The sequence below is a fragment of the Microbacterium sp. NPDC057658 genome, from assembly GCF_042799975.1.
Lineage (GTDB): Bacteria > Actinomycetota > Actinomycetes > Actinomycetales > Microbacteriaceae > Microbacterium.
In genome coordinates, this window is the sequence record NZ_JBHVHT010000002.1 from 414,528 (window position 1) to 619,354 (window position 204,827).

Annotated in this window: 196 protein-coding genes, 2 tRNA genes and 1 riboswitch (1 of these 199 only partly in view); of the genes, 136 read left to right on the forward strand and 62 right to left on the reverse strand. The window is 71.3% G+C overall.

The window, feature by feature from the left end:
• Window positions 1-831, forward strand: partial view of a MerR family transcriptional regulator gene (locus ACFU8V_RS15510; protein ID WP_378872551.1) — the 3' portion only. 27 nt of this gene lie to the left of the window's left edge; 831 of the gene's 858 nt are visible here — the last part of the coding sequence; the start codon falls outside the window, past its left edge; it ends in the stop codon at window positions 829-831.
• On the opposite strand, the gene ACFU8V_RS15515 is transcribed toward ACFU8V_RS15510, so the two are convergent.
• The 3 genes from ACFU8V_RS15515 to ACFU8V_RS15525 are packed head-to-tail and all read right to left on the reverse strand — an operon-like array spanning window position 797 to window position 3,063.
• Window positions 797-1,783 carry an epimerase gene (locus ACFU8V_RS15515; RefSeq protein ID WP_378872554.1) on the reverse strand — a complete coding sequence of 329 codons (987 nt, stop codon included), beginning with the start codon at window positions 1,781-1,783 and terminating at the stop codon, window positions 797-799. The two genes, ACFU8V_RS15510 and ACFU8V_RS15515, sit on opposite strands and share 35 nt — an antisense overlap.
• On the reverse strand, window positions 1,780-2,412 hold the full coding sequence (locus tag ACFU8V_RS15520) for a DUF4166 domain-containing protein (RefSeq protein ID WP_378872557.1): 633 nt from the start codon (window positions 2,410-2,412) through the stop codon (window positions 1,780-1,782). Before ACFU8V_RS15520 ends, ACFU8V_RS15515 begins: the two co-directional genes overlap by 4 nt.
• 9 nt (window positions 2,413-2,421) lie before the next feature.
• Entirely contained in the window at window positions 2,422-3,063 is a 642-nt protein-coding gene (locus tag ACFU8V_RS15525; protein ID WP_062636405.1) for a TetR/AcrR family transcriptional regulator, read from the reverse strand.
• A gap of 105 nt (window positions 3,064-3,168) precedes the next feature.
• On the opposite strand from ACFU8V_RS15525, the gene ACFU8V_RS15530 reads away from it, so the two are divergent.
• Window positions 3,169-3,975, forward strand: coding sequence for a sugar phosphate isomerase/epimerase (locus ACFU8V_RS15530; protein ID WP_085606152.1), 807 nt, complete (start codon window positions 3,169-3,171; stop codon window positions 3,973-3,975).
• Complete coding sequence (locus ACFU8V_RS15535; RefSeq protein WP_249521319.1) at window positions 3,975-5,111, forward strand: Gfo/Idh/MocA family protein; 1,137 nt, start codon at window positions 3,975-3,977, stop codon at window positions 5,109-5,111. Before ACFU8V_RS15530 ends, ACFU8V_RS15535 begins: the two co-directional genes overlap by 1 nt.
• On the opposite strand, the gene ACFU8V_RS15540 is transcribed toward ACFU8V_RS15535, so the two are convergent.
• Window positions 5,063-6,280, reverse strand: coding sequence for an ROK family protein (locus ACFU8V_RS15540; RefSeq protein WP_025105577.1), 1,218 nt, complete (start codon window positions 6,278-6,280; stop codon window positions 5,063-5,065). The genes ACFU8V_RS15535 and ACFU8V_RS15540 overlap by 49 nt on opposite strands.
• Window positions 6,281-6,395: 115 nt before the next feature.
• Here ACFU8V_RS15540 and ACFU8V_RS15545 point away from each other — a divergent pair, with 115 nt between their 5' ends.
• The 8 genes from ACFU8V_RS15545 to ACFU8V_RS15580 all read left to right on the forward strand — a co-directional run bounded on the left by ACFU8V_RS15545 (window position 6,396) and on the right by ACFU8V_RS15580 (window position 14,394).
• The gene (locus tag ACFU8V_RS15545; protein ID WP_378872563.1) at window positions 6,396-6,797 is read left to right on the forward strand and encodes a Gfo/Idh/MocA family protein; all 402 of its coding nucleotides are present in this window, start codon (window positions 6,396-6,398) and stop codon (window positions 6,795-6,797) included.
• 9 nt (window positions 6,798-6,806) lie between these two features.
• The gene (locus ACFU8V_RS15550; protein WP_378872565.1) at window positions 6,807-7,505 is read left to right on the forward strand and encodes a Gfo/Idh/MocA family protein; all 699 of its coding nucleotides are present in this window, start codon (window positions 6,807-6,809) and stop codon (window positions 7,503-7,505) included.
• Window positions 7,502-9,022 carry a sugar ABC transporter ATP-binding protein gene (locus tag ACFU8V_RS15555; protein ID WP_025105579.1) on the forward strand — a complete coding sequence of 507 codons (1,521 nt, stop codon included), beginning with the start codon at window positions 7,502-7,504 and terminating at the stop codon, window positions 9,020-9,022. The genes ACFU8V_RS15550 and ACFU8V_RS15555 overlap by 4 nt, the downstream gene beginning before the upstream one ends.
• Entirely contained in the window at window positions 9,019-10,155 is a 1,137-nt protein-coding gene (locus ACFU8V_RS15560; protein WP_378872569.1) for an ABC transporter permease, read from the forward strand. The genes ACFU8V_RS15555 and ACFU8V_RS15560 overlap by 4 nt, the downstream gene beginning before the upstream one ends.
• Window positions 10,152-11,201, forward strand: a complete 1,050-nt coding sequence (locus ACFU8V_RS15565) for an ABC transporter permease (RefSeq protein ID WP_378872572.1) — start codon at window positions 10,152-10,154, stop codon at window positions 11,199-11,201. Before ACFU8V_RS15560 ends, ACFU8V_RS15565 begins: the two co-directional genes overlap by 4 nt.
• A 14-nt stretch (window positions 11,202-11,215) precedes the next feature.
• Window positions 11,216-12,412 (forward strand): substrate-binding domain-containing protein, encoded by a 1,197-nt coding sequence (locus tag ACFU8V_RS15570; RefSeq protein WP_371259839.1) that lies wholly within the window; start codon window positions 11,216-11,218, stop codon window positions 12,410-12,412.
• A 78-nt stretch (window positions 12,413-12,490) separates the two neighbouring features.
• Window positions 12,491-13,342, forward strand: a complete 852-nt coding sequence (locus ACFU8V_RS15575) for a sugar phosphate isomerase/epimerase (RefSeq protein WP_025105583.1) — start codon at window positions 12,491-12,493, stop codon at window positions 13,340-13,342.
• Between the two features lie 44 nt (window positions 13,343-13,386).
• A complete protein-coding gene (locus ACFU8V_RS15580; protein WP_025105584.1) occupies window positions 13,387-14,394 on the forward strand; it encodes a sugar phosphate isomerase/epimerase in 1,008 nt (335 codons plus the stop codon).
• Window positions 14,395-14,419: 25 nt separating this feature from the next.
• Here ACFU8V_RS15580 and ACFU8V_RS15585 read toward each other — a convergent pair whose 3' ends face one another.
• Window positions 14,420-15,400, reverse strand: coding sequence for an NYN domain-containing protein (locus tag ACFU8V_RS15585; RefSeq protein WP_025105585.1), 981 nt, complete (start codon window positions 15,398-15,400; stop codon window positions 14,420-14,422).
• Window positions 15,393-16,388 carry a Gfo/Idh/MocA family protein gene (locus ACFU8V_RS15590; RefSeq protein ID WP_025105586.1) on the reverse strand — a complete coding sequence of 332 codons (996 nt, stop codon included), beginning with the start codon at window positions 16,386-16,388 and terminating at the stop codon, window positions 15,393-15,395. The genes ACFU8V_RS15585 and ACFU8V_RS15590 overlap by 8 nt, the downstream gene beginning before the upstream one ends.
• Window positions 16,389-16,491: 103 nt before the next feature.
• On the opposite strand from ACFU8V_RS15590, the gene ACFU8V_RS15595 reads away from it, so the two are divergent.
• The 8 genes from ACFU8V_RS15595 (at window position 16,492) to ACFU8V_RS15630 (ending at window position 25,474) form a co-directional block, all read left to right on the forward strand.
• Window positions 16,492-17,886, forward strand: a complete 1,395-nt coding sequence (locus ACFU8V_RS15595; protein WP_025105587.1) for an NtaA/DmoA family FMN-dependent monooxygenase — start codon at window positions 16,492-16,494, stop codon at window positions 17,884-17,886.
• Between the two features lie 131 nt (window positions 17,887-18,017).
• Complete coding sequence (locus tag ACFU8V_RS15600) at window positions 18,018-19,652, forward strand: TIGR04028 family ABC transporter substrate-binding protein (RefSeq protein WP_366215302.1); 1,635 nt, start codon at window positions 18,018-18,020, stop codon at window positions 19,650-19,652.
• A gap of 16 nt (window positions 19,653-19,668) precedes the next feature.
• Entirely contained in the window at window positions 19,669-20,646 is a 978-nt protein-coding gene (locus ACFU8V_RS15605) for an ABC transporter permease (RefSeq protein ID WP_025105589.1), read from the forward strand.
• A complete protein-coding gene (locus ACFU8V_RS15610) occupies window positions 20,643-21,536 on the forward strand; it encodes an ABC transporter permease (RefSeq protein WP_378872582.1) in 894 nt (297 codons plus the stop codon). Before ACFU8V_RS15605 ends, ACFU8V_RS15610 begins: the two co-directional genes overlap by 4 nt.
• Complete coding sequence (locus ACFU8V_RS15615; RefSeq protein WP_366215300.1) at window positions 21,533-23,161, forward strand: ABC transporter ATP-binding protein; 1,629 nt, start codon at window positions 21,533-21,535, stop codon at window positions 23,159-23,161. Before ACFU8V_RS15610 ends, ACFU8V_RS15615 begins: the two co-directional genes overlap by 4 nt.
• Window positions 23,158-24,225, forward strand: a complete 1,068-nt coding sequence (locus tag ACFU8V_RS15620) for a putative FMN-dependent luciferase-like monooxygenase (RefSeq protein ID WP_366215299.1) — start codon at window positions 23,158-23,160, stop codon at window positions 24,223-24,225. Before ACFU8V_RS15615 ends, ACFU8V_RS15620 begins: the two co-directional genes overlap by 4 nt.
• Window positions 24,222-24,869, forward strand: coding sequence for a CMD domain protein (locus ACFU8V_RS15625; RefSeq protein WP_378872586.1), 648 nt, complete (start codon window positions 24,222-24,224; stop codon window positions 24,867-24,869). The genes ACFU8V_RS15620 and ACFU8V_RS15625 overlap by 4 nt, the downstream gene beginning before the upstream one ends.
• A complete protein-coding gene (locus ACFU8V_RS15630; RefSeq protein WP_025105594.1) occupies window positions 24,866-25,474 on the forward strand; it encodes an alkylhydroperoxidase domain protein in 609 nt (202 codons plus the stop codon). Before ACFU8V_RS15625 ends, ACFU8V_RS15630 begins: the two co-directional genes overlap by 4 nt.
• Window positions 25,475-25,478: 4 nt before the next feature.
• Here the strand turns inward: ACFU8V_RS15630 and ACFU8V_RS15635 are convergent, their stop codons facing one another.
• The gene (locus ACFU8V_RS15635; protein WP_378872590.1) at window positions 25,479-26,423 is read right to left on the reverse strand and encodes a zinc-binding alcohol dehydrogenase family protein; all 945 of its coding nucleotides are present in this window, start codon (window positions 26,421-26,423) and stop codon (window positions 25,479-25,481) included.
• Between the two features lie 23 nt (window positions 26,424-26,446).
• On the reverse strand, window positions 26,447-30,460 hold the full coding sequence (hrpA, locus tag ACFU8V_RS15640) for an ATP-dependent RNA helicase HrpA (RefSeq protein ID WP_378872593.1): 4,014 nt from the start codon (window positions 30,458-30,460) through the stop codon (window positions 26,447-26,449).
• Window positions 30,461-30,526: 66 nt separating this feature from the next.
• Between hrpA and ACFU8V_RS15645 the strand changes: the two genes are divergently transcribed.
• The 7 genes from ACFU8V_RS15645 to ACFU8V_RS15675 all read left to right on the forward strand — a co-directional run bounded on the left by ACFU8V_RS15645 (window position 30,527) and on the right by ACFU8V_RS15675 (window position 38,361).
• The gene (locus tag ACFU8V_RS15645) at window positions 30,527-31,753 is read left to right on the forward strand and encodes a heparan-alpha-glucosaminide N-acetyltransferase domain-containing protein (protein WP_378872596.1); all 1,227 of its coding nucleotides are present in this window, start codon (window positions 30,527-30,529) and stop codon (window positions 31,751-31,753) included.
• Window positions 31,754-31,808: 55 nt separating this feature from the next.
• Window positions 31,809-32,645, forward strand: a complete 837-nt coding sequence (locus ACFU8V_RS15650) for an aldo/keto reductase (protein WP_071330032.1) — start codon at window positions 31,809-31,811, stop codon at window positions 32,643-32,645.
• Between the two features lie 165 nt (window positions 32,646-32,810).
• On the forward strand, window positions 32,811-33,380 hold the full coding sequence (gene msuE / locus ACFU8V_RS15655; RefSeq protein ID WP_025105598.1) for an FMN reductase: 570 nt from the start codon (window positions 32,811-32,813) through the stop codon (window positions 33,378-33,380).
• Between the two features lie 40 nt (window positions 33,381-33,420).
• The gene (locus tag ACFU8V_RS15660; protein WP_378872600.1) at window positions 33,421-35,223 is read left to right on the forward strand and encodes a thioredoxin domain-containing protein; all 1,803 of its coding nucleotides are present in this window, start codon (window positions 33,421-33,423) and stop codon (window positions 35,221-35,223) included.
• A 165-nt stretch (window positions 35,224-35,388) separates the two neighbouring features.
• The gene (hisC, locus tag ACFU8V_RS15665) at window positions 35,389-36,492 is read left to right on the forward strand and encodes a histidinol-phosphate transaminase (RefSeq protein ID WP_085606121.1); all 1,104 of its coding nucleotides are present in this window, start codon (window positions 35,389-35,391) and stop codon (window positions 36,490-36,492) included.
• A complete protein-coding gene (locus ACFU8V_RS15670; protein WP_378872603.1) occupies window positions 36,489-37,880 on the forward strand; it encodes an amino acid permease in 1,392 nt (463 codons plus the stop codon). The genes hisC and ACFU8V_RS15670 overlap by 4 nt, the downstream gene beginning before the upstream one ends.
• A gap of 1 nt (window position 37,881) precedes the next feature.
• Window positions 37,882-38,361: an Lrp/AsnC family transcriptional regulator gene (locus tag ACFU8V_RS15675; protein ID WP_025105602.1), complete on the forward strand. Its 480-nt coding sequence runs from the start codon at window positions 37,882-37,884 to the stop codon at window positions 38,359-38,361.
• Between the two features lie 33 nt (window positions 38,362-38,394).
• On the opposite strand, the gene ACFU8V_RS15680 is transcribed toward ACFU8V_RS15675, so the two are convergent.
• Entirely contained in the window at window positions 38,395-39,948 is a 1,554-nt protein-coding gene (locus ACFU8V_RS15680) for a dolichyl-phosphate-mannose--protein mannosyltransferase (protein ID WP_378872607.1), read from the reverse strand.
• A gap of 83 nt (window positions 39,949-40,031) precedes the next feature.
• Here ACFU8V_RS15680 and rsmI point away from each other — a divergent pair, with 83 nt between their 5' ends.
• The 10 genes from rsmI to ACFU8V_RS15730 all read left to right on the forward strand — a co-directional run bounded on the left by rsmI (window position 40,032) and on the right by ACFU8V_RS15730 (window position 52,016).
• The gene (rsmI, locus tag ACFU8V_RS15685; RefSeq protein ID WP_378872610.1) at window positions 40,032-40,853 is read left to right on the forward strand and encodes a 16S rRNA (cytidine(1402)-2'-O)-methyltransferase; all 822 of its coding nucleotides are present in this window, start codon (window positions 40,032-40,034) and stop codon (window positions 40,851-40,853) included.
• A gap of 53 nt (window positions 40,854-40,906) precedes the next feature.
• A complete protein-coding gene (locus ACFU8V_RS15690) occupies window positions 40,907-41,545 on the forward strand; it encodes a class I SAM-dependent methyltransferase (protein ID WP_085606113.1) in 639 nt (212 codons plus the stop codon).
• Between the two features lie 209 nt (window positions 41,546-41,754).
• Window positions 41,755-42,849 (forward strand): LacI family DNA-binding transcriptional regulator, encoded by a 1,095-nt coding sequence (locus ACFU8V_RS15695; RefSeq protein WP_085606111.1) that lies wholly within the window; start codon window positions 41,755-41,757, stop codon window positions 42,847-42,849.
• A gap of 156 nt (window positions 42,850-43,005) precedes the next feature.
• Window positions 43,006-44,670 carry an ABC transporter substrate-binding protein gene (locus ACFU8V_RS15700; protein WP_303709437.1) on the forward strand — a complete coding sequence of 555 codons (1,665 nt, stop codon included), beginning with the start codon at window positions 43,006-43,008 and terminating at the stop codon, window positions 44,668-44,670.
• The gene (locus ACFU8V_RS15705; protein WP_025105608.1) at window positions 44,667-45,647 is read left to right on the forward strand and encodes an ABC transporter permease; all 981 of its coding nucleotides are present in this window, start codon (window positions 44,667-44,669) and stop codon (window positions 45,645-45,647) included. The genes ACFU8V_RS15700 and ACFU8V_RS15705 overlap by 4 nt, the downstream gene beginning before the upstream one ends.
• Entirely contained in the window at window positions 45,644-46,576 is a 933-nt protein-coding gene (locus ACFU8V_RS15710) for an ABC transporter permease (RefSeq protein WP_025105609.1), read from the forward strand. The genes ACFU8V_RS15705 and ACFU8V_RS15710 overlap by 4 nt, the downstream gene beginning before the upstream one ends.
• A gap of 5 nt (window positions 46,577-46,581) precedes the next feature.
• Window positions 46,582-48,282, forward strand: coding sequence for an ABC transporter ATP-binding protein (locus tag ACFU8V_RS15715; RefSeq protein WP_374209027.1), 1,701 nt, complete (start codon window positions 46,582-46,584; stop codon window positions 48,280-48,282).
• A 41-nt stretch (window positions 48,283-48,323) separates the two neighbouring features.
• On the forward strand, window positions 48,324-49,493 hold the full coding sequence (locus tag ACFU8V_RS15720) for a glycoside hydrolase family 1 protein (RefSeq protein ID WP_303709439.1): 1,170 nt from the start codon (window positions 48,324-48,326) through the stop codon (window positions 49,491-49,493).
• A 49-nt stretch (window positions 49,494-49,542) separates the two neighbouring features.
• Window positions 49,543-51,120: a methionine--tRNA ligase gene (gene metG, locus ACFU8V_RS15725; RefSeq protein ID WP_025105612.1), complete on the forward strand. Its 1,578-nt coding sequence runs from the start codon at window positions 49,543-49,545 to the stop codon at window positions 51,118-51,120.
• 17 nt (window positions 51,121-51,137) lie between these two features.
• Window positions 51,138-52,016: a TatD family hydrolase gene (locus tag ACFU8V_RS15730; protein ID WP_126893582.1), complete on the forward strand. Its 879-nt coding sequence runs from the start codon at window positions 51,138-51,140 to the stop codon at window positions 52,014-52,016.
• Here ACFU8V_RS15730 and ACFU8V_RS15735 read toward each other — a convergent pair.
• Window positions 51,995-53,281 carry an MFS transporter gene (locus ACFU8V_RS15735; protein ID WP_126893583.1) on the reverse strand — a complete coding sequence of 429 codons (1,287 nt, stop codon included), beginning with the start codon at window positions 53,279-53,281 and terminating at the stop codon, window positions 51,995-51,997. The two genes, ACFU8V_RS15730 and ACFU8V_RS15735, sit on opposite strands and share 22 nt — an antisense overlap.
• Before the next feature lie 73 nt (window positions 53,282-53,354).
• Between ACFU8V_RS15735 and rsmA the strand changes: the two genes are divergently transcribed.
• The 7 genes from rsmA (at window position 53,355) to ACFU8V_RS15770 (ending at window position 61,594) form a co-directional block, all read left to right on the forward strand.
• The gene (gene rsmA / locus ACFU8V_RS15740; protein WP_378872621.1) at window positions 53,355-54,224 is read left to right on the forward strand and encodes a 16S rRNA (adenine(1518)-N(6)/adenine(1519)-N(6))-dimethyltransferase RsmA; all 870 of its coding nucleotides are present in this window, start codon (window positions 53,355-53,357) and stop codon (window positions 54,222-54,224) included.
• Between the two features lie 9 nt (window positions 54,225-54,233).
• Window positions 54,234-55,301 (forward strand): L-glyceraldehyde 3-phosphate reductase, encoded by a 1,068-nt coding sequence (mgrA, locus tag ACFU8V_RS15745; RefSeq protein ID WP_085606093.1) that lies wholly within the window; start codon window positions 54,234-54,236, stop codon window positions 55,299-55,301.
• Between the two features lie 7 nt (window positions 55,302-55,308).
• Window positions 55,309-56,241: a 4-(cytidine 5'-diphospho)-2-C-methyl-D-erythritol kinase gene (locus ACFU8V_RS15750; RefSeq protein WP_126893585.1), complete on the forward strand. Its 933-nt coding sequence runs from the start codon at window positions 55,309-55,311 to the stop codon at window positions 56,239-56,241.
• A 120-nt stretch (window positions 56,242-56,361) separates the two neighbouring features.
• The gene (locus ACFU8V_RS15755; protein WP_249521340.1) at window positions 56,362-57,375 is read left to right on the forward strand and encodes a LacI family DNA-binding transcriptional regulator; all 1,014 of its coding nucleotides are present in this window, start codon (window positions 56,362-56,364) and stop codon (window positions 57,373-57,375) included.
• 153 nt (window positions 57,376-57,528) lie between these two features.
• On the forward strand, window positions 57,529-59,049 hold the full coding sequence (gene mmsA / locus ACFU8V_RS15760; protein WP_274543256.1) for a multiple monosaccharide ABC transporter ATP-binding protein: 1,521 nt from the start codon (window positions 57,529-57,531) through the stop codon (window positions 59,047-59,049).
• Window positions 59,046-60,416 carry a multiple monosaccharide ABC transporter permease gene (gene mmsB, locus ACFU8V_RS15765; RefSeq protein WP_025105620.1) on the forward strand — a complete coding sequence of 457 codons (1,371 nt, stop codon included), beginning with the start codon at window positions 59,046-59,048 and terminating at the stop codon, window positions 60,414-60,416. The genes mmsA and mmsB overlap by 4 nt, the downstream gene beginning before the upstream one ends.
• Before the next feature lie 59 nt (window positions 60,417-60,475).
• Window positions 60,476-61,594, forward strand: coding sequence for a sugar-binding protein (locus ACFU8V_RS15770; RefSeq protein ID WP_126893588.1), 1,119 nt, complete (start codon window positions 60,476-60,478; stop codon window positions 61,592-61,594).
• Window positions 61,595-61,702: 108 nt separating this feature from the next.
• On the opposite strand, the gene ACFU8V_RS15775 is transcribed toward ACFU8V_RS15770, so the two are convergent.
• Together ACFU8V_RS15775 and ACFU8V_RS15780 are read right to left on the reverse strand one after the other, a co-directional pair.
• A complete protein-coding gene (locus ACFU8V_RS15775) occupies window positions 61,703-62,884 on the reverse strand; it encodes a Cmx/CmrA family chloramphenicol efflux MFS transporter (protein WP_085606084.1) in 1,182 nt (393 codons plus the stop codon).
• Between the two features lie 98 nt (window positions 62,885-62,982).
• Window positions 62,983-64,389, reverse strand: a complete 1,407-nt coding sequence (locus tag ACFU8V_RS15780; RefSeq protein WP_378872628.1) for a DUF222 domain-containing protein — start codon at window positions 64,387-64,389, stop codon at window positions 62,983-62,985.
• Window positions 64,390-64,491: 102 nt separating this feature from the next.
• Between ACFU8V_RS15780 and ACFU8V_RS15785 the strand changes: the two genes are divergently transcribed.
• From ACFU8V_RS15785 to ACFU8V_RS15815, 7 genes are all read left to right on the forward strand, one after another.
• A complete protein-coding gene (locus ACFU8V_RS15785) occupies window positions 64,492-65,256 on the forward strand; it encodes an alpha/beta fold hydrolase (RefSeq protein WP_025105624.1) in 765 nt (254 codons plus the stop codon).
• A 42-nt stretch (window positions 65,257-65,298) separates the two neighbouring features.
• Window positions 65,299-67,167, forward strand: coding sequence for an ABC-F family ATP-binding cassette domain-containing protein (locus ACFU8V_RS15790; protein ID WP_025105625.1), 1,869 nt, complete (start codon window positions 65,299-65,301; stop codon window positions 67,165-67,167).
• A 39-nt stretch (window positions 67,168-67,206) separates the two neighbouring features.
• Window positions 67,207-68,337, forward strand: coding sequence for a cation:proton antiporter (locus ACFU8V_RS15795; protein WP_378872632.1), 1,131 nt, complete (start codon window positions 67,207-67,209; stop codon window positions 68,335-68,337).
• Window positions 68,338-68,345: 8 nt separating this feature from the next.
• Complete coding sequence (locus ACFU8V_RS15800) at window positions 68,346-68,990, forward strand: hypothetical protein (RefSeq protein WP_378872635.1); 645 nt, start codon at window positions 68,346-68,348, stop codon at window positions 68,988-68,990.
• Between the two features lie 101 nt (window positions 68,991-69,091).
• A complete protein-coding gene (locus ACFU8V_RS15805) occupies window positions 69,092-69,994 on the forward strand; it encodes a MetQ/NlpA family ABC transporter substrate-binding protein (protein ID WP_025105627.1) in 903 nt (300 codons plus the stop codon).
• Window positions 69,995-70,099: 105 nt separating this feature from the next.
• Window positions 70,100-71,143 (forward strand): methionine ABC transporter ATP-binding protein, encoded by a 1,044-nt coding sequence (locus ACFU8V_RS15810; RefSeq protein ID WP_025105628.1) that lies wholly within the window; start codon window positions 70,100-70,102, stop codon window positions 71,141-71,143.
• Window positions 71,143-71,802 (forward strand): methionine ABC transporter permease, encoded by a 660-nt coding sequence (locus ACFU8V_RS15815; protein WP_025105629.1) that lies wholly within the window; start codon window positions 71,143-71,145, stop codon window positions 71,800-71,802. The genes ACFU8V_RS15810 and ACFU8V_RS15815 overlap by 1 nt, the downstream gene beginning before the upstream one ends.
• 6 nt (window positions 71,803-71,808) lie before the next feature.
• On the opposite strand, the gene ACFU8V_RS15820 is transcribed toward ACFU8V_RS15815, so the two are convergent.
• Together ACFU8V_RS15820 and ACFU8V_RS15825 are read right to left on the reverse strand one after the other, a co-directional pair.
• Window positions 71,809-72,732 carry a pseudouridine synthase gene (locus ACFU8V_RS15820; RefSeq protein WP_378872640.1) on the reverse strand — a complete coding sequence of 308 codons (924 nt, stop codon included), beginning with the start codon at window positions 72,730-72,732 and terminating at the stop codon, window positions 71,809-71,811.
• A gap of 218 nt (window positions 72,733-72,950) precedes the next feature.
• Entirely contained in the window at window positions 72,951-73,718 is a 768-nt protein-coding gene (locus tag ACFU8V_RS15825) for an SDR family oxidoreductase (protein WP_374459413.1), read from the reverse strand.
• 44 nt (window positions 73,719-73,762) lie between these two features.
• Here ACFU8V_RS15825 and ACFU8V_RS15830 point away from each other — a divergent pair, with 44 nt between their 5' ends.
• Window positions 73,763-74,233 (forward strand): Rrf2 family transcriptional regulator, encoded by a 471-nt coding sequence (locus ACFU8V_RS15830; protein WP_126893594.1) that lies wholly within the window; start codon window positions 73,763-73,765, stop codon window positions 74,231-74,233.
• A 178-nt stretch (window positions 74,234-74,411) separates the two neighbouring features.
• Here the strand turns inward: ACFU8V_RS15830 and ACFU8V_RS15835 are convergent, their stop codons facing one another.
• Together ACFU8V_RS15835 and ACFU8V_RS15840 are read right to left on the reverse strand one after the other, a co-directional pair.
• Complete coding sequence (locus tag ACFU8V_RS15835; protein WP_025105633.1) at window positions 74,412-74,906, reverse strand: MarR family winged helix-turn-helix transcriptional regulator; 495 nt, start codon at window positions 74,904-74,906, stop codon at window positions 74,412-74,414.
• Window positions 74,903-75,412 carry a GNAT family N-acetyltransferase gene (locus ACFU8V_RS15840; RefSeq protein ID WP_025105634.1) on the reverse strand — a complete coding sequence of 170 codons (510 nt, stop codon included), beginning with the start codon at window positions 75,410-75,412 and terminating at the stop codon, window positions 74,903-74,905. The genes ACFU8V_RS15835 and ACFU8V_RS15840 overlap by 4 nt, the downstream gene beginning before the upstream one ends.
• 123 nt (window positions 75,413-75,535) lie before the next feature.
• On the opposite strand from ACFU8V_RS15840, the gene ACFU8V_RS15845 reads away from it, so the two are divergent.
• The 6 genes from ACFU8V_RS15845 to ACFU8V_RS15870 all read left to right on the forward strand — a co-directional run bounded on the left by ACFU8V_RS15845 (window position 75,536) and on the right by ACFU8V_RS15870 (window position 81,130).
• Window positions 75,536-75,607: transfer RNA gene (locus ACFU8V_RS15845), tRNA-Gln, on the forward strand.
• A gap of 1 nt (window position 75,608) precedes the next feature.
• Window positions 75,609-77,039 (forward strand): bifunctional UDP-N-acetylglucosamine diphosphorylase/glucosamine-1-phosphate N-acetyltransferase GlmU, encoded by a 1,431-nt coding sequence (glmU, locus tag ACFU8V_RS15850; RefSeq protein WP_025105635.1) that lies wholly within the window; start codon window positions 75,609-75,611, stop codon window positions 77,037-77,039.
• A 7-nt stretch (window positions 77,040-77,046) separates the two neighbouring features.
• Complete coding sequence (locus ACFU8V_RS15855) at window positions 77,047-78,081, forward strand: ribose-phosphate diphosphokinase (protein ID WP_025105636.1); 1,035 nt, start codon at window positions 77,047-77,049, stop codon at window positions 78,079-78,081.
• A gap of 92 nt (window positions 78,082-78,173) precedes the next feature.
• Window positions 78,174-78,650, forward strand: coding sequence for an FMN-binding protein (locus ACFU8V_RS15860; RefSeq protein WP_062636521.1), 477 nt, complete (start codon window positions 78,174-78,176; stop codon window positions 78,648-78,650).
• Between the two features lie 15 nt (window positions 78,651-78,665).
• Complete coding sequence (locus ACFU8V_RS15865; RefSeq protein WP_249521351.1) at window positions 78,666-79,559, forward strand: FAD:protein FMN transferase; 894 nt, start codon at window positions 78,666-78,668, stop codon at window positions 79,557-79,559.
• The gene (locus ACFU8V_RS15870; protein ID WP_378872648.1) at window positions 79,556-81,130 is read left to right on the forward strand and encodes an FAD-dependent oxidoreductase; all 1,575 of its coding nucleotides are present in this window, start codon (window positions 79,556-79,558) and stop codon (window positions 81,128-81,130) included. The genes ACFU8V_RS15865 and ACFU8V_RS15870 overlap by 4 nt, the downstream gene beginning before the upstream one ends.
• Before the next feature lie 374 nt (window positions 81,131-81,504).
• Here ACFU8V_RS15870 and ACFU8V_RS15875 read toward each other — a convergent pair whose 3' ends face one another.
• Both ACFU8V_RS15875 and ACFU8V_RS15880 read right to left on the reverse strand, forming a co-directional pair.
• Window positions 81,505-82,995 (reverse strand): sensor histidine kinase, encoded by a 1,491-nt coding sequence (locus tag ACFU8V_RS15875; RefSeq protein WP_378872651.1) that lies wholly within the window; start codon window positions 82,993-82,995, stop codon window positions 81,505-81,507.
• A 26-nt stretch (window positions 82,996-83,021) separates the two neighbouring features.
• Window positions 83,022-83,750 (reverse strand): response regulator transcription factor, encoded by a 729-nt coding sequence (locus ACFU8V_RS15880; protein ID WP_025105641.1) that lies wholly within the window; start codon window positions 83,748-83,750, stop codon window positions 83,022-83,024.
• A 164-nt stretch (window positions 83,751-83,914) separates the two neighbouring features.
• Between ACFU8V_RS15880 and ACFU8V_RS15885 the strand changes: the two genes are divergently transcribed.
• The 3 genes from ACFU8V_RS15885 (at window position 83,915) to ACFU8V_RS15895 (ending at window position 87,475) form a co-directional block, all read left to right on the forward strand.
• The gene (locus tag ACFU8V_RS15885; protein ID WP_378872654.1) at window positions 83,915-85,381 is read left to right on the forward strand and encodes an ABC transporter permease; all 1,467 of its coding nucleotides are present in this window, start codon (window positions 83,915-83,917) and stop codon (window positions 85,379-85,381) included.
• A gap of 47 nt (window positions 85,382-85,428) precedes the next feature.
• On the forward strand, window positions 85,429-86,148 hold the full coding sequence (locus tag ACFU8V_RS15890) for an ABC transporter ATP-binding protein (RefSeq protein WP_174235374.1): 720 nt from the start codon (window positions 85,429-85,431) through the stop codon (window positions 86,146-86,148).
• 76 nt (window positions 86,149-86,224) lie between these two features.
• Complete coding sequence (locus ACFU8V_RS15895) at window positions 86,225-87,475, forward strand: FAD-binding oxidoreductase (protein ID WP_378872657.1); 1,251 nt, start codon at window positions 86,225-86,227, stop codon at window positions 87,473-87,475.
• 51 nt (window positions 87,476-87,526) lie between these two features.
• Here the strand turns inward: ACFU8V_RS15895 and gndA are convergent, their stop codons facing one another.
• Window positions 87,527-88,981 carry an NADP-dependent phosphogluconate dehydrogenase gene (gndA, locus tag ACFU8V_RS15900; protein ID WP_378872660.1) on the reverse strand — a complete coding sequence of 485 codons (1,455 nt, stop codon included), beginning with the start codon at window positions 88,979-88,981 and terminating at the stop codon, window positions 87,527-87,529.
• A 163-nt stretch (window positions 88,982-89,144) separates the two neighbouring features.
• On the opposite strand from gndA, the gene ACFU8V_RS15905 reads away from it, so the two are divergent.
• Both ACFU8V_RS15905 and ACFU8V_RS15910 read left to right on the forward strand, forming a co-directional pair.
• Window positions 89,145-90,203, forward strand: coding sequence for a D-2-hydroxyacid dehydrogenase (locus ACFU8V_RS15905; RefSeq protein ID WP_378872662.1), 1,059 nt, complete (start codon window positions 89,145-89,147; stop codon window positions 90,201-90,203).
• 17 nt (window positions 90,204-90,220) lie between these two features.
• Window positions 90,221-90,745 carry a gluconokinase gene (locus ACFU8V_RS15910; RefSeq protein ID WP_378872665.1) on the forward strand — a complete coding sequence of 175 codons (525 nt, stop codon included), beginning with the start codon at window positions 90,221-90,223 and terminating at the stop codon, window positions 90,743-90,745.
• On the opposite strand, the gene ACFU8V_RS15915 is transcribed toward ACFU8V_RS15910, so the two are convergent.
• The gene (locus tag ACFU8V_RS15915) at window positions 90,730-90,855 is read right to left on the reverse strand and encodes a hypothetical protein (RefSeq protein ID WP_255218687.1); all 126 of its coding nucleotides are present in this window, start codon (window positions 90,853-90,855) and stop codon (window positions 90,730-90,732) included. The two genes, ACFU8V_RS15910 and ACFU8V_RS15915, sit on opposite strands and share 16 nt — an antisense overlap.
• A gap of 224 nt (window positions 90,856-91,079) precedes the next feature.
• On the opposite strand from ACFU8V_RS15915, the gene ACFU8V_RS15920 reads away from it, so the two are divergent.
• Window positions 91,080-91,697 carry a 50S ribosomal protein L25/general stress protein Ctc gene (locus ACFU8V_RS15920; protein ID WP_025105648.1) on the forward strand — a complete coding sequence of 206 codons (618 nt, stop codon included), beginning with the start codon at window positions 91,080-91,082 and terminating at the stop codon, window positions 91,695-91,697.
• A 96-nt stretch (window positions 91,698-91,793) separates the two neighbouring features.
• Window positions 91,794-92,375 carry an aminoacyl-tRNA hydrolase gene (gene pth, locus ACFU8V_RS15925; RefSeq protein WP_378872670.1) on the forward strand — a complete coding sequence of 194 codons (582 nt, stop codon included), beginning with the start codon at window positions 91,794-91,796 and terminating at the stop codon, window positions 92,373-92,375.
• Between the two features lie 21 nt (window positions 92,376-92,396).
• Here the strand turns inward: pth and ACFU8V_RS15930 are convergent, their stop codons facing one another.
• Together ACFU8V_RS15930 and trpS are read right to left on the reverse strand one after the other, a co-directional pair.
• Window positions 92,397-93,020: a hypothetical protein gene (locus ACFU8V_RS15930; protein ID WP_315107154.1), complete on the reverse strand. Its 624-nt coding sequence runs from the start codon at window positions 93,018-93,020 to the stop codon at window positions 92,397-92,399.
• Between the two features lie 26 nt (window positions 93,021-93,046).
• Window positions 93,047-94,051: a tryptophan--tRNA ligase gene (gene trpS, locus ACFU8V_RS15935; RefSeq protein WP_025105651.1), complete on the reverse strand. Its 1,005-nt coding sequence runs from the start codon at window positions 94,049-94,051 to the stop codon at window positions 93,047-93,049.
• 62 nt (window positions 94,052-94,113) lie between these two features.
• Here trpS and ACFU8V_RS15940 point away from each other — a divergent pair, with 62 nt between their 5' ends.
• On the forward strand, window positions 94,114-94,779 hold the full coding sequence (locus tag ACFU8V_RS15940) for a DUF4166 domain-containing protein (protein WP_378872675.1): 666 nt from the start codon (window positions 94,114-94,116) through the stop codon (window positions 94,777-94,779).
• Here the strand turns inward: ACFU8V_RS15940 and ACFU8V_RS15945 are convergent.
• From ACFU8V_RS15945 to sdhC, 6 genes are all read right to left on the reverse strand, one after another.
• Window positions 94,773-95,612 (reverse strand): exodeoxyribonuclease III, encoded by an 840-nt coding sequence (locus ACFU8V_RS15945; RefSeq protein WP_025105653.1) that lies wholly within the window; start codon window positions 95,610-95,612, stop codon window positions 94,773-94,775. The genes ACFU8V_RS15940 and ACFU8V_RS15945 overlap by 7 nt on opposite strands.
• Window positions 95,613-95,621: 9 nt before the next feature.
• On the reverse strand, window positions 95,622-96,827 hold the full coding sequence (locus ACFU8V_RS15950; protein ID WP_303709464.1) for a YihY/virulence factor BrkB family protein: 1,206 nt from the start codon (window positions 96,825-96,827) through the stop codon (window positions 95,622-95,624).
• Window positions 96,828-96,959: 132 nt separating this feature from the next.
• Window positions 96,960-97,727 carry a succinate dehydrogenase iron-sulfur subunit gene (locus tag ACFU8V_RS15955; RefSeq protein WP_025105655.1) on the reverse strand — a complete coding sequence of 256 codons (768 nt, stop codon included), beginning with the start codon at window positions 97,725-97,727 and terminating at the stop codon, window positions 96,960-96,962.
• 2 nt (window positions 97,728-97,729) lie between these two features.
• Window positions 97,730-99,556 carry a succinate dehydrogenase flavoprotein subunit gene (gene sdhA, locus ACFU8V_RS15960; protein ID WP_025105656.1) on the reverse strand — a complete coding sequence of 609 codons (1,827 nt, stop codon included), beginning with the start codon at window positions 99,554-99,556 and terminating at the stop codon, window positions 97,730-97,732.
• A 19-nt stretch (window positions 99,557-99,575) separates the two neighbouring features.
• The gene (locus ACFU8V_RS15965) at window positions 99,576-100,016 is read right to left on the reverse strand and encodes a succinate dehydrogenase hydrophobic membrane anchor subunit (protein ID WP_025105657.1); all 441 of its coding nucleotides are present in this window, start codon (window positions 100,014-100,016) and stop codon (window positions 99,576-99,578) included.
• Complete coding sequence (sdhC, locus tag ACFU8V_RS15970; protein ID WP_081811659.1) at window positions 100,016-100,450, reverse strand: succinate dehydrogenase, cytochrome b556 subunit; 435 nt, start codon at window positions 100,448-100,450, stop codon at window positions 100,016-100,018. Before sdhC ends, ACFU8V_RS15965 begins: the two co-directional genes overlap by 1 nt.
• 165 nt (window positions 100,451-100,615) lie before the next feature.
• Between sdhC and ACFU8V_RS15975 the strand changes: the two genes are divergently transcribed.
• From ACFU8V_RS15975 to ACFU8V_RS16020, 10 genes are all read left to right on the forward strand, one after another.
• Window positions 100,616-101,731, forward strand: coding sequence for a mannose-1-phosphate guanylyltransferase (locus tag ACFU8V_RS15975; RefSeq protein WP_060921492.1), 1,116 nt, complete (start codon window positions 100,616-100,618; stop codon window positions 101,729-101,731).
• A 147-nt stretch (window positions 101,732-101,878) separates the two neighbouring features.
• Window positions 101,879-102,997, forward strand: coding sequence for a BMP family protein (locus ACFU8V_RS15980; RefSeq protein ID WP_025105660.1), 1,119 nt, complete (start codon window positions 101,879-101,881; stop codon window positions 102,995-102,997).
• 105 nt (window positions 102,998-103,102) lie between these two features.
• A complete protein-coding gene (locus ACFU8V_RS15985; RefSeq protein ID WP_025105661.1) occupies window positions 103,103-104,617 on the forward strand; it encodes an ABC transporter ATP-binding protein in 1,515 nt (504 codons plus the stop codon).
• The gene (locus ACFU8V_RS15990) at window positions 104,614-105,921 is read left to right on the forward strand and encodes an ABC transporter permease (RefSeq protein ID WP_025105662.1); all 1,308 of its coding nucleotides are present in this window, start codon (window positions 104,614-104,616) and stop codon (window positions 105,919-105,921) included. Before ACFU8V_RS15985 ends, ACFU8V_RS15990 begins: the two co-directional genes overlap by 4 nt.
• Entirely contained in the window at window positions 105,921-107,204 is a 1,284-nt protein-coding gene (locus ACFU8V_RS15995) for an ABC transporter permease (RefSeq protein ID WP_082758340.1), read from the forward strand. Before ACFU8V_RS15990 ends, ACFU8V_RS15995 begins: the two co-directional genes overlap by 1 nt.
• 28 nt (window positions 107,205-107,232) lie before the next feature.
• Window positions 107,233-107,631 carry a cytidine deaminase gene (locus ACFU8V_RS16000; RefSeq protein ID WP_025105664.1) on the forward strand — a complete coding sequence of 133 codons (399 nt, stop codon included), beginning with the start codon at window positions 107,233-107,235 and terminating at the stop codon, window positions 107,629-107,631.
• Window positions 107,628-108,941 (forward strand): thymidine phosphorylase, encoded by a 1,314-nt coding sequence (locus ACFU8V_RS16005; protein WP_338566431.1) that lies wholly within the window; start codon window positions 107,628-107,630, stop codon window positions 108,939-108,941. Before ACFU8V_RS16000 ends, ACFU8V_RS16005 begins: the two co-directional genes overlap by 4 nt.
• A gap of 48 nt (window positions 108,942-108,989) precedes the next feature.
• Entirely contained in the window at window positions 108,990-110,105 is a 1,116-nt protein-coding gene (locus ACFU8V_RS16010) for an adenosine deaminase (RefSeq protein WP_062764740.1), read from the forward strand.
• Window position 110,106: 1 nt separating this feature from the next.
• Entirely contained in the window at window positions 110,107-111,213 is a 1,107-nt protein-coding gene (locus ACFU8V_RS16015; protein ID WP_378872688.1) for a xylanase, read from the forward strand.
• 27 nt (window positions 111,214-111,240) lie between these two features.
• The gene (locus ACFU8V_RS16020) at window positions 111,241-112,110 is read left to right on the forward strand and encodes a carbohydrate kinase family protein (protein ID WP_303709469.1); all 870 of its coding nucleotides are present in this window, start codon (window positions 111,241-111,243) and stop codon (window positions 112,108-112,110) included.
• Here ACFU8V_RS16020 and ACFU8V_RS16025 read toward each other — a convergent pair.
• Genes ACFU8V_RS16025 through ACFU8V_RS16055 form a run of 7 tightly spaced genes read right to left on the reverse strand, consistent with a single transcriptional unit; the run spans window position 112,107 to window position 118,381 of the window.
• Window positions 112,107-112,853: an alpha/beta hydrolase gene (locus ACFU8V_RS16025; RefSeq protein ID WP_378872693.1), complete on the reverse strand. Its 747-nt coding sequence runs from the start codon at window positions 112,851-112,853 to the stop codon at window positions 112,107-112,109. The genes ACFU8V_RS16020 and ACFU8V_RS16025 overlap by 4 nt on opposite strands.
• A 37-nt stretch (window positions 112,854-112,890) precedes the next feature.
• Window positions 112,891-114,045 carry a mannitol-1-phosphate 5-dehydrogenase gene (locus tag ACFU8V_RS16030; RefSeq protein ID WP_378872696.1) on the reverse strand — a complete coding sequence of 385 codons (1,155 nt, stop codon included), beginning with the start codon at window positions 114,043-114,045 and terminating at the stop codon, window positions 112,891-112,893.
• Entirely contained in the window at window positions 114,042-114,476 is a 435-nt protein-coding gene (locus tag ACFU8V_RS16035; RefSeq protein WP_025105671.1) for a PTS sugar transporter subunit IIA, read from the reverse strand. Before ACFU8V_RS16035 ends, ACFU8V_RS16030 begins: the two co-directional genes overlap by 4 nt.
• A complete protein-coding gene (locus ACFU8V_RS16040) occupies window positions 114,473-116,107 on the reverse strand; it encodes a PTS mannitol transporter subunit IICB (RefSeq protein ID WP_025105672.1) in 1,635 nt (544 codons plus the stop codon). Before ACFU8V_RS16040 ends, ACFU8V_RS16035 begins: the two co-directional genes overlap by 4 nt.
• Window positions 116,104-117,789, reverse strand: coding sequence for a phosphoenolpyruvate--protein phosphotransferase (gene ptsP, locus ACFU8V_RS16045; protein ID WP_082758338.1), 1,686 nt, complete (start codon window positions 117,787-117,789; stop codon window positions 116,104-116,106). Before ptsP ends, ACFU8V_RS16040 begins: the two co-directional genes overlap by 4 nt.
• Window positions 117,786-118,067 (reverse strand): HPr family phosphocarrier protein, encoded by a 282-nt coding sequence (locus ACFU8V_RS16050; RefSeq protein ID WP_062636567.1) that lies wholly within the window; start codon window positions 118,065-118,067, stop codon window positions 117,786-117,788. Before ACFU8V_RS16050 ends, ptsP begins: the two co-directional genes overlap by 4 nt.
• Complete coding sequence (locus ACFU8V_RS16055) at window positions 118,064-118,381, reverse strand: PTS sugar transporter subunit IIB (RefSeq protein ID WP_025105675.1); 318 nt, start codon at window positions 118,379-118,381, stop codon at window positions 118,064-118,066. Before ACFU8V_RS16055 ends, ACFU8V_RS16050 begins: the two co-directional genes overlap by 4 nt.
• Window positions 118,382-118,544: 163 nt before the next feature.
• On the opposite strand from ACFU8V_RS16055, the gene ACFU8V_RS16060 reads away from it, so the two are divergent.
• Window positions 118,545-120,467, forward strand: coding sequence for a PRD domain-containing protein (locus tag ACFU8V_RS16060; RefSeq protein ID WP_062764717.1), 1,923 nt, complete (start codon window positions 118,545-118,547; stop codon window positions 120,465-120,467).
• 3 nt (window positions 120,468-120,470) lie between these two features.
• On the opposite strand, the gene ACFU8V_RS16065 is transcribed toward ACFU8V_RS16060, so the two are convergent.
• The 3 genes from ACFU8V_RS16065 to ACFU8V_RS16075 are packed head-to-tail and all read right to left on the reverse strand — an operon-like array spanning window position 120,471 to window position 123,237.
• Window positions 120,471-120,734 carry an HPr family phosphocarrier protein gene (locus tag ACFU8V_RS16065; protein WP_062636571.1) on the reverse strand — a complete coding sequence of 88 codons (264 nt, stop codon included), beginning with the start codon at window positions 120,732-120,734 and terminating at the stop codon, window positions 120,471-120,473.
• 2 nt (window positions 120,735-120,736) lie between these two features.
• Window positions 120,737-122,407, reverse strand: coding sequence for a phospho-sugar mutase (locus ACFU8V_RS16070; protein ID WP_378872703.1), 1,671 nt, complete (start codon window positions 122,405-122,407; stop codon window positions 120,737-120,739).
• Window positions 122,404-123,237 carry a purine-nucleoside phosphorylase gene (locus ACFU8V_RS16075; RefSeq protein WP_338566422.1) on the reverse strand — a complete coding sequence of 278 codons (834 nt, stop codon included), beginning with the start codon at window positions 123,235-123,237 and terminating at the stop codon, window positions 122,404-122,406. Before ACFU8V_RS16075 ends, ACFU8V_RS16070 begins: the two co-directional genes overlap by 4 nt.
• 48 nt (window positions 123,238-123,285) lie before the next feature.
• On the opposite strand from ACFU8V_RS16075, the gene ACFU8V_RS16080 reads away from it, so the two are divergent.
• On the forward strand, window positions 123,286-124,734 hold the full coding sequence (locus ACFU8V_RS16080; RefSeq protein WP_025105680.1) for an NAD(P)H-quinone dehydrogenase: 1,449 nt from the start codon (window positions 123,286-123,288) through the stop codon (window positions 124,732-124,734).
• Window positions 124,735-124,816: 82 nt separating this feature from the next.
• Here the strand turns inward: ACFU8V_RS16080 and ACFU8V_RS16085 are convergent, their stop codons facing one another.
• Both ACFU8V_RS16085 and ACFU8V_RS16090 read right to left on the reverse strand, forming a co-directional pair.
• On the reverse strand, window positions 124,817-126,583 hold the full coding sequence (locus tag ACFU8V_RS16085) for a biotin carboxylase N-terminal domain-containing protein (protein WP_083370892.1): 1,767 nt from the start codon (window positions 126,581-126,583) through the stop codon (window positions 124,817-124,819).
• A gap of 78 nt (window positions 126,584-126,661) precedes the next feature.
• Window positions 126,662-127,297 (reverse strand): nucleoside triphosphate pyrophosphatase, encoded by a 636-nt coding sequence (locus ACFU8V_RS16090; RefSeq protein WP_126893618.1) that lies wholly within the window; start codon window positions 127,295-127,297, stop codon window positions 126,662-126,664.
• Window positions 127,298-127,320: 23 nt separating this feature from the next.
• Here ACFU8V_RS16090 and ACFU8V_RS16095 point away from each other — a divergent pair, with 23 nt between their 5' ends.
• From ACFU8V_RS16095 to ACFU8V_RS16110, 4 genes are read left to right on the forward strand one after another with little or no spacing between them, the layout of a single operon-like run.
• Entirely contained in the window at window positions 127,321-128,565 is a 1,245-nt protein-coding gene (locus ACFU8V_RS16095; RefSeq protein WP_378872709.1) for a class I SAM-dependent RNA methyltransferase, read from the forward strand.
• Between the two features lie 43 nt (window positions 128,566-128,608).
• Window positions 128,609-129,268, forward strand: a complete 660-nt coding sequence (locus tag ACFU8V_RS16100; protein ID WP_060923517.1) for a response regulator transcription factor — start codon at window positions 128,609-128,611, stop codon at window positions 129,266-129,268.
• Complete coding sequence (locus ACFU8V_RS16105) at window positions 129,258-130,493, forward strand: ATP-binding protein (protein ID WP_126893620.1); 1,236 nt, start codon at window positions 129,258-129,260, stop codon at window positions 130,491-130,493. Before ACFU8V_RS16100 ends, ACFU8V_RS16105 begins: the two co-directional genes overlap by 11 nt.
• The gene (locus ACFU8V_RS16110) at window positions 130,490-131,512 is read left to right on the forward strand and encodes a hypothetical protein (RefSeq protein ID WP_378872712.1); all 1,023 of its coding nucleotides are present in this window, start codon (window positions 130,490-130,492) and stop codon (window positions 131,510-131,512) included. Before ACFU8V_RS16105 ends, ACFU8V_RS16110 begins: the two co-directional genes overlap by 4 nt.
• 196 nt (window positions 131,513-131,708) lie before the next feature.
• Here the strand turns inward: ACFU8V_RS16110 and ACFU8V_RS16115 are convergent, their stop codons facing one another.
• The 5 genes from ACFU8V_RS16115 to ACFU8V_RS16135 form a co-directional block, all read right to left on the reverse strand.
• Window positions 131,709-131,951, reverse strand: coding sequence for an acyl-CoA carboxylase subunit epsilon (locus ACFU8V_RS16115; protein WP_253247416.1), 243 nt, complete (start codon window positions 131,949-131,951; stop codon window positions 131,709-131,711).
• Complete coding sequence (locus ACFU8V_RS16120) at window positions 131,948-133,537, reverse strand: acyl-CoA carboxylase subunit beta (protein WP_374209026.1); 1,590 nt, start codon at window positions 133,535-133,537, stop codon at window positions 131,948-131,950. The genes ACFU8V_RS16115 and ACFU8V_RS16120 overlap by 4 nt, the downstream gene beginning before the upstream one ends.
• An 87-nt stretch (window positions 133,538-133,624) precedes the next feature.
• Window positions 133,625-134,614: a hypothetical protein gene (locus tag ACFU8V_RS16125; protein WP_315107380.1), complete on the reverse strand. Its 990-nt coding sequence runs from the start codon at window positions 134,612-134,614 to the stop codon at window positions 133,625-133,627.
• A gap of 79 nt (window positions 134,615-134,693) precedes the next feature.
• Entirely contained in the window at window positions 134,694-135,386 is a 693-nt protein-coding gene (locus tag ACFU8V_RS16130) for an NTP transferase domain-containing protein (RefSeq protein WP_025105324.1), read from the reverse strand.
• A gap of 188 nt (window positions 135,387-135,574) precedes the next feature.
• On the reverse strand, window positions 135,575-136,312 hold the full coding sequence (locus ACFU8V_RS16135) for a hypothetical protein (protein WP_378872721.1): 738 nt from the start codon (window positions 136,310-136,312) through the stop codon (window positions 135,575-135,577).
• Between ACFU8V_RS16135 and ACFU8V_RS16140 the strand changes: the two genes are divergently transcribed.
• From ACFU8V_RS16140 to ACFU8V_RS16150, 3 genes are read left to right on the forward strand one after another with little or no spacing between them, the layout of a single operon-like run.
• Window positions 136,287-137,687, forward strand: a complete 1,401-nt coding sequence (locus tag ACFU8V_RS16140) for an ABC transporter ATP-binding protein (RefSeq protein WP_378872724.1) — start codon at window positions 136,287-136,289, stop codon at window positions 137,685-137,687. The genes ACFU8V_RS16135 and ACFU8V_RS16140 overlap by 26 nt on opposite strands.
• Window positions 137,663-139,228: a hypothetical protein gene (locus tag ACFU8V_RS16145; RefSeq protein WP_126893623.1), complete on the forward strand. Its 1,566-nt coding sequence runs from the start codon at window positions 137,663-137,665 to the stop codon at window positions 139,226-139,228. The genes ACFU8V_RS16140 and ACFU8V_RS16145 overlap by 25 nt, the downstream gene beginning before the upstream one ends.
• 40 nt (window positions 139,229-139,268) lie before the next feature.
• Window positions 139,269-139,535: a DUF3039 domain-containing protein gene (locus ACFU8V_RS16150; RefSeq protein WP_025105320.1), complete on the forward strand. Its 267-nt coding sequence runs from the start codon at window positions 139,269-139,271 to the stop codon at window positions 139,533-139,535.
• A gap of 6 nt (window positions 139,536-139,541) precedes the next feature.
• On the opposite strand, the gene ACFU8V_RS16155 is transcribed toward ACFU8V_RS16150, so the two are convergent.
• Complete coding sequence (locus ACFU8V_RS16155; RefSeq protein ID WP_378872728.1) at window positions 139,542-140,867, reverse strand: nicotinate phosphoribosyltransferase; 1,326 nt, start codon at window positions 140,865-140,867, stop codon at window positions 139,542-139,544.
• Window positions 140,868-140,930: 63 nt separating this feature from the next.
• On the opposite strand from ACFU8V_RS16155, the gene murI reads away from it, so the two are divergent.
• The 4 genes from murI to ACFU8V_RS16175 all read left to right on the forward strand — a co-directional run bounded on the left by murI (window position 140,931) and on the right by ACFU8V_RS16175 (window position 144,155).
• Window positions 140,931-141,767, forward strand: coding sequence for a glutamate racemase (gene murI / locus ACFU8V_RS16160; protein WP_126893624.1), 837 nt, complete (start codon window positions 140,931-140,933; stop codon window positions 141,765-141,767).
• A gap of 33 nt (window positions 141,768-141,800) precedes the next feature.
• Window positions 141,801-142,538: a ribonuclease PH gene (gene rph / locus ACFU8V_RS16165; RefSeq protein ID WP_025105317.1), complete on the forward strand. Its 738-nt coding sequence runs from the start codon at window positions 141,801-141,803 to the stop codon at window positions 142,536-142,538.
• Between the two features lie 2 nt (window positions 142,539-142,540).
• Entirely contained in the window at window positions 142,541-143,134 is a 594-nt protein-coding gene (gene rdgB, locus ACFU8V_RS16170; protein WP_378872733.1) for an RdgB/HAM1 family non-canonical purine NTP pyrophosphatase, read from the forward strand.
• A 100-nt stretch (window positions 143,135-143,234) separates the two neighbouring features.
• Window positions 143,235-144,155: a cation diffusion facilitator family transporter gene (locus tag ACFU8V_RS16175; RefSeq protein WP_025105315.1), complete on the forward strand. Its 921-nt coding sequence runs from the start codon at window positions 143,235-143,237 to the stop codon at window positions 144,153-144,155.
• A gap of 12 nt (window positions 144,156-144,167) precedes the next feature.
• Here the strand turns inward: ACFU8V_RS16175 and ligD are convergent, their stop codons facing one another.
• The gene (ligD, locus tag ACFU8V_RS16180; RefSeq protein ID WP_378872736.1) at window positions 144,168-146,147 is read right to left on the reverse strand and encodes a non-homologous end-joining DNA ligase; all 1,980 of its coding nucleotides are present in this window, start codon (window positions 146,145-146,147) and stop codon (window positions 144,168-144,170) included.
• A 57-nt stretch (window positions 146,148-146,204) separates the two neighbouring features.
• Here ligD and ACFU8V_RS16185 point away from each other — a divergent pair, with 57 nt between their 5' ends.
• Window positions 146,205-147,017, forward strand: a complete 813-nt coding sequence (locus tag ACFU8V_RS16185; RefSeq protein ID WP_025105313.1) for a Ku protein — start codon at window positions 146,205-146,207, stop codon at window positions 147,015-147,017.
• A 12-nt stretch (window positions 147,018-147,029) separates the two neighbouring features.
• On the opposite strand, the gene ACFU8V_RS16190 is transcribed toward ACFU8V_RS16185, so the two are convergent.
• The 6 genes from ACFU8V_RS16190 to ACFU8V_RS16215 all read right to left on the reverse strand — a co-directional run bounded on the left by ACFU8V_RS16190 (window position 147,030) and on the right by ACFU8V_RS16215 (window position 150,723).
• Window positions 147,030-147,794, reverse strand: a complete 765-nt coding sequence (locus ACFU8V_RS16190) for a DedA family protein (protein WP_029989973.1) — start codon at window positions 147,792-147,794, stop codon at window positions 147,030-147,032.
• 78 nt (window positions 147,795-147,872) lie between these two features.
• Window positions 147,873-147,954 (reverse strand) — tRNA-Leu (locus ACFU8V_RS16195).
• Between the two features lie 67 nt (window positions 147,955-148,021).
• Window positions 148,022-148,603, reverse strand: a complete 582-nt coding sequence (locus ACFU8V_RS16200; RefSeq protein ID WP_378872739.1) for a hypothetical protein — start codon at window positions 148,601-148,603, stop codon at window positions 148,022-148,024.
• Window positions 148,600-149,442 (reverse strand): endonuclease/exonuclease/phosphatase family protein, encoded by an 843-nt coding sequence (locus tag ACFU8V_RS16205; RefSeq protein WP_378872741.1) that lies wholly within the window; start codon window positions 149,440-149,442, stop codon window positions 148,600-148,602. The genes ACFU8V_RS16200 and ACFU8V_RS16205 overlap by 4 nt, the downstream gene beginning before the upstream one ends.
• Window positions 149,439-150,236, reverse strand: coding sequence for a glycosyltransferase family 2 protein (locus ACFU8V_RS16210; RefSeq protein WP_249520869.1), 798 nt, complete (start codon window positions 150,234-150,236; stop codon window positions 149,439-149,441). Before ACFU8V_RS16210 ends, ACFU8V_RS16205 begins: the two co-directional genes overlap by 4 nt.
• 94 nt (window positions 150,237-150,330) lie before the next feature.
• On the reverse strand, window positions 150,331-150,723 hold the full coding sequence (locus ACFU8V_RS16215) for a hypothetical protein (RefSeq protein WP_085603491.1): 393 nt from the start codon (window positions 150,721-150,723) through the stop codon (window positions 150,331-150,333).
• Between the two features lie 101 nt (window positions 150,724-150,824).
• On the opposite strand from ACFU8V_RS16215, the gene ACFU8V_RS16220 reads away from it, so the two are divergent.
• Genes ACFU8V_RS16220 through ACFU8V_RS16235 form a run of 4 tightly spaced genes read left to right on the forward strand, consistent with a single transcriptional unit; the run spans window position 150,825 to window position 154,129 of the window.
• A complete protein-coding gene (locus ACFU8V_RS16220; RefSeq protein WP_378872745.1) occupies window positions 150,825-152,003 on the forward strand; it encodes a CpaF family protein in 1,179 nt (392 codons plus the stop codon).
• Complete coding sequence (locus ACFU8V_RS16225; RefSeq protein WP_085603500.1) at window positions 152,000-152,857, forward strand: type II secretion system F family protein; 858 nt, start codon at window positions 152,000-152,002, stop codon at window positions 152,855-152,857. The genes ACFU8V_RS16220 and ACFU8V_RS16225 overlap by 4 nt, the downstream gene beginning before the upstream one ends.
• Window positions 152,854-153,792 (forward strand): type II secretion system F family protein, encoded by a 939-nt coding sequence (locus tag ACFU8V_RS16230; RefSeq protein WP_315109079.1) that lies wholly within the window; start codon window positions 152,854-152,856, stop codon window positions 153,790-153,792. The genes ACFU8V_RS16225 and ACFU8V_RS16230 overlap by 4 nt, the downstream gene beginning before the upstream one ends.
• 40 nt (window positions 153,793-153,832) lie before the next feature.
• Window positions 153,833-154,129, forward strand: a complete 297-nt coding sequence (locus ACFU8V_RS16235) for a hypothetical protein (protein ID WP_085603505.1) — start codon at window positions 153,833-153,835, stop codon at window positions 154,127-154,129.
• 24 nt (window positions 154,130-154,153) lie between these two features.
• On the opposite strand, the gene ACFU8V_RS16240 is transcribed toward ACFU8V_RS16235, so the two are convergent.
• Window positions 154,154-154,426 carry a hypothetical protein gene (locus tag ACFU8V_RS16240; protein WP_126893634.1) on the reverse strand — a complete coding sequence of 91 codons (273 nt, stop codon included), beginning with the start codon at window positions 154,424-154,426 and terminating at the stop codon, window positions 154,154-154,156.
• A 10-nt stretch (window positions 154,427-154,436) separates the two neighbouring features.
• Window positions 154,437-154,616, reverse strand: a complete 180-nt coding sequence (locus ACFU8V_RS16245; RefSeq protein ID WP_126893635.1) for a hypothetical protein — start codon at window positions 154,614-154,616, stop codon at window positions 154,437-154,439.
• Between the two features lie 106 nt (window positions 154,617-154,722).
• On the opposite strand from ACFU8V_RS16245, the gene ACFU8V_RS16250 reads away from it, so the two are divergent.
• From ACFU8V_RS16250 to ACFU8V_RS16265, 4 genes are read left to right on the forward strand one after another with little or no spacing between them, the layout of a single operon-like run.
• Window positions 154,723-154,902 carry a hypothetical protein gene (locus tag ACFU8V_RS16250; RefSeq protein WP_126893636.1) on the forward strand — a complete coding sequence of 60 codons (180 nt, stop codon included), beginning with the start codon at window positions 154,723-154,725 and terminating at the stop codon, window positions 154,900-154,902.
• 1 nt (window position 154,903) lies between these two features.
• The gene (locus ACFU8V_RS16255) at window positions 154,904-155,305 is read left to right on the forward strand and encodes a TadE/TadG family type IV pilus assembly protein (protein WP_249520866.1); all 402 of its coding nucleotides are present in this window, start codon (window positions 154,904-154,906) and stop codon (window positions 155,303-155,305) included.
• Window positions 155,295-155,729, forward strand: a complete 435-nt coding sequence (locus ACFU8V_RS16260) for a TadE family protein (RefSeq protein WP_378872754.1) — start codon at window positions 155,295-155,297, stop codon at window positions 155,727-155,729. Before ACFU8V_RS16255 ends, ACFU8V_RS16260 begins: the two co-directional genes overlap by 11 nt.
• Complete coding sequence (locus ACFU8V_RS16265; protein ID WP_249520864.1) at window positions 155,726-156,166, forward strand: pilus assembly protein TadG-related protein; 441 nt, start codon at window positions 155,726-155,728, stop codon at window positions 156,164-156,166. Before ACFU8V_RS16260 ends, ACFU8V_RS16265 begins: the two co-directional genes overlap by 4 nt.
• Window positions 156,167-156,178: 12 nt before the next feature.
• Here the strand turns inward: ACFU8V_RS16265 and ACFU8V_RS16270 are convergent, their stop codons facing one another.
• Entirely contained in the window at window positions 156,179-157,420 is a 1,242-nt protein-coding gene (locus ACFU8V_RS16270; protein ID WP_126893649.1) for an MFS transporter, read from the reverse strand.
• A 122-nt stretch (window positions 157,421-157,542) separates the two neighbouring features.
• Between ACFU8V_RS16270 and prfB the strand changes: the two genes are divergently transcribed.
• Window positions 157,543-158,652: a peptide chain release factor 2 gene (prfB, locus tag ACFU8V_RS16275; RefSeq protein ID WP_025105296.1), complete on the forward strand. Its 1,110-nt coding sequence runs from the start codon at window positions 157,543-157,545 to the stop codon at window positions 158,650-158,652.
• 57 nt (window positions 158,653-158,709) lie between these two features.
• Here the strand turns inward: prfB and ACFU8V_RS16280 are convergent, their stop codons facing one another.
• Window positions 158,710-160,047, reverse strand: a complete 1,338-nt coding sequence (locus ACFU8V_RS16280; RefSeq protein WP_283398793.1) for a DUF2510 domain-containing protein — start codon at window positions 160,045-160,047, stop codon at window positions 158,710-158,712.
• 173 nt (window positions 160,048-160,220) lie between these two features.
• Between ACFU8V_RS16280 and ftsE the strand changes: the two genes are divergently transcribed.
• From ftsE to smpB, 3 genes are all read left to right on the forward strand, one after another.
• Complete coding sequence (ftsE, locus tag ACFU8V_RS16285; RefSeq protein WP_025105295.1) at window positions 160,221-161,327, forward strand: cell division ATP-binding protein FtsE; 1,107 nt, start codon at window positions 160,221-160,223, stop codon at window positions 161,325-161,327.
• Window positions 161,324-162,238, forward strand: a complete 915-nt coding sequence (gene ftsX / locus ACFU8V_RS16290; RefSeq protein ID WP_025105294.1) for a permease-like cell division protein FtsX — start codon at window positions 161,324-161,326, stop codon at window positions 162,236-162,238. The genes ftsE and ftsX overlap by 4 nt, the downstream gene beginning before the upstream one ends.
• A 68-nt stretch (window positions 162,239-162,306) precedes the next feature.
• Complete coding sequence (gene smpB / locus ACFU8V_RS16295; RefSeq protein WP_050722832.1) at window positions 162,307-162,783, forward strand: SsrA-binding protein SmpB; 477 nt, start codon at window positions 162,307-162,309, stop codon at window positions 162,781-162,783.
• 10 nt (window positions 162,784-162,793) lie between these two features.
• Here the strand turns inward: smpB and ACFU8V_RS16300 are convergent, their stop codons facing one another.
• Window positions 162,794-164,656 (reverse strand): S9 family peptidase, encoded by a 1,863-nt coding sequence (locus ACFU8V_RS16300; RefSeq protein ID WP_378872762.1) that lies wholly within the window; start codon window positions 164,654-164,656, stop codon window positions 162,794-162,796.
• A gap of 184 nt (window positions 164,657-164,840) precedes the next feature.
• Here ACFU8V_RS16300 and ACFU8V_RS16305 point away from each other — a divergent pair, with 184 nt between their 5' ends.
• Together ACFU8V_RS16305 and metE are read left to right on the forward strand one after the other, a co-directional pair.
• Window positions 164,841-165,788, forward strand: a complete 948-nt coding sequence (locus tag ACFU8V_RS16305) for a methylenetetrahydrofolate reductase (protein WP_062764648.1) — start codon at window positions 164,841-164,843, stop codon at window positions 165,786-165,788.
• Between the two features lie 21 nt (window positions 165,789-165,809).
• On the forward strand, window positions 165,810-168,119 hold the full coding sequence (metE, locus tag ACFU8V_RS16310; RefSeq protein WP_378872765.1) for a 5-methyltetrahydropteroyltriglutamate--homocysteine S-methyltransferase: 2,310 nt from the start codon (window positions 165,810-165,812) through the stop codon (window positions 168,117-168,119).
• Window positions 168,120-168,201: 82 nt separating this feature from the next.
• Here the strand turns inward: metE and lexA are convergent, their stop codons facing one another.
• Window positions 168,202-168,888, reverse strand: coding sequence for a transcriptional repressor LexA (gene lexA / locus ACFU8V_RS16315; RefSeq protein WP_025105289.1), 687 nt, complete (start codon window positions 168,886-168,888; stop codon window positions 168,202-168,204).
• Window positions 168,889-169,171: 283 nt separating this feature from the next.
• Here lexA and ACFU8V_RS16320 point away from each other — a divergent pair, with 283 nt between their 5' ends.
• From ACFU8V_RS16320 to ACFU8V_RS16345, 6 genes are all read left to right on the forward strand, one after another.
• On the forward strand, window positions 169,172-169,540 hold the full coding sequence (locus ACFU8V_RS16320) for a LysM peptidoglycan-binding domain-containing protein (RefSeq protein ID WP_025105288.1): 369 nt from the start codon (window positions 169,172-169,174) through the stop codon (window positions 169,538-169,540).
• A gap of 68 nt (window positions 169,541-169,608) precedes the next feature.
• Window positions 169,609-170,694, forward strand: a complete 1,086-nt coding sequence (locus ACFU8V_RS16325) for a histidinol-phosphate transaminase (protein WP_378872770.1) — start codon at window positions 169,609-169,611, stop codon at window positions 170,692-170,694.
• Window positions 170,691-171,308 (forward strand): imidazoleglycerol-phosphate dehydratase HisB, encoded by a 618-nt coding sequence (hisB, locus tag ACFU8V_RS16330; RefSeq protein ID WP_025105286.1) that lies wholly within the window; start codon window positions 170,691-170,693, stop codon window positions 171,306-171,308. The genes ACFU8V_RS16325 and hisB overlap by 4 nt, the downstream gene beginning before the upstream one ends.
• Entirely contained in the window at window positions 171,305-171,940 is a 636-nt protein-coding gene (gene hisH / locus ACFU8V_RS16335; protein ID WP_062764639.1) for an imidazole glycerol phosphate synthase subunit HisH, read from the forward strand. The genes hisB and hisH overlap by 4 nt, the downstream gene beginning before the upstream one ends.
• A gap of 111 nt (window positions 171,941-172,051) precedes the next feature.
• Entirely contained in the window at window positions 172,052-172,798 is a 747-nt protein-coding gene (gene priA / locus ACFU8V_RS16340; RefSeq protein ID WP_025105284.1) for a bifunctional 1-(5-phosphoribosyl)-5-((5-phosphoribosylamino)methylideneamino)imidazole-4-carboxamide isomerase/phosphoribosylanthranilate isomerase PriA, read from the forward strand.
• Complete coding sequence (locus tag ACFU8V_RS16345) at window positions 172,782-173,579, forward strand: SseB family protein (protein ID WP_025105283.1); 798 nt, start codon at window positions 172,782-172,784, stop codon at window positions 173,577-173,579. Before priA ends, ACFU8V_RS16345 begins: the two co-directional genes overlap by 17 nt.
• An 18-nt stretch (window positions 173,580-173,597) precedes the next feature.
• Here the strand turns inward: ACFU8V_RS16345 and ACFU8V_RS16350 are convergent, their stop codons facing one another.
• On the reverse strand, window positions 173,598-173,996 hold the full coding sequence (locus ACFU8V_RS16350; protein ID WP_025105282.1) for a DUF1844 domain-containing protein: 399 nt from the start codon (window positions 173,994-173,996) through the stop codon (window positions 173,598-173,600).
• Window positions 173,997-174,253: 257 nt separating this feature from the next.
• Between ACFU8V_RS16350 and infC the strand changes: the two genes are divergently transcribed.
• The 23 genes from infC to argH all read left to right on the forward strand — a co-directional run bounded on the left by infC (window position 174,254) and on the right by argH (window position 198,758).
• Window positions 174,254-174,868 (forward strand): translation initiation factor IF-3, encoded by a 615-nt coding sequence (infC, locus tag ACFU8V_RS16355; RefSeq protein ID WP_102209100.1) that lies wholly within the window; start codon window positions 174,254-174,256, stop codon window positions 174,866-174,868.
• A gap of 72 nt (window positions 174,869-174,940) precedes the next feature.
• A complete protein-coding gene (gene rpmI, locus ACFU8V_RS16360) occupies window positions 174,941-175,135 on the forward strand; it encodes a 50S ribosomal protein L35 (protein WP_025105280.1) in 195 nt (64 codons plus the stop codon).
• A gap of 32 nt (window positions 175,136-175,167) precedes the next feature.
• A complete protein-coding gene (rplT, locus tag ACFU8V_RS16365) occupies window positions 175,168-175,554 on the forward strand; it encodes a 50S ribosomal protein L20 (RefSeq protein ID WP_017202428.1) in 387 nt (128 codons plus the stop codon).
• An 88-nt stretch (window positions 175,555-175,642) separates the two neighbouring features.
• On the forward strand, window positions 175,643-176,455 hold the full coding sequence (locus ACFU8V_RS16370; RefSeq protein ID WP_025105278.1) for an RNA methyltransferase: 813 nt from the start codon (window positions 175,643-175,645) through the stop codon (window positions 176,453-176,455).
• 24 nt (window positions 176,456-176,479) lie between these two features.
• Complete coding sequence (locus tag ACFU8V_RS16375) at window positions 176,480-177,151, forward strand: response regulator transcription factor (protein ID WP_025105277.1); 672 nt, start codon at window positions 176,480-176,482, stop codon at window positions 177,149-177,151.
• A gap of 3 nt (window positions 177,152-177,154) precedes the next feature.
• Window positions 177,155-178,528 (forward strand): ATP-binding protein, encoded by a 1,374-nt coding sequence (locus tag ACFU8V_RS16380; protein WP_025105276.1) that lies wholly within the window; start codon window positions 177,155-177,157, stop codon window positions 178,526-178,528.
• Window positions 178,525-179,487 carry a TAXI family TRAP transporter solute-binding subunit gene (locus ACFU8V_RS16385; protein ID WP_378872780.1) on the forward strand — a complete coding sequence of 321 codons (963 nt, stop codon included), beginning with the start codon at window positions 178,525-178,527 and terminating at the stop codon, window positions 179,485-179,487. The genes ACFU8V_RS16380 and ACFU8V_RS16385 overlap by 4 nt, the downstream gene beginning before the upstream one ends.
• Before the next feature lie 263 nt (window positions 179,488-179,750).
• The gene (locus ACFU8V_RS16390) at window positions 179,751-180,497 is read left to right on the forward strand and encodes an amino acid ABC transporter ATP-binding protein (protein ID WP_025105274.1); all 747 of its coding nucleotides are present in this window, start codon (window positions 179,751-179,753) and stop codon (window positions 180,495-180,497) included.
• Window positions 180,498-180,543: 46 nt separating this feature from the next.
• On the forward strand, window positions 180,544-181,458 hold the full coding sequence (locus tag ACFU8V_RS16395; protein WP_338566386.1) for a glutamate ABC transporter substrate-binding protein: 915 nt from the start codon (window positions 180,544-180,546) through the stop codon (window positions 181,456-181,458).
• A gap of 84 nt (window positions 181,459-181,542) precedes the next feature.
• The gene (locus ACFU8V_RS16400) at window positions 181,543-182,190 is read left to right on the forward strand and encodes an amino acid ABC transporter permease (RefSeq protein WP_062636670.1); all 648 of its coding nucleotides are present in this window, start codon (window positions 181,543-181,545) and stop codon (window positions 182,188-182,190) included.
• The gene (locus ACFU8V_RS16405) at window positions 182,187-183,113 is read left to right on the forward strand and encodes an amino acid ABC transporter permease (protein WP_303709496.1); all 927 of its coding nucleotides are present in this window, start codon (window positions 182,187-182,189) and stop codon (window positions 183,111-183,113) included. The genes ACFU8V_RS16400 and ACFU8V_RS16405 overlap by 4 nt, the downstream gene beginning before the upstream one ends.
• Window positions 183,114-183,162: 49 nt before the next feature.
• Window positions 183,163-184,203 carry a phenylalanine--tRNA ligase subunit alpha gene (pheS, locus tag ACFU8V_RS16410; protein ID WP_303709497.1) on the forward strand — a complete coding sequence of 347 codons (1,041 nt, stop codon included), beginning with the start codon at window positions 183,163-183,165 and terminating at the stop codon, window positions 184,201-184,203.
• A complete protein-coding gene (pheT, locus tag ACFU8V_RS16415; protein ID WP_378872786.1) occupies window positions 184,203-186,722 on the forward strand; it encodes a phenylalanine--tRNA ligase subunit beta in 2,520 nt (839 codons plus the stop codon). Before pheS ends, pheT begins: the two co-directional genes overlap by 1 nt.
• A gap of 59 nt (window positions 186,723-186,781) precedes the next feature.
• The gene (locus tag ACFU8V_RS16420; RefSeq protein ID WP_378872789.1) at window positions 186,782-187,501 is read left to right on the forward strand and encodes a DUF402 domain-containing protein; all 720 of its coding nucleotides are present in this window, start codon (window positions 186,782-186,784) and stop codon (window positions 187,499-187,501) included.
• A gap of 241 nt (window positions 187,502-187,742) precedes the next feature.
• Window positions 187,743-188,714 (forward strand): NAD-dependent epimerase/dehydratase family protein, encoded by a 972-nt coding sequence (locus ACFU8V_RS16425; protein ID WP_249520852.1) that lies wholly within the window; start codon window positions 187,743-187,745, stop codon window positions 188,712-188,714.
• A gap of 7 nt (window positions 188,715-188,721) precedes the next feature.
• Window positions 188,722-188,815, forward strand: a riboswitch (TPP riboswitch).
• Complete coding sequence (gene thiM / locus ACFU8V_RS16430; RefSeq protein WP_378872793.1) at window positions 188,806-189,654, forward strand: hydroxyethylthiazole kinase; 849 nt, start codon at window positions 188,806-188,808, stop codon at window positions 189,652-189,654. Its footprint overlaps the riboswitch before it by 10 nt.
• Window positions 189,651-191,798 (forward strand): bifunctional hydroxymethylpyrimidine kinase/phosphomethylpyrimidine kinase, encoded by a 2,148-nt coding sequence (locus tag ACFU8V_RS16435; protein WP_378872796.1) that lies wholly within the window; start codon window positions 189,651-189,653, stop codon window positions 191,796-191,798. Before thiM ends, ACFU8V_RS16435 begins: the two co-directional genes overlap by 4 nt.
• A 239-nt stretch (window positions 191,799-192,037) precedes the next feature.
• Window positions 192,038-193,135, forward strand: coding sequence for an N-acetyl-gamma-glutamyl-phosphate reductase (gene argC, locus ACFU8V_RS16440; RefSeq protein ID WP_366215238.1), 1,098 nt, complete (start codon window positions 192,038-192,040; stop codon window positions 193,133-193,135).
• Entirely contained in the window at window positions 193,132-194,289 is a 1,158-nt protein-coding gene (gene argJ, locus ACFU8V_RS16445; protein ID WP_101844878.1) for a bifunctional glutamate N-acetyltransferase/amino-acid acetyltransferase ArgJ, read from the forward strand. The genes argC and argJ overlap by 4 nt, the downstream gene beginning before the upstream one ends.
• Window positions 194,286-195,203 (forward strand): acetylglutamate kinase, encoded by a 918-nt coding sequence (argB, locus tag ACFU8V_RS16450; protein ID WP_101844881.1) that lies wholly within the window; start codon window positions 194,286-194,288, stop codon window positions 195,201-195,203. Before argJ ends, argB begins: the two co-directional genes overlap by 4 nt.
• On the forward strand, window positions 195,200-196,405 hold the full coding sequence (locus ACFU8V_RS16455) for an acetylornithine transaminase (protein ID WP_249520849.1): 1,206 nt from the start codon (window positions 195,200-195,202) through the stop codon (window positions 196,403-196,405). Before argB ends, ACFU8V_RS16455 begins: the two co-directional genes overlap by 4 nt.
• Window positions 196,402-197,331 carry an ornithine carbamoyltransferase gene (gene argF / locus ACFU8V_RS16460; RefSeq protein WP_025105260.1) on the forward strand — a complete coding sequence of 310 codons (930 nt, stop codon included), beginning with the start codon at window positions 196,402-196,404 and terminating at the stop codon, window positions 197,329-197,331. The genes ACFU8V_RS16455 and argF overlap by 4 nt, the downstream gene beginning before the upstream one ends.
• Window positions 197,331-198,758, forward strand: coding sequence for an argininosuccinate lyase (argH, locus tag ACFU8V_RS16465; RefSeq protein WP_249520848.1), 1,428 nt, complete (start codon window positions 197,331-197,333; stop codon window positions 198,756-198,758). The genes argF and argH overlap by 1 nt, the downstream gene beginning before the upstream one ends.
• A gap of 22 nt (window positions 198,759-198,780) precedes the next feature.
• Here the strand turns inward: argH and ACFU8V_RS16470 are convergent, their stop codons facing one another.
• Window positions 198,781-199,365: a DUF1349 domain-containing protein gene (locus ACFU8V_RS16470; RefSeq protein WP_249520847.1), complete on the reverse strand. Its 585-nt coding sequence runs from the start codon at window positions 199,363-199,365 to the stop codon at window positions 198,781-198,783.
• A gap of 59 nt (window positions 199,366-199,424) precedes the next feature.
• On the opposite strand from ACFU8V_RS16470, the gene ACFU8V_RS16475 reads away from it, so the two are divergent.
• The 4 genes from ACFU8V_RS16475 to ACFU8V_RS16490 are packed head-to-tail and all read left to right on the forward strand — an operon-like array spanning window position 199,425 to window position 203,027.
• Complete coding sequence (locus ACFU8V_RS16475; protein WP_025105257.1) at window positions 199,425-200,069, forward strand: SatD family protein; 645 nt, start codon at window positions 199,425-199,427, stop codon at window positions 200,067-200,069.
• Window positions 200,066-200,848 (forward strand): hypothetical protein, encoded by a 783-nt coding sequence (locus tag ACFU8V_RS16480; protein WP_025105256.1) that lies wholly within the window; start codon window positions 200,066-200,068, stop codon window positions 200,846-200,848. The genes ACFU8V_RS16475 and ACFU8V_RS16480 overlap by 4 nt, the downstream gene beginning before the upstream one ends.
• Before the next feature lie 52 nt (window positions 200,849-200,900).
• Complete coding sequence (tyrS, locus tag ACFU8V_RS16485; protein WP_157524065.1) at window positions 200,901-202,202, forward strand: tyrosine--tRNA ligase; 1,302 nt, start codon at window positions 200,901-200,903, stop codon at window positions 202,200-202,202.
• Window positions 202,203-202,214: 12 nt separating this feature from the next.
• Window positions 202,215-203,027: a DUF4184 family protein gene (locus ACFU8V_RS16490; protein WP_378872807.1), complete on the forward strand. Its 813-nt coding sequence runs from the start codon at window positions 202,215-202,217 to the stop codon at window positions 203,025-203,027.
• 33 nt (window positions 203,028-203,060) lie between these two features.
• Here ACFU8V_RS16490 and ACFU8V_RS16495 read toward each other — a convergent pair whose 3' ends face one another.
• Entirely contained in the window at window positions 203,061-204,395 is a 1,335-nt protein-coding gene (locus ACFU8V_RS16495; protein ID WP_378872810.1) for a CoA transferase, read from the reverse strand.
• Window positions 204,396-204,827 lie beyond the last annotated feature (432 nt).

The window sequence follows — 204,827 nt, forward strand, 5'->3', positions numbered from 1 at the left end:
CTGACCGTCGGTCGGGCCGCGGCGCTCGCCGGGGTGACGGTGCGGACGCTGCATCACTGGGACGACATCGGTCTAGCCCGTCCGTCCGCGCGTTCGGCGGCCGGATACCGGGTGTACACGGACGTCGATCAGGAGCGCCTGCGGCGCATCGTCGTCTATCGCGAACTCGGTCTCGGCCTCGAGGCGATCCGCCGGCTGCTGGACGATCCGGCCACGGACATCCTCACCGCGCTGCGCGCGCAGCAGGAGCAGCTCGCGACCCGGATCGCACGCCTGACCGATCTGCAGGCTGAACTGGAGCGGATGGTGACCTCCCACGAGCGCGGCCTGATGCTGAGCGCGGGCGAGCAGCGCGCGGTGTTCGGGCCCGATTGGGACCCGTCCTGGCCTCTCGACGCGCGCCGCCGCTGGGGCGACACGGTGCAGTGGCAGCAGTACGCGGAGCGATCCGCCGCGCGCGATGCGGGGGAATGGCAGGCGGTCGCGGACGCGATGCGGGAGTTCGAGTCCGCCCTCGCGACGGCCATGGATGCCGGTGTGGCTCCCGGGACGGCGGACGCCGATGCGCTCGTCGAGCGACACCGTGCGGTGTTCTCGGCATACTTCCCGTTGAGCAGGGAGATGCAGGTCGTGCTCGGTCGGCTGTTCGTCTCCGACCCCGGCTACGCGGCGCACTACGACGGCATCCGCGCGGGGCTGGCGGAGTGGTTCCGCCGCAGCATCGAGGCCGAGGCCCGGCGTCATGGCATCGATCCGGAGTCAGCGGTCTGGCGGTGCCCCCTCTGCGCCCGCCGGGTCAGGCCGCGTGCGTCCGGGGATTCGCGTCCGTGACGGCGAACGAGGCACGGACGGCCTCCTCGAGGTCCGGGTAGCGGAAGGTGAAGCCGGCGGCGGTGAGCTTCTCGGGGAGGACCCAGCGGCTCTTGAGCACGAGCTCGGTCTCGGTGCGGATGCCGATGGCGCCGAGCTCGAGCATCCAGCGCGGCATCGGCGGGCCGACCTTCGCCCCCAGCACGCGGCGCACGGTGGCCATGAAGGCGGCGTTGTCGACGGGGTGCGGCGAGGCGGCGTTGACCGGCCCGTCCAGAGCGGGGGTCTCTTCGAGGAACTCGATGATGCGCGCCACATCCTCGATGTGGATCCAGCTGAAGCGCTGCCGACCGCGACGGGCGCCGGGGAGATGTGCGGTACCGGCGGCGCGGCGCGCGGGACCGACCGGCCAGAACCCGTCGTACTGGGGACCGCCGAGGCCCAGCCGTGCGAGGGTGCGGAGCGGTTCCAGCACACCGCCGTCGCCGAGGACGATGGCGGTGCGGAGGGCCACACGGCGGGTGCCGGGGAGCGCGTCGGCGAAGAGTGCACGCTCCCACGCCTTGGCGACCTCGACCGAGAAGCCCGTGCCGATCTCGCCGGAGGACTCCGTCATCGGCCGGTCCTCGGCGTGCCGGTAGATCGTCGCCGTCGAGGAGTTGATCCACAGCGGGGGCGGGGTGGCCGCGCGGGAGATGGCGCGGCTCAGGGCCGCGGTCGTGTCCAGGCGGGAGCGGAAGATCTCGGCACGGTTGCGCGGCGTGTAGCGGCAGTTCACGCTCGTGCCCGCGAGGCCGATCACGAGCGAGGCCCCGTCGACGGCGGCGTCGATGCCGTCCTGATCGCTCCAGGTGAGGTCGCTTCCCGAGCGGGAGATCGTGACGACCTCGCGCCCGGCATCCCGCAGCCGCGCCGTGAGGAATCGCCCCATGAACCCTGTAGCCCCGCCGATGACCGCCCGGTCCGTGCTCATGCGCTGTCGTCCTTCCGATCGGGTTCGAGGGCGTAGTCGAAGTCGCCCCGGTACTCGTAGAGGCGGCCGAGGAGCGGGGCGTCGACCGTCAGGCGCACCCGCTGGCGACCGGTCTCGTCGTCCCAGCGCTCGACGAGCCGGACCACGGGAGCCACGATCCGCGGGATGCGGAGCCGGAAGCGCCCGAGGCGGATGCCCACCGCGCGACTGGTCAGGTGCAGGGCACCCGCGCGGGGTTCCGCATCGAAGCAGGCCATGATGAGGCCGGGCTCGCCGATCTCGTCGACGATGCGGCCGTGCCGCGTCGGGGCGACGGCGTCGCGCATGACCCACGGCCCGCTCGTGAACCGGAAGGTGCGCTCGGCGATCGCGCGGGAGGCGATGGTCCGGTTCTCGATGCGGAAGGGCACGTCGCGCTCCCAGCGGGCGGCGATCACCCCGCGCCGCTCGAGGCGGCGGAGGAGCGGCCAGAGCGCGCGGCTCGGCGTGCCGACGCGCTGGAACGTGCCTTCGCCGACGCCGACCATCCCGTCCGGGACCGCCTGGAAGTAAGTCCGGAGTCGGGGGTGAAGCTCGGCGAGGCGCTCGCCGAGGGCCCTCGCGTACGGGGACTGCGGCACGGGCGTCACGGTTCGAGCCTAGCCCTCGGGGACCCCGCCCCGGCCCGCGCCGTCCGCCGGGCGGAGCAGACGGTCGAGGAGGGCGAGGGCCTCGTGCTGCGGAGCCGTGTCGTCCAGCAGCCACTGCGTCTGCAGGCCGTCCGAGGCCGCGACGACGAGGGCGGCGACCGCGAGAGGATCGACGTCGGCCCGGATGCGCCCGTCCGTCTGCTGCTCGCGGACCGTCTCGGCGATGTCGGCCCGCAGGCGGGCGAAGCGCTCGGTCGCGAAGGCGCGGGCGGCGGGATGGCCCTCCTCCAGCGCGCTGGCGACGAGCGTGGAGTACAGCTGCACCAGACCGGGGACCTCGCGGTTGGCCCTGGCCGACCGAATCATCCCCTCGACGGGGTTCGCGGGTTCCGGCTCGGTCTTGCGTCCCGGGGCGTTGCTCTCGACGTAGACCGCGACGAGCAGCTCCTCCAGCGACCCGAAGTAGTGGGTGAGGGCGGCATGCGTCACCCCCACCTCCTTCGCGATCGCCCGCAGACTCGTGCGGTCGGCGCCGCGGGCCGCGAACACCTCGATCGCGCGGTCCAGGATCTCCTGGCGGCGGGCGATGCCCTTGGCGTACGTCCCACGGGGACGCGGGCGTCCGGAGTCGTCGGAGGGGGCGGCGGGCATGTCCCGAGTCTATCGACAAGAAACTTCCACCTGGAGGTATTCGGTGCTAGCGTGCGTGCAGGCGCCCAACGCCCGCCTGTCACCGACGACCGAGGAGCACGACCGATGACGATCCAGACCTCTCTGCAGCTGTTCACGATCCGCGAGCAGCTGGAGGCCGACCTCGAGGGCACGCTCGCCGCGGTGGCGGCGCGCGGGTTCACCGCGGTCGAGCCCTACGACTTCGTGCGCCGGGCGGACGACATGGCCGCCGCCGTGTCGGCCGCGGGACTGACCGCCCCGTCCGGGCATGCGTTCCTCGCGACCCCGACCTTCGTGCGCCCGGACGGCTCCGGCACCACGGCTCCCGTCCCTCCGCCCGCGGAGGTCTTCGCGGCCGCGAAGACGCTCGGCATGGACACGGTGATCGATCCCTACACCGAGCCGGCGCGCTGGGAATCGGTCGACCAGATCGTCGAGACCGCCCGGCTGCTCAACGAGGCGGCGGAGATCGGCGCGGAGGCCGGTGTCCGAGTCGGCTACCACAACCACGCGCATGAGCTGGAGGCGGTGTTCGACGGTGTGACCGGGCTGGAGATCCTCGCGGGGCACCTCGACGAGCGCGTCGTGCTGGAGGTCGACCTGTACTGGGTCGCCCGGGGCGGCGTCGACCCGGTGGCCCTCGTGGAGCGTCTCGGCGAGCGCGTGATCGCGGTGCACGCGAAGGACGGCACCCTCGACCCCGCGCTGCTGGACGCGTACCCGCCGGCCGATCAGGTGCCCGCGGGCGACGGGGCCGTGCCGCTCCGGGAGGCCATCGCCGCCGCGCCCGCGCTCGAACTCGCCATCGTGGAGTTCGACCACTACGACGGTGACCTGTTCGACGCCATCGAGCGCAGCCGGGTCTTCCTCGACGCCGAGGCCGCGCGCTGATGGTGCGCGGGGGTGGCGTCGTCGGCGTCGGCCTCATCGGCGCCGGAAACATCAGCGATCAATACCTGCAGAACCTCACGCGCTTCCCGGACGTGGTGGTGCGGGCGATCGGCGACCTCGTCGAGGAGCGGGCGCGCGCGCAGGCCGCGGCGTACGGGGTGCCGCGGGCCGGGGGTGTGGAGGTCGTGCTCGACGATCCCGACATCGACATCGTCGTGAACCTCACGATCCCGGCCGCGCACGTCGCCGTCTCGGAGGCGATCGTCGCCGCCGGGAAGCACGTGTGGACCGAGAAGCCGCTCGGCGTGGACCGCGAGGAGGCGCGACGCCTGCTGGAGACGGCCGCAGCGGCCGGACTCCGTGTCGGCGTCGCGCCCGACACCGTCCTCGGCCCCGGCGTGCAGACCGCGAAGCGCGCGATCGCCCGCGGCGACATCGGCCGTCCGCTGTTCGGTCAGACGACCTTCCAGTGGCAGGGACCGGAGATCTTCCACCCGAACCCCGCGTTCCTCTACGCGAAGGGGGCGGGGCCGCTCCTCGACATGGGGCCGTACTACGTCTCGACCCTGGTCCACGTCTTCGGGCCGGTGGCCGCCGTGGCCGCCCTCGGGCTGCAGGGGTCGCCGACCCGCCGCGTGCAGGTCGGCGACCGCGCCGGGGAGGAGTTCCCGGTCGAGATCCCGTCCACGCTCAGCGTCCTGATGGACTTCGAAGGCGGCGGTCAGGCGCAGAGCCTCTACAGCACGGACTCGCCGCTGGTGCGGCAGGGCATCGTGGAGATCACGGGAACCGAGGGCACCCTCGTCATCCCCGACCCGAACACGTTCGGCGGGCCGATCACGATCACCCGGCCGCTGTCCCGGCACTTCGTGCCACCGGAGCCGGTGGTGCAGGAGGTCGTCGATGTCGCGCCGGAGGGGGTGCTCGCGGGGCGCGGGCTCGGGCTGCTCGACATGGTGCGCGCGATCGCGGAGGACCGACCGCACGTCGCCACCGGCGACTTCGGGTACCACGTGCTCGACACGCTCCTCTCGATCGAGGAGGCCGCAGCGCGGCGCACGTTCGTGGAGGTCGCGAGCACGCTGGATCAGGTGGGCGCGCTGCCCGCCGACTTCGATCCCTTCGCGGCGACGTAGCGGTCCACGTTCGCGGGGGAGAGCACCTCGCGGGCGACCATGATCGCCGCCCCCAGCACCGCGGCGCGGTCGCCCGCCTGCGACTGCACGATCGCGAGGTGCTGGGTGGCGAGCGGGATCGAGCGGCGGTAGACGACCTCGCGGACGCCGGCGAGCAGGTGCTCTCCCGCGCGGGCGATGCTGCCCCCGAGCACGATGATCGACGGGTTGAGCAGGTTCACGACCGTCGCGAGCACTTCGCCGACATCGCGACCCGCCTGGCGGGTGGCCTCGATGGCCGCCGCATTGCCGGCGCGGACGAGGTCGACGACGTCGGAGGCGTTGTGCACGTCGTGGCCTTCGGCGCGCAGCGCGACGGCGAGGGCCGAGCCGCTCGCGAGGGCCTCGAGATCCCGTTCGTCGCCCGGCTCCCGCCCCGAGCCGGCGCTCATCGGCACCTGGACGTGGCCCATGTCGCCCGCCGATCCCTGGGCACCGCGCTGGAGCTGACCACCGGCGATGATGCCGGCGCCGATGCCGGTCGAGACCTTCACGAACACGAGGTCGTCCACCCGCGGCCAGCTCGTGGCCTGCTCGCCGAGCGCGAGGATGTTCACATCGTTGTCGACGAGGACCGGGACGTCGAACGTGCGCTGCACATAGCCGGGTACGTCGAAGCGGTCCCAGCCCGGCATGATCGGCGGGTTGGTCGGGCGCCCCGTGGAGTGCTCGACGGGGCCGGGGACGCCGATGCCGACGCCCACGAGGGGAAGGCCCTCGGCGGTCGCGGCGAGCAGGGCCGTCCCCTCCGCGAGGATCGCGTCGAGGAGGGCCTCGGGGCCGTCGCCGATGTCGATCGCGCGGGTGCGCGCGTCGAGGATCACGCCGGCGAGGTCGGCCACGGCGACGGTCGCGTGCGTGGCTCCGAGGTCGACCGCGAGGACGAGTCCGGCGCGGGGGTTGAACGCCACGCGGGCGGGAGGACGACCGCCGGTCGACACCGCTTCACCGGCGGGGCGGAGCAGGTCGGCGGCCAGCAGCGCGTCGACCCGGGAGGCGACGGTGGAGCGGGCGAGGCCGGTGAGGGCGGCGAGCTCCGCCTTGGTGCGCGCGTGTCCGTCGCGGAGGATCTGGAAGATCTCGCCGGTCCCGGGGGAGGGCGTCGCGAGCGGCCTCAGCACGTCAACCATGGCGTCAGTAAAGCACAGCACTTCTCGCAGTCGGCTGTGCGACTTCAGATTCGTTACAAACAACTTTTGACGAAGGGCTAGCAAAAGTCCTGACCGCTGTGTCAGACTCGCCGCCATGACAACGGATGTCACTGACACCGGTCTCGGGACGATCCGAACCGGGATCCTCGGCGGGGGCTTCATGGCCCGCGTGCACCGCACGGCCGCCCGAGACGCGGGCGGCGCGCTGCGCGCCGTCGCCACCCGGTCCCCCCAAGGCGCGAGGGATGCCGCGCAGCTGCTCGGCGCCGCACGCGCCGAGCACGACGCGGAGGCGCTGCTCGACGCCGACGACATCGACGTCGTCCACATCTGCACCCCGAACGCCACGCATGCCGACCTCGCCCTGCGCGCGCTGCGGGCGGGCAAGCATGTCGTGTGCGAGAAGCCCCTCGCCACGACCGCCGCCGACGCCGCCGCGCTCGCCGCGGAAGCCGCCGAGAGCGGGCTCGTCGCGGCCGTCCCCTTCGTGTACTGATACCACCCCATGGTGCGGGAGGCCAGGGCGCGCATCGCCCGCGGCGAGGCCGGGGAGCTGCTCACGCTGGACTGCTCGTACCTGCAGGACTGGATGCTGCGGCCCACCGACGACGACTGGCGGGTGCGATCCTCGTCCGGCGGGGCCTCCCGCGCGTTCGCCGACATCGGCTCGCATCTGTGCGACCTCCTCGAGTTCGTCACGGGTGACCGGATCCGCGCCCTGAGCGCCCGTACCCGCCGGGTCTTCGCCGAGCGGGCCGGGCAGGCCGTCGACACGGAGGACATCGTCGCCGTGCTCGTCGAGACCTCGGCGGGGGCGCTCGGCACGCTGCTCATCTCGCAGATGGCGGCGGGCCGCAAGAACGCCCTCACCCTGGAGCTGCACGGGACGCGGCAGAGTCTGCGGTTCGAGCAGGAACGGCCGGAGGAGCTCTGGGTCGGCATGCGCGAGGAGTCGCGGCTGCTGCTGCGCGACCCCGCCACGGCCGACCCGGAGTCCGCCCGGCTGCAGCGTGTCCCGGCCGGGCACGCCATGGGGTATCAGGACGCCTTCAACGGTTTCGTCGCCGACGTCTACGCCGCGATCGCGGGCGACGTCCCCGATGGACTGCCGACGTTCGCCGACGGCCACCGCGCGGCCGTGCTGACCGAGGCCGTGCTCGATTCCGCCGCCCACGAGGGCCGCTGGACGGAGGTGCCGGCATGACCGCGACGACGACGCAGCCGGTGCTGCGGGTGGCCGGGATCCGCAAGGCGTTCTTCGGCGTGGAGGTGCTGAAGGGCATCGACTTCGACGTGCGGCCCGGGGAGGTGCACGGCCTCGTCGGCGAGAACGGCGCGGGCAAGTCCACCCTCATGAAGATCATCGCGGGCGTGCAGCCGGCCGATGAGGGGACGATCACGTACCGCGGCGCGGAAGTGCGCCACGCGCACCCGCGGCAGGCGATGGACGCCGGCATCGTCACGGTGTTCCAGGAGTTCACCCTGCTCCCGGAGCGCACGGTCGCGCAGAACGTCTATCTCGGCCGGGAGCCGCGGCGCGCGGGGCTCATCGACGTCCGGGCCATGAACGTGCGTACCGGGGAGCTGCTGAGCGATCTCGGCGTCTCCTTCATCGATCCGCAGTCCCGCGTGGGCTCGCTGACGGTGGCCGAGCAGCAGATCGTCGAGATCGTGAAGGCGCTGTCGTTCGACGCGCAGGTGATCTCGATGGACGAGCCGACCGCCGCCCTCAGCGACCGCGAGGTGGAGCTGCTGTACGCGATCATCCGCCGGCTCACGTCCCGAGGGGTCGCCGTCATCTACGTGTCGCACCGGCTGAAGGAGATCTTCGACCTCTGCGACCGGATCACGATCCTCAAGGACGGCGCCCTCGTCTCCACGGACGAGACAGCGGCGCTGACCACCGACGAGCTCGTGCGCCGGATGGTGGGGCGGTCGATCCAGTCGTACTTCCCCGACCCGGTGGCCGGCACGGCGGTCGGCGCGCCTCGACTCGAGCTCGACGGCTGCGGGAACGCCTACGTGGACGGGGTGTCGCTGATGCTCCGTGCGGGGGAGATCGTCGGGGTGGCCGGGCTCCAGGGGTCGGGGCGCACCGAGCTGGTGGAGGGCGTGTTCGGCATCCAGGCCTTCACCCGCGGCGCCGTGCGGATCGACGGGAAGCCGGTGCGGATCGGCGGACCACGCGCGGCCGTGCGCGCCGGGCTCGCCCTCGTCTCGGAGGACCGCAAGGCGCAGGGGCTCGCGCTCGGACAGTCGATCCTCGACAACGCCCTGCTCGTGGTGCGGAACGTGTTCGCGGGACGCGCCGCGGCGTCGCGCCGGGAGGTGCCGGGGGTGCTCCGCACGCTGGAGGTGTCGTCGCGCGGCCTCGACCAGGAGGTGCGCTTCCTGTCCGGCGGCAACCAGCAGAAGGTGGTGCTGGCGAAGTGGCTGCTCACCCAGCCGCAGATCGTGCTCTTCGACGAGCCGACGCGGGGCATCGACGTGGGGGCCAAGTACGCCGTCTACCAGCTCATGCGCGAGCTGGCGGCACAGGGGAAGGCCGTGCTCATGGTCTCGAGCGAGCTCCCGGAGGTCATCGGCATGAGCGACCGCATCCTCGTCATGCATGACGGCGAACTCGTCGCCGAGCTGCCGGCCGGTGCGGCCGAGCACGAGATCCTCGCGGCGGCCACCGGCGCCGACCGCGGTCCTTCGACGAACGGGGGTGCGCGATGAGCCGCCGCACCGGAGCCCGTCTCCGCATCGACTCGACCGTCATCGTGCTCGGCATCCTGCTGCTCGCGCTCGTGGTCGGCGCGATCCTCGTTGCCACGGTCGGTCGCAACTTCCTCAGCCCGGGGAACATCCGCGACATCCTGACCGGGATGAGCGTGCTCGGCCTCGTGGCCATCGGGCAGACGCTCGTGGTGCTCGGGGCCTCGCTCGACCTGTCGGTCACCTACGTCATCAGCCTGTCGAGCCTGCTCGCGGCGACGATGATGGCCGGGAACGCGGGGAACATCCCGCTCGCCGTGATCGTGACGCTCCTCGTGTGCGCGGGGATCGGGCTCGTGAACGGGCTCATCGTGACCGTGCTCAAAGTCAACGGCTTCATCGCGACGCTCGGCGTCGGGCTGATCCTCCAGGGCATCCTCAACACGAACTTCGAAGGCTCGGCGGGCGAGGTCCCGTGGGCGTTCCAGCTCATCGGCGCGACCGGCGTCGGACCGATCCCGGTGTCCACGCTCATCATGATCGCGCTCGCCGTGCTGGTCTGGGTGCTGCTGAACCGCACCCGCACCGGCGCCCATCTCTACGCCGTCGGCGGCGACCCCGAGATCGCTCGGCTCAGCGGCGTGCGCACCCGCCTCCCGCTTATCTGGGCGCACGTGCTGTGCTCCGTGTTCGCGGGCCTCGCCGGACTCCTGCTCGCCAGCCGTCTCGGCGTGGGCAGCCCGACGGTCGGTCAGCAGGGTGGCTACGCGCTGCTCTCCATCGCCGCGGTCGTGCTCGGCGGCACCCTGCTCCTCGGCGGACGCGGCTCGATCTGGGGCACCATCGGCGGCGTCGCCATCCTCGCCGTCGTCGACAACGTCATGAGCGTGCTGCAGGTGAATCCCTTCCTCAAGGACGTGGTGCGCGGCATCGTCATCGTCGCCGCGGTCGCCGTCTACAGCCGTCGGGCCATCGTGCGGCGTCGTCCCCGCTTCGGCGCCGGCGGCACGCGCACCGGGGGAGACGACGCCGCGAAGGCGGCCGAAGCCGACATGGCGGTCGCGGCCGCCGAGCTCGCCGATCCGACCACCGAGGTCGCCGCCGTCGACAGCGCCGGGGATACCGCCTCCGTGCGGGAAGGAGGACTCTCATGAACGCGCTGCGCACGCTCGTCAGCCCCCGCGGGGCGGTCTTCCTGCTGCTCGTGATCCTGCTCGTCGCGGTCGCCGTGCTCAACCCGAGCTTCGCCGAGCCCGGGCAGTTCATGCGGTACCTGCAGCGCGTCGCCCCCATCGCGATCGTCGCGATCGGGCAGTACTTCGTGATCATCGCGGGGGAGTTCGACCTCTCCCAGGGATCGCTCATCACGGCGCAGGTCATCATCGCCGGCAACCTCGTCGGCCAGGACGACGCCCGCACCCTCCCTGTCCTGCTGCTCATGATCGTGTTCGGCGTCGTCGTCGGGCTCGTGAACGGCGTCCTCACGACGCTGCTCAAGGTGCCGTCATTCATCGTCACGCTGGGCATGATGCTCGCCCTGCTCGGCGGCGTGATGTGGTGGACGGGCGGCGCGGCCACGGGGAACCCGGCCGACAGCTTCCGGGAGATCGGCCGCGGCGGGATCCGCGACCTCCCCGTGCTGGAGTTCCTGCCCTGGGCCGTCCTCCTGCTCGCCGCCTGGCTCGCCCTCGGCATCGTCATCACCAAGCGCCCGCTGGGCAAGACCCTCATCGCGATCGGCGACAACGCCCGCGCGGTGGACTACGCCGGTGCCCGCCGGGCCTGGGTCACGACCCGCGCGTTCGTGCTGTCCTCCCTCTCGGCCACCCTCTCCGCCGTCCTGCTCGTCGGGTACGCGGGGGTGCACCCGTCCGTCGGCCGCGGCTACGAGTTCACCGCGATCACCGCGGTGGTGCTCGGCGGCGTCGTGCTCGGCGGAGGACGAGGGTGGATCGTCGGCGCCGTGGCCGGAGCCTTCGCACTGGAAGCGCTGTTCCTGCTCCTGAACATCGCGGGCGTCCCATCCACGCTCCGCGACGCCGTGCAGGGCGTCATCATCATCGCGGCCGTCGCCTATGCGGGGGTCGCCTTCCGAGCCCGCCGCCGGCGCGGTCCCCAGCCGACGGACGTCTGGACCGCGGGGACCGAGAACGCCGAGAACCGCACCACCGCATCAAGCCCTACAACCAGAGGAGATTAGCAATGCGACGATCGATGAAGATCGCCACCGCAGGGGTGGCCCTCTTCGGCCTCATCGCGCTCGCCGGGTGCACGACCGACCCGTCCGTGGCGCCGGCGGAGTCGGAGAACCCCGAGGAGTCGGCCGAGACCACCGAGTGGTTCGACCAGGAGCTCTTCGACAAGCAGGACGAGGAGCGCGGCGTCGACCCCCAGGGCCCCGCCGACCAGCCCTACCTGCAGCACATCAACGCCGAGATGGTCGACACGTCGGAGTTCGCCAGCACCGGCGCCAAGAAGGCCTGCTTCGCGAACGCCTCGATCTCGAACCCGTGGCGGCAGACGGGCTGGATCACGATGAACGAGCAGCTGAAGGTGCTGCAGGAGTCGGGCGCGATCAGCGAGATGGAGACCCGCGACGCGCAGGACTCCGACGACACCCAGATCGCCGACATCGACTACTTCATCTCCGAGGGGAACTGCGACGTCTTCCTCATCTCGCCGAACAGCACGGCGGCGATGACCCCCGCGGTCGAGCGGGCGTGCGAGACGGGCAAGCCGGTGGTCGTGTTCGACCGCGGCGTGAACACCGACTGCCCTGTCACGTTCATCCACCCGATCGGCGGCTTCGCCTGGGGCATCGACACCGCGGAGTTCCTCATCGACAACCTGGAAGAGGGCGACAAGGTCGTGGCTCTCCGGATCCTCCCCGGCGTCGACGTGCTGGAGCACCGCTGGGCCGGAGCCGAGAAGCTGTTCGAGGAGGCCGGGATCGAGGCCGTCGACCACTTCACCGGTGCCGACCCCGCCGAGATCAAGAGCATCATCAGCGACGAGCTCGCCAAGGGTGACGTGCAGGGCATCTGGATGGACGCGGGTGACGGTGCCGTCGCCGCCATCGAGGCCTTCGAGGACGCCGGAGCCGACTACCCGGTGATGACCGGCGAGGACGAGATGAGCTTCCTGCGCAAGTGGAAGGACACGGGTCTCACCGGCCTCGCTCCGGTGTACTCGAACTTCCAGTGGCGCACCCCGCTGCTCGCGGCGCAGATGATCTTCGCGGGTGAAGAGGTGCCGAAGGAGTGGGTGCTCCCGCAGAAGCCGATCACCGAGGCCGAGCTGGACGACTACCTCGCGGCGAACGAGGGGATGCCCGACGGCCACTACGCCAAGTTCGGCGGCGAGGACCTCCCCGGCTACCCGACGGTCTGGCAGGAGCGTCAGATCCCGTAACCCCGTGTGCTCCCGCCCTTCCGCTCGGCCCGCGCCGAGTGGGAGGGTGGGAGCACCCGTACGATCACAAGGACAACGATGCCCCGCACGATCGCCGTCAACACCTGGGTCTGGACGTCTCCGCTGACGGACGACACCCTGGAGCCGCTCGCCCGCACGGCGGCGCGGATGGGCTACGACGCCCTGGAGCTGCCGCTGGAGAGCGTCGGCGACTGGGATCCCCTCCGGGCCCGCACCGTGCTGGACGGCCTCGGCATGGGCGCGGTCGTGGTCGGCGCGATGGGTCCTGGTCGCTCGCTGCTCGCGCGCGCCGGAGACGTCGCCGCGACGCAGGACTACCTCCGTGCGTGCCTGGACGCCGCGGCCGTGCTCGGGGCCTCGGTCGTCGCCGGTCCCTTCTACGCGCCGACCGGCGTCACCTGGCGCATGGACGAGGCGGAACGGAAGGAGGTCGTCGGCGAGCTCCGGGAGAACCTCGCTCCGCTCGCCAGGGAGGCCGCGGCGATCGGCGTGACGCTGGCCGTCGAGCCGCTCAACCGCTACGAGACCAGCGTGCTGAACACCGTGGCGCAGAGTCTCGACGCGCTGGCGCCGCTGCTCGGTGCCGGGGTGGGGGTGGCCCTCGACACCTACCACCTCAACATCGAGGAGAAGAGGCCGGCCGACGCGGTCCGCGCGGCCGGCGCCGCCATCGCGCACGTGCAGGTGTGCGGCAGCGACCGCGGTGCCGTGGGCGACGACCACACCGACTGGCCGGAGATGCTCCGCGCGCTCGACGACGCCGGCTACCGCGGCGCCCTGGGACTGGAGAGCTTCACGGGGGAGAACGCGACGATCGCCGTCGCCGCCTCCGTGTGGAGACCGCTCGCCGCCAGTCAGGACGACCTCGCCGCCCGCAGCATCGCCCACCTGCGCGCCCTCGGTGCCTGAACCCCCGCCCGCCGCACGAAGCCCGGCGATACGAAGGAGTATCCATGAGCAGTCACCCGGTCACCCTGTTCACCGGCCAGTGGGCCGACCTCCCGTTCGAGGAGGTGGCCCGCCTCGCCGCGGAGTGGGGCTACGACGGGCTGGAGATCGCCGCGTCCGGCGACCACCTGGACCTCCGTCGGGCGGACGAGGACGACGCCTATGTCGCCTCCCGGCGCGAGATCCTCGACCGGCACGGCCTGCAGGTGTTCGCGATCTCCAACCACCTGGCCGGGCAGGCGGTGTGCGACGACCCCATCGACTTCCGCCACGAGGACATCCTGCGCCCGTACATCTGGGGCGACGGCGAGGCCGAGGGCGTCCGGCAGCGGGCGGCGGAGGATATGAAGCGGGCGGCCCGGGTGGCCAGGAAGCTCGGCGTCGACACCGTCGTCGGCTTCACCGGTTCGTCGATCTGGCCCTATGTCGCGATGTTCCCGCCGGTGCCGGAGGCGGTGATCGCCCAGGGCTTCCAGGACTTCGCTGACCGGTGGAATCCGATCCTCGACGTGTTCGACGGGGAGGGGGTGCGCTTCGCCCACGAGGTCCACCCCGGGGAGATCGCCTATGACTACTGGTCGAGCGACCGTGCCCTCGACGCGATCGACCACCGCGATGCGTTCGGCTTCAACTGGGACCCCTCGCACATGATGTGGCAGAACATCGACCCCGTCGGCTTCATCGTCGACTTCGCCGACCGGATCTACCACGTCGACTGCAAGGACACCCGTCTGCGGCCGCGGAACGGCCGTGCCGGGGTCCTCGGCTCGCACCTGCCGTGGGGCGACCCCCGGCGCGGCTGGGACTTCGTCTCCACCGGCCACGGCGACGTGCCGTGGGAGGACGCCTTCCGTGCGCTCGACGCGATCGGCTATGACGGCCCGATCTCGATCGAGTGGGAGGACGCCGGCATGGACCGCCTGCACGGCGCGCCCGAGGCGCTCGGATTCGTGCGCTCCCTGCTGTGGCCGCCGCCCGCGGCCGCCTTCGACGCCGCGTTCCGCCACCAGTGACGGGCCCGGTGTCCCCGGGCCGTGCTCAGGGCTCCCGCAGGCGGACCAGGCGCTCGTGCCCGGTCTCCTCGAGCTCGGCGATGTCGTCGCGCGACTTGAGGAAGTCGGAGAACGACCGGTAGCCGAGGGCCTTCTCGCTGAAGGACGGGTCCATGCGGCGCATGTGCGTCTTGACCGCGGAGCTGTGCAGCCATTCGTCGGCGTCCGCCTTGTCGTGGCCGAGACGCAGCGCGCGCTCCAGGAGCCGTGTGGCCTCGCCCTGGTCGTCGATCTTCTCCTCGACCTTGGGCTCCTCGCCGGCGGTCTTCGTCTTGGCCTTCGCGCGCGACTTCGACGCCGTCTTGGGCTTCGGGGCGCCCGTGTCCGCGGTGACCGGCGCGGACGGCTCCGCCGGAACCTCGACCGCGGGGGCGACGGCGGGCTGTGCCGCCTTCGTCGGACGCGCCACGCCGGGGAGCGAGTCGTAGGACTCGAACTCGTCGCAGGCCGCAGCGAGGGACTTCGCCGTGGACCCGGCGACGCCCACGCCGATCACGTACCGGCCGAGGCGCTTGCAGCGCTGGGCCAGCGGCACATAGTCGCTGTCGCCCGCCACGATGACGACGTGGGTCAGGTCCGGCAGGCGGAACATGTCCTCGACCGCGTCGACCGCCAGCCGGATGTCCGCGCCGTTCTTCGCGTACGCCGCGGCCGGGAAGAGCTGCACGAGATCCACCGCGCGCGCCACGAGCTGCGAGCGGTACTCGGCGTTGACCGGCGACGACCAGTCCGCATACGCCCTCGTCAGCACGAGGGTGCCGAAGGACGCCGCGTAGTCGATGATGGCGCCGACCTCGATCATCGCCCGGTTCAGCCGCTCGGCGACCTCGGGGTCGTTCGGGTGCTCCGTGATGCGCTGGCGATCCTTGCCGTAGGAGTTGCGGCCGTGGACGCGGTCGTACCAGGAGATGACGATGTTGTCGAAGTCCAGGTACACCGCCACGCGGGCGTCGGTCGTCTCAGCCACGGTCGTCCTCCTCACCGGGGTACCGGACGCCGATCTGCGCGCGGATCTCGTCGAGGGCCCCCATGATGGCGACGCTCTCCGCGATGGGGAGGATGTCGCCCTCGAGGAGACCGTCGCGGACCAGACGCTCGGCCGCGAGTGCCTGGTACTGCATGCCGCGGCCCTCGACCTCCGAGACGTACTCCTCCTGCACGGTGCCGTCCGGCCGCACGACGCGGAAGGAGGTGGGGGTGTACCAGACCCGATCGATGTCGATGCGGGCCTCGGTGCCGACGATGCTCGCGGCGTTGGGGCCGGCACCGCGCGAGGAGGAGAGGCTCGTGGAGACCGCCCCGCTCTCGTGGATCATGACGGTGGCGACCTCGGAATCGGCTCCGGTCTCGACCAGACGCCCCACGGCGCGGATGGTGGTCGGTGCCCCGAGGATGTCCCAGATGAAGGAGATCGGGTAGATGCCGAGGTCGAGCAGCGCGCCGCCGCCGAGCTCGAGCGCATTCAGACGGTGGGTGGGGTCGGTGGGCAGCTGCTGCGTGTGGTCGGCGCTCACGGCGCGGATCTCACCCAGGGCGCCGTCGGCGAGGAGCTCGCGGATGCGGACCATGTGCGGCAGGTAGCGCGTCCACATCGCCTCCATCACGAGCAGCCCGCGCTCGGCGGCGAGCCGCTGGAGGTCTTCGGCCTGGGCGCGGTTGAGGGTGAACGCCTTCTCCACGAGCACGTGCTTGCCGTGCTCCAGGGCGAGCCGGGCGTTCTCGTGGTGCATCGGATGCGGCGTGGAGACGTAGATGATGTCCACGTCGGGATCGGAGACCAGCGCCTCGTACGACGGATGCGCGTGCGCGATGTCGAAGCGTGCGGCGAAGGCGTCGGCCGACTCCTGCGAGCGCGAGCCCACCGCGACGAGGTCGAGTCCGGCCGTGCGCAGATCGGATGCGAAGGCGCCGGCGATGCCGCCGGTCGCGAGGATTCCCCAACGAAGTCCAGTCATCCTCTCAGCGTAGAGGGTGGCGCATGTGACCGTCTGTGACATCCGGTGACCTCCGGCTTCCGCCCCGTGGCCCGGGTGGCGGCCGCGGTCCTACCGTGTCGGCATGACGGAACCCCTCGTGATCGGCGCCATGGTGCGCACCCTCGGTGCCTACCCCTCCGGGTGGCGGTACCCCGGAGCCCACCGCGACCCCGCGGGAGACGCCGACATCCTCCGCCGCATCGCGCGTGAGGGGGAGGACGCGGGCCTGGACTACCTCTTCTTCGGCGACTGGCTGGCGACCGGGCCCGACCTGGAGTTCCGTGATCCCTACCTGCTCGCCCGCATCGACCCGCTGAGCGCGGTGCTGTTCCTCGCCGGGGTGACCTCCCGGATCGGACTCATCGCGACGGTCAACACCACCTATGCCGACCCGTACGCCACGGCGCGGGCCCTGGCCTCCCTCGACGTCCTCACCGACGGCCGGGCGGGGATCAACCTCGTCACCGGCGCCGAGCCGCGGGCCGCAGGGAACCACGGCCGTGAGGCCCACGCCGACACCGAGACGCGCTACGACCGGGCGGAGGAGTTCGTCGTCGCCCTGCGCCGGCTCTGGGACTCCTGGGACGAGGACGCCTGGATCGCGGATGCCGAGCGCGGCGTGCTCATCGACCCCCGGGGGCTGCGCGCCGCGGACGTCCAGGGCGCACACGTGCGGGTCGCCGGCCCGCTCAACGTCGCCCGCCCGCCGCAGGGGCGCATCCCGATCGTGCACGCGGGGACCTCGCCGCGGTCGCGGGCGCTCGCGGCGACCGCCGCCGACCTCGCCCTCATCGCCGCCCCCACCCTCGCCGACGCCGTGGCCACGCGGCGGCTGCTGCGGGAGATCGCGGCGGAGGCGGGCCGTCCCGCGGAGGAGCTGAAGGTCATCGCCCCGGTGCTCCCCGTCGTCGCGGAGTCCGACGCCGCCGCCCACCGGATCGTCCGGCGGCTGCTGGAGCTCGTCCCGCTCGCGGAGGGCGGGCAGCGGGAACGCGTCGGGTTCCCGGCGAACCGCACGGTGGAGGCTCTGGCCGACGCGCTGGAGGTGGCCGCCGACGACCCGCTGCGGGCCGCAGCCTTCGACACTCCGGTGACGGTCGCCGAGGCCGCACGCCTGGGGGAGCGGGGCGCCGCGCTCGTCGAACGGCTCGCGGGGATCGCCGGACTCCGGGTCGGGACGCCGGACGCCCCGACCTGGCGGCATCTCGTCGCCGCGCACGCCGTCCCTGCGGCCTTCGTCGTCGGCGACGCCGGCACGATCGCCGACCACTTCGCGCACTGGCGCGACGAGGGCGCCGCCGACGGCTTCAACGTCCTCTCGGCGTTCCAGCCCGGGCAGTTCGAGGCCTTCACCCGCCTCGCAGCCCCCGAGCTCCGTCGTCGCGGTCTTCTCCGGACCCCGGAGGAGACCGGTCAGGGGGCCGGTGCGGAGACGCTGCGCGACCGCCTCCGTGTGACGTCGCGAGTCGGCGCGTGACCACGCGTGTCGTCTCGCGACACCCGGAGTCCGCGGCCTCGCCGCTGCACCCCGCCGCTTCCTACCGTGAACACCACCCGCACTGCACCCGCACCCGACACCCTGCCTTCCGAACCCGAGGAGTCCTCCGCATGAACCGCCGCCTCATCCGCACCGCCGCCGTCGCGGTCCCGCTCGTCCTGGCGGGCAGCCTCGCCGCCTGCGCCAGCTCGCCCGCCCCGGGGAACACCCCGGCCGCGGCGGGGGACCCCGTCTCCGGCGGCACGCTCACCTACCTCGAGCACCAGGCCTACACGAACCTGTATCCGCCGCAGGCCGGCTTCTACCCGAACGGCGGCATCGTCAACAACATCGCCGCCCGGCTCACCTGGCAGAACCCGGAGACGCTCGAGATCGAGCCCTGGATCGCCGCGGAGTGGACCGTGAACGACGACGCCACGGAGTACACCTTCGACCTCAACCCTGACGTGACGTTCTCGGACGGCACGCCCGTGGACGCCGCCGCCGTGGCGAAGAACTTCGACACCTACGGGCTGGGCGACGCCGAGCGCGGGCTCACCGTCTCCGAGGCCATCAACAACTACGCCGGCAGCGAGGTGGTCGACGAGGACACCGTGACGTTCCGCTTCAGCGCGCCGTCGCCCGGATTCCTGCAGGCGACGTCGACCATCAACTCGGGACTGCTGTCCCCCGAGACCCTGGACGGCACGATCGAGGACTTCGGCGCGGGCAACGCGGAGAACATCATCGGCTCCGGCCCCTTCACCGTCACGGACGAGAAGCTCGGTACCGAGTACACCCTCACCGCCCGCGATGACTACGCCTGGGGCCCGGACAGCGCCGAGAACGACGGCCGTCCGTACCTCGACGCCGTGCACGTGCTGGTCACCCCCGAGGACTCCGTCCGCATCGGGTCGCTGCTCGCGGGCCAGGCCGACTACGTCCGCTACGTCCAGGCGTTCGACGAGGACCGCGTCGAGGGCGCCGGATTCACGCTGTACGCCCCGCAGACCCGCGGCGTGAACAACTCGATCGCCCTCCGCCCGGAGAACCCGCTGCTGTCTGACATCCGCGTGCGCCAGGCGATCATCGCCGCGGTCGACGCGCAGGAGGTCGTCGACACCCTGTTCACCGAGAACTACCCGGTGGCCACGTCGGTGCTGTCCTCGCAGGCCGCGGGATACAAGGACGAGTCCGCGCACTACGCCCACGATCCGGAGAAGGCGGAAGCGCTGCTCGACGAGGCAGGCTGGGTGCCCGGCGCCGACGGCATCAGGGAGAAGGACGGCGAGCGGCTGTCCATCACGGTCTACGAGGCCAAGCCGCAGCCCCTGTCGAAGCAGACCCTGGAGCTCGTGGCGCAGCAGCTCGCGGCGGTCGGCGTGGAGCTCACCGTCAAGCCCGGCGATGCGGGCAGCTACGCGGAGGACACCCGTGATCCGCTGAAGACGGGGTTCTACCACTCGATGGTCGGCCGTGCGGACCTCGACGTGATCAAGAGCCAGTACTTCACGAAGAACCGCGACGTGCTCATCTCTCAGGACGCGACGCTCGACGAGCTGCTGCTCGCCGTCGCCTCCGAGCCGGACGCCGAGAAGCGGGTGGCCGCCTCGCAGGCCGTGCAGGACTACATCGCGGAGCAGGCGTACGTGATCCCGCTCTTCGAGGAGCCGCAGGTCTACGGTGCGGCCACGTACGTGCACGGCGTCGCGTTCGAGTCGGTCGGCCGCCCCACGTTCTCCGGCGTGTGGCTCGCGGAGCACTGAGGACCACGGTGACCCCATGACCTTCGTCCTCCGACGGGCCGGGCAGGCCGCGATCGTGCTGATCGCGGCCTTCACGGCCACGTTCTTCCTGTTGCAGCTGCTGCCGGGAGACGCCATCCTCATCAAGTTCTCCGACCCGAGCCTGGGGCTCTCGCCGGAGCAGCTCGACGACATCCGCGCGACCTACGGCGCCGACGTGCCGTGGGGGGAGCAGTACCTGCACGCGGGTCTCGGCTTCCTGGCGGGCGACTTCGGCTACTCGACCCAGTACGGCACCCCGGTGCGGACGATGCTGGCCGAGGCGCTGCCCGCCACGCTGCTGCTCGCGGCGCTCGGACTCCTGGTCGCTGTCGTGCTCGCGGTGCTGATCGCGGCGCTCTCCGCGCTCGCCCCCTTCGCGTGGCTGCGGGACGGCCTGCGGCAGGTGCCGGGACTGTTCGTCGCGGTGCCGGTGTTCTGGCTCGGCATCCTCCTCATCCAGGTGTTCTCGTTCGGGCTCGGCTGGGTGCCGATCGTGGGAGCCGACCCCGTCAGCGGCCTGTTCCTCCCCGTCCTCACGCTCGCCGTGCCGATCTCGGCGCCCCTCGCCCAGGTGCTGGTCCGCTCCATCGACCGGGTGCAGGCGCAGCCGTTCGTGACGGTGGTGCGGGCGAAGGGCGCGCCGCCGGCGTGGGTGCTCACGCGCTCGGTCGCGCGCAACGCCGCCGTCCCGACGCTCACCATCGCGGGGGTGCTGTTCGGAGAGCTCGTCGGAGGAGCGGTGGTCACCGAGACGGTCTTCGGCCGCACCGGCATCGGACGCCTCACGGAGCAGGCGGTCGCGAACCAGGACATCCCGGTGCTGCAGGGGGTGGTGCTGCTGTCGGCCCTGGGGTTCGTGGTGATCAGCTTCGCCGTCGACCTCGCCACGCCCCTGATCGATCCGCGGCAGCGGCGGGCGGCGCGCGCCGCCCGGTCCCGCCCCGTCCGTCCCGCCCAGGAGGTGCCCGCATGACCGCTCCCGTGATCGCGGAGACCACCGTCGAGACGCCCGGTGCCCCGCCCGCGCCGTCCGCCCCGGCTCCCGCCTCGGCCTCCCGTCCGCGACGACGCTTCCGCGCCTGGGGGCTGTACCTGGCGTTCGCGGTCGTCGCCGTGGCGGTGCTGTGGGCGGTGATCCCCGGAGTCTTCGCGCCGGGCGACCCGCTGACCGGCGTGCCCGCCGACAAGCTCCTGCCCCCGAGCGCCACGCACTGGTTCGGGACCGACGCGCTCGGCCGCGATCTGTTCGGCCGGGTCGTCCACGGCGCGGTGCACTCGCTGTCGGGTGCGCTGATCGCGGTGACGGTCGGCCTCGCGCTCGGCACGCTCCTCGGAGCCGTCGCCGGCGCGACCGGCGGCGTCGTGGACGACGTGCTGATGCGGATCGTCGACGTGCTGCTGGCCATCCCGGGGCTGCTGCTGTCGCTCTCCGTCATCATCCTGCTCGGCTTCGGCACCGTCAACGCGGCGATCGCCGTGGGACTCGGCAGCGTCGCCGCCTTCGCCCGGCTCATGCGCGCCGAGGTGGCGCGGGTGCGGCGCACCGAGTACGTCGAGGCGGCCTTCGGCAGCGGCGGCACCTTCGTCGCCGTGCTGCGCCGGCATGTGCTCCCGAACGCCCTCACCCCGATCGTCGCGCTCGCCGCCTTGCAGTTCGGCACGGCCATCCTCGCCATCTCCACCCTCGGCTTCCTCGGCTACGGGGCCCCGCCGCCCACCCCCGAGTGGGGGCTGCTGATCGCCGAGGGACGCAACTACATCGCGACCGCCTGGTGGCTCACGGCGCTGCCCGGCCTCGTGGTGGTCGCCGTCGTGCTCAGCGCCAACCGCATCAGCCACCGGCTCGGAAGGAACACCCGATGACCGCGCCAACACCCGTCCTCACCGCGACGGACCTGCGGGTCTCGTACGCCGGCAGCGAGGTCGTGCACGGCCTCTCGTTCGCCATCGCCGAGGGGGAGACGCTCGCCCTGGTCGGCGAGTCGGGTTCCGGCAAGTCCACCACGGCGCACGCCCTCCTCGGCCTGCTGCCCGAGGGCGGACGGGTCGAGGGCGGCCGCGTCCGGCTCGGCGACCTCGACATCTCCGGATGGTCGGATCGGGCGTTCCGCGGCATCCGCGGTTCGGAGATCGGGCTGGTGCCGCAGGATCCGACGACGTCGCTCGACCCGGTGCGCCCCGTCGGCGTGCAGGTCGCCGAGGTGCTGCGCCTGCACGGTCATCGCGACCGTCGTTCCCGGAACGCCCGCGTGCTCGAGCTGCTCGACCGCGTCGGGCTGGACGACCCCGATCTGCGCGCCCGACAGTATCCGCACGAGCTCTCCGGCGGCATGCGGCAGCGCGTCCTCATCGCGGCCGCGATCGCCCTCCGCCCTCGGCTGCTCATCGCGGACGAGCCCACCAGTGCTCTCGACGCCACGGTGCAGCGCCGCGTGCTGGACCTGCTGGACGAGCTGCAGCGCGAGGACGGCACGAGCATCCTGCTCGTGACGCACGACCTCGGCGTCGCCGCGGACCGGGCGGCGCGGATCGCGGTGCTGAAGGACGGCCGGATCGTGGAGCAGGGGCCGAGTGCGCAGGTGCTCGCGGAGCCGGAAGACCCCTACACGAGGCAGCTGCTCGCCGACGCGCCCGCCTTCACCACCGGCTTCCGGCGTCCGGACGCGCCGCCGTTCCTCCGGGATGCCGCGGCGGTGGCCGCCGAGAAGCCGTGGGAGATCGTGGCCGCGGGCCTCGTGAAGGAGTTCCGGGTCGCGGGTCGTGAGCGCTTCCGGGCGGTCGACGACGTCTCCTTCCGGGTGCGGCGCGGGACGACCCATGCGCTGGTCGGCGAGTCCGGATCGGGCAAGTCCACCACCGCGCGCCTGGTCACGCGCTTCCTCCGTCCGGACGCCGGGACCGTGGAGCTCGCGGGGGAGGACGCGACGGCCGTCGAGGGGGCGCGACTGCGTGCGCTGCGGCGGCGGATCCAGCTCGTGTACCAGAACCCGTTCGCCTCCCTCGACCCACGGCAGCAGATCGCCGACATCGTGGCCGAGCCGCTGCACAACTTCCGCATCGGGACCCGCTCCGAGCGTCGGGATCGGGCGGTCGCGCTGCTCGAACGCGTGGCGCTGCCGGCCGATGCGGCCCGCCGCACCCCGAGCGAGCTGTCCGGCGGGCAGCGCCAGCGGGTCGCGATCGCGCGGGCGCTCGCCGTCGACCCGGAGATCCTCGTGCTCGACGAGGCGGTGTCGGCGCTCGACGTGACGGTGCAGGCGCGCATCCTCGAACTGCTCTCCGCGCTCCAGGCCGAGCTCGGACTCACCTACCTCTTCATCTCGCACGACCTCGCCGTGGTGCGCCGCATCAGCCACACCGTCTCCGTGATGCACCGCGGTCGCGTGGTGGAGGACGGGCCGACCGAAGAGCTGTTCCACGACCCGCAGCACGAGAACACCCGGGAGCTGCTGGCCGCGGTCCCCGGACGAACGGAGATCCTCGCATGAGCACCACCCCTCGTCCCACCGTCGCGTTCTTCACGCGGCTCCTCGACGACGCGTCCCCGGCCGACCGCTACCGCCTCGCCCTGGCGCAGATCCGGCACGCCGAGGAGTACGGCGTGGGGAGGGCGTGGGTGGCGCAGCACCACTTCCGGGCGGCGGAAGGCGGGCTGCCCTCGCCGCTCGTCTTCCTCGCGCACGCGGCGGCACGCACCTCGCGGATCCGCCTCGGCACCGGGATCATCACCCTGCCCCTCGAAGACCCGGTCCGCGTGGCCGAGGACGCCGTGGTGGCCGACCTGCTCGCCGACGGGAGGATCGACCTCGGGCTCGGCAGCGGCGGTACCCCGTCGTCCTTCGCGCCCTTCGGGGAGGACGTGCGCGACAAGGGGCCCACCTACGACCGCAAGCTCGGCGTGCTGCTCGACGCTCTCGCAGGCCGGGACATCGGTGCGGGGAACACGCTGTATCCGGACGCGGGGTCGCTGGCCGCGCGCATCTGGCAGGCGACGTTCTCGGCCCCCGGCGGTCATCGGGCGGGCGTCCACGGTCACGGACTGCTGCTGTCCCGCACGCAGCCCCGCCCCCACGACCGGCTGCACGCGCCGCTGTCCGCGCTGCAGGACCCCATCATCGACGCCTACCTCGATGCGCTGCCCGCCGAGGCGACCCCGCGCATCACCGCCTCCCGCACCGTGTTCGTGGCGGACGACCGCGCCGAGGCGCTCCGGTTCGCCGAGGTCGGGTTGCGGCGGGCGGCCGAAGGCTTCCGTCGGCAGGGCCAGACCATCCCCGGAAACGACCTCGACGACCTCATCGCCGCTCTCGACACCCATCTCGGCACGCCCGAGGAGGTCGCCGCCTCGCTCGCCGCCGACACCACGCTGCACCGCGCGACCGAGGTGGCATTCCAGGTGCACTCGGTCGACGCGCCGCACGCCCACGTCCTGCGCTCGATCGAGCTGTTCGCGACCGAGGTCGCACCGGCCCTCGGCTACGCGCTGACCCCGCCGGATCCCGAGAGCACCCGCACTGCCGAGAACACCCCCACCGTGAAGGAGAACGCATGACCGCCGACATCGTCGACCAGCTGACGGGGGTGACGCCGGAGCTGGAGGCGCTGCGTCGTCGCCGCCCCGTGACCAGGGAGCAGCTCCAGGCGAGCTTCGACGCGCTGTTCCACCCGGTCTCCGCGGAGCACGTCTCGCTCGCCGAGCGCGCGCTCATCGCGGCGTTCGCGACCGCTCTCGCCGGTGCCGACGACCCCACGGCGGAGTTCTACGCCGGAAAGGCCCGCGAGATCGACCCGGAGCGCGCCGCGATCGTCGCCCGAGAAACCGAGGCCGCCGCGACCACCGGACCGTTCGGCGCCTACACCGAACGCGGGCTGGAGGCCGAGAGCACCGACGGCGCGCGGTACGTGCCGGACGAGGCGGCGTCGGCTGCCCTGGGGGAGCGCCTCGCGGCGGCTCTCGCGCACACGCACCTGCTGGTGTTCCGCCCGCGCGAGGCATCCGGCGCCGACCTCGGCCGCCTGCACGACGCCGGCTGGTCGACGGACGGCATCGTCACGCTGTCGCAGCTCGTGTCGTTCCTCGCCTTCCAGCAGCGGGTCGTCACCGGCCTGCGGGTGCTCCAGGACGCCGGGCTCACCGCCACCGCCACAGCCACAGCCACCGACACCGCCACCGACACCGACGAGGAGGCCGCATGACCGCCGCCGACACCGTGCTCCGGCACGACGACGCCCCCTATCCCGACGCCTTCACCCGCGCCGAGGTCGGCTGGACGCCGCACCTCGCGCCGCTGGCGGAGGAGGATCTCACCCCGCGACACCTCGATGGCCTCGTCGACGCCGCCCGCGCGAAGAACGAGTACTTCCGGCTGCTCGCGCGCGACCCCGAGGTGCTCCGCGCACGCACCCTCGTCGACAAGGACATCTTCTACAACACCGCGGAGGGGCTCCCGCGCGCGGAGCGGGAGCTCGCGGCCACCGCCGCCTCCCGCCGCAACGGCTGCGTCTTCTGCGCCTCGGTGCACTCCCGGTTCGCGGCGCATCACGGCAAGCGGCCGGAGGACGTCGACGCGCTCCTCGCCGAGGGCGTGGACGCGGACCTCGGGGAGCGCTGGAACGCGATCGTCGCCGCCGCGGTCGCGCTGACCGACACGCCCCGCGTGTTCGGAGCCGCGCACATCGCCCGCCTCCGTGCGGCCGGACTGGACGACCTGGAGATCGCGGACGTCGTGCACGGCGCGGCCTTCTTCAACTGGGCGAACCGGCTGATGCTCTCGCTCGGCCGCCCTGTCGCTCCCGCCTGATCTCTCAGGGGACGAGGATGATCTTCCCCGAGGCGGCGCCGGTCTCCATGAGCTCATGGGCCCGCGCCGCCTCGGCGAGAGGCAGCTCCGGGCCCAGCTCGATGGTGAAGTCGCCCGCGGCCAGCAGGTCGACCGTCTTCTGCAGCGCCTCTGCGCGCCACTCCAGCTCCTGCGGCGTGAGCGGCTCGGGGGAGCCGCCGGAGAACGCCCGGATGCCGAAGTCAGCCGCGTCGGGACCGCGGACGATGGTCGCGATGCGGTCGCGGTCCGCGACCAGGGCGAGGGAGGTCTCGATCGCCTCGTCGGTGCCCGCGCAGTCCAGGACCACGGTCACGGGGGAGGGGGCCGCCGCGCGGACGCGGTCGAGCAGGCCGTCGCCGTAGGCCACGGGGATCGCGCCGAGCTCGCGGAGCTGGTCGTGCCGGGCAGGGCTCGCGGTGGCGATCACCGTCGCGCCCCAGGCGACCGCGAACTGCACGGCGGCCTGGCCGACCGCGCCTGAGCCCGCGTGCACCAGGAGCACGTCGTCGGCCGTCACGGCGAGCGAGCGGAGGGACTGATACGCCGTGCCGGCGGGGATGCCGATCGCCGCCCCCTCTGCGGCGGTGACGGCGTCCGGGAGCTTCACGAGCTTGTCGGCCTCGACCGCGAGGGCGGAGGCGTAGGTCCCGAGCGTGTCGCGGATCGCGACGCGGTCGCCGACCTCGAACCCGTCGACGCCCTCGCCCAGCACCTCGATGACTCCCGCGCCGTCGAACCCGACCGGACGCGGCTCGGTGATCGGCGCGGAGGGGCGCTTGCCGCCGCGGAGCTTGGCGTCGATGGGGTTGGCACCGGCCGCCTCGATACGCACCAGCGCCTCGCCGCGAACGGGCACGGGGTCAGGCACCTCCATGAGGTGGAGGACAGTGGGGGATCCGAACTCGGTGTAGACGATCGCACGGGCCATGCCCTCAGGCTACCCGGCGGGGGTCACTTCCCCGCGAGCGCCTTGGTGATCCGCTGCGGCGACACCGGCTGCGCGGTGCCGAGACGCTGGGCGAAGACGCTGACCCGGTACTCCTCCAGGAGCCAGCGCACCTCGACGATCGCGGGGGGAGCGTCGGGCGCGAGGGGGATCGTGCCGCCGGCGTCCGCGAACAGCACCGCCATCCGCTCGAACTCCGTCATCCGCGCGCGGTCCTTGCCCGGCTCGTTCGCGAGGGTCTTCAGCCGGTCGATCATGCCGTCGAGGTACCGGGGGAAGTGGGCGAGCCGGTCGACCCCCGCCGCCGCGACGAAGCCGGGATGCAGCAGTCCGGAGAGCTGGGTGCGGATGTCGTTCAGCGGGCCGAGCAGCGCCAGCGCGTTCTGCGCCTTGATGCCGCGCTCCACCTCCCGCGCCTTCGTGAGGATGCGGGCGACCAGGGAGACGCAGGCGAAGAGCTCGTCGACGAGCACGGCCGAGACGGCGTCGCGCACGCGGGCGAACTCGGCTTCGGTGCGCACGACGCCGCGGTCCCGGCCGTCGGCGCCTCCGGTCGACGCGTCGATCACTCGACGGGCGACGGCGGCCCGGCAGTCCTCGATGAGCGCGGCCGCCGACGGGTACGGCGAGGCTGCGAGTGCGAGCTTCTCCTGGCTGGTGAGGTGCTGCTGCACGTACGACGACGGCGACGGCACCGCGAGCAGGACGAGACGGAGCACGCCGTCGCGCGTGGCGGCGGCCGCGGCGTCGGGAGTCGCCTCGACCCGCACCGACACGCTCGTGCCGGCATCGACGATCGCCGGATACCCCCGGACGACGCCGCCCGCGACCTTGGTGTCGATGACCGCCGGGAGGTCGCCGAACGTCCACGCCGTCAGCCCCGTCTGCTCGACCGGAGCGGCGGCCACGCGCTCCGCCCCGCGCGGTCCCGGTGCCTCCGCACGCCCGGGGCGCGCGATGGAGCGGGCGACGCTGCTGCGCGCGCGGTCGGAGAGCTGAGCCTGCAGCGACCGGAGATCGCGCCCCGAACCGACCACGCGTCCCCGCTCGTCCACGGCGCGGAAGTTCATGCGCAGATGTGCCGGCACCCGTTCATCGTCGAAGTCGGCGGCCGTGACCACCTGGTTCGCGAGCGGCTGCACGAGCCGCGCGAGCGCCTCCTTCAGGGTGCGCGGGGGGAGACCGCCGTGCGCCTCCGGACCCTCGTCGGCCAGCGCCGCCCCGAACTTCTCCGCCCAGTCGGCGGCGGGGACGACGTGGCGCCGGATGGCCTTGGGCAGCGCACGCAGCAGTCCGGTGACGAGCTCAGCGCGCAGCCCGGGCACCTGCCAGTCGAAGCCGCGGTCCTCGATCTGGGCGAGCAGCGGCAGAGGCAGCACGACGCTCACGCCGTCGTCCGGTGCGCCCGGCTCGAACCGGTACGCGAGGCCGAGCACCTGGTCGCCCTGCGTCCACCGGGTCGGGAACTCGCGCTGGTCGGCGCGGTCCTCGTCGTCGATGAGGTCGCTCTCGCGCATCACGAGCAGCTTCGGCGTCGCGGTCAGCGCCTCGCGCCACCACTTCTCGAACGAGCGCACGTCGAACACGTCGGCGGGGATGCGCTCGTCGTAGAAGCGGAAGACGGCCTCGTCGCCGGCCAGGATGTCGCGACGCCGCTCGCGCTCCTCGAGCTTCTCCAGACGACGGCGGAGCTCGGCGTTGCTGCGCCAGAACGCACTGACCCGCTTGTCGATGCGGGACGCGTCCCATTCGCCCTCGACGAGCGCATGGCGGACGAAGAGCTCGCGCGAGGCGGCCCGGTCGATGCGGGCGAACTGCACGCGCCGGCGCGGGATGATCTCGACCCCGAACAGCGTGACCTTCTCGAACGCCACGGCGGCTCCGGCGTCCTTGGACCAGTGCGGCTCGGTGACCTGGCGCTTCGCGAGGTCGCCGGCGAGGGGCTCGGCCCAGGCGGGGTCGATCGCGGCGACGGTGCGGGCGAAGGTGCGGGAGGTCTCCACGATCTCGGCGGCCATGACCGCCCTGGGGCTCTTCTTGCGCAGCCCCGACCCCGGGAAGATCGAGAACCGGATGCCCCGCGCGCCCCGGTACTCCGTGATCCGGCGGCGGGCGTCCTTGGCGGGAGAGTGGGCTTTCCCCGCGGGGACGGTGCGCTCGTCGAGGACGCCGATCTGCGACAGCAGGCCGGAGAGCAGCGCGCGGTGGATGGCATCCGGATCGGCCGCGCCGCTCGGCTCCGTCCCGCGGTCGGGGCTCTTGACGAGCGTCCGGAGCTGGCGGTGCACGTCGAACCACTCGCGGACCCGCACGTAGTTGAGATGCTCGCTGCGGCATAGCCGGCGGAACGCGCTGGAGCCGAGCTCGCGCTGCTGCTCGCGCAGGTGGTTCCAGAGGTTCAGGAGAGTGAGGAAGTCGCTCGTCGGGTCCACGAAGCGCGCGTGCAGCCGGTCCGCCTCCTCGCGGCGGTCCTCCGGTCGCTCGCGCACGTCCTGGATGGACAGCCCCGCCACGATCGCGAGCACGTCCCGCAGCACCGACCCCTGGGTCCCTGAGCCTGTCGAAGGGCCTGAGCCCCGCTGGGTCCTTGAGCTTGTCGAAGGGCCTGACCCCCGCTGGGTCCCTGAGCCTGTCGAAGGGCCCGCCTCGATGAGCATGCGCGCGAACCGCGGGTCCATCGGCATCCGAGCGATGTCGCGCCCGATGCGGGTGAGCCGGGGACCGTCGTCCGGCCCCTGCGCCGGCCGGAGGGCGCCGAGCTCGGTGAGCAGGTCGAACGCCGCCTTCACGCCCCGGGAGTCGGGTGGGGTGAGGAACGGGAACGCGGTGATGTCGCCGAAGCCCAGCGCGAGCATCTGCAGGATGACGGAGGCGAGGGAGGTGCGCAGGATCTCGGGTTCGGTGAACTCGGGACGCCGCGCGTAGTCCTCCTCGGAGTACAGGCGGATGGCGATGCCGTCACTCGTACGGCCGGCGCGCCCGGAGCGCTGATTCGCCGAGGCCTGGGAGATGGCTTCGATGGGCAGCCGCTGCACCTTCGAGCGGTTGCTGTACCGGGAGATGCGCGCGGTGCCGGTGTCGATGACGTACTTGATGCCGGGCACCGTGAGGCTCGTCTCGGCCACGTTCGTCGCGAGCACGACCCGGCGACGGACGCCGGCCACGGTGCTGCGCTCGAACACCCGGTGCTGCTCCGCGGCGGAGAGCCGGCCGAACAGGGGGAGGACCTCGGTGGGCGAACGGTCCTTGGCGTAGGCGGCCCGCACGGCGTCGGCCGCGTCCCGGATCTCCGCCTCGCCCGGCAGGAACACGAGCACATCGCCGGGCGCCTCCCGGTCGAGCTCGCGGAGCGCCGCGACGATCGCGCTCACCTCGTCCTCCGGCTCGCCGGCGGCGTCCTGCTCCGCGTCCTCGTCGACGAGCGGGCGATAGCGGATCTCGACGGGATACGTGCGCCCCGACACCTCGATGACCGGCGCGGGGGTGCCGTCGGCGGCGGCGAAGTGCCGCGCGAAGCTCTCCGGGTCGATGGTGGCGGAGGTGATGATCACCTTCAGGTCCGGGCGCTCCGGGAGGATGCGGGCGAGGTAGCCCAGCAGGAAGTCGACGTTGAGGGAGCGCTCGTGCGCCTCGTCGATGATGATCGTGTCGTAGCGCGTCAACAGCCGGTCGCGGTGGATCTCGTTGAGGAGGATCCCGTCGGTCATCAGCGCGATCCGGGTCTCGTCGGAGACCTTGTCGGTGAAGCGCACCTTGTAGCCGACGAGCGTGCCGAGCTCGACCCGCAGCTCCTCGGCCACGCGCTCCGCGATCGTGCGGGCGGCCAGCCGTCGGGGCTGGGTGTGGGCGATGCGCTCGCGGCCCAGCTCCAGCGCGATCTTGGGGAGCTGCGTGGTCTTCCCCGATCCGGTCGCGCCGGCGACGATGACGACCTGGTGGTCGCGGACGGCGTCGGCGATCTCGTCCCTGGCCGCGCTGACGGGCAGCTCCGGAGGGTAGGAGATCACGGGGGAGGACATAGCCCTCCATCGTATGCCGGGATGCACACCGGGGTCGCCGCGATCGCCGCATACGATCATCGGGTGATGACTGCTCTCCGCCCCGTGCGCTGGTTCCGCGATTTCGGGCGGCCGCCGCGCATCCTCGGTCTCGACGTCGCGCGGGGTCTGGCGATCCTCGGCATGGCCGGTGCCCACGTCGGCGTGACGGAGGCGTTCGAGTGGGGCGACCCGACCACCTGGACCGACCTCGTGCACGGCCGCTCGTCGATCCTCTTCGCGCTGCTCGCCGGCGTCTCCATCGCCCTCATGACCGGGCGCGACGTGCTGCCGGAGCGGGAACGCCTCCCTGGCATCCGCCTCAACCTCGTGGGCCGCGGCGCGGTGATCTTCGTGATCGGCCTCGCCCTGGAGCTCCTCAACACGCCGATCGCCGTGATCCTCACCCTCTACGGCCTGCTCTACGTCGCGGTCATCCCCGTGCTGCGGTGGCGGCCCCGGCAGCTGCTCCTCGGCGCCGCCGTCCTCGCCCTCGCCGGTCCGGCGCTGCTCGCTCTGCTCAGCGCGGTGGCGCTGCAGCCGTTCGGCGCGGGCATCGGGTTCGTGCTCTACGGCACCTATCCGATCACCGTGTGGCTGGCTCTCGTGCTGGGCGGCATGGCTCTGGGCCGGCTCCGGGTGCAGGAGCTGCGCACGGCCGTCGTCGCTCTCGTCGTCGGCGTGGTCCTCGCCGCGATCGGCTACGGTCTGGGTGCCCTCGGAGCGGGCGCGGGGCTGGGCGGGACGGAATCGATCGTCTCCTCGACGAGCGTGTCCTCCGGGAGCGAGAGCATCGAGATCCTTCCCGGCGAAAGCCTCTCATCGTCGTCTTTCATCCCCGATGATGTGATGCCACCGTCCGGCTGGGAGAGCTACCCCGAGGCGCTCGCCGCGACCGATCCGCTCGGCTCGATGGTCCGCGCGGTCTTCGCCGTCGACCCGCACAGCGGCGGCACCGCCGAGATCCTGGGCTCCGGCGGGTTCGCCCTTGCGGTGATCGCCCTGTGCCTGCTCCTGAGCCGTCCGCTGCGCTTGCCGCTGCTGCCCCTCGGCGCGCTGGGGTCCATGCCGCTCACGGCATACAGCCTGCACGTCGTCTCCGTCGTCCTCGTCGCCGGCCCCGGAGGCTTCATCGCGGACAACGCCTTCTGGGCGCTCACCGCCGTAGGGCTCTTGCTGGTCACGACGCTGTGGGCGATGTTCGTCGGACGTGGTCCCCTGGAACGCCTCGTCGGAAAGGGCGCCGCCGCGATGGCCGCCGTGCCTCGGCGCTGACGCTTTTCGTCATCCGCACGGGCGCACCTGTCATCACAGGTCTTAGGCTGGGGGGATGACCATTCCTGCACTCGAACTGAACGACGGCAACTCCATCCCCCAGCTGGGCTACGGCGTCTTCAAGGTGCCGCCGGCAGAGACCGAGAAGGCGGTGAGCGAGGCTCTCGAGATCGGGTACCGCCACATCGACACCGCCGCGATCTACGGCAACGAGGAGGGCGTCGGCGCGGCCATCGCGTCCTCCGGCATCCCCCGTGAGGAGCTCTTCGTCACCACGAAGCTGTGGAACGACCGCCACCACGACGACGAGCCCCGCGCCGCCATCGGCGAGAGCCTCGAGAAGCTCGGCCTGGAGCAGGTCGACCTCTACCTCGTGCACTGGCCCACCCCGGCGAAGGACGACTACGTCCACGCGTTCGCGAAGCTCATCGAGCTGCGCGACGCGGGCCTGACCCGCAGCATCGGCGTCTCGAACTTCCTCGTGCCGCACCTGGAGCGCACGGTGAAGGAGACCGGCGTCGTCCCGGCCGTGAACCAGATCGAGCTGCACCCGGCGTACCAGCGCCGCGAGGAGGTCGCCTGGGCCGAGGCCAACGGCGTCCGCATCGAGGCCTGGGGTCCGCTCGGCCAGGGCAAGTACGACCTCTTCGGCACACCGGCGATCGCGGAGGCGGCCGCCGCCCACGGCGTGACCCCCGCACAGGCCGTCCTGCGCTGGCACCTGCAGAAGGGCATCATCGTCTTCCCGAAGTCGGTGCGTCCGGAGCGCCTGCGCGAGAACCTCGACGTGTTCGGCTTCGAGCTGACCGACGCCGAGATCGCCGCGATCGACGCGCTCGACCCGCTCGACGGCTCCGGCCGCGTGGGCTCGCACCCGGACGAGGTCAACTGATCCCGCCCTCATACCGGCCGCGGGCTCGGCACTGACGCCGTCACCGGGCCAGCACTGACCGGAGCCTTGCTCCCGAGCCCGCGGCCCGCGGCTCGTCTCCGTTCCACATGACGCCCCGTGTCGCTTCGCGCGACACGGGGCGTCCGCGTGGGTACCGTCGAGCCCATGACAGCTCCGCTCCGCGTCGTCGCCGTCTCGGGCTCCCTCCACGAGCCGAGCAAGACCACCGCCCTCCTCCGTGCGATCACCGCCGCGGTCGCCGAGCGCGCCCCGGTCGAGGCGCAGCTGATCGAGCTCACGCAGGTCGGGCCCTCGCTCGCGGGTGCTCTCACCCGTGACCAGCTCCCGCCGGAGGTGGAGGCACAGCTGCAGGCGATCGAGACAGCCGACCTGCTCATCGTGGGCAGCCCGGTGTACCGCGCCTCGTTCACGGGGCTGTTCAAGCACCTGTTCGACTTCGTGGACCAGTACGCCCTCGTCGGCACGCCGGTGCTCCTCGCGGCGACCGGTGGCGGCGAGCGACACGCGCTCATGATCGAGCACCAGCTGCGCCCGCTGTTCGCGTTCTTCCAGGCGCTCACCCTCCCGCTTGGCGTGTACGCGAGCACGACCGACTTCGACGGCTACGAGGTGGCGACGGACGTGCTGCGTGCGCGGATCGCGCTCGCGGCCGAGCGGGCCCTCCCGCTCGTCGGCTACACCCTGTCCCGTCCCGCGGAGCTGCTCGTCGGCTGATCCTGGTCCGGAGCCGGTGCGCCCCGCGTAGCGTGGGAGCATGACGAACCGTCTCGCCGACACCCTCAGCCCCTATCTGCGGGCCCACGCCGACAACCCCGTCGACTGGTACCCCTGGGGAGAGGAGGCCTTCGCCGAGGCGCGCCGCCGGGACGTGCCGATGCTGATCTCGATCGGCTACTCCACCTGCCACTGGTGCCATGTGATGGCGCGCGAGTCGTTCGCCGACCCGGGGACCGCCGCCCGCATCAACGAGGGGTTCGTCGCGGTGAAGGTCGACCGCGAGGAGCATCCGCACGTCGACGGGGCCTACATGGCCGCCGCGTCGGCGTTCACGCAGAACCTCGGCTGGCCGCTCACGGTGTTCACCACGCCTGCCGGACGCGCCTTCTACGCGGGGACGTACTGGCCGCCCGAGGCGCGACCGCCGATGCCCGCGTTCCGCGATGTGCTGGCCGCGGTGCGCGAGGCGTGGACGACGCGACGGGCGCAGGCCGAGGAGTCCGCCGACGCGGTGACCGCGGCCCTCGCCGAGGCGGCGGAGACCACGGCATCGAGCCTCCCGGACGCCACGGCCCTCGCGGAGGCCGCCTGCGGTCTCGCCGCCAGGGAGGACGCGGAGTTCGGCGGCTTCGGCGGAGCTCCGAAGTTCCCGGTGGCCACGACCCTGCGGTTCCTCCAGGAGCCCCTCATCCGCGCGGCCGCACCCGAGGCGGCGGCTGCGGCCGAACGCGCCCTCGCGGCGATGGCGGACTCGGATCTGCGTGACGCCGACGGCGGGTTCTTCCGCTATGCGACCCGGCGTGATTGGACGGTGCCGCACTACGAGCGCATGCTGACCGACAACGCCCAGCTGCTCGAGGTCGCGCTCGACGCCGGCGACGAGGAGACCGCCCGCGGGATCGCCCGCTTCCTGCTCGGCACGCTGCGGCAGGAGGGCGGCGGCTTCGGCGCTGCGCAGGATTCCGAATCGTGGATCGACGGGGCCCGCAGCGAGGGGGGCTACTACCTCCGTCCCGTCGCGGAGCGCGCGGCGCTGGAGCCGCCCGCCGTGGACGGCAAGGTCATCACGGGATGGAACGGCCTCGCGATCGCGGCACTCGCCCGGGCGGGGGCGGCGCTCGGCGAGGACGCGTGGATCGCCGCCGCTGCGGAGGCCGCCGCTGCCGTGCTCGACACCAACCGCGGGGCCGACGGCGCGCTCGTGCGGGCATCGCTGGACGGCCGGGCCTCCGCCGCGGTCGCCACGGCCGCCGACCTCGCGCTGCTCGCCGAGGGCCTGTTCGCCCTCGCGGCGGCCACCGGCGACGTCGCTCCGGCGTCCACGGCCCTGGGCCTCCTCGACGGAGCGCTGGACGGCGCCGCGGGGGACGACCCGATGCTCCGCGCGCAGGGCATCGCCGCCTCGCCCGACCACACCGACGGCGATCTCCCCTCGGACACGGCGGCGGTCGCGCACGCCGCGCTTACCGCCTGGCGGCTGGGAGCGGGGGACCGCTATCGCGCGGCAGCAGTGGAGCGGGTGGAGGCCCTCGCCTCCCGGGCGCTCGCCCAGCCCTTCGCCCACGGCAGTCTGCTCCGGGTCGCCGCCGGACTCGCCGCGGCGCCGCGGCAGCTCGTCGTGGTGACGGAGGAGCCGGGTGGGGCGCTCGCCGCCGTGGCCCGCGGAGCCGATGCCGATGTCGTCGCGGTCGTCACGCCGGCGCAGACCGCGGCGTTCGCCGCCGCGGGGTTCGAGCTGTTCGAGGGCAAGGAGGCGACCGCCGAGCGCGCCTACGACTGCCGCGCCTTCGTCTGTCGCCTGCCGGTGAGCGATCCGGCCGCGGTCTCGCGCGCACGGTGAGCGCCCTTCCCCGACGCAGCGCTGTGCATTCTGCCTACCGTGCGGCGTCCGTCTGCCCGTCGAGTGCGCGCGATGCGCAGCTTCGAGTGCACGGTTTGCCCAGCGCCCGCGATCCGTTCTAGGGTGACGCGACCCCTCTCGGATCACAGCAAGGATGCTCTGACGATGACTCTATCCGCCCGCGCCGGTCTCGACGCCGTGCCCGCCTACCGACAGGGGCGCTCCGCCCCGGCCGGTGCCTCCAAGCTCTCCTCGAACGAGTCCCCGCATCCGCCGCTGCCCTCCGTCGTGCGCGCCGTGCAGGACCGGGTGGCCGGCATCCACCGCTACCCGGACATGAGCGCCTCCGCGGTCCGGGAGGCGCTCGCCGCCCGGTATGCGGTGGACCCGGCGCAGGTGACCGTCGGCGCGGGGTCGGTGGAGATCGCCGCCCAGCTCATCCACGCGGTCGCCGGCGAGGGGGACGAGGTCGTCTTCGCATGGCGGTCCTTCGAGGCCTACCCCTCGCTCGTCCGGATCGCGGGCGCGACGCCCGTCGCCGTGCCGCTGGATACCGATCACGGACACGACCTCGACGCGATGCGCGCCGCGATCACCCCGCGCACACGTCTCGTGTTCGTGTGCAACCCCAACAACCCGACCGGCACGGTCGTCGACGCCGAGGCCCTGGAGCGCTTCGTCGCCGCGGTGCCGCACGACGTCCTCGTCGTCATCGACGAGGCCTACGTGCACTTCGACCGCACGGACAGCCGCGGCGCCGGCATCGAGCTGTTCCGCCGCCACCCGCACGTCGCGGTGCTGCACACGTTCTCCAAGGCGTACGGCCTGGCCGGGCTCCGCATCGGCTACGCGATCGCCCCCACCGCGATCGCCGAGGCACAGCGCAAGGTGGCCGTGCCGTTCGGGGTCACCGACCTCGCCCAGGCCGCAGCCCTCGCCTCGCTCGCCGCGGAGGACGAGCTCGCCGTCCGCATCGACGAGGTCGTGGCGCAGCGCGATCGGCTGTACACCGTGCTCACCGCTGCCGGCTGGCCCGCCGTCCGCTCGCAGGCCAACTTCGTCTGGGTCCCCGCGGGGGAGCGCACCGCCGAACTGGACGCCCTCCTGCATGTCGGCGGCGTGGTCGCCCGCGCCTTCCCCGGCGAGGGCATCCGCATCTCGTCCGGCTCCGCCGCCGACATCGACAGGGTGGAAGCCGCCCTCGCGGTCTCCGGCGACGCCGCGCACGAGTCCGACCACGATTCCGACCTGATGGAGGTGGGCGCGTGACCACCGAGGTCCCCGTCACCACGACGACCACGAAGGGCCTGCACCCGGGCCTCACCCGCCGCCAGATCTCCATGATGGGGCTCGGCGGCGCGATCGGCGCGGGGCTGTTCGTCGGCTCCGGGCAGGCGATCAGCATCGCGGGACCCGCCGTGCTCATCTCCTACCTCGTCGCGGGCGGCATCGTCGTGCTCGTGATGGCGATGCTCGCCGAGATGGTGGCGGCCCGCCCCAGCTCCGGCGCCTTCAGCTCCTACGCCCAGAAGGCCATGGGGCGCAGCGCCGGCAGCGCGGTGGGCTGGCTGTACTGGATCCAGCTCGTCGTCGTGATCGCCGCCGAGGCGACCGGCGCGGCCGGGATCGTGGCGAACTGGGTACCTGGGATCCCCGCGTGGGTGTGGGTGCTCGTGTTCGTCGTGGCGCTCACCGCGGTGAACCTCTTCGGCGTGCGCAACTACGGCCGTTTCGAGTTCTGGTTCGCGGCGATCAAGGTCGCCGCGATCATCGCCTTCCTCGTCGTCGGCGTGTGCGCGATCGTCGGACTCATCCCCGGCGTGCCGGCGACCGGCATCTCGAACCTGATGGATGAGGGCGGCTTCGCCCCGCACGGCATCACCGGCATCGCCGCGGCGCTCCTCATCGTGGTCTTCGCGTTCGGCGGCACCGAGGTCGTCGCGATCGCGGCCGCCGAGTCAGACGACCCCTCCCGCAACATCCGCCGGATCGTGCGCGAGGTGCTCGTGCGCATCCTCGTCTTCTACGTCGGCTCGATCTTCGTCATCGTCGCGGTGCTCCCGTGGGACGACCCCGCCGTGCAGGCCGGTCCGTTCTCGGCGGTTCTGGACACCCTGAACGTGCCGGGCGTCGGCCTCGTGATGGACCTCATCGTGGTGATCGCGCTGCTCTCGGCCATGAACGCCAACATCTACGGCGCCTCGCGGATGGCGTACTCGCTGGGGGAACGCGGGCTGGCGCCGCTATCCGTCACCCGGACGAGCCTCAAGGGCGTGCCGTTCGTCGCCGTCCTCGCCTCGGTGGCCTTCGGCTTCGTGACCGTCGGACTCAACTGGGCCTTCCCGGACGTGGTGCTCCCGGCGCTGCTGAACGTCGTGGGGTCGACCCTGCTGGTGATCTGGACGGCGACGGCGATCTCCCAGATCGTGCTGCGCCGGCGGGCCGACCGTGCCGGCGAGGCGATGCCCATGCGGCTCTGGGGCTTCCCCTGGGTGTCGTGGCTGTGCCTCGTGCTGCTCGCCGCCGTGATCGCGCTCGCGATGATCGACCCGGCTGCGCGCATCCAGCTGCTGCTCACGCTCGGGCTCACCGCGGTGCTGCTCGTCGTCGCCCGCCTAACGCGGGGTGTCTCCCGCCCCGGCATCGTCAAGGAGTGACGTGCGGATCGATCGCCTCGACGCCGCGCTGATCCGGCTGCTGACGGAGTCGCCGCAGCTGCCCCTCCTGGAGTGCGCGCGCCGGCTGGGCATCGCGCGGGGGACGGCCACGAGCCGCCTCGCGCGCCTGCACGAGGGTGGCGTGATCGAGGCGATCGTGCCGCGCATCGACCCCGCCGGCTTCGGGTACGGCGTCGTGGCGTTCTGTCTCGTCGAGATCGATCAGAAGGTGGGGCATGACGACGTCGCGACCGCCCTCGCGGACGCGGTGCCGGAGATCGTCGACATGCACACGGTGACCGGCGCGAGCGACATGCAGCTTCGGCTCGTCGCCCGCGATGCGACCCGCCTCCAGGAGGTGCTGGACCGGGTCGCCCTTGTGCCGGGGGTCGCGCGGACCGCGTCCTCCATCGCGATGCGCACGCATCTCTCGGGTCGCGTGCTCCCGCTCGTGGAGCACGTGGCCGACGAGGTCTCCTGACCCGGGCTCGGGGTCCGGTCGGTCAGACGCCGGTCAGACCCAGCCCGGCAGCCAGTTGTGCAGGCGCCAGAAGTCGTAGGGCACGCTCATCCCCGTCCACAGCGGCAGGAAGAACGCCGAGACGAGGACGACGACGCCGAGGAAGATCAGGACGGTCCGCTGTCCCGACTGGCGGCGCGGGAGCGGGTCCTCCCGGCGCCCGGCGATGATCCGCAGTGTGGCGGTGAGCGCGAGCACGAGGAACGGCATCATCACGACCGTGTAGAACTGGAAGATCGTCCGGTCGGGGAACATGAGCCAGGGCAGATAGGTCACCGCGAGCCCCACGAGCGGCAGGCTGAGCGCCGGGCCGACCGGCTGCCGCGTGATCCAGCCGCGGACGAGGCGGTAGAGCAGGTACACGCTGGCCGCGACGCCGCCGTACCAGATGAGCGGGTTGGGGATCGCCGAGATCACGCCGATGCAGTGGTCGACGCCGCAGCCGGTGGGGTCGCTGTCGACCCACACCGCGGTCGGGCGGAGCAGGAAGGGCCACTCCCACGCCGGGCTCGCGTACGGGTGCCCGCGGGTGAGGCCCACGTGGAACCCGAGCATGGCCTCGTGATAGTTCCATAGGGCGATGAGAGGGTTCGGATCGCTGCCGCGGTCGTAGCCGTTCGCCGTCACCAGCCATCCGGTCCAGCTCGCGAGGTAGACCGCGAACGCGGGGACGACGAGGAGGACGAACGACACCGGCCCCTGGCGGAAGACCGCGGACGCCGGCCACACGACGACCCCGCCGCGGCGCCGGGCGAGGGCGTCGGTGATGACGACGTAGAGTCCGAAGCCCGCGAGCACGTACAGCCCCGACCACTTCACCGCCGAGGCGGCGCCGAGTGCGAGCCCTGCGGCGACGAGCCACGGACGACGCCAGAGGATCGGTCCCCACAGCGGGTGCTCGTCGTCGGGGTTCCGACGTTCGAGCAGGGGGATCGTGTGCTGGCGGTCGATGAGCACGAACAGCACGCCCAGCAGCACGAAGAAGGTGAGGATGCCGTCGAGCAGCGCGATGCGGCTCATCACGATGCTGAGGCCGTCGATCGCGAGGAGCGTCCCCGCCACCGTCGCCGCCACGACGGAGCCAGTCAGGCGTCGCGCGATGAGGAAGACCAGCAGCACCGATCCCGCACCGAGGACGGCGGTCGCTAGACGCCAGCCGGCGCTGTTGTCCGGGCCGCCGATGGCCATGCCCAGCGCGATGAGCCACTTCCCGAGCGGCGGGTGCACGATGAAGGCGCCCTTGTTCGTCAGCGGGAGCTCCTGCAGGGTGATGAAGGCGTCGTTCGCGTTCTCGCCCCACACCCCCTCGTACCCGAGGCTCCACAGCGACCAGGCGTCCTTGACGTAGTAGGTCTCGTCGAAGGCGAGCTGGTGCGGATGTCCGACGTTCGCCAGGCGCAGCACCGCCGCGAGGGCCGTGACCAGCAGCGGGGCCAGCCAGCCGATCGCCCGGCCCCAGTCCGGAGCCTGCAGCACGCGGTCGCGGAGTCGCTCGTAGCGCGTGAGCCGTTCCTCGGGGAGGGGCAGGAGGGGCTCGGGCGCGGTCACCGGTCCAGCCTAGACACACTCCACCCTGTGCTCCCGGTATGCCGGCTCCGGTCCCGCTGCGGGTCCACGCCTAAGCTGGGCGGGTGATCATCCTCGCCGCGACCCCGATCGGAAACCTGGGCGATGCGTCGCGGCGACTCGTGGAGGTGCTGGAGAACGCGGAGATCGTCGTGGCGGAGGACACCCGCACGACGCAGCGCCTCCTGCAGGCCCTCGCGATCGACAACCGGCCCCGCTTGATCGCGCTGCACGACCACAACGAGAAGCAGAAGGCCGCGGAATTGGCCGCGCTCGCCGCGGAGACCGACCTCGTGGTGCTGAGCGATGCGGGCATGCCGACCGTGAGTGACCCGGGATACGGCCTCGTCGCCGAGGCGGTGGCGCAGGGGGTCACGGTGACCGCGATCCCGGGGCCCAGCGCGGTGCTCATGGCCCTGGCGATCTCGGGGCTGCCGACGGACCGCTTCACCTTCGAGGGGTTCCTGCCGCGGAAGCCGGGGGAGCGCCGGGCGACCCTTTCCGCCCTCGCCGCCGAGCCCCGCACGATGGTGTTCTTCGAGTCGCCCTCGCGCCTGGCGACGACCCTGACCGACATGGGGGCCGCTTTCGGCGCGGACCGCCGGATCGCCGTGTGCCGGGAGCTGACGAAGCTGTACGAGGAGGTCCGTCGTGGCAGCGCGTCCGAGCTCGCCGCCTGGGCCGCCGACGGCGTGAAGGGCGAGATCGTGGTGGTCGTCGAGGGGGCACCGCGGCGGGAGGCCTCCCCGGAGGACGCCCTCGCCCAGGTACAGGCCCTGGTCGCGGACGGCACCCGCCTGAAGGATGCGGCCTCCGAGGTCGCGGCCCTGACGGGCTTGTCCTCCCGGGATCTGTATCAGGCGGCCCTGGCGGCGCGGTCGCGGTGACCCCCGTCGCAGATTCGCACCCCGGTTGCGGGGATGCGGGGGGCGGCTGCGGCATGAGCCCGGATCTGCGGCCTCCCGCCGGACAGGACCCGGTCGCGCGCGCCTACGACGAGAGGGCCGCGGAGTACCGGGAGGTCGCGGGAGACCTGGGACTGATGGATCCGCGCGACCGCGAGCTCATCCGGCGGTGGCGCGAGGAGACCCCGGGGCGGCTGCTCGATGCGGGCTGCGGCCCCGGGCACTGGACGGCCTTCCTGCACGGGGGCGAGGGGCGGGACGTCGAGGGGATCGACCTCTCCTCGGCTTTCATCCACGGGGCGCGGGCGCAGTATCCGCACCTCTCGTTCCATCACGGGTCGTTCCGGACGCTGCCGCAGGCATCGGGCACCGTCGGCGGCGTCCTCGCGTGGTACTCCGTGATCCACACGCCTCCGGCCGAGCTCCCGGACGTGTTCGCCGAGTTCGCCCGGGTGCTCGCCCCCGGCGGGAGCCTGCTCCTCGGCTTCTTCGTCGGCGAACCCCGGGTCGCCTTCTCCCATGCCGTCGCCCCCTCCTTCTTCTGGACCGCGGAGGCCCTGTCCCCGCTGCTCGCCGCGGCCGGTCTCGAGCTGCACTGGTCCGAGACCCGCGAGCGCGAACCGGGCGAGATCAGCTCCCGCCCGCACGGAGCCCTCCGCGCCCTCCGCTCCTGACCCGCCCGTCCACGCACGCCCTCGCAGGTCTGCACCGTGTCGCAGACCTGCACCGTGTCGCAGAGACTGGCCCCATCCCTGCGACACCGACGCGAATCTGCGCCCGCGCGCGGGAGCGGGAGGGGGCACCGGGGGAGACTGTCCTACGCTGACAGGACCAGGACCCGGACCAGAACCAGGACCAGAACCCGCGAGCGAGAGGAGTCCGCGTGAGCAAGGCCGCGACGGTGTACGACGTCGCCGACCGCGCCGGAGTGTCGATCGCGACCGTGTCGCGGGTGCTGCGCTCGCCGGAGGCCGTCCGTCCGGTGACCCGGGAGCGGGTGCTCGACGCGGTCGCCGCGCTGGGGTACGTCCCCAGTGGGAGCGCGCGGGGTCTCGCGGAGCGCCGGACCGGGGTGCTGGGGCTGTACTTCCCCGGATTCGACGCCGCCGAGGACGCTCCGCCCCTCGACGTGCTGTCCGCCGCCGCCCGCCCGCCGTTCACGGTCGTGTCGGACGAGCAGGACGCGCCGCACTCCTCCATGCTGTTCCTCGACGAGGTCCTCCGCGGCGCCGAGCTGGAGGCGTGGAAGCAGGGGTTCGTGCTCATGGTGGGCGTCGGCCGCGACGATCCCGACCGCTCCACCGTCCGCGACATGGCAGGCCGCGTGGACGGGCTCATGGTGCTCGCCCGCAGCGTGCCGGACGCCGTGCTCGCCCGGCTGGCCCGCCGTATCCCGGTGGTCGTGCTGTCCGGACCGCCGCGGGGCGATGCCTACGACCACGTCACGGTGAGCAACGTCGAGGCGATGGGGGAGCTGACCCGCCACGTGCTGTCCCAGGTCGGGGAGGGGGAGATCGCGTTCCTCGCCGGCCCGGCCGACTCGCCCGACGCCGAGCAGCGGTGGGAGGGCGTGTCGACCGCGCTCGCCGCGGCGGAGCGCGACCCGGCAGCGGTACGCATCCTCCGGGGCGACTTCACCCGCGCCTCCGGGCGTCGGGCGGGGGAGCGGCTCGCGCGCGACGGCGTGCCCGCCGCGCTCATCGCCGCCAACGACCAGATGGCCCTCGGGGCCATGGACGTGTTCCGCGGGGCGGGCGTGCGGGTGCCGGACGACGTCCTCGTCACGGGGTTCGACGGCATCGAGGCGGCGACCCTGGTGTCGCCGCCGCTGACCACGATCCGGCAGCCGATGATCGAGCTCGGGCGTGCGGCGGTGCAGGTGCTCGCGCGACGGCTGGAACAGCCGGACGCCCCGCCGCTCACCACGCGTCTGCCCCTCCAGATCCTCCTCCGCGAGAGCTCCACGCGCCCCTCCTGAGTCGACGCGACCGCGCCGCCCCGGAGGGTCTCCTGGCTCACCACGGGGTTGCCGATTCAAAATGTATGCGCTTACAATCTGGTGTACGGCTTCGGCCGGCAGGACTCCCCACCCCCCGGGGCGCCCTTCATGACAGAGACGACATGAGGTCATCCAGTGGCAGAGACGCACACCTTCCGACGCTGGCGCCGCGCCGCCGTCGTGGGGCTCGCGGCCGCAGCGGTCGCACTCAGCGGCTGCAGCATCCAGATCAGCTCGCAGCCCGACCCCTCGATCGGCGACGACACGATGCTCATCAACGCCGACAAGGGCAACCCGTTCTTCACGCAGAACTTCAACCCCTACCTCACGAACACCCGGACCGCCTCGCGGTGGATCTACGAGCCGCTCATCCTGGTGAACCCGCTCGACGGCGAGCTCACCCCGTGGCTCGCGTCCGAGTGGACCCAGCCCGACGCCCGCACGATCGTGATGACGGTCCGCGACGGCGTGGAGTGGAGCGACGGCGAGCCCCTCACCCCGGAGGATGTGGCCTTCACGTTCCAGCTCATCAAGGACGAGCCTTCGCTCGACATCAAGGGCGCGTGGCAGCACATCGACCGCATCGAGGTCGACGGCGACGACGTGGTGTTCCACCTCCAGGGCGAGGACGCGCCGTCGCTCTCGATCCTCGGGCAGACCATGATCGTGCCCGAGCACCTGTGGGCCGACGTGGAGGACCCGGCCACCTGGCGCAACGAGGAGCCGGTCGGCACCGGCCCGTTCGTGCTCGGGAACTACAACGACCAGCAGTACTCGATGGACCGCAACCCGGACTACTGGCAGGCGGACAAGATCGAGATCGAGCACATCATCCTGCCGGCCACGAACACCCAGCTCGACACCGTGACCCGCGGCTACGACTGGGCCTACTCCTTCATCTCCGACGTCGAGGGCACCTGGGGAGCGGCGAGTCCCGACAACACCTGGTGGTTCCCGCCGGGTGGCGTCATCTCGCTCGTGCCCAACCTCGAGGTCGCCCCGTTCGACGACGTGAACGTCCGTCGCGGCATCGCGCTCGCGCTCGACCGGGAGGAGATCGCCGAGACCGCCTCCGAGGGCTACATGCAGCCCGCCGGGCAGACCGGCCTCATCCTGCCCAACCAGGAGAAGTACCTCGACCCGGAGATCCCGGACCAGGGCATGCTCGCGCAGGACCGCGACGCCGCGCTCGCGGCGTTCGCCGAGTCCGGGTACACCCTGCAGGGTGACCAGCTCGTCGGCGAGGACGGCGAGCAGCTCGCGTTCTCGCTGACCACCGCCAACGGATACTCCGACTGGACGCGCGCCGCCCAGACCGTGCAGCGCCAGCTCGCGGACGTCGGCGTCAAGGTGTCGCTCAAGCTCCCGCAGCCCGCCGGCTACCAGAGCGCGATCGGCACCGGCGACTTCGAGATGGCGATCGGCGGCATGGGCAACGGCGACGTGTACCAGGCCTACAACAGCCTGCTCTCCAGCGACTTCTACGTGCCGGCCGGCGAGGTCACGACCAACAACTTCGAGCGCTACCGCTCCCCGGAGGCCGACGCCCTGCTGGAGGAGTACCGCGCCACGATCGACCCCGACCGCCAGACTGAGATCGTGCACGAGCTGCAGAGCATCGTGTACGAGCAGGTCCCCGTGATCGGCCTGTACTACGGCGGGATCTGGGGCCTGTTCAACGACGCGAAGTTCACCGGCTGGCCCTCCGCGGACGATCCGTACATGATCCCGCAGAACTACGATTCGGCGCCGCTGGGCATCTTCACCCACCTGAAGCGCACGGACGGGGGAGACCAGTGAAGTACGTCCTCCAGAAGATCGGCCTGTTCCTGCTCACCCTGTGGGCCGCGATCACCCTGAACTTCTTCCTCCCGCGACTCATGCCCGGCTCTCCCGCCGACGCCGCGATCGCGAAGCTCTCCCAGAACGGTCCGGTCTCGGACGCCACGCGCGCCGCGATCGAGGCGCAGCTCGGAGTGCCGACCGGATCGATGTGGGACCAGTACGTGGCCTACCTCGGCCAGGTCGTCCGGCTCGACTTCGGCGTCTCGTACACGTTCTACCCGCAGACCGTGTCGAGCATGGTCTCCACCGCGCTGCCGTACACACTCGGCCTCGTCGGCATCGTCACGATCCTCGCCTTCGTGATCGGCACCCTCATCGGCGTGATGGCCGCCTGGCGGCGCGGCACGTGGCTGGACTCCCTGCCGACGCTGACCGGGTCGTTCCTCAGCACGTTCCCGTACTTCTGGACGGCGCTGCTGCTGCTGTTCTTCCTCGGCTACGTGCTGCACTGGTTCCCGACGACCGGCGCCTACTCGGCGACGACCACCCCGGGCTTCACCTGGGACTTCATCGTCGACCTCGTCCGGCACGCGTTCCTGCCGGCGCTGACGATCCTGCTCACCTCCCTCGGCGGCTGGATCATCGGCATGCGTAACGCGATGATCAACACGCTCGGCGAGGACTACATCACCTTCGGCGAGGCGAACGGCCTCCGCGGCCGCACGATCGCCCTCCGCTACGCGGCCCGCAACGCGATCCTGCCGAACCTCACCGGCTTCGGGCTCACGCTCGGCGGCGTGGTGGGCGGCTCGATCCTCGTCGAGCAGGTGTTCGGTTATCCGGGCATCGGCTACCTGCTGTTCAACGCCGTGATCGGGCAGGACTACCCGCTCATGCAGGCGCTCTTCCTGATGATCACCGTGAGCGTGCTCATCGCCAACTTCCTCGTGGACATCCTCTACGGGGTTCTCGACCCGAGGACTCGCCGATGACGACCCCGAACCCCACCCCCAGCACCGTGACCGTCAAGGTCCCCACCGCCCGCATCGCGGCGCCCAGCCCGTGGCGCGCCTTCGGCCGCATGGTCGGCACCCTGTGGTCCAACGGCAAGGCCCGCATCGGCCTCTGCCTCCTCGCGTTCTTCGTGCTCGTCGCCGTGTTCGCCCCGCTCCTGGCTCCGTACGGCCCGAAGGAGAACGGGTTCCCGCGCAACGCCGACGCCTCGTGGGAGCACTGGCTCGGCACGACCGCGGCCGGGGAGGACGTGCTCAGCCAGCTCATCTACGGTGCCCAGGTCAGCCTCCTCGTGGGCTTCGCGGCCGGGCTCCTCTCCACGATCGTGGCCGTGCTGATCGGTCTGAGCTGGGGCTACATGCGCGGCTTCGCGGGCGAGGTCGTCGGGTTCATCGTGAACCTCTTCCTCGTGATCCCGGGCCTGCCGCTGATGATCGTGATCGCGGCCTACCTGCAGAACGGCGGCATCCTCATGATCATCGCCGTGATCGTCGTGACCGGCTGGGCCTGGGGCGCCCGCGTGCTGCGCAGCCAGACCCAGTCCCTCCGCGGCAACGACTTCGTCACCTCGGCGCAGTTCTCCGGCGACAGCAGGGCGCGGATCGTCTTCCGCGAGATCCTGCCGAACATGACGTCGATCATCGCCGGCACCCTCTTCGGAGCGGCGACGGCGGCGATCCTCGCCGAGGCGGGGCTGGAGTTCCTCGGCCTCGGCGACTCCAGCATCGTCAGCTGGGGCACGATGCTCTACTGGGCGCAGAACTCGAACTCCCTGCTCACCGGCCAGTGGCTGCTGCTGTTCGCGCCCGGTCTGTGCATCGCGCTGCTCGCCCTCAGCCTCACACTCATCAACTTCGGCGTGGACGGCATCTCCAATCCGCGCCTGCGCGAAGGGAAGGGCCGATGAGCGCCATGGAGCACGACGACATCCTCCTCGACGTCCAGTCGCTGTCCGTGGAGTACGCCTCCCCGGGGCAGGAGCCGGTGCCGGCCGTGCGCGACGTGTCGTTCGCGCTCCGGCGCGGCGAGTTCGTCGGGCTCGTCGGCGAGTCCGGGTCGGGCAAGTCCACGCTCGGCTTCGCGCTCACGCGGCTGCAGAAGCCGCCGGCGCGCATCAGCGGCGGACGCATCCTGTTCGACGGCCGCGACATCCGCGAGCTCGACGCCGAAGAACTGCGGCGTCAGCGGCAGGGCGGCTTCGCGATGGTGCTGCAGTCCGGCATGAACGCGCTGAACCCCGTGCGGACCGTGGGCAACCACTTCCGCGACATCTTCGCCGCGCACGGTCATGTGCCCGCCGAGCAGCGCCAGGCCAGGGCGCGGGAGCTCGTCGGCAAGGTGGGGCTCAAGCCGGAGGTGCTCGACCGATACCCCGGTGAGCTCTCCGGCGGCATGCGGCAGCGCGCCTCGATCGCCCTCGCCCTCTCGCTCGAACCCCAGCTGATGGTGTTCGACGAGCCCACCACCGCGCTCGACGTGCTCGTCCAGCACGCGGTCATGGACACGATCCAGGAGCTGCAGCGGTCCGAGCGCTTCACGGCGATCCTCATCAGCCACGACCTCGGGATCGTCCTCGAGGCGACCGACCGGGTGATGGTCATGCACGAGGGCCGCATCGTGGAGGACGCCCGCAGCCAGGACATCCTGCACCGCCCGCAGGACGAGTACACCCGGATGCTGCTGAGCCACTACGCCGACCCGCGCGCCGAGAAGATCGAGATCCCCGGGTTCGTCGATCTCGGCACCCGCCGCCGGGAGGGACGCAGCCGTACGGACGTCACCGAGACCCTGCCGACCGTGTCGCCGCGGGACGCCCGGCGCGCGGATGCCGCGATCGTCGTGGAGGGCGTGACCAAGCGCTATCCGGCACCGCGCCGCGGCCAGGATCCGGTCGTCGCGGTCGACGACGTGTCCTTCCGCCTGGAGCCGGGGGAGGCGCTGGCGCTGGTCGGTGCCTCCGGCTCGGGCAAGTCGACGATCGCGAAGATGCTCACCGGGGTCGAGAAGCCGACCTCGGGCCGCATCCGCTTCGGCGAAGTCGATGTCGCGGCCCTGAAGCGCCGAGGACTCCGCGACCTCCGCAAGGACGTGCAGATGGTGTTCCAGGATCCGTACGCGGCCCTGAACCCGCTGCACACCGTCGAGTACGCCCTGACCCGTCCCGTCGTGAACTACACGAGGCTGCGCGGGGCGGAGGCCAGGGCCCGTGTGCTCGAACTGCTGGAGACGGTGGGCCTGACGCCCGTCGAGCAGTTCGCCGCCAAGCTGCCGCACCAGCTCTCCGGCGGGCAGCGGCAGCGCGTGGTGATCGCCAGGGCGCTCGCGAGCGACCCGCAGGTGCTCATCGCGGACGAGCCGGTGTCGATGCTCGACGTGTCGCTCCGCGCCGGCGTGCTCGCGCTGCTGGAGGACCTCCGCGAACGGTGGGGCATCAGCATGCTCTACATCACCCACGATCTGCTGAGCGCGCGGCTCGTCACCGAGAACATCCTCGTGCTCAACAGCGGCCGCGTCGTCGAGCGGGGCGAGACCTCGCAGGTGCTGCAGCATCCGGAGGACCCGTACACGGTCGAACTGCTCGACGCCGTGCCGAACCCCGCCCGCGCCCGCTGACGCGCGACGAACGACTGCAAGAAAGAGAGAGGAGCGCATCCGTGCTCGCATTCCCCGACGGCTTCCTCTGGGGCGCCGCGACCGCCGCCCACCAGGTGGAGGGCAACAACACCACGAGCAACTGGTGGGCGATGGAACACGCCCCCGACTCGCCCATGGTCGAGCCCTCCGGTGACGCCGCCGACCACTTCCACCGCTACCCGGAGGACATGCGGCTGCTCGCCGAGGCCGGGCTGAACTCCTACCGGTTCTCAGTCGAGTGGGCGCGGATCGAGCCGGAGCGCGGGTTCGTCTCGCGGGCGATGCTCGATCACTACCGCCGCATGATCGACACCGCCAGGGAGAACGGGCTGGACCCGACGGTCACCCTCATGCACTTCACGGTGCCGCAGTGGTTCCAGAAGGACGGCTTCTGGCGTGCCGACGACGCGGTGGACCTGTTCTCCCGATATGTGGAGACCGTGCTGCCGATCCTCGACGGCGTGCGCTACGTGTGCACGATCAACGAGCCGAACATCGCCGCGATGCTGGCCGGGGGCGAGGACGCGGCGAACCTCGTCGCCTACGGCCTGCCGAATCCGGACCTCGGCGTCGCGGACACCCTGCTGACGGCCCACCGGCGCGCGTCCGAGATCCTGCACACGGTGCCCGGGGTGCAGGCGGGCTGGACGATCGCCACCCAGGCCTTCCACTCCACCGGCGAGCCCGGCGCCGACGAGATGCTCGCGACGTACGGCGACCCGCGCGACCACTGGTACCTGGAGCAGTCCGCCGGAGACGACTTCGTGGGCGTGCAGGCCTACACCCGCACGTTCATCGGTCCGGAGGGGCCACTGCCGGTGTCGCCGGACGTGGAGACGACGCTCACGGGCTGGGAGTTCTTCCCCGAGGCCCTCGAGCTGGGCGTGCGGAGCGCGTGGGAGCGCAGCGGCGGCGTCCCCGTGCTCGTCACGGAGAACGGCATCGCCACGGCCGACGACACCCGGCGCATCGCCTACACGCAGGGCGCGCTGGAGGGGCTGCACCGCGCCATCAGCGACGGCGTCGAGGTCCGCGCCTACCAGCACTGGAGCGCGCTGGACAACTACGAGTGGGCGAGTGGATTCCGGCCGACGTTCGGTCTCATCGGCTTCGACCACGAGACCTTCGAGCGGTTCCCGAAGCCCTCGCTGGCCTGGCTCGGCGAGGTCGCCCGCCGCAATGGGCTCTGACCAGCCGCACGGCGTAACCACGGGCATGGGGGCACCTAGAATTGTCCCCATGCCCGCTGGCGACTCCTTCTACATCACCACGCCCATCTACTACCCCTCCGATGTGCCGCACATCGGTCACGGGTACACGACGGTGGCCGTCGACACGCTCGCACGGTGGCACCGCCAGGCGGGCGACGACACCTGGATGCTGACGGGCACCGACGAGCACGGTCAGAAGATGCTGCGGGCCGCGGCCGCCAACGGCGTCACCCCGCAGGAGTGGGTCGACAAGCTCGTCAGCGAGAGCTGGTTCCCGCTGCTGAAGACCCTTGACGTCGCGAACGACGACTTCATCCGCACCACGCAGGAGCGGCACGAGACCAATGTGCAGACGTTCTTCCAGCGGCTCTACGACCGCGGGTACATCTACGCGGGCGAGTACGAGGCGCTCTACTGTGTGGGCTGCGAGGAGTTCAAGCCGGAGTCCGAGATCGTCGACGGCACCGGTCCCTTCGAGGGGCTGAAGGTCTGCGCCATCCACTCCAAGCCGCTCGAGCTGCTGCAGGAGAAGAACTACTTCTTCAAGCTCAGCGAGTTCCAGGACCGCCTGCTCGAGCTCTACAAGACCGAGCCCGACTTCGTGCGGCCCGATTCGGCGCGCAACGAGGTCGTCTCCTTCGTGAGCCAGGGCCTCAAGGACCTGTCGATCTCCCGCTCGACCTTCGACTGGGGCATCCCGCTGCCGTGGGACGAGTCGCACGTCATCTACGTGTGGGTCGACGCGCTGCTCAACTACGCCACGGCCGTCGGCTACGGCTCCGACGAGGAGACCTTCGCGCGCCGCTGGCCCGCGTACCACGTGGTCGGCAAGGACATCCTGCGCTTCCACGCCGTGATCTGGCCGGCGCTGCTGATGGCGGCCGGGCTCGATGTGCCGAAGGGCGTCTTCGCGCACGGCTGGCTGCTCGTGGGCGGTGAGAAGATGTCGAAGTCGAAGCTCACCGGCATCGCGCCGACCGAGATCACCGACGTCTTCGGCTCCGACGCGTACCGCTTCTACTTCCTGTCGGCGATCGCGTTCGGCCAGGACGGCTCGTTCTCCTGGGAGGACCTGTCCGCGCGGTACCAGGCCGAGCTCGCGAACGGCTTCGGCAACCTCGCCTCGCGCACGACCGCGATGATCGAGAAGTACTTCGAGGGCATCGTGCCGCCGGCGGCCGAGTACACCGAGGCCGACCTCGCGATCCAGCGGATCGTCGCGGACGCCGCGACGAAGGCGGACGCCGCGATCGGCCAGTTCCGCATCGACGAGGCGATCTCCGCGATCTGGACCATCGTCGACGCGCTCAACGGGTACATCACCGAGAACGAGCCGTGGGCGCTCGCCCGCGACGAGGACCAGCGCGAGCGTCTGGGCACCGTGCTCTACACGTGCGCCGAGGGGCTGCGGGCGCTGGCCGTGCTGCTGTCGCCGGTGATGCCGCAGTCGACCGAAAAGCTGTGGATCGCGCTCGGCGCCGCGGAGACCCTGGGGCGGCTGCAGGACCAGCCGATCCGCGAGGCGGGGGCCTGGGGCGTGCTGAAGCCGGGCACGAGCGTCAACGGCCTCGCGCCGCTGTTCCCGCGCGTGGAGTCCACGGCCTGACATCCGGGCAGGACACCATGGCGGAGACCTACGTGCGCGAGCGCTCGGGCGACGGGCGCAAGGACCGGACCTATCCGGCGGCCCCGGAGCCCCTCGCGGTGCCCGTGTACGACAACCACGCGCACCTCGAGATCGCCGATGGTGACCAGCCCATGTCTCTCAAGACCCAGCTCGACCGGGCGGAGGCCGTCGGTGTCATCGGCGTCGTGCAGGCGTCCGGAGACATCGAGTCGTCCCGCTGGGCGGTCGAGGCCGCCGCGTCCGACCCCCGGGTCCTCGCCGCGGTCGCCATCCACCCGAACGATGCCCCGACGTACGCGGAGGAGGGGCGCCTCGACGAGGCGCTCGCGGTCATCGACGAGCTCGCCGCCCATCCGCGCACGCGCGCGATCGGCGAGACCGGGCTCGACTTCTTCCGCACCGAACCGGAGCGCCGTGCGCCGCAGTTCGCCTCCTTCGAGGCGCACATCGCGCTCGCGAAGAAGCACGGCATCGCGATGCAGATCCACGACCGGGATGCGCACGAGGCCGTGCTGGAGACGCTGACGCGGGTCGGGGCCCCCGAGCGCACCGTGTTCCACTGCTTCTCCGGCGACGAGGCGATGGCTCGGGTGTGCGCCGACGCGGGCTACTACCTGTCGTTCGCCGGGAACGTGACGTTCAAGAACGCGCAGAACCTGCGCGACGCGCTGAAGGTCACCCCGCTCGATCGCCTCCTCGTCGAGACGGACGCTCCGTTCCTCACGCCGGTCCCGCTGCGGGGCCGCCCGAACGCGCCGTACCTCGTGCCTCTCACGGTGCGCTTTCTGGCCGCGGAGCTCGACCTGGACGTGGAAGAGCTCTCCGCGCAGCTCGCCGAGAACACGCTGCGGGTCTACGGCTCGTTCGCCGGCTGACCCTCCCGATCGACGTCCTCGGGCCCGGTCTCGGCGACGGGCTTGGCACTGACGATGTGCGAGATGGGCTTCCACACCAGCACCAGGGTGATCGCCGCCCCGCCGAAGGCGAACCACCACGGTGCCGTCAGGCCCCAGGTCTGCGCGATGACGCCGCCGAGGGCCTGACCGACGATCATGCCGCCGAAGACGCCGACCATGTTGACCGAGGCCACGCGCCCCTGGAGGGAAGCGGGGACGAGGCGCTGCCGGACGGTCGTGGAGATCGTGCCCCACACGAAGGCGTACGCCCCGAAGAAGAACATGATGACGAGGGCCACCGTGCCCGTGGTGGTCAGCGCGAACGCGAGATGCATGAGCACCTCGAGCGAGAGGACGATGCGCATCAGGCTCGCGAACGACACGTGCCGTTCCAGCCAGCCGAAGCTCAGAGTCGCGAGGATGCCGCCCGCCGCGGACGCCGTGGTGAGCGCGCCGTAACCCACGGGCCCCATCTGCAGGTGCTCGGTGGCGTAGAGCACGAGCACGCCCCACGGCGCGGCCCAGGTCACGTTGAAGACGAGGATGATGAGCACGAGCATGCGCACCGGCGGATTGCGCCACAGCCAGCGCAGACCCTCCGCGATGTCGGTGTGCACCGGCGGGTGGCTCTCGGTCTCCCGCGGCGGGACGGGCGTGCGGGCCATGCGGGAGATGAGGACGATCGCGAGCGTCACGCACAGCACCTCGACGAGGAACGGCCATGCGCTCCCGGCGGCGAAGAGGAACGCGCCCAGCGGCGGCCCGGCGAACTGGTTGGCGACGAGATACCCGGCCTGCAGGCGCGCGTTCCCGATACCGAGGTCTGCCGGCTTCACGAGCATCGGCAGCAATGTGCTCCCCGCGGTGTCGACGAAGACCTCGGCGGTGCCGTAGAGGAACGCGACGGCGAGGACGATCCCGATGTTCGCGGTTCCCGTCACGAGGAACACGCAGAGGGCCGCGAGCACGACGGCGCGCACGGCGTTGGCGGTCATCACCAGGCGCCGCCGATCGAAGCGGTCGGCGATGGCCCCTGCGTGCAGTCCGAAGAGCAGCCACGGTAGGAACTGCAGGATGGCGCCGGAGGCCACGAGGATCGGCGACGACGTCATCGACGCGATGAGCAGGGGAGCGGCGGCCAGCGCCACACCGTCTCCGATGTTGCTCGTCCACGACGACGCGAGCAGCCAGCGGAAATCCCTGCCCAGGCGCCGCGGAGCGATCAGTTCACCGAGGGAGGGCACCTCCGAAGGATAGCGATGATCACGGACATCACCCAGGAACCGGGCACGGCCCGTCATCCGGGAGAATGGGACCATGACCGTCACCTTGCTCGGGGCCACCGAGATCCGCCGTCTGGCCGCCGAGCTCGATGTCACCCCCACCAAGAAGCTCGGACAGAACTTCGTCGTCGACGCGAACACCGTCCGCAAGATCGTCCAGGCCGCCCGTGTACAGCCGGGGGAGCGGGTGGTCGAGGTCGGACCGGGACTCGGGTCGCTGACCCTCGCGATCCTCGAGGCGGGGGCCGCCGTCACCGCCGTGGAGATCGACCACCGCCTGGCCGCCCGCCTGCCGCAGACCGCCGACGAGCACGGCGTCCCGGAGGGGATGCTCACGGTGGTCGACGCGGACGCCCTCCGCGTGACGGAGCTGCCCGGCGAGCCGACCGTCCTCGTCGCGAATCTGCCGTACAACGTGTCGGTGCCGGTCCTGCTGCACTTCCTGGAGACGTTCCCGCACCTGCAGCGGGGCGTCGTGATGGTGCAGGCGGAGGTGGCCGAGCGGCTCGCCGCGAAGCCGGGGTCGAAGATCTACGGCTCGCCGAGCGTCAAGGCCGCCTGGTACGGCGAGTGGAAGCTCACCGGGAACGTCTCCCGCCAGGTGTTCTGGCCGGTGCCGAACGTCGACAGCCTCCTCGTCGGCTTCGACCGCTCCGAGGGCGAGCGCGGCCCGGTGGAGGAGCGCCGGCGCACCTTCGCCATCGTCGACGCGGCCTTCAACCAGCGGCGCAAGATGCTCCGGCAGGCCCTCTCCGGCCTCTTCGGCAGCTCCGCCGCGGCAACCGAGGTGCTCACCGCCGCCGGCGTCGCGCCGACCGCCCGCGGGGAGGACCTCACGGTCGACGACTACCAGCGGATCGCCCAGCACGCAACGGCGATCGAGGGTTCCGGCGTCAGCGGCTAATCTGGCACGGTGACCGACTCCCCCCGCTTCCGCCCCGACGTCCCCGAACTGCACCGTCCGTACGCCGCCGACGAGGGCCGCTACGGACGGTTCGCCTACCGTCAGGTGGGCGCCTCCGGCCTCTACCTGCCCCCGATCTCGCTCGGGCTCTGGTGGAACTTCGGCGACAACATCCCGCTCGACAACCAGCGGGCTCTCCTGCGTCACGCGTTCGACAACGGGATCACGCACTTCGACCTGGCGAACAACTACGGCCCGCCGTACGGCTCGGCCGAGAAGAACTTCGGCCGCATCTTCGCGGAGGACCTGCGTCCTTACCGCGATGAGCTGATCATCTCGTCGAAGGCCGGCTGGGACATGTGGCCCGGACCGTACGGCGACTATGCGAGCCGGAAGTACATCCTCGCGAGCGCCGAGCAGTCGCTCACCCGCATGGGGCTGGACTACGTCGACATCTTCTACTCGCACCGCGTCGACCCGGTCACCCCGATCGCCGAGACGGTCGGCGCGCTCGACACCCTGGTGCGCCAGGGCAAGGCGCTGTACGTCGGCATCTCCTCGTACAGCGCGGAGCGCACGGCCGAGGCCGTCGCCGTGGCGAAGGAGCTGGGGACGCCCCTGGTCATCCACCAGCCCGCGTACTCGATCCTCAACCGCTGGATCGAGGACGGCCTCACGCAGACCCTGGAGGAGTCGGGCCTCGGCGCCATCGCCTTCACCCCGCTCGCCCAGGGGCTGCTCACCGACAAGTACCTCGGCGACGGCACGGCCGAACGCGCACAGCAGCGCGGTTCGCTGCCGAACGGCAAGCTGTCCGAGGACGCGGTCCAGACCCTCCGAGCGCTGAACGAGGTCGCGCAGGGCCGGGGGCAGTCGCTCGCGCAGCTCGCGCTGCAGTGGACGCTGCGCACCCCGGTCGTCGCCTCGGCGCTCATCGGCGCCTCCCGGACGGAGCAGCTCGACGAGAATCTCGCCGCCCTCGACGGTCCCGCGTTCACCGACGAGGAGCTCCGCCGCATCGACGAGCTCGCCGGCGCCATCGACGTGAACCTGTGGGCGACCTCCTCGGACCTGTGACCCGCTCATGAGCCTCGCCGCGTCCTCCGGGTCCGTGCACGTGCGCGCGCCGGGGAAGATCAACGTCTACCTCGGTGTCGGCGGGCGCCATGACGACGGCTATCACGCCCTCGCGACGGTCTTCCAGGCGGTCTCGCTGTACGAGGACGTGATCGCCAGGGACGCCGACGACTTCTCGATCACGGTGACCGGGGTGGAGGACGACGGCTCGGTTCCGCTCGACGACCGGAACCTCGCGATGCGGGCCGCCAAGCTGCTGGCGACGGCGACGGATCACCCCGGAGGGGTCGCGCTGCAGATCCGCAAGAGCGTCCCGGTCGCCGGCGGTATGGGCGGGGGCTCCGCGGACGCCGCGGCCGCCCTGGTCGCCTGCGACGCCCTGTGGGGCACAGGACTCTCGGCTGCGCGGCTGCACGACCTCGCCGCGCGACTCGGTGCCGATGTCCCCTTCGCGTTGCACGGCGGCACCGCCGTGGGCACCGGTCGCGGCGATCAGCTGAATCCGGCTCTCGCCCGCGGGCGCTTCGACTGGCTGCTGGTGACCAGCGACGAGGGGCTGTCCACGCCAGCCGTGTACACCCGGCTCGACGAGCTGCGCGAGGAGGAGGGGGCTCTCGCCGACGATCCGCCGCTCTCGCTCGACGTGCCGATCCCGGTGCTGCAGGCGCTGCGCACCGGAGACGCCTGGCAGCTCGCCGACGCACTCCACAACGACCTTCAGGCGGCCGCGCTCGACCTGCGACCGGATCTGGCGCAGACCATCGAACGCGGGGTCGCGGCCGGTGCGCTGCACGGTCTCGTGTCCGGCTCGGGGCCCACCGTGGCCCTCCTCTGCGCGGATCCCGAGTCCGCGCAGGCGGTGCAGACGGCCCTCCGCGAGGACGGTCTCGATCCGCTGCACGTGCACGGCGCCGTCCCCGGAGCCCGCATCATCGGCTGAGTCTGCCCGATTCCCTCGCGTCCGAGCGGCGAGGAGCGTACGCACGGTCGAGGTGCACCCGGCGGGTCATCGCAGACATAATGAAGTAGTCATGTGACCGTGCACACGCGAGGAGGCTGGATGTCCACCTCCTCCGAGCGTGCCCGTATGCCGAGCATCCGCGACGTCGCCCGTCTCGCCGGCGTCTCGCATCAGACCGTCTCCCGGGTGCTCAACGATCACCCCAGCATCCGCCCGGAGACCAAGGCGAAGGTGCTCGACGCGATCGCCGTGCTCGACTACCGTCCCAATCTCGCGGCGCGCGCGCTCGTGACGAGCAAGTCGAACATGCTCGGCATCCTCTCCGCGACGATCGGGGAGTTCGGGCCGACGTCGTCGATCGCCGGCATCGAGGACGCGGCGCGCGAGGAGGGGTACTCGGTCTCCACGCTCAACCTCCCCGCGACCACGCCGGAGGCGATCGGCAACGCCGTGCGCCAGCTCGAGCGCGAGCAGGTGGACGGCATCGTCGTGCTCGCCCCGCAGGTCCGCGTCTTCCATGTCCTGCGCGGCATGAACGTCACCATGCCCTTCGTGACCCTGCAGACCGCCTCGGGATCGGACGGCGTCAGCCTCTCCGCCGACCAGGTGGCGGGGGCGAAGGCGGCGACCGAGCACCTGATCGCGCTGGGCCACAGCGACATCCTCCATCTCGCCGGGCCGCAGGACTGGATCGAGGCGGAGTCCCGGATGCGCGGGTATCTGGATGCGCTCCGCGACGCCGACCTGCCGACGTTCCCGCCGATCCGCGGGGACTGGACGGCCGACTTCGGCTATTTCGCCGGCAAGGAGCTCTCGCTGCGGCGCGACTTCACGGCGGTGTTCGCGGCGAACGACCTCATGGCCATCGGACTGCTGCACGGCTTCCGCGACGCCGGGCTGCGCGTGCCGCATGACGTGAGCGTGATCGGCTTCGACGACATCCCGGTCGCGGCGCACGTGGCGCCGACGCTGAGCACGGTGCACCAGGACTTCCCCGAGCTCGGGCGGCGCGCCGTGCGCATCCTCCTCGCCGAGATCCGGGGCGAGAAGACCCCCGCGTTCGGCCCGCTGCAGACCCTCCTGCGGGCGCGCGAATCCGCTGCATCACGGTAGCGACACGAAAACACGCCGCGGACTTGACACCGCTCCCGCGGAAGACGACGATATACCGATGTGAACGGTCACATCGAAGGTGACCGCACGTCGCGAGGAAGATCCGTGAGCACCACAGCAACGTTGCCGACCGTGTCAGGCCCGATCCTGGAGATGCGCCGCATCACCAAGGAGTTCCCGGGAGTCAAGGCGCTCGCCGACGTCTCGATCACCGTCCGCGCCGGCGAGATCCACGCGATCTGCGGCGAGAACGGCGCCGGGAAGTCGACGCTGATGAAGGTCCTCTCGGGGGTGTACCCGTACGGCACGTACGACGGCGAGATCCTCCTGTACGGCCAGGAGCAGCGCTTCAAGGACATCGCGGCCAGCGAGCAGGCCGGCATCGTCATCATCCACCAGGAGCTCGCGCTCATCCCGGAGCTCTCGGTCACCGAGAACATCTTCCTCGGCAACGAGATCCGTCGCTTCGGCCGCATCGACTGGCAGGCGCAGAAGGAGCGCACCATCGAGCTCCTCGCCCGCGTCGGCCTGGACGAGGACCCGGACGTGCCGATCAAGACCCTCGGCGTCGGCAAGCAGCAGCTCATCGAGATCGCCAAGGCGCTGAACAAGGACGTCAAGCTGCTCATCCTCGACGAGCCCACCGCCGCGCTCAACGAGAACGACTCGCAGCACCTCCTCGACCTGATCCTCGGGCTCAAGGCCAAGGGCATCGCGTCGATCATGATCAGCCACAAGCTCAACGAGATCGAGCAGATCGCCGACGAGATCACGATCATCCGCGACGGCCGCACGGTGGAGACGCTGGACATCTCCCGCGGCGAGATCAACGAGGACCGCATCATCCGCGGCATGGTCGGCCGGTCGCTGGAGAGCCGCTACCCGGACCGCACGCCGGAGATCGGCGAGGTGTTCTTCGAGGTCAAGGACTGGTGGGTGCAGCACCCGACCGTCCCGGAGCGCATGGTCGTGAAGGGCTCGAGCATCAACGTCCGCCGCGGCGAGGTGGTGGGCATCGCCGGCCTCATGGGCGCCGGCCGCACCGAGCTGGCGATGAGCATCTTCGGCCGCTCCTACGGCACGTTCCTCTCCGGCACGCTCGTCAAGGACGGCCAGGAGATCGAGCTCCCCGACGTCGCCGCCGCGATCAAGCACGGCCTCGCGTACGTGAGCGAGGACCGCAAGGTGCTCGGGCTCAACCTGCTCGACACCATAAAGCGGTCCATCGTCGCGGCGAAGCTCTCCAAGATCGCGCACAACGGCGTCGTCGACTCCCGCGAGGAGTTCTCGGTGGCGGAGCGCTACCGCAAGACCCTGCGCATCAAGACCCCGTCGGTGGAGGAGGGCGTCGGCAAGCTCTCCGGAGGCAACCAGCAGAAGGTCGTCCTGGCGAAGTGGATGTTCACCGACCCCGACCTGCTGATCCTCGACGAGCCCACCCGCGGCATCGACGTCGGCGCCAAGTACGAGATCTACGCGATCATCAACGAGCTCGCCGCCCAGGGCAAGGGCGTGATCGTGATCTCCAGCGAGCTGCCCGAGCTGCTCGGCATCTCCGACCGCATCTACACCGTGTTCGAAGGCCGGGTCACCGACTGCATCCCGGCCGACCAGGCGACCCCCGAAGACCTCATGCGCAGCATGACCTCCGCGACCCAGAAAGCATCCGCATGACCACCGACTCGACCACCGCGAAGCGCGGCTTCCACTTCAAGGACATCACGAAGATGTTCGGGGGAGGGCAGTCGACCCTCCGTCAGTTCGGCATCCTCGGCAGCCTCGTCGTCATCCTCGTCGTCTTCCAGGTGCTGACCTGGATCTTCAAGGGCACCGGCCTCACGCTGTCCTCCGGCAACCTCATCAACGTCGTCAACCAGTACTCGTACATCCTGATCCTGGCGATCGGCATGGTGATGGTCATCATCATGGGGCACATCGACCTCTCGGTCGGATCCGTCGCCGCGTTCACGGGCATCGTCGTGGCGAAGGCCATGCAGGACTGGAACCTCCCCTGGCCGCTGGGCATCCTCCTCGGTCTCGGTGTCGGCGTGCTTGTCGGCGCCTGGCAGGGATTCTGGGTCGCCTACGTCGGGGTGCCGGCGTTCATCGTGACGCTGGCCGGCATGCTGTTCTTCCGCGGTGCGAACCAGGCGGTGGGCGACTCGCAGTCGGTGCCCGTGCCGGAGGGCTTCAAGATCATCGGCGCCGGCTACCTGCCGGAGATCGCCCTGCCGCTTCCGTTCAACATCCCGACCATGCTGCTGGCGCTCGCCGGCGTCGCATGGATCGTCTTCTGGGAGATCCGCACCCGGCGCATCCAGCGCAAGATGGGCTCCGACATGGCGCCGCTGTGGGTGAGCGTGACGAAGGTCGTCCTCATCTCGGCCGTCATCCTCGTCGCCGGCTGGCTGTTCGCCACCGGACGCGAGGGCACGAGCTTCCCGATCTCGGGCGTCATCCTCCTCGCTCTCGTCATCCTCTACTCGTTCATCACGAACAACACCGTCTTCGGCCGTCACATCTACGCGGTCGGCGGCAACCGCCAGGCGGCGCGCCTCTCGGGCGTGAAGGACCGCTGGGTCGACTTCTTCGTGATGATGAACATGTCGGTCCTCGCCTCGCTCGCCGGCATGATCTACGTCGCCAGGGCGACCGCGTCCGGCCCGCAGGACGGCAACGGGTGGGAGCTCGACGCGATCGCCTCCGTCTTCATCGGCGGCGCGGCCGTCTCCGGCGGCATCGGCACGGTGATCGGGTCGATCATCGGTGGTCTCGTGATGGCGTTCCTGAACAACGGACTCGCGCTGCTCGGCGCCGGTGCCGACGTCGTCTCGATGATCAAGGGCCTCGTGCTCCTCTTCGCCGTCGGCGTCGACGTGTGGAACAAGCAGCAGGGCCGTCCGTCGATCATCGGCTTCCTCACGCGCCGTCTCGGCCGCAAGCAGGATCCGGCCACCGACACGTTCGATCCCACGAAGACGAACTACCCCACCAGTCAGAAGTACGAAGCCCCCGCCGTCGAGGAGACGCGCGGAAAGTAAGGGCCGCGTCGCGCAACGCAGGCGCGACGGGACCTGCACACACCAGAGAAAGAGATCACATGAAGAAGATCCTTCTGTCGGCGACAGCGCTTGTCGTCGCGGGCGCATTCGCCCTCACCGGCTGCTCCTCGGAGCGCGGCGGTGACTCGGGTTCGGGGTCGGGCGATGAGGCCGCCTCGGGCTTCGACGCCGGCTCCACGATCGGTGTCGCTCTGCCCGACAAGACCTCGGAGAACTGGGTCCTGGCCGGTCAGCTGTTCACCGACGGTCTCGAAGAGGCCGGCTTCAAGGCGGACGTGCAGTACGCGCCCGCCAGCAACACGGTCGCCGAGCAGCAGAACCAGATCCAGGCGATGGTCACCGGTGGCGCCAAGGTCATCATCATCGGCGCCAAGGACGGCAAGCAGCTCACCACGCAGGTGGAGGCCGCGCGCGACGCCGGTGTCGCGGTCATCGCCTACGACCGTCTCATCGAGAACACCGACGCGGTGGACTACTACGTCGCCTTCGACAACTTCGAGGTCGGCAAGCTCCAGGGCCAGGCGCTGCTCGACGGGCTCGCCGAGCGCGCGGATCACGAGGCGCCGTACAACATCGAGCTGTTCTCGGGCTCGCCGGACGACGCCAACTCGGCGGTGTTCTTCAACGGGGCGATGGAGGTGCTGCAGCCGAAGATCGACGACGGCACGCTGAACGTCGTCTCCGGGCAGACCGAGATCTCCCAGACGGCGACCGAGGGCTGGAAGCCGGAGAACGCCCAGCGCCGGATGGACTCGATCCTCACGTCGAGCTACGGCTCGGAGACCCTCGACGGCGTCCTGTCCCCGAACGACACCCTCGCCCGCGCCATCATCACCTCGGCGCAGCAGGCCGGCAAGCCCGTCCCGGTGGTCACCGGTCAGGACTCCGAGGTCGAGTCGGTGAAGTCGATCATGGAGGGCGTGCAGTACTCCACGATCAACAAGGACACCACGCTGCTCGTGGAGCAGGCCATCAAGATGGTCGGTCAGCTCCAGAAGGGTGACGAGGTCGACGTCAACGACACCGACCAGTACGACAACGGCAAGAAGGTCGTCCCGGCCTACCTGCTCCCGCCGGTCATCGTGACCAAGGAGAACGCGGCCGAGGCCTACGCCAACGTCCCGAGCCTCCTCGAGATCGTGAAGTCGTACGAGTAAGCCGTAGCGCGAACATCCGGGTTCCCAGAGAACATCGGACACGACGAGCCGTCCGGACCCTCGGGTCCGGGCGGCTCGTCGCCGTTGCGGCGCGTCACCGTCCTGCCTTCAGTCGACGGGCTGCCATCGCCGCGTCGCCAGGGCGAGGAGGAGCGCGGCCATCGTCAGCGTGGCCGCGAGAGCGACGGGGGAGAGCGCGCCCGCCCCGCTCGCGAGGGTCCACGCTCCCGACGCCGGTCCGATCACAGCGCCGATGTTCAAGGCCGCGGTGGCGTAGGACCCTCCCATGGTCGGGGCGCCGGAGGCGGCATACAGCACCCGGGTGATCAGTGTGCTTCCGACGCCGAACGAGGCCATGCCCTGCGCGAAGACGAGGAACAGCAGGGGTATCGGCTGCGTCGCGACCGCCGCCAGGACGATCCAGCCGCCGAGGAGCAGCGGGCCGCCGACCGCGAGGAGGACACCGGCATGTCGATCGGCGAACCGACCCGCGATGGTCACGCCGAGGAACGAGCCGATGCCGAACAGGACCAGCGCGAGCGGGACCGCAGCGTCGGGCAGGCCCGCGACCTCGGTGACGATCGGCGCGAGGAACGTGAAGACCGCGAAGGTCCCCGCGTTCACCAGGGCCGCCAGGGTCATCGCGAGGGCCAGGCGCGGTGTCCCCAGGAGCGCGAGCTCCGTGCGGAGGGCCGGTTCCTTCCGGGGGAGTGGTGCCGGGGCGGGGTCAGGCTCCGTGCCCGGGATCGTCGTCGGCACGCCGCGGAGGATTCCGAGCAGCGCAGGGAGGCAGAGGAGCGCGACAGCGGCGAAGGTCGCCCGCCAGCTCAGCGCGGTGCCGAGGATGGCGCCCACAGGGACGCCGACGATGGTGGCGACGGTCGTCCCGGAGAGCAGCACCGCGAGCGCTCGTCCGGTGCGCTCGCGGGGGACGAGGAGGGTCGCCGTGCGCAGGGCGACGGCGAGGAAGCCGGCGTTCGCGAGGGCGCTGAGTACGCGCGTGACGAGCAGAAGCTCGAACAGGGACGTCACCGCGCCGACGGCATGGCAGGCGGCGAAGAGCACGAGGCAGGCGACGAGTGTGCGGCGTGGGGGCCAGCTGCGCGCGAACGCGGCCATGGCGGGTGCGCCGATGACCATGCCGACCGCGAAGGCGGAGGTGAGGAGGCCCGCCGTGCCGACCGGGACGTCGAGCTCGTGCGCGATCGCGGGGAGGAGTCCCGCGAGCATGAATTCGGAGGTGCCCATGACGAAGACCGCCAGGGCAAGGGCATAGAGGGGGAAAGGCATCGAGTGCTCCGAGGTGAGAGGGAAGAGGAATGCTTCTCGTCACCACGGTCAGCGCCCGGGTCACCGGCGCGCGCCCGCCGGCAGGGCGGACGAAGGGATCAGCGGTTCGCGGGGCTGACGGTGTGACCGGCAGCCCCCGACCTGTCTGATTCGGGGCTCGACATGCCCTCCACTCTAGGGCTGACGGCGGGAGACCACGGAGGTTCCTCGGCGAAGGTGACGGTGTGCGGAGGCGGCGGTCGGTCGATGTAGGTCCGGCCGGTGGGGCTCGTCCACTCCAGAACGCCGCCCGGCCCCTGCTCGACGTGCCACGGGGAGTGGTGTTTGAGCATGTGATGTCGTCGGCAGAATGTCGCGAGGCTGTCGTGCGCGGTCTCTCCGCCGAGCGCCGCATCGTGATTGTGATCGAGGTCACACTTCCGCGGTGCGAGGCCGCAGCCCGGGAAGCGGCAGCGTTGATCGCGGGCCCGCAGGTGTCGGCGGAGGTCTTCGCTCGGGCGATACCGGTCGACGGCCAGCAGCGCCCCGCTGATCGGGTGGGTGAGCACCCGGTCCCAGCCGCTCGCCGCGCCGGCCAGACGGCGGGCCGTGGCCGGATCGATCGGGATGACCCCGTCCAGCTCGGCGGCGAGGATCCGAGTGCCCTCTGTCGTCCGTTCCTGCTCCCCGTGCATCAGCGTCAGCACCGGCACGGTGACCTCGACGCGCGCCCGAAGCTCCGAGAGCAGCCCCTCTTCCGAGTCATGGCCCGCCGGAGCGCCGGTCAGGACGAGGTCGGCGAGCAGATCCGCGCGCAGCTGATCCACGGTCCTGTCGTCGAGGATGCTCTCCTCCGCCTCCCGACGCCGTGCCTGCGCGTTCTCCTCCCGCACGGCATGCGCCATCTGGGAGAGCCGGTCGTACATCCCGTGCACGAGCGCCGCGGGGCCACGCGCGCCGAGCTCGGCCATGCCGTCCTCGAGATCGGTCACCCAGACGCGGCGCAGCTCCCTGGCGTCACGATGTCGCTCGACGAGGGTCCGCTCCCGGAACCGGTCGGCCAGTCGGCGCACGAGTCGGCGTATCCGGTTCGGAGATTCCGCAGCGGCCACCTCGATCGCCTCCGCCGCGAAACGCGAACGGTCGTCCGGGTCATGGAGGTGAGCCCCCGCCTCCACGATCACGCGTGCATGCGCGGCGCTGATCCGCCCGGCGCCCTGAGCCTCCCAGACGGCGGGGAACCGTTCGACCAACCAGGACGCATCGGACATCCGCCGCTCGATCGTGCGGTCGCTGACGCGCTGTGCGGCCCCGATCTCCGCGGCGACCGTGCGGATCGCCATGTCGCCGCCGTCCGGATGCCGAGCCTGCCGGGCGATGTCGACCGCCAGTCGCCCCGCCATCGCGAGCAGTCCGTCGCGGGCCGCCTGCATGCTGCTCAGCGTCTTCTCCGCCGCTTCCAGCCCCTCCACCAGATCGGCGAGCATCGCCATCTGGGAGTCGGTCGCGTCGAGCAGTGCGGGCATGACGGCAGTCCATCACCGACCACCGACATTCGAACGAAGATTCGAAGGATTCTGGCCGAAAGTCGTATCACGAAAGGATAACGACCGTGGTTGACTGGCTCCGTGCTCCTGAACGTCATCGAAGCCGGGGAGGGCGACCGCGTCGCCGTGCTGCTGCACGGCATGATGGGGTCCGCCGAGAGCTGGCACCGCGTGGTCCCGCTGCTCGTGGAACGCGGCTTCCGCGTGCTCGCGCTCGATCTGCCCGGCCACGGCCTCTCTCCGCGTGACCCGGAGCTCACGATCGAGACGGCGGCCGATGCCGTCGTCGCCACGCTCGCGCAGACGGCGCTCCCTCCGGGGGCAGGTTCCGCAGCGGGGGACGGGGCGGCCTCGCCGCTCGCCGTCGCCGTCGGGCACTCCTTCGGCGCCACCGTGCTCGCCGCCGCCGCGCCCCGCCTCGATCCGAGTCTCGCGGTCTACGTCGACGCGCCGCTCGCCCTCCAGGGCGGCCAGGACCGCGCCTCTCTCATCTCGCAGTACGAGCACGACCGCCGCGCGCGCATGTCGCCCGCCGAGCTCCGCCGGCTCCGGCCCTTCTACTCCGTCGACGATGCCACGGTCGAGGCGCGGGCGGCCGAGCGCTTCGATCCGCCGACCGCGGCCTCCGTCTCCTGCGGGGAGGACGGTCATTGGACCGCCGCCCCCGGCTCCATCGTCGTCCGCGCGGAACCCAGTGCCTGGGTCACCGACGAGGACGCGCGGCGGTTCGAGCATGGCGGGGTCACGGTGCGCAGCATCCCCGGGGCCGCTCACACCGTCTGGTACAGCCACTTCGAGGTCTTCACCGCCGCGCTGCCGGAGCTCTTCGCCCCGTCGCTGGTCTGACCGGGAGACCGTCCGACGCGGCGCGACTACCCTGGAGAGGACATGGCACATCTTCTCGGGGCCGAAGCCCTGCACCTCGAATACCCGACCCGCGTCGTCTTCGACGCCGTGACCCTCGGCATCGAGGAGGGCGACCGCATCGGCATCGTCGGCCGGAACGGCGACGGCAAGTCGAGCCTTCTCGGCATGCTCGCCGGCACGAAGCAGCCGGACTCCGGTCGGGTGACCGTCCGCGGCGGCACCCGCATCGGCGTGCTGGACCAGGCCGACACCCTCCCCGACGACATCACGATCGGCGCCGCCGTGGTCGGCGACATGGCCGAGCACGAATGGGCCGGTGACGCCCGCGTCCGCGACGTGATCGAGGGGCTGCTGACCGATCTTCCCTGGGACGCGCAGGTCGGCTCCCTCTCCGGCGGTCAGCGCCGCCGCGTGTCGCTCGCGAATCTGCTCACCGGGGACTGGGACGTCATCGCTCTCGACGAGCCGACGAACCACCTCGACGTCGAGGCGATCACCTGGCTCGCCGGGCACCTCAAGAAGCGCTGGCCCGCGAACGCCGGAGCCCTCCTCGTCGTGACCCATGACCGGTGGTTCCTCGACGAGATCTGCACCGAGACGTGGGAGGTGCACGACCGCATCGTGGAGCCCTTCGAGGGCGGCTATGCGGCGTACATCCTGCAGCGGGTCGAGCGCGACCGCATGGCGGCGGCGACCGAGGCGAAGCGGCAGAACCTCGCCCGCAAGGAGCTCGCCTGGCTGCGCCGCGGTGCCCCGGCCCGCACCAGCAAGCCCAAGTTCCGCATCGATGCGGCCAACGAGCTCATCGCCGACGTGCCCGAGATCCGCGACAAGGTCTCGCTGCAGTCGCTCGCCGTCTCGCGGCTGGGCAAGGACGTCGTCGACCTGCTCGATGTGGGGGTGACGTACCCTTCGACAGGCTCAGGGACCCAGGCTTCGGCAGGCTCAGGGACCCAGGCGGGATCCGGAACCGGTGGGAAGACCGTGCTGAAGGATGTGGAGTGGCGGATCGCCCCGGGCGAGCGCACGGGCATCCTCGGCGTGAACGGCGCCGGGAAGTCCACACTCCTGGGGCTCATCTCCGGCACGGTCGAGCCCACCGAGGGGCGGATCAAGCGGGGGAAGACCGTGCAGGTGCGCACGCTCACGCAGCGCCTCGACGAACTCCTCCCGCACTGGAACGACCCCGTGCGCGTGGTCATCTCGGGTCTGCGCACGTCGTACACGCTCGGCGCCGGGTCGAAGGCGCAGGACCTCACACCAGGACAGCTCCTGGAGCGGCTCGGGTTCTCCTCGGCTCAGCTCTCGACGCCGGTGAAGGATCTCTCCGGCGGTCAGCAGCGCCGGTTGCAGCTGCTGCTCGTGCTGCTCGACCAGCCGAACGTGCTCATCCTCGACGAGCCCACGAACGACATGGACACCGACATGCTCGCCGCGATCGAGGACCTCCTCGACTCCTGGTCGGGCACCCTCCTCGTCGTGAGCCACGACCGGTACTTCCTGGAGCGGGTGACGGATCAGCAGTACGCGATCCTTCCCGGTCCGGACGGCGCGGGGCGCCTGCGCCATCTCCCGGGCGGCGTCGACGAGTACCTTCGTCTGCGGCAGCGCGTCGAGAGCGCCTCGACGACCTCGACGGCGGCATCGGCCCCCGCAGCGAGCGGTCTCGACGGCGCGGCTCTCCGGGCGGCGCAGAAGGAAGCCGCCGCCCTCGAGCGTCGCATCCAGAAGCTCACGCAGCAGGTCGACGCGGCCAAGCACGCCCTCGCCGACCACGACCAGTCCGACTATGCGGGCCTCGGCGAGCGGATGAAGGCGATCACGGCGCAGGAGGCCGAGATCGAGGAGCTGGAGCTGCGCTGGTTCGAACTCACGGAGCAGATCGGCTGACGGAGGAATATCCTTCTCCCACGACTGTTGGGAGTAGCGATGGAAGGCCTCGAAGTAACCGTCCTGCTCGGACTCACGATCCTCGTCGGAACCCTGATCGCCCCGCGCGTGCGTCTCGCGCTGCCCCTCGTCCTCGTCATCCTCGGACTGTTGCTGGGATTCATCCCGCCGCTGCGCGAGGTCCAGCTGCCGCCGGAGACCGTCCTGCTGCTGTTCCTGCCGGTGATGCTGTTCTGGGAGAGCCTCACGACATCGCTGCGGTCTATCCGCCGCGACTTCCGCTACATCGTGCCGATGAGCACGCTCCTCGTCGTCGCCTCCGCGTTCGCGGTGGCCGGCATCGGCGTGCTGTTCGGCATGCCCTGGGAGATCGCCCTCATCCTCGGGGCCGCGGTCGCGCCGCCCGACGCCACGGCCGTCGCCGCCCTCGGCCGGCTGCTGCCTCGTCGGATGTTCATGAAGCTCAAGGCCGAGAGCCTGACCAACGACGGCACCGCGCTCGTGCTCTACGCCATCGCGGTGTCCCTCGCGCTGGGCGGCCAGGTCACGCCGCTCTCGGTCACCTGGGACGTGCTGGTGTCGTACGTGGGCGGGATCGCCGCGGGGATCGTCGTCGCGGCCCTGGCCACGCTGCTGCTGCGCCGCATCTCCTCCACCATCGTCATCAACGTCACGCTGCTGCTCGTGCCGTTCTCCGCGTTCCTGCTCGCCGAACTCGTCCACGCGTCCGGGGTGCTCGCCGTGGTCGTGGCCGGACTCATCGTCGCCTGGGTGTCGCCGCGCGTGACGACGGCGGCCTCGCGCCGACAGGCCGACGCGGCCTGGCCGTTCGGCGTCTTCCTGCTGAACGGGGCGCTGTTCGTGCTCATCGGCCTCGAGGTGCAGTTCGTCGCCCACGAGATCTCCGCCGCCGCCATCGGCCGCCTGGTGCTCGTGACGCTCGCCGTGTGGGCGACGCTCTTCGCCGTGCGGTACGTGTTCCAGCTCCTCAACGTGCTGTTCCAGCGCCGCCCGGCCGAACGCCCGCCGCGCGGCGCCCGCTCCCGCGCCCGACTCGTGTCCACGGTCGCCGGCATGCGCGGCGCGGTGTCGCTGGCGATCGCGCTGTCGGTGCCGACCGGTGTCTCCGCAGGGAGCATGGTGGGCGGGCGTGACGAGATCGTCTTCTGACCGCCGGGGTGATCCTGCTCAGCCTCCTCGTGCAGGCGCCTCTCCTTCCGGCGCTCGTGCGCTGGGCGCGATTCCCGGTCGACCATGCCGAGGACGAGGAGTACGAGCTCGCCGAGCGGGCGATCTCGGGTGCGGCCCTGGCCGCGCTCGACGACCTCGCCGCGGAGCACGGCATCGGCCAGGAGGTGCGCGATCGGGTGCGCGCCGAGGGGTACCAGGCGCTGGAGTTCGCGAACGCCCGGACGCTCGCGCGGGAGCAGGCGCTCATCGACGCCGAGGCCGACGCCCTGGACGAGATGCTCGGCGCCCCCGATCCCTACGGCACCGGGGGAGAGGCGCGCAGCCGCGAGGACGATGACGAGGACGCGGGTAACGTGGCGGTGTCGGCAGGGACCGCCCCCGACCCCGAGGCGACGGACGGCACGACGCTGCAGATGATCGCGACCTCCGCCGACGTGGACCTCGCCCAGCGCTCGCCGCTCGTGCGGCACGAGGAGCACACCCGGCTCAAGCTCGCGCTGCTCGACCGCAAGCGCGAGGTGCTGCTCGGGCTCCGCGGCGCCGGCACCGTGGACGACATGGTGGTCCGCCGGATCTCCGCCCGTCTCGACCCGGAGCAGGTGCGTCTGCAGGGCATCGAAGAGTTCGACTGATCCGATCCCGCACGGCTGTGACGCCGTGTGACATCCCGATTCCGCGACAGCGCGCCCTCCTGCCTAACGTTGTCGAGTCCCGCCAGGAAGGAACCCTCATCATGTCCCGCCGCACCACCTCCGCCCTCGCCGCGCTCGCCGTGGTCCCGCTGTTCGTCGCCCTCGCCGGGTGCGCCACCTCGTCCGACGCGGGTTCCGGCGACGGCGGCTCCGAGAACGAGACCGTCAAGATCGGTGTCGTCGGGAAGGGCGACGCGCAGTGGGCGCCCTTCGTCGAGGCCGCCGCCGACGAGGGCATCACGGTCGAGCTCGTCGACTTCGGGTCCTACGAGCAGCCGAACCCGGCGCTGACCGAGGGCGAGATCGACCTCAACCAGTTCCAGCACATCGTGTACCTCGCGGAGTACAACAACGCCTCGGGTTCCGACCTCACGCCCATCGGCTCGACCGCCATCTACCCGCTCGGCCTGTACTCGACGAAGTACGACGACGTCGACGACATCAAGAAGGGCGACACGGTCGCGGTTCCCGACGACGCCTCGAACCAGGCACGCGCGCTCAACGTGCTGCAGCAGGCGGGCCTGCTCGAGCTCAAGAGCGGCGGCACGCCGTACTCCGACCTCGCCGACATCGATGCCGACAAGTCGAAGGTGAAGGTGACGGCCCTCGAAGGTGCGCTCATCCCGACCTCGCTCCCGGACGTCGCGGCCGCGATCATCAACAACGACTTCGTCGAGGACGCCGGACTGACGTTCGACGACGCGATCGCGCAGGACGACCCGGAGGACCCGAACGCCCTCCCGTACGTCAACATCTTCGCCGCGCGCGCGGAGGACGCGGACAACGAGACGTACCAGAAGCTCGTCGAGATCTTCCAGACGAACGAGGATGTGCAGGCGGGGCTGCTCGAGTCCTCCGGCGACACCGCGGTGGCGCTGCGCACGCCGGTGGAGGACCTCGTGGCCTCGCTGGAGAAGGTCCAGAAGGACGCCGCAGAGAAGTAGTCGGCCGCGGGGCGTCATCTGCCCCCTGTTCGATGAGGGAGAATCGGGTGGCGCTTCGTGCGCCGCCCGATTCTCCGTTTCCCGAGAACCAGACCGGAGCACCACATGCCGATCGTCACCCTGACGAACGTCTCCAAGACCTACCCCTCCCGCAGCCAGGGCGATCGCGAGATCGTCGCCGTCGACGACGTCACCCTCTCCATCGACAAGGGCGACGTCTTCGGCATCATCGGATACTCCGGTGCGGGGAAGTCGACGCTCGTGCGTCTCATCAACGCGCTCGAGCCGGCCACCCGCGGCACCATCACGGTGGACGGAGTCGACATCACGGCGCTCAAGGAGAGCGAGCTGCGCGCCGTGCGCGGCGGCATCGGGATGATCTTCCAGCAGTTCAACCTGTTCTCCTCGCGCAGCGTCAAGGCCAACATCGCGTACCCGCTCAAGCTCGCCGGCTGGTCGAAGCCGGACATCGAGGCGCGCGTCGCCGAGCTGCTGTCGTTCGTGGGGCTCGCCGACAAGGCGAAGGCATACCCGGAGCAGCTCTCCGGTGGACAGAAGCAGCGCGTCGGGATCGCCCGCGCGCTCGCCACCAAGCCCGCCATCCTCCTCGCGGATGAAGCGACGAGCGCGCTCGATCCGCAGACCACGCACGAGGTCCTCGACCTGCTCAAGCGCGTCAACGAGGAGCAGGGCGTCACGATCGTCGTCATCACCCACGAGATGGATGTGATCCAGACCATCGCCACCCGCGTCGCCGTCATGGAGAACGGGCGGGTCATCGAGCAGGGCGACGTCTTCGATGTCTTCTCCGCCCCGCGGAATCCGGCGTCTCAGCGGTTCGTCGGCACGGTGGTGAAGGGGGTGCCCTCGCCGTCGGAACTCGCGGTGCTGCGGGACCGGCATACCGGACGCCTGGTGACCCTGTCGTTCCGCGACGGCGACTCGTCGCAGGCCCAGGTGTTCCTCGACCTCGCCTCGGCGGGTCTCGACTTCGAGCTCGTCTACGGCGGGATCAACGACATCCGGGGTCGTGCGTTCGGCCACCTCACGCTCGCCATCCGGGGTGACCGCGCGGCGATCGACAGGGCCCTGGCGCGTATCGCGGAGCGTGTCGAAGTCACCGTCATCGCTGGAGAGGAGGGTCGCTGATGGATCGTCTGAACGAACTGTGGCCGGAGTTCTGGCAGGCCGCGCTCGAGACCCTGTACATGACGTCGTTCGCGCTCGTGCTCGGGGGGATCCTCGGGCTGGCGGTGGGCGTCCTGCTGTACGTGACGCGCCCCGGCGGACTGATGCCGAACCGCGTCGTCTCCGGGCTCATCAACTTCGTGGTGAACTTCTTCCGACCGATCCCGTTCGTCATCTTCATGGCGGTGGCGCAGCCGTTCGCGCGCCTGGTCGTCGGCAGCGGCATCGGCACCACCGCCGGAGCCTTCATCATCGGTCTCGCGGCGGCGTTCGCGATCGGCCGCATCGTCGAGCAGCATCTCGTCTCCGTGTCGCCGGGCGTGATCGAGGCGGCGCGGGCGATGGGCGCCGGGCCGTGGCGGATCCTCTTCACCGTCGCGATCCCCGAGTCGCTCGGCCCCCTCATCCTCGGTTACACCTTCATCGTCGTCGCGCTCATCGACATGACCGCGATGGCCGGGCTCATCGGCGGCGGCGGGCTCGGTGCCTTCGCGCAGATCTACGGTTTCCGGCAGTTCGAGCCGCTCGTGATGTGGGCGGCGATCATCCTCATCGTGGTGTTCGTGCACCTCGTGCAGCTCCTCGGCACCCGGCTCGCGCGGAAGGTCATGCGCCGCTGAGGCCGATCAGCGTGCCGGGGCCTCCTGCAGGCTCCGGCGCGTGGTGAACGTGCGCTCCTGCCCGTTCAGCGGATCGGTGAACCGGAGCTCGCGTGCGAGGAGCTGGAGCGGGCGGGTGAAGTCGTCCGGACGCTCCGGCTGCAGCACGGGGTAGAAGCCGTCGTGGAGGATGCCGAGGCCCAGCGCGGCGAGGTGCACGCGGAGCTGGTGCATCTTCCCGCTGTGCGGACGGAGAAGCGTGTGCACGACGCGATCGTCGGCGGCGATGACCTCGATGAGCGTCTCGGAGTTCGGCTCGCCGTCCTCATCCACCTGCACGCACACCTGACCGCGGAGCTTCTCGATCCGGTTGCGGTAGACGAGGGGGAACCGCGACGGATCCCAGTCCGCCGGGCGCGCGGAGACCGCCTCGTACACCTTCTCCACACGACGGTCCTCGAACAGCAGCTGGTAGGCGCCGCGGGTGGCAGGGCGGGCGGAGAACATCAGCAGCCCCGCCGTGGCCCGGTCGAGGCGGTGGATGGGCGTGAGATCCGGGTTGCCGAGGCGATTGCGCAGCCGGACGAGGGTGGAGTTCTGCAGGTACTTGCCGCCCGGCGTGGTGGGGAGGAAGTGCGGCTTGTCCACCACCACCAGATGCTCGTCCTGGTGCAGGATCTCCTCGGTGAACGGGATCTCCTTCTCGACCGGAGGCTCCCGGTAGTACCAGACGAACTCCTCGGCGCCGAGAGGCGTGTCCCGGGAGAGCGGCCGGCCATCGCGCGCGACGATCTCCCCGCGGTCGAAGCGCACGAGCAGCCGCTCCGGATCGAGGTGGAAGAACCGCTCGACCATGTAGGCGGCGATGGTCGGCCACGCACCCGTCATCGGCACGTGCAGCCGGGTCGCGCCGACCCCGTCGCGCACGGGAAGCGGGGAGGGCATGCCCATGTCTCGGCCTTCGGAGCGGGGGTCGCGGGGCTGCGACCGGGTGCTCCCAGCCTAGGCGACCGCTCGGGCAGGGTCCGTGGGCCGCGGCCACTCCTGCCTCGGTTGCACGATCCCGTTGCGCCTGCACGACCGTTCCGGGGTTCTCGTCCCACGTCTCAACCCTGGTCGTGCATTCGGAGCGAGGGGGCCGGACAGGAGGCCCCGGAACCGGCGGGGTGTCAGCGGGTTTCGGCGGCGAGCCAGTCGTCGAAGGTCGTCGCCGCCGTGCGCGCGTCGTCGCCGGGAAGCAGCACCTCACCCGCGAACTCGACGCCGAGTGCGGCACCCTCCCACGCGGCGCGCAGCGGAAGGTCGCGACCCCACGCCGCGAGAGTGCGGCGCGCCATGTCGACGGCGTCCTCCGTGCGGGGTCCGGCGATGTCGAACGAGCCGCCGAGCGCCGGCGACTCCGCCGCGTCGACGAGGGTGACGGCCACGTCCGCGGGCGCGATGGGCTGCAGGAGCAGCGGGGGCACGACGCCCTCGCCGTCCTCGATGCTCCACTCGGCGATCATCGCGGGGAAGTCGTGGAACTGCGTCGCCCGCACGATGGTGAACGGAACGGGGCCACGAGTGACCTCTCGCTCCTGGGCGCGTTTGCCTGCGTAGTGGGGGTTCCCGCGCACGCGATCGAGCGCCGCGATCGAGAGGGCCACGTGGTGGTCAACCCCGGCTTCGTCCTCGGCGGCGAGCAGCGTGCGGCTGAGCGTGGTGAACACCCGCTCGGCCTCGGCCACATCGGATACCGGGGGATTCGTCGCGTCGACGACCGCGTCCACTCCGCGCAGCAGCGTCGCGAGACCTTCGCCCGCGGTCAGGTCGACCCCCTCGCTGCGGCTGAGCGACAGCGGATCGTGGCCCCGACGCCGGGCCTCCTCGACGACCAGTCGCCCGATCCGGCCCGTTCCTCCTGCGACCGCGATGCGCATGCCCACTCCTTCAATCATGGATATTGTGTGTCCACAATAGGGCGCCCGGATACGATGGGCAAGTGAAACTCCCGGAGACCTCGGAATGGGTGCTGCACACCGTCGCGGTGATCGCTCAGCTCCCCGCGGGGTCGACGGTGTCCGGAGCACAGCTCGCCGAGCACTTCGGCGTGCCGGGGCCGTACCTCTCGAAGCAGCTCGCGAAGCTCGTCCGCGCCGGCATCCTCACCGGGAGCACGGGGCCCCGCGGCGGCTTCCGCCTGGCCAGGGAGCCCGAGAGCATCACCATCCTCGACCTCGTCACCGCGGTGGACGGCGCCGCCGACCCCTACATCTGCCGCGAACTCCGTCAGCAGGGGAGAGGGGCCGCCCGTCCGGAGGACTGCGCCGCGCCGTGCGGACTCGCCGTCGTCATGCGCCGTGCCCACGAGGCCTGGCGGGCTTCTCTGGAGGCGGTGTCGATCGCGGAGGTCGTCGGCACGCTCCCCGACACCGTCCCGGCCAAGAACCGGCGCCTCCTCCTCGGACCCTGACCTGCCCGTTCGCACGATCCGTGCCGGGTCGGTCCTGCGACGCCTGCACGACCCGGGTCCGGATGCACGACCAGGTGACCACTTCTCCCGGGCAGCCGTGCGCGGATCGTGCGGGCGGAACAGGCCGGACGGAACAGACGGAACGGACCGATCCGGACCGAACCACACAGGGTGCGGGTCAGGTGTCGAAGCTGAGACTCAGCTTCCGCAGCAGGGCGGCCAGTCGGTCCCGGTCGGCGCGGGAGAGGGCGCGCAGGAGGTCGGCCTCGGCGTCCACGAGCCGGGTGATCGCGGCGTCCACCCGGACCCGGCCGTCGTCGGTCAGGGTCACGAGCACGCTGCGGCCGTCCGCCGGGTCGGCTTCACGGCGAACGAAGCGACGGCCGACGAGACGGTCGATGCGGTTGGTCATGGTGCCGCTCGACACGAGGGTCTGCTGCAGGAGCTGCTTGGGGGAGAGCTGGAACGGCGACCCGGCCCGGCGCAGCGCCGACAGCACGTCCCACTCCCACGGTTCGAGGTCGCTTCGGCGGAACACCTCGCGGCGCGCGCGGTCGAGGTGTCGGGAGAGGCGGTCCATGCGGGACAGCACCTCGAGGGGGGAGAAGTCGAGGTCGGGGCGCTGCGTGTTCCACGCGCCGACGATCCGATCGACCTCATCCGCCTCGCTCATCCGTTCATTATCGCGTGCGGCGAGATCGTGGCCGCGGAGGACGCGGGGAGGAGCATCGTGAGGAACGCGCTGTGCGGGTCGGGGAGGTAGGAGCCGAACGGGGCGCCCTCGCGGAACCCGGCGGCGGCGTACATCGCGCGCGCGGGGGCGAAGAAGGGGTCGCGGCCGGTCTCGAGTGAGAGCCGCCGGACGCCCCGCGCGTCGGCGTCGTCGAGGAGATGACCGAGCATCGTCCGCCCGAACCCGCGTCCGCGGAAGGCGGGATCGGTTCGCATCGACTTCAGCTCCTCATGTCCGTCCTCCACGACCGCGAGGGCGCCCGTCGCAGCGATCCGTCCGTCGACCCGTCCCGTGAAAAACCGGACGCGCGGAGTCAGCAGCCGGTCGAGCGGGAGCGCATGCTGGCTCTCGGGTGGAGCGGTGCCGTCCATCTCCGCGTGGTGGGCGGCGACGAAGGCCGCGATCTCGGGGGTGGCGACGGTGACACGGTCGATCACGAGGCTCATCGTCCCAGCATCGCAGAGCGGTGTTTCGGGCGGATGACGGGCCGGTGCGACGCGGGTCGCACACACAGGAACGGACACCGGGACGTGGCAGACTTATCGGGCGGCGCCCCCGGGGTGCCGCGGTCCGCCGTGGTGTAATGGCAGCACGACAGCCTTTGGAGCTGTGAGGTCTAGGTTCGAGTCCTGGCGGCGGAGCATGACTGGGAACAACCTCGCCATCGTCGTCCTCGCCGCGGGCCAAGGCACGCGCATGAAGTCGCGCCTGCCGAAGGTGCTGCACCGGATCAGCGGGCGGCCTCTGGTCGGACACGTGCTGACGACGGCCACGCGTCTGCAGCCGGCGCACATCGAGGTGGTCGTGCGTCATGAGCGCGATCAGGTCGTGGCGGCGCTGCGCGAGGACTACCCGGACGCGGTCTTCGTCGACCAGGACGACGTGCCGGGCACGGGCCGCGCCGTCCAGGTCGCGGTCGACGCGCTGCCCGCGGACTTCGACGGCGATGTGCTCGTGCTCTCCGGCGACTGCCCGCTGGCCGATGCCGAGACGCTCTCCACGTTCCTCGACGAGCACCGCGCCTCCGGAGCCCCGGCCACCCTCATGACCGCCCTCGTCGACGACCCCACCGGCTACGGGCGGGTCATCCGCGACGCCGACGGCACGGTCGACCGGATCGTCGAGCAGAAGGACGCCACGGCGGAGGAGGCGGCGGTCAGCGAGATCAACGCCGGCATGTACGTGTTCCGCGCCGCCACGCTGCGCACCTACCTGCCGCGGATCGGCGTGGACAACGCCCAGGGCGAGATGTACCTGACCGACGTGCCCGGCCTCGTGCGTCGGGACGGCGACCGGGTCGCGGCGTCGATCGTGTCGGACGTCGAGGTCACGTTCGGGGTCAACGACCGCGCCCAGCTCGCCGAGGTCGGCCGTCGTCTGAACGCCCGCATCGTCCGTCGCTGGCAGCTCGAGGGCGTCACGATCGTCGACCCGGCGACCACCTGGATCGACGACGACGCCACGCTCGCCCCCGACGTCACGATCCTGCCGAACACGCAGATCCTGCGCGCGACGACGATCGCCGCGGGGGCGACGATCGGTCCGGACACCACGCTCGTCGACTGCGAGGTCGGGGAGGATGCGGTCGTCCGCCGGACCGACGCGACCCTGGCCGTGATCGGCGCCGAGGCGACCGTCGGCCCGTTCTCCTACCTCCGCGCCGGCACCGTGCTCGGCCCGAAGGGCAAGATCGGCGCTTACGTCGAGACGAAGAACGCGGAGATCGGCGAGGGCAGCAAGGTCCCGCACCTGTCGTACGTCGGTGATGCGACCATCGGCCGCGGGGTGAACCTCGGGGCGAGCACAATCACCGCCAACTACGACGACGTCAACAAGCACCGCACGGAGATCGGCGACGAGGTGCACACCGGCTCGCACACGGTGCTGGTCGCGCCCGTTAGGCTTGGTCCTGGTGCGAAGACCGGCGCCGGCGCCGTCGTCCGCAAGGACGTCCCGGCCGGTGCCCTGGCCATGAGCGTGGCCCCCCAGCGCAACATCGAGGGGTGGGTCGAGAAGAACAGAGCAGGGACGGGCGCGGCGGATGCCGCGGCCCGGGAGAATTCGGCGGAATAGGCGGAGCATGGCCCGGAAGAAGAAGACGGTCGACCTGGATCGCGACAACGGCGTGGCCCCCGGCCTCGTCGCCAAGACGAAGAAGCGTCTGGTCATCGCGGGTGGTCGATCGCATCCTGAGCTGACGGCGGCCGTCGCCGCGTCGCTCGGCACCGAGATCGCTCCGGTCGAGCACCGCACCTTCGCCTCCGGCGAGATCTACGCCCGCTTCGAGGTCTCGATCCGCGGCTGCGACCTCTTCCTCGTGCAGACCTTCGGCGAGCCGGTCAACGAGTGGCTCATGGAGACGCTCATCATGATCGACGCCGCCAAGCGCGCCTCGGCGAAGCGCATCACCGTCGTCGCCCCGTACTATCCGTACTCGCGTCAGGACAAGAAGGGCCGCGGCCGCGAGCCCATCAGCGCCCGCCTCGTCGCCGATCTGCTGAAGACGGCGGGCGCCGACCGCGTCATGAGCGTCGACCTGCACGCCGCCCAGATCCAGGGCTTCTTCGACGGCCCCGTCGACCACCTGTTCGCCAAGCCGGTGCTCCTCGACCACTTCGAGCGCACCCTCACGCCGGAGGACCGGGAGATCCTCACGGTGGTCTCCCCGGACATGGGCCGCGTGCGTGTGGCCGACACCTGGTCGGACAGCCTCGGCGCGCCGCTCGCGATCATCCACAAGCGCCGCGACCCGAAGGTCGCCAACCAGGTCTCCGTGCACGAGATCGTCGGCACCGTCGAGGGGCGCACCTGCCTCCTCGTCGACGACATGATCGACACCGGCGGCACGATCGTCAAGGCCGCGCAGGCGCTGAAGGCGAACGGCGCGCACCGCGTGATCGTCGCGGCGACCCACGCGATCTTCAGCGACCCGGCCTCTGAGCGGCTCCAGGACGCGGCGATCGACGAGGTCGTCGTCACGGACACCATCCCGCTCTCCGCGTCGCGTCGTTGGGAGAACCTCACGGTGCTGCCGATCGCGCCGCTGCTCGCGCGGGCGATCCATGAGGTCTTCGAAGACGGCTCCGTCACGAGCATGTTCGGCGGGGACGCGTAACTCATCGGGACGGCACAGCCCGCGCATAGCCCTGGTGCTTACGGTCGAGTCATCGACGGAAGAGTCGACCGACGACGACCACGGAGGACCCCATGATCCGCACGACCGTTCCGACCTCTGTCCGCACGGGCTCCGCCCTTCTCGGGATCGCGGGGCTGTTCGTCCTCGCCGGATGCTCGTCGACCGGCGACGCCGCAGACACCTCGACCGGCACCGACGAGACCGCGGGGTCGAGCACCTCGTCCTCGTCGAGCGGGGGTGACGCCTCCGGCACCTACACCGACGGCACGTACACCGCCGACGGCTCGTACCAGACCCCGGAGACGGTGGAGGAGATCACCGTCACGCTCACCCTCGCCGACGGCGTCGTGACGGAGGTCGAGGTGACCGGAGACCCGAAGGCTCCGGAGACCGAGCGGTACCAGGGCGAGTTCATCGACGGGATCGCCGACGAGGTCGTGGGAAAGCCGATCGACGAGCTGAACGTCAGCCGGGTCGCCGGGTCGTCGCTCACGAGCGGCGGCTTCAACGACGCCGTGGCCTCCATCAAGGAGCAGGCCGCCGCCTAGGCGCGAGGCGTCCTCATGGGGGAGTGGCGATTCGAGGCGATCGGCACCGGGTGGGAGATCGAGACCGGTGCCGCGCTCACGGATGACGTCCGCGCGGCCGTGACCGCCGAGATCGAGCGCTTCGATCGCCTCTGGTCCCGCTTCCGAGACGACTCCGACGTGGTGCGTCTCGGACGCTCCGGCGGTCGCCTGTCCTCGCCGGACGCGGGGCCGATGCTTGACGCCTATCGCGATCTCGACGCGGCCACGGCCGGTGCGGTGAATCCGCTGGTCGCCGACAGCCTTGTCGCCCTCGGCTACGACGCCACCTACTCGCTGCAGGCCGGCGATCCCCGCCCGGCTCCCGCGTCCTGGACCTCGCGGCTCACGTGGTCCGCCGGGGCGATCGACGCCCCTGCGCCCGCCCTGCTCGATGTCGGCGCCCTCGGCAAGGGGCGTCTCGTCGACCGGGTCATGGCGGTGCTGGCGGTCGTCCCCGGGGACGTGGTCGTGGATGCCGGCGGAGACATCCGGGTGCGCGGCGCCGGCGTGCGCGTCGCTCTCGAGCACCCGTTCGATGCGCGGAAGGCGATCGGCGTCGTCGAGATCACCGACGGCGCGCTGTGCGCCTCGGCCGTCAATCGACGGGCCTGGGGCGAGGGCCTCCACCACGTGCTCGATGCGCGGACGGGACAGCCCGTCCGCACCTGGGCGGCGACGTGGGCACTCGCCCCGGAGGCGATGACGGCGGATGCCGTGGCCACCGCGCTGTTCTTCGACGGCGGCCCGGAGCTGGCCGCCCGCTGGGGCGTCGAATGGGTGCGCATGACCACCGACGGCCGTGTGCAGCGCTCGCCCGGCTGCCGGGCCGAGCTCTTCACCGCAGCTCCTGCGCGAGCCGCCGGAACCGTGGGAGACAGGACACCATGACCACCGCCTTCGCCGCCGCACGCCAGCGCGTCCTCGCCGTGCTCGGCTCACTGTCGATGTACCGTCTCGTGCTGTTCGCGCTGACGGCCCTCGCGCTCATCGCGCTCGTGCTGTCCCTGCTCGGGGTGATCGTCTCTCCGACGCCGGTGGAGCTGGTGGCATCCTTCCTCGTGCTCGCGGTCGTGATTTCGGCCGTGGACGCGGTCGCGCAGCGCCTGCTCCGCCTGCCCTGGCGCGTGGAGTCTTCACTCGTCACAGCCCTCATCCTGCTGTTCGTGCTGCGTCCCGGCATCGAGCCGTCGGCACTGCTCGGCCTCGCCATCGCGGGCGCGGTGGCCAGCGTGTCCAAGTACCTCATCGCCTGGCGAGGACGCCACATCTTCAACCCGGCGGCGTTCGGTGCCGCGGTCGTGTCGATCCTGGGGGCGTTCGGGGCGTTCAGCTGGCTCGGCACCTCGTCCTCCTGGTGGGTCGGCACGCCGGTGCTCGTTATCCCCGTCGTCCTCCTCGGGCTCGCCGTGCTCTGGCGTACGGAGAAGGTCGGGGTCGTCCTGCTCTTCCTCGTCGTCGCCGTCGCCACCTCGATCGTGCGGCAGGCGGTGCAGGCCGTGCAGTTCGACGTGGCCTTCGACGCCGTGACGGCGCTGTCGTTCGCGGTGCTCCAGTCGCCGTTCCTCTTCCTCGGCGCGTTCATGCTGTCGGAGCCCTTGACGCTCCCGCCGCGTCGTCGGCAGCAGCTCGTCGTCGCCGTCGTGGTGGGCGTGCTCGCGGGCTGGCCGATCTCGGTGGCCGGTCTGTTCACGCTCGGGCAGGAGCGCGCACTGCTCATCGGGAACCTCGTGGCCTTCGCGTTCGCGCTCCGCGGGTCCGTGCGTCTCGTCCTGGAGAGCCGCACCTCCGTGACGCCGACCGCCCAGGAGCTCACCTTCCGGGCGAAGGGCCGCGTGCGGTTCCTCCCCGGGCAGTATCTCGAGCTCGACGTGCCGCACCGACGGCCGGACGCGCGCGGGACGCGCCGCGAGTTCAGCATCGTGTCCGCTCCGGCCGACCTTCCGACCCTTCGCATCGCGTACAAGAACGGCGACCAGCAGCACCCGTCGAGCTACAAGCGGGCTCTTGCGGCGGCCGAGCCCGGTGCGACGTTCGCCGTGACCGGAACCTGGGGCGACTTCATCCTCCCGCGCGGCGAGCAGCCGGTGCTCATGGTCGCGGCCGGCATCGGTGTGACTCCGTTCGTGTCGCAGCTCCGGCAGCTCCAGGCGACGGGGGAGCGGCGTGACATCGTCCTCGTCTACGTGGCGTCCTCGGCGGAGGAGCTCGCCTTCCGCGACGAGCTCGCCGCGACGGGTGTGCGCGCGGTCGTGTTCACCCGCGACGAGCCGACCGACCTCCCCGCGCACTGGACCTGGGCGCAGGGGGCGCGTCTGGACGCGGAGACCCTGGAGCACGCGGTGGGGGACCTCTCGGCGCGGCACGCCTTCATCTCCGGGCCGCCGCGGCTCATCGCCGACCTCGCGCCCGCGCTGCAGAAGGCCCGTTCCCTCACCACGGACGCCTTCGCCGGCTACTGACCCGGATCGTCCTCCGTCCCCTCGGCCCGGGGACGCTGCGACACCTGCACGACCCCGCGATACCCGCACGACCGAATCCCCGGTCTCGTCGTGCATCCGCCGCCGGATCGTGCAGACGGGATGGGTGCACGAACGGGGGACACCTGCACGACTGGGGGACGGGTGTACGGCCGGGGGACGGGTGCACGAGGGGACGGACGGATGGGTCGTGCGTACGGGATCGGGGCGTGCGGGTGAGCACGGGCTCGTCTCGACCTCGGAGACCGGCCGGTTCACCTGCACGACCGGGGGACGGGTGCACGACGGTGTGAACGGATCAGTCGTGCGGGCGGGTTCCGGTCGTGCAGCTGAGCGGGGTAGAAGGAACCCCCGGGTCAGGCGTCGGGGGTCTCGCCGGGAGGAGTCATCGGGATCCAGACCGTGAAGGTCGTGTCGCCGGGCTCGCTGTCGACCGAGATGCGGCCGTGGTGGCCCTCCACGATGGCCTTGACGATCGCGAGACCGAGCCCGGTCCCTCCGGTCTGCCGGGCGCGGGAGCTGTCCCCGCGGGCGAAACGGGCGAAGAGCTCGTCGCGGAGGGCGGGATCGATCCCCGGGCCGTCGTCGTGCACGCGGAGCACGGCCTCGTCGCCCTCCCGGGCCACGCTCAGCGTCACCGTGGTCCCCGCGGGGGTGTGGGTGCGGGCATTGGCCAGCAGGTTCGCGACGACTTGATGCAGCCGCCCGGCATCCCCGACGACGGTGACCGGCTCGTCCGGCACCTCGATGTTCCAGTGGTGATCGGCCGCGGTCGGTCGCGCATCCGAAAGGCCTTCGAGGGCGAGCTGGGTGAGGTCGACCGTGCCGTACACGAGTTCGCGTCCCTCGTCGAGACGGGCGAGGAGCAGCAGGTCCTCCACGAGCCGTGTCATCCGCAGCGACTGAGCCTGGATACGCTCCAGCGAGGAGGTCGTGCCTTCGATGACCGCGTCTTCCTTCGTCGCCTCCGGCGCTTGACGCAGGGCCCGCAGCGAGAGCTCCGAGTAACCGCGGATCGAGGCCAGGGGCGTGCGCAGCTCGTGGCTCGCGTCGGCGACGAACCGGCGCATCTGCTCCTCGTTCTTCTGCCGCGCCGAGAGGGACGTGTCCACGTGGTCGAGGAGCTTGTTCAGCGCGGCGCCGACGAGCCCGGTCTCCGTCCGCGGATCGGCCTCGCTCGCCGGCACGCGCTCGGTGATGCTGACCTCGCCGCGATCGAGCTGCTGATTGGCGACCCTCGTCGCTGTCGCCGCAACCGCCCGCAGCGGCCGCAGCCCGACACGGATCGTGACCGCCGTCGTCAGGGCGAGGAGGATCAGGCCGCCCGCCGTCGCGAGCAGGATCACGGTGAGGAGCTGGGTGAGCTGATTCTGGATTCCGTCGCGCGGGAGTCCGGTGACGACGACGACGCCGTTGCTCGCGGTCGTCGCGAAGATCCGATACGAGCCGAGCCCGTCGAAGGAGACAGTCGCAGGGGTGCCGAGTGCGACCGTTCCGTACAGCCTCTGCAACTGCTCGGGCGTGAGCGTCTGGGACGAACTGGTGAGGTCGCCGCGGTTGTCGTCGAAGACGAGACCCGTCGGGCCCACCACCGGGCTGGCCACGGAGAACAGCAGGCCGGGCACCTTGACGTCGCGGCCGTACAGGATGTTCTCCGCTGTCGCCTCCGAGGGGTTGGAGCGCGACACCCACTGGTCCCGGATGGTGACCGCGTAGCCTTTCACCTCGTCGTCGAGCTGGCGCTCCAGCGTGCTGCCGAGGGTGGCGCTGGTGATGACGGCGACGATGACGAGGATCAGCGACACGAACCCGATCACCGCGGTCATCAGCCGCGTCTGCAGGCTCATGGGCCGTCGCGTCACCGTCGCTCCGCTCACTGCGGGGCCTTGATCATGTAGCCGACGCCGCGCACGGTGTGCAGGAGGGGCGTGCGGCCGGCGTCGATCTTCTTCCGGAGGTAGGAGATGTAGAGCTCCACGACCGACGACTTGCCACCGAAGTCGTAGCTCCAGACGCGGTCCAGGATCTGCGCCTTGGACAGCACCCGGCGCTCGTTGCGCATGAGGTAGCGCAGCAGCTCGAACTCGGTCGCGGTCAGCTCGATCTCCACGCCGTCGCGGACGACCTCGTGGCTGTCCTCGTTGAGCGTGAGGTCGGCGACCCGGAGGATGGACTGCCCGTCGTCGGCGCTGGCGTGTCCGGTGCGCCGGATGATCGCGCGGAGTCGGGCGATCACCTCCTCGAGGCTGAACGGCTTGGTCACGTAGTCGTCGCCCCCGGCGGTGAGCCCGGCGACGCGGTCGCCCACGGCATCCTTCGCCGTGAGGAAGAGGACGGGGACGAGGTTGCCCGCTTCGCGGAGACGCTTGAGCACGGCCATCCCGTCGAGGTCGGGCATCATGATGTCGAGCACGAGGGCGTCCGGCTCGAACTCCTTCGCGACCTGGATCGCCTCGAGACCGGAGGAGGCGGTGCGCACCTCCCAGCCCTCCATGCGCAGGGCCATCGCGAGCAGATCGGTGAGCATCTGCTCGTCGTCCACGGCGAGGATGCGCAGAGGGGAGCCGTCGGGGCGGCGCAGTTCGGGCAGGTCGCTGGTCATGCCTCTATTCTGCGGAACTTCCTATGTGATTTCTATGGAGCGGGCTATGGGTTCTCTGGGAGATGTCCGCCTCATAGAACCCTCATCATCCGTCCCTCGAATCCGCATAACGGCCGTCCCTAGCGTCGGTTCCGCGCCGCGATCGTCGCGGCGGGAGGAGAGACATGTACGGACGATATCTGCGGCGCGAACTCGCGGGCCGCAAGAAGCAGACGGCGATCGTGGCCATCGGTCTGGCGGTCGCGATCGGACTCGTGATCGTGGTGAACGCCCTGACGACCGGTGTGCGCGACGCCCAGGCGCAGTCGCTCGCGGCGGTGTACGGGGTCGGGACGGATCTCACCGTCACGGGTGCCGCCGCGGAACCGGGCGACGGGACGGGGCCGCGGTTCGAGTTCGACGAGGACGCGGGGGAGAGCGACGGCGAGACCACGACCCTGGAGCAGTCGACCCTGCGCACGGACTTCGGCCGGACGACGCTCGATGCCGCGGTGCTGGACACGGTGGCCGGTACCGACGGCGTCGCCGCCGCGACCGGTGCGCTGAGCCTGACGAACTCGACCTTCTCCGGTGAGCTGCCGAGCGGCGGCTTCGGCGGGCAGGACGGCGCGCAGAGCGGCGAGGCGCCCGCGGAGGGCCAGGCGCCTCCGCAGGGTGGCGGCGGGGGCGGAGGCGGTGCTTTCGGCATCGACTCGTTCACCGTCCTGGGCATCGACCCGTCCGCGTCGGAGGTCGGCCCGCTGGCCTCCGCCGAGATCGGCGAGGGGCGTGGGCTGGACGCCGATGACAGCGGAGCGCTCGTCGCGCTGGTGGACAGCACGTACGCCGCGAGCGAGGACATCGCCGTCGGCGACACCCTGGACGTCGCGGGCTCCGACGTCGAGGTCGTCGGCCTCCTCGCCTCGGCGTCGGATGCCGCAGACACCGCGGCGGACGTCTACCTCCCGCTCGACACCGCGCAGGAGCTGGCCGGGGTGGAGGACGTGATCTCCACGGTGTACGTGCAGGCGGATTCGGCGGCGTCCATCGACGAGGTGCAGACGGACCTGGCGGAGGAGCTTCCCGACGCCACAGTCTCCTCGCAGTCCGAGCTCGCCGCGACCGTGTCCGGCTCGCTCTCGAACGCGACGGCGCTCGTCACGAACCTCGGCACCTGGCTGTCGATCATCGTCCTCGCCGTCGCCGTGCTGCTCTCGGTGCTCCTCACCCTCTCCGGTGTCGGCCGCCGCACCCGCGAGTTCGGCACCCTGAAGGCGATGGGGTGGTCGAACGGCCGCGTCGTGCGCCAGGTCGCCGGGGAGTCGATGGTGCAGGGACTCCTCGGAGGAGCGGCAGGTCTCGTGCTCGGCCTCGCCGGGATCCTGATCATCACCGTCGCGCAGCCGACCGTGGCCGCCGGCTCCGCCGCCGTCGGCGGAGGCCCGGAGGGAGGAGGCGGCTTCGGTGGCCCCGGCGGCATGGCCCCGGGCGCGGAGACCGCCACCGACATCGTGCTGCAGGCACCGCTGACCCCCTGGGTGCTCGTCGCCGCCGTGGGCCTCGCGGTGCTGGGCGGGCTCGTCGCCGGCGCCTTCGGAGGCTGGCGGGCGGCGCGACTGAGCCCCGCCGAGGCCCTGCGGTCCGTCGCATGAGCGGCGTCGCGAACCACATAGGAGAGAAGGAGACCGAGATGACCACGATGACGGATTCCGAGGCCCGCGTTCCGGCCTCGTCGGCGGCGACCCCGCTGTACCGGGCGACGGGCGTCACCCGCACCTATACGCGGAGAGGACGGACGGTGACGGCACTCACCGGCGTCGACCTGGAGATCATGCCCGGCGCCTTCGTCACGATCCAGGGGCCGACCGGAGGGGGCAAGTCGACGCTGCTGCAGCTGCTGGGGGCGCTCGACACCCCGACCTCAGGGACGCTGCAGCTGGACGGCCGTGAACTGTCGTCGGCCTCGCCGTCGGAGCTGGGACGGATCCGCGCGCAGGAGATCGGCTTCGTCTTCCAGGGGTTCAACCTGATCCCGACGCTGACGGCGGCGGAGAACGTCGATATGGCCCTGGAGCCGCTCGGCATCGACCCGGCGGAACGACGCACCCGGGTCGCCGCCGCTCTCGCCCACGTCGGCCTGGCGGACCGCGGAGACCATCGTCCGGCGGAGCTGTCCGGCGGACAGCAGCAGCGTGTCGCGATCGCGCGGGCGATCGTCAAACGCCCCCGGGTGCTGCTCGCGGACGAGCCGACGGGCAACCTCGACGAGAGGATGCGCGACGAGATCCTCGACCTGCTGGAACGCCTCTGCGCGGAGGGCATCACGATGGTCGTCGTCACGCACGACTCCGCGGTGGCGCGGCGGGCGACGAAACGGCTGCGTCTGACGCAGGGGACGGTGAGGGACATCACCCGATAGCGGGCGGCGCGGGGGAGGGGCGGACGGTGGGCCGCCCCTCTTCCGCGATGTCCGACCCCGGGTCTACCGTGTGCTCATGGTCGACCACGTCGAATCCGCTCAGCCCACCGTCCATCGTCCCTCCACCGTCTCCGAGGTCGCCGCGCTCGTCCGCGCCGCCGCGCAGGAGGCGGTCCCCCTGACCGTCGTCTCCGGCGGCCACGGGCCCTGGTCCCATGCCTCCGCTTCCGGTCTGCGGCTCGAACTCGGGGACCTCTCCTCGATCGAGGTCGACGGCACCGCCGTGCGCATCGGCGGCGGTGCGGTCTGGGGCGATGTCGCGACAGCCCTCGCCGGCCACGGCCTCGCCCTGAGCTCCGGCGACACGGCCAGCGTCGGTGTCGGCGGTCTCACGCTCGGCGGCGGCATCGGCTGGATGGTGCGCGCTTGGGGCCTCGCCGTCGATCAGCTCGTCGGCGCCCAGGTCGTCACCGCGAGCGGAGACGTGGTGGAGGTCTCGGCCACGCAGCATCCCGACCTGTTCTGGGCGCTGCGCGGCGGTGGCGGCAACTTCGGCATCGTCACCCGCTTCGACTTCGAAGCGCATCGCCTGCCGGGGATCGCGCTGGCCGAGTCCGTCGTCGACGGCGACGCGACCGCCGTGCTCCGGGCCGCGCGCGAACTCCTCCGCGACGCCCCGCGCGAGCTCACCGTCACGTACATGGACGTGCCGCCCATGGACCCGAGTGCTCCGGCCGGTGCCCGGCTGACCGCCGTGTGGGCGGGGCCCGACCCGGAGGCGCTGCGCGTGGAACTCGCGCCGATCACCGCGCTCGACGGTGTCACGACGGAGATCACCGAGCCTGCCTACCGGGGCATCCTGATGGAGATGCCGCAGCCCGAGGGCGGCGAGGCCCCCGCCCCTCCCGGGTTCCTCGGCGGGAACGGTCTCGTCGCCGATCTCGACGACGAGACGATCGATCGCCTGGTGGCCTATCGGCGGGAGTACCCCGCCTCGGTCGTGTTCCTCCGGTCCCTCGGTGGGGCGTTCAGTGACGTGCCGCAGGAGGAGACAGCCTTCCCGGCACGCACCGCGACGTGGTTCGTCATGGCCGGTGCCTTCGACGTCCCCGGGCTGGTCGACGAGCAGGGGCGCGAGAAGGCCGCGGCCGACGCGCAGCGGATCGTCGGGGGCCGCCTCGCCGAGTACAGCAACTTCGTCGACCGCGAGCGCCCGGACGCGGTGTCCGGGATGTACGACGGCGACGCCTACGAGCGTCTGCGGGCGGTGAAGGCGCAGTGGGACCCGCAGAACGTGTTCCGCCGCAACCACAACATCCTCGTCTGACGCACGAAGGGCCGGGCACCCTGCGGTGCCCGGCCCTTCGAAGACCCGAGGTCAGTGCGTGTCTTCGGCCTCGATCTCGGAGCGGTCGCCCGACCACAGCGTGTGGAAGGTGCCCTCCTTGTCGATGCGCTTGTAGGTGTGCGCACCGAAGAAGTCGCGCTGGCCCTGCACGAGAGCGGCCGGGAGGCGGTCGGCGCGGATGCCGTCGTAGTACGACAGCGACGACGAGAACGCCGGAGCCGGGATGCCGGACTGCGCCGCCGTGACCACCACGCGGCGCCATGCCGCCTGGCCGCGGGTGAGCGCCTCGGCGAAGTACGGAGCCGTCATGAGCACCGGCAGGTCGGGGGTCTCGGCGTAGGCGTCCGCAATCCGGTTCAGGAACTGTGCACGGATGATGCAGCCGCCGCGCCAGATCTTGGAGATCGCACCGAGATCGATGTTCCAGCCGTACTCGGCGGCACCGGCGCGGATCTCGTCGAAGCCCTGCGAGTAGGCGACGATCTTGGAGGCGTAGAGCGCCAGGCGGACGTCCTCGACGAAGGCGTCGACCTCGTCGGCCGGGACCGTGAACTCCTCGTCCGGGCCAGGAAGCGCCGTGGCGACCGCGCGCTGCTCGGGGTGCGAGGAGAGGGAGCGGGCGAACGTCGCCTCGGCGATACCCGAGACCGGCACGCCCAGGGAGAGCGCGGTCTGCACGGTCCAGGCGCCGGTGCCCTTCGCGCCGGCCTGGTCCAGGATGACGTCGACCAGCGGCTTGCCGGTGGACGCGTCGACCTGCCGCAGCACCTCGGCGGTGATCTCGATGAGGTACGACTCCAGCTCGCCGCGGTTCCACTCGGCGAAGATCTCGGCGATCTCCGCGGGCGTCTTGCCGGTGCCGCGCCGGATGAGGTCGTACGCCTCGGCGATGAGCTGCATGTCGGCGTACTCGATGCCGTTGTGCACCATCTTGACGAAGTGGCCGGCGCCGTCGTGGCCGACGTGCGTCACGCAGGGCTCGCCCTCGGCGACCGCGGCGATGGACTTCAGGATGGGCCCGAGCGTGACCCAGGACTCGTCGGAGCCGCCCGGCATGATCGAGGGGCCGGTGAGGGCCCCCTCCTCGCCGCCGGAGATGCCGGCGCCGACGAAGTTGATGCCGGTCTCGCGGACGGCCTTCTCGCGGCGGATGGTGTCCGGGAAGTAGGCGTTGCCGCCGTCGACGATGATGTCGCCCGGCTCGAAGACCTCGACGAGGGAGTCGATCACGGCGTCGGTCGGAGCTCCGGCCTTGACCATGATGATGGCGGTACGCGGCTTCTGCAGCGAATCGGCGAACTCCTGGTAGGTCTTCGCCGGGATGAAGCCCGCCTCGGGATGCTCGTCGAGGAGGGTCTGCGTCTTCTCGTAGCTGCGGTTGAAGATCGCCACGGTGTTGCCCTCGCGGCTCGCGAGGTTGCGGGCGAGGTTCGACCCCATGACGGCGAGTCCGACGACTCCGATGTTCGCTGATGCTTCGGGCACGGAAGGCTCCTCGATCGTGAAGAAGGGTTGAGTTCAGCGTATCGCTGTAGGGCGGATCGAGGCGCACCCGTGACGCGACCCGGTCATCGTCCGCGGTGCCGGGCGGCCGGGACGCTCGGGACCTCTACGCTGAGGAGAGCACAGGAGCTGGAGGGAGTCGGTCGTGACGGAGTCCGAGAAGAAGGTCCGCGCCGTCGTCGCGGTGCCGTTGGCGGAGGAGCTGTGCGGGCTCATCGAAGAGCTCGAGCCGCGGCTCGAGGTCGTCCACGATGCGGCGCTCGTGCCTCCTATGCGCGGCCCTGCCGACTGGTCGGGAGACCCGGAGTTCAGCCGGACCCCGGAGCAGCAGCGCGCGTTCGACGATCTCGTCGACTCTGCGGACGTGCTCTTCGGCATCCCCGATGTCGACCCGCAGGCGCTGGCGCGGACGGTATCCGCCAATCCGGGACTGCGCTGGGTCATGACCACGGCGGCCGGGGGCGGCAGTACTGTCAAGGCGGCGGGACTCGACCGCGCCGACCTCGACCGCATCGTCTTCACCACCAGCGCGGGCGTCCACGGCGGAACGCTGGCCGAGTTCGCCCTCTTCGCGGTGCTCGCCGGGGCGAAGGGCCTCCCGCGGCTGCTCGACGACCAGCGGAAGCGCACCTGGCCCGACCGCTGGGAGATGGGTCAGGTCGACGAGATGACCGTGCTCGTCGTCGGACTCGGCGGGATCGGCGCGGAGTGCGCCCGCCGTTTCCACGCGCTCGGCGCCCGGGTGTGGGGAACCAGCCGCTCCGGCCGCGCGGTCGAGGGTGTCGACCGTCTCATCGCGCCCGACGAGCTCGTGGACGCGGTGGGCGAGGTCGACGCGATCGTCGTCACGCTGCCGGGCACGGAGCAGACCAGGCATCTCATCGGGGAGGAGGTCCTCCGGGCCGTGAAGCCCGGGGTCATCCTCACCAACGTCGGACGCGGCAGCGTCGTCGACGAGACGGCGCTTCTCGCCGCGCTCGATGACGGCCGCGTCGGCTTCGCCGGGCTGGACGTCTTCGAGCAGGAGCCGCTGCCCGCCGACTCGCCGCTCTGGACGCACCCCCGCGTCCTCGTCAGCCCGCACACGGCGGCTCTGAGCTCGAAGGAGGAGGAGCGCATCGCACGGAGGTTCGCCGAGAACGCCACCCGGCTGCTCGACGGCCGGGAGCTGCGTGCCGTGGTCGACACGGTCGAGTTCTACTGAGCCGGGAGGCGACGGGCATGAGCGTGCGCATCGTCGTGATGGGGCCCAGCGGCTCCGGGAAGTCGACGGTGGGCGCGGCGCTGGCCGAGGACCTCGGGGCGCGCTTCGTGGACGGGGACGACCTGCATCCGCTCACCAACGTCGAGAAGATGGCGGCGGGCATCCCTCTCGACGACGACGACCGGATGCCGTGGCTCCGCGTGGTCGGACGGACGCTCGCCGCCGAGACGCGCATCGTCGTCGCCTGTTCGGCCCTGCGCCGGCACTACCGGGACGCCATCAGGGCGGAGGCACCGGACGCCGTCTTCGTCGAGCTCGGCGTGGCACGGGAGACGCTCGCACGACGGCTGGGCGATCGGCCCGATCACTTCATGCCGGCCGCGCTGCTCGGTTCCCAGCTCGACGCGTGGGAACCGCTGCGGGACGACGAGGTCGGGCTCCGCATCGATGCCGCGCTTCCGCTGAGGCGCGAGGTGGCGGCGATCCGGAAGGCGCTCATCGCGATCACGAGAGCGCCGGGGGACGCTCAGTCCTTGCGGTAGCCCGAGCGGCCGAGGGAGAACAGGGCGGCGCCGGTCGCGACGGCGGCGCACAGCGACATGGCGCCGATCACCCAGAGGAGGACGTGAGAGAGGAACGCGGCGTCGAGCATGGAGGTACTCCGAATTTCTGCAGAGGGGACCGGTGTCCTCAGCCTATCGGGTCATCCGGTACCATGGAGTCGTACCTCGGCGAGGGACGCTTCTGCGCGTGCGCGGACGTCCGTGATCGACGCGGCGAAGCAAGCCCGGTGGCTTTCCTCACGCGTCCGCGTTCGAGTCCACAATTCCAAGACCACCGCGCGGCGCCTTCGCTGCGTGCCCGAAGGAGAACCCCATGTCTGAAGACACCACGGTCCACGCCGAGCTGCGCAGCAGCTTCGGCAAGGGCTTCGCCCGTCGTCTGCGCGCCGCCGGCAAGATCCCCGCGGTCATCTACGGCCACGGCACCGAGCCCGTGCACGTCGCGCTGCCGGGTCACCAGGTCTCCCTGATCATCCGTCGCGCCAACGCGCTGCTCGACCTCGACATCGAGGGCACCTCGCAGCTTGCGCTCGTCAAGGACGTGCAGAAGGACCCGGTGCACCAGATCATCGAGCACATCGACCTCCTGGTCGTGAAGAAGGGCGAGAAGGTCGCCATCGACGTCCCCGTCGTCGTGACCGGCGAGCCGGCTCCCGGCACCATCGTCAACCTCGACGCCACGACCATCCAGGTCGAGGCCGAGGCCACGCACATCCCCGAGAACATCGAGGTCTCGGTCGAGGGTCTCGAGGAGGGCGCGCACATCACCGCCGCCGACGTCACCCTCCCGAAGGGCTCGACGCTCCTCACCGACGCCGAGGTCCTCGTGGTCGCCATCTCCGTCCCGGCCGCTCCGGTCGAGGACGAGGAGACCGAGGGCGAGTCCGCCGAGGGTGCCGCCGAGGCGTCCGAGGAGGCCGCCGCGGAGTGATCTCCGCCTGCTTCATCACGGAGGGGACGCGATCGGATCGCGTCCCCTCCGTCGTATCCTGACCGGGGCGACGGCTCCGGCGAGAGAGGACGAGGAATGGCAGCGACCTGGCTCGTGGTCGGTCTCGGCAACCCCGGACCCCGCTATGAGGCGACCCGCCACAACATCGGCCAGATGGTCGTCGACGAGCTCGCAGCCCGCCGCGGCGAGAGCTTCCGGGAGCACAAGGGGGTCGCGCGGGTCGTGGAGACCTGGCTCCGCCCCGGCGCCGACAAGCTCGTGCTCGCGAAGCCGAACACGTTCATGAACGTCTCGGGCACGCCCGTCGCGGCGCTCGCCCGGTTCTACTCCGTCCCCCTCGATCACGTGGTCGTCGTGCACGACGAGCTGGACATCCCGTTCGACACGGTCAAGCTCAAGACCGGGGGAGGCCACGGCGGGCACAACGGCGTTCGCGACATCGCGCGAGCGCTCACGAGCCCGGACTTCCCCCGGGTGCGCGTGGGCATCGGTCGCCCGGTGGGGCGTCAAGACCCGGCCGACTGGGTGCTCTCCCCGTTCGGCAAGGACGAGCGCGCGAACCTGCCCCTGCTCGTGGGCGACGCGGCCGACGCCGTCGAGCTCCTCGTCGACGAAGGACTGCTCGCCGCACAGCAGAAGCACCACGCCCCCCGCTGAGGTTCCGGCGCGCGCGGCGCGTCAGGTGGTGAAGGTGACGTACCCCGCCGCCCCGCCGACGGCGAAAGCGGTGAAGACGGCGACGAAGAAGATGATCGCGCCGAGGACGGCGACGATGAGCGCGGCGATGCCCGCTCCGCGCCCCCGCTTCCGGCGGATCGCGATGATGCCGAGTACGATCGCGGCGATGCCGAACACCGTGCCGGCCCAGAAGGACAGCTCCGTCCACAGCACCTGGTCCCGCGCGGGGGACAGGAACCCGAGATCGCTCGTGGAGCCGCTGACGCCCTGCGGGATGCGGCGGCCGACCTCGAAGGCGCTGACGCCGCCGATGATCGGCATGACGACGGCCGCGAGGATCGAGAGGCCGAGAGCGAGCAGGCCGAGGAACCCCGAGGGTTTCGGCGCGGCATCCGGTGCGGTGTACGAGCCGGACGGTGCCGCGTAGCCGCCCACAGGCACCTGATACGCGCCGGGAGGCGCGGCAGGGGGTGCCGGCGGATACGCGGGCGGGTACGGTGCCGGAGCGGCCGGCGGTGTCGACGGATACGCGGGCGGCGGGACCGCACCGGATACCGGCTCCTGCGGGACCGAGGGAAGGGGCGGCACGGCGCCGGGCGGAGGGGGAAGCTGCGGGTCGGTCACGATGTCATCCTAGGCTCGGCCGCGGCTCACACCCGGCGCAGCAGTCCGACGCGGTCGTACACGTCGGACAGCGTGCGATCGGCCACGGCGTCGGCGCGGGCGGCGTTCTCGGCGAGGATCCGGTCCAGCTCCGCCGGGTCGTCGAGGAGCTCGAGGGCACGGCTGCGCACCGGAGCGAACTCCTCCACGACGACCTCGGCGAGGCCCTTCTTGAAGTCGCCGTATCCGCGGCCCGCGTACTCGTCCTCGATCGCGGGGATCTGGCGTCCGGTCAGCGCGGCGTAGATGGTGAGCAGGTTCGAGACGCCCGGCTTGGCCTCGCGATCGAACCGCACGGTGCCCTCGTTGTCGGTCACCGCGCGCATGATCTTCTTCGCCGACTTCGCCGGGTCGTCGAGCATCCACAGCACACCGGCGTCGCTCTCTGCCGACTTCGACATCTTCGCCGTCGGGTTCTGCAGGTCGTAGATGCGCGCCGTCTCCTTCTGGATGACCGGGACGGGCACCGTGAAGGTCTCGCCGAACCGCGAGTTGAAGCGCTCCGCGAGGTCGCGGGTGAGCTCGACGTGCTGCTTCTGGTCGTCTCCGACCGGCACGACATCGGTCTGGTACAGCAGGATGTCGGCGGCCATGAGCACCGGGTAGGTGAAGAGGCCGACGCTGGTCGCATCAGCGCCGTAGCGGGCCGACTTGTCCTTGAACTGGGTCATCCGTCCGGCCTCGCCGAAGCCGGTGATCGTGCTGAGGATCCAGGCGAGCTCGGCGTGCGCACGGACGTGTGACTGCACGTACAGCGTCGACTGCGACGGCTCGATGCCCGCGGCGATGTACTGCGCGGCGGTCCGGCGGGTCTTCTCGCGCAGCTCGGCCGGGTTCTGGGCGACCGTGAGGGCGTGCAGGTCGACGACGGAGAAGAACGCGTCATACGAGGTCTGGAGCTCCCGCCACTGCAGGAGCGCGCCGATGTAGTTGCCGATCTGGAGGGAGTCGGCGGAGGGCTGCATTCCGGAGTAGAGGCGAGGCTTGTTCACCCGTCAATCCTATGCGCCCGCGCCGCGGTGCCCGGCGCCGTCGCATCCCCTACGCTGACGTCATGACGGACGGCATGCCCCTGAGACGCGGACAGGTGTTCCTCGACGCCCTGGGCACGGAGGCGGAGCGCCTCCACCCGGAGATCCTCGCGCAGTACCGTGCGCCCGTCTCGGTGGGGCACGCGGAGGGCGTGTTCGCGGTCGCGGGGAGCCGGTTCGGCCGCTGGGCGGCCCTCGCCCGTCCGATCGTGGGACCGGGTCTGCTGGTGCCGACGTCGGGGCGGGACGTGCCGTTCGTGCTGCGCACGACGACCGGTCGCGCGGCGACGGGCCGCGCGACGCTCGACTCCACCCGCGAGTTCCTCTTCCCCGGTCGGACGGCACGGATCGTGGACCGGCTGACGGTGAGCGTGCGGCCGGGGCTGGTGCGGAATCTCCTCGGCGCCCGTGGCCGCGTGGAGCTCATCGAGGAGTGCAGTGTGACGGCGGAGGGCTTCCTGCGGATGCGTACCGTCCGGGTCGCCTTGCGGCTGTTCGGGCGGCGGTTCGCTCTGCCCGGACCGCTCGGCGTGCGCGTGGACCTCGTCGACGGCTGGGACGCCGAGCACCGCCGGCGCACGATCGACATGCGCGCCGTGAACCCCATGCTCGGCACCGTGCTGGAGTACCGAGGATGGTACCGGGAGTCGGATCCGTCGCCCTCAGAGCGGCCGGAACCGGGTCAGTAGGTGTAGTCGACGACGACCGGCGCGTGGTCGCTCCAGCGCTGGTCGTACGCGGCCGCACGGGCCACGTGGTACGCCTGCACGCGCTCGGCGAGAGCGGGCGTGGCCAAGTGGTAGTCGATGCGCCATCCCGAGTCGTTGTCGAAGGCCTTCCCGCGCATGGACCACCAGGTGTACGGCCCGTCCACCTCGCCGTGGAAGCGACGTCCGACGTCGACCCAGCCCAGGCCCGTGCCGACCGAGCCGTCGACGCCGGTGACCGATGTCCCGGCCTCACCGAGGAAGCGATCGAAGTAGGCGCGCTCGCGCGGCAGGAAGCCGGCCTTGGTGCGGTTGCCGCGCCAGTTCTTGATGTCGAGCTCGCGGTGCCCCACGTTGAGGTCGCCGGTGACGAGGGCGAGGGCGCCGTCGGTGTTCAGGCTCGCCAGTCGAGCCTCGAACGCGTCGAGGAACTTCCACTTCTCGTCCTGCTTGGGGGTGTCGGCCTCGCCGGAGTGCACGTAGGCGCTGACGACGGTGAGCGGACGGTCGCCGATCAGGAAGTCGGCCTCGATCCAGCGCCCCTTGGAGTCGAAGTCCTCCGGGCCGAAGTCAGCCCGGGAGGCGAGCGCGGGGAGGCGACTGGCGATCGCGACGCCCGCGCGCCCCTTGGCCGTGGCCTCGTCGTGCACGAAGGTCCAGCCGGGAAGGGCGGCCTCGATGTGCTCGTCCTGCCCGCGCACCTCTTGAAGGGTGAGGATGTCGATGTCTGCGGCGTCCAGCCACGTGCTCATCCCGTTGCGGGCGGCCGCCCGGATCCCGTTGACATTGACCGAGGCGATACGCAGGTGAGGCATTCCTCCAGCCTAACGAGCACCGCCGACATCGCGGTTCTGACGGTGATCGAGCTCGGAGAGCAGGCGCTGCGCGAGAGGGGAGGTCGGGGGTGCGGGCGGGGGAGCGGAGGCCTCCAGCCGTGCGACCTCGTCCTCCGCCGCGCGGACGGCGTGCCCGGCCGCCCAGCTCTGGTACCACGGGGCCTCGTCGCGCGCGGCGCGGGCGTCGCGCAGTCGGATCCGTGCCGCGGAGAGCAGCGTGGCGTGCTCCGCCACCCGCCGCTCGGCCTCCGTCGGCAGCAGGAGCGGGAGGTCGCGGTCCTGGGCGGCGACGGCGATCCACGAGGCGGCGACGAGCATGACCACCCCGTTCACCCGGAACCACAGCAGCAGTCCGACGAAGATCGCGAAGGTCGCCAGCAGCGGGTTCGACGGCGTGTAGCTCAGCAGGAACCCGACCCCGAACTGCAGCACCGTCATGGCCGCGCCGCCGAGGAGGGCTCCCGGCCAGATCGTGCCCCAGTGCAGCGAGGTGCCGGTGAGGAAGCGCACCATCGCCGCCAGCGCTCCCGTCAGCAGGACGAACGACACCAGGACGGTGCCGATCCGGATGCTGATGTTGACTCCGTCGGAGCCGGCATCCCAGCCCAGCAGCGACAGCACCCAGCTGAGGACCGCGGCGCTGGCGGAGCTGAGGGCAGAGCCGACGATGAGCGCGACGCCGAAGATTAGGGCGGCGAGCAGGTCGCGCGCCTTGAGGAGGAGGTAGCTGCGGCGGTCGGGCTCGAGGCCGAAGATGTCGCGCACGGCCCGCCGCGAGAAGGTCACCCACCCGATCGCGGTCCAGATCACCGTGCCGAGGGCGATGAGACCGGTGATGCCGAGGAATCCGCTGGTGTTCGAGGCGATCTCCTGCACCTGCGCGGGAGTGAAGACGCCGCCCTCGTCGAGGATGAGGTTCGGGATGTAGTTGTTGATGATGTCGATGAGGCCGTTCACCGCCTCCTCACTGCCGCCGAGCCAGAGGCCCGCGATGGCGAACGCGAGGTAGATCGCGGCGAAGATGGCGAACAGCGCCTGATAGCTCACCCCGGCGGCGAGCAGGAAGCCGTTGTGCTGCAGGAAGTGCCGCCACACCCGCACCGGGAAGAGGCCGAGGGTGCGCCGGGTCAGCGCGGTCGCGCGCTCGACCGCGGCATCGAGGCGACCGTCGGTCGCCGAACCGGGCTCGGACACGCCCCCACCCTACCCAAGCGCGGGACCCGCCCTCGCGCGCCCGGCCTGCCTCAGCGAGAACAGGCGCAGACGCGAGAACAGGCGGCCCCGTCCGGGACCGCCTGTTCTCGCGTGGTTGCCTGTGCCGGCGCGTCAGGGACGCCCGCGGAGGACTGCCTGCTTGACCTCGGCGATGGCCTTGGTGACCTCGATGCCGCGGGGGCACGCCTCGGAGCAGTTGAAGGTCGTGCGGCAGCGCCAGACGCCCTCCTTGTCGTTGAGGATGTCGAGACGCACCGCGGCGTTGTCGTCGCGCGAGTCGAAGATGAAGCGGTGCGCGTTGACGATCGCGGCCGGACCGAAGTACTGGCCGTCGGTCCAGAACACGGGGCACGACGAGGTGCACGCGGCGCACAGGATGCACTTGGTGGTGTCGTCGAAGATCTCGCGGTCGGCGATGGACTGCGTGCGCTCCTTGCCCTTCTCCGGCACGGAGTTCGCGACGAGGAACGGCTGCACCTCGCGGTACGACGCGAAGAACGGCTCCATGTCGACGACGAGGTCCTTCTCCAGCGGCAGGCCCTTGATGGCCTCGACGTAGATCGGCTTCGAGATGTCGAGGTCCTTGATCAGCGTCTTGCAGGCCAGGCGGTTGCGGCCGTTGATGCGCATGGCGTCGGAGCCGCAGATGCCGTGGGCGCAGGAGCGGCGGAAGGTCAGCGAGCCGTCGACCTCCCACTTGATCTTGTGCAGGGCGTCGAGCACGCGGTCGGTGGAGTAGAGCTCCACGTCGTAGTCGACCCAGTGCGGCTCGGCGTCGACCTCGGGGTCGAACCGGCGGATGTTGAAGGTGACGATGAAGGACTGGATCCCGGTGTCTTCGGTCGTCTCGGCCGGCGCTTCGGCGATGGCGTTCGACATGCTCAGTACTTCCTCTCCATCGGCGGGTAGTTCAACTCGCCCTTGTCGTTCTTGGTGAAGACGACCGGCTTCCAGTCGAGCTTGATGTGGTCGCTCGGGTCGGAGGAGTGCGGGTCGCCCGTGAGGTACGCCATGGTGTGCTTCATGTAGTTCTCGTCGTCACGCTTCGGGAAGTCGTCGCGCATGTGTCCGCCGCGGCTCTCCTCGCGGTTCTGTGCGGCGTAGACGACGACCTCGGCGATGTCGAGCAGGAAGCCCAGTTCGACGGCCTCGAGCAGGTCGGTGTTGAACCGGTGGCCCTTGTCGTCGACGTGCACGTTCTTGTAGCGCTCACGGAGCTCCGCGATCACGCCGAGGACGTGCTGCAGCGACTCGTGCGTGCGGAAGACCTGCGCGCCCTTGTCCATCTCGTCCTGCAGCGTCTTGCGGAGGACCGCGATCCGCTCGGTGCCCTGGTTGTTGCGCAGGCCCTCGAGCATGTCGGAGACGAACCCGGCGGGGTTCTCCGGCAGCGGGACGAACTCGGCCGTCTTGACGTACTCGACGGCGTTGCGGCCGGACCGCTTGCCGAACACGTTGATGTCGAGCAGCGAGTTCGTGCCGAGGCGGTTGGCGCCGTGCACCGAGACGCAGGCGCACTCGCCGGCCGCGTAAAGGCCGGGGACGACGGTGTCGTTGTCCGCGAGCACCTCGCCGTTGTTGTTGGTGGGGATGCCGCCCATGGCGTAGTGCGCGGTCGGCATGACGGGGACCGGCTCCACGACCGGGTCGACGCCCAGGTAGGTGCGGGCGAACTCGGTGATGTCGGGGAGCTTGGTCTCCAGCACCTCCGCGCCCAGGTGCGTGCAGTCCAGCAGCACGTAGTCCTTGTGAGGACCGGCGCCGCGGCCCTCCGCGACCTCCTGGACCATGCAGCGCGCGACGATGTCTCGGGGCGCCAGGTCCTTGATGGTGGGGGCGTACCGCTCCATGAAGCGCTCACCCGAGGCGTTGCGCAGGATCGCACCCTCGCCGCGGGCGCCCTCGGTGAGGAGGATGCCGAGGCCGGCGAGGCCGGTCGGGTGGAACTGGAAGAACTCGAGGTCCTCGAGAGGCAGGCCCTTGCGCCACACGATGCCGACGCCGTCGCCCGTGAGGGTGTGCGCGTTGGAGGTCGTCTTGAAGATCTTGCCGAAGCCGCCGGTCGCGAAGATCACGGCCTTGGACTGGAAGACGTGCAGCTCGCCCGTGGCGAGGTCGTAGGCCACCACGCCGGCGATCTGCGTCGCGCCCGCCGCGTCCTTCACGGTGATGAGGTCGAGCACGTAGAACTCGTTGAAGAAGTTGATGCCGAGCTTGACGCAGTTCTGGAACAGCGTCTGCAGGATCATGTGACCGGTGCGGTCGGCGGCGTAGCAGGCTCGGCGGACCGGGGTCTTGCCGTGCTCGGCCGTGTGGCCGCCGAAGCGGCGCTGGTCGATCTTGCCCTCGGGGGTGCGGTTGAAGGGGAGGCCCATGTTCTCGAGGTCGATGACCGCGTCGATGGCCTCCTTCGCGAGGATCTCCGCCGCGTCCTGGTCGACGAGGTAGTCGCCGCCCTTCACGGTGTCGAAGGTGTGCCACTCCCAGGAGTCCTCCTCGACGTTCGCGAGGGCCGCCGCCATACCGCCCTGCGCGGCACCGGTGTGCGAGCGCGTCGGGTACAGCTTGGAGATCACGGCCGTCTTCGCGCCGGGGCCGGCCTCGATGGCCGCCCGCATGCCGGCGCCGCCGGCGCCCACGATGACGATGTCGAACTGGTGGTAGTGCACGCCGTCACGGACGACGGAATCCTGCGTCTGGGTAGTCACTTCTCGTTTGCCTCTTCTTCTAGCCCTGCGCCTGGCAGGTCTCCCACAGCGTGCTCGACTCGGTCACACCCAGGCACGGGTCGAACGTGAAGACGACCAGGGTGCCGAGGAGGATGAGCAGGCCCGCGGCCAGGCCGAGGGCCCAGACGAGCGCCTTGCGCGCGGTGGGGTTGGTCACGTAGTCGTTCACGATCGTCCGCATGCCGTTGGCACCGTGGATGAGCGCGAGCCAGAGCATCAGCACGTCCCACCACTGCCAGAACGGCGTGGCGAACTTGCCGGCGATGAAGGCGAAGTCGAGGGCGTGGATGCCTTCGCCGACCATGAGGTTGACGAAGAGGTGGCCGAAGATCAGCACAACGAGCACGACGCCCGAGACGCGCATGAAGACCCAGCCCCACTTCTCGAGGTTGACGCCGCGCTGGCGACGGGCGGGGGCGGCGACGGTCTGGGCGGTCATCAGTGTCCTCCTCCGAAGCCGGCGAACGCGAGCATCAGGTGGCGCGGGACGAAGCCGGCCATGATGACGCCCCACACGAGCAGCACGCCCCAGAAGAGCTGGCGCTGGTACTTGGCGCCCTTCGACCAGAAGTCGACGGCGATGATGCGCAGGCCGTTCATGGCGTGGAAGACGATGCCCGCCACGAGGACGACCTCGCCGATCGCCATGACCGGGTTCTTGTATGTGCCGATGACCGCGTCGTACGCCTCCGGCGACACCCTGATCAGCGCCGTGTCGAGCACGTGCACCAACAGGAAGAAGAAGATGGCGACTCCGGTGATGCGGTGAAGCACCCACGACCACATGCCTTCGCGACCCCGATAGAGGGTGCCGCGGGGGGTCTTGGACGTGGTTTCCGAAATCGACGGTGTCAAGCGAGCGCTTGTGGACACGGTCGTCCTCCCTGGATCGATGTGTTTCGGTCGCGTGCGCTGCTTCGTCCACATCTGGCCTGGAGGAGGGTCAGGCACGCCCGATCGGTGTCCATCCTATTCCCGCGCGGACGCCCCGGGCGACGAAGGGGAGCCTAAGTCGGACCCGCCGCTACGCTGGCCTGCATGAGCGAGCCGATCGAAGACTTCTACGCGGTCATCCCTGCCGGCGGCATCGGCAGTCGGCTGTGGCCGCTGTCCCGGGCGGACGCCCCGAAGTTCCTGCACGATCTCACCGGGTCCGGGCATTCGCTGCTGCGCGACACGTGGGACCGTCTGGAGCCGCTCGCCGGTCCGGACCGGATCGCGGTGGTCACCGGGCGCGCGCACCGGGCGGCGGTGGAGGCGGAGCTGCCGGGGATCGCCGACCTCAACGTCTTCCTGGAATCCGAGCCCCGCGAGTCCGCGGCGGCGATCGGGCTGGCGGCGGCCGTGCTGCACCGGCGCAACCCGGACGTCATCATCGGCTCGTTCAGCGCCGACCACGTCATCCGGGGCACGCGGGTCTTCGAGTTCGCCGTCCGCGACGCCGTCGAGGTCGCGAGGGAGGGCTACATCTGCACGATCGGCATCGCGCCGACCGAGCCGGCGGTCGGCTTCGGCTACATCAAGAAGGGGCCGGAGCTGGTCGTCGAGCGCGCCAGGGAGGCGGCCCTCGTCGAGAGCTTCGTCGAGAAGCCGGATCTGGAGACGGCCAAGGCCTACCTCGCCGAGCGCACCTACCTGTGGAACGCGGGCATGTTCATCGCGAAGGCGAGCGTCCTGCTGGACGAGCTCGCGGCGAACGAGCCCGCGCTGCACGCCGGTCTGCTCGAGCTCGCCGAGGCCTGGGACGACCGGGAGCTCCGCGGGCCGGCCGTCGACCGCATCTGGCCGCGGCTGAAGAAGATCGCGATCGACTACGCCGTCGCAGAGCCGGCGGCGCGGCGCGGGCGCCTCGCCGTGGTCCCCGGGCACTTCGACTGGGATGACGTGGGGGACTTCGCGTCGCTGACGAAGCTCATCACGAACGGCCGCAAGAACGACCTCGCCGTCCTCGGACCCCGGGCCCGGGTGCTCACCGACGCGGCCAGCGGCATCCTCGTCAGCCAGACCACCCGCGTGATCAGCCTCGTCGGCGTGCAGGACATCGTCGTGGTCGACACCCCCGACGCGCTCCTGGTCACGACGGTCGAGAACGCGCAGCGGGTGAAGGGCGTGGTGGAGTCGTTGAAACTCAACGGACAGGGCGACGTGCTCTGATGAGCATCGGTTCGTGCTCATCGGCAGGGTTGATTTCAGCTTTGTAACCATTGGCCCGGCCGCCCGGGGCCGACGTGCACGAACGTCGAAACACTAGGTAACTTTGATCGATCCGCGATGGCCGCGGGTTCGTTGAGGGAGGCATCCGTGACCATCTCCACCACCAAGAAGCTGCTCGGCGCGACGGTCGCCGCCGGTGTCGTCTTCGCTCTTGCCGGCTGCGGTCAGGCGCCGACCGACGAGTCCGAGGGCGGATCCGCCCCCGTCGACTCCGACTTCAAGCCCTGCCTCATCTCCGACGCCGGCGGCTGGAACGACAAGTCGTTCAACCAGTCGGCCAAGGAGGGCATGGACAGCGCCGCCGACGAGCTCGGCATCAAGCCGCTGGAGTTCGAGTCCGCGAACGACAACGACTACGCGCCGAACCTCGAGACCGCCGTCTCCGAGGGCTGCTCGCTCATCGTCTCGGTCGGCTTCAAGCTGTCCGCCGCCACGGTCGAGTCCGCGCTCGCGAACCCCGACATCGACTACGCGATCATCGACGACTGGGCCGACAACGACTTCGACGGCACCACCGACGCGCCGAACATCAAGCCCCTCGTCTTCGACACCGCCCAGGCCGCCTACCTCGGTGGCTACGCGGCGGCCGCCTGGTCCGCGGAGGCCGGCGTGAACAAGGTCGGCACCTTCGGCGGCATGCAGATCCCGTCGGTCGCGGTCTTCATGGACGGCTACCAGCTCGGCGTCGAGAAGTACAACGAGGACAAGTCGGCCGACGTCCAGGTCTTCGGATGGGACGCCGAGACCCAGAAGGGCTCCTTCACGGGTGGCTTCGACGCCAACGACACGGCCAAGCAGACCGCCCAGGGCGTGCTCGACCAGGGTGTCGACGTCATCCTCCCCGTCGGCGGCCCGGTCTACCAGAGCGCCGCAGCGGCGATCAACGACAGCGGCAAGGACACGCTGATGCTCGGTGTCGACAGCGACCTCGCCGTCGCTGACCCCAGCGTCGCCGACATCACGCTCGTCTCGATCATGAAGGCCATCGACGTGGCCGTCCGCGACGCGACGCTCGCGGCCGCCGCCGGCGAGTTCGACCCGGAGCCCTACATCGGCACGCTCGAGAACGAGGGCGTCAAGCTCTCCGGCTTCGGCGACTTCGAGGCAGACCTGCCCGAGGGCCTGACGGACGAGCTGTCCGCTCTGCAGGAGCAGATCATCTCCGGTGACATCACGGTGGAGTCCGAGAACTCTCCCACCCGCTGAGTCGGAGCCGTACCCAGCACGGGGCGAGTGGCGCAGGCTGCCACTCGCCCCGCACTGTGGGCGGCGACGATTCTCCTCGGTGACTCTTCTGGATAAGGTGCAGATATGAAGCTCGAACTTCGCGGCATCACCAAGCGATTCGGCAGCCTCGTGGCGAACGACCACATCGATCTCGTGGTCGAACCCGGTCAGATCCACGCTCTCCTCGGCGAGAACGGCGCAGGCAAGTCGACGCTGATGAACGTGCTCTACGGCCTGTATCAGGCCGACGAGGGCGAGATCCTCCTCGACGACGTCGTGCAGCACTTCCGCGGCCCGGGCGACGCGATGGCCGCCGGCATCGGCATGGTGCACCAGCACTTCATGCTCGTGCCGGTGTTCACGGTGGCCGAGAACGTCATGCTCGGGCACGAGCAGACCAAGGGCCTCGGCACGCTGGACATCGCGAAGGCCCGCGAGCACGTGCGCGCGGTCGCCGCGCGGTTCGGGTTCGACATCGATCCGGACGCCGTCGTCGGCGACCTGCCGGTGGGTGTGCAGCAGCGCGTCGAGATCATCAAGGCGCTGTCCCGCGACGCCAAGGTCCTCGTCTTCGACGAGCCGACCGCGGTGCTGACGCCGCAGGAGACCGACGAGCTCATGGCCATCATGCGCCAGCTCCGAGACGAGGGCACCGCGATCGTCTTCATCACGCACAAGCTGCGCGAGGTGCGCGAGGTCGCCGACCGCATCACGATCGTCCGGCTGGGTCGGGTGGTGGGGGAGGCCTCGCCGACCGCCACCAACGCCGAACTGGCCTCGCTGATGGTCGGCCGCGCGGTCGAGCTGACCGTGCACAAGGAGGCTCCGCGGCTAGGCGAGGGCGGCCTGGAGGTCCGCAACCTCCGCGTGCTCACCGCCACTGGAGCCATCGTCGTCGACGACGTCGACTTCACCGTGCGACCCGGCGAGGTCCTCGCCGTCGCCGGTGTGCAGGGCAACGGCCAGACCGAGCTCGTCGAGGCCATCGTGGGCCTCGCCGCACGCGTCGAGGGGAACATCATCCTCGACGGCACCGAGCTCGTGGGCAAGAGCGTCCGCGGCATCCTCGACGCCGGCGTCGGGTTCGTGCCGGAGGACCGCACCGAGGACGGCCTCGTCGCCGGGTTCTCGGTCGCCGAGAACCTCATCCTCGACCGCTCAGACGATCCCGCGTTCAGCCGGGCCGGGACGCTGCGCCGCGGGGCCCTGGAGGACTTCGCGAAGGAGCGCATCGCGGAGTACGACATCCGCACGCAGGGCCCGGACACCCCCGCGGGCACCCTCTCCGGAGGCAACCAGCAGAAGGTCGTGATCGCCCGCGAGATGAGCCGCGAACTGCGGCTCTTCGTCGCCGCGCAGCCGACCCGCGGGGTGGACGTGGGCTCGATCGAGTTCATCCACAAGCGCATCATCGAGACGCGGGACGCGGGCATCCCCGTGATCGTCGTCTCGACCGAGCTCGACGAGGTCGCCGCCCTCGCCGACCGGATCGCGGTCATGTACCGCGGCACCATCGTCGGCATCGTCCCCGGTGACACGCCCCGGGAGACACTCGGACTCATGATGGCCGGAGCGGCCGATGCGGAGGTGACCGCGTGAGCGGCGCGACACCCGGTGCAGGAGACGTCACGAAGGGGCTGCCTCCCGAGCAGCTCCCGCCCAGCACGGGCCTCGCGGACGAGGTACCCCCGCCTCCGCGCGGCAACGTCGTCCTCAAGGAGATCCTCCGCGGCAGCGCCGTCACGACGATCCTGGCGATCGTCCTCGCGCTCATCGTCGGCGGCATCCTCATCGCCTTCACCAACGAAGACGTGCAGAAGGCCTCCGGGTACTTCTTCGCCAAGCCGAGCGACACGTTCGTCGCGGCCTGGAACGCGGTCTACAACGGCTACGAGGCGCTGTTCCGCGGAGCGATCTTCAACGCCCGCGGCGCCGACTTCGCCGCGCAGATCCGTCCGCTGACGAACACGCTGGGCTTCGCGGCTCCGCTGATCGCCGCCGGTCTGGGCGTCGCGCTCGCCTTCCGCGTCGGTCTGTTCAACATCGGCGCCCGCGGTCAGATGCTCGTCGGCGTCGCGATCGCGGCCCTGCTGACCTTCAACCTCGACCTGCCGATCTGGTTCCACCTCCCCGTCACGCTGCTGGCCGGTATCGCCGGCGGGGCGCTCTGGGGCGGCATCGCCGGTCTCATCAAGGCACGCACGGGCGCGCACGAGGTGATCCTCACGATCATGCTCAACTACATCGCGTACTACCTGCTGCTGTGGATGATCCGCACGCCCGGGCTCCTGCAGAAGCCGGGGACCAACCAGGCGCTCGGCTCGGCCACGCCGGAGAGCGCGCAGTTCCCGACCCTGCTCGGCCCGCAGTTCCCGCTGCTGGATCTCGGCTTCGTCATCGTGGTCATCGCGACGGTGTTCGTGTGGTGGCTCATCGAGCGCTCCTCGCTGGGCATGCGCATGCGCGCGGTGGGGGAGAACCCGCACGCCGCTCGCGCCGCGGGCATCAGCGTCAAGCGCGTCTACGTCTACGCGATGCTCTTCGCGGGTGCCCTCGCCGGCCTCGCCGGGATGAACCAGCTCCAGGGCGCCGTCACCACCGGCGTCACCGAGACCATCGACGCCGGCATCGGCTTCGACGCCATCACGGTCGCCCTCCTCGGGCGCAGCCGTGCCTGGGGGACCTTCGCGGCCGGAATCCTGTTCGGTGCCCTCAAAGCGGGCTCGTTCTCGATGCAGGCGCAGGACATCCCCGTCGACATCGTGCTCGTCGTGCAGTCGCTCGTCGTGCTGTTCATCGCCGCGCCGCCGCTGCTGCGCACGGTGTTCTTCCTCCCCAAGTCCGACGCAGAGAAGGCGGCCAAGGCGAGAGCCAAGGCCGCGAAGAAGGCGGTGACGGCATGATGTCGCTCGTGCAGACCGAAGCCGCCGACGGCACGGTGCAGCTCGCCACCGTCCGGGAGCGCCACCTCAAGGCGCCGATCAGCCTCGCGGTCGTCACCGCGCTGCTGGCGGTGCTCTTCCTCGCCGTGCCGCGCAGCGGCACCAGCACCTTCCGCCTCGGGGACCGCACGTCGGCCTTCGAGCTCCCCGACGTGGGGCTGCCCACCGCGCCGACCTTCTGGGTGGTCTTCGCCGTGCTCGTCGTCCTCACGGTCGGGGCCTTCCTCCGGGCATGGACGTACCGTGCGCCGTCGATCTGGCTCATCGTCGCCTATGGCGTGCTCGCCGTCTTCGCGTTCCTCGTCTGGGCCGCGGCCGGGGGCCTGGTCCCCGTCACGAGCCTCCTCTTCGGTGCGGTGTCGCTGTCGGTGCCGCTCGTGTTCGGCGCGCTCGGCGGTGTCATCGGCGAGCGGGCCGGTGTCGTCAACGTGGCCATCGAGGGGCAGCTGCTCCTCGGCGCGTTCTCGGCGGCGCTCCTGTCCAGCATCACCGGCAACGCCTTCGTGGGCCTCATCGGCGCCATGATCGGCGGCGTTCTCGTCGCGAGCGTGCTGGCGGCGTTCGCGATCAAGTACCTCGTCGAGCAGGTCATCGTCGGTGTCGTCCTCAACGTCCTCGTCACCGGCCTCACGGGCTTCCTCTACGGCGCGCTCCTCGCCCCGAACGAGGCCGAACTGAACACCCCGGTGCGCTTCTCCCGCATCGAGATCCCGGTGCTGAGCGACATCCCGATCATCGGTCCGGTGCTCTTCAACCAGACCTTCATCGTGTACCTCATGTTCATCACCGTGGCCGTCGTCGCGTGGGGCCTGTACCGCACCAAGTGGGGCCTGCGCCTCCGCGCCGTGGGCGAGCACCCGCAGGCGGCCGACACGGTCGGCATCCGGGTCAACCCGACGCGGTTCTGGAACGTGCTGCTCGCGGGCGCGATCGCCGGCATCGGCGGCGCGTACTTCACCCTCGTCTCGGTCCCGCAGTTCGGCAAGGAGATGACGGCCGGGCTCGGCTTCATCGCCCTCGCCGCGGTGATCTTCGGACGCTGGGACCCGATCCGCGCGACGCTCGCCGCCCTGCTCTTCGGATTCGCGACGAACCTGCAGAACCTGCTCTCGATCCTGAAGACGCCGATCCCCGGCGAGTTCATGCTCATGCTGCCGTACGTGGTCACGCTGCTCGCGGTCGCCGGGTTCGCCGGACAGATCCGGGGTCCTGCCGCCAGCGGCAAGCCGTACATCAAGTCGTAGAACCCGCAGGGAAGAAGGAACCATCACCATGACGGACATCGACTGGGACGAGCTGCGCCAGGTCGCCGCTGAGGCCATGACCAAGGCGTACGCGCCGTACTCGCGCTACCGCGTGGGGGCGGCGGCGCTCGTCAGCGACGGGCGGATCGTGGCCGGCTGCAACGTCGAGAACGCCTCGTACGGCGTCACGCTGTGCGCCGAGTGCGCGCTCGTGGGCGACCTGTTCATGTCCGGCGGCGGCCAGCTCGTCGCCTTCGTGTGCGTGAACAACGACGGCGAGACCATCATGCCCTGCGGCCGATGCCGGCAGTTGCTGTTCGAGCACGCCGTACCCGGCATGCTGCTGGAGACGGTCTCCGGCATCCGCACGATCGACGAGGTGCTGCCCGATGCGTTCGGGCCGCGCGACCTGGAGGAAGCACGATGACCGCTGGACAGGCTCAGGGAGCCATCGAGCCGTTCGACGCGGTCGATGTGATCCGTGCCAAGCGCGACGGGGGCATCGTGCCCGAGCCGGCCCTGCGCTGGATGGTCGACGCCTACACGCGCGGCTACGTGTCCGACGCGCAGATGGCCTCCTTCGCGATGGCGATCTTCCAGCGCGGCATGGAGCGCGACGAGATCCGCGTGCTCACCGACGCGATGATCGCGTCGGGGGAGCGGATGAGCTTTGCGACCCTCGGCAAGAAGACCGTGGACAAGCACTCCACGGGCGGCGTCGGCGACAAGATCACCCTGCCGCTCGCGCCGCTTGTCGCCTCGTTCGGCGTGGCGGTCCCGCAGCTCAGCGGCCGCGGTCTCGGCCACACCGGCGGCACGCTCGACAAGCTGGAGTCGATCCCCGGCTGGCGCGCGGCGCTCAGCAACGAGGAGATGTTCGCGCAGATGCAGGGTGACGTCGGGGCCGTGATCTGCGCCGCGGGCTCTGGTCTCGCTCCCGCCGACAAGAAGCTCTACGCGCTCCGCGACGTGACCGGCACCGTGGAGGCCATCCCGCTGATCGCCTCCAGCATCATGTCGAAGAAGATCGCCGAAGGGACCGACGCCCTCGTCCTGGACGTGAAGTTCGGCTCCGGCGCCTTCATGCAGGACATCGACCGCGCCCGCGAGCTCGCCCGCACGATGGTCGCGCTCGGCACCGACTCCGGGGTCGCCACCACGGCGCTGCTGACCGACATGAACGTCCCGCTGGGCCGCGCGATCGGCAACGCCAACGAGGTCCGCGAGTCGGTCGAGATCCTCGCCGGCGGGGGACCCGCCGACGTGCGGGAGCTGACCATCGCGCTCGCCAGGGAGATGCTCGCCCTGGCCGGCCGGCCCGATGCGGACGTGGAGGCGGCGCTGGACGACGGCCGCGCCATGGACACCTGGAAGGCGATGATCCGCGCCCAGGACGGCGACCCCGACGCGGCCCTCCCGGTCGCGCGGGAGACGCACGTCGTCACGGCGCCCGCGGACGGCGTCGTGACCCGGATGGACGCGCTCCCCTTCGGCATCGCCGCGTGGCGTCTGGGCGCCGGCCGCGCGCGGGCCGAGGACCCGGTGATCTTCGAGGCGGGCATCGACCTGCACGCGAAGCCGGGCGACCGGGTCGCCGCCGGGCAGCCGCTGTTCACCCTGTCGGCGGCGGACGAGGCGCGCTTCCCCCGGGCCATCGAGGCACTCGAAGGGGCCTGGGAGCTCGGCGACGAGGCGCCGACCGTGGGTCCGATCGTCCGCGAGCGCATCACGGCGTGAGGCCCGGGCGCTAGCCTGGACGGACACCCCGCGACCGAGAGGATCCCCATGTCGATCGATGCGAACGGCGACGTCGCCATCCAGGGCGTCTCCCTGCGGAGTCTGCCGAAGGTGTCGCTGCACGACCACCTGGACGGCGCCGTGCGTCCGGCCACGGTCATCGAGCTCGCCGACGCGATCGGTCTCGACCTCCCGGCCTCCGACCCGGCGGCGCTCGGCTCCTGGTTCGCGAAGAGAAGCGACGCAGGGTCGCTGGAGGAGTACCTGAAGACCTTCGAGCTCACCACCGCGGTCATGCAGACCCGGGAGGGACTGACCCGTGTGGCGCGCGAGTTCGTGCAGGACCTCGCGGCCGACGGCGTCATCTACGGCGAGGTGCGCTGGGCACCGGAACAGCACCAGGCCGGCGGTCTCTCGCTGGAGGACGCCGTCGAGGCCGTGCAGCAGGGGATCGAGGAGGGCGAGGACGCAGCGGACCGGGACGGTCGCAGCATCCGCGTCGGACAGCTCCTCACCGCCATGCGGCACACCGACCGTGCCAGGGAGATCGCCGAGCTCGCTGTGGACTTTCGCGGACGGGGGGCCGTCGGCTTCGACATCGCCGGACCCGAGGACGGCTTCCCGCCGTCCGACCACCGCGCGGCATTCGACTACCTCGCCGAGAACTTCTTCCCGGTGACCGTGCACGCGGGCGAGGCGGCGGGCCTCGCCTCGATCCGCTCGGCCCTGCTGGACGGTCGTGCGCTCCGACTCGGACACGGCGTCCGCATCGCGGAGGACCTCGAGGTCGTCACGCAGGAGGGCGACGAGGTGCAGGTGCGCTTCGGCGACCTCGCGCGCTGGGTGCGCGACCGGGAGATCCCGCTGGAGCTCTCCCCGTCGTCGAACCTGCAGACGGGGGCCGTCGCCGCGTGGGGCAAGACGCTCGCCGATCACCCGTTCGACCTGCTCTACCAGCTCGGCTTCGCGGTGACCGTGAACGTGGACAACCGCACCATGAGCGCCACCTCGCTCACCAGGGAACTGGCCCTCCTGGTGCAGACCTTCGAGTACGACCTCGACGACCTCGAGGCCTTCCAGTTCAACGCCGCCGCCGCGGCCTTCCTCCCCGTCGAGGAACGGGAGGAACTCGTCGAGATGATCGCCGAGGGCTTCGACGCCTGACATGCGCTCCGGGGGGAGGTCGTCGCGTCCACGAGCCGGAGTCGTCGGCGCGCTCGTCGCCGTCGTGATCGTCGGAGGGGCCGTCGCGGCGTTCGCGGGGCTCCATCGCACGCCGGAGGAGCGGGTTCCGAAGGCCCGGGGCACCGTCACGGCGCCTCCGCTCACGCCGTCGCAGCAGATCCTGGCGGACGCGGACGATCCCCGCGCGTGCGCGGTCACCTTCCGCGGCGACGGGGCGCCGACCGCGCCGATGCTGCAGCTCCAGGACGAGCCGTATCGGGGGCTGCCGATCCCGCGGCTCGACGGCCGGGTGTTCGCGGGCTGGTACGCCAGCGCCGACGCTGCCGCCGCCTTCACGGTGGAAGCTCGGGTGAACGGCGCGGATCCGGTCGCGTGCGAGCAGCAGCAGACGGAGCTCTTCGCCGCCTGGAAGACGCCCGAGGAGAACGCGGCCGAGGGCGTGCGCGTGCCCATCCTGATGTACCACCAGTTCACGGCCGACCCGGCGGGGGAGAAGGGGTGGCTGCGTGGCAACTACGCGTACATCGGCGACTTCGAGGCGCACATGGCGCACATCGCGACCACCGGCTTCTATCTGCCGACCTGGGACGAGCTCAGCGCGTTCATCGACGGGCGGCTCTCCCTCCCGGCGCGGAGCGTCATCATCACCGACGACGACGCCGATCAGACGTGGTTCGACCTCGCGGTGCCGGTGGTGGACGCGCACCGGCTCCTCAGCACCTCGTTCATGGTCACGGCCTATCGTCAGGACCCCGCGCCCTCGCCGTGGGTCCAGCGGCGCTCGCACACCCATGACATGCATCAGGCCGGCGAGGACGGCAGGGGACGCATGGTCAACGGGACGCCCGCGCAGATCGCCGCCGATCTCACCACGTCGGGGGACGTGCTCGGCGTCCGCGAGGTGGTGGCCTACCCGTTCGGCCACTACGACGACACGGCGAAGGAGGGCGTCCGCCAGGCGGGCTACGAGCTGGCGCGGACCATCGATCCCGGATACGTGGTGATCGGGACGGACAAGCTGGCCCTCCCCGTCGTGCGCATCGACTACGGAATGGGCCTGGATGCCCTGGTGTCGCGCATCGGGTGACCCCGCACGAGGCGCGAGGATGAGGGCATGCCCGCTTCCGTCTTCCTCGCCGGTCCCGCCTCCTGGAACCGCATGGTCCTCCTCGACCGACTCCCCGAGCCCGTGCCGCACATGCAGTTCGCGCAGGCGAGCTGGGAGACGGTCGGCGGCACGAGTGCGGGCAAGGCGCTGAGCCTGACGGCGCTCGGCCGATCCGTCGTGCTGCATGCCGTCGCCGGGGAGGACGAGGAGGGGCTGCGGGTGCGTGCGGCACTGGAGGCGGCCGGGGTGGTCGCGCAGTGGACGGACGGAACCACGGAGCGGCACCTCAACCTCATGACGGCGCAGGGCGACCGGGTGTCGCTGTACCTCTCCACGCCGACGGAGACGTCAGGCACGGACGACGCCGCGCACGCCGCCGAGATGGCCGCGGCCGACGCCGTCGTGCTCGATCTGGCCGCCGAGCCGCGGCGGCTGCTCCCGCTCGCGGCGGCCAGCGGCACGCCGCTCTGGGTCGACGTGCACGACTATGACGGCGTCGACGGGTACCACCGGCCCTTCCTGGCGGCGGCTGCGGCGGTCTTCTGCAACGCGGATCGGCTGGCCGCGCCGGTGGAGTTCCTCCGCGCCGTCGTCGCGGCGGGAGCGGCGTTCGCGGTGTGCACGCTCGGCGCGGAGGGAGCGGTCGCGGTCGGAGCGGACGGCGCCGAGCTGCGGGTGCCCGCGCTGCCGACCACCGTCGTCGACACCAATGGCGCGGGCGACGCGTTCCTGGCCGGAGTCCTCGACGCGCGGCTGGCGGGGGCGGACCTGGCGTCGGCGCTCTCGGCGGGCGCGCGGTCTGCCGCCGGGGTCCTCACCACCCGGCACCTGCATCCGCTGCTCGACCCCATCCTCGGGGATCCGCGGGCGGCCTAGGGAGCGATCTGCTCCAGGAAGCCGCCGACGACCTCGGTGACCTCGGCGTGCATCTCGTCGTCGTCGATGGTCGGGGTACCGTCACCGGACTGGGGCCCGTAGTCGCCGAAGGAGGCGTGGGAGGCGCCGTCGATCTCGACGAACTCGGCGTCCGCGGGGAGCTCGGAGCGGGCGTCCGCGATCTTCTCGGGTGTGGAGAGGCCGTCCTCACTGCCGGAGACGCTGAGCACCGGGAGGTCGGTTCCGGCGAGGTCGGTCGCGCAGTAGGAGGCGAAGAGGACGAGGGCATCGGCGTCCGTCGCGAGCTGGCAGGCGCGCACCCCGCCGAGGGAGTGGCCGCCCACGGCCCAGGTGTCCACGTCGGGCGCGGCACTCGTGAACGAGCCGAGGCCGCGGGGATCGAAGAAGGCGAGGTTGAGCCAGGGCCGCGTGATCACGACCGTGGTGCCCTCCTCCGCGATCCCTTGGAGGATCGAGGCGTAGGCCCACGGGTCGACCTTCGCCCCCGGGATGAAGACGAGTCCGCGGTCGGACGAGCCGTCCGCAGGCTCCAGGACGATCCCCTCCTCGGCATCGGTCACCGCGATCGCGGGGTTCTCCCGGACGGCGGCGAGCGGTTCGGGCTCCGCGGCCATGACGCCGACCTGGCTCCACACGAGGATCCCGCCGACGGCGAGCACGAGGACGATCGCCACACTCCACAGGACTCGTCTCAGGACGCGGCGTCGGGGCTTCTGCTGCACAACAGCAACGCTACTCCCGTCCGGACGCCGCGTCCGCTCAGCCGGCGAGTGCCGCCTGGCGGAGTGCCACGGCGTCGCGGACGGCGGCGAAGAGCGGGTGCTCCGGATCGAGCCCCGTGGTGCGGACGGTGAAGCCTGCGGGGTCTTCGGAGCGGAGCAGCGTCTGCAGCTCGACCGCCTGCTCGTCGGCAGGGTCGTCGAACTCCAGCGCGGCGGCGACGGCCGCCACGAGCGCGTCCGTCGACAGCCCGTGCTCGGCGGCCATCGCCGCGGGACCGATGAAGCGCTCGTGCCGGGAGATCTTCCGCAGCGGCTGCCGGCCGACGCGCTGCACGGTGTCCACGAGCGCGGGATTGCGGAACCGCTCGAGGATGGTCGCGCGGTACTGCGCGAGCTCCGTGGGGTCGAGACCGTGTTCGACGACCAGCACCGCCGAGGTCTCCTCCAGGGCGGCGGAGACCTGCGCGGCGATCGCCTCGTCCGCGAGGGCGTCCGAGATCCGCTCGACGCCCGCCCGTGCACCGAAGTACGCGGTGGCGGCATGACCGGTGTTCACCGTGAAGAGCTTGCGCTCGATGTACGGAGCGAGGTCGTCGACGAAGTGGGCGCCGGGGATGCGCGGCGGGGTGTCGCCGAACGGCCGGGCCTCGATCGCCCACTCGAAGTACGGCTCCACCGTGACGTCGATGCCGCCGCCCTCCGGCTGCGCGGGCACGATCCGGTCGACGGCGGTGTTCGCGAACACGGCGCGGCCGAGCAGCGTATCGGCGTCCGGCCCCGCCGCGGCGACGATCTCCTGCCGCAGCTGATCGGTGGCGCCGATGGCGTTCTCGCAGGCCATCACCTGCAGCGGCGCGGCCTCGGGGGAGCGCAGCGCGAGTCCGGCGACGATCGACGGGGCGACGAACCGCAGCACGGTGGGGCCCACGGCGGTCGTGACGACGTCGGCCGTCGCCACCTCCTCCGCGACCACGGCGGGGTCCGTGCGGCTGTTCACCGCACGGAACCCGGAGACGACGTGTTCGGTCCCTCCGGGGCCGGCTTCGTGCACGGTGTACGAATCCGCCCGGTCGATCGCCTCCACGAGCGCGTCCGCGACGTCGCTGAACACGACCTCGTAACCGCCCTCGTGCAGGAGCAGGCCGACGAAACCGCGCCCGATGTTGCCCGCCCCGAAGTGGACCGCCTTCATCCCTCGTTCACCTCCGAGAGGAGAGCGAACAGCTCGTCCGGCGTCGCCGCCGCTTCCAGCCGGGCGACGTCGTCCTCCTCGGAGAAGAGGATCGCGATGCGCGACAGGATGTCGAGGTGCTCGTCGCCGACGCCGGCGATGCCGATCACGAACCGCGCCTGCTCGCCGTCCCAGTCGACGCCGCCGTCGTAGCGGACGACGGAGAGGGCGGAGGCGAGGATGGCGTCCTTCGCCTCGTTCGTGCCGTGCGGGATGGCCAGGCCGTTGCCCATGTACGTCGACACCGTCTCCTCGCGCTGGCGCATCGCGTCGACGTACGCCGGGGTCACCGCACCGGCGGCGACGAGGATGTCCGTCGCCTCCTGGAGGGCGTCGTCGCGCGACGCGCCTCCCGGGTGGATGCGGACCTGCTCGGCAGTGAGAACGCTCATTCTTCGTCCTTTCGCTGTTCCTTGACCATCTCGACGACCTCGTCGTACTTCGGCGAGTTCATGAAGTTGTCCACCGACACGTGCAGGGAGTCCGGCGACTTCGCCGTGGCCCGATCGGTGAGCTGCTGCTGCGTGATGACCACGTCGGCGGCGCCGTCGAGGTTGGCGATCGCGGCGTTCGTGACGGTGACGCCCTCGATGCCGGCCTTCTTCAGCTTGTTGCGGAGCACGCTGGCACCCATGGCGGACGAGCCCATGCCGGCGTCGCACGCGAACACGATGGTCTCGATCGGGGCCGCCGCGACGGCGGTGGTGGCGGGAGCCGGCGTGGTCTCCGGAGCCGTCGTCGCGGTCGAGGTGCGCAGGGCGTCCATCGCCGCGGACGACTTGCCCTTGTTCGCCTCGGTCTGTGCGATGGCCGCCCCGAACGCGTCGCCCTCGGCGGCGAGGTCGCGCTTGCGCGAGGCCCGCAGGATGACGCCGGTGATGAGGAACGTCACGGTCGCCGCGATGATGACCGAGAGGTAGACGACGAGGAGGTTGGCGACGCCTGGCCCGATGGCCGCGGCGGTCACGGCGATGATGCTGCCCGGGGCCGCCGGGAAGGCGAGCCCGCCGCCGAGGACCATGTTGGTGGTCACACCGGCCGCTCCACCCGCGATGAGCGCGAGGATCGTGGTCGGCTTGCTGAGCGCGTACGGGAAGTAGATCTCGTGGATGCCGCCGAAGAACTGGATGATGGCGGCACCGGGAGCGGAGGCCTTCGCCGCGCCGACCCCGAAGAAGGTGAAGGCGAGCAGCAGACCGAGGCCGGGGCCGGGGTTCGCCTCGATGAGGAAGAGGATCGACTTGCCCGTCTCCGCGGCCTGCTCGATCCCCAGCGGGGTGAACACGCCGTGGTTGATGGCGTTGTTGAGGAACAGCACCTTGGCCGGCTCGACGATGATCGACACGAGCGGCAGCAGGTTGAGCGAGACGAGCCAGTCGACGGCCGCCCCCAGCGCGGCGCTGATGCCGAGCATGACCGGGCCGAAGGCGAAGAACCCGACGATGGCGAGGATCATGCCGAGGATGCCGGCGGAGAAGTTGTTGACGAGCATCTCGAAGCCGGGGCGGATCTTGCCGTCCCACAGCTTGTCGACCTGCTTCATGATCCACGCGGCGATCGGGCCCATGATCATGGCGCCGAGGAACATCGGGATGTTCGTCCCGACGATCACGCCGACGGTCGCGATCGTGGCGACCACGCCGCCGCGCTCGCCGTAGACCATGCGTCCGGCCGTGTTCGCGATCAGGAGGGGCAGCAGGTAGGTGACCATGGGGCCGACCAGGCCCACGTAGGCCAGGATGTTGCCGTCCGCGCCCTCGGCGACCGCGGTCATCGCGCCCTGCCAGCCGAGGACGGCGGAGTCGCCGCCGCCGCCGATGATCTCGGCGACGCCGGCCCAGTGCCAGCCGAACGGGCTCTCGGCCCCGAAGAAACCCTTCGGGATGAAGAGCATCGTGATGAAGCCCCAGGCGATGAAGGCCGCGATGTTCGGCATGATCATGCCGGAGAGGAACGTGCCGAAACGCTGCACGCCCACGCGGAGGCCACCGGGGGCGGTGGCGGCGGGTGACGTCGTCGTCATGATGTGGTCTCTTTCTGATGAGGGGGGAGTGCCGCGGCGAGGGTCGCCGCAGCGGTGCGGGCGGAGGGGGCGTCGTCCGCGCCGAGCGCGGCTTCCGCGAGACGGAGGGCATCGTCGCGAGTCCGGGCGGCGAGCGCCTGGCGGACGTCGGCGAGGGCGGACGGTGCCATGGACAGGCTCGTCGCACCGAGGCCCACGAGGACGACGGCGAGCAGCGGATCGGCCGCGGCCTCGCCGCAGATGCCGACGGGCTTGCCGAGACGGGCACCGGCCGCACCGACCTCGCGCACCAGGCGCAGCACCGCGGGGTGCCAGGGATCCTGGAACGACGCGACGGAACCGAGCAGCCGGTCCGCGGCCATCGTGTACTGCGTGAGGTCGTTGGTGCCGATGGATGCGAAGTCGGCGTGCGCGAGCACCCGGTCGGCGAGCAGGGCGCTGGAGGGCACCTCGACCATGACGCCGGCTGTCTTCAGCCCGTACTCGCGGGCGAGACCGGTGAAGTACACGGTCTCCTCGACGGTGGCCACCATGGGTGCCATGACCCACAGGTCGGCGTCGGTCGCGGCGTCGGCCTCGGCCAGCGCGGTCAGCTGCTCGCGGAGGATGTCCTCGCTCGCGCGGAGCGCCCGCAGGCCGCGCAATCCCAGGGCCGGGTTCTCCTCGTGTGCGTCGTTGAGGAAGGCCAGCGGCTTGTCGGCCCCCGCGTCGAGCATCCGCACGACGACCTTCTTGCCGGGGAAGGCCTCCAGGAGCTCGCGGTAGGCGTCCCGCTGCTGGGCGACCGTCGGCGCCTGCGACGCGGAGAGGAACAGGAACTCCGTCCGGAACAGGCCGACGCCCTCGGCCCCCCGCGCGACCGCGTCGGCGGCGTCGGCGGGCTTCCCCAGGTTCGCGAGCAGCGCGACCGGCGTGCCGTCGGCGAGGGCGCCGGGGGTGAGCGGGGCGTCGTCGGCGGCGCGGCGGGCGGCGGCGCGCTCGGCGGCGCGGGCGCGCTCGTCATCGGTCGGCTCACGGGTGATGACTCCCGCGGCCGCGTCGACGATCACGGTCTCCCCGGTCGTCAGGGCGTGCCCGTCGCCGACGCCGACCACGGCCACGATGCCCTTCTCCCTGGCGAGGATCGCCGTGTGGGAGGTCGGGCCGCCGTCGGTGGTGACGAGGGCGAGCACCTGGTCGAGGTTCAGCAGTGCGGTGTCGGCGGGCGCGAGGTCACGCGCCACGAGGACGAACGGGTGCCCAGGGTCGGGCACGCCGGGGGCCTCCACGCCGCGCAGCCGGGCGAGCACCCGCTGCGCGATGTCGTCGAGATCGGCGGCGCGCTCACCGAGGTAGCCGCCGACGGCTTCGAGCGTGGCCCGGAAACCCGCGAAGGCGTCGTGCACGGCCCACTCCGCGGTGGCGCCGGCGTCGATCCTGCTGTCGACCTCGTCCTGCAGGGTGGGGTCCTCGGCGATCATCGCCTGCGCCTCGAGCACCTCCTGCGCCGCACCACCGGCGGCCTCGCCGCGCTGGGTCAGCTCCTGCGCCACGACGGCGACGGCCTCGCGGACCCGCGCACGCTCGGTGTCCGCCCCCGCGGTGCTCGGCGTGTTCTCGGGCGCGGGCAGCGCCTCAGTCATGCGGACGACCGGTCCCTGCGCGACGCCGAGACCGATGCCCACCCCTCGCAGCGCGCTCATCCGGCGGCGTCCTGGTCGTGGTCGGTGGTCAGCAGCTCGGTGAGCGTGTCCAGGACCCCCTCTGCGCCGTCGCCGTCGGCCGTGAGCGTCACGTAGTCGCCGTGCTCGATGGCCAGGGCGATCACCCCGAGGATGCTGGCGGCGTTGACCGGCTTGCCGGAGTCCTTGGCGATCGTGACCGCGAGGCCGGAGTCCTTCGCGGCCTGCGCGAAGATCTTGGCGGGCCGGGCGTGCAGTCCATGCGAGGAGCCGATGCGGACGGTGCGGGTGGCGGTCATGGTGTTCCTTTCGGGGCCCCGCCGGCAGCGGCGAGGGTCGACTGGGCGAGGAGAAGCGTGCGGCCGCCGTCGCGATCGGCGAACACGTCATCCGGCAAGACCGCGACGGGCGCGCGGGTCAGGTCGCGGATGGCGCCGAGGCGCTCGCGGAGGTGTGGGCCCACGAGGACGAGGTCGTGCCCTCCGAGGGAGACGGTGCTCTCGACGCCGGCGTCCGCGTCCCAGTCCAGTCCCGCCGCGGCGGCGGCGGTGCGCAGGCGCTGGGCGACGAACGTGCTCGACGCCCCGGCGCCGCAGACCACGAGAATCCTCATCGATGTCACCTTCCTGAGAACAGTCTGGGAAACCAGGCCGCGGTGGCACCAACACGTTCTCTTCCGCCCCTGCGGAACCCTGCTCGCCGCGCCCCTGTCGCCGGAGGCTGTCATCATGGAGAGCAGTCGGACAGTGCCGTCAGCACGGGAACTCGGAGGGATCATGTCGCGCCAGCGTCAGGACCAGCTCCTCGCCGCCCTGCTGCGCGAGGAGGGCTGGGCGACCGCGGGCACGCTGGCCGACCTCCTCGGCGTGACGCCCCGCAGCATCCGTTCCTACGTCGCGGCCCTGAACGCCCGCACGCCCGGCGCCGCGGTCGTCGAGTCCGGCCCGGCGGGCTATCGGGCGGGCCCCGGTGCCCGCGGTGCGCTCCGGGTGCGGCAGGGCGGCGACTCCGCGCCCCGCGAACGGCTGCACGCCCTGGTCCGGCTGCTGCTGGACGCGGAGGAGGGGATCGACGTCTTCGACACCGCGGACGCCCTGCATGTGAGCGAGGCGACGCTGGAGGCGGACCTCGTGCGGGTGCGCGGCCTCCTCGACGGCACGGACCTCACGCTCGAACGCGCACGGGAGCGGGTGCGGCTCCGCGGAGACGAGGCCGCCCAGCGCCGGCTGCTCAGCCGCCTCGCGCACGACGAGATGGACGACGCCTCCTTCCACCCCGAGATCTTCCGGCGGGCCCTCTCCGGCACGGCGGTGGATGCGCGGGCGGTGGGACCCTTCAAGTCCGCCCTGGTGGGAGAGCTCGGCGAGCTCGGCTACTACGTCAACGAACTCGCGATCGCCGACGTGCTGCTGCACATCGCGATCGCCGCCGAGCGGGTGGCCGCCGGGCGCGCCCTCGACGCGCCGCCGGTGGGAGCCCGACCGGAGATCCCGCGGGTGGGCGCGGTGATCGCCCGCCTCGCGGCCGAGCACTTCACTGTGGTCCTGGGCGAGGGCGACAGCGGTCACCTCGCCTCCCTGGTCCTCACCCGGATCGTCGCCCCCGGTGGCGAGGCGGCGCAGGAGCTCGCCCGCAGCGGCGTCGCCCCGGACGTGGAGGCGGCGGTCCGCGCGGAGATCGCGCGGGCCGCGGAGGACTACCGCGTCGACCTCGTCGACGAGACCTTCGTGCTCCGTCTCGCGCTGCACGTGCAGAACCTCCTGCGCCGCGCCGAGGAGAGCGCCCTCACCCGCAATCCGCTGACCCGCTCGCTGAAGACGACCTACCCGATGATCTTCGAGGTCGCGGTGTCGATCGCGAGCGGTCTGCACGACCGGCTCGGCACGCCCATCCACGACGACGAGATCGCCTACATCGCCATGCACGTCGGGGGCCGGCTGGAACGGAGCCGCAAGGCGGAGTCCATCCTCACCGCGACCATCGTCTGCCCCGGCTACTACGAGCTCCACGAACTCCTGCGCTCGAGCGTGGACCGTTCGCTGGGCTCCGCGATCGAGGTCACCAGCGTCGTCACGAACGTCGACCCGGACTGGGCGTCGTTCGACACCGACCTGGTGCTGAGCACGATCGAGCCCGGGGCCTCGGGCGACCGGTTCGTGCGCATCCAGCCGTTCCTCACCGACGCGGACGTCGACCGCATCCAGCAGGCCGCCGGGCGCCTGCGCCGGGGGCGGCGGCTGGCCCGGCTCCGAGAGGAGCTCGCGCGCTACTTCCACCCCGACGCCTTCGTGCATCCTCTTCCGGACGAAGGGGAGGAGGCCATCATCCGGCGGCTCGGCGCGCCGCTCGTGCGGGCCGGCCTGATCGGCGACGACTACGTGGAGAACACGATCGTCCGGGAGCGCATGTCCTCCACGGCGTTCACCGACGCGCTGGCCGTGCCGCATGCGCTGCAGATGACCGCGGCCCGCACGGCGATCGCACTCGGCGTGGCGGAGGGGTCGGCGGCCTGGGGCGAGGGACGCGTGCAGGTCGTCGCGCTGGCCGCCTTCAGCGAGAGCGACCGCGCCGCCTTCCAGACCGTGTTCGAGCAGCTCGTGGAGGTGTTCAGCGAGCGCGAGAGCGTGCAGCGGATCGTCCGGCGCAGCGCGACCTTCGAGGGCTTCCTCGACGAACTCGTCGCCGTGATCGACGGCTGAGGCTCAGGCGTCGGGGGCCAGCACCAGGGCGAGCTGGTCGAGGACGCTCTCCGATGCCGGGCCGGCCGGTGTCTCCAGGGTCACGGCGTCTCCGGGGGCGAGGGCGAGGTCCATCACCGCGAGGACGCTGCGCAGATCCACCGCCGCACCGTCCGCGGTGCGCAGCGTGACCGGGAGCTCGTGCGCCTGCGCGAGGCGCACGAGCTCCGCGACCGGTCGTGCGTGCACGCCGTTGTGGGCGCTGACGACGACGTGGCGGACGGGCATGGTCAGGAGCGCTCGTCCAGGAGGACCCGGACGCCCGCCTCCAGCTCGGCGACGGCCGTTGCGGCCGCCTCGGCGGAATCACCCGTGGCGTCGATGTACACCTTGAGCTTCGGCTCCGTGCCGCTCGGCCGGACGATCACCCGCGAGCCGTCCGAGAGCCGGTACCGCAGCACGTCTCCGGAGGGCTGCCCCGGAGCGCTCTGCAGCAGGTCCTCGGCCGACGCGATCGAACGCCCCGCGATCTGGGTGGGCGGAAGTGAGCGCAGCGACAGCATCACCGAGCCGATGAGCGACAGATCCGCCACCCGCACCGACACCTGCGCGCTCGCGAAGTGCCCGTACGTGTCGCCGACCTCGCGGACGAGATCGGCGAGGGTGAGCCCGCGCTCCTGCGCCTCGGCGGCCAGGCCGAGCACGGCGACCGCGGCGGAGATGCCGTCCTTGTCGCGCACGGTCTCGGGGTTGACGAGGTAGCCCAGGGCCTCCTCGAAGCCGAAGACGATGCCAGGCGCCCGGGAGATCCACTTGAAGCCGGTGAGCGTCTCGTGGAAGTCCAGCCCGTGGTGGGCGGCGATGGCGCCGAGCCCGGGGGAGGAGACGAGCGAGCAGGCGAGCGAGGCGCCCGGGGTGCCGTCCGCGGCGCGCGCGGCGCGGGCACCGAGCAGCAGGCCGACCTCGTTGCCCGTGAGGCGGCGCCAGCCGTCCGCGGCGGTCTCGTCCGGGATGGCCACGGCGAGGCGGTCGGCGTCCGGATCGTTCGCGAGGATGAAGTCCGCCTTCGCCCTCCGGGCCGTGGCGAACGCGAGATCCATGGCCCCCGGCTCCTCGGGGTTCGGGAAGGAGACCGTGCGGAACGTCGCGTCCGGATGCAGCTGCTCGGCGACCACGATCGGTCGCGGGTAGCCGGCGGCATCGAGGATGCGGGCGACCGTCTCCCAGCCGACGCCGTGCATCGCGGTGTAGACCCAGCGCAGGCGGCGGGCCCCCGCGGGCGCCGGGGCGACGGCGGCGGTGGCGGCGACGTAGGCCTGGACGAGATCCTCGCCCGCGGTCTCGTAGGCGGTGGACCGCGGCAGAGCCCGCACGTCGCCGCTGTCCGCGACCCGCTGGATGTGGGCGGCGATCTCGGCGTCGGCGGGAGCGACGATCTGCGAGCCGGCATCCGCGCCGCCGAGGTACACCTTGTAGCCGTTGTCGTCCGGCGGGTTGTGGCTCGCGGTCACCATCACGCCGGCGTCGGCGCCGAGGTGCCGCACGGCGAAGGCCAGCACGGGCGTCGGCAGCAGGCGGGGGAGCAGGATCGCGCGCAGGCCGGCCCCGGCGAACAGCTCCGCGGAGTCCTGGGCGAACACCCGGGAGTTCCGGCGTCCGTCGTAGCCGATCACGACCGTCGGCGTCGCCCCGGCGGCCCGCTCGCGCAGGTACGCCGCGAAGCCCGCCGCGGCCTGGGAGACGAGCACCCGGTTCATCCGGTTGCTCCCGGCCCCGAGGGCGCCGCGCAGTCCCGCCGTCCCGAACGCGAGACGGCTGCCGAAGCGGTCGTCGAGCTCCGCCAGAGCGGCCTCGTCCCCGTAGGCGGCCCGGGTGACGATGCCGGCGAGCTCGTCGCGGGTCTGCGGATCCGGGTCCTGGCGCAGCCAGGCGCGGGCCTGGGCGAGCCGCTCCTCGCTCACAGGGCCTCGACCACCCGGGCCAGCAGGGCGGAGATCACCGGCTCCGCCTCGCGTCCGGCTTCGATGACCTCGGCGTGGCTGAGCGGCGTCTGCTGGATGCCGGCGGCGAGGTTCGTGATGAGCGAGAACCCGAGGATCTCCATGCCGGCCTCGCGCGCGGCGATCGCCTCGAGCGCGGTGGACATGCCGACGATGTGCCCGCCGATGTGCTTCGCCATCTGCACCTCGGCCGGTGTCTCGTAGTGCGGGCCGCGGAACTGCGTGTAGACGCCCTCGTCGAGCGTGGGGTCGACCGTGCGGGCGATGTCGCGCAGGCGCGTCGCGTACAGGTCGGTGAGGTCGATGAACGTCGCGCCCTCGAGCGGGGAGTCGGCGGTGAGGTTGATGTGGTCGCTGATGAGCACGGGCTGACCGGGCTTCCACGTCTCGCGGATGCCGCCGGCGCCGTTGGTGAGGACCATGATCTTCGCCCCGGTCGCCGCGGCGGTGCGGACGCTGTGCACGACCCGGCGCACGCCGTGGTTCTCGTAGTAGTGCGTGCGGGCGCCGATGACGAGGACGTTCTTCCCGCCCGGCGTCCGGATGCTGCGCAGGGTGCCGACGTGGCCCTCCAGAGCGGGCTTCGAGAATCCGGTGACCTCGGTCGCGGGGATGGTCGCGACGGTCTCGCCGATGAGGTCGGCCGCCTTGCCCCAGCCGCTGCCGAGCGTGAGGGCGATGTCGTGCTTCTCGACGCCGGTCAGCCGCGCGATGTCGGCGGCGGCTTCGGCTGCGACCTCGAACGGGTTCGCAGCGGGGTCGTCGAGGGGGTTGCTGTGGGTTTCAGGCATGGATCCACTCTAGGAAGTGGCAGGCTCCGGTGCCAGGATTGCGGAAGAATGGAGAGCATGTCTTCCACCACTTTCGAGCGCACTCAGCGCGTCGCCGTCCTCGGCGGCGGACCCGGCGGTTACGAGGCGGCCCTGGCGGCCGCCCAGCTCGGAGCGGAGGTCACCCTCGTCGAGCGCGTCGGTGTCGGCGGTTCGGCCGTGCTCACCGACGTCGTGCCGTCGAAGAGCCTCATCGCGACGGCGGACGCCGCGGTCGCCATCTCCGAGGCCAGCGACCTGGGCGTGAACTTCTACGCCAAGGGCGAGAACGGCAAGCCGCTCAAGCCGGAGATCGCGATCAACCTCGCCGCCGTGAACAAGCGCCTCGTGGCGCTGGCCGGTCAGCAGTCCGAGGACATGCGCACCACCCTCCTCGACGCGGGCGTGCGGATCCTCTCCGGTCACGGCCGGCTGGAGGGTCCGAACGCGATCGTCGTCTCCACGGGCGAGCGGGGCACGGACTTCGACCGCGTCGAGGCCGACACCATCGTCGTCGCGGTCGGCGCCTCGCCGCGCGAGCTCGACTCCGCCAAGCCCGACGGCAAGCGCATCCTCACGTGGACCCAGCTCTACGACATGAAGGCGCTGCCCGAGCACCTCATCGTCGTCGGCTCCGGCGTGACCGGCGCGGAGTTCGCGTCCGCCTACATGAACCTCGGGGCGAAGGTCACGCTCGTCTCCAGCCGCGAGCAGGTCCTCCCCGGCGAGGACCAGGATGCGGCGCGGGTGCTGGAGAAGGTGTTCAAGCGTGGCGGCATGCAGGTGCTGTCCAAGTCGCGGGCCGAGAAGGTCGAGGTCACAGGTGACGGCGTCACCGTGACCCTGTCGGACGGCCGCACCGTCGAGGGCAGCCACTGCCTCATGGCTGTCGGCTCCATCCCGAACACCGCGGGCATCGGCCTGGAGGAGGCCGGCGTCGAGCTCGACGACTCCGGTCACGTCCGGGTGAACCGCGTCGCGCGCACCTCGGTGCCGAACGTGTACGCGGTCGGGGACTGCACGAACTTCTTCCCGCTGGCCTCGGTGGCCTCGATGCAGGGGCGGACGGCGGTGTTCCACGCGCTGGGGGACATCGTCATCCCGCTCGAGCTCATCAAGATCACCTCCAACATCTTCACGGCGCCGGAGATCGCGACCGTCGGCTACGGCGTCAAGGACGTGGAGGACGGCCTCGCCGACGGCATGGTCTACAAGCTCCCGCTGGCCGCCAACCCGCGCGCGAAGATGATGGGCATCAAGGACGGCTTCGTCAAGCTCATCGCCCGCAAGGGCTCCGGCACGGTGATCGGCGGCGTGATCGTGGCCCCGAAGGCCTCCGAGCTCATCTACCCCATCGCGATCGCGGTCGAGCGTCGCCTCACCGTGGACCAGGTCTCCCGCGTGTTCGCCGCGTACCCCTCGCTCTCGAGCAGCATCACCGACGCGAGCCGCGCGATGCACCTCGTGAACATCTCCTGACCGAGACCCCGCGCAATCGCCGAGACCCCGGGCTGCAGACATCTGCAGCCCGGGGTCTCGGCGTGAAAGCGGGGTCTCGGGGTCAGGAGATCGTGAGGAGCTGGTGGCCGGCGGAGACCGTGGTGCCCGCGGCGGCGTCGATGTTGCCCACCACGCCGTCCTTGTGCGCCTGCAGCGGCTGCTCCATCTTCATCGCCTCGAGGACGACGACGAGGTCGCCCTTGACGACCTGCTGCCCCTCCTCGACCGCGACCTTGACGACCGTGGCCTGCATCGGCGACTTCACCGCGTCACCGGACGCACCGGCGTTGGCGACCGTGGCGTGGCTGCGGCGCGACGGCGGCACGGCCGCCGGGCGGCCGGTGGTGCCGGGCGCGACCGCGACGCGATCGGGCAGGCTGACCTCGAGGCGCTTGCCGCCGACCTCGACAACCACGGTGTGCCGGGCGTTCGCCGGAGCCGGCGCCTCGAGCTCGCCGTCCCACGCGGGGATGTCGTTGTCGAACTCGGTCTCGATCCAGCGCGTGTACACCCCGAACGTCCCGTCCTCGGCCGTGAAGGCGGGGTCGCGGACGACCTTGCGGTGGAAGGGGATGACGGTGGGCAGACCGGCGACCTCGAACTCGTCGAGGGCCCGACGCGCGCGCTCCAGGGCCTCGGCGCGGTCCTTGCCGGTGACGATGATCTTCGCGAGCAGCGAGTCGAACGCGCCGGAGACCGCGTCTCCGGCCGTCACACCGGAGTCGAGGCGGATGCCGGGGCCGCCGAAGGTCTTGAAGACGTGGATGGGGCCCGGCTGGGGGAGGAATCCGCGACCCGGGTCCTCGCCGTTGATGCGGAACTCGATGGAGTGGCCCTGCGGCTGGGGGTCGTCGTAGTCGATCGTGCCGCCGGCGGCGATGCGGAACTGCTCGCGGACGAGATCGATGCCGGTGACCTCCTCGGACACCGGGTGCTCGACCTGGAGGCGGGTGTTCACCTCGAGGAAGGAGACCGTGCCGTCGGCGCCGATGAGGAACTCGCACGTGCCCGCGCCGACGTAGCCGACCTCCTTGAGGATGGCCTTGGACGCCGAGTAGAGCTTCTCGTTCTGCTCGGGCGTGAGGAACGGGGCCGGTGCCTCCTCCACGAGCTTCTGGTGCCGGCGCTGCAGCGAGCAGTCGCGAGTCGAGATGATGACGACGTTGCCCTCGGCGTCGGCGAGGCACTGGGTCTCGACGTGGCGGGGCTTGTCGAGGTACTTCTCCACGAAGCACTCGCCGCGGCCGAAGGCGGCGACGGCCTCGCGGGTGGCGGATTCGAACAGCTCCTCGACCTCGTCGAGCTCGCGGGCGACCTTGAGGCCGCGTCCGCCGCCGCCGTAGGCCGCCTTGATCGCGATCGGCAGACCGTACTCCTGGGCGAAGGCGACGACCTCGTCGGCACCGGAGACCGGGCCGGGGGTGCCGGGCGCGAGGGGCGCGCCGACCTTCTCGGCCACGTGGCGGGCGGTGACCTTGTCGCCGAGCGCCTCGATCGCCTCCGGGGAGGGGCCGATCCAGATCATCCCGGCGTCGATCACCGCGCGCGCGAATTCGGCGTTCTCCGCGAGGAAGCCATAGCCGGGGTGCACGGCGTCGGCACCGGCGCGGCGGGCGACGGAGAGGATCTTCTCGATCTGGAGGTACGTCTCGGCGCTGGTCGCGCCACCGAGCGCATACGCCTCGTCGGCCAGGCGCACATGCAGCGCGTCCCTGTCCTGGTCGGCGTAGACGGCGACCGAGGCGATCCCGGAGTCACGAGCGGCACGGACGATGCGGACGGCGATCTCGCCGCGGTTGGCGACGAGCACCTTCGCGATTTCAGGCATGGTTGCCAGCCTAGCGAGTAGCATCCCGATACTTTTGACGACTCTCGACAAGAAAGAGGGAAAAACGTGGAGGGGAGTCTACGACCACAGATCCGTCCACCGGACCCCGAGGTCGGCGGTGAGGCGGCGCACGGTGGACAGCGACATGCCCACCACGGTGGAGGGATCGCCCTCGACCCGGGTGATGAAGGCGCCGCCGAGGCTGTCCACGGTGAAGGCCCCGGCGACGTGCAGCGGTTCCCCCGATGCCACGTACGCGGCGATCTCCTCATCGCCGATGTCCTCGGCGAACGTCACGGCGGCCTCCGCGACCGCGGTCGCCTCGACGAGAGCCGCGCCGGGGGAGACACGGAACACGGAGTGCCCGGAGTGCAGCACGCCCGTGGCACCGCGCATCTCCTGCCACCGGCGTGTGGCCTCCTCCGGCGTGTAGGGCTTGCCGTACACCCGCTCCCCGAGCGCGAACATCGAGTCCCCGCCGATGACGATGCCGTCGAACGCGCCCTCGGCGGCCAGCCGCTCGGCGACGGCCGCGGCCTTGGCGCGGGCGAGCAGCAGCACCAGGTCGGCGGGTGCGACGGGACCCATGCGCTCCTCGGCCGCGGCGGCGAGGGCGTCCTCGTCCACCTCCGGCGACAGCGTGAGGGGTTCGATGCCGGCCTGACGCAGCAGCATGAGCCGGGCGGGGGAGGTGGAGGCGAGGCAGACGCGCATGGAGACCACCGTATCCTCGAAGGATGACTTCCTCCGCAGCCGACGTGCTCGATCTCGACATCACCGGCATCGCCCACGGAGGCACCTTCATCGCCCGTCACGAAGGCCGCGTGATCTTCGTCTCGGACGCGGTCCCGGGCGAGCGCGTCCGTGCCCGCCTGCTGGATCCGTCCCCCGCCGCCGGGGAGCCGGACACCCGGAGCTTCTGGCGCGCCGAGACGCTCGAGGTCCTCGACGCCTCCCCGCATCGCCGGCCGCACATCTGGCCGGAGGCGGACGTCGCGCACGACCCCGCCCAGCGACCCGGCGGCGCCGACCTCGGGCACATCGAGCTCGACCACCAGCGCGCGCTCAAGCGACAGGTGCTGGCGGAGGCGTTCGACCGCTTCGCCGGTCCCGGACTCGAGGCCCCGGAGATCGAGGCCGTGGAGTCCGGCGACGGGACGGGGTGGCGCACGCGGGTGACCCTGCACGTCGACGATGCCGGGCGGATCGGTCCCTTCGCCGCCCGCAGCCACCGCGTCGTGCCGGTGTCGACCTACCCGCTCGCCCGCCCCGAGATCGCCGAGGCCGCCCTGGCCCTGCAGGGCGAGAAGCCGGGGCGCATCGAGCTCGTGGAGCCCGCGGACGGTCGCGTGCGCATCCTCCGGCACCCCGAGGCCGAGCGCCGGGCGCCCAGGGACCGCCGCCCCCGGCCGAAGCCCGAGGTGGTGCAGGAGCGCGTCGGCGACCGCACGTTCGACGTCGACGCCGGCGGGTTCTGGCAGGTGCACCCCCGCGCCGCCTCCGTCCTCGACGGCGCCGTGTACGGGCTGCTCGACGGACACGTGGAGCCGGACGCGACGCACTACGACCTGTACGGCGGAGTGGGCCTGTTCGCGCGGACTCTCGCGGATCTCGGCGGCACCGACGTCGTGACCGTCGAATCCAGCCGCCGCGCGACGCAGCACGCCGCCGCGAACCTCGCCCCGCTCGACGTGACCGCCGTCACGGCCCGGGTCGACCGCTTCCTGCAGCAGCCGCGGCGCGGGGGCGCGACGGGGGCGGTGGTGCTCGACCCGCCCCGGTCCGGCGCCGGGCGCGCGGTCGTGGAGGGCGTGCATGCGCTGGCTCCGTCCGCGATCGCCTACGTCGCCTGCGACCCTGTCGCCCTCGCGCGCGACCTCGGTACCTTCCGGGGCCTGGGGTGGCAGGTCGACGCGCTCCGCGGGTTCGACCTCTTCCCGCATTCGCATCACTTCGAGGTCGTCGCCCTGCTCACCCGGTGAGCGCATTCCCGGCCCCCGGTCCGCGACTCACTAGGCTGTGGGCATGAGCACCGTCGCCCTCATCGACGACCACGAGTCCGTCCGCCTCGGCCTCGAGGCCGCGTGCGCCAGGGACGGGCAGACCGTCGTGTTCACCGGGAGCACGGTCGGCTCCTACCTCGTGTGGCGGTCCTCCACGGGTGCCCCGCCGGCCGACGTCGTCGTGCTCGACCTGACGCTGGGGGACGGGACGACGGTGACGGAGAACGTCGTGTCCCTCGTCGCCGACGGCGCCAGCGTCGTGATCCACAGCGTCGCCGACCGGCCCGCAGCGGTACGGGAGGCGCTGGCGGCGGGGGCGGCCGGTGTCGTCAGCAAGTCGTCGGCCCTCGACGACGTGCTGGACGCGATCCGCACCGTGGCGCAGGGCGAGGCGCTGAACAACGTCGAGTGGGCGAGTGCGGTCGACGGCGACCGCGCGTTCGCCGACGCGCAGCTGTCCAGCCGCGAGCGGGAGGTGCTGCGTCTGTACGCGACGGGCCTGCCGCTGAAGGCCGTGGCCGAGCGTCTCGGCGTCGCGTACTCCACGGCGAAGGAGAACATCACCCGGATCCGGGTGAAGTACGTCGAGGTCGGTCGGCCGGCGCCCACCAAGGTCGATCTGCTGCGGCGCGCGATGGAGGACGGCATCGTGACGGCCGACGGGGCGCCGAGTGCCCGCTGAGCCGCTGAGCGTCCGCGACGCCTGGAGCAAGATCCCTTCTCCCGGCAGCGCGGAGAACGGCTTCGAGCGGTTCACCGGCAAGCGGATGGAGCGCATCCTCGCGATCGTCGTCGCCCTGGGGTCGGCCGTGCTCGGAGCGCAGGCGCTGATCGCGGCCGTGCAGACGATGTCCCGCGCGGACGCGCCCCACATCTCGATGCTCGTCGCCGTCTTCGTACCGCTGACCGCGATGCTCGTCGCCTGTCTGGTCGGACGCGGCGTGCGCCTGGCCGCGGGGGTGTTCGCCGTCGTGTACGTGCTCGCGCTCGCGGCGTGGCCCGTCGTCGTCGACCCCACGGACAAGGTGGCGGGCGACCAGCCGTGGATCTTCTTCCTCGTGAACGTGGGCGTGGTGGCGGCGATGCTGGCCTTCCCCGTGCGGTTGCAGTTCGCATGGGCCGTCGGCGTGCCCTTCGTCTACGGGTACGTGCGTCTGGTGCAGGGGGAGTTCTCCCGGGAGTTCTGGGTGACGACGGCGTTCGACGTCTCCTTCACGCTGATCCTCGGCGTCGTGATCGTGTCGCTCGGCTGGATGTTCCGTTCGGTCGCCGCGGGCGTGGACGAAGCGCGGGGGACGGCCGTGGCCTCGTATGCCACGGCGGCCGCGGCCGCGGCTGCGGAGGAGGAGAGGGTCGCGATGTCGGCCCTCATGCACGACAGCGTCCTCGCGGCTCTCATCGCCGCCGAGCGCGCGGAGGGCGAGCGGGCACGGGAGCTCGCCGTGGCGATGGCCAGGGAGGCCCTCACGCGGCTCGCGAACACCGAGGCGGCGGTCGCGGAGGAGGGCAGCGACGAGCCGGTGGGGGCCGCGCAGATCGTCGTGGAACTGCGACGAGCACTCTCCGAGCTGGGCGCGGACGCCATCGTGGAGGAGCGCGGCGGCAGCGGCCTCATCCCGGGGCGGGCCGCGCGGGCCCTCGTGCTCGCCGCCCGCCAGGCGATCGGGAACGCCGTCGCGCATGCCCACGGTCGTGGTCTGCACATCCTCGTCGTCGGTCACGGTGACGAGGGCATCGCCGTGACGATCTCGGACACCGGTGGCGGCTTCGACGTCGACGCCATCGGTCCCGACCGGCTCGGCATCCGCGCCTCGATCCTCGCCCGCATGGCCGGTGTGGCCGGGACCGCGCATATCTCCTCGGATGCGGAAGGCACCGTCGTGACCCTGGGGTGGGAGCGCTCATGAACCGGACCGTCCGCAGCGTCGCCACCTCGCTCGCCGTCGGCTTCGCGCTGTACTTCGTCGCCCGGGGGATCTGGTGGATCGAGCAGCCGACGGCTCCGCTGCTCATGGTCCTCGCCATCGCCGTGTACCTCGTGGTGGTGAACATCGCGATCCTCGGGAGTCCGGTCACGGTGCGCATGCCGCTGTGGTCGGCGCTCCTCGCCCTCGGAGCGAGCGCGGTCATCCCGGTGCTGGTCACCCTCTCGCTGGATCCCGACGATCGGACGGCGCCCTTCGCCACCTGGTACATCGGAGCCCTGGGGCTGCTCGGCATCGTCTGCGTGGTCCGTCGCCGCGCGTGGGCGGGCTGGGCGACGCTGGTCGTGCTCGTCGTCGCCGCCTCCGCCCCCCTCGGGTTCGGAGTGGCGTTGAACCTCGGCGTCGTGGGGTCGATCATGTGGGTCGCGGTCGCCCAGCTCCTGGTGATGTTCTGGGACCGCGCCGTGAGCGACACGGAGCGCCTGTCGGAGATCCAGCAGGCGGTGTCGGCCTGGCACGCGACGCAACGGGTGCGCCAGCGCGAGCGCCGCCTCCGTACCCAGTTCGCCCTCGCGGTCGCCGGCCCCGTCCTCAGCCGGGTGGTGGCGTCACGCGGCCAGCTCGACGAGGACGAGCGGCTGGAGGCGCGGCTCGCCGAGGGGCGCCTCCGCGACGAGCTGCGCGGGGCGGACCTGCTGAACGACGACGTCCGCAACGCAATCGATGCCGCCCGCCGTCGCGGCGCCTCGGTGACCGTGTTCGACGAGGGCGGACTCGACGGCGTCGACGAGGGCCGCCGCATGGAGATCCGCGACGAGCTCGCGTCGGTGCTCCGCAGCGCCGGGACGGGGCGCATCATCATCCGCTCCGCACGAGACCCGCTCGTCGCCGTCACCGTCGTCGGTCGCGCGGGTCTGCGGGCATCGGACGACGATTCCGTAGACCTGTGGCACGAGATCACGAGAGCGCGGCGCGGGACGACGTCCGACGCGCGGAGATGAGAGTGGGCGAGGGGCGGCGAATCCGCCTGCCCCTCGCCGTGCGGACAGTTACCCGAAAACCGTCCGCTGGTGGCCGATCAGCGTCTGTCTACCCTGGGACAGAGAGACCAGCCGAACGCGAAGCGTCTCCTCTAGTCTGCGGTCCCGAGCAACGGTTGTCTGTAGGTATTTTGGGGGACAAGATCCGGGCCGGAACTCAGCCGGCGAAACGTCCCCAGGGGATGTCCCGGCGCAGGGGCCGGCGCAGCGGACGCTGGGTGCGGGTCCACGCGGAGACCCGCGGCTCCTCGACCGTCGCCTCCGCCTGCTCGTTCGCATAGGCGTCCCCCAGAACCGCGATGAGGGCAGCGAGCTCCTCCTCGTTCGCGGTGCCGCGGGTGACCTCCAGCATCACGGGCGCAGGCGCCGCCCCGTCGACGGCGGGTTCCTGGCCGCTCACAGCGGGATGTTCCCGTGCTTCTTCGGGGGCAGCTCGGCACGCTTGCCCCGCAACGCCCGGAGAGCCTTCGCGATGGCCACCCGCGTGTTCGCCGGCTCGATGATCCCGTCGAGCTCGCCGCGCTCGGCCGCGAGGAAGGGCGAGGCCACGTTGTACGTGTACTCGTTCGCGAGGCGCGTGCGGACCGCCGCCACGTCTTCGCCCGCTTCCTCCGCCTTGCGGATCTCCCCGCGGTAGAGGATGTTGACGGCGCCCTGTCCGCCCATCACGGCGATCTCGGCGGTCGGCCAGGCGAGGTTCACGTCGGCGCCGAGCTGCTTCGACCCCATGACGATGTACGCGCCGCCGTAGGCCTTGCGGAGGATGACGGTCACGAGCGGCACGGTGGCCTCCGCGTACGCGTAGAGGAGCTTGGCGCCGCGGCGGATGACGCCGGTCCACTCCTGGTCGGTGCCCGGGAGGTAGCCGGGGACGTCGACGAGGGTCACGATGGGGACCGAGAACGCGTCGCAGAAGCGCACGAACCGGCTCGCCTTCTCGCCGGCCTCGATGTTGAGCGTTCCCGCCATCTGGGACGGCTGGTTGGCGATGATGCCGACCGAGCGGCCCTCGATGCGTCCGAAGCCGATGACGATGTTCGGCGCGAACAGCGGCTGCACCTCGAGGAAGTCGCCGTCGTCCACGACGTGCTCGATCACGGTGTGGATGTCGTACGGCTGGTTCGGGGAGTCCGGGATGAGCGTGTTGAGCGTGCGGTCCGCGTCGGTGGTCTCGAACTCGAACGCGCTCTCGTAGGAGGGCAGCTCCGCCATGTTGTTGTCCGGCAGGAAGCCGAGGAGCGTGCGGGCGTAGTCGATCGCGTCGTCCTCGTCCTCGGCCAGGTAGTGCGCGACACCGGAGCGGGTGTTGTGCGTGTAGGCGCCGCCGAGCTCCTCCATGCCGACGTCCTCGCCGGTGACGGTCTTGATCACGTCGGGTCCGGTGACGAACATCTGGCTGGTCTTGTCGACCATGATGACGAAGTCGGTGAGGGCGGGGGAGTAGACCGCGCCGCCGGCCGCCGGGCCCATGATGATCGAGATCTGCGGGATCACGCCCGAGGCGCGGGTGTTGAGGCGGAAGATCTCGCCGTACTTGCCGAGGGCGACGACGCCCTCCTGGATCCGCGCGCCGCCCGAGTCGAGGATGCCGATGCAGGGCATGCCGCCCGCCAGGGCGAACTCCATGATCTTGACGATCTTCTCGCCGGCGACCTCGCCCAGCGACCCGCCGAAGGTGGAGAAGTCCTGCGAGTACACGGCGACCGTGCGGCCGTGGATGGTGCCGACGCCGGTCACCACGGAGTCGCCGTACGGACGCGAGCGATCCATGCCGAACGCGGTCGTGCGGTGCCGCACGTACTCGTCGAACTCGACGAAGCTGCCGGGATCGACGAGGAGTTCGATGCGCTCGCGGGCGGTCATCTTGCCCTTGGCGTGCTGCTTCTCCTTCGCCTTGGCCTCGGCGTCGACGACGGCCTCGGTGTAGCGAGCGCGCAGGTCCGCGATCTTTCCGGCGGTGGTAAAGGGGTCGGGCTTGTCCGTCACGGATTCCACCCTAGCGTCGGCTCTGCGCCGTCCGTTGGATGATCGGCACAACGGGGCGGCGGATCCTTTGGCGAGGTGCGCGCTCGCTCACCCCGCGGTCGTGTCGGAACCCGGTCGCGGCGGCAACCCGTGATCGCCCTCGGCGGGACCGGCGTCGAGCTCTTCCGTGGGGTGCTCGCGTCGGCGACCGGCGATCTCGCCGACCCGGTGCCCGACCCATCCCGCGCCGCGCGCCACGGTGCCCGCGGCTCCCGCGACCGCGTTGCCGGCGTAGCGCGCTCCACGCAGCATCCGCAGCTCGACCTTCTCGGCGCCGGGCACGGGCTCCAGCTCCGCGGGGAGGGTGAGCGGTGCGGCTCCGAAGGCCCGGTGCGAGGTGGTGAGGACCCGGCGTCCGAGGATGTGGTTGCCCGCGCCGCCGATCGCCGCGCCGATGCCGAACGGCATCGCCTTGCCGAGGAACGATGCCCCGCCCTTGGCCGCGAACTGCTTCACGAACATCCCCTTGAGCTGGTCCACGAGCGGTCCCACGGCGGCGCGGGGGAGCGACTTCGTCACCAGCTCGCCCCAGTACGCCGATCGGCTGCTGCCGCGACCGGTGACCTGCCGGGCGAGCTGTCCGACGAGGTCGACGCCCTCCTTGCCGAGCATGAGGGTCATGACGAGAGCGCGTGCGCGGTCGGGGTTGCCGACGGCGATGCCGTGCACCTCGGCGACCGACTGCGCGAAGAGGGCGGTGGATTCCACGAACCCAACGGTCTCGACGCCGGAGAGGGCGAGCGTGATGCCCGTGCCGATACCGGGGACCACGGCGGTCGCCCCCACCGCGGCCCCGCCCGTCGTGACGGCTGCGAGATAGCGGCGCTCCAGGATCCGGATGATCTCGTCGGGGGTCGCGTGCGGGTTGCGCAGCCGGATGCTGCGGATGTGGGCGAGGACCAGCGGGCGCTGGATCGAGAGCACCCGATCGAGCCCGCGGACCATCATCGGGTGCTCGGGGGAGCCGACCGGGGGCACGCCCTTGTCCCACGGGGCGTCGTCCGGCAGGGAGTGGATCTTGTGCACCTTGGGGGCCATGTGCCGATCCTATGAAGCGCGACCGCGAAAACACCGAGAGCCCCGGTCCGTGGCGGAACGGGGCTCTCGGAGGGGAGCGTCACACGAAGAGGTTCGCGCGCTCCAGGTCTTCCGCGAAGTCGACCTCGACCGCGTACAGGTCGGAGACGTCCATCGGCTCGAGCAGCAGGCCGTCCTCGGCGATCGCCAGCTCGAGACCGCGCTCGAAGTAGTCCTGATCCTCGACCCGCTGCAGCTGGCGCATGAACGCCTTCTTGAAGCCGGAGGAGATGTAGTTGATGCCGACCGCCTCGCCGAGGCCGCCCTTGACGGACTTCGACAGCTCCTTGATGAAGCCCTCCGCGGTGACGGTGTACTTCACCTCTTCGTCGCTGACCTTGGCGGTGTTGACGGTGACGAACGACTGGTCGCGCTCGATGTACGCGGCGGCGCGGCCGAGGATCATCGGGTCGAAGACGACATCGCCGTTCATCCACAGCACACCGCTCCTGCCGGTGGCGCCCAGGGCGCGCAGGAGGCTCTTCGAGGTGTTCGTCTCGTCGTAGCGGTCGTTGTGGACGTAGTTCACGGAGGGGAAGGCCTCGATGATCGTCTCCGCGCGGTAGCCCACCACCGTGGTGATGCGGGCGTCGGAGCCGAAGGCGGCGCGGATGTTGTCGTGCTGCTGGCCCATGATCGTGCGGCCGTCGCTGAGCTCGGTGAGCGGCTTGGGCAGCGCGCGGCCGAGGCGGGAGCCCATGCCCGCGGCGAGGATGACGGTCTGAAGAGTCACGAATACTCCTAAAGGAAGTTGTGTTCACGGCCGGTTCACCGACCAGACACTTCGTCGTGCCGGGAATCATGGTAGCGATTCCCCCTGGAAAGCCCGGGGCCAGGTGGGCCCCGTTGCCATTTCGTGACCGAGTACACACGCAACGCACAGGGACGACAACCCCCTTGCAAAACCGGCGGACAACGGGTTCAGGTGGCGGAATCGCGCGTGGGGCCTTGGCTCTCAGCCACCCGTTGATACCGTAGGACGGTGACTTCCTCCCCTGATGACCCCACCCCCCAGGCAGAGGGAGCCGAGACTCCGGCCGAGGCCCCCGCGCCCGTTCGGAAGCCGGCCGCCAAGAGGCCTGCCTCGTCCTCTGCCGCCGCGAAGAAGGTAGCCGCGACCTCGACCGCCGGCACGTCCGCCGCGGACGCGTCGACGGCGAAGAAGAAGACCGCGGCGAAGACCCCTGCGGCGAAGACCCCTGCGGCGAAGACCCCTGCGGCGAAGACCACGAACGCGAAGACGACGAGCGCGAAGACCGCGGCCTCGACGTCCACCGCTGCGAAGGCCACGGCGGCGAAGTCCCCGGCGACGAAGACCACCGGTGCGACGTCGACCTCAGGCAAGACCGCGGGTGCGAAGGCCGCTTCGGCGAAGACCACCACGACGAAGTCCTCCACGACGAAGTCCTCCACGACGAAGTCGTCCGCGGCGAAGTCGTCCGCGGCGGCGAAGGCACCCGCGGCGAAGTCTCCCGCGGCGAAGTCTCCCGCGGCGAAGAAGCCGGTCGCCGCGCCGACCAAGGCCGCGGCCGAGAAGGCGGCCCCCTCGTCCGAGGTCGTGGTGGAGCCCACGCCCGCAGCGAGCGTGGATCCCGCCGCTGCGCGCACGGCCTCCGCAGCCCGAACGGCCGCGATGAAGAACACCGCGGCGCGCACCACCGGCTCGAAGCGTCCGTCCGCGACGACCACGAAGCCGAGCACGGCTGCCGCCAGGACGACGGCCGCCAAGACGGCTGCGGCCAAGGCCGCGGCGGCGAAGACGGCCGCCGCGAAGGCATCGGCGGCCAAGACGACGGCCAAGACCACCGCCGCCAAGACCGCGGCGGCGAAGGCGGCCGCGGCCAAGGCGGCTGCCGCGAAAGCCGCGGAAGCAGAGGCGGCGGAAGCAGGTGCTGCGGAAGCAGAGGCGGCGGAAACAGAGGCAGCGGAAACAGAGGCTGCGGAAGCACAGGTCGCTGCGGAGACGCAGCCGGAGGACTCCGGCGCCGTGTCGTCGCCGACCGCGTCCGCAGAGGCCATCGACACCGCCTCAGCCGAGACGGCGTCGGACGACGGAACCGCCGAAGCTGCGACGCTCGTCGAGGACCCCGCGGTCACCGAGGACCGTGCCACGGAGCCCGCCGTCGAGGTATCCGACACCGCTCTGCCGGTGACGACGGAGCCCGCGGCCGAAGACGGCCGCGTCGCGGAGGTCGAGATCGTCGAGGTGGTCGACGCGGTGATCGCCGAGGAGCCGCCGGCGGAAGCCGATGACGACGCGGCGGCGGAGCCCGGCACCGAGGCCATCCGCATCCGCGGCCTCGTGAAGCAGTTCGGCGAGAACCGCGCGGTCGACGGCATCGACCTCACGGTGCCCGCGGCCTCCTTCTACGGCATCGTGGGGCCGAACGGCGCCGGCAAGACCACGACCCTGTCGATCGTCGCCGGCCTCCTGCGCGCCGACGAGGGCAGCGTCCTCATCTGCGGCATCGACCAGGCGACCGACCCGCTCGCTGCGAAGCGCGTGATGGGCGTGCTGCCCGACCGGCTGCGCACCTTCGACCGCCTCACCGGGCGTCAGCTGCTCTATTACTACGGACTGCTCCGCGGGCTCGCCGCCGACGTCATCGAGAAGCGCACCGGCGACCTCGCCAGGGCCTTCGACCTCGGCGACGCCCTGAACCGGGTGGTGTCCGATTACTCGGCCGGCATGACGAAGAAGATCATGCTCGCGGGCGCGATGATCCACTCGCCCCGCGTGCTCGTCCTCGACGAGCCGTTCGAGTCCGTCGACCCCGTGTCGTCCGCCGTGATCCTCGACATCCTGCGGGCGTACGTGTCGCACGGTGGCACGGTGATCCTGTCGAGCCACGGCATGGACCTCGTGGAGCGCGTGTGCTCCCGGGTGGCGATCATCGTGAACGGCGAGGTGCTCGCCGAGGGCACGATCGACGAGGTGCGCGCGGGCCAGACGCTCGAGTCCCGATTCGTGGAGCTCGCGGGCTCCAGCGGCGAGGTGGAGGGGCTCGAGTGGCTGCACACGTTCTCCGACTGAGGTTCGCGCTCCTCCTGGGCGCTCTGCGCGGGGAACACCGGGTGCGCACCCTGCTCTCCTTCGGCGCGGTGATCGCGGTCACCGTGGTGGTGTGCGTGGCGGTGTTCAGCCTCGGCGGCGCCCCCGTCCCGGTATCCAAGGCGGTGACGGTGCTCGGCGGGGCGGCCGTCCTGCTCGGCTTCCTCGTGGGGCCGCTGCTCGTGGGGGCCGTCGACCAGCTCGATCCGCGGCGCTTCGCGGTGTTCGGCGTCGACGAGCGGAAGATGCCCTGGGTGCTCGCGATCGCGTCGCTCGTCAGCGTCCCGAGCCTCGCACTCCTCGCGGTCTACATCAGCGTGACCGTCGTCGCGATCAGGGCCGGCGCGCCGTGGCTCCAGGCCGTCCTCCTGGCGCTGATGGGGCTGCTGTCGACCATCCTCCTCTCGCGGGTGGGGATGGCGCTCAACGCGCTCCTGCTTCCGGAGCGCCGCTCCCGGGAGCTGACCGCGTTGTTCGCCCTCGCCCTGATCGTCATCGCGTTCCCCGTCGCCGTGTTCCTCGGCTCCCTCCGCTGGGACGGCGAGGTGCCGGCATCGCTGGCGACCCTGACCTCCGTGATCGGCTTCACCCCGCTCGCCGCCTCCCCGGCGGCGATGTTCGCGGCGGCGGAAGGGGAGACGGCCGCGGCCTGGGTCAGCGGCCTCGTGGCCGTCGTCACCCTGGCCCTGCTGTGGCTCGCCTGGACCTGGTTCGTGCGTCGCCTGCTCACCACGACCGAGCGTCCGGTGGCGGCACGGGAACGGAGCGGACTCGGCTGGTTCGGTCTCCTGCCCTCGAACGCCTTCGGCGCCATCGCGGCGCGGAGCCTCGTGTACTGGCTGCGCGACCGCCGGTACATCATGAACATCATCGTGGTGCCGGTGGCCGGCGTGCTCACCGTGTTCCCCCTCATCGTCGCGGGTGTGCCGGTCGAGATCGCCGCCCTCGTGCCCGTGCCCGTCATGGCCCTGTTCTTCGGCTGGCTGCCCCACAACGACGTCGCCTATGATTCCACGGCCCTGTGGACCCACGTCGCGAGCGGCGTCCGCGGTCTTCCCGACCGTCTCGGGCGCCTCGTGCCGGTGCTGCTCGTCGCCGTCCCCGTGCTGGCGATCGCGGTGCCGCTCTCGCTGCTCCTCGCCGGTCGGTGGAGCCTCCTCCTGCCGCTCGTCGGTCTCGGAGCGAGTCTGCTTTTCAGCGCCCTCGGGATCTCGAGCGTGGTGTCCGTGGTCGCGCCCTACGCGGTCTCCCGCCCGGGGGACAGCCCGTTCCAGCAGCCGCAGCGGCCGACGTCCCGCGGCGTGTACGGGCCTGCGGCGGCGTTCCTCGGCGCGATCATGCTGAGTGTGCCGACGATGTGGCTGTTCGCGGCGAGCATCGTCGCCGATTCCGGCTACGCGCCCGCGGCGTTCTGGGTCGGCATCCTCACCGGGATCGCGGTGTTCCTCGGGGGAGCCGTGCTCGGCGGCCGCATCTTCGAGCGCAGCGGCGAACGTCTGATGGAGTTCGTCGAGACCGCGTGAGACCGCCCCGCCGAGGGGGAGACGCGGCTAGAATCGCGGGATGAGTACTCCGCTGGACAGCCCCGATCAGGGCGGCGTGGCAACGCTTGATCGCGAACTGGAAGAACTCCTCCGCGAGGAGAACATCGAACCGGGCGACCACGAGCGCTTCTCGCACTACGTCAAGAAGGACAAGATCCTCGAGTCGGCGATCACGGGCAAGCCCGTCCGCGCCCTCTGCGGCAAGAAGTGGACGCCGGGCCGCGACCCCGAGAAGTTCCCGATCTGCCCGACGTGCAAGGAGATCTACGAGTCGATGGTCCGCTGACCCCGGTCAGTCGGCCTCGACGTAGACCGTCGGGATCGCGGGGTCGGACTTGCTGAGCGCGAGCGCGCGCACCGGCAGCTCTTCGCGGACGCGCAGGTGGTGTGCGCGGGCGGCGGCGGTCCCCGCAGCACCCTCGAAGGCGCTGTCGATCTCCCCGCCGTCGACGAGGGTCACCTGGAGCGGGCGCCCGTCGGGGTGCTCGGCAGGCGTGTCGAGCGCTTCGAACCCGTCGGAGACGACGACCGTCTCCGACGCGGCGACTCCGTCGCTGAGCGTGCGGAACGCCGCCTTGCGGCCGCCGAACGAGGCCTTGTCGGCGGATGCCTTGGCGACCCCGATCCACGAGCCGTCGGCATCCTGCCGGGCCACGAGCTTGTAGACCATGCTCGCGGTGGGATATCCGGAACCCGTCACGACGGACGTGCCCACGCCGTACGCGTCCACGGGCGACGCGGCGAGAGCGGCGATCGCGTACTCGTCGAGATCGCTCGTGACCGTGATGCGGGTCTCGGTGGCGCCGAGCTCGTCGAGCTGTGCGCGCACCTCTGCGGCGACGATCGGGAGGTCGCCGGAGTCGATGCGGACGCCCCCCAGCCCGGTCCCGGCCACCCGGATCGCGGTCTCGACGCCGGTGCGGATGTCATAGGTGTCCACGAGGAGCGTGGTGTCCACGCCCATGCTCTCGACCTGCGCGCGGAAGGCGTCCTCCTCGCTGTCATGCAGCAGGGTCCACGAGTGGGCGGCGGTGCCCATGGTCGGGATGCCCCAGGAGCGACCGGCCTCGAGGTTGCTCGTGGCGCCGAAGCCGGCGATGTAGGCCGCCCGCGCCGCGGCCACGGCGGAGCGCTCCGCCGCGCGGCGCGAGCCCATCTCGGCGAGCGGCCGCTCCCCGGCGGCGATGCTCATGCGCGCGGCGGCCGTGGCGACGGCGGAGTCGTGGTTGAGCACGCTCAGCGCCAGCGTCTCCAGGACCACCGCGTCCGCGAACGAACCCTCGACCGTGAGGATGGGCGACCCGGGGAAGTAGAGCTCGCCCTCGCGGTAGCCGCGGATGGTCCCGGTGAAGCGGTAGCGCTCCAGGGAGGCGAGGGTCTCGGCGTCGACGACGTGCTCGTCGCGGAGGAAGCGCAGCTCGTCGTCCCCGAAGCGGAAGTCGCGGAGCAACCCGAGCAGCCGCCCGGTGCCGGCCACGACGCCGAAACGGCGTCCGCCGGAGAGACGCCGGGAGAAGAGCTCGAAGACGCTCGGTCGGGACGCGGTGCCGTCCCGGAGCGAGGCGGCGAGCATCGTGAGCTCGTAACGGTCGGTGAGCAGCGCCGTCGACGTGGTCATGCGCTCAGCTTAGTGAGCGCCGCGATGCACGCGGCGCCGCGCACGCGGGTAGGCTTGGGGGTCATGAACGACGCGCCGATCGGGATCTTCGACTCCGGTGTCGGCGGGCTCACGGTGGCCAGGGCCATCCGGGCCCAGCTGCCCCGCGAATCGTTCGTCTACATCGGCGACACCGCGCACTCGCCGTACGGCCCCAAGCCCATCGCCGACGTGCGCCGCTACGCGCTCGAGGTGTTGGACACGCTGGTCGACCAGGGCGTGAAGATGCTCGTGATCGCCTGCAACACCGCCTCCGCGGCCATGCTGCGCGATGCGCGCGAGCGCTACGACGTGCCCGTCGTCGAGGTGATCGGTCCGGCCGTCCGGCGGGCGGTCTCGACGACGCGGAACGGCCGCGTCGGTGTGATCGGCACGGTCGGGACCATCGGCTCCCGGGCGTACCAGGACATGCTCGAGGTTAACGAGCGCCTGCAGGTGTTCACGGCGGCCTGCCCCCGGTTCGTCGAGTTCGTCGAGGCCGGCGTGACCGGGACCCCCGAGGTGCTCGCCGTGGCCGAGGAGTACCTCGCGCCGCTGCGGGAGGCCGACGTGGACACGCTCGTCCTCGGCTGCACGCACTACCCGTTCCTCCGTGGTGCCATCAGCTACGTCATGGGGGAGGGCGTGACCCTGGTCTCCAGCGACGACGAGACCGCGGGCGACGTGTACCGCCAGCTCGTGCGCGGCGATTTGCTGGCGCCGCCCGACGCCACCGCGACCTACGTCTACGAAGCCACGGGCGCCTCCGCCGATGACTTCACGGCGCTCGCGAACCGGCTCATGGGCCGTGAGGTGCGCGATGTGCAGCTCGTCCAGACCGGCGTCATCACGCTTCCCGATTCCGCCCTCGACGCGCGCTGAGCCCGTCGCTCCATCCCCGACCGAGAGAAGCACATGACCGACATCGTCCGCGCCGACGGCCGTTCCACCTCGCAGCTCCGCGAGATCACCATCGAGCGCGGCTGGAGCGCGCAGGCCGAAGGCTCGGCTCTCATCAGCTTCGGCGGGACGAAGGTGCTGTGCACCGCCTCGTTCACGAACGGCGTGCCCCGGTGGCTCACCGGCAAGGGCAAGGGCTGGGTTACGGCGGAGTACGCGATGCTCCCGCGCGCGACGAACAGCCGCAACGACCGGGAGAGCGTGAAGGGGCGCATCGGCGGCCGCACGCACGAGATCTCCCGCCTCATCGGACGCGCTCTCCGCGCCGTCGTCGACACCAAGGCGCTGGGCGAGAACACCATCGTCATCGACTGCGATGTGCTCCAGGCCGACGGCGGCACCCGCACGGCGGCGATCACCGGCGCCTACGTCGCCCTGGCGGACGCGATCGAATGGGGCCGGGACAAGAAGTTCATCGGCAAGAACTCGACGCCGCTGCTCGACTCGGTCTCCGCGGTGTCGGTCGGCATCGTCGACGGGGAGCCGATGCTCGACCTCGCCTACGTCGAGGACGTGCGGGCCGAGACCGACATGAACGTCGTCGTGACCGGCCGCGGCCTGTTCGTCGAGGTGCAGGGCACGGCCGAGGGAGCGCCGTTCGACAAGCGCGAGCTCGACGCGCTCCTCGACCTCGGGGTCGCCGGCTGCGCGGAGCTGAAGGACCGGCAGCTCGCCGCTCTGGCGGGAGCCTGAGCATGCGCGTCGTCCTCGCGACCCACAACCCGCACAAGGTGGCGGAGTTCCAGCAGATCGTGCAGCAGACGCGGCCCGACCTGGAGGTCGTCGCCTACGACGGTCCCGAGCCGGTCGAGGACGGGGTGACGTTCGCGGAGAACGCGCTCCTCAAGGCGCGAGCGGCCGCCGCGCACACCGGCCTCGCGGCGCTCGCCGACGACTCCGGCATCTGCGTGGACGTGCTCGGCGGGTCGCCCGGGGTGTTCTCGGCGTACTGGGCAGGACAGAAGAAGGACGCCACGGCGAACCTGGAGCTGCTGCTCGACCAGCTGCGTGACATCGCCGACCCGCATCGCTCGGCGCACTTCACCTCGACCATCGCCCTCGTCCTCCCGGACGGTCGCGAGCACGTCGTCGAGGGGATCTGGCCCGGACGCCTCGCCCACGACGCCTCCGGGGGCGGCGGTTTCGGCTACGACCCGATCTTCATCCCGGACGGCCAGCCCGACGGCGCGGAGCGCACCGTGGGGGAGTTCACGGCGGAGGAGAAGCAGTCGCAGTCGCATCGCACCCGCGCCTTCACGGCGCTCGTGCCGCTGCTCGCCGCGCTCTGAGGATCCCGCAGAAGAACCCCTGCTGACGGTGAGAATCGTTACTGTTCCCGACTAGGCGGAAACGGCCTCTCCGCACCCGATGCCGGGCTAGCCTGGGGGCATGCACGATCACGCGCCCGCGCCCGGCGGTCTCCGTTCGGCGAGCAGCCGTCGCCTGCTCGCGATCTCGCTGACCCTCACGGCGACCGTGATGATCGTGCAGGTCGTCGGAGCCCTCCTCACGGGCTCGCTCGCGCTGCTCGCGGACGCCGCGCACATGTTCACGGACGCCTCGGCGCTCGTGATCGCCCTCATCGCCGCGACCGTGGCGGCGCGGCCCGCGGACGACCGGCGGACGTTCGGCTATCAGCGGGCCGAGGTGTTCGGCGCCCTCATCAACGCGGTCATCCTCATCGCCCTCGCCACCGTCGTCGCCGTGCAGGGGGTGCAGCGGCTGCTGAACCCCTCCGAGGTCGAGGTCGCCGGTGGGCTGATGCTCGTCGTCGCGGTCGTCGGCCTCGTCGCCAACGCGGTGTCGATGTGGCTGCTCAGCCGGGCCCAGCGCACGAACCTGAACGTGCGGGGCGCCTACCTCGAGGTGATGGGCGACCTGCTCGGCTCGCTCATGGTCATCATCGCGGCGGGCGTGATCCTCGTGACGGGCTGGATGCCGGCCGACGCGCTCGCCTCGCTGTTCATCGCGGCGATGATCATCCCGCGGGCGTTCGTGCTGCTCAAGGAGGTGTTCTCCGTGCTCGCCGAGTCGGCCCCGAAGGGCATGGCCGTCGGCGAGATCCGCACCCACCTGCTCGGCTACGACGGCGTCGTCGGGGTCCACGACGTGCACGTGTGGCAGCTCACCCGCGGGGCGCCCGTCTTCACCGCGCACGTCAGCGTGCGACCGGACCTGCTGGCGGACGGCCGTTCGGCGGCCCTGTTGTCGGAGATGCAGGCGTGCCTCGCGGATCACTTCGACGTCGCGCACTCCACGTTCCAGATCGAGCCGGCCGAGCAGAGCGACTGCGAACCGCACCACGCCTGAGCGGCGTGCCGCTCACGCCTCGACGGTGATCTCGTCGACGGTCTTGTCCGGGCGCAGACCTCGCCAACGCGCGTGCCGGAGGATGCCGTCCGGTGTCCAGTTCGCGAACTCCACCTCGCCCACGAGCTCGGGTCGCACCCACAGGGCGTCGGAGGAATCGGGTCGGGGCACGCCGTCGAGCGGTGCCCGCGGCACGCGCAGCGGCTCCAGGCGCGCGATGAGATCGCGAAGGATCCGGTCGGTGAATCCGGTGCCCACGCGGCCGATGTAGCGGAGGTCGCCGCCCTCCGGGACCGCGAGGAGGAGAGAGCCGAGAGTGCCCTCCCGCTCGCCCTTTCCCGGGCGGATGCCGACGATCACCGCCTCCTGCATGCGGGTGTTCTTGAGCTTCAGCCAGGAGGGCGAGCGCTGGCCGGCGCGGTACCGCGACGCCGGATCCTTCACGACGACGCCCTCCAGACCGAACTCCTCGCTCGCCGCCAGTGCCGCGTCCACGTCGTCGAAGACGGGTGGGACCTGGATGGGCGCGTCGACTCCCGCCACGATGTCACCCAGGAGCGTGCGGCGCTCGCGGAGCGGCATCCCAGTGAGGTCGTGGCCGTCGAGGCGGAGCAGGTCGAACAGCATGTACACGACCGGTGTGCGCACCACCTCACGCTCGATCTCCCGGGGCCGGGTGAGGTGCATGCGGTTCTGCAGCAGGGAGAAGCTCGGCCGGGCGGCGCTGTCGAAGGCGACGATCTCCCCGTCGACGATCGCCTCGTCGACCGGGAGGAAGGGGGCGCCGTCGGCCGTCAGCTCGGGGTAGCGGGCGGTGATGTCGGTGCCGCGACGGGCGTGCAGCGACATGTGCCCGTCGCGCCAGGTGCCGATCGCACGGATGCCGTCCCACTTCACCTCCACCCAGGACGGGGTGCTGAGGTTTCGAGCGATCGCGGGGGTGCCGTTCTCGGCGAGCATCGGGGCGAGGGAGGGGAGGGTGCCCCCGGCGGGTGACGGCGCGGGCGCTGCGAGGGGCCGTCCGCGGCGGGTGGGGGCGGGCGCCGCCGCCCGGATCGCGGGAGCCGGGGTCGAGGCGGGCGCGTTCGCCGGCAGTGCCGGAGCGTCGGGGCGGAGCGACGAGAGGGGGTCGAATCCCGCAGCCGCGCGTGCGAGCACGTCGTCCAGTTCGAGGTGGGCGAGCCCCGGGTCGTCGAGCTCCTCCCACGTGCGCGGCGCCGCGACGCCGGGGCGGGCGCGCCCGCGCAGGGAGTACGGGGAGATCGTCGTCTTCTTGCCGTTGTTCTGGCTCCAGTCGAGGAACACCTTGCCCCCGCGCACGGCCTTGGACATGACGCTCGTCGCCAGGTCCGGGTGGTCGTTCTCGATGATGCGGGCCAGTTCTTTGACCACGGCGGAGACCTCGGCGCTGGTCTGCTCGCCGGGCAGGGACGCGTAGAGGTGGATGCCCTTGCTGCCGCTCGTCACGGGCAGGGGGTCGAGGCCCATGCCGGTGAGGAGCGTCCTGGCGATCCGGGCGACCTCGGCGCACTGAGCGAGGTCGGCGCCGGGACCGGGGTCGAGGTCGAGGACGAGGCGGTCGGGGCGGCCAGGCAGGCCCTCGGGAGTGAAGCGCCACTGCGGCACGTGCAGCTCGATCGCGGCGACCTGCGCGAGCCACACGAGCGTGGGCACGTCCTCCACCAGCGGATACGCCTTGGGACCGTCGGAGTGCTGGATGTCCTGCCGCGGGATCCAGTCCGGAGCCCCGGGCTCGAGCTGCTTCGTGAAGAAGGAGTCTTCGGGCGCCGCGGCGGTGCCGACGCCCTCGACCCAGCGCTTGCGGGTGACCGGGCGGCCGTCGAGGAGCGGCAGGAGCAGGGGCGCGATGGCGGTGTAGTAGGCGATGACCTCGCCCTTGGTCGTGCCCGTCTCCGGATAGACGACCTTGTCGAGGTTGGTCACGCGCAGTCGTCGGCCGTCGACCTGTACGACCTGCGCCTCTCCCACCATGGAGCCAGCGTAGTCAAGGGGTGGTCGTGACGGGTGGGGCTGGTGTCTACTGGTGTGATGAGGACGATCTGGAAGGGCGCCCTGACGTTCGGGCTGGTGAACGTGCCGGTCAAGGTGTACTCCGCGACCGAGGACCACGACGTGCCGCTGCATCAGGTGCACGACAAGGACGGTGGCCGTATCCGCTACCAGCGGACGTGCGAGGTGTGCGGCGAGACGGTCGCCTACTCCGACATCGACCGCGCGTACGTCGACGACGGGCAGACGGTCGTGCTCACCAAGGACGACCTCGCCGCGCTGCCGGCGGAGAAGAGCCGCGAGATCGACGTGGTGGAGTTCGTGCCCTCGGAACAGGTCGATCCGCTCACCCTCGACAAGCCGTACTACCTGGAGCCCGACTCGAAGTCGCCGAAGGCGTACGTGCTGCTGCGCAAGACTCTGGAGCAGACCGACCGCACCGCGATCGTGCGGTTCACGCTGCGCCAGAAGACGCGGCTCGCCGCCCTGCGCGTGCGGGGCAAGGTGCTCGTGCTCCAGACGCTCCTGTGGTCGGACGAGGTCCGCGAGGCGGAGTTCCCGTCCCTCGACGAGGACGTGCGGATCTCGAAGAAGGAGCTGGAGCTGTCGTCTTCGCTCGTGGACAGTTACTCGGCCGACTTCGATCCCGAGGAGTTCGTCGACGAGTACCAGAAGGAGCTCCGCACCCTCATCGACGCGAAGATCGAGGCCGGGGAGACGTTCGATGTGGCCGAGACGTTCGGCGGCGACGGCGAGAAGGCGGCGGACGGCGGCGAGGTCATCGACCTGATGGAGGCGCTGCGCGCGAGCGTGGCCCGCTCCAAGGAGAAGCGCTCGAAGAACGCGGGCTGACCCGCGACGGGATCAGTGCTTGCCGTCGCCGTCGAGGTCGGGGGCCCGGTCGAACACGTCGGCGTCGAGGACGAGCTCCTCCGCCTCCTCGTGGTCGGTCACGACGTCTTCGCCCGCGGCCGCGGCCTTCTTCGCCTTGTGGCGCTCGGTGAGGTAGTGCCACAGGGTGACGATCGCCGTGCCGCCGACGGCGATGAGCAGGATGATGTCGATGTACTCGACGACGAGGTCTCGCACCCACGGGATGTAGGCGATGAGGTAGCCGACCATCGTGAGGCCGAAGCCCCAGATCATCGCCCCGATGAAGTTGTAGAGCGAATAGCGCCGCCAGGGCATGTGGCCCACGCCGGCGGCGACCGGAGCGAACGTGCGCACGATCGGAACGAAGCGCGCGAGGATCACGGTGAGGCCGCCGAAGCGCTCGAAGAACGCGTTGGTGCGCTCGACGTTCTTCTTGCTGAACAGGCCGGATTCTTTGCGTTCGAACACCGCGGGGCCGCCCTTGTGCCCGATGACGTAGCCGACCTCGCCGCCGATGAACGCCGAGAGGGCGATGAGCAGCGAGACGACCCAGATGTTCACGCCGAAGACGTTGCTCGTGTGGGTCAGCAGGCCCGCGATGATGAGCAGCGTGTCACCGGGCAGGAGGAAGCCGACCAGCAGACCGGTCTCGGCGAAGATGATGAAGCAGACCACGAGGAGCGCCCACGGACCCGCCGCCCCGATGATCGTCTGCGGATCGAGCCACGGGATGAGCGCGGTGGGGGCGTGCAGCATGCTTTCGAGCACTGGCGGGATTCCCGTCGGTCGTGAGGTGTCGGCGGTGGAGCGATGCGGGCGCCGAAGCACCCGTCGTGCGGAAGGTGGGACTTGAACCCACACGCCCTGGGGCACAGGAACCTAAATCCTGCGTGTCTGCCAATTCCACCACTCCCGCGCGGTGGCTTCAGTCTACTGACCCGCGCGCTGTTCGACCCTGGGGATCGTCCCGCAGTTCCGCGCCGTCACGCAGGGCGGTCACGCTCCAGCCGGACGACCGCGACGAGGACTCCCGTCGCGAGCGCACCGAGTCCGCCCATGGCCATGTCGCCGATGGTGTCCTCGTAGGTGACGAAGATCTCGTCGGTGATGAAGGTGCGTCCCGCCCACTCGATCATCTCCCACACGGCGCTGGCCGCGAGCCCGATGACGGTGCAGAGGACGATCGGGATGCGCGGTCGGAACGCCGGAGACTCCTGCGCGGTGACGATGCCGAGGCGGGAGAGCACGAGGTAGCCGGTGGCGGCGAGGGCGCTTGTGCAGACGAAGTGCACGACGAGGTCCCACCCGGTGAGCGTGCGGTACAGGTCGAACACGTTGCTCGCCGCCGCGATGAGCACGATCAGGCCGATCGTGAGGTCGATGCCGCCGCGCATCCCGAGGACGCGGGGGAGCATGAGGGCGGGAAGAGCGAGCGCGAGGATGCCGGCGTCGGTCGGGGTCGACCAGATCGCCGCGACGAGGACGCTGAGGATGCCGATCACCCGGACGGCGTCGGCGCCGTACTCCGCGACGGACTGCGGCGGGCGGAGGAAGTCCTCCTTCATGCGGGCTCCTCGGGTGCGGCAGCGGGGGCGAGATCGATCAGGGCATGCACGGGGAGGTGATCCGACGGCCAGCCCCCTCCATACTGGCGGGCGTCGATGCCCACCCGGCGCACGGAAAGCGTGGGGGAGGTGAGGATGCCGTCGATGCGGCGTCCACGGCGCGGCGATCGGTAGCCGGAGAACGTGCTCCAGGCGGGGGTACGGCGGGTCACAGCGGCCGTCCACGAATCGCGGAGGACGTCGTCGGCTTCCAGGGCACGCCACGGTGCCAAGCCCGCGGCGGCGTTGACGTCCGCGAGGAGGATGACCGGTGTCGCAGAGGCGGCGGCGAGGTCGTGCACCGCCTGCGCCTGACGGAGCCGCGCCCACGGCGAGAAGGCGTCGAGGTGGGTGTTGAGCACGGTGACGGGGGCGTCCGTGCGGCGGTCGCGGAAGGACGCCTCCACCGCCACCCGCGGCGCGACGCTCAGCCAGGAGCGCGAACCGGGGCGATCAGGGGTGCGGGAGAGCGCGACCTGTCGCCAGGTGCGCAGCTCCAGCCGGTCGGCGTCGTAGAAGAGGGGACAGCCCTCGCCGCGGGGTCCGGGGAGGCGGCCGTGGCCGACGCGGCGGAACGACGGGCCGAGCGCGGCGGAGACGGCGGCAGCCTGCGCGGGGAGGGCCTCCTGCACACCGAGGAGGTCCGGCCGCTCGGTGCGCAGGAGCGCGGTGAGCCGGGGGCGTCGGATCTCCCAGCGGTCGGCGCGCGGCCAGGCGAGTGCACCGAGGTCGCGGCGGATGTTGAGGGTCATGACGTGCAGCTCGGTGGCGGATGGTGTTCCGAGGAGCGGGGCGGTCATCGGCGGGCTCCGGGCGCGGGGACGCCGAGGCGGTGCAGTACCCGGCGCAGCACGAGCCGCACCCAGCGCACGGGAGGGAAGTCCTCCGGCCAGTGCACGAGGACGGTCCTGGCACCGACCCAGGCCCGGCGGGCGAAAGAGCGGGCGCTGCCGAACGGGCGCATGGAGATGCCCATGTCGGTGTGCAGGAGCCAGCGGATGCGGTGGCGCTCGCCGACGTGGAAGGCGAGGTCGAGGTCGTCGTGGAGTTCGGCGTCGGCGCGGTGCACGCGGGCCCGGACGGCGAGCCAGGCCGTGCGGCGGAGTGCGAGGTTCGACCCGAACAGCGGTGCGTGGCCGAGGGCAGAGCCGCAGACGACGACGTAGGAGAAGAGGTAGGCCGCCGCGAGGGGGCGGCGCAGGAACCGAGGGCCGTCCACGAAATGTGCCCCGCCTGTCCAGGCGCCGACCCGCGGGTCGCGTGTGCACGCGGTCGCCATCGTCTCGATCCATCGCGGCCCCGGGACGCCGTCCGCGTCGAGCCGCAGGATCACGTCGCCCGTCGCCGCGTCGTACCCGGTCGCGCTCGCCGCGGGGATGCCCGGGGTGTCGCACCGCACGACCCGTGCACCGTGCTGGGCGGCCACGGCGGCCGACTCATCGGTCGAGGCGTTGTCCACGACGATGATCTCGTCGGGCGGGAGCGTCTGCCGGGCGAGGGCGCGGAGACACCGCCGCAGTTCCGCCGCGTCGTCCTTGACCGGGATGACCACGCTCAGGGTCGGTTCGGGGGCGGCTGGTGTGGCGCGGTGCACGTCGTCTCCTCGCAGGTCTGCTCCTCAGCCTAAGGAGCGCGACGACGGGGGACGTACCGGTTGACACCGGGGCGGGCGGCTCGATACGGCGGCGTCAGGAGGAGCTCTCGATGCAGACCGCTTGTCCCTCGACGAACGTATCGATCGCGGTCCGGCGGAGTTCCTGTTCGCGGTCGGGGTCCGCGTCGTCGCCGTTCTGGACGCCGACGCGGTAGTCGTAGAGCGCGCGCAGGTCGTCGCTCACCGCCGTCGCTGCCTCCTGCACCTCGCCGTCGACGTCCAGCTCGGCGTACTCGTCCGCGAGCTCCTTCAGGCGCTCGGTCTGCTCCGGGCTGGGCACGCCGCCGACCGTGTCCTGGGCGAAGAAGGCCTCGAGCTCCGTGTCGACGGCGGCCACGCTCTGGCACTGCAGGAGATCGGCACCCCCGGTGCAGCCTGACAGGACGAGAACGCCGAGGAGCCCGCACGAGACAGTGAACCGCTTCATGCCTGCACGGTACCGGGTGCCGGACGGCCTCCGTTCGAAGGCGGCGCATGGGGTGTGGATAACTCAAGGGGCCGGGAGGTGATCGTTGCGAGGATGCAGGGATGGAGCGGCCCGCGTCGATCATCGCCGACCTCGTGAGGCGTCGGCTGCGGACCGAGGGGGTGGATCCGGCGACGGACCCGGAGCGGGCGCGGGACGTCGCCCGGGCGGAGGTGCGGCGTCACGATGATCGGGCGCTCGCGCGGGGCGGCGTGCTGGTCGAGGACGAGGCGGCGTGCGTGCGGGACGTGCTGGCGGCGGTGAGTGGCTTCGGTGCTCTGCAGCCGCTGCTCGACGACCCGGGCATCGAGGAGGTGTGGGTCAACGGCGACGGGGTCGTGCACACGGCGCGGGGTGGGGTCGCGGAGCGGACGGCGCTGCGGTGGGACGGGGCGACGGTTCGGGATCTGGTGGAGAGGATGCTGCAGGCGACGGGGCGGCGGGTGGACATCGGGCAGCCGTTCGTCGATGCCTCGCTGCCGGACGGTTCGCGGCTGCACGTGGCGATCGCCGATGTCGTGCGCGGGGCGTGGGCGGTCAACATCCGCAAGTTCCTTCCCGGGCACCGCTCACTCGACGCTCTCACGGCGCAGGGCGCACTGACTCCCGATGCCGCGCGGGCCCTCGGTGAGGCGATGCGGACGGGCGCATCCGTGATCGTGTCGGGAGCGACCCATGCGGGCAAGACGACGATGCTCGGAGCGCTGCTCGCCGCCTGCGCGGCCGAACAGCGCATCATCACGGTGGAGGAGACGTTCGAGCTCGCGGTGGACGGCCCCGATGTGGTCGCGCTGCAGGGGCGTCAGCCGAGCCTCGAGGGGACCGGCGAGATCACGCTGAGGCGGTTGGTGAAGGAGGCCCTGCGGATGCGACCGGACCGGCTCGTGGTGGGGGAGGTGCGCGATGCGGAAGCACTCGACCTCGTGCTGGCGCTCAACACCGGAGTGCCCGGGGCCTGCACGGTCCACGCCAACTCCGCCGCGGAGGCGCTCGACAAGCTGTGCCTGCTGCCCCTCCTCGCCGGCCGGAACATCGACCGCGGCTTCGTCGCCCCGGCGATCGCGTCGTCCGTCGACCTCGTCGTGCACTGCACGCGCGATGCGGCGGGGCGCCGATACGTCGAGGAGATCGTCGCCCCGACGGGCGAGGTGATCGAGGGGCGGGTGCTCAGCACGCCGGTCTTCGGAGCCGGGCGCCCCCGCGGCCGATCGGGCCCGGTCGGCTCGGAGCCTCTCGCATGACGATCCTCCTCGGCGCGACGCTCGCGGCCGGCGTGCTCCTGATCCTGTCACCGTGGCTGTGGCCGGCGGGAGAACGCTCCGCTACTGCTCCGCATCGCGGTCGTCTGGCTCGTCTCGCGGGCGAGGCGGGGTTCCCGGCGGTGCAGACCCGCTCTCTCCTGATCGGCATCGCCGGTGCCGCGCTCGGCGCCGCCTCCCTCGCCTGGCTCGTCACGGGGAGCGCCGCGCTCGCGATCCTCGCCGGGCTGGCCGGAGGCACGGCGCCGATCGCCTACCTGCGTGGCCGCCGTCTGCGGCTGCGGCGTCTGCGGCGCCAGCTCTGGCCCGATGTCTGCGACCTGCTGATCGCCGCGATCCGCGTCGGTCTGTCGCTCCCCGATGCGGTGGCCACCCTCGCGGAATCGGCTCCACCGCCGCTCCGCCCCGCGTTCGACGTGTTCGCCCGAGACCTGCGGAGCAGCGGACGGTTCGACGCCAGTCTCGACCGGCTGAAAGCCGTCCTCGCTGATCCTCTCGGGGACCGGATCATCGAGACCCTGCGGATGGCGCGGCAGGTCGGCGGGACCGAGCTCATCGGCGTGCTGCGGGCGCTCTCCTCGTCGGTCCGTGCCGACGCGGCGCTCCGCGGCGAGGTCGAGGCGCGGCAGTCGTGGATCCGCGGGGCGGCCGTCCTCGGAGCCGTGGCGCCGTGGGTCATCCTCACCCTCCTGATCCTGCGCCCGGAGGGGGCCAAGGCCTATGGCACGCCGGAAGGGATCGCCGTGATCGTCGTGGGCGCGGTCGTGTCCGTCGTCGCGTTCCGCCTCATGATCCGGATCGGTCGGCTGCCCGAGCCGCGTCGGTGGTTCGGGTGAGCGGGCTCTCTGCGCTCGCCGTGGCCGTGCTGCTCGGCGGGGGATTCGCCGCGGGTGTCCTCTCGCTTCTGGCGGGCCTCCCGCGGTGGCGGGCGGCGTCGCTCGCGTCGCGGATCGCGCCGTACGTGCGGGACGTCGTCGACGACGAGGTGTTGCCGCGCGATGCCTTCCCCAGACCAGGCACCCTGCCCGCCGGAGGGTTCCGCCTCGGTGCGCGCGGGGCGCGGGCGCTCGACCGTCTGCTCGGCGGGACGGATGCTCTCCGACGGCGGCTCGCGCAGGCGGGGTCGACACTCGATCCCGTCGCCTTCCGCGGTCGTCAGCTCGCGGTGATCGTGAGCGGAATCGTCGCCGGGGCGCTCGCCGTCATCGTTCTCGTCGTGATGGGTCGGTGGTCGCTTCCGGTCGGGTCGATCCCGCTCCTCGCGGGAGCGGCGGCCGGTGTGGGGTACGACATGCGACTGTCGGCGCGGGTGCGTGCGCGGAAGGTGCGTCTGACCGAGGAGCTTCCGACGACGCTGGAGTTCCTGGCGCTCTGCCTCTCGGCGGGGGAGGGGTTCCTCGATGCCGTGAAGCGCGTGGCCGGTGTGGGATCCGGGGAGCTCACCGTGGAGCTGCGTCGCGTGGTGCTGGAGGTCGGGACAGGGTCGCCGCTCGCCGACGCGCTGAGCGCCATGGCGGCTCGGCTGGAGCTGCCGGGACTGACCCGGGCCGTGGACCAAATCGTCGCCGCGCTCGAGCATGGAGCTCCGCTCGCCACCGTCCTCCGCGCGCAGGCCGACGACACGCGGGAGGAGGCCAAGCGCACGCTCATCGAACAGGCCGGACGGAAGGAGATCTTCATGCTCTTGCCGTTGGTGTTCCTCATCCTGCCGTTGTCCGTCGTGTTCGCAATCTACCCTGGTCTGTTCATCCTGCGCCTCGGCATCGGGTGAGTGGTCGGCCGAAGGTGTCCCGGGGGCTTACCTTTTGACTATGGGAAGTCTCGAGTACAACAGCTCTCGTCCGCCGATCGACGTCGAGGACACCCTGCTGGCGCATCTGAAGATCGTGATCTCCACGAAGCTGCGGCGTCAGGAGAGCTTCATGATGACGTGGCCCTCGGGGACGAAGAGCCCCGGCCGGCTCTCCGCGTGGATGCACCCGGCCATCCCGCTGGTGCTCGAGTTCGACGCCGACCCGGTCCCCGCGATCGACCCGGCCCGGGTCAGTCACATGATGGAGCGCTTGAACGCGCGCGGCGAGCTCCTCATCGACGAGTTCACCTCCTGACGCTGCCGCGGCTTCCCGCGGCGCTCAGACGTCCCAGTCCGGTAGTCCCCCGAGGTCTTCGGCGAGGCTTCCCTCGCCGGCTACCTTGACCCGGAAGAGGAACACTCGCGACGTCGGGTGGACGAGGACACTCGCGAGGCCGTCCGACGTGGCGAACGAGACGAATGTCGGCTCGGTACGTGCGGCGGCTTCGATCCGTTCTCGGAGGGCGACGACATCGGTGCCGCGAGGCAGAGGATAGGTGAGCCCGTCGATCTCGACCCGCGCCCGCATCTCATCGTCAGGTCCGGGGCGCATGCGTGACAGGCTATCCCTCGTCGTGGTGTCCGGACCCGGGGTTGTGCGAATCGTGCGACGGGAGTACAGAACCCCGCCGCTTCGCCCTTCGCGCAGCGACGACGATGATGATGACGGCGACGAGGATCACCACGCCGACGACGATCGCGATCAGCACCGGAATCGACGGCAGCAGGGGGTTGGGTTCCATGGGGCAGGAGCCTATTGCGCTCCCGCGGCTTCCGGTAGACGACCATGAAGGCCGCCCCTGTGGATAACGTCCGCGCCGCGGCGGGTCTCCGATGCACACTGGCGGCATGATCTCTCGTGCGCGCTCGATACTCCGTGCCTTCCACGATGACGAACGGGGAGACGTGCCCGGCTGGGTGCTCGTGACCCTGATGACCGCGGGCCTCGTCGTGCTCATCTGGGCGGTCGCCGGACCCGCGCTCACCTCCCTCTTCGAGCAGGCCATCCAGCGGGTGTCGGGGCTCTGACATGCGTGCGCCTGCGGGGGTGACCGACGACCGCGGATCGAACCCGGTGGAGTTCCTCCTCGTCGGCACCCTGCTCACCGCGCTCACCCTCGCGGTGCTGCAACTGGCGTTCGCGATCTACGTGCGCAACGTCGTCCATGACGCCGCCGTGGAGGGGGCGTACTACGCGGCTCTCGCGGACACGACGGCCGCGGAGGGGGAGGAGCGGGCGCGCGAGGTCATCCGTCGCGCGGTCGGCCCCTCCTATGCCGACGACATCACGGTGGCCTCGGCACGGCGAGGCGGACAGGAGACCGTCGCAGTCCGGATCCGGACGACGCTCCCGGTGTTCGGGCTCGTCGGTGTCCCTGCGGCCTTGCAGGTGGAGGCTCACGCACCGGCGGAGTCGTTCGATGCGCGATGACGCGGGGTCGAGCTCGCTGGAGTTCATCGCCGTCGGGGTGATCATGCTCGTGCCGCTGCTGAACCTCGTGATCGCCGTGGGCTCGGTGCAGGAGCAGTCGCTGGGCGTCGAGGCTGCGGCGCGCCAGGCCGCACGTGCCATCGCCTCGGCACCCGACATCGCGGCGGCGGCCGACCGCGGGGAGGAGGTGCTGGACGGGATCGTCGCGGAGTACGGCATCGATAGCGGAGCGGTCGACGTCTCCGTGTCGTGCCGTCCCCGGACCTCGGCCTGTCCGGCGGCGGGAGCGACGGTGGTCGTCACGGTCTCGACGCGCGTACCGCTGCCGCTCGTGCCGGGCGTGCTCGGACTCGACCAGGCGACCTCCGTCCCCGTCGAAGCGGTGTCGGTGCAGAAGGTGTCGCGGCGATGGGGCGGGGGATGAGGGGACGCGTACCGGCCCGGAAGCAGCACCGTGAGGGCGGCGACGACGGGAGCGTGCTGCTGCTCGTGCTCGGCTACCTCCTCCTCGCGCTCGCGGTGCTGTTCGTGTGCATCTGCGCCACCGACCTCTACATCGCCCAGAAGCGGCTGGACGGTCTTGCGGATGCGGCGGCGCTCGCCGGAGCGGACGGCTTCACGCTGCAGGTGGAGGGGGAGGTGCCGCGCGCGACGCTCACCGACGCGGGGGTGGCCGAGCAGGCGGTGCCGCTCGTCCTCGGAGCGGGGTTCGAGGCGACCGTCGTCGACGCGGGCACCCCGGACGGCGTGAGCGCGCGCGTCACCGTCGCGGCGACCTGGCACCCGCCGCTGCTCTCGCCGTTCGTGCCGGACGGGGTGCCCCTGCAGGCGACGGCGACGAGCCGGACGGCACTGCGCTGAGCGACCGGGTACTCAGTCGTCGGCCGGGTCCGGCGTGCGCGGCGGCGTGCGGGGCACGAACCGGGGGATCCAGCGGAGGAACCCGGCGGCGCCGACGAGTCCGATCAGGCCCATGGCCCCCGCCGCGAACGACAGGGACGCGACCGCGGTGATGCCCGAGACGAGGAGCGGAGCGACGGCGCCGCCGGCATCGGTCAGCGTGCGCCACGACCCGAGGAACGCGGCGGGGTCGTGCTTCGGCGCGACGTCCGCGCCGAGAGTGAGGAGGATGCCGCTCGACAGTCCGTTGCCGACGCCGAGGACCGCGGCGAACATGCCGAACCAGAGCACCGCGGAGTCGAGGTCGTGCGTGACCGACAGGGCGAGGAACCCGGCGCCCATCAGCACCATCGCGGGCATCGCCGCCCAGAGCCGGCCGAAGCGGTCCATCACCTGGCCGCTGGCGTAGAAGAGGGCGAAGTCGATGGCGCCGGACACCCCGACGACGAGAGCGATGGTCGACGCGTCGAGGCCCAGGGAGAGCCCCCACAGCGGCAGGACTACCTGCCGTGCCGACCGCACCGCGGACAGCGAGGCCGCGGCGAGTCCGAGCCGACCGAGCACTCCGCGCTGCCGCCACATGGTCTGGAAGATCCCGGCCCGCTCGACGGTGGGGATCGACCCGGTCACGGCCTCTCCGCTGTCCTCCGCGAACCGGATCGTCGTCCGCAGCGGTGCGACCGTCTTCTCCGGATCCGGTCCGAAGAGCACGAGCACGACCATGACCACGAGGCAGGCGAGGAAGAACCAGATCGCCGCGGCCTCGGTGCCGAAGAGCTGCAGGAGACCCGCGGAGACGAACGGGCCGATGAAGATGCCCAGACGGAAGCTGCCGCCGAGCAGGGAGAGCGAGCGGGCGCGGAACGCCAGCGGCACCCGCGTGGTCATGAACGCGTGCCGGGCGAGCCCGAACGCCGCGGCGCACAGGCCCAGGAGGAACACGGACGCCGCGAGGACCCCGAGCGACGGCGCGAACACCATGCCGACGGCGGCGAGGATGGCGATGACGCCTGCGATCACCATCGTGAAGCGCTCGCCGATGCGCCCCACGGCCCAGCCGGCCGGGAGATTGCCGCACAGCTGACCGACCACGAGCGCCGAGGCGACGAGGGCGGCGAAGGCGACGTCGGCCCCCATGGACGCGGCGATGACCGGGATGAGCGGGATGACCGCACCTTCGCCGAGGGAGAAGAGGACGGTCGGCAGGTACACCATCGGCCCGAACTGGCGGAGGACCGTGGATGCACTGCTCACGCCCTTCACGCTACTCCGGTCGGCGCGGACGACCGGACACCACCGTCCCCGCGCGCGCGGGCGGCACGTTAGGCTGAGGTGTCATGCTCGAACTAGATCTCTCCGCCGAAATCCAGGCGCTCAGGCACACCTTCGGCGACATCAGCGAGGTCGTCGATGTCAACCGTCTCCGCGAGGACATCGCGCGTCTCAGCGAGGAGGCCGGCGCGCCCGACCTCTGGGACGACACCGAGAACGCCCAGAAGGTCACCAGCGCGCTGAGCCACCGTCAGTCGGAGCTCGCCCGCATCACCGGCATCGCCCAGCGCCTCGACGACCTCGAGGTGCTCGTCGATCTGGCGAACGAGATGGGTGACGAGGAGTCGGCGATCGAGGCCCGCAAGGAGCTGCAGACGCTCACCGACCTCATCAACCAGCTCGAGGTGCAGACGCTGCTCGACGGCGAGTACGACGAGCGCAGCGCCATCGTGACCATCCGCTCCGGCGCCGGCGGCGACGACGCGACCGACTTCGCCGAGATGCTCATGCGCATGTACCTGCGCTGGGCGGAGCGTCACAAGTACCCCGTGAAGGTCATGGACACCTCGTACGCGGAGGGCGCGGGCATCAAGTCGGCGACCTTCGAGATCGACGCGCCCTACGCCTTCGGCACGATCTCGGTCGAGGCCGGTACGCACCGCCTCGCCCGCATCAGCCCGTTCGGCTCCGCGGACAAGCGCCAGACGTCGTTCGCCGCCGTCGAGGTCATCCCGCTCATGGAGGAGGCGACCGAGGTCGACATCCCCGAGAGCGACATCCGGGTCGACGTCTTCCGCTCTTCCGGCCCCGGCGGCCAGTCCGTCAACACGACCGACTCCGCCGTGCGCATCACGCACCTCCCGACCGGAATCGTCGTGTCGATGCAGAACGAGAAGTCGCAGATCCAGAACCGCGCCGCGGCCATGCGCGTGCTGCAGAACCGCCTCCTCCTGCTGCAGAAGGAGCAGGAGGCCGCCAAGAAGAAGGAACTCGCGGGCAACATCACCGCGAGCTGGGGCGATCAGATGCGCTCCTACTTCCTCTACGGACAGCAGCTCGTGAAAGACCTCCGTACGGGCCAGGAGTCCGGCAACCCCGCCGCCGTGTTCGACGGCGACCTCGACGACTTCATCTCGGCGGGCATCCGCTGGCGCAAGCGCAAAGACGAGGACTGATCCTTACGACGAAGGCCCCGGGAGTTCCCGGGGCATTCGTCGTGCGGTGCGGACGGGTCAGCGAGCCGACGCCTCGACGGTCACGCGCGCGACCTCCTGCAGCATCTCGTCCGTGATGACGACCACGTACGACGGGCTCTCGGCGACGTCGAACGAGACGGTGCCCTCCGCCGTGGACCCGGCGTCCTGCTCGCTGGACTCCAGCGTCGCCTCGCCGAAGATGTCGTAGTCGCCCTCGGTGCCGTCTGCGGTCTCGACGGAGAAGTAGAGCGGGTTGACGTAGGTCGTCCCGTCGAGCGTCTCCCAGGCCACGTCGATCACCAGATATCCGCCGTTCGCGGGCTCGAAATCCGTGCCGTTGGTCGGGCCGAACGTGGCGGAACGGATGGTGACCTCGGCCGTGCCCTCGAGCTGCGGCACGGTGACCGGCTCTCCCAGCGTGCCCTCGGCGACCTCACCCGTACCCGCGTCGCCGGTGTCGTCGGTCTCCGGCGCCGGGCTCTGAGTCGTGCCCTCGTCGTAGTCGGGAAGCGTGACCGGACGCACGGTGTTCGCGACAGCCAGCACGAAGAAGATGCTCACGACGATCGCGACGATGCCACCGAGCACCGACACCCCGAGCCCGGTGATCCCCGGCCACTTGGTGCCCTTCAGGAACAGGGAGATGAGCGAGACGATGAACCCGGCCGCCAGGAGGAACCAGGCGAACGGCAGCGTCACGGGGATGAACGCGAGGAGGAGGCCGAGCGCGGCGAGCCCGAGGCCGACGAGTCCGAGCACCGAGACCTTCTTCGCCGCCGCGGGAGCCGGCGCCTGACCGGGGTACGCGCCCTGGCCGGGATACGCCCCCTGCCCCGGATACGTTCCCTGCCCCGGATACGTTCCCTGAGTGCCCGGTGCCTGGCCCGGGTATCCGCCGGCGCTCTGCGCGCCCGGGTACGCGCCCGGTGCCGGGTAGCCGCCCTGGCCCTGGTACGCGTTCTGACCGGCACCGGCCGGCGGGACGATCGGCGCCGCGCCGGGGAGGTCGTGCGCGCCGCTGGTCGGTGCGCTCCAGTCCTGTGCCGGCTCAGGCGCGACGATGAACTCGGTCGCGGGCTCGTCCGGAGCGATCTCGCGCTCGGCGGCGACGGGTTCCGGAGCGACGGTCTCCGCCGACGCCGTCGGCTCCTGTCCGAGGGGAGCGCTATCGTCGGTCGCCGCGGCGGGGCTCTCCGCCGGGGTGCCCTCCGCGCCCGCGTCTTCGGTCGCCGTCGCGGTGGTGTCCTCGGTCGCCGTCGCGGTGGTGTCGCCTGTCGCCGTCGTCTCCGGCGCGAAGTGCTCGGTCCACTGCTGGCCGTCCCACCAGCGCAGGCGCCCGGAGCCGTCGTCGTACCAACCAGCAGGTGTCGTCATGGGGATCCCCTCCGTGTGTGCGCTCGCGTGGGGCACGCGAATCGACACTCCATGTATAGCAGCGGGCGACGACGCCGGTGGGGCCGGGGGGCGGAGGAATCGCAGGGCGGCGTGCTGCGCGGCGGGGTGTCGTGCCGAGCCGGAGGCGGTGGCGCGCTTAGGCTCGATTCGCCATGATTCGGTTCGAGAACGTCACGAAACGCTACCGCGGGACGTCGAAGCCCGCCCTGTCCGGTGTCGACTTCGAGGTGCAGCGCGGGGAGTTCGTCTTCCTCGTCGGTGCCTCCGGGTCCGGCAAGTCCTCCTGTCTGCGCCTCATCCTCCGCGAGGACGTGCCGACGAGCGGTCGGGTGGCCGTCCTCGGCCGCGACCTGCGGGCGCTCGCGAACCGGAAGGTGCCGTACTTCCGTCGGCACATCGGCTCGGTGTTCCAGGACTTCCGGCTGCTGCCGTCCAAGACGGTCTATCAGAACGTCGCCTTCACGCTGCAGGTCACCGGCTCGTCCCGCGGCTTCATCCAGCAGGCCGTTCCCGAGGCGCTCGCTCTCGTCGGACTCGACGGCAAGGAGAAGCGCATGCCGCACGAGCTCTCCGGCGGGGAGCAGCAGCGCGTCGCGATCGCCAGGGCGCTCGTCAACCGTCCGCAGGTGCTGCTGGCCGACGAGCCCACCGGAAACCTCGACCCCGCGACCTCCGTCGACATCATGCAGCTGCTCGCCCGGATCAACGCGGGCGGCACGACGGTGCTCATGGCCACGCACGAGGCCGGCTTCGTCGACCAGATGCGCCGCCGCGTGATCGAGCTCCGCGACGGCGAGATGGTCCGCGACGAGGTGCACGGCGGATACGGCGACACCTCGAACATCCCGCGCCTGGTGCCGGAGGAGGTCCGCGGTGCCGCGGCCGCCGCCGCCCTCACCGCCGTGCAGGAGGTGCAGCGCCAGACCGCCGACCTCTCCGTGGTGCGCGCCGCACTGGCCGAGGAGCTGGACGCCCAGCGCCGGGCTGCGGCCGCATCTCCCGCGGTCACCAAGCCCGCCGCCGACCCGGCCCCGCAGGTGGTCGAGCCGCCGGAGCCCGCGCGGGAGCCGGGCGTGGTCGAACCGCCGGACGTGGTGCATCCCCCGGCCGCGCCGCCGTCCGCCGCCGCGCGCCCCGCCCCCGGGGCGCCGGGGACGCGTCCGATCGTGATCCCGGAGGTGGACGTCGCCGAGCTCGGCGTGGCGGACCGCCTCGGCCTGTCGGACCAGGACGACGAGGAAGTGGGCCCGACCTCATGAGAATCGGCCTGATCCTGACCGAGGCCCTCGTCGGCCTGCGGCGCAACATCTCGATGGTGATCTCCGTCGTGCTCGTCACGTTCGTGTCGCTGACGTTCGTCGGTGCCGCGATCCTCATGCAGTCCCAGATCGGCGTGATGCGCGGGTACTGGTCCGAGCGCGCCCAGGTGGCCGTCTACATGTGCTCCGCGGTGTCGGAGTCGGACACCTGCGTGGACGGCGCGGCGAGCGAGGAGCAGGTGGCCGCCGTGCGCGCCCAGCTCGAGGGCGACGCGCTGTCGCCGCTCATCAGCTCCATGACCTTCGACACGAAGGAGGAGACGTACGCCAAGCTCGTCGAGCAGGTGGGGGAGGAGCAGGCCAGCGTGCTCTCGCCCGACCAGGCGTTCGAGGTCTTCTTCGTGACCATGAAGGACCCGGGCCAGTCGCAGGTGCTCGCCGAGGCGTTCAGCGACCAGGCCGGAGTGGAGCAGGTCCAGGACCAGCTCCAATACCTCGAACCGCTGTTCTCCGCGCTGACGGTGGCCACCTACATCGCCGTCGGCATCGCCGTGCTCATGCTCATCGCCGCGACGCTGCTGATCGGCACGACGATCCGGTTGTCGGCCTACGCGCGGCGCAAGGAGATCGGCATCATGCGCCTCGTGGGCGCGTCGAACCGTTTCATCCAGACCCCGTTCGTGCTGGAGGGCGTGTTCGCCGCGCTGCTGGGCTCCGCCCTGGCCAGTGCCGCCGTCGTCGCGGGCATGCACTTCGGCGTGAACGGCTACCTGCGCGGCCGCGTGCCCTTCATCACCACCTGGGTGACCATGCAGGATGCGGCGCTCGTCGTCCCGGTCCTCGTCGGGATCGGCGTGGTCCTCGCGGCCCTGTCGGCGGGCTTCGCGATCCGACGGTGGCTGCGCACCTGATACCCTGAAAGGCTGCTCGGCCGATCCGCTGCCGAGCCGTCCACGGCACCACAGCACAGGAGATCATCATGCCCAGGGAACGCGGGGAGAAGGTCATCGCGACCAATCGTCGCGCGCGTCACGACTACAACATCGAGAAGTCGTACGAGGCGGGGATGGTGCTCACCGGCACCGAGGTGAAGTCGCTCCGCCAGGGGCGCGCGAACCTCAGCGACGGGTACGCGTTCGTGAAGGGCAACGAGGTCTTCCTCGACGCCGTGCACATCCCGGAGTACTCGCAGGGGCACTGGACGAACCACTCGGCCAAGCGCATCCGCAAGCTCCTCCTGCACCGGGAGGAGATCGCGAAGCTCGCCCACGCCGTCTCCGCGGGCGGATACACGCTCATCCCGCTCAAGCTGTATTTCTCGGACGGTCGCGCCAAGGTCGAGATCGCTCTCGCGAAGGGCAAGCGCGAGTACGACAAGCGTCAGACCCTCCGCGAACGCCAGGACACCCGTGAGGCCGAGCGGGCGATGCGGCTGCGCAACCGGGTGGGCGAGTAGCCGCCCGCGCTCAGAGGCTCGGCGTGAAGCCGAACACCCGGCCGAGGAACGCGAGCTCGCGTTCCAGCGCGTCGACGATGGTCTCCGCGCTGCGGAACCCGTGACCCTCGCCCGGGTACAGCACGTACTCGTGGTCGATGCCGTTCGCCGCCAGCGCGTCGCGGATGGCCTCCGACTGGGGCGGCGGCACGACACGGTCCTCCCCGCCCTGCAGCAGCAGCACCGGCACGTCGATGCGGTCGGCGTGGGTCAGAGGCGAGCGCTCGATGTACACGTCCTCGGCGGCGGGGAGCGGACCGACGAGGCCGTCGAGGTACGACGCCTCGAAGTCGTGGGTCTCGGCGGCGAGCATCCGCAGATCCGCGACGCCGTAGCGGCTGATGCCCGCGGCGAACGTGCCACCCCGCACGAGCGCCGAGAGCACCGTCCAGCCGCCCGCCGAGCCGCCGCGGATGGCGATGCGCGCGGGATCGGCGAGACCGGCGTCGGCGAGCCCGCGAGCGGCCGCGATAACGTCGTCCACGTCCACGACGCCCCACTGTCCCTGCAGGCGGTCGCGGTACGCCCGACCGTAACCGGTGGACCCGCCGTAGTTCACGTCGAGGACCCCGATTCCCCGGCTCGTGAAGAAGGCGATCGAGGCGGAGGCCGCTCCCGTGACATGGGCGGTGGGCCCGCCGTGCACGAGCACGATGTAGGGCGGGAGCTCGCCGTCGGCGCCGCGGGGCTCTCCGGGCGCGGCGGGCGGATAAGCGAAGGCGTGCACGGGGCCGTGCGCCCCCTCCACGACGAGCTGCTGGGCCGCCGGCATCCAGTCCTCGTCGACCGGAGCGCCGCCGGTGACGGTCTCGACGGCCCCGCTGTCCACGTCGACGCACCAGATGCCGGAGGTCACGCGCGAGCCGTCTCCGCTGAGCAGCACGCGGGAGCCGGAGACGTCGTCAACGCTGAGATGCCCGTCGCCCGGGACCGCAATGGCGCGCGTCTCGCCGTCCGGGGACACGAGCTGCACCTCGTCGCGGCCGTCGGTGCGGACGGCCACGAGGCGGCCGTCCGCCAGCGGCTGGAACCAGCGGTTGCCGAGCACCCACAGGCCGTAGCCGGTGTCCGCGTCGGATGAGGTGAGCGGGCGGGAGGCACCGGCCTGGAGGCCGTCGAGCGCGAGGTGATGGAGCTGCCAGCGTCCCGAGCCGTCGTCGGCGAACACGAGCGCGTCGTCGCCGATCCATTCCGGCTGCAGGGCGGCGGAGGTGGGGACCCGGGTGATCGTCCCGCCGGCCGCCGATCCGATCGCGAGCGCGGCGCTCTCCCAGGGCATGCTGTCCGCCTGCCATTCGACCCAGGCGACGCGGCTGCCGTCGGGCGAGAGCGCGGGATGGGCGAAGAAGCCGGGACCCTCGACGATCACCCGGATCGCGGAGGCGTCCTCGGCGGCCGAACCGTCCACGGGGATCTCCACGATCGCGCGGCGGTGCGGGTCGGTCGAGAGGTCTTCCCGCACGGCCAGCAGTCGGCCGCTCTGCACGCGCAGCCCGCCGTACGCGGGGCCGGCGGCGGTGAGGGGGCTCGGCTCCGTCCCGCGATCCATCCGGTGCACGCGCTGGTCGGCTCCGGAGACGAAGTACAGGGTGTCGCCGTCGACGGTCCAGGCGCCGCCCCCGTACTCGTACACGCGGGAGCGGGCGTTCCAGGGTGCCGGGAGGATCTCCGCGCCCGTCGAGCTGCGCACCGTGACGCGTCCGCCCTCGGCGGGCACGGACTCGGCCCACCACACCTCGTCGCCCACGAAGCGGGCCCCGTCGATGCGCGGTGCCGCTCCTGCGACGGCTGCGGCGGTGAAGGGGGAGGACCAGGAGCCGAACGGTGAGGACATGCCTCGAGCCTACGGGCGGTGACACACGACGTCACACTCGTGCGGCGGGCCGAGGGCGTGTTCTAGGTTTCTGGAAACGCCCGGTTCATCCCGGGCGTGGAGCGACAGCCGAGCCCGGCACCCGCCCGCGAACGACGTGCTCTTCGTCGTGCGCGGACCCCGGCCCCTGTCCCCTGGAGAGAAGATGTCTTCCACGTTCGACGCCTCCCGCGCCTCCCGCGTGCCGTTCTCCTTCGAGCTCTACCCGCCGCGCTCGGAGTCGAGCCAGGAGGCCCTGCACGAGACCGTCCGTCGTCTCGCCGCGGCCGGCCCGGAGTTCCTGTCGGTGACCTACGGCGCCGGCGGCTCGACCGGCGGCCGCTCGCTCGATGTGCTGCGCTTCATCCGGGAGCATACCGACGTCGAACCCCTCGCTCATCTCACGTGCGTCGGCAACACCTACGCCGGAGCCACCGCGCTCATCCGGGAGTTCCTCGACGCCGGGATCCTCCGATTCCTCGCCCTGCGCGGAGACCCGCCCGCGGGACAGAGCGAGCCCTTCCTGGGCGACCTGGAGAGCGCCGCCCAGCTCGTGCAGCTCATCGATCGCGTCCAGGCCGAGCGTGCGCCGTACCAGGAGTCTCCGGTCCCCGGTCTCCCCGGAGCCGCACTCGTGGCCCCGCGGCAGAAGGTCGACATCGCGGTCGCCGCGTTCCCGAAGGGGCACCCCCGGGCCACGCACCGCACGCAGGATGTCGAGGCGCTGCTCGCCAAGCAGGCCGCGGGGGCGACCTTCGCCATCACGCAGCTCTTCTTCCACCCCGATGACTACCTCGCCTTCGTGGAGCGCGCCCGCGCCGGAGGCGTCACCATCCCGATCCTCCCCGGCATCATGCCGATCACGTCGCCGGCCCGGCTCGCCCGGGTGCTGGAGCTGACCGGGGAGGACCTGCCCAGCGAGCTCGCGATCGCCCTCGATGTCGAGCCGACCGCCGAAGGGCGGCGGGAGATCGGGATCTCCTGGGCCGCGCGCCTCGCCGCCGACGTCGTCGCCGGCGGGGCCCCCGGCGTGCATCTGTACGCCTTCAACCAGCACGAGACCGTCCTGACCGTCCTTGCCGAAGCCGGCATCGTCCCGGCGCTCCGGCACTAGTCCCCGCCGAAAGGAAACACCATGACCGCATTCCCCGAGGGCACCATCCTCGGCTACCCCCGCATCGGCCGTCGCCGCGAGCTCAAGAAGGCCGTCGAGGCGTTCTGGGCCGGCCGCATCGACGAGCAGGAGCTGGAGCGGACGGCCGCGGACCTGCGCGCGGCGACCCGCGAGCGCCTGGCGGGGCTCGGCCTCGGCCGCACGGACTCGTCCATCCCGGAGTCCTTCTCCTTCTACGACCAGGTCCTCGACGCCGCTGTCACGGTCGGCGCGATCCCTGCCCGCTTCGACGACCTCCGCGAGGCCGACGGGTCGATCGGCCTCTCCGCCCTATTCACCGTCGCCCGCGGCGAAGGCGAGCGGGCGCCGCTGGAGATGACGAAGTGGTTCGACTCGAACTACCACTACCTCGTGCCGGAGATCGGCCCGGAGACGGTGTTCTCCCTCGCCAGCGACCGCCTGGTGCGCGAGGTCGCCGAGGCCGTCGCCGCCGGCTTCGTCACGCGTCCCGTGGTCGTCGGACCGGTCACGCTGCTGGCGCTCGCGAAGGCGTCGGACGACGCGCCGGAGGGCTTCGAGCCGCTCTCGCGGCTGGAGGACGTCCTGCCGGTCTACGTCGATCTGCTCGCCCGTCTGCGCGCCGCGGGCGCCGAGTGGGTGCAGCTCGACGAGCCCGCCCTCGTGAGCGAGTCCCTGCCGGCGACGACCGCGCAGCTCGCGTCCGCCGCGGAGCGCGCGCTCGCAGTGCTCGGGAACGCCGAAGAGCGGCCCTCGATCCTCGTCGCGGCCCCGTACGCGAGCCTCGGCGCGACGTTCGCGACCGTGGCCGCCGCCCCCGTCGAGGCCATCGCCGTGGATCTCGTGCGCGGCACCGTGCCCGACGCGGTGCCGGGCCTCGAGGGCAAGACCCTCGTCGGCGGTGTGATCGACGGTCACAACATCTGGCGTGGCGACCTGTCCGCGGCGTTCGATTCTCTGAAGGCGCTCCGTGCGCTCGGGGCCCCGGTGTCGGCATCGACCTCGACCTCGCTGCTGCACGTGCCGCACGACGTGGAGGACGAGACGGCGCTGGACGCGCGCCTCGTCTCCTGGCTCGCCTTCGCGGATCAGAAGGTGCAGCAGGTCGTGACCCTCGCCCGCGGCCTGTCCGAAGGGCGCACGGCGATCGGGGCCGAGCTGGACGCCGCGACCGCTGCGCTGCAGGACCGCCTGACCGCTCCCGGTGTGCGCGACGGTGCGGTGCGTTCCCGTGCGCTGAGCGACGCCGACTTCGCCCGTGCCCCGTACCAGGAGCGGGAGGAGGCGCAGAACGCCCTCGGCCTGCCGGCGCTGCCCCTGACCACGATCGGCTCCTTCCCGCAGACCGGCGACATCCGCCGCGCCCGCGCCCAGTTCCTCCGCGGCGAGATCCCCGAGGACGACTACGAGGAGTTCCTGCGCCGTGAGGTCGCGGCGGTCGTCTCCCTGCAGGAGGACCTCGGTCTCGACGTCCTCGTGCACGGTGAGCCGGAGCGCAACGACATGGTGCAGTACTTCGCGGAGAACCTCGACGGCTTCGCGGTCACGCAGCACGGCTGGGTGCAGTCGTACGGCTCGCGAGCCACGCGCCCGTCGATCCTCTGGGGAGACGTCTCGCGTCCCGCGCCCATCACGGTCGGCTGGTCGGCGTACGCGCAGTCGCTCACGGCGAAGCACATGAAGGGGATGCTCACGGGCCCCGTCACGATCCTCGCGTGGTCCTTCGTCCGCGACGACCAGCCGCTGGGGGAGACGGCGAACCAGGTGGCGCTCGCGCTCCGCGATGAGATCGCCGACCTGGAGGCCGCGGGCATCCAGGTGATCCAGGTCGACGAGCCGGCGCTCCGGGAGCTGCTCCCGCTGAAGCAGGCCGACCAGCCGGCGTACCTCGACTGGTCCGTCGCCTCGTTCCGTCTGGCCACGGGCGGCGCTGCGGCGGCGACCCAGGTGCACACCCACCTCTGTTACTCGGAGTTCGGCGTCGTGATCGACGCGATCCGTGCGCTCGACGCGGACGTCACGTCCATCGAGGCGGCCCGGAGTCGCATGGAGGTCGTCGCGGACATCGCCGAGGTGGGCTTCGACCACGGCATCGGCCCCGGCGTGTACGACATCCACTCGCCGCGCGTGCCCACCGTGGAGGAGGTCGAGTCCCTGCTGCGGCGTGCGGTGGAGGAGATCCCCCTCCGTCAGCTCTGGGTGAACCCGGACTGCGGTCTGAAGACCCGCGGATACGCCGAGACCACGGCGTCGCTGCGGAACATCGTCGAGGCCACGCGGCGCGTGCGCGAGGACGTGGTGGTCACCGCCTGACGCGGTCGTCCCCGGACACACGAAGGCCCTCCCGGTGCGCCCGGGAGGGCCTTCGTTGTTGTCTCACCGACGATGCGGGGACTCAGACGGCGCGCATGACCGCGACGACCTTGCCGAGCACGACCGCCTCGTCGCCCAGGATCGGCTCGAAGGCAGAGTTGCGGGGGAGCAGCCACGTGTGACCGTCGCGACGACGGAGCACCTTGACGGTGGCCTCGCCGTCGAGCATGGCAGCCACGATCTCGCCGTTCTCCGCCGTGTTCTGCGAGCGCACGACGACCCAGTCGCCGTCGCAGATGGCGGCGTCGATCATCGACTCCCCGGAGACCTTGAGCATGAACAGGTCGCCCTTGCCGACGAGCTGCCGGGGGAGCGGGAAGATCTCCTCGACCTGCTGATCCGCCGTGATCGGCACGCCCGCGGCGATACGCCCCACCAGTGGGACCAGTGCGGCATCGCCCACGGGGGTCGCCACGTCCGCCGGGTTCTCCGCGCCCGTGCCGGGCAGGTCGATGAGGACCTCCATGGCACGCGTCTTGCCCGGGTCGCGACGCAGGTAGCCGCTGAGCTCGAGCTGACCGAGCTGGTGGGTGACGCTGGACAGCGACTTGAGCCCGACGGCGTCGCCGATCTCGCGCATGCTCGGCGGATAGCCGTTCTGCGCGATCGAGGCCTGGATGACCTCGAGGATCGCCATCTGCTTCGGGCTGAGGCTCTTGCGACGGCGGGTGCGCGGCGCCTCGGACTCGAGGGCTGAGGTGTCGCTCATGGTGCTCCTTCACTGCGTGATCCGACGTGCCGCTTCGAATGTCGGTGGCCCGTGGTGGGGTGTCCTTATCGAAACCGTATCCGAGAAAAGCGCCGATCTGGAAGATCTGTTCGAGCGTGTCGGCTGATTCGCGGGGCATGGTTTCGAAGACAGCTTGACAGATGTTCGAACTCGAAGATATCTTCGGAACGTAGCTTCGCATCCACGGCTCCCGGCCGAGGCGCGGATGCGAAAGCTACGCCAACCTCCCCGGGCTCCGGCGCCGGGACAGTAAGGAGCAGACATGAGCAGCATCAGCCTCAGCACCGCGACCGCCCTCCCGGCATCGGCCCGTCCGGCCACCCGGCTGCGGATCACGGCACGCGGCCGTCGCACTCTGCTCGCGCTCGCGTCGGTCCCGCTCGCGGCGGGCATCGCCTTCGCCGCGCTCAGCGGGGGCAGCGCGACCGCCTCCGGCGCGGACGCGCCGGCCGTCTCCGTCGAGACCGTCACGGTCATGCCCGGCGACACCCTCTGGTCGATCGCGAGCAGCATCGCTCCCGAGGCCGACCCGCGGGATGTCATCGGTGAGATCACCCGCATGAACCTGCTGCGCGGCGGGGAGCTCCAGGTCGGCCAGGAGCTCGCACTGCCGGCGCGGTACACCGACTGACGCCGAGTCCTCCCGGCCGAATCGTCACGATGACCTCGGCTCTCCCTGCTCCTCTTAAGATGGGAAGGGTGACCTTCTCCCTCAACGATCTCCCGCTCCGCGACGATCTGCGCGGACTCACCCCATACGGAGCGCCGCAGGCCCCGCTGCCGGTGGCGCTGAACGTCAACGAGAACACGCATCCGGTTCCCGACGAGGTCGCGAGCGACATCCTCGATGACATCGCCGTGGCGATCCGAGACGTGAACCGGTACCCGGACCGCGAGTTCACGACGCTGCGGGAGGCGTTCGCCGACTACCTGGGTCACGGCCTCACGCCGGAGCAGATCTGGGCGGGCAACGGGTCCAACGAGGTGCTGCAGCACATCTTCCAGGCGTTCGGCGGGCCGGGACGCACGGCCTTCGGATTCGCGCCCACGTACTCCATGTACCCGCTCATCGCGAAGGGGACGGGCGCGTCCTGGATCGCGGGCACCCGTCAGCCCGACTACACGGTCACCCCGGAGGAGGCGGCGCAGCAGGTGCGCGCGGCCGACCCCGACATCGTGATCCTCTGCTCGCCGAACAACCCGACCGGCACCCCGCTGGGGCTCGACGTCGTGGAGGCCGTCTACGAGGCGGCCCGCGGCGTCGTGATCGTCGACGAGGCCTACCAGGAGTTCGCGCCACGGGATGCGGCGTCGGCCCTCACCCTCCTGGAAGGACGGCCGCGCCTCGCCGTCTCCCGAACGATGAGCAAGGCCTTCGCCTTCGCCGGCGCCCGCGTCGGCTACCTCGCGGCCGACCCGGCGTTCATCGACGCGCTCCGGCTCGTGCGACTGCCGTACCACCTCAGCGCTCTGACGCAGGCCGCCGCGGTCGCCGCCCTCCGCAACGCCGACGTCATGCTCGGCATGGTGCAGGAGATCGTGGAGCAGCGGGACCGCATCACGGCGACGCTCGAAGCCCTCGGGTACACCCCGCACCTCTCGTGGTCCAACTTCGTGCTGTTCGGCGGCGTCGCGGATCCGCAGACGACGTGGCAGCAGCTGTACGACCGCGGTGTGCTCGTCCGCGACGTCGGCATCCCCGGCCACCTGCGGGTGAGCGCCGGCACGGAGGCGGAGACGACGGCGTTCCTGGACGCCCTGGCCTCGATAGGATCGGCATCATGACCATCCCCGCGCCCACCGCACGCACCGCGAGCCGCGTGCGCAGCACGTCGGAGTCCACCGTCGAGGTCGAGCTGAACCTCGACGGCACCGGTGCGAGCCGCATCGACACCTCGGTGCCGTTCTTCGACCACATGCTCACGGCGTTCGCCAAGCACTCGCTGACGGATCTCACCGTGCGGGCCTCCGGGGACACCCACATCGACGCGCACCACACCGTGGAGGACGTCTCGATCGTGCTCGGCCAGGCGATCCTGGCCGCCCTCGGAGACAAGTCCGGCATCTCCCGGTACGGCGACGCCCTCGTCCCCCTGGACGAGGCGCTCGCGCAGGCGGTCGTCGACATCTCCGGCCGCCCCTACCTCGTGCACGAGGGGGAGCCCGCGGGCTTCGAGCACCACCTGATCGGCGGGCACTTCACGGGATCCCTCGTGCGGCACGTCTTCGAGGCCATCACCTTCAACGCCGCGCTGACCGTGCACGTGCGGGTGCTGAGCGGGCGCGACCCGCACCACATCGCCGAGGCCGAGTTCAAGGCGTTCGCGCGAGCGTTCCGCCAGGCGAAGGCCCTGGATCCTCTCGTCGACGGCATCCCGTCGACCAAGGGGGCGCTGTGAGCGCCGCGCCGCGGGTCGCCGTCTTCGACTACGAGTCCGGGAACGTCCACTCCGCTGTGAAGGCGCTCGTCGCCGCGGGAGCCGATGCCGTGCTGACCCGCGACCGCGCCGAGGCGCTGGAGGCCGACGGGTTCGTCGTGCCCGGTGTCGGCGCCTTCCAGGCTGTGCGGGACGCCCTGCACGCCCACGGCGGCGACGAGATCATCGGCCGTCGTCTCGCGGGGGGCCGACCGGTGCTCGGCATCTGCGTCGGCATGCAGGTGCTGTTCGAGCACGGCGTCGAGCGGGGGCACGACACCGCGGGCCTCGGCGAGTGGCCGGGTGCTGTGACGGAGCTCGACGCCCCGGTCCTGCCGCACATGGGCTGGAACACGGTCGAGCCGGGGGAGGACACCGTCCTGTTCCGCGGCATCGAGCAGGAGCGCTTCTACTTCGTGCACTCCTATGCCGCGCAGTCCTGGGAGCTCGACGTGATCCCGCCGTTCCCGCAGCCCGTGCTCACGTGGGCGACCTACGGCGGCCCCTTCCTCGCGGCCGTCGAGAACGGCCCGCTCTCGGCGACGCAGTTCCACCCGGAGAAGTCCGGGGACGCCGGCATCCAGCTGCTCCGGAACTGGGTGCAGAGCCTCTGACCCCAGCTGCGTCGGCGCCCGGCGTCACGCGGTTTGTCCCGCGCCCCGCGGCGGACTACCCTCGTCTCTCGTGCCCGCTCGGGCCGCAGACCCACCCGAACCAAGGACCCCATGAACGACTTCGCGCAGTCCCCCTCGCTCACGCTCCTTCCCGCGGTCGATGTCGCCGGCGGCAAGGCGGTCCGTCTCACGCAGGGGGAAGCCGGGACCGAGACGAGCTACGGCGACCCGCTCGACGCGGCAGGGGAGTGGGTGTCGCAGGGGGCCTCCTGGATCCACCTCGTCGACCTCGACGCGGCGTTCGGACGCGGCAGCAACGCGCCGATCCTGCGCAAGGTCATCAAGCAGTTCAAGAACGTCAACGTCGAGCTCTCCGGCGGCATCCGGGACGACGCGAGCCTGGAGGCCGCTCTGGAGAGCGGCGCCGCCCGCATCAACCTCGGCACCGCCGCTCTGGAGAACCCCGAGTGGGCGGCCGACGTGATCAGCCGCTTCGGTGAGGCGATCGCCGTCGGCCTCGACGTCCGCGGCACGACCCTCGCGGCGCGCGGCTGGACGAAGGAGGGCGGCGACCTCTGGGAGGTGCTCGAGCGCCTCGAGGACGCCGGCTGCAGCCGCTACGTCGTCACCGACGTGACCAAGGACGGCACGCTGCGCGGCCCGAACCTGGAACTCCTGCGCGAGGTGACCTCGCGCACGCCGAAGCCGGTCGTCGCGTCCGGCGGCATCTCGAACCTCGACGACATCGCCGCGCTGCGCGACCTCGTGCCCCTGGGCGTCGAGGGCGCCATCGTCGGGAAGGCTCTGTACGCGGGCGCCTTCACGCTCGCGGAGGCCCTGGATGTCGCCGGAGACTGATCCGCACGCCTGCGGTCCGGAGTCGCACAACCGGGCCGATTCCGCCGGCGTCCCCTGGGAGGGGCGCAGCTTCGAGTCGAATCCGCACGCGGCCGACGACGGCTCCGCGGACCCCGCTCTGCTCGCCGCGCTGCACCGCTTCCGTGCGGGCGAGGGGAGTCAGGCCGAGGTCGTCGACGCGTTCCGCTCCGCCCGTGTGCTCGTGCCCCTGATCGCGGAGAAGGGCGAGGAGGGCGTGGCGCCCAGCGGTCTCGCGGTGGACAAGACGCAGGAGCTCTCGATCGTCACCGTGGCCGCACCGGACGGGCGCCGCGTCCAGCCGGTGTTCTCGTCGGTCGAGACGATGCAGCGCTGGGACCCGTCGGCCCGCCCCATCCCGGTCGAGGCCGTCCGTGCGGCCCTGGCCGCGTCGTCGGAGGACACCGATCTCATCGTGCTGGACCCCACGTCCGACACCGAGTTCGTGATCCGCCGCCCCGCCGTCTGGGCCGTGGCGCAGGGGCACGCCTGGGAGCCGAGCTTCCTCTCTCCCGAGGTCGTCACCGCCCTCCGGGAGAGCATCGCCCACGAGCTCGCCGTGATCGACGTCTCCGTCGCGCCGGGTGACCCGGACGCGCGCCTCCGCGGACCGGAGCTCATCGTGGTCCTGGAGCTCGTCGACGGCCTGGAGCGAGAGGTCCTGGATGCCGTGCTCGCGCGGCTCGCTCAGCGCTGGGCGGCGGACGACCGGATCGCCGTCCTCGCCGACTCGCTGACGGTCAAGCTCCGCCGCAGCATCTGAGGCGGAGCGTCGGCCGGATCAGGTGACGGGACCGGTCCACTTCTCACCCGGCCCCTTGCCGATCGGGTCGGGGATCGTCGAGGCCTCGCGGAAGGCGAGCTGCAGCGACCGGAGGCCGTCCCGCAGCGACCGGGCGTGCATATCGCTGATCTCCGGGGCGCCGGCGGTGATGAGCCCCGCGAGGGCATTGATGAGCTTGCGCGCCTCGTCCAGGTCGAGCTGGGCCGCGGCGTCCGGGTCGTCCGCGAGGCCGAGCTTCACGGCCGCCGCGCTCATGAGGTGCACGGCGGCGGTGGTGATCACCTCGACGGCCGGGACGTCGGCGATGTCACGGACGGCCGAGGAGGCTGCCTCTTCCTGCCGAGCCCATCGCTCCTCGCGCTCGCGGGCCGCCTCGTCCGATGCCTGGTTCGTCACTTCGCCTTGCTTTCTGTTAGACTTTGGCGGGCTCCGGAGCGTCGTGCTCCGGAACGAAAGAGGATTCACTTCCCACCCGCGCTTGCCGTTCCAGGCTACCGGGTCTTGCACTCCGCCGGCTCCGCTCGTCACGAGAGGACCGGTAGACAGGGTGCGGAGCCGGCGTCTGAGAGCCGGCGGGTGGGGGACGACTCCGATTTCGCCCGGGATGCAGACCGCATCGCGGTGGCCGAATCACATCGTCTAAGGAGCTCCGCATCAGCGATCCCCGTACCAATGAGCGCATCCGCGTCCCCGAGGTCCGCCTCGTCGGCCCCGCGGGTGAGCAGATCGGCGTTGTCCGCATCGAGGCAGCGCTGCGTCTCGCCCAGGAAGCCGATCTCGACCTCGTCGAGGTCGCCCCGAACTCGAAGCCGCCCGTCGTCAAGATCATGGACTACGGCAAGTTCAAGTACGAGGCCGCGCAGAAGGAAAAGGAAGCGCGTCGCAACCAGGCGAACACGATCCTCAAGGAAGTCCGCTTCCGTCTGAAGATCGAGGCGCACGACTACACGACGAAGCTCAAGCGCGCCGAGGGCTTCCTCAAGGCCGGCGACAAGGTCAAGGCCATGATCCTCTTCCGCGGTCGCGAGCAGTCGCGCCCGGAGCAGGGTGTCCGTCTGCTGCGCAAGTTCGCCGAAGACGTCGCCGAGTTCGGCACGGTCGAGTCGAACCCGACCATCGACGGCCGCAACATGGTGATGGTCGTCGCGCCGCACAAGAGCAAGTCCGAGGCGAAGCAGGAGCAGAACGCCGTGCGCGCCGCGAACAAGCAGGCCGCGCGCGACGCGAAGAACGACGCGGACGCCTCCGCGGACGCCAAGGCGGAGTAGGTCCGCCCCCAGAACTCCCGCACCGCGGGTTGACACCGTCGCCTGAGAAGGCGCCATACGAAGGAAGAGAAGATGCCGAAGCAGAAGACCCACTCGGGTGCTAAGAAGCGCTTCAAGATCACCGGCAGCGGCAAGCTGAAGAAGCAGCAGGCCGGGATGCGCCACAACCTCGAGCACAAGTCGAGCCGTCGCACCCGTCGTCTGAACCAGGACCAGGTGCTCGCGAAGGCGGACTTCAAGGTCGCGAAGAAGCTTCTCGGTCGCTGACGCGCCCGATCGCAGGATAGGAACACAGGAAAATGGCAAGAGTCAAGCGGGCGGTCAACGCCCACAAGAAGCGTCGGGTCATCCTCGAGCGCGCCTCCGGCTACCGCGGTCAGCGTTCGCGCCTCTACCGGAAGGCCAAGGAGCAGGTCATCCACTCCCTGGTCTACTCGTACCGGGACCGCCGCAAGCGCAAGGGCGACTTCCGTCGCCTCTGGATCCAGCGCATCAACGCTGCGGCTCGCCAGAACGGCATGACGTACAACCGCTTCATCCAGGGGCTGGGCCTCGCGGGTGTCACGGTCGACCGTCGCATGCTCGCCGACCTCGCGGTGAACGACGCCGCGACGTTCACGACGCTGGTCGAGACGGCGAAGAAGGCTCTGCCCTCCGACGTCAACGCGCCGAAGTCCGCGGCGTAAGCATCTCGCTTCCGAACGGGCGTCTTCCTCCGGGAAGGCGCCCGTTCCGCGTATCCGGGCGGTGTCGGGCTGACCGTAGACTGAGTTCGTGCTGGAGAACCCCCGTTCCCCCCGAGTCCGTGCCGTCGCCAAGCTGACCAAGCGCAGCGCCCGCACCGAGACCGGTCTTTTCCTGCTGGAAGGTCCGCAGTCCGTCCGCGAGGCGCTGACGTACCGCCCGGATGCGATCGTCGAGCTCTTCGCGACCCCGCACGGCTGGGAGAAGCACGCGGACATCCGCGCGAAGGCGGCGGACGCCGACGTCGAGGTCGAGTACGTGAGCGAGGACGTGCTCAACGCGATGGCCGACACGGTGACGCCCCAGGGACTCGTCGCGGTGGTCCGCCAGACGCCGACCTCGGTCCGCGAGATCTTCGACGGCACGCCGCGCCTCATCGCGATCTGCGAGGAGGTGCGCGACCCCGGCAACCTGGGCACGATCATCCGCGCGGCGGACGCGGCGGGCGCCGACGCGGTGGTGCTGACCGGCCGCACCGTCGACCCGTACAACCCCAAGGTGGTGCGCGCGACGACCGGCTCGCTCTTCCACCTCCCGGTCTCGGTGGGCGGCGAGCTCGACGAGGTCGTCCGGCGTGCGCACGAGGCGGGAATGCAGATCCTCGCGGCGGACGTGAAGGGGGACGACCTCCTCGCCGCACGCGCCGACGGCGTCCTCGGCGAGCCGACCGCGTGGCTGTTCGGCAACGAGGCGCGCGGGCTCGAGGACGAGGCTCTGACCAGGGCCGACCGGGTGCTCCGGCTGCCGATCTTCGGGCGTGCGGAGTCGCTGAACTTGGCCACCGCGGCGAGCGTCTGCCTGTACGAGAGCGCGTTCGCCCAACGCGCGGCTCCGGCCGGCTGAGCGGGTGAGGCGGGGCGCGGGGAGATGAGGATTCTGATCGTCGAGGACGACGAGCGGGTGGCGGGGGCCTTGCAGGCCTTCCTCGCGCGCTCGGGCTATGCCACCGTGCACGCGGCCGACGGGAACGCGGCGCTGGAGCACCTGGATGCCGACACCGAGGTCGTGCTGCTCGATCTCGGGCTGCCGGATGTCGACGGCATCGACCTCTGCCGCCGCATCCGCGGGCGCTCCGACGTGCCGATCGTCATCGTCACCGCGCGCAACCAGGTCGCCGAGCGCATCAAGGGACTGCGCGCCGGCGCCGACGACTTCGTGGTGAAGCCCTACGACGTGCACGAGCTCCTGGCGCGGATCGAGGCGGTCACCCGGCGGTCGCGGCCGCTGCGGACGGAGCCGGACACCCGGGTGCTGCTGCATGGCGGAGCGGTGCAGATCGACCTCGTCGCGCGGGAGGTGCAGGTCGGCGGGGTGCCGCTGGCGCTCACCCGCAAGGAGTTCGACATCGTGGGCGTGCTCGCGCGGTATCCGGGTGTCGCGGTGCCGAAGGAGCGCCTCATCCGCGAGGTCTGGAACACCGACTGGCGCGGCTTCGGCCACTCGCTGGAAGTGCATGTGGCGGCCATCCGGAAGAAGAGCGGTGACCGTGCGTTCATCGAGACCGTGCGCGGCGTCGGCTACCGGCTCGCGGGGTCCTGACGCGTGCGCCGCCGCCTGACCGTCGTCTTCCTCGTGCCGCTGATCGTGGTGCTCGTCGCGCTCGGCGGCGTGACGGGGTGGAGCGCGGCTCGCAGCGTCCAGCAGTCGTTCTACGCCGAGCAGCTCGGCGACCTCGGGTACTTCGCGACGAGCGCCCGACAGGCGCTGCGCTCCGGGAGCCCGGCGGTGATGGACGCCGAGGTCCGCCGCTTCCAGGAGGTCTACGGGATCGAGGTGACCGTGTTCGATCTCACCGGCAGCCCGTGGGCGGCGGGGGACCACGGAGACACGGTCCTGTCGGAGGGGGATGCGCAGCGGGTGCGGCTGGCGCTCTCCGGACGCCGCGCCGAGCAGCCGACCTCTTCCGCCTGGATCGTGTCCGATGCGGCGCTCGTGGAGCCGGTGTTCGACGACGGCGACGTGATCGGCGCCGTGCTCGTGACCGGAGGCACCCAGACGCCGCAGACCGTCATCCTCCGGCAGACGCTCGTGCTCGGCCTCATCGTCGTGCTGCTGTGCGCGCTCGGCATCCTCCTGGTCGCCGGGCTGGCCCGTTGGGTGCTCTCCCCGGTGCGCCGTCTCGACGAGACGATGGCGGCGATCGAGCGGGGGGAGATGGACGCGCGGGTGGCCGAGGGCACCGGGCCGCCCGAGCTGCGGCGCATGACGCGGGTGTTCAACGGCATGGCCGACGAGATCGAGCGCGTCATGACCCGCCAGCAGGAGTTCGCGCTGAACGCCTCGCACGAGCTGCGGAATCCGCTCAACGCGCTGCTGCTGCGCGTCGAGCACCTCGCGACGGGTCTGGGACGCGAGTGGGACCACGACGTGGAGGAGACCAGGGAGGAGGGCCGGCGGATGACCCGCATCCTGGAGACCCTCCTCGGGCTCGCCCGCGGCGGTCGCACCGACTCCACCATGTCGGCGGTCGATCTCGCCGCCGTGGCCGGACGCCGGGTCGAGGCCTGGCAGGAGGTGGCGGCGCAGCGGGCCATCGTGCTGCGTCGGACGGGGGAGTCGTCGGTCATGACGATCACCGACCGCACCATCGTGGAGAGCGCGCTCGACGCCGCGATCGACAACGCGGTGAAGTACTCGCCGGAGGGCTCGTCCATCGAGGTCGGCGCGCAGCGCGCGGGTGACGAATGCCGTCTTACCGTGCGCGACCACGGCCCCGGACTGTCGCCGGAGGATGCGTCGGCGGCGGCCGATCGCTTCTGGCGGAGCGCGGACAGCGGCGACATGCCGGGGACCGGGCTCGGGCTGGCGATCGCGACCGACCTCCTCGCGACGGTCGGGGGCGAGCTGCGGGTGCAGGGGGCCGACGGCGGCGGGCTCCTCGTGGCCCTCGTCCTCCCGGCGGAGGCGGCGGCATGAGCGCGTGGGGGCGGCGTGTCGTCGCCGGCATGCTCGCGCTCGTCACCGCAGTCGGGTTGAGCGCGTGCAGCCCGCGCTCCGCGGACTGGACGGAGACCGTCGCCGTGCTCGCCGCGGGCAGCCCCACCGGTGTCTACCACGACTACGGCAGCCACCTCGCGGCCGAGCTGTCGCGTGAGCTCGACGTCGACCTCACGGCGGAGGTGACGGCGGGATCGGTGGACAACCTGTTGCGCGTGAGTGCGGGGGAGGTCCTCCTCGGCTTCGCGCAGGGTGATGCGGCGGCGGACGCGGTGGCGGGGACGGGTGCCTTCACCGAGGCCTTGGACGTGCAGGCGATCGCCCGTCTCTACGACGAGTACCTGCAGATCGTCGTGCGCGACGACTCGGCCCTGGACGACCTGGCCGACCTCTCCGGGCGGAGGATCTCCCTCGGAGCCGAGAACTCGGGGGTGAACGTCATCGCCACCCGGGTGCTCCACGCGGCCGGCGTCGCCGCCGACGCGATCGACGATCCGCAGCTCGACCTCGGCGGTTCCATCGCCGCCATGGAGCGCGGCGAGATCGACGGCTTCTTCTGGGTGGGCGGGCTGCCGACGCCCGGAATCGCGGACCTCGCGGAGACCGTGGACGTGCGCCTGCTCCCGGTCGAGCAGGACTGGGTGAACGCGGTCAACGAGCGGTACTCCCACGCGTACCGGCCCGCCGACGTGCCTGCGGGCACCTACGGACTCGACGTCTCCGTGACGACGATGGCGGTGCCGAACTACCTCGTCACCGCCGGCAGCACCCCGCCCGGCGTCGTCCACGATCTCGTCGCGGGCCTGTTCGCCGCGCGTACCGCACTCGCCGCCGATGTGCCGGCGGCGGCGCTGCTGGACCGCCGGTCGGCGATCTTCACCGGACCGGTGCCCCTGCACCCCGGCGCGGAGCAGTACTACCGCGATCTGCGCCGGTGACCGGCGCCCCCCTCAAGAAATCCTCAAGATCCCTGACAGCCGTGCGCCGGCTCTGCCAGGGTGAGGTCGATCGCACACGATCGGACACCTGCTGCCTGCTGTCGCTGGGAGCGTGGCAGCAGGGCGATCCCGCGGCCCGAGGGGGCGGGCCGTGGGGTGCCCCTGCGAGGATGCATTGGCGCCGCGATCAGGTGATTACGAACGTGTAAACCTCACCGTGGTGCCTGGAACCGCGCGCATCGCGTGGCTAGTTTGGAGAAATGATGACCTCTGAAACCCCGCTCGTCGTCGTCGAGAACGTCCAGAAGCACTACGGCGAGTTCCAGGCGCTCAGCGACATCGACCTCACCGTCAACGCGGGGGAGGTCGTCGTCGTGATCGGCCCCTCCGGCTCGGGCAAGTCGACGCTCTGCCGCACGATCAACCGTCTGGAGACCATCACCAGCGGCTCGATCCGCATCGACGGCAAGGAGCTGCCCGCGGAGGGCAAGGCGCTCGCGCACCTGCGGGCCGACGTCGGCATGGTCTTCCAGTCCTTCAACCTCTTCGCGCACCTCACGATCCTCGAGAACGTGACGCTCGGCCCGATCAAGGTCCGCGGCCTGAAGAAGTCCGACGCCGAGGCGGAAGCCATGATGCTCCTCAAGCGCGTCGGCGTCGCGCAGCAGGCGAACAAGCTCCCCGCGCAGCTCTCCGGCGGCCAGCAGCAGCGCGTCGCGATCGCACGGGCCCTCGCCATGCAGCCGAAGGTCATGCTGTTCGACGAGCCGACCAGCGCGCTCGACCCGGAGATGATCAACGAGGTCCTCGACGTCATGGTCGAGCTCGCCCAGGAGGGCATGACCATGATCGTCGTCACCCACGAGATGGGCTTCGCCCGCAAGGCGGCCGATCGCGTCGTCTTCATGGCGGACGGCCGGATCGTCGAGGAGGCCAAGCCCGAGGAGTTCTTCACGAACCCGAAGAGCGACCGCGCCAAGGACTTCCTCTCGAAGCTCCTCACGCACTGACTTCCCAGACCCAGCACCCACAGCACAGCACACGAAGGAGACGCACATGCGACGCACACGGACACTGGCCGGATTCGGGATCGCCACGGTGGCGCTGCTCGCGCTCACGGCCTGCAACAGCGGCACGCCGTCGAGCACCGGCACGTCGGGAAGCGACGAGGGCGACGCCTCGAGCAGCACGCCCTGGACCGTCGAGGAGGACGTCACGATCGAGGGGAGCCCCACGTTCGACCGCATCTCCTCGTCGGGCACCGTCAAGGTGGGCGTCAAGGAGGACCAGCCCGGTCTCGGCTACCTCGACCCCGTGACCGGGGAGCGGACCGGCTTCGACGTCGACATCGCCCGCTGGATGGCGGCGTCCCTCGGAGTCGACCCGGAGAAGATCGAGTTCCAGGCGATCGCCTCCGCGAACCGCGAGCAGGCCATCGTCAACGGTGACATCGACTACTACGTCGGCACCTACTCCATCACGGACAAGCGCAAGGAGCAGATCGCCTTCGCCGGTCCCTACTTCGTCACCGGCCAGGGCCTCCTCGTCGCCGCCGACAGCGACATCGCGAGCGTCGACGACCTGGACTCCTCGACCACGGTCTGCTCGGCGACGGGTTCGACGCCGATCCAGAACATCAAGGAGAACTACCCCGAGGTGAAGACGAAGGAGTACGACACGTACTCCAAGTGCGTCGAGGACCTCAAGAACGGTCAGGTCGACGCGGTCACGACCGACGAGGCCATCCTCATCGGCTACGCGGCGCAGGACCCCGACAACCTCAAGGTCGTCGGCGAGCCGTTCAGCGAGGAGCGCTACGGCATCGGTGTGGCGAAGGGCGACGACGCGCTCGTCGAGTACTTCAACACGCAGCTCACCGACGGTGGCGACATCTGGCAGCAGATCTTCGACAACAACCTCGGCGCCTCCGGTGTGAAGGCCGAGCAGCCCGAGGTCGACCCGGTCGGTTGATCTCCCGGGGGCGGCCGGTCCGACCGGCCGCCCCCGTCCTCCTCGGCGTCGACCTGACGCGGAAACGAACCGAAAGGCACAGCAGTGGGAGTGATCTCTGACCACCTCGACCTCTGGGGTGAAGCGCTGTGGGGAACCATCGCGCTGTTCCTCGGCGGTGGCCTCATCGCCGTGGTGCTCGGACTCATCGTCGGAGCGGCCCGCGTGTCCCCGGTCCCGATCGCGCGCGGCGTCGGCGCCGTGTACGTGAACTGGATCCGGAACACCCCGCTCACGCTGGTGATGTTCTTCTTCGCGTTCTGCCTTCCGATCCTGCTGGGGGAGCGGGTCAACTCCCTGCTGCTGGCCACGATCGCCCTCGGCATCTACACCGCCACGTACGTCGCGGAGGCGATCCGCGCCGGCATCAACACGGTGCCGGTCGGACAGGCGGAGGCGGCACGCGCCATCGGCCTCAACTTCGGCCAGGTCATGCGCTTCGTCGTGCTGCCCCAGGCCACGCGGTCCGTGGTCCCGCCGCTCATGAGCGTGCTGATCGCCCTCATGAAGAACACCACGGTGGCCGCCGGCTTCTCGGTGGTCAACCTCGGCACGATCCGGGCGGCACTCAGCGAGCGGGGCGAGAACGCCCTTGTCGTGCTGCTCTGGGTCATGGTCATCTTCGTCGTGCTCGTGCTGCTCCTGAGCTGGGTGCAGCGCGTGCTCGAGAACAAGTGGAGGATCGCGCGATGAGTTCCGTCCTGTTCGACGTCCCGGGCCCCCGCGCGGTCGCCCGCAACCGGATCATCGGTGCCGTCACGATCCTCGTCGTCCTCGCCGTGCTCGGCTGGGTGGTCTGGCGCCTGTACGCCACCGGCCAGTTCTCCGCGGAGAAGTGGAACATCTTCACCTACTCGGCGGTCTGGGTGCGTTTCGGGGAGGGCCTGCTCAGTACGCTCTCCGCCTTCGCCGTCGCCGGTGTCGGCTCGCTGGTCCTCGGCTTCGTCCTCGGCATCGGCCGCCTCTCCGAGCACGCCTGGGTGCGGGAGCCGGTGCGGTGGATCATCGAGATCATGCGGGCGATCCCCGTCCTGATCCTCATGATGCTGCTGTACTACGGCCTTCCGGTGATCGGCATCCGGATGCCCCCGTACTTCGCGGTCGTCATCGCGCTCATCGTCTACAACGGCTCCGTGCTCGCAGAGGTGCTCCGCGCCGGGATCGAGTCGCTGCCGCGCGGACAGAAGGAGGCCGGCTACGCGATCGGTCTGCGCAAGACCGGGGTCATGTACTTCATCCTCATCCCGCAGGCCGTCCGGGCGATGATGCCCGTGATCATCGCGCAGCTCGTGGTGGCACTGAAGGACACCGCGCTGGGCTTCATCATCACGTACCAGGAGCTGCTGTACGTCATCAACCAGATCGGCAATCAGGCGCCCTACGGGTCGCCGCTGATCCCCGCCGCGATCGTCGGCGGCTCGATGTACGTCGCGGTCTGTCTGGTGCTGTCCTACATCGCCTACCGCCTGCAGCGTCGGGCGAAGCGCTCGGCCAAGGCCGGACCGGACGAGGCGGACCCTCGCCAGCACGACGGCGAGACGAACACGTCGCTCATCGTGGCGCAGCGCGGGCTGGGCAAGTTCGACGCCAACAACTCCGGCGCTTCCGGCCTCTGAGCCGCTACCGGCGCGGGGCGCCCGTCCCGCGCCGGTAGACTCGACTCCCGTGTCAGAGTCTCCGGAAATCACCCCCGAAGCGGTCGAAGCCGCTGTCGCCGACGCCCTCACGGCGATCGACGCGGCCGCCGACACCGCCGCGCTGAAAGCCGCCCGTGCGGCGCACGTCGCGGAGGGATCGCCGCTCGCGGTCCTGAACGCCTCGATGCGCCAGGTCGCCCCCGAGAACAAGGCCGCGTTCGGCAAGCTCGTCGGCCAGGGCCGCGGTCGTGTGAACCAGGCGCTCGCGGCGAAGGAGGCCGAGCTGGCCGCCGCCGAGGTCGCCGCGCGCCTGGAGGCCGAGCGCGTCGACATCACCGCCGTCCCGTCGCGGACGCGTGTGGGCGCCCGGCACCCGCTCGCTCTCCTGCAGGACCACGTCGAGGACATCTTCGTCGGCATGGGGTGGGAGATCGCGGAGGGGCCGGAGCTCGAGCACGAGTGGTTCAACTTCGACGCGCTGAACTTCGACGTCGACCACCCCGCCCGCCAGGAGCAGGACACCTTCTACGTCGACCCGACCTCGCGCCACCTCGTCATGCGCACGCACACGAGCCCGGTGCAGGTGCGGTCGATGCTGAACCGCGAGGTCCCCATCTACGTGCTGTGCCCGGGCCGCGTGTACCGCACCGACGAGTTCGACGCCACGCACCTCCCGGTCTTCACGCAGTTCGAGGGACTGGTCGTCGACAAGGGCATCACGATGGCGCACCTCAAGGGCACGCTCGACCACTTCGCGAAGCAGCTCTTCGGTCCGGAGGCCAAGACCCGCTTCCGCACGAACTACTTCCCCTTCACCGAGCCCTCCGCCGAGCTCGACCTGTGGCACCCGACCTTCAAGGGCGGCGCGCGCTGGATCGAGTGGGGCGGCTGCGGCATGGTCAACCCGAACGTGCTGCGCGCGGCCGGGATCGACCCGGAGGTGTACAGCGGCTTCGCGTTCGGCATGGGCATCGAGCGGGGCCTGATGTTCCGCAGCGATGTGCAGGACATGCGCGACATGGCCGAGGGCGATGTCCGTTTCAGCGAGCAGTACGGGATGGTGGTGTGATGCGCGTCCCGCTTTCGTGGCTGCGTGAGTACGTCGATCTGGCAGCGGATGCCACGCCCGAGGACGTCCTCGCGGCGCTGGTCACCGTCGGCTTCGAAGAGGAGGACGTGCACCGCTTCGACATCACGGGTCCCGTGGTGGTCGGCCAGGTCGTCTCGCTCGAGCCGGAGCCCCAGTCGAACGGCAAGACCATCAACTGGTGCCAGGTCGACGTCGGTCCTGAGCACGGCGGTGTCCGCGGGATCGTCTGCGGCGCGCACAACTTCGTCGCCGGCGACAAGGTCGTCGTGACCCTGCCCGGCGCCGTCCTTCCCGGTCCGTTCCCCATCGCCGCCCGTAAGACCTACGGTCACGTGTCGGACGGCATGATCGCCTCCGCGCGCGAGCTGGGTCTCGGCGACGAGCACAACGGCATCGTCGTGCTGAGCGACCTCGGCATCGATGCGCCCGTGGGCACGGACGCGATCGCGCTGCTGGGCCTCGACGACGTCGCGGTGGAGATCAACGTCACGCCGGACCGCGGCTACGCGTTCTCGGTGCGCGGCGTCGCCCGTGAGTACTCCCACGCCACGGGGGCGGCCTTCCGCGACCCCGCCGAGCGCGACTTCGCCGAGCTGCAGCCCGGTTCCGGACACACGGCCGTGGTCGACGACCAGGCGCCGGTGCGCGGCAAGGTCGGCGCGAGCGAGTTCGTCACCCGGGTCGTGCGCGACGTCGATCCGTCGCGGCCCACCCCGCCGTGGATGATCGCGCGCCTGAGCCTCGCCGGCATGCGGTCGCTGGGGGTGCTCATCGACATCACGAACTACGTCATGCTCGAGCTCGGGCAGCCGCTGCACGGCTACGACCTCGACAAGCTCACGGGAGGCATCACCGTCCGGCGCGCGACGCCGGGGGAGACGATGACCACGCTCGACGGCGTGGAGCGGAAGCTGCACGTCGAAGACCTCCTCATCACCGACGACTCCGGCCCCATCGGCCTCGCCGGTGTCATGGGCGGCGGCACCACCGAGATGAGCGACACCACGCGGAACGTGCTCATCGAGGCGGCGACCTTCGACGCGACGACCATCGCCCGCACGGCCCGCCGGCACAAGCTCCCGAGCGAGGCGTCCAAGCGCTTCGAGCGCGGCGTCGACCCGCTGATCCCGTTCGTCGCGGCCCGGCGCGCGGCCGACCTCATGGTCGAGCTCGCCGGTGGCACGCTCACGGAGGAAGGTGGCGCGCTCTTCGCCGAGGTCTTCGTCGCCGAGATCGAGCTCCCGCGCGGTTTCGTGCAGGGACTGATCGGCGTCGACTACACCGACGACGAGATCACCGGGGCGCTCACGACGATCGGGGCGGAGGTCAGCCCTTCGACAGGCTCAGGGACCCCGGGCGGGTGGACAGTCATCCCGCCGACCTGGCGCCCGGACCTCACCGACAAGTGGACGCTCGCCGAGGAGGTCGCCCGCATCCACGGGCTCGACCGCATCCCCGCGGTGCTGCCGACGCCGCCGTCCGGCCGCGGCCTCACGGCCCACCAGCAGGGGCGTCGCCGCGTGGCGAACGCTCTCGCAGCCGCCGGGTTCGTGGAGACTCCGGCGTTCCCGTTCACGACCGAGGCGCAGAACGATCTGCACGGCTCCGCGTCCGGTGAGCACCTGCCCAGCATCCGCCTCGCGAACCCGCTCGACGGGCAGGTGCCGTTCCTGCGGCGCTCGCTCATCCCGGGTCTGCTGCAGACCGCGCACCGCAACATCTCGCGCGGGCTCACGGATCTCGCGCTGTTCGAGACCGGGGCCGTGTTCGTCCCGGAGCCCGGCGTGGAGTACGGCACCGCCGAGGTCCCGCCGCTGGGTGTCCGGCCGTCGGATGAGGTGCTCGCCGAGCTCGACGCCTCCATCCCCCCGCAGGAGCGCCACGTCGCGGTGCTGCTGACCGGCAATGTGTCGCCGCGTCAGCCGGGGCGTGCCGCCGAGGCCGCCGGGCTCGTCGAGGCGCTCGACGCGGTCCGCGTGATCGGGGCCGCCGCGGGCATCGAGATCGACGTCGTGCAGACGCAGCGCGCCGCGCTCCATCCCGGACGCACCGGTGCGCTGGTCGCCGCCGGCGAGGAGATCGGCTATGTCGGCGAGCTGCATCCCGCCGTCGCGGAGGAGGCCGACCTGCCCGGCCGCGCCACCGTACTGGAACTCGACCTCGACCGGCTGCTCACGCTCGCCGGAGGACGCATTGTTGCGGCGTCGCTGTCCACGTTCCCGGCCGCGACGCAGGACGTCTCGCTCACGCTGCCGGCCGAGGTGCCGGCGGGCGAGGTCCGCGCGGCTCTCATCGAGGGCGCCGGCGCGCTGCTGGAGTCGGTCCGGCTCGTGGACGACTACCGCGGCGAGGGCGTGCCCGAGGGATCGAAGTCGCTGACGTTCGCCCTGCGCTTCCGGGCCGACGACCGCACGCTGACCGCCGCGGAGGCCTCCGAGGCGAAGATGGCGGGCGTCGCCGTCGCCGCGGAGCGCTTCGGCGCCGCCCTCCGCGACTGATCGGGAGAGCGCACGGCCCCTTTCCGGGGAGCCGTGCGCTCTCGCGATAGCGTGGCCGGATGACGAGCCTCCTCCTGCAGCCCACGCCACCCTCGGTCCCCGCCGGAGCGCGATCGCTCGGGGAGGGACCGTTCCTCTCGCCGGGTGCGCAGCTCGACTGGCACTACCGCAAGCCGGGGTGGACCACGGGGGAGGCGGCGACCGTCACCCCCATGCGCGTCGTCCGTGACGATGAGCGCGGTCTCGTCGCGTGGCTCGCCGCCGGGACGCAGCAGGAAGGTCAGGGCACGCGGGACGGGGAGCGCATCCGGACCGTCCCGCTCGATCGGCGGTGGCGGGAGCCCCGGCGCCGGATCGTCGAGGAGTGGTGGGGCAACGGCATCCTGCGCATCGCGCCCGCGGGAGTGCCGTGGTCGGTCTGGCTGTTCTGGAGCTCGGTCACCGGGACGACGTGGGACTTCGCCGGCTGGTACGTCAACCTCGAGAACGCGCACCTGCGCACCGACAGTGCCACCTACACCTCCGATCACGTCCTCGACGTCGAGATCGCACAGGACGGGCGCGTGGCGATGAAGGACGAGGACGAGCTGGTCGCCGCCGTCGACCAGGGACGGCTGACCGCCGCGCAGGCCGCGCAGATCGAGCGGCACGCGGTCGCGGCCATCGCGTCGTTCCATGCCGGCGACTGGCCGTTCGATCGGGAGTGGATCGACTGGCGACCGGACCCGTCGTGGACGATCCCGGTGTTGGACGGCCTCGACGAGATCGTCGTCCCCTGACCGCTTCGGGGCCGGCCTCCGCGACGGCGCCGAGCCCGCGCGGCATCAGGCGTTCGCGCGGCATCAGGCGACAGCAGCGCCCATGGCCTGTGCTCGCGTGAGGGCCTGAGCTCGCGTGGTGGGCGGTGTCCGCGTGAGGGCCGGTGTCCGCGTGAGGGCCTGTGCTCGCGGGGTGGCCTGTGTCGCTCCGCTCTGAGCGGAGGCCCTTCCCCCGAGTCGTCGATCCTGATGACATGGGCACATGACGGATGTGCTGATCCTGGGGGGAACCGGATGGCTGTCGGAGCGCATCGCCGCGCACGCGTTGGGGGCGGGCGCGTCGGTGACCTGCCTCGCCCGCGGCGGGCGGCCGGCGCCACCGGGAGCGACCCTCGTGCTCGCCGACCGCGACGACGAGGACGCCTATGACGTCGTCTCGCGCACCGACTGGGACCACGTCGTCGACGTCTCCTCCCGCGCCGCTCATGTCTCCGGGGCCGTCCGCGCGCTCGGCGAGCGTGCCGCCCGGTGGACCTGCGTCTCGTCGATGTCGGTGTACCGCGACGACGAGACGGTCGGGACGGACGAGTCGGCCCCGCGGCACCCGGCGGCGCAGGCCGGTGAGGACGACGACTACGCGCGGCAGAAGGTCGCGGCGGAGGACGCCGTGCAGGAGAGCCTCGGCGACCGCGCGCTCCTCGTCCGTCCCGGCCTCATCGTCGGCGACGGCGACCCGAGCGATCGCTTCGGCTACTGGGCGGCGGCGTTCCTCCGGGCCCTGGACGAGCCCGTGCTGCTCCCGCCGCTCGACGGGCGCACGGCGCAGGTCATCGACGTCGAGGACGTCGCCGCCTTCGTCGTGTCCGCCACCGTCACCGGTGCCGTCAACGCGATCGGCGACGTGCGCGACCTGGAGGACGTGCTGCGTACGGTGCGCGCTTCCACCGGGCACACCGGTCCGGTCGTCGTCGGCACGGAGGAGCGTCTCGTCGCGGAGGGTGTCGCGTACTGGGCGGGGCCGCGCTCGCTCCCGCTGTGGCTGCCGCCCGAGATGAGCGGATTCATGACCCGCTCGAACGCGCGGTACCGGCGCGGCGGAGGTAGGCTCCGGCCCCTCGAAGAGACGGTGGAACGCGTCGTGGCGGACGAGCGCGAACGGGGCGTGGACCGGGAGCGCCGTGCCGGACTCACGCGGACGGAGGAGCGGGCGCTGCTCGACGCCTTCGCTCGCTAGACTGCGAGGCAGTGACACGGGGTGCCGCATCCGCGGCTGAGATCACACCCGTCGAACCTGATCTAGTTCGTACTAGCGAAGGGATGTCGCAATGAGCGATCCTGTGCGTCCGGAATCCGTCCTCGACCTCGCCGTCACGGCGGGAAGGCTGCGGGAGGAGGTCCGGGCTGCGCCGCCGTTGACGCACTGCCTCACGAACGCCGTCGTGACGGGGTTCACCGCCAACGTGCTGCTCGCGCTCGGCGCGGCGCCGGCGATGGTCGACATCGTCGGCGAGGCCGGACCGTTCGCGGGTGCCGCCTCGGGGCTCCTCGTCAATCTCGGGACGCCGACCCCGGAGCAGCGGGAGGCGAGCAGGGAAGCCGTGGCCGGAGCGCTCGCCGCCGCCACGCCGTGGGTGCTCGATCCCGTCGCGATCGGCACGCTCCCGGTGCGGACGGCACTGGCCCACGAGCTGGCCGCGCGGCGCCCGACCGCCATCCGCGGCAACGCGTCGGAGATCCTCGCGCTCGCCGGGCACAGCAGCGGCGGCCGCGGTGTCGACGCGACGGACGGTACCGAGGCGGCGGCAGCGGCGGCGCGGGAGCTCGCCGACCGGCACGGTTCCGTGGTCGCCGTCTCCGGTCCGGTCGACCTCCTCACCGACGGGGAACGGGTGATCCGCATCGCCAACGGGAACGAGCTGCTCACGCGGGTGACGGGCGGCGGCTGCGCGCTGGGGGCCGTGATGGCGGCCTTCCTCGGGGCGTCCCGCGGTACCGGGACCGATGCGCTGACGGCGGTGGCCGCGGCGACCCTCGTCTACACGGTCGCGGCCGAGCAGGCGGCGGAGGCCTCCCGCGGACCGGGCAGCTTCGCCGTCGGACTGCTCGATGCGCTGTCCGCCGTGACCCCGGCGGATCTCCGGGACCGCGCCCGCGTCGAGGAGGAGACCCGATGACCGTCGACCTGTCCCTGTACCTCGTCACCGATCGGTCGCTGTGCGGCGCACGCGGGGTGGTCGCGACCGTCCGCGAAGCGGTGGCCGGCGGCGTCCGCATCGTGCAGCTGCGCGACAAGGAGGCGACGGACGAGGAGACCGTCGTGCAGCTCCTCGCTCTGTCCGCGGCCATCGACGGTCGCGCGCTGCTCGTCGTGAACGATCGCCTCGATGCGGCCGTCGAGGCCCGTCGTCGCGGCGCCAGGGTGGACGGGGTGCACCTCGGTCAGGCGGACGCCTCGGTGCTCCGCGCGCGCGAGCTCCTCGGCCCGGAGGCCCTGATCGGGCTGACCGCGAACACCTCCGCGCACCTCGAGGAGGTCGCCGCGCTGCCGCCCGGCACGGTCGACTACCTCGGGGTCGGCGTGATCCGCCCCACGCGCACCAAGCCCGACCACCCGGCCCCGCTCGGCATCGACGGCTTCGCCGCGTTCGCGGCGCGCAGTGCGCTGCCGTGCGTCGCGATCGGCGGGGTGGAGCTCGACGACACGGCGGCGCTGCGCGCGGCCAGCGCGGCCGGGATCGCGGTGGTCTCGGCGCTGTGCGCGGCGGACGACCCCCGGACCGCCGCCGCGGCCTTCCGTCGGCGCTGGCTCGGGCGGGCGGTGCCGCACGTGCTCAGCATCGCCGGCAGCGATCCGTCCGGGGGCGCGGGCATCCAGGCCGACCTCAAGGCGATCGCCGCGAACGGGGGCTACGGCATGGCGGCCCTGACGGCCCTGACCGCCCAGAACACGCAGGGCGTCCGCGCCGTGCACGTTCCTCCCGCGGACTTCCTCCGGGCGCAGCTCGACGCCGTCGGTGACGACATCCGCATCGACGCCGTGAAGGTCGGCATGCTCGCGGACGTGGAGGTGATCCGGACGGTCGCCGCGTGGCTCCGGGACACACAGCCCCCGATCGTCGTGCTCGACCCCGTCATGATCGCGACCTCGGGGGATCGGCTGCTCCACCCCGATGCGGAGCGCGAGCTGCGGAGCCTGCTGTCCCTGGCGACCGTGGTCACCCCGAACCTCGCCGAGCTCGCGGTGCTCGTCGGTCACGAGGTGGCGGACTGGGCGGACGCGCTCGCCGCGGCGCGAGAGCTGTCGGCCGCGATGGGGACCGCGGTGCTGGTGAAGGGCGGGCATCTGCCCGGGGACGAGGCACCGGACGCCCTGATCGACACGGCAGCCGGTACGCACGCGGAGTTCCCCGGCGCGCGCATCCACACGGCGAACACCCACGGCACCGGCTGCTCGCTGTCCGCGGCTCTGGCCACACGACTGGCGACGGGCGACGATCCCGCGACCGCGGTGCGCGCCGCGCGCGCCTGGTTGCGGGAGTCCCTCCGCGCGGCGGACGACCTGGAGATCGGGCGAGGACACGGCCCGATCCATCCCTTCTCGGGACTCTGGGCGCGCGGCGGGGTCGAGACCCGGCCGACACCGGAGGAGGTGGCCGCGGCCTGGTGGGACGAGACCGCCGCGATCCGCCGCGACATCGACGCGCTGCCCTTCGTGCGCGCGCTCGCCGAGGGGACTCTCGACCGCGACGCCTTCGTCTTCTACCTCGCGCAGGATGCCCTCTACCTCCGCGAGTACGCCCGGGTGCTCGCGGAGGCGTCACGTCTCGCTCCGACCCCCGACGAGCAGGCGTTCTGGGCCGAGGCCGCGCACGGCGCGATCCGCGGCGAGCTGGAGCTGCACGCGTCGTGGCTGACCCCGGAGACCGGGGTGAACGGCGCGACCTTCGCCGCCGAGCCCGCCCCGGCCACGGTCGCCTACCTCGACCACCTGCGTGCCGTCGCCTTCGGCGGGGACTACGCCACGGTGATCGCGGCCGTGCTGCCGTGCTTCTGGCTCTACACCGACCTGGGGGAGCGGCTCCATGCCGGAGCGTTCGGCGCGGCGCCCCGCGACCCCCGGCATCCCTACGCATCGTGGCTGGCGACCTACGCGGATCCGGCATTCGCGCAGGCCACCCGGCAGGCCGTCGCGCATGTCGCCGCCGCGGCCGCGAGGGCCGACGACACCGGCCGAGAGCGGATGCGGCGAGCCTTCCTCGCATCGAGCGCGCACGAACGGGCCTTCTTCGCCGCACCGGTCGCGCACGCTGTCGTGTGACGCCCCGGATTTGCGGTGCCGAACACGCCCGCGCTATCGTCGCCGCATGCCTTCGGTCGCCACCGCTCCTTCGACGCTCGTCCCGAGCGTCATCGCCGTGCGCCGACGTCGCGGCCGCCGATTCTAGGCGACCCCGCCCTTCTGCCTGCGTCCGCGCGGCGGTCGAGTGCCGGTGTCGCCGCCTCCGGCCCCGCCCCCGGTCCCGAGATCGTCGAGGACCCGACCGTTAAGGTAGAAGCATGACGTATTCCGTCGCCGTCTCCGGCGCCTCCGGCTACGCAGGCGGCGAGATCCTGCGCCTCCTGGCCGCTCACCCCGACGTCGAGATCCGCACCGTCACGGCGCACTCGAACGCCGGACAGCCCCTCGTCGCCCATCAGCCGCACCTCCGTTCACTCGCCCACCTGACGCTCCAGGACACCACACCCGAGGTCCTCGCCGGACACGACATCGTGTTCCTGGCCCTCCCGCACGGGCAGTCCGGGCAGTACACGGACGCCCTCGGCGACACCCCGCTGGTGATCGACGCCGGAGCGGACCACCGGCTCACCTCGTCGGCGGAGTGGGACGCGTTCTACGGCGGGTCCTTCCATGAGCCGTGGACGTACGGCGTGCCCGAGCTCCTCGTCGGAGGGGGCAAGGGGCGGGACGCGCTCCGCAGCGCGACCCGGATCGCCGCACCCGGCTGCAACGCCTCCACGGTGAGCCTGAGCCTCGCCCCCGGTGTCGCGGCCGGCGTGATCGACCCGGGCGACATCGTCTCCGTCCTGGCCGTCGGCCCGTCCGGGGCGGGCAAGAGCCTGAAGACGAACCTCCTCGCCAGCGAGATCCTCGGCTCCGCGAACCCCTATGCCGTCGGCGGCACGCACCGCCACATCCCGGAGATCCGTCAGGCGCTCGCCGCCGCCCGCCCTTCGACGGGCTCAGGCCCTTCGACGGACTCAGGCCCTTCGACGGGCTCAGGGACCCAAGACATCCGGATCTCGTTCACTCCGGTCCTCGTGCCGATGTCGCGCGGCATCCTCGCCACGTCCACAGCGCCGATCGTCGAGGGTGTGAGCGACGCCGAGATCCGTCAGGCATGGGAGAGCGCCTACGGCGACGAGACCTTCGTCCAGCTGCTGCCGGAGGGGAGCTTCCCGCGCACGGCGGACGTGCTCGGGGCGAACACGGCCCTCCTCGGCCTCGCGATCGACCGCGCCGCGAACCGCGTGACGGTGGTCACCGCCGTCGACAACCTCGTCAAGGGCACCGCCGGAGCTGCCGTCCAGTCCATGAACATCGCGCTGGGGCTTCCCGAGACCCGCGCCCTCTCAGTGAACGGAGTCGCCCCGTGAGCGTCACCGCCCCCGCAGGATTCGAGGCGGCCGGGGTCGCCGCCGGACTCAAGTCGACCGGCAAGCCCGATGTCGCCGTCGTGGTCAACCGCGGCCCCCGCAAGGTCGGCGCCGCCGTCTTCACGAGCAACCGCGCCAAGGCCAACCCCATCATCTGGTCGCAGCAGGCCGTCGCGGACCGCGTGGTCGAGGCCGTCGTCCTCAACTCCGGCGGTGCAAACTGCTTCACCGGGAGCTTCGGGTTCCAGACGACCCACCAGACCGCGGAGAAGGCGGCCGAACTGCTCGGCATCAGCGCGGGCGACGTGCTCGTCTGCTCCACGGGGCTCATCGGGACGGGGGACGAGGTCTTCCGCGAGAAGGTCCTCGCGGGCACCGCGCAGGCGATCACCGAGCTGAGCGCGGACGGCGGGGAGAGCGCCGCGCACGCCATCATGACCACGGACACGGTCGCGAAGACCGCTGTGGTGACCCGCGACGGCTGGACGATCGGCGGCATGGCGAAGGGCGCGGGCATGCTCGCCCCGGGTCTGGCGACGATGCTCGTGGTGCTCACCACCGACGCCGTGCTCGAACCGCTCCAGGCCGACGAGGCGCTGCGCCGGGCGACGGGGCGCACGTTCGACCGCCTCGACTCCGACGGCTGCATGTCGACCAACGACCAGGTGACGCTGCTCGCCAACGGCGCCTCCGAGGTCGTCCCCGACCTCGACGACTTCGCCGAGGCGCTCACCGCGCTCTGCCAGGAGCTCGCGGTCAAGCTGCAGGGCGACGCGGAGGGCGCGAGCCACGACATCACGATCGAGGTGCAGCACGCCGTCTCCGAGCAGGACGCCGTCGAGGTCGGCCGCTCGGTCGCCCGCAACAACCTGTTCAAGGCGGCCATCTTCGGCAACGACCCGAACTGGGGCCGCGTCCTCGCGGCGATCGGCACGACGGCCGCGCAGTTCGACCCCTACGACGTCGACGTGTGGATGAACGGTGTCCGCGTCTGCACCGCCGGCGGGCCGGACCGCCCCCGTGAGGAGGTCGACCTGACGCCGCGGGCCACGCACCTGATGATCGACCTCAAGGTCGGAGAGGCCACCGCCACGGTGCTCACCAACGACCTCACCCACGACTACGTGCACGAGAACAGCGCCTACGCCTCATGACCGACATCCAGGACACCACGCCGGACATCGCGGCGCAGAAGGCCACCACCCTCATCGAGTCGCTGCCGTGGCTGAAGAAGTTCCGCGACCAGATCGTCGTCGTCAAGTACGGCGGGAACGCCATGGTCTCGGACGAGCTGCAGGAGGCCTTCGCCCAGGACATCGCGTACCTCCGCTACGTCGGTGTGCAGCCCGTGGTCGTGCACGGCGGCGGGCCGCAGATCTCCGACATGCTGCAGCGGCTGGAGATCCCCAGCGAGTTCAAGGGCGGGTACCGCGTCACCAACACCGAGGCCATCGGCGTCGTGCGGATGGTCCTCACCGGCCAGGTGAACCCGCAGCTCGTCTCGAAGATCAACTCGCACGGCCCCATCGCCACCGGACTCAGCGGCGAGGACGCCGGGCTCTTCGGCGGCCGCCGTCGGGGTGTGATGATCGACGGCGAGGAGGTGGACCTCGGCCGCGTGGGCGACGTGGTCCAGGTCGACCCGACACCGGTGCTCGATCACCTCGCCGCAGGGCGGATCCCGGTCGTGTCGAGCATCGCGCCCGACCTCGACCACCCGGGGCAGTCGCTCAACGTCAACGCGGATGCCGCGGCCGCCGCGCTGGCCGTGGCCCTCGGTGCGCGCAAGCTCGTCATCCTCACCGACGTGCCGGGGCTGTACGCCGACTGGCCCAACCGCGACTCGCTCGTGTCGCACCTGACATCGGACGCGCTCATCGAGATGCTTCCGCGCCTCGAGTCGGGGATGATCCCGAAGATGCGCGCGTGCCTCGATGCGGTCGAGGGCGGCGTCGACGCGGCGGCGATCATCGACGGACGGGTGCCGCACTCGGTGCTCGTCGAACTGTTCACCAGCAAGGGAATCGGGACCGAAGTGGTCCTGGGAGAGAAAGGGGCGACGGCATGACCGTCTGGCAGGACGACGCGGCACGTGATCTCGTGCTCAACGCGGGGGAGCGCCTCGCGCTGCTGACCCGCGGTGAGGGCTCGTACCTGTGGGACGCCGAAGACCGACGCTACCTCGACTTCCTCGCCGGCATCGCGGTGACCTCCCTCGGCCACGCGCACCCGGTGTTCGTCGATGCGGTGTCCCGGCAGGCCGCCACCCTCGCGCACGTCTCCAACTACTTCGCGACCCCGCCGCAGCTCGCGCTCGCCGCCCGACTCAAGCGCCTTGCCGGCGCAGGGATCGATGGTCGCGTGTTCTTCTCGAACTCGGGTGCCGAGGCCAACGAGGCCGCGTTCAAGCTCGCCCGTCTGCACGGCGGCGCGGAGCGTCCGCGCATCCTCGCACTGGAGAACGGCTTCCACGGCCGGACGATGGGTTCGCTCGCGCTCACGGCCAAGGAGTCGATGCGTGCGCCGTTCGCGCCGATGCCCGGAGGCGTGGAGCACATCCCGGCCACGATCGAAGCGCTGGAGGCCGCGATGGACGACCGGGTCGCCGCCGTCATCGTGGAGCCGATCCAGGGTGAAGCCGGTGTCGTCGAGCTGCCCGAGGGCTACCTCGCCGCGGCACGCTCGCTGACCCTCGCGCACGGCGCCCTGCTCATCGTCGACGAGATCCAGACGGGCGCGGGCCGGACCGGCGCCTGGTTCGGATTCAGCCACGAGGGCATCACGCCCGACGCCATCACGCTCGCGAAGGGCATCGGCGGCGGATTCCCGATCGGCGCCCTCGTCACCTACGGGGCCGCGAGCGCCCTGTTCACCCCCGGTTCGCACGGCTCCACGTTCGGCGGCAACCCGCTCGCGACGGCCGTGGCGGACGCGGTGCTGGCCGAGATCGAGCGCGCCGACCTCGTCGACAACGCCGCGCGCCGTGGCGCAGAGCTGCGGGACATCATCCTCGGCATCGACTCCCCGCTGGTCGGCGGCGTCCGCGGCCGCGGACTCCTCGTGGGCGTCGCGCTCTCGCAGCCCGTGGCGGGTGCGGTGGTCGCCGCCGCGCAGGACCGCGGTCTCATCGTCAACGCCGCCAACCCCGAGACCGTGCGCGTCGCGCCGGCGCTCACCATCGGCGACACGGAGCTGGCGGAGTTCCGCGAGCTGTTCGCCGCCGCTCTCTCCGACGTCCACACCTCCGCCACCGGAAAGGTCCCCGCATGACCCGCCACCTGCTGCGCGACGACGATCTGACGCCCGCCGAGCAGGCGGAGATCCTCGATCTCGCGCTCGAGCTCAAGAAGGATCGCTGGGCGGACAAGAGCCTCGCCGGCCCGCAGACCGTCGCCGTGATCTTCGACAAGTCGTCCACCCGGACGCGCGTCTCGTTCGCCGTCGGTATCGCCGACCTCGGCGGCACGCCGCTCATCATCTCCACGGCGAGCAGCCAGCTCGGCGGGAAGGAGACGCCGTCCGATACGGCCCGCGTGCTCGAGCGCCAGGTCGCCGCGATCGTGTGGCGGACCTACGCGCAGTCGGGGCTGGAGGAGATGGCCGCCGGCACCCGGGTCCCCGTGATCAATGCGCTGTCCGACGACTTCCACCCCTGCCAGCTCCTCGCCGACCTGCTGACGATCCGTGAGCACAAGGGCGACCTCAAGGGCCTCACGCTGACGTTCTTCGGCGACGGCCAGAGCAACATGGCGCACTCCTACGCGCTCGCGGGCGTCACGGCCGGCATGCACGTGCGCATCGCCTCGCCGGAGGACTACGCGCCGCGCGCCGACGTGATCGAAGCGGCCGACCGCCGCGCCGGGGAGACCGGCGGATCGATCACGCTCTTCACCGACCCGGTCGAGGCGGCCGCCGGCGCCGACGTCGTCGTCACCGACACCTGGGTGTCGATGGGCAAGGAGGAGGAGAAGCTCGCGCGGATCCGCGATCTCGGGGGCTACAAGGTCACGCCCGAGACCATGGAGCTCGCGCACGACGACGCGATCTTCATCCACTGCCTGCCCGCTGACCGCGGCTACGAGGTGGACTCCGCGGTCATCGACGGTCCGCAGAGCGTGGTGTGGGACGAGGCGGAGAACCGCCTGCACGCCCAGAAGGCCCTGCTGGTCTGGCTTCTCGGGAAGAAGGACGCGTGATGGCCGGTTCGCACGAAGGAACCAACGAGGGCGCGCTCTGGGGCGCGCGGTTCGCCACCGGTCCGTCGCCGGAGCTCGTCGAGCTGAGCCGGTCGACGCACTTCGACTGGATCCTGGCGCCGTACGACATCGCGGGATCCCACGCGCATGCCACGGCGCTGGCCGCCGCGGGGTACCTGGAGCCGGATGAGGCCGCCCGGATGCACGAGGGCCTCGACGCCGTCGCGCGCAAGGTCGCCGACGGCACCCTGCAGCCGCTGCCCACCGACGAGGACGTGCACGGCGCACTCGAGCAGGCGCTGATCGCCGAGCTGGGTCCGGAGCTGGGCGGACGCCTCCGCGCCGGCCGCAGCCGGAACGACCAGATCGCCACGCTCGTGCGGATGTACCTGATCGACCACGCCCGGGTGATCGCGCGCGACCTGCTGCGCGTGATCGATGCGCTCGTGGCACAGGCGGAGGCGCATCCCGACGCGATCCTGCCCGGCCGCACGCACCTGCAGCACGCACAGCCGGTGCTGCTCGCCCATCACCTCCAGGCCCACGCCTGGCCGCTGGTGCGCGAGCTCGAGCGCCTCGTCGACTGGCGCCGTCGCGCCGGTGTCTCGCCGTACGGCGGGGGAGCACTCGCGGGGTCGACCCTGGGCCTGGATCCCGCGCTCGTCGCGACGGAGCTCGGCCTCGACCGGCCGGCGGAGAACTCCCTCGACGGCACCGCTGCGCGGGACGTCGTGGCGGAGTTCGCGTTCATCGCGGCGATGACGGGGGTCGACCTCTCCCGCCTGTCCGAGGAGATCATCCTCTGGAACACGCGGGAGTTCGGCTTCGTCACCCTCGACGACGGCTACTCCACGGGATCCAGCATCATGCCGCAGAAGAAGAACCCGGACATCGCCGAGCTCGCGCGCGGCAAGTCCGGGCGTCTCATCGGCAACCTGTCCGGCCTGCTGGCGACCCTCAAGGGCCTGCCCCTCGCGTACAACCGCGATCTGCAGGAGGACAAGGAGCCGGTGTTCGACTCGGTGCGGACGCTCGAGGTCGTGCTGCCGGCGTTCGCCGGGATGATCGCGACGCTGCGTTTCCACACGGAGCGGATGGCCGCGCTCGCCCCCCAGGGGTTCTCCCTGGCGACGGATGTCGCCGAGTGGCTGGTGAAGCGGCGCGTGCCGTTCCGCGACGCCCACGAGATCTCCGGCGCGCTCGTCCGTGCCTGCGAGGAGCAGGGGATCGGGCTGGAGGACGCCTCCGACGAGCTGCTGCTGTCGGTGTCGCCGCACCTCGTCCCCGAGGTCCGCGAGGTGCTCACGATCGAGGGCTCCGTCGCGTCGCGCACGGGCGTCGGCGGCACCGCTCCGGAGCGCGTGGCCGAGCAGCGCGCGGAGCTCGTCGCCCGCGCGCAGGCCGCTGCGCACGCGCTCGGCCTGTAATCGCTCCGGCGGCGGCCTCGCCTCAGTGCAGGTCGCCGTCGGCGGCCGAGCGTTCCCACCGGGTGAACCGGACGGTCAGACCCGCGCGGGTGGGCGCGGCGAGGAACGGTCCCGCGGAGACGGTCGCATCGCCGGAGAAGGGAGCCACCCTGACCAGGCGCCAGGGGCCGTCGTCCGCCCGGGCGCGCACGATCATCGCGTCCGCCCAGCGGCTGACCCTGACCGTGATCTCGCTCTCGCGCCAGTCGTCGACGTAGCCGACCGACCAGTCGGATCGGCCGGCGGTCACGACGGCACCGAGACCGAGGTGGCCATCGGCGAACTCGACGCCCGCTTTGATCCAGTGCTCCTCATCGGCGCGCACGAAGAGCCCCGCCTGGTCGAACTGCCCCTCCCACGGCGCACGGAACGCGACCTCGATCGCCTCGCCGACCGCGAGCGGCGCGAGCAGCGCGTGCTCCGTGTCGTGCACGAAACCGTAGGCGGTGTGGCGCCAGGCGTCGCTGCCCTCGGCCGCGGTGGCGTCGAGGTGACCGTCGACGTGTGTCCAGGCGGGGGCATGGGTCCAGGTGGCATCGGTCCAGTTGATGATGCGTGATTCAGGCATATTTCCCATCTATAGCTGATAACGGCATAAACAGCGAATATTCGTGCTACGGTTATGTCATGGTCGTCGCTGTGATCGCCGACATCGTCGGGTCCCGGGAACTCCGGGACCGCGGTGCTGCGCAGCGCGCGCTGGACGAGACCATCGCACAGGTGGAACAGGATCGCCCGCTGGCCATCCACCCGCTCACGCCCACGGTAGGGGACGAGCAGCAGGGCGTCTACCGCGCACTGCCTGACGCGCTCCTCTCCCTCCTCATGGTCCAGCTCCGCCTCCCGGAGGGTCTCGCCTTCCGCTTCGGCATCGGCGTCGGCGAGGTCAGGCCGGTCACCTCGGTGCACGGCGAGCTGGCCGACGGACCCGGGTGGTACGCGGCACGCGCCGCGATCGAGACCGTCCACGCACGCGAACAGCGCGCCGTGCCGCGCACGCGCACCTGGATTGTCGGCGCCCCGGGTCAGGATGAGGTCATGGAGACCGTGATCGCCGCGTCCAACGCCTACGTCCTCGCGCGCGACGAGCTGGTGGGGGCGATGAGCACGCGCGAACGCCACCTCACCTACGGACGCCTGGTCGGCCGGTCCCAGCAGGAGCTCGCCGCCCAGGAGGGCATCTCGCAGCCGAGCGTCTCCAAGTCGCTGCGGAGTGCGGGAGCCGCCGCTCTCATCGAAGGCGTGGCCGCGCTCCGGGGGGAGTCCGCATGATCCTCGCCGGCTTCGTCCTCCTCGCCGTCGGCGCGACCGACCTCGTCCGGCAGTTCGTGCCGCGGCGGTGGATCGGCTTCGTCGTGGCCGCGGCCGTGGTCCTCCTCCTCGGCATCGGCGGCGATGCGCTGCTGCCCGCGCTCCTGGGGCTCGGTGCCGGGGCGCTGTGGGCGTGGAGCATGCCGGACGAGGGGCCGTCCCGGGCCGGGTTCTGGCCGGCGGTCGCGCTGGCCGCCCTCAGCATCGCCGCCGTGGTCTGGGGCGGGTCGAGGAGCACGTCCGGTCTCATCGGCGAGCTCTGGACGCTCCGCTCGCCCTTCGGCGAGGTGCCGTTCGATCTCGCCGTGCTCGCGCTCGGTGCCGGCGTCTTCCTCCTCGAATCCGCGAACCTCGTCGTCCGTGCGGCTCTCGACGGCGAGCACACCTGGCGCCCGGCCGAGGTCTCGGGGACCGTCGCGCCCGAGCCCGTACCCTCCGACCGGTCGGAGGCCGACGCCCCTGCGGTGTCCGCCGTGATCCCCGCCGATCCCCGCCACGGCTTCAAGGGCGGGCGGCTCATCGGCCCCCTGGAACGCGTGCTCGTGATGATCCTCACGCTCGCCGCGGCCTACCCGGTGCTCGCAGCCATGCTCGCCGCCAAGGGCATCGTCCGCTTCCCGGAGATCTCCCGCGACGGGGAGACCGGCGCGCGTGCCGAGTACTTCCTCGTCGGCAGCCTCGTGAGCTGGGTGATCGGCCTCGGTGCCGCGTTCCTCGTCTGGTGGGCGGCGCACAGCTGACACCCCCGCCCGCGACGCAGCGGGACAGTTGCGCGCTGCTAGCCTGGAGCGCGTGTCAACTCCCGCTCTGACGACCGCGCCGCAGGCGATTGACCCCACGTTCGAGAACGTGTGGGACGAGATCGTGTGGCGTGGCCTCGTCCACGTGTCCACCGACCAGGAGGCGCTGCGCGCCCTGCTCGCGGGAGACCCCGTCACGTATTACTGCGGCTTCGACCCGACGGCACCGAGTCTGCATCTCGGGCACCTGGTCCAGCTGCTCCTGCTCCGCCGCCTCCAGCTCGCCGGGCACAAGCCGCTCGGTCTCGTCGGCGGCTCCACCGGCCTGATCGGCGATCCCCGGCCGACGGCGGAGCGCACGCTCAACACCCGCGAGACGGTGGCGGAATGGGTCGACCGCCTGCGCGGCCAGGTCGAGCGGTACCTCAGCTTCGAGGGCGACAATGCCGCCCGCATGGTGAACAACCTCGACTGGACGGCGCCGCTCTCCGCGATCGACTTCCTGCGGGAGATCGGCAAGCACTACCGCGTCGGCACGATGCTGAAGAAGGACGCGGTGGCCGCGCGCCTGAACTCCGACGCCGGCATCAGCTACACCGAGTTCAGCTACCAGATCCTCCAGGGGCTCGACTTCCTCGAGCTCTACCGCCAGTACGACTGCGTGCTGCAGACGGGCGGCTCGGATCAGTGGGGCAACCTCACCAGCGGCACCGACCTCATCCACCGGGTCGAGGGGGCCTCGGTCCACGCGATCGGCACGCCGCTGATCACCAACAGCGACGGCACGAAGTTCGGCAAGAGCGAGGGCAACGCGATCTGGATCGACGCGGAGCTCACGAGCCCCTACGCGTTCTACCAGTTCTGGCTCAGCACGGCCGATGCCGACGTGATCGAACGCCTCAAGGTCTTCACGTTCCTGACCAGGGCCGAGATCGAGGAGTACGCCGAACTCGTGGCGACGGAGCCGTTCCGCCGCGCCGCCCAGAAGCGCCTCGCGCTCGAGGTCGTCGCGACGGTGCACGGCGTGGAGGCGACGGCGGCCGTGATCGCGGCGTCCGAGGCGCTGTTCGGGCAGGGCGACCTGACCACTCTCGACGCGGCGACGCTGCGCACGGCTCTGGACGAGCTCCCGCACGCGACGGTCGCCGCCGGTACTCCGGTCGTCGACGCACTCGTCGCGACCGGGCTGGTGTCGAGTCTGTCGGAGGCCCGTCGCGCCATCGCGCAGGGCGGGGTGTCCCTCGACGGCGAGCGGGTGGAGGACGACTCCGCGACCGTGCAGGGCACGCTTCCCGGTGGTGTCTCGGTGCTGCGTCGCGGGAAGAAGACTCTCGCCGGCGTCTTCCTCGGCTGATCCCGGTCAGGCATGCCGTTCACCCCGAGTCACGCGATCGTGGCGTTGCCGTTCGTGCGCACGCCCCTGGTTCCCGCGGCGATCGCGATCGGAGCGATGACGCCGGACATCTCGCTGTTCCTGCGGAACATCGGGCTCAACTACGGCTTCCTGCACGATCCGGTCAACGTCCTGTGGACGGCTCTGCTCGCGCTCGTGCTCTTCCTGCTGTGGCGTGTGCTGCTGCGCCCCGCGACCCTGGAGCTGCTGCCGGACTGGGTGAGCACGCGGCTGCCCGCCGGGTGGGGCGCGAGCGGACTCCGGGCCGGGGTCGAGGCGCTGACCCGCGACGACCGTCCCCGGTATCGGAGTGCGCGGTCGCCGTATCCGGTCCTGCTCGTGCTCTCCGCGATGCTGGGGGTGCTCTCGCACATCCTCTGGGACGCGTTCACGCATGAGTCGCGGTGGGGGGTCGATCTGCTGCCCGCGCTCGCGAACTCGTGGGGTCCGTTCGACGGCTACAAGTGGCTCCAGTACGCCTCGAGCGCGCTCGGCCTGCTGGGTCTGGCGATCTGGGCGGCACTGTGGCTGCGTCGTGCGACCCCGCGAACGCATGCGCCCCGGATCCTTCCGACGGTCGTGCGGATCGCGTGGTGGCTCTCGCTGCCGGTGATCCTCGTGCTCGCGTGGGTCGGCGGACTGCTCGCGTTCGGCCCGCTCTCCGCTGAGTTCACGGTGCAGCATCTCGCGTATCGGGTGCTGCCGCCGGCCTGTGCGGTGTGGGGCCTGCTCACTCTGGTCCTCTGCGTGGTCCTCGCCGTGCGGCGGCCGCGCTCCGCGGTCTGACCCGCAGCGGACGCGGCACGTCGGGAAGCCGGGTCACCAGCGTGGTGCGTCCGTACCCCATGCGTGCGGGGCCTCGAACCTGAGCCCGGGGAGCGCGGGTGCCGCCGTCACGACCGGGGTCCCGTCCACGTCGAATCGCGCGAGATGCGCCGAGGCGTCGATCTCCGGCGCGCGCACGGCAGCGGTCGTGCGCGGCATCCCCAGCAGTTCGGCGGCGACCCGGCGCAGGGAGGTGCGCACGATGCGCGAGCGCCCGTCGCGGGAACGGAGCAGGCGGGTGAGTGCGGCGGCGAGAAGATATCCGCTGCTGTGATCCAGCGCCTGGGCGGGGAGGGCGCCCGGCCGTCCGTCGTCGCCCTCGATCATCGCGATGCCGCTCTCCGCCTGGACGAGACTGTCGAAACCGGCGCGCTCGGGATGATCGGGTCCCCAGGCGCTGAGCTGCGCGACGAGGAGACCCGGGTGCTGCTCGACCAGAGCGTCGGGGGAGAGGCCGAGCCGGTCCAGCGAGGCGGGCCGATATCCGAGCACGACCGCATCCGCCGACTGCAGGAGGGCGTGCAGCTCGGGGGACCGGGCGTCGAGGCGTGCGGAGCGCTTGCCATGGCCGGTGTCGAGGTGCTGCCACGGGAGCTCGGGGAGCTGCGGCGGGTCGAGACGCAGCACGTCGGCGCCGAGGAGAGCGAGCGTCCGTGTGCACACCGGCCCCGCGATCACTCGGGTGAGGTCCAGGACACGGAGGCCGGCGAGCGGAGCGCGCGCCGAGACGGCGGGAGACGAGGTCCGTCGGTCCTTCGCTCGTCCGCCCTCGGGGTCGGCGACCGCGACATCGAGGAGCGGAGCAGCTCGCTGCGCCCGGTCGGCCTCGGGGTCCTCGTGACGCACGGCCACCGCGAGTCCGCCGGCCGCGGAGATGAGGCCCACGGCCTCGTCGGTCGAGAGGGTCGACATCCTGCGGGTCACGGCCTCCGCACCCGCCGAGCCGGACAGACCGAGCGCGCGGCGAAGCGCTCGAGCGTGGTGCGGGTAGTTGCCATGTGTGCGGACCCACCCGTCGCCGCTCTCCCAGAACCCGGAGAGCGGCGCCCACACCGGCGGGGGAGTTCCGTCGACCAGCAGGTAGCGGTCGCTCCGGTAGGCGACGGCCACGCGTCGGGGATCGATGGACCCGGGGTCGAGTCCGGCGGCCACGGTGACCGCGGCCACACTGGCGAGAGCCAGCTCTGCGGTCGCCGTGCGCGAGGCGAGGGGCACCGGATCGAGAGTGCGGAGTGACGCGAGGGAGTCCGCGGGGAGGGGCGCGACGCCCGTGTCCCGCCACACACGGACGAGCAGATCGGCAGTGGTGTCGGAGGAGGGAGCGGGCATGGGCGTGATGCTACTCCGCCCCCGGATACCGCTGGAAACAGCCGCTGATCCGGCCGAATCCCGGCGCGGGGCGCCCGCGACACGCCCGGGGTGGTGCGCCCGATTTGCCAGACCCCCGGAATCCACGTAACTTATTACTTGTTCGCCCCACAGGGAAGCGGAGAAGCCCAGAGCTTCACCCCCCTCAAGCGGAGAACCACTCCCGATTCACTCTCACTTGAGAGATCCGGCGCTTGCGCCTAGGATGGGAGATCCACCCCTTCTGCGGCTGTCACCGGCTGCGCAGCGGATCCAAGATCCGCGCGGCGCGCCGATTTGACAAGCGGGTCGGGATGGCTAAGATAGAGAAGTTGCCCTTCGGGCCTGGCTGTGATGGCTGGGTCGTGGGAGCATCCGATCCTTGAGAACTCAACAGCGTGCACTTGTCAAATG

Coding starts and splice junctions, on each gene's coding strand:
- ACFU8V_RS15515 (WP_378872554.1), bottom strand. CDS start 1,783: ATGAGCACGGACCGGGCGGTCATCGGCGGGGCTACAGGGTTCATGGGG.
- ACFU8V_RS15525 (WP_062636405.1), bottom strand. CDS start 3,063: ATGCCCGCCGCCCCCTCCGACGACTCCGGACGCCCGCGTCCCCGTGGG.
- ACFU8V_RS15530 (WP_085606152.1), top strand. CDS start 3,169: ATGACGATCCAGACCTCTCTGCAGCTGTTCACGATCCGCGAGCAGCTG.
- ACFU8V_RS15535 (WP_249521319.1), top strand. CDS start 3,975: ATGGTGCGCGGGGGTGGCGTCGTCGGCGTCGGCCTCATCGGCGCCGGA.
- ACFU8V_RS15540 (WP_025105577.1), bottom strand. CDS start 6,280: ATGGTTGACGTGCTGAGGCCGCTCGCGACGCCCTCCCCCGGGACCGGC.
- ACFU8V_RS15545 (WP_378872563.1), top strand. CDS start 6,396: ATGACAACGGATGTCACTGACACCGGTCTCGGGACGATCCGAACCGGG.
- ACFU8V_RS15550 (WP_378872565.1), top strand. CDS start 6,807: ATGGTGCGGGAGGCCAGGGCGCGCATCGCCCGCGGCGAGGCCGGGGAG.
- ACFU8V_RS15555 (WP_025105579.1), top strand. CDS start 7,502: ATGACCGCGACGACGACGCAGCCGGTGCTGCGGGTGGCCGGGATCCGC.
- ACFU8V_RS15560 (WP_378872569.1), top strand. CDS start 9,019: ATGAGCCGCCGCACCGGAGCCCGTCTCCGCATCGACTCGACCGTCATC.
- ACFU8V_RS15565 (WP_378872572.1), top strand. CDS start 10,152: ATGAACGCGCTGCGCACGCTCGTCAGCCCCCGCGGGGCGGTCTTCCTG.
- ACFU8V_RS15570 (WP_371259839.1), top strand. CDS start 11,216: ATGAAGATCGCCACCGCAGGGGTGGCCCTCTTCGGCCTCATCGCGCTC.
- ACFU8V_RS15575 (WP_025105583.1), top strand. CDS start 12,491: ATGCCCCGCACGATCGCCGTCAACACCTGGGTCTGGACGTCTCCGCTG.
- ACFU8V_RS15580 (WP_025105584.1), top strand. CDS start 13,387: ATGAGCAGTCACCCGGTCACCCTGTTCACCGGCCAGTGGGCCGACCTC.
- ACFU8V_RS15590 (WP_025105586.1), bottom strand. CDS start 16,388: ATGACTGGACTTCGTTGGGGAATCCTCGCGACCGGCGGCATCGCCGGC.
- ACFU8V_RS15595 (WP_025105587.1), top strand. CDS start 16,492: ATGACGGAACCCCTCGTGATCGGCGCCATGGTGCGCACCCTCGGTGCC.
- ACFU8V_RS15600 (WP_366215302.1), top strand. CDS start 18,018: ATGAACCGCCGCCTCATCCGCACCGCCGCCGTCGCGGTCCCGCTCGTC.
- ACFU8V_RS15605 (WP_025105589.1), top strand. CDS start 19,669: ATGACCTTCGTCCTCCGACGGGCCGGGCAGGCCGCGATCGTGCTGATC.
- ACFU8V_RS15610 (WP_378872582.1), top strand. CDS start 20,643: ATGACCGCTCCCGTGATCGCGGAGACCACCGTCGAGACGCCCGGTGCC.
- ACFU8V_RS15615 (WP_366215300.1), top strand. CDS start 21,533: ATGACCGCGCCAACACCCGTCCTCACCGCGACGGACCTGCGGGTCTCG.
- ACFU8V_RS15620 (WP_366215299.1), top strand. CDS start 23,158: ATGAGCACCACCCCTCGTCCCACCGTCGCGTTCTTCACGCGGCTCCTC.
- ACFU8V_RS15625 (WP_378872586.1), top strand. CDS start 24,222: ATGACCGCCGACATCGTCGACCAGCTGACGGGGGTGACGCCGGAGCTG.
- ACFU8V_RS15630 (WP_025105594.1), top strand. CDS start 24,866: ATGACCGCCGCCGACACCGTGCTCCGGCACGACGACGCCCCCTATCCC.
- ACFU8V_RS15635 (WP_378872590.1), bottom strand. CDS start 26,423: ATGGCCCGTGCGATCGTCTACACCGAGTTCGGATCCCCCACTGTCCTC.
- hrpA (WP_378872593.1), bottom strand. CDS start 30,460: ATGTCCTCCCCCGTGATCTCCTACCCTCCGGAGCTGCCCGTCAGCGCG.
- ACFU8V_RS15645 (WP_378872596.1), top strand. CDS start 30,527: ATGACTGCTCTCCGCCCCGTGCGCTGGTTCCGCGATTTCGGGCGGCCG.
- ACFU8V_RS15650 (WP_071330032.1), top strand. CDS start 31,809: ATGACCATTCCTGCACTCGAACTGAACGACGGCAACTCCATCCCCCAG.
- msuE (WP_025105598.1), top strand. CDS start 32,811: ATGACAGCTCCGCTCCGCGTCGTCGCCGTCTCGGGCTCCCTCCACGAG.
- ACFU8V_RS15660 (WP_378872600.1), top strand. CDS start 33,421: ATGACGAACCGTCTCGCCGACACCCTCAGCCCCTATCTGCGGGCCCAC.
- hisC (WP_085606121.1), top strand. CDS start 35,389: ATGACTCTATCCGCCCGCGCCGGTCTCGACGCCGTGCCCGCCTACCGA.
- ACFU8V_RS15690 (WP_085606113.1), top strand. CDS start 40,907: ATGAGCCCGGATCTGCGGCCTCCCGCCGGACAGGACCCGGTCGCGCGC.
- ACFU8V_RS15710 (WP_025105609.1), top strand. CDS start 45,644: ATGACGACCCCGAACCCCACCCCCAGCACCGTGACCGTCAAGGTCCCC.
- ACFU8V_RS15715 (WP_374209027.1), top strand. CDS start 46,582: ATGGAGCACGACGACATCCTCCTCGACGTCCAGTCGCTGTCCGTGGAG.
- metG (WP_025105612.1), top strand. CDS start 49,543: ATGCCCGCTGGCGACTCCTTCTACATCACCACGCCCATCTACTACCCC.
- ACFU8V_RS15730 (WP_126893582.1), top strand. CDS start 51,138: ATGGCGGAGACCTACGTGCGCGAGCGCTCGGGCGACGGGCGCAAGGAC.
- rsmA (WP_378872621.1), top strand. CDS start 53,355: ATGACCGTCACCTTGCTCGGGGCCACCGAGATCCGCCGTCTGGCCGCC.
- ACFU8V_RS15750 (WP_126893585.1), top strand. CDS start 55,309: ATGAGCCTCGCCGCGTCCTCCGGGTCCGTGCACGTGCGCGCGCCGGGG.
- ACFU8V_RS15755 (WP_249521340.1), top strand. CDS start 56,362: ATGTCCACCTCCTCCGAGCGTGCCCGTATGCCGAGCATCCGCGACGTC.
- mmsA (WP_274543256.1), top strand. CDS start 57,529: ATGCGCCGCATCACCAAGGAGTTCCCGGGAGTCAAGGCGCTCGCCGAC.
- mmsB (WP_025105620.1), top strand. CDS start 59,046: ATGACCACCGACTCGACCACCGCGAAGCGCGGCTTCCACTTCAAGGAC.
- ACFU8V_RS15770 (WP_126893588.1), top strand. CDS start 60,476: ATGAAGAAGATCCTTCTGTCGGCGACAGCGCTTGTCGTCGCGGGCGCA.
- ACFU8V_RS15775 (WP_085606084.1), bottom strand. CDS start 62,884: ATGCCTTTCCCCCTCTATGCCCTTGCCCTGGCGGTCTTCGTCATGGGC.
- ACFU8V_RS15780 (WP_378872628.1), bottom strand. CDS start 64,389: ATGCCCGCACTGCTCGACGCGACCGACTCCCAGATGGCGATGCTCGCC.
- ACFU8V_RS15790 (WP_025105625.1), top strand. CDS start 65,299: ATGGCACATCTTCTCGGGGCCGAAGCCCTGCACCTCGAATACCCGACC.
- ACFU8V_RS15795 (WP_378872632.1), top strand. CDS start 67,207: ATGGAAGGCCTCGAAGTAACCGTCCTGCTCGGACTCACGATCCTCGTC.
- ACFU8V_RS15805 (WP_025105627.1), top strand. CDS start 69,092: ATGTCCCGCCGCACCACCTCCGCCCTCGCCGCGCTCGCCGTGGTCCCG.
- ACFU8V_RS15810 (WP_025105628.1), top strand. CDS start 70,100: ATGCCGATCGTCACCCTGACGAACGTCTCCAAGACCTACCCCTCCCGC.
- ACFU8V_RS15815 (WP_025105629.1), top strand. CDS start 71,143: ATGGATCGTCTGAACGAACTGTGGCCGGAGTTCTGGCAGGCCGCGCTC.
- ACFU8V_RS15820 (WP_378872640.1), bottom strand. CDS start 72,732: ATGGGCATGCCCTCCCCGCTTCCCGTGCGCGACGGGGTCGGCGCGACC.
- ACFU8V_RS15825 (WP_374459413.1), bottom strand. CDS start 73,718: ATGATTGAAGGAGTGGGCATGCGCATCGCGGTCGCAGGAGGAACGGGC.
- ACFU8V_RS15835 (WP_025105633.1), bottom strand. CDS start 74,906: ATGAGCGAGGCGGATGAGGTCGATCGGATCGTCGGCGCGTGGAACACG.
- ACFU8V_RS15840 (WP_025105634.1), bottom strand. CDS start 75,412: ATGAGCCTCGTGATCGACCGTGTCACCGTCGCCACCCCCGAGATCGCG.
- glmU (WP_025105635.1), top strand. CDS start 75,609: ATGACTGGGAACAACCTCGCCATCGTCGTCCTCGCCGCGGGCCAAGGC.
- ACFU8V_RS15855 (WP_025105636.1), top strand. CDS start 77,047: ATGGCCCGGAAGAAGAAGACGGTCGACCTGGATCGCGACAACGGCGTG.
- ACFU8V_RS15860 (WP_062636521.1), top strand. CDS start 78,174: ATGATCCGCACGACCGTTCCGACCTCTGTCCGCACGGGCTCCGCCCTT.
- ACFU8V_RS15865 (WP_249521351.1), top strand. CDS start 78,666: ATGGGGGAGTGGCGATTCGAGGCGATCGGCACCGGGTGGGAGATCGAG.
- ACFU8V_RS15870 (WP_378872648.1), top strand. CDS start 79,556: ATGACCACCGCCTTCGCCGCCGCACGCCAGCGCGTCCTCGCCGTGCTC.
- ACFU8V_RS15875 (WP_378872651.1), bottom strand. CDS start 82,995: ATGAGCCTGCAGACGCGGCTGATGACCGCGGTGATCGGGTTCGTGTCG.
- ACFU8V_RS15880 (WP_025105641.1), bottom strand. CDS start 83,750: ATGACCAGCGACCTGCCCGAACTGCGCCGCCCCGACGGCTCCCCTCTG.
- ACFU8V_RS15885 (WP_378872654.1), top strand. CDS start 83,915: ATGTACGGACGATATCTGCGGCGCGAACTCGCGGGCCGCAAGAAGCAG.
- ACFU8V_RS15890 (WP_174235374.1), top strand. CDS start 85,429: ATGACGGATTCCGAGGCCCGCGTTCCGGCCTCGTCGGCGGCGACCCCG.
- ACFU8V_RS15895 (WP_378872657.1), top strand. CDS start 86,225: ATGGTCGACCACGTCGAATCCGCTCAGCCCACCGTCCATCGTCCCTCC.
- ACFU8V_RS15910 (WP_378872665.1), top strand. CDS start 90,221: ATGAGCGTGCGCATCGTCGTGATGGGGCCCAGCGGCTCCGGGAAGTCG.
- ACFU8V_RS15915 (WP_255218687.1), bottom strand. CDS start 90,855: ATGCTCGACGCCGCGTTCCTCTCTCACGTCCTCCTCTGGGTGATCGGC.
- ACFU8V_RS15920 (WP_025105648.1), top strand. CDS start 91,080: ATGTCTGAAGACACCACGGTCCACGCCGAGCTGCGCAGCAGCTTCGGC.
- pth (WP_378872670.1), top strand. CDS start 91,794: ATGGCAGCGACCTGGCTCGTGGTCGGTCTCGGCAACCCCGGACCCCGC.
- ACFU8V_RS15940 (WP_378872675.1), top strand. CDS start 94,114: ATGACGGACGGCATGCCCCTGAGACGCGGACAGGTGTTCCTCGACGCC.
- ACFU8V_RS15945 (WP_025105653.1), bottom strand. CDS start 95,612: ATGCCTCACCTGCGTATCGCCTCGGTCAATGTCAACGGGATCCGGGCG.
- ACFU8V_RS15955 (WP_025105655.1), bottom strand. CDS start 97,727: ATGTCGAACGCCATCGCCGAAGCGCCGGCCGAGACGACCGAAGACACC.
- ACFU8V_RS15965 (WP_025105657.1), bottom strand. CDS start 100,016: ATGACCGCCCAGACCGTCGCCGCCCCCGCCCGTCGCCAGCGCGGCGTC.
- ACFU8V_RS15975 (WP_060921492.1), top strand. CDS start 100,616: ATGAGCGAGCCGATCGAAGACTTCTACGCGGTCATCCCTGCCGGCGGC.
- ACFU8V_RS15985 (WP_025105661.1), top strand. CDS start 103,103: ATGAAGCTCGAACTTCGCGGCATCACCAAGCGATTCGGCAGCCTCGTG.
- ACFU8V_RS15995 (WP_082758340.1), top strand. CDS start 105,921: ATGTCGCTCGTGCAGACCGAAGCCGCCGACGGCACGGTGCAGCTCGCC.
- ACFU8V_RS16000 (WP_025105664.1), top strand. CDS start 107,233: ATGACGGACATCGACTGGGACGAGCTGCGCCAGGTCGCCGCTGAGGCC.
- ACFU8V_RS16005 (WP_338566431.1), top strand. CDS start 107,628: ATGACCGCTGGACAGGCTCAGGGAGCCATCGAGCCGTTCGACGCGGTC.
- ACFU8V_RS16010 (WP_062764740.1), top strand. CDS start 108,990: ATGTCGATCGATGCGAACGGCGACGTCGCCATCCAGGGCGTCTCCCTG.
- ACFU8V_RS16015 (WP_378872688.1), top strand. CDS start 110,107: ATGCGCTCCGGGGGGAGGTCGTCGCGTCCACGAGCCGGAGTCGTCGGC.
- ACFU8V_RS16020 (WP_303709469.1), top strand. CDS start 111,241: ATGCCCGCTTCCGTCTTCCTCGCCGGTCCCGCCTCCTGGAACCGCATG.
- ACFU8V_RS16030 (WP_378872696.1), bottom strand. CDS start 114,045: ATGAAGGCGGTCCACTTCGGGGCGGGCAACATCGGGCGCGGTTTCGTC.
- ACFU8V_RS16035 (WP_025105671.1), bottom strand. CDS start 114,476: ATGAGCGTTCTCACTGCCGAGCAGGTCCGCATCCACCCGGGAGGCGCG.
- ACFU8V_RS16040 (WP_025105672.1), bottom strand. CDS start 116,107: ATGACGACGACGTCACCCGCCGCCACCGCCCCCGGTGGCCTCCGCGTG.
- ptsP (WP_082758338.1), bottom strand. CDS start 117,789: ATGAGCGCGCTGCGAGGGGTGGGCATCGGTCTCGGCGTCGCGCAGGGA.
- ACFU8V_RS16050 (WP_062636567.1), bottom strand. CDS start 118,067: ATGACCGCCACCCGCACCGTCCGCATCGGCTCCTCGCATGGACTGCAC.
- ACFU8V_RS16055 (WP_025105675.1), bottom strand. CDS start 118,381: ATGAGGATTCTCGTGGTCTGCGGCGCCGGGGCGTCGAGCACGTTCGTC.
- ACFU8V_RS16060 (WP_062764717.1), top strand. CDS start 118,545: ATGTCGCGCCAGCGTCAGGACCAGCTCCTCGCCGCCCTGCTGCGCGAG.
- ACFU8V_RS16065 (WP_062636571.1), bottom strand. CDS start 120,734: ATGCCCGTCCGCCACGTCGTCGTCAGCGCCCACAACGGCGTGCACGCA.
- ACFU8V_RS16075 (WP_338566422.1), bottom strand. CDS start 123,237: ATGCCTGAAACCCACAGCAACCCCCTCGACGACCCCGCTGCGAACCCG.
- ACFU8V_RS16080 (WP_025105680.1), top strand. CDS start 123,286: ATGGAGAGCATGTCTTCCACCACTTTCGAGCGCACTCAGCGCGTCGCC.
- ACFU8V_RS16085 (WP_083370892.1), bottom strand. CDS start 126,583: ATGCCTGAAATCGCGAAGGTGCTCGTCGCCAACCGCGGCGAGATCGCC.
- ACFU8V_RS16090 (WP_126893618.1), bottom strand. CDS start 127,297: ATGCGCGTCTGCCTCGCCTCCACCTCCCCCGCCCGGCTCATGCTGCTG.
- ACFU8V_RS16095 (WP_378872709.1), top strand. CDS start 127,321: ATGACTTCCTCCGCAGCCGACGTGCTCGATCTCGACATCACCGGCATC.
- ACFU8V_RS16100 (WP_060923517.1), top strand. CDS start 128,609: ATGAGCACCGTCGCCCTCATCGACGACCACGAGTCCGTCCGCCTCGGC.
- ACFU8V_RS16110 (WP_378872712.1), top strand. CDS start 130,490: ATGAACCGGACCGTCCGCAGCGTCGCCACCTCGCTCGCCGTCGGCTTC.
- ACFU8V_RS16125 (WP_315107380.1), bottom strand. CDS start 134,614: ATGGCCCCCAAGGTGCACAAGATCCACTCCCTGCCGGACGACGCCCCG.
- ACFU8V_RS16140 (WP_378872724.1), top strand. CDS start 136,287: ATGAAGAACACCGCGGCGCGCACCACCGGCTCGAAGCGTCCGTCCGCG.
- ACFU8V_RS16150 (WP_025105320.1), top strand. CDS start 139,269: ATGAGTACTCCGCTGGACAGCCCCGATCAGGGCGGCGTGGCAACGCTT.
- ACFU8V_RS16155 (WP_378872728.1), bottom strand. CDS start 140,867: ATGACCACGTCGACGGCGCTGCTCACCGACCGTTACGAGCTCACGATG.
- murI (WP_126893624.1), top strand. CDS start 140,931: ATGAACGACGCGCCGATCGGGATCTTCGACTCCGGTGTCGGCGGGCTC.
- rph (WP_025105317.1), top strand. CDS start 141,801: ATGACCGACATCGTCCGCGCCGACGGCCGTTCCACCTCGCAGCTCCGC.
- rdgB (WP_378872733.1), top strand. CDS start 142,541: ATGCGCGTCGTCCTCGCGACCCACAACCCGCACAAGGTGGCGGAGTTC.
- ACFU8V_RS16175 (WP_025105315.1), top strand. CDS start 143,235: ATGCACGATCACGCGCCCGCGCCCGGCGGTCTCCGTTCGGCGAGCAGC.
- ligD (WP_378872736.1), bottom strand. CDS start 146,147: ATGGTGGGAGAGGCGCAGGTCGTACAGGTCGACGGCCGACGACTGCGC.
- ACFU8V_RS16185 (WP_025105313.1), top strand. CDS start 146,205: ATGAGGACGATCTGGAAGGGCGCCCTGACGTTCGGGCTGGTGAACGTG.
- ACFU8V_RS16190 (WP_029989973.1), bottom strand. CDS start 147,794: ATGCTGCACGCCCCCACCGCGCTCATCCCGTGGCTCGATCCGCAGACG.
- ACFU8V_RS16200 (WP_378872739.1), bottom strand. CDS start 148,603: ATGAAGGAGGACTTCCTCCGCCCGCCGCAGTCCGTCGCGGAGTACGGC.
- ACFU8V_RS16205 (WP_378872741.1), bottom strand. CDS start 149,442: ATGACCGCCCCGCTCCTCGGAACACCATCCGCCACCGAGCTGCACGTC.
- ACFU8V_RS16215 (WP_085603491.1), bottom strand. CDS start 150,723: ATGAAGCGGTTCACTGTCTCGTGCGGGCTCCTCGGCGTTCTCGTCCTG.
- ACFU8V_RS16220 (WP_378872745.1), top strand. CDS start 150,825: ATGGAGCGGCCCGCGTCGATCATCGCCGACCTCGTGAGGCGTCGGCTG.
- ACFU8V_RS16225 (WP_085603500.1), top strand. CDS start 152,000: ATGACGATCCTCCTCGGCGCGACGCTCGCGGCCGGCGTGCTCCTGATC.
- ACFU8V_RS16235 (WP_085603505.1), top strand. CDS start 153,833: ATGGGAAGTCTCGAGTACAACAGCTCTCGTCCGCCGATCGACGTCGAG.
- ACFU8V_RS16240 (WP_126893634.1), bottom strand. CDS start 154,426: ATGCGCCCCGGACCTGACGATGAGATGCGGGCGCGGGTCGAGATCGAC.
- ACFU8V_RS16245 (WP_126893635.1), bottom strand. CDS start 154,616: ATGGAACCCAACCCCCTGCTGCCGTCGATTCCGGTGCTGATCGCGATC.
- ACFU8V_RS16250 (WP_126893636.1), top strand. CDS start 154,723: ATGATCTCTCGTGCGCGCTCGATACTCCGTGCCTTCCACGATGACGAA.
- ACFU8V_RS16255 (WP_249520866.1), top strand. CDS start 154,904: ATGCGTGCGCCTGCGGGGGTGACCGACGACCGCGGATCGAACCCGGTG.
- ACFU8V_RS16260 (WP_378872754.1), top strand. CDS start 155,295: ATGCGCGATGACGCGGGGTCGAGCTCGCTGGAGTTCATCGCCGTCGGG.
- ACFU8V_RS16265 (WP_249520864.1), top strand. CDS start 155,726: ATGAGGGGACGCGTACCGGCCCGGAAGCAGCACCGTGAGGGCGGCGAC.
- ACFU8V_RS16270 (WP_126893649.1), bottom strand. CDS start 157,420: ATGGTGTACCTGCCGACCGTCCTCTTCTCCCTCGGCGAAGGTGCGGTC.
- prfB (WP_025105296.1), top strand. CDS start 157,543: ATGCTCGAACTAGATCTCTCCGCCGAAATCCAGGCGCTCAGGCACACC.
- ACFU8V_RS16280 (WP_283398793.1), bottom strand. CDS start 160,047: ATGACGACACCTGCTGGTTGGTACGACGACGGCTCCGGGCGCCTGCGC.
- ftsE (WP_025105295.1), top strand. CDS start 160,221: ATGATTCGGTTCGAGAACGTCACGAAACGCTACCGCGGGACGTCGAAG.
- ftsX (WP_025105294.1), top strand. CDS start 161,324: ATGAGAATCGGCCTGATCCTGACCGAGGCCCTCGTCGGCCTGCGGCGC.
- smpB (WP_050722832.1), top strand. CDS start 162,307: ATGCCCAGGGAACGCGGGGAGAAGGTCATCGCGACCAATCGTCGCGCG.
- ACFU8V_RS16300 (WP_378872762.1), bottom strand. CDS start 164,656: ATGTCCTCACCGTTCGGCTCCTGGTCCTCCCCCTTCACCGCCGCAGCC.
- ACFU8V_RS16305 (WP_062764648.1), top strand. CDS start 164,841: ATGTCTTCCACGTTCGACGCCTCCCGCGCCTCCCGCGTGCCGTTCTCC.
- metE (WP_378872765.1), top strand. CDS start 165,810: ATGACCGCATTCCCCGAGGGCACCATCCTCGGCTACCCCCGCATCGGC.
- lexA (WP_025105289.1), bottom strand. CDS start 168,888: ATGAGCGACACCTCAGCCCTCGAGTCCGAGGCGCCGCGCACCCGCCGT.
- ACFU8V_RS16320 (WP_025105288.1), top strand. CDS start 169,172: ATGAGCAGCATCAGCCTCAGCACCGCGACCGCCCTCCCGGCATCGGCC.
- hisB (WP_025105286.1), top strand. CDS start 170,691: ATGACCATCCCCGCGCCCACCGCACGCACCGCGAGCCGCGTGCGCAGC.
- priA (WP_025105284.1), top strand. CDS start 172,052: ATGAACGACTTCGCGCAGTCCCCCTCGCTCACGCTCCTTCCCGCGGTC.
- ACFU8V_RS16345 (WP_025105283.1), top strand. CDS start 172,782: ATGTCGCCGGAGACTGATCCGCACGCCTGCGGTCCGGAGTCGCACAAC.
- rpmI (WP_025105280.1), top strand. CDS start 174,941: ATGCCGAAGCAGAAGACCCACTCGGGTGCTAAGAAGCGCTTCAAGATC.
- rplT (WP_017202428.1), top strand. CDS start 175,168: ATGGCAAGAGTCAAGCGGGCGGTCAACGCCCACAAGAAGCGTCGGGTC.
- ACFU8V_RS16375 (WP_025105277.1), top strand. CDS start 176,480: ATGAGGATTCTGATCGTCGAGGACGACGAGCGGGTGGCGGGGGCCTTG.
- ACFU8V_RS16385 (WP_378872780.1), top strand. CDS start 178,525: ATGAGCGCGTGGGGGCGGCGTGTCGTCGCCGGCATGCTCGCGCTCGTC.
- ACFU8V_RS16390 (WP_025105274.1), top strand. CDS start 179,751: ATGACCTCTGAAACCCCGCTCGTCGTCGTCGAGAACGTCCAGAAGCAC.
- ACFU8V_RS16395 (WP_338566386.1), top strand. CDS start 180,544: ATGCGACGCACACGGACACTGGCCGGATTCGGGATCGCCACGGTGGCG.
- ACFU8V_RS16405 (WP_303709496.1), top strand. CDS start 182,187: ATGAGTTCCGTCCTGTTCGACGTCCCGGGCCCCCGCGCGGTCGCCCGC.
- pheT (WP_378872786.1), top strand. CDS start 184,203: ATGCGCGTCCCGCTTTCGTGGCTGCGTGAGTACGTCGATCTGGCAGCG.
- ACFU8V_RS16420 (WP_378872789.1), top strand. CDS start 186,782: ATGACGAGCCTCCTCCTGCAGCCCACGCCACCCTCGGTCCCCGCCGGA.
- ACFU8V_RS16425 (WP_249520852.1), top strand. CDS start 187,743: ATGACGGATGTGCTGATCCTGGGGGGAACCGGATGGCTGTCGGAGCGC.
- thiM (WP_378872793.1), top strand. CDS start 188,806: ATGAGCGATCCTGTGCGTCCGGAATCCGTCCTCGACCTCGCCGTCACG.
- ACFU8V_RS16435 (WP_378872796.1), top strand. CDS start 189,651: ATGACCGTCGACCTGTCCCTGTACCTCGTCACCGATCGGTCGCTGTGC.
- argC (WP_366215238.1), top strand. CDS start 192,038: ATGACGTATTCCGTCGCCGTCTCCGGCGCCTCCGGCTACGCAGGCGGC.
- argB (WP_101844881.1), top strand. CDS start 194,286: ATGACCGACATCCAGGACACCACGCCGGACATCGCGGCGCAGAAGGCC.
- ACFU8V_RS16455 (WP_249520849.1), top strand. CDS start 195,200: ATGACCGTCTGGCAGGACGACGCGGCACGTGATCTCGTGCTCAACGCG.
- argF (WP_025105260.1), top strand. CDS start 196,402: ATGACCCGCCACCTGCTGCGCGACGACGATCTGACGCCCGCCGAGCAG.
- argH (WP_249520848.1), top strand. CDS start 197,331: ATGGCCGGTTCGCACGAAGGAACCAACGAGGGCGCGCTCTGGGGCGCG.
- ACFU8V_RS16470 (WP_249520847.1), bottom strand. CDS start 199,365: ATGCCTGAATCACGCATCATCAACTGGACCGATGCCACCTGGACCCAT.
- ACFU8V_RS16475 (WP_025105257.1), top strand. CDS start 199,425: ATGGTCGTCGCTGTGATCGCCGACATCGTCGGGTCCCGGGAACTCCGG.
- ACFU8V_RS16480 (WP_025105256.1), top strand. CDS start 200,066: ATGATCCTCGCCGGCTTCGTCCTCCTCGCCGTCGGCGCGACCGACCTC.
- ACFU8V_RS16490 (WP_378872807.1), top strand. CDS start 202,215: ATGCCGTTCACCCCGAGTCACGCGATCGTGGCGTTGCCGTTCGTGCGC.
- ACFU8V_RS16495 (WP_378872810.1), bottom strand. CDS start 204,395: ATGCCCGCTCCCTCCTCCGACACCACTGCCGATCTGCTCGTCCGTGTG.